Genomic DNA, 228,939 nt, shown 5'->3' with positions numbered 1-228,939 from the left:
CGCGGTGTCGCTGCCATCGATCGCGACCAGCACGCGGCTCACCGCCGAGGCATCGCTCGCGTCGGTCGACCTCGCCGGCATGTACAGCGCCGGACGCCCGATCGACGCGACCAGTTCCTCGGGATCGATACGGCTGTCCCAGCGATGTTCACGCGGATGCGCGGCCACCGCGATCAGATCCGCGTCCCATTGCGTCGCCGTGTGGGCGAGCGCTTCGGCCGCGCCCTGATGCAGCGCGGTGAGATCGACGATCTCGGCGTCGGTCGCCGCGACGACGCCGTGCAACGCGATCACCGCGTCGCGCAGCGCGGCCTGCGCGCCGTGCAGCATCGCGCGATGCGCCTCGCACCAGTCCGGATAGCTGAGCATCAGCGTCGGATAAAGCGCGGCTGGATTGCAAACGATATCGACGAGACGAAAGCGCGCATCCGCCGCGACCAACTGCCGGGCGACGCGCGTGCCGAGCGGCAGTCCGCTGCCGCCCGCGGACGCGATCATCACGCGGTGGAAGGTGTTGCGCCCGGCAGCAGTGTTCATCGGCTCTCCTCGGATCGTCGCACCGCGAGGCGGCGCGTCAAGCGCGTCGCTTCACACCTCGGCCCGTGACGGGAACGCCAACGGTTCGCGCTCACATGATGAACGCCGACGCGGCGCGCGGCTTGATCTGTATCAAGCGCCAACGGCTCGCTAGCGGATCACGGGCGGACCGCGAGCACGGCCGCGCCGGTCAGGTTGCCGTTGCGCAGATCGTCGAGCGCGCGGTTCGCGTCGCGCAACGCGTAAGTCGTCGTCTCGATCGCGAGCTGCGTCTCGGCGGCGCTGCGCATGAACTGAAGCCCATCGTCGCGGGTCAGATTCGCGACCGACACCACCCGCCGCTCGCCCCACAGAAACGCGTACGGGAACGACGGAATGTCGCTCATATGAATGCCGCCGCACACCACCACGCCACCTTTCGCGACCGCCTGCAACGCCAGCGGCACCAGTGCGCCGACCGGCGCGAACAGCAGCGCGGCGTCGAGTTCGCCGGGCGGTGCCTCGTCGCTGCCGCCGGCCCATGCCGCGCCGAGGCGCAGCGCGAGTTGCTGGGCCGCGTGGTCGCCGGGACGCGTGAACGCATAGACGGTGCGCTGCTGGTGACGCGCCACCTGCGCGACGAGATGCGCGGCCGCGCCGAAACCGTAGATGCCGATCCGTTCGGCGTCGCCCGCCATGCTCAACGTGCGATAGCCGATCAGACCCGCGCACAGCAGCGGCGCGGCCTCGACATCGCTGTAGTGCGGCGGCAGATGAAAGCAGTAGCGGCTGTCGGCGACCGTGCGCTCGGCGTAGCCGCCGTCGATCGTGTAGCCGGTGAAGCCAGCGTCGTCGCAGAGATTTTCGCGGGCGGACAGACAGTAGCGGCAGTGGCCGCAGGTGCGCCCGACCCACGGCACGCCGACCCGCTCGCCCACCGTGAAACCGCTGACGCCCGCGCCCAATTCGGCCACCACGCCGACGATTTCGTGGCCGGGAATCACCGGCCGCTTTGGATGCTCGAGCTCGCGGTCGATCAGATGCAGGTCCGTGCGGCACACGCCGCACGCATGAACGTCGATCAGGATCTCCCCGGCACCGGGCCGCGGATCAGGCACTTCCCGCTCGGTCAGCGTCGCCGAGCTGCCGTCGAACACCATCGCTCGCATCGGGTTCTCCTTCAGATGCTTCGGTAGCGACAAGCTGCCGTCATGGCAGACAGCGAGGCGCGCGCCGTTCTCAGCAGCGTAGGCGCGCCATTGTGTCGCGCGATCGGCCCGCGCCGCAGACCGTTTGATCGAAGTCAATAAGGGGCGTTTCGCCGCCCGTACACTGATCTTATTCCTGATACCGGAGTACGTGCCGTGATTGCGCGAATCCGAAACTGTCTGCTCGTGTGCTCGGCGTGCGCGCTGACGGCCGGCGTTGCCTATGGCGAGCCCGAGCCGAGCGCGGTGGGCCGTTATCGGCGCAGGACGCGCACACGCTCGTGCAATGGGTACTTAGCCAATAAGGACTCGATGCGCACGCAGCGGGCCCGCTGCCGACGCGCGATGGCGCCGGCAATGCGAATCAGTTGTATACATTGCGGAGACATGTCATGCGTTTGACTGTTCATCTCGACACGTTCGATCGTGTCAACCCGATGGCCTTCGCCATTCTCTGGCTCGACAAGGACACGCGGCAATGGTCGCGCGAAGGTCATTTCGGGCTCGAGTTGCCCGAATGGGGCGCGTTGCATATGGATTGCGGCAATACGCTCGTGTGCGCGCCGCATAGCTCCGCGCCGGTCTGCGTGCTCGAGGGGCTCGATCTGAATCAGCTCGACGGGCCGTTCGAAGGCGAGGTCGGCCGCGTGCAGTGGTGCGCCGAACACGGCCGCATCCTCGCGAGCGGCCACTGGCGCGTGCAATGCATCGACGTCGAACGGACGGCACCGGAAAACGGCGTATTCGCAACCGGCGAAGACGCCTGAATCGGCACAGCTCCGGCGTACCGCGTCGCCGATGCCATGACGCGCCGCCGGATATTTCCGTGAGTACGCTCGCAACGATGCGATCGCACTGCGCCCCGCCGAATTCGAACACGTCGCGCTCGGCGAGGTCGAGTGCCTGAGCAAGCGACTCGCGCAACATGCTGCGCGCGTTCCCGAGCGGCTGAAAGCGCCGTGGCTGCGCACGCAGATTCGCGCCGCGCACACTACATCGCGATCACCTTGCCAGGGTTCAGGAGATTGTGCGGATCGAGCGCGAGCTTGATCGCCTTCATCGCGGCGAGTTCGGCCGGCGAGCGTGACAGGCCGAGCACGCTCAGCTTCTCCTCGCCGATCCCATGCTCGGCCGATACCGAGCCGCCCATTTCCCCCGTCAGTTCATAGACGACGCGCTTGACGTCGTCGATGGCCTCGTCGGTCCAGCCAGGTTCTTGCACCACTACGTGCAGATTGCCGTCGCCGAGATGCCCATAGACGAGGATCGTCGCTTGCGGCCAGCGCGCGCAACCGCTCGTCGCAGCGCTGCGCCGCGTCGCCCGCCTGCGCGACCGCGAAGCTGATGTCGAACGAGATGCGTCCCGGAATCAGGCGCGGATATTCGGCTGGCGCGTCGCGAATCGCCCAGAACGCCGCGGCGTCCGCGTCCGATTGCGCGATTGCGGCGTCGGCGATCACGCCGGCGTTCAACATGTCGGCGAGGAATTCCTCGAAAGCCGCCGACTGCCGTTCCGGGTCCGCGCCGCAAGTCTCGAGCAATACGTAGTAGGCGTGATCGCTCGCGAGCGGCACGCGCAGTTCTGGCAGGCGTTGCCGCACGAAGTCGCAATAGCTTGGCCACATGACCTCGAACGCGGACACGCCGGCCGGCAGCCGCTCCTGCGCGCGGCCGAGCAGCGTGGTCACCGCCGCGTAGTCCGGCATGCCGCACCATGCGGTCGAGATCGCGCGCGGCTTGGCCCGCAGGCGCAGCACCGCGCGCGTGATGACCGCGAGCGTGCCCTCGCTGCCCGTCAGCAGGTTGCGCAGGTCGTAGCCGGTATTGTTCTTGATCATCTTGCGCTCGCCGCCGATCACGCTGCCGTCGGCGAGCACCGCTTCGACGTCGAGCACCTGGTCGCGCATCATCCCGTAGCGGATCACGCGATTGCCGCCCGCATTGGTCGCGATGTTGCCGCCGATCGTGCAACTGCCGCGCGCGCCGAGGTCGAGCGCGAACATGAAGCCGGCGTGATCGGCCGCTTCCTGCACGACCTGCAGCGGTGTGCCCGCGAACACGGTCATCGTCGCGCTGACCGGATCGATGTCGATGACGCCGTTCATCCGCTCGACGCTCAGCGCGACCTCCCCGCCAAGCACGCAGGCACCGCCCGCGTGCCCGGTCATGCCGCCTTGCGTGACGACCGGCTGCCGGAATTGATGGCAGATTCTGAGCGCGGTGGCGACCTCTTCGGTCGTGCGCGGGCGGATCAGCGCGATCGGATCGGTCGATGGCGTGCCGCTCCAGTCCGCGAACCGCCGCCCGCCAAATTCGGCCGGCAGGCTCACGATGTCAGCGCCGAGCGCCGCGCGCAGCGCGGCGACGGCTTCGTTACCGCGGGTCGCGGAGATCGGTTCCTGCTGCATCGGATATCTCCAGTTCGTCAGACGGGCAGAGCCGCTGCGCGCGCTTCACCTCGCGGCCTGAATGAAGGCGGCGTTCCAATTGCATCCTCCAATGCGTGATCCGTTCGGCTATTCGGTCGTGTCGCTGCAATGCACCCGCTCAGGTCACCACGCCGACCTGCCACGGCACGAACTCGCTTTGCCCATAGCCGTGCAGCTCGCTCTTCGTGCGCGTGCCGGACGCGCAGTCGAGCATCATGCGAAAGATCGCTTCGCCGAGTTCGTCGATGCTCGCGCTGCCGTCGACCACACCGCCGCAATTGATATCGATGTCGTCCTCCTGGCGCTCCCACAACGCGGTGTTGGTCGCCAGCTTCAATGACGGCGACGGCGCGCAGCCATAGGCGGAGCCGCGCCCGGTCGTGAAGCAGATCAGGTTCGCGCCCGAGGCGACCTGTCCCGTCGCCGACACCGGATCGTAGCCGGGCGAATCCATGAATACGAAGCCCTTCGCGGCGATCGGCTGCGCGTATTCGTAGACGTCGACCAGATTCGTCGTGCCGCCCTTCGCGACCGCGCCGAGCGATTTTTCGAGGATCGTCGTCAGGCCGCCCACCTTGTTGCCCGCCGATGGGTTGTTGTCCATCGCGGCGCCATTGCGCGCGCAATAGTCCTGCCACCATGCGATGCGCGCGAGCAGCTTGTCGCCGACCGCGGCGCTCACCGCACGCCGCGTCAGCAGATGCTCGGCGCCGTAGATTTCCGGCGTCTCCGACAGGATCGCGGTGCCGCCGTGCCGCACGAGCCGATCGACCGCGGCGCCGAGCGCCGGATTCGCGGAGATGCCAGAGTAGCCGTCCGAACCGCCGCATTGCAGACCGACGCATAGATGCGAAGCCGGCACCGGCACGCGCTGCACGCGGTTCGCGTCGGCGAGCATCTCGCGCACCATCGCGATACCGAGTTCGATCGTCTTGCGCGTACCGCCGCTGTCCTGGATCGTGAAGCTGCGCAGCTTCGTCGTGCTGGCGTCGAGACCGCCCGCGGCGAGCACGCCGTCGATCTGATTCGTCTCGCAGCCTAGGCCGACGAACAGCGCCGACGCGAAGTTCGGATGCACCGCGTAACCGGCCAGCGTGCGACGCAGGATCGCAATGCCCTCGCCTTGCATGTCGATGCCGCAGCCGAGCCCGTGCGTCAAGGCGATCACGCCGTCGACGTTCGGATAGTCGGCGAGCGCGTCGGGACGCACGTCGCGCCGGAAATGATCGGCAATCGCGCGCGCGACCGTCGCCGAGCAGTTCACACTGGTCAGAATGCCGATGTAATTGCGCGTCGCGATGCGGCCGTCGTCGCGGCGAATGCCCATGAAATGCGCGGGTTCCTCGACGTAGACGGTCGGCTGCGCATCGACGCCGAACGCGTGCTCGCGCGCGAACTCCGACATGCCGAGATTGTGCGTGTGGACATGCTGGCCGCGCGCGATCGCCTCACGCGCGACGCCGATGATCTGGTTGTAGCGCTTGACCGGCTCGCCTTGCGCGATGTTGCGCGTCGCGATCTTGTGCCCCGGTGGAATCAGTCCGGCGACGACCAGTTGTTCCGCCTCGATGCGCGTGCCCGGCAGCAACTGCCGGGTCGCGATGATGACGTCGTCGCCCGGGTGCAGGCGGATGATCGCGGACGCGACGCTAGCTTGAGTCGACATGAGAAGCCTCGAAAACAGGGTTATCCGTATGCGTTGACACAGAATACGTCAGATCGTGGAGCGCGCGCCCTTCGGCAGATCGCGGCTTTCCGATTCCAGCGACAGCGGCTCGATGCGTCCCACGATGAAAAGATAGCTGAACGCGCCGAGAAAGCAGAAGCCGCCCGCGACGACGAGCGGGATCGTGAACGAGCCCTTCGTCATCGCGACCATCACGCCGGTGAACGTCGTAATCACGATCCCCGCCAGATTCGACGCAAAGTTCTGGATGCCGCCGATCGACGCGACATGGCGCGGTGTCGGCGCGACGTCGCAGGGCAGCGACCAGATGCTCGCCGCGGCGAACGCGAGGCTGCCATAGGCGATACCGAAGAACGCGAGCATCAGATACGTGTTCTCCGTGAACGCCGACAGCGTGATCACCGACGACACCAGCATGCCACCGACCATGCAGGTCTTGCGCGCAGCCGTCAGGCTCCAGCCGCGCCGGAACAGCGCGTCGGACACATAGCCGCCGAGCCAGCCGCCCGGAATCGCGATCAGCGCCGGAATCATGCCGAGCGTGCCGAGCGATTTCAGCGAGAAGCCGCGCGTCTGCACGAGATAGCTCGGAAACCACGTAATGAAGAAGTAGATCACGAAGTTCAGGCAGAAGAAGCCGAGCATCATGCCCCACAGCGTGCGATGGCGAAACAGCGATGCCCACGTCACGTTGTCCTGGCCGCCTCTCGCTTGAGCCGCCGGCGCAGCGTTGCGCGCGGTCTCCATCGCGTCCTGCACGGGATTCCGATAGATCACGAACCAGCCGACGATCCACACCGCGCCGAGCAAGCCGGTGAGGACAAAGGCGGCCTTCCATCCGAGCGTGCCGATGATCAGCGCGACCACGGGAATCGACAGCGCGGAGCCGACCCGCGAGCCGCTATCGAAGATGCTGGTCGCGATCGCGCGCTCCTTTGGCTCGAACCATTGGCTGACGAGCTTCGTGCAGGACGGATACGCGCCCGCCTCGCCGACGCCGAGCAACAGGCGGCAGCCGAACATGCCCGCGACGCTGGTCGTGACCGCGGTGGCCGCGGTAAACACCGACCACCACCCGACCGCGAGCGGCAACGCGATGCGCGCGCCGACACGATCGACGAACCAGCCGAACGGCATCTGCATCAACGCGTAGGTCCAGAAGAATCCGCTCAGGATGAAGCCCATCTCGGCGGGGCCGATGCCGAGCGCCTTTTCGATTTGCGGCACGGCGACCGCGAGATTCGCACGATCGATGTAGTTCACCGCGATCGCGAGAAAGCACAGAAAAATCACTACCCAACGCATCTTCTTCTTCATGAAACCGTCTCCTCCTGGGCTGGCATCTACTCTATTTGGATGAACCATGCGGCCTCGTGGCCGCCGGTGTGCTGCCGGGGTGTGCTGCCGGGGTGTGCTACAGACAATCACCGGCTTGAAACGCCGCTCTTTCTTTTGCTCGTGATTGCGCGCGATGTCGGCGAGGCGATGATCGAGGAACCGCCGGCCTCGCGCGTTCGGCGAGCGCGAGTTGGCCGGGTTGTTCGCAAATGACAGTCTTCATCGTCATGGAGAAATTGATCGGGTGTCGGGATGCGGAGCGACCAGCAGGGCTGCACGGCTGGCGTCTCCTCGGCGTCAATCTGGCCTTACCAATTTGCAAAAATAATGGCGAGTGCGATACTGGTCAAGCCAATTCGCACGGAGTTGGGGGAAACCCCGAACGCTGTCGCCGAACACGCACGATTTGCGCGCCGGGCGCTTCGATCTACAATCGGCGCTCGCCTTATGGGGCTTGCACAAGCTACATCGCCGGGAATCGTTTCGTGACCACCAGACCTGCCGACACTCGCCGCCTCTATCTTCAGATCGCGGAAAAATTGCGCGAGCTGATCGCTCAGCCGGACTTCGCGCCGAACGGCCGCCTGCCGCCCGAGCGCGCGCTGGCGGAGACGCTCGGCGTGTCGCGGCCGTCGGTGCGTGAGGCACTGGTCGCGCTGGAACTGGAAGGGCTCGTCGAGATTCGTATGGGTTCGGGCGTCTACCTGTGCGCGACGCCGTCCGCGCAGAATGATGCGTCGCTGTCGCAGGCCGAACTCGGCGATAGCCTGCTCGACATCCTCGGCGCGCGCTGCCTGATCGAAGGCTCGATCATCGCGAGCGTCGCACCGTTCTGCAAACCGAAAGATCTGAAGATGCTGCGCGCCATCTACAACGAGATGGAGCGCGAAGTAAAGGCCGGCAGAATTCCGGTCGCGGCCGATCGCGCGTTCCACCTCGCGATCGCGCAAATGTCCGGCAATGAGGTGCTCGTGCGCACCGTCAGCTCGCTATTCGATGCGCGGCATAGTCCGCTGTCGGAAAAGCTGCGCGGCCACTTCGAGAACGAGACGACGTGGGGCGCCGTGCCCGACGAACATCTCGTGATTCTCGAAGCGCTGGAGGCGCATGATGCGATTCAGGCGCAAGCGGCGATGCAGCGTCACTTGAAGCTGTCGTTGGAGCGGGTGATTGCGGGGGGGCAGAAGACGTCTTAGGTGCCGCTGCGGGAATACCGCTGATTCACCACTACGCGTCGCCCTCACACGTCGGTATAAACCTGCATCGCAATCCGCTTGCTCTGCGGCTCACCCTCCGAGATCTGGATCAGCTCGCAAGCACGGCGCTCCGGCTGCGCCATGACTGGCGTCCACACCCAGTAGTGATTGCCCGGCAAGCCATTGACCGCCACCACGCGGTGATTGCCCGCGGCATCGATCGCATGGATCGTCACGCGGCTGATCAAGCCGCCCTTGAGCGCGCGCATATCGTCGACCGCTTCGGTGACCGCGCGCTCGACGCTCATGCCCATTTTCATGTAGAGCACCACCGCGCGCGCCGTGCCGGCGCGGATCGTCATCTCGCCCGCGCCCGTGCATGCGCAGGCGCCGTAACGGCTATCGGCATAGGAGCCCGCGCCGATCACGGGGCTGTCGCCGAGACGGCCCGGATATTTCCAGCCCCATCCCGATGTACTCGTGCCGCTCACGACATTGCGGGCGCTGTCGAGCGCAAGAAAAACCGTCGTGTCCTTGCCGATCTCCGGATCGACCGCGTCGTGGCAATAGCGTTCGAGCGGCACGTTCGGCCACGCGGCCCTGTCGGCCGCGCTGACTTCGCCGTCGAACCAGCGCGCGTAAGCCTTGCGCGAATGTTCGGCGAGCAGCTCGCAGCGCTCCGCACCCGTTTCGGCCGCATAGCGCGCGGCGCCCTCACCGATCAGCAGCTCGTGCGGCAGCCGCTCCATCACGGCACGCGCGACGCTCACCGGATGCCTGAAGCCCTTCAGACCGCCCACCGCGCCAGTGCGCAGCGTCGAGCCATCCATCACCGACGCATCAAGCTCGACTTCGCCGAGCAGATTCGGCCAGCCGCCACGCCCAACCGTGCGCACCTCTTCGTCATCTTCGACGAGCCGGATGCCTGCCTCGACCGCGTCGAGCCCGGCACCGCCATTGCGCAGCAGTTCCGCGGTCAAGCCGATGCCGGATTTACCTTCGTTGTTGGTCAGAATAATCATGTGTTTGGGTCTTGCAGGCAGAAATGTGCGGAGCCTCGGGGTCAAAGTCCAGCGCGGAAATCCTTGTTCCAGAAGTCGAGCATTTCCGTTTTGTGTTTCATCAGCATCGCGAAGTCGACCGGCACGATCCGCTCCAGCTCCTTGCCCGAGAAGCCCACCGCCTGTTGCAACGACGGCGGCAGGTTCGCGTTCGTGATCGTCGGCGCGTAGCCCATCGATTCGGCGAACGCGCGCTGGGAACGCGGATCGAGCATCGCATTCAGATAGAGAAACGCGCAGGCGGACGATTTACTGCCCGCGGTGACGGCGGCCTCGAACGTGGCCGGCAATGCGCCCTCCTTCGGGAACACGTAGTCGACCGCGAGGCCCGCCTTTTTCCACTGCAGCGCGCGCGCCTTCCATGTGACGGTCACGACGATCTCGCCGCTCTTGAGCGCCGACGCCAGTGCATCGACCGACGGATACACTCGCGGCGATGCCTCGCGCAGCGCGCGCAAATACTTCTGCCCGAGCGCGAGATCGTTCGCTTGTCCGCCCGAGGCGAGCGCGCCCGCGAGCGTCAGATAGTCATACTGATCATCGACCAGGCCGATTTTGCCCTTGAATTGAGGGTCCAGCAGCGCGGCGAGACCGTCCGGGCGCGTGCGCACCCTGTCGGTATCGTAGACGAGCACGAGCGCGCTGAAGATGTGCGGGACCGCGTAGCTGCGACGAAATTGCGGAATCACGTTGGCAAGGTTCGGCAGCAGCGCGTCATCGAGTTTCGCGGTCGTGCCTTCGGAGTACATCTGGAACATGTCGTTATCGCGCAGCAGCGCGACGTCCATCGTGCTGCGCCGGCCGTGTGCTTCGGCGCGCATCGTGGTCTGCCGCGCGAGCGCACTGCCGACCGCATAGGTGATCGCATCACCGGTAGGCGGCACCAGCGAATCGATGTTCTGTTGCAGCAGGCGTTGATAGTCGCCTCCCCACGTGCCGACCACCACCTGACCGGAACACGCACCGGCCGCATTGGCTTTCAACGCGAACGGACCCAGCGCGGAGGCGGCGACGAGCGTCCCCGTCGATCGAAGAAAACGGCGGCGTGGCTGGTTGATGTGGTTCATACACTCGCTCCAGGAGAAATGCGTTTCGAAAAGAAACCGCAACAGACGACGTCAGGCCTCGGTGGCCCGATCTGTATTTCATTGGATAGGTGGGGAACGCCGCTGCCGCCGCGAAGCGGCAATCGGTCAGCTCGCTGCCGTCAAGCGCGTATTCACGGCCGCCAGCACTTCTTCGAGCGTCTCCTCCATCACCTTCGACAATTCGTCGAGATGCGGAGCCGGCGCGGCGCCATGCGGCGTGATCTTCAGCGTGTAGAAAGGCATTGCGTGCTCGAAGCGGCGCAAGATCAGATTCGAGTCGAGAAAGTCGTACGCCGACACCGGATGCAGCAAACCGATGCCGAGGCCTTCCTTGACCATCGTCGCGATGTTGACCGAATACGGCGCGGTCGCCACCACCTGCGATTGCAGCTGACCGGTCGCGAACACCTGATCCATGCCCCAACGCACGAGGTCCGGCAGATCGTACGACACGATCGGCTGATTCCGCAGATCCGCCACCTTGATGACCTTGCGCTTGCCCAGCGGATGACCGGCCGGCAACGCGCAGATCGCGTCGAGCTGCGCGAAGGCGGTCGAATCGGTGCCGGTCACGTCGACGGTATTCGTGACGAGACCGAGCGCGAGTTGACGCGACACCACCTGATCGCGAATCAGCGACGATGCCCCGGTCGTCAACGCAATCTGCACGGCCGGATGCCGCCGATGAAAGTTCGCCACGACGCGCGCGAAGTAGCCGAGCCCGAACGATACGACCGAGCCCACGCGAATCACCGCGGTCGACGGATTGCGCAAGCTCAGCGCGAACTCGCGGATGTTGTCCAGGCCGGCATAGCGCCGCTCGACTTCCTCGAACAGCGCCAGGGCTTCGACGGTCGGTTCGAGCCGGCCGCGGCTGCGATCGAACAGCGTGAGACTGGTCGAGCGCTCCAGATCGGTAATCAGGCGGCTGATACCTGACTGCGAAGTGCCGATGACCTGCGCGGCGCGAGTCGTCGTGCGCGTGAGCATCAGCGCCCTGAATGCGTCGATGTGCCGAAAGTCCATCCGTTCTCTCCGGATTGCACGGGCCGCCGGCGCTCCCCGCTGTCAACCTCGCTCGCACGCGAGCGCTGCGCATGTCACGCCGGCAAATCAAAGGCATGGATTCTACCGCCCTTCATCACGACCGGAATGCGCTCGCCCTGCCCCAGCAGACAGTCGAGCGACGCAAGCGGATTGCCGTCGACGACGAGCATGTCGGCGTGCGCGCCTGCCGTGATCTGCCCGAGCTGCCCGACCTGGCCGAGCACCTGCGCGCCGACCACCGTTGCGCTGCGCAGGATTTCGAGCGGCGTCAGCACTTCGCTGCGCAAGCGGAATTCATCGCTTTGCAGACGCTGCGATTCGCCGAGCAGATCGCTACCGAAGCCCATCGGCACGCCCGCCGCGCGGAAGATTTCGAGCGAACGCAGGCCCGCCTGGCGCACGCTCCCGATCTTCGCGACGCTGTCGGCGGGCAGGCCGAGCGCTTCGCCTTCGTTCGCGAGCGCGTCGTAGGTGACGAGCGTCGGCACCGCGAACGCGCCGTGCTCGGCCATCACCCGCGCAGCCGCTTCGTCGACCAGATTGCCGTGCTCGATCGTCCGAACGCCGCAGCGTACCGCGCGCGCGATCGCCTCGGCCGTGTATGCATGCGCGAGCACGTAGGTGCCGCGCGCCCGCGCCTCGTGGACGATCGCCCTGATCTCGTCTTCCGAATAACCCCATGCGCCGACCGGATCGGTGGGCGAGGCGACGCCGCCCGAGGCCATGATCTTGATCTGGTCGGCACCCATCTGCAGCTCTTCACGCACCGCGCGACGCACAGCATCGACGCCGTCGGCGACACGCGATATCGCGCCGACCCGCGCACAACACGCGCACGGGCTATCGGTGCCGATGTAGTCGCTGCGGCCGCGCATGTCGCCGTGTCCGCCGGTCTGGCTGATCGCGCGGCCCGACACGAACAGGCGCGGACCTTCGGCGAGACCCTGTTCCAACGCCTGTTTGAGCGCGAAGCCCGCGCCGCCCGCATCGCGCACTGTCGTGAAGCCACGCCGAAGCATGCCTTGCAACAACGGCAACGACTTCAGCGTGACCAGCACGTTCGGCAAGTTCACCTGTGCCGCGAGATTGAGCTGCGTCGCATGCACGTGCACGTGCAAATCGATCAGGCCAGGCATCAGCGTCTTGCCGCGCAGGTCGATTTCCCGTGCGGACGCGCTGCGGATCGGCCGGTCCGAGACCTCCTTGATGCGTCCGTTTTCCACCAGCACCGCGTGGTCCTCACGCAATTCGCCGGCAGCCGGATCGAGCAGCGCGCAGTGCGAGAACAGAATCGACTCCATCAGGTCTCCTCCCGGTACAAGATCCGGGTCATCTCCAACGTTGAAGGGTGTCGCGCGCTGCGCGACTCAATCGATGGTCGCGTGCGCGAGCGTGCGCGGGGTCTTCGTGAGCAGCTCCGGCGTCGGGCCGGTCACGACCGAATCGTCGAGCCGGAAACCGCCGAGGCCGTACACATAGATGCCGGGCTCCGCCGAGTACACCTCGTTGTCCAGCAGCGCGCGGTGATTGAACGCCATGTCGTCCGGATATTCGTGACCGATGATGCCCATGCCATGCCCCGTGCGATGACGGATGTACTTCGCGCAGCCGGCCTGCTCGATCACCGCTTGCGCGGCCGCGTCGATACCCGAAACCGGCTGACCCGTGACGGCCGCCGCGACGGCCGCCTCGTTGGCCGCGCGCGCGACCTCATGAAAACGCGCCTGCTCGGCGCCCGGTTTGCCGCAGAACCAGGTGCGCTCGTTCTCGATCACGAGACCGTTCAAACGCGGAATCACGATATTGACGAGACCGTCGCCCGCCTTGATCTGCGCGCCGCACGACGCACCGTCGCCGTGCGGCGACGCCGATGCCGGTCCCGACAAGGTCCAGCAACGCATCACTTCGAGGTTCTCGCCAGGAAAGCGGCGCGCGCCTTCGGTCACCATCAGGGTGGCCATCTGATAGTCGAGTTCCTGAACGAGCCGTCCGGGGCGAATGTTCTCGCGATAGCGGTCCTGCACCCAATCGGCGAGGCTTGCGGCGGCCCGCATGATGGCAATCTCCTCCCGGTGCTTGACCCAGCGCAACGAGCGCAACTCGGCGAGCATCGGCAGGAACTCCGCGTCCGGCAGCAGTGACGCCGCGCGGCCGAGCGGACCGCCGGCGGCTTCGACGCCGATTCGCGATGCGCCAAGCCCGGCGGCACGCAAACGCGCGGCGATTAGCTCCGGGACCTCCGCGAGTAGCGGCTGCCGCTCGACCACGCGCGGATGCTCGGAGTAGAACGAGATATCGTCGAGCCACAGATGTCCGCGCTCGCGCGCCATCATCACGTGATGCGTCGACAGCTCGTTCATGATCGCGAACGGCTCGCCCGACAGCGGCACGCACACGGCGATCGGCCGCTCCCAGGTCTGCACGTCGACGTGGAAATTGGTCGCCCACTGGAAGAAGTCGGCGGACGTGAAGATGAGCGCATCGACTCGCTGACGTTCCATCAGTGTTTGCATCAGGTCGTGACGGTAAGCGCGAGTCTTTTCGGTGAGGATTGGCATCTGTCGTTCCTTCAGGAAGAAGAATTAAGGAGAGGCGCATCCCACACACCAGCCGGCGGCGCGCCCTGCCAGTTCAGGTCATCATCGTCTTCGCGTAGCGCCGCTGGATGATCCAGTGCGACAACAGCGCCAGCGCAAACGTGACGACCATCGATACGATCGACAGCACGGCCCCGAACGGCCAGTTGTTCGCCTTGGCGATCTGGTCGTAGATTGCCGGCGTCATCATCGTGATGCCGGTGCCGCCGAGCAGCACCGGTGTCGCGTACGCGTTCATGCACAGAATGAACACGAGCATCGTGCCGGCCGCGACGCCGGGCGCCGCGATCGGCAGCACGACGCGCGCGAGCGTCTGAGCGAAGCTCGCGCCGAGATTGCGCGCGGCTTCCTCGATCGAGAAATCGAGCCCTTCGAGCACGCTCTGCAAGGTCAGGATCATGTATGGCAGAACAACGGCAGTGGTGCCGGCCACCACCGCGAACGGCGTATACAGCAGCCGCACCGGTTGATCGACGAGGCCGAGCGCCATCAGCATCGCATTGACGAAACCCGCGTTGCCGAGCATGACCATCCAACCCGCCGCGCGCACGACGTTGCCGACCAGCAGCGGAAACACCAGCAGCATCACCAGTTGGCTCTTGAAGCGGCTCTGCGTTTTAGCCAGCACATAGGCGACCGGAAAACCGAGTACGAGCGACAGCGCCGTGCACAGCGCGGCCACCTTGATCGTGGTCCACAGCACCGCGTGGTAGTACGGATCGGTCAGAAACTGGACGTAGTTCTCGAGCGTGAACGCCGCCTGCATCATCTGGACCGAGTCGAAATGATTGAAGCTGTAGCGCACCAGTTGCACGCCCGGCAGCACGATCACGAATAGCACGACCAACACGGCAGGCGTTGCGAGCAGGCCCCCGGCGAAGTCGCGGCGCCGCGGCGCGGCGTTCAGTGCGCTCGTCGTCATGGTTCAAAGTCCCGGCTTGAATTCCTTGTTCCAGAAGTCGAGCAGCGCCGGTTTTTCCGCAGTGAAACGCGCGTAGTCGACTTTGACGAGGCGATCGAGCTCGGCATTCGTGAAGCCGACGCTCTGTTGCAGCGTCGGCGGCAAGGCCGCATCGGTGACGGTCGGCGCATAGCCCATCGTCTCGGCGAAGCCGACCTGCGCGCGCGGATCGAGCATCGCGTTCAGATAGTTGAAGCCGCACGCACGCGTCGGCGCGTTCTTCGGCACGGCGGCCTCGAACGTGACCGGCACGCCGCCCTCTTTCGGGAACGCGTAGTCGACCGGCACGCCGCCTTTCTTCCACTGCAGCGCGCGCGCTTTCCACATGCAGGTCATCCAGATTTCGCCGCTTTTCAGCGCCGCCGCGACCGTTTCGTTCGACGGATAGACCTTCGGCTGCTGCTTGCGCACCTCGCGCAGAAACTGGATGCCGGCCGCCGTGTCGCCATTGTGCTGGCCCGCCGCGAGCGAAGACTGCAGCACGTTGAAGTTGTACAGAATGTCGGAAAAACCCACCCGTCCCTTCAGTTTCGGATCGAGCGCGACCGCGAGCGAATCGGGTTTTGCCTGAAACTTCTCCGGGTTGTAGACGATCACCATCGCACTGAAGATGTGCGGAATCGAATACGGGCGGCGCAGCGCTTCGATCGTGCGCGCCGAGTTCGGCACCAGTTTCGTGTCGAGCGGTTCGAGCACCCCGGAACGGTTGACGTCGAACATGTCGATGTCGGCGAGACAGGCGACGTCGAGCGAACCGTGACGCGACATCTTCTCCGCGCGCAGCTTCGTCATGCGGCCGATCTGATCCGCCGAGTCGTACGTGACGCGACCGCCAGCGGCCTCGATGATCGGCTTGCCGATGTTCTGTTCGAGCAGGTTCAGATAATCGCCGCCCCACGTGCCGACGACGACGTTGGGGCAAGCGTCGGCCGCCAACGCCGTGCGCGGATCGAAACCGAGCGACGGAGCGACGAGCAGACCGGAAGCAGCTTTCAGAAACGTGCGGCGCGTGATGGGATAGCTCATTTTATGGTCCTTCAGGCGGAAAAAAGCAGGCAATCTTCGGTTCTGAAGCACGCGTGCAGCGTGTCGCCCGGCGACCATGCGCCGGCACCGGCATGCGCGGTGTTCGGCACGAGCGCGACGAGGCTCTGGCCGCGCTCGCTCGTGAGGCGCAATTCGACGGTCGCGCCGAGATAGATCCGGTCGGCCAGCCTGACCGGGATCGACACTTCGCTGTGCTCCGGCGCCGCGGCAAGACGCAGGCGCTCGGGTCGGATGCCGAGCGTGTTGGCATTGCGCGCGGCCGCGTTGACTGTGAACTTTTCGCCGTTCGCGGTGATGAACTGGCCGTTGTCGACGTGGCCCGCGAGGAAATTCATGCGGCCCAGGAAGCTCGCGACGAACGGATTGGCGGGCCGCTCGTACAACGCGTCCGCGCTGCCGATCTGCTGCACGCGTCCGTCGTGCATGACGGCCACGCGGTCCGCCATCGCAAGTGCTTCCTCCTGATCGTGCGTGACGAAGATCGTCGTGAGACCGAGACGCTGCTGGAGCGCGCGAATTTCTTCGCGGACCTCGACGCGCAGCTTCGCGTCGAGATTCGACAACGGCTCGTCGAGCAGAAATACGTCGGGCCGGATCGCGAGCGCGCGCGCAATCGCGACGCGCTGCTGCTGGCCGCCGGACAACTGCCGGGGATAGCGTTCGGCGAGCGAGCTCAGCCGCACCATGTCGAGCGCCTCGCGAATGCGCGTGTCGCGCTCCGCCTTCGGTACGCGCCGCATTTCCAGACCGAACGCGACGTTCTGCGCGACGGTCATGTGCGGAAACAACGCGTAGCGCTGAAACACCATGCCGGTATTGCGCTTGTCGGGTGCGAGCCGCGTGACCTCGGTGTTGCCGATCCAGATTTCGCCGTCGCTCGGCTCGACGAAGCCCGCGACCATGCGCAGCGTCGTCGTCTTGCCGCAGCCGCTCGGGCCGAGGAACGCGACCAGCTCGCCCTCGGCGATATCGAACGACACGTCGGCGACCGCGGTCGTCGCACCGTACTGCTTGCGCAGATTGCGCAGGGATACCTGAGCCATGATCAGATCACCTTGCCGAGCTTCACGAAACGATCGGTGATCAGCATTACGATGCCAAGCAGCACGATCTGCGCGGCCGATACCGCCGCGATGGTTGGGTCGAGATTGAATTCGAGGTACTGCATGATTGCGATCGGCAACGTCGTCTTGCCGGGGCCGACGAGCGGCAAGGTCATCTCGAGGTTCTCGAACGAGACGATGAAGCCGAACAGCGTGGAGGCGACGATCGCCGGCCGCAGCATCGGCAGCGTGACGCGCCACAGCGTGCGCCACGCACCGGCGCCGAGATTGCGCGCCGCCTCCTCGACGGTGGTGTCGAGCTGGCCCAGGCTCGCGGTGACGAGGCGGATCGTCCATGGGATCGTCAGGCAGATATGCGCGAGCAGCAGGCCGCCGAATGTGCCGACGATGTCGGTGTCGAGCGCATTCTCGGCGCGCAGGTAGAACAGATAGGTCGCAATGCCGGCGACGATGCCAGGCACGACTAGTGGCAACAGCAGCGTGTTGCTGACGAGACGCCGCCCAGCAAACCGGTAGCGCGCAAGCGCGAGCGAGGCAGCGACACCGAGCACCACGCCGCCGATCGCGGCGCCGGCCGCGAGCTTCAGCGACAGCACGAAGCCGTTCGCGAACGCGTCGTTACGCCATGCGTTGACGTACCACGACAGCGTGTAGCCGGACGGCGGGAACGTGATGATCGCGTCCTTGAAGAAGCTCAGCCAGATCACGAAGATCAGCGGGCTCAGCATGAACAGATAGATGAGCGCGACGCCCGCCCTGACGAACCATTTCACCGGGGACGGACGTGGGTGGGACAAAGCGCGCGCGGAAACGATGCTGTTACCGTCGATCGGAACCTGCGTCACCGCGCTTTCTCCTTGGTCGGGATTACACGTTGGGGTGTGTCCGGCGGAGTGGTGACCTCAGGCCACCCCCGCTTCGCCTCGGCTGGTCGCAATGTAAATTTGCATAGCCTGACGAACTGCGATTCACAGTAGCATGAATAAAAAAAGGAGCAAAGCGGGTTCTGGCTAGACGCGCGCTGGGGTTTACGCGGGCGCTGGTCGCCCAGGGGAAAGGTGTTTGCGCCGGAATGGCAAACGCGTTGACCGTCGAGGAGGCTTGGATCAGCGCGTCACCGCTGCCCGTGCCCTGCCCGACTTCACGCGCCAGTTCGCGAGCGCGCCGAGCGCCATCAGCACGCTGGTGCCGAGAAACACCGCGCGCATGCCGATGTGTCCGCCGACGAAACTGCCCAGCAACGGGCCAGCCACCTGCCCCGCGTATTGCGACGACACCGAGTACCCAAGGATCGCGCCCGTCACGTTCGCCGGCACGTTATGGCGGATCACGCTCGCGATGCACGGCAACAGGCCGCCCAGTGCCATCCCCATCAGGAAACGCAGCACGATCAGCTGCCAGCTCGCGGTGACGAACGCCTGCGGAACGAGCAACACCGCCGATACGGCGAGGCAGCCGACGATCACATTCCAGTGCCCGGCGCGATCGGCGAACTTGCCGAGACGCGACGACGAGATCACGCTGCCGAGTGCCGCGCCCGACATCACGAAGCCCGCGACCATCGTCACGCTTTGAGGCTTCGTGAGCTGGGCGACGTAGACGGTGATGATCGGCTCGATCGACATATTCGCGACCATCAGCAGCAGACCCGTGGCAAGCATCGCGATGGCCGGCCGCTTGTCGTCCACCGAGGCCCACGCGCCCTGCTTCGGCGCGCTGTCCGCGCGCTTGCGAACCGGCATTTCGCGAATCAGAAACGCCGTCGCGAGAAAGGCGACGAAGATCGCCGCGCCCGAGGCCCAAAAGGTCGCACGGATGCCGATCAACGGCGGCAGGAAGCCGCCGATCAGCGGGCCGACCAGATTGCCCGCCATGATCCCCGACGACAGCACGCCGAGCGCCCAGCCCGAACGCGCCTTCGGCGTCTGCGTCGCGACGAGGATCATCGAGCCCGACGCATAGCCGCCGAGCAACCCGGCGAGCAGCCGCAACGCGACCAGCTGCCACGCCGAGTGCGCCATGCCGATCAGCGACATCGCGACCGCCATGCCGAGGCTCGAGCGGATCAGCATCAGCTTGCGGCCGTAGAGGTCCGCGAGCTTGCCCCACAGGGGCGCGACGAGCGCGGCGCTGAAGAAGGTCGCGCCGAACGCGGCGCCGGACCACTGCACGATCGCCGCATGATCCTTTACGCCGAGCTGCTCGACATAGAGCGGCAGGAACGGCAGCAGCAGCGTCATCGCGACGATGGTCGTGAACGAGCCGAACACGCACACGCACAGATTGCGCTGCCAATGCGCGGCGGCTTCATCGCCGGCCGGCGGGGCGGCCTTGGCTGTCGCCGTGGCCTGCGCCTGCGGCGGCACCGGTTCGGCCGATGGTACGTCGAGCTTGCGATTCATCTTCGAGGCTTTCCAGGGTGACGAGGGTCTGTTCGAGCTATCCAAAGCATCGTAACGGGCTGCGCCGCCGCCAGACAGTCAACCCATCATCCTGGTATCGCTACTACCTCTTCGGAACGCGCGGGCCTGGCTGCGCGCCTCTTTGCAACTAGTGGCCCGCGGGCGACGTGCTGTGCGACGTCTGCGGCGCGGCCGCCGCCGATGCCGCCGCATCCGACACCCCCACCGCACCGCCCGGCAGATCGGCCGGCTTCGTCGAACTCACCGCATCCGGATAGAGCTGCATCAGCACGCGCAGCACGCCATTGGTCCAGCCAAAGCCGTCCTGCAGCGGATACTCGCCGCCCCCCGCCGACTTGCCGCTCGCGTCGACGTCGTACTTCTCGACCAGCTTGCCGGTGCGCTGGTAGTACGCGACGTCGGTGCGGATCCAGCGCGTCGCGATATCGCGCGCGAGCTCCGGCTCGCTATAGCGGCGCAGCCCGATCACCGCGAGGTACTGCAGCGGCGCCCAGCCGTTCGGTTCGTCCCACTGCTGGCCGGTGTTGGTCCGCGTCGTCGCGAGACCGCCCGGACGCAGCAGATCGCGCCGGATCGTCTGCGCCACTTCGCGCGCGTCGTTGCGTGTCGCGACGCCGGCGTAAAGCGGGTACACCGTCGCGGCAGTAAGCCGGTGCGTGAGCGTGCGGTGCACGAAGTCGTAGTCGCCGAAAGCGTGCAGTTGCGGGTCCCACAGCACCCGGCGGATCGCATCGGCGCGCACCCGGGCACGTAGTTCGAGATTCTCGGCGTGGCCTGCATCGCCGGTCACACGGTAGGCTTTCGCGAGCGTGCGTTCGAGGTCCACCATCAGGCAGTTCAGGTCCACTGGCACCAGCGAGGTCACGTCGATGGTCGCGAGCGTCCTGCCGTCGGCGAACCAGCGCGAGCTGAAGTCCCAGCCGGTTTCGCCGCCCGCGCGCAGGTTGCGCCACAAATCCCGCGCATCGCGTTGCGGTATCCGTTGCGCCGTCATCACATCCTCGCGGTACGACTCGTCGCGCGGCGCAGCGCGCTCGTCCCAGTAGCGATTGAGCAGCGTGCCGTCGGCAAGGCGCACGAGATGGTGCGCCGCGTTGCCCGGCGCGAGATGGTCGCTGCCGGCCATCCAGTACGCGTATTCACGGCGCAGCTCGGGCAGATAGCGGGCGTAGACCTGATCGCCCTCCTTGCGCGCGACGAGCTGCACCATCTGCGCGAAGAACGGCGGCTGCGAACGGCTCAGGTAATACGTGCGATTGCCGTTGGGGATGTGGCCATAGCGGTCGATCAAGGTCGAGAAATTGTTCAGCTCGTCGTCGACGAGCGCATGCTGGCCGCTCGCGTCGAGCCCCAGCAGGATGAAGTACGAATCCCAGTAGTAGATCTCGTCGAAGCGGTCGCCCGGCACGATGTACGGCGACGGCAGCGGCAACAGCGACGAGTACGGGCTCGCGCTCGCGTCCGGTTCGCGACGCAGCACGTTCCACAGCGTATCGATGTGCGCGGTGACGCTCTCGTCAGGATCGGACGCGTAGCGCTTCGGCGCGCGCGGGGGCAGCGTGAAGCGCTGTTCGACAAATTGTTTCAGGTCGAAGCGCGGCTGAGCACGCTGGCTGTCGTAGTCGGCGATGACCTGGGCCGGCGGCTCGCCTGGCGACATATCGGCAAACGTCTTGCTGTCCGGGTAAAGATGCGCAAGTTCGACGTCGCGATACAGCTCGCCGTACAGCTCGGACGGCGGCGTCGGCACGACCGGCGACGGCTGCGCGTGATCCGTGTTTTCGACGTGCCGGTCCGCGGCGCTGCTGGCGGTATTCGCGGCGGCGGCCGATGCGGGCAGCGTAACGGCCGGCGCGGCCGGCTGGGTCTGGGCGACCGTCGGCGCGGATTGCGCAATGACGCTGGTGCTTGCGGCGAGCGCCAGCGCGGCGGCCAGGTTGGCTACAACGCGGCGGTATGGCCGCTCGCGGGAATACCAAACGGGAAGATCGTAACGAAATGGCATCGGCGGACCCGTTGAGGACGACGCGGTGACGTCGACGTAGGCGGCCCGCCGCGCGCGCCGATGACATGCTGCACGCTACCGCGGGGCTTCGAGGCGGTCTCGCCAGCAAGTGCGGGGCCCGCTTCGCAAAACGATGTCGCGCGCAAGCGTTTCTCACCAAACTGCGCTCAAGGCATGAGCCTTCATCAGGCCGTGCATCCCGCCGTGCGCGCTGGCATTCACAGTCCAGCGCGGCCCGGTCCGGCGCCGGCTTGCGGCCCGCTCATTTTAAGCGGAAACCCAGCTTAGCCTCCGGTCCGGAATCCTAGTGACGCCGCCTTCGCGCGCAGATCCGCGAAGCGGTCCGCCGTCGGGTTGATCGCCAGCTTTTGCGACTGATCGATCGCCGCTACGGAGCTTGAGGGCGAAGGTGCCGCCGCCCCCAGACAGATCCCGCCGAACGGCCCTTGGGCGACCGTGAACGCGGGAGCGTCGGTACGCGGCGCGCCGTCGAGATCGAGCGCGTAGGCAAGATTGAACGTCGCCGGATCGCTGCCGCGCACGCCAAGCGGCTGTAAGCCGAAGCGCCATTGCAGCAACGCGTGAATCGAGCTGGGGTCGAACGGATAGCGGGTGATCGAGTTCGCGCGCACGCGCGGGCCAAGCAGCGCGAGCGGCACGCGAAAGCCGAGCTTGCCGTCGTTGCCGAGTGTGAGCTCGCTGTTGCTGATCGGCCTGGTGGGTGGCACCACGTGCTCGAGAAAGCCGCCCCATTCGTCGTAGACGACGATCATCAGCGTGCGGCTCCACGTCGGGCTCGTGCGCAGCGCCTCGTAGACCTGCGCGAGAAACGCCTCGCCGTCGCGGATGTCGGCATGCGGATGATCGTCGGCGGAAACGCCTTCCAGCTCGCCCGCGAAGGACGGATCGACCATGCAGAACGGCGGCAGCGTCCCGGCTGCGGCATTCACGAGGAAATCCGCAAACGGGCGCGAAATGCCCAGATAACGCGTGCCATAAAGCGCCGTGAACGGCACGTCATGGTAGTAGTAGTGACAGTCGATATTGCCGTCGCTCAGCTTGTCCCAGATCGTGGCGAGCGACGAAGTGTCGGTGCTGTCGTCGAGCCGATCCGTTGCGCCGCTATGCAGATAGACGCGATTGGGAAAGGTGCTGGTCAGAATGCCGCTGAAGTAGAAGTCGCCGATCGTATAACTGCTCGCCACGGCGTTGAAAAATTGAAGATCGGCTGACGTGTAGTAACCGATAGGCAGCAGGTCGCCCGGGTTCAGGCTCGTGCCCGGTGTGAGCAGCCAGCCATTCATCGCACCCGATGCCAGTTGCGTGCGCGCCCCCGAGAAGCTGTGATTAGGGTCCTGGTAGGCGCACGCCTGATAGCCGTACGCGGCATTCGCCGCGAGGGAAAACGGCGTTTGCGTCGCGCCGAACGCGTCTTTGAAGTGCTGGTTCGCGGGCATGCCCTCGGCCCCCGGCACCCAGCCGAGGAAATGGTCGAAGGAACGATTTTCCATCGTGACCAGCACGATGAAGTCGATGCCCGAACTGGCCGGCGCGGGCAACGCCGGGCGCGGCAGGCTGTAGCGGTCGGCGGCGTTGGGCGATGGAATGTCGGTAATCGAGGACGCGGGTTCGCCGGCGCTCCCGCCGCCCGGTTGGCCGTCTCCGCCCAATCCACCGCCGCCTCCGCAACCCGATAGCGCAACGCTGCCGGCCACCGCGGCCACGCCCGCAAGAAAGCGGCGGCGGTCGTGTCCGTGATTCTGGTGAGTCTCGTCGCCCATGACACGTCTCCTGGTTGGATGCGGCGCGGGCGTCCGTCCATGCCAGCCTGCCGCGAAGCAAAACGCGCGCGCCGATTCGAGCGGCGGGTTGGTCGTGGGCAGCAAGTTTCGAACCCGAGGTATCCGAGGGCCGTTGCGAAGCGGCGCTCGACGGTAGCATGGGACAAGGGCGATTCGCCTCCGCCTCGCGTGCTGACTACGCAGGCGCGGCGGTTACGGGGCCGAGGAGTATCGAAGCAGGCCGGCCGCTGCTCCATGCTTGCTGAACGGCGCGCTCTAGATCTCCACGCGCGCGCCGACTTCGATCACGCGATTGGCCGGTAGTTTGAAGAACGCCGCGATATTGCCCACGTTGTGCAGCATCACCGCGAAAAGCCGCTCGCGCCATAGCGCCATGCCATGGCCGCGTTTGGGCACCACGGCCGCGCGGCTCAGGAACCACGATGTGTCGTCCAGGTTGAAGGCCAGTTCCGGCGATTTGTAGGCGGCCAGCGTGCGCGGCAAGTCCACTTCGTCCTTGAATCCGTACTTCACCGTTGCGTGCCAGCAACCCGTGCACAGCGGCCTGATCTGCACGCGCTCCGTTTCGGCCACCCACGGCACGTTCTTCGTTATTACGCTCAGGAAAACCGTGCGCTCATGCAGCACACGGTTGTGCCGCAGGTTGTTGACGAGCGCGTGCGGCACCGCTTCGGCGTCCGGCGTCAGGAAGATCGCCGTGCCGCCCACGCGCGTCGGCGAACTTTCGAGCAGCGCAGCGAGGTACGGCTTGAGCGGCGTCTTTCCCGCCCGCACGCGCGCTTCGGCCAGCATCATTTCCCAGCCGCGTCCCCACGTCGCCATGACCGTGAACACGATCGCGCCGATCACGAGCGGGAACCAGCCGCCATCGACGATCTTGAGCAGATTAGCCGAGAAGAACAACGCGTCGATCACGAAGAAGAACGCGGTGGACAGCAGGCACAGCAGCCAGTTGTAGCGCCACGCGTAACGCACGACGAAGAACGTCAGGAACGTGGTGATGAGCATCGTGCCGGTCACGGCGATGCCATACGCGGACCCGAGCGCCGTGGACGAGCGAAAGCCCAACACCGCCGCAACCACGGCGATCAACAGGATCCAGTTGATGCCGGGCACGTAGATTTGCCCGATCTCGCGCTCCGACGTATGCACGACGTTCATGCGCGGCAGGAAGGAAAGCTGCATGGCCTGCATCGTCATCGAATAGGTACCCGAAATAACGGCCTGCGAGGCGATCACGGTGGCGATCGTCGCCAGCACGATCATCGGCACGATGGCCCACTGCGGGAACAGGCGGTAGAACGGGTTTTGCACCGCGCCGGGGTTCGCCAGCAGCAGCGCGCCCTGGCCCAGATAGTTGAGCGCGAGCGCGGGAAAAACGACGCCGAACCAGGTAAGGCGGATGGGTCGCTTGCCGAAATGGCCCATGTCGGCGTAGAGCGCCTCGGCGCCCGTCAGCGAGAGCACCACCGCGCCGAGCGCGACGAACGCGAGCCAGCGGTGATGCATGACGAAGCCGAGCCCTTCCAGCGGATTGAGCGCATACAGCACGACCGGCGCGGACATGATGTTCGCGACGCCCGCCACGCCGATCACGACGAACCAGAGCACCATCACGGGCCCGAACACGGCGCCGATGCCGCCCGTGCCGTGCTTTTGCGTGACGAACAGGATGATGAGCGCGGCGAGCGTCACTGGAATCACATAGGTCTTGAGCCCGGGCTCGACGACTTCGAGCCCTTCCACGGCGCTCAGCACGGAAATGGCCGGCGTGATCACGCTATCGCCGAAGAACAGCGCCGCGCCCATCACGCCCACCACGAGGAGGCCGCGACGCGATCGACGACGCCGCGAGCGCGAGCAGCGCCATGATGCCGCCTTCGCCATGATTATTCGCCCGCAGGATCAGTACGACGTACTTGAGCGAAACGACGATCATCAGCGACCAGAAGATCAGCGAGACGATGCCGACGATATTGAAAGCATTGAGCGTGAGACCGTTGCTGGGATCGAACACGGTGGCGAGCGTATAGAGCGGGCTCGTGCCGATGTCGCCATAGACCACGCCGAGCGCGGCCAGCGCGAGCGCTGGCAGAGCCGGCGACGCTTCGCCGTGGCCTTCCTTCGCCGGCGCGGCGGATGCGGAATGTGCCATGTCTGCCTCCTCATACGAATCGCCGTGAGCCGTGATGGCCGCGCCGCGGGTTCGCTTCGATTCTTTCGTTTCGTTGATGTGAATTCGTTTGGGTCGTACGGGCTGGATCGTGCCGGGTGTGCGCTAGAGAAAGTATAGAAATTTCCGGCGAAAGTGCGCTTCGCGCGGGATGCCAACTGCCGTCCATTGTCAGCTTAACGTCAGGCGGAACGGCGAAAGCGAAGCTACCCAGGCAGTGACGTCGCGCGTTTCCTGACGCGCATCAACGAGAGAATAAAGGCCGCCCGCCGCCAGGGGTTTCCCCTCCTTCGCCATACCGGAAAATAACCTAGTATCAATGAGTTAAAACTAACTAACTCATCAATTAGTCTGGTGTCCATGCCGCAAGCCGCCCGTTCCCGAATGGGTCGCCGTCCTCATCCGCAGGACTTCGACGCACGCGAACATCTGCTCGATGTCGCGGTGGCGCTGTTCGCCGAGCGCGGTATCGCCAACACGACGGTTGCGCAGATCGCGGCGGCGAGCGGCGTGACGTCCGCGATGGTGCACTACTGGTTCCAGACGCGCGAAAAGCTGCTCGACGCATTGTTCGAGGAAAGGCTCGTCGCCGCGTTCGGCGCGATCTGGGACCCGGTCGATCCCGAACACGACGAACCGCTCGCGCTGACGCAAGGCATCGTCAAGCGCATGTTCGATGTCACCGAAACCATGCCGTGGCTGCCTTCGCTCTGGCTGCGCGAGATCGTCAACGAAGGCGGTTTGCTGCGCGAGCGCGCGTTTGCGCGCATCCCCGTGCAAAAGCTCGCCGCGTTCGGTCAGAACATCGCGCGTGGCTGCGCGTCGGGTCAGTTGAACGCCCAGCTCGAACCGTTGCTGCTGTTCAACTCGGTGCTCGCTCTGGTGATGCTGCCGCAGGCAACCGCGAGGATCTGGCAGCGCCTGAATCCGCGTACCTCGTTCGATCGCGCGACGCTCGAACGCCATGTCGTCGCGCTGCTCGCGCAGGGCATGAGCGCAACCACGGCGGTCGAGACCAACGCCAAGGCCGCAACCGGGGCGACGTCCACCGCACGCCGCGCGAAGGGCAAGCCGTCATGATCGGGTTCGCCAGCTCATCCCGACGTGCCGCGTTGCTCGCGCTGTGCATCGCGTGCGCAAGCTGTTCGCGACCACCGGCGAACACGTGGCAAGGCTATGTGGAAGGCGAGTTCCTGTACCTCGCGTCTTCGCAGGCGGGACAGTTGACCGAGCTCGCGGTCTCGCGCGGGCAGACCGTCGCGCAGAACACGCCGCTCTTCGCGCTCGAAGCGCAGAACGAAACCGACGCCGTCGCGCAGGCGGGCGAGCAACTGCGCTCGGCCCGCGCCCAGCTTGCCGACCTTGGAACCGGCAAGCGTCCGCCGGAAGTCGCTGTGACGCGCGCGCAACTCGTGCAGGCCGAAGCCGATGCGACGCGCGCCGCGACGCAGTTGCGCCGCGACCAACAGCAATTCGGCGCGGGCGGCATCGCGCAAAGCCAGCTCGACGACTCGCGCGCGAGCGCGTTGTCGAGCGCCGCGCACGTGCGTGAGTTGCAAAGCCAACTGGCCGTCGCGCGTCTGCCTGGGCGGATCGAACAGATCCGCGCGCAGCAGGCGCAGGTCGACGCGGCGCAGGCCCAGCTCGGCCAGGCCCAATGGAAGCTCGATCAGAAAAGCGTGCACGCGCCGCACGCCGGCCTCGTGTTCGACACGATGTATCGCAGCGGCGAATGGGTGCCGGCCGGCAGCCCCGTCGTGCGCATGCTGCCGCCGGAGAACGTCAAGGTGCGCTTTTTCGTGCCCCAGGGAGTGGTCGGCTCGCTCGAGCCGGGCCGTCGCGTATCGATTCATTGCGACGGTTGCGCGGCCGATGTGCCGGCCGTGCTCAGCTTCATTTCGGACCAGGCGGAGTACACGCCGCCGGTGATCTTCAGCAACGAAAGCCGCGCGAAACTCGTGTTCATGGTCGAAGCCCGACCTCAGAGCGCCGATGCGCCGAAGCTGCGGCCCGGCCAGCCCGTCACGGTCACGCTGCAATGAGTGCGCCCGCGCCCCCCGGCAATGCCAGCGACCCCGTGTACGCGATCGACGTGCAGGGGCTGAACAAGCATTTCGGCACCAAGCACGTGGTCAACGATGTCACGATGCGCGTGCAGCGCGGTGAGATTTTCGGCTTTCTCGGCCCCAACGGCAGTGGCAAGACCACCTGCATCCGCATGATGTGCGGACTGCTGACGCCCGACTCCGGCAGCGGCACGTGTCTCGGCTACGATATCGTGCGGGACAGCGCGCAGATCAAGCGGCGCACCGGTTATATGACGCAGCGCTTCTCCTATTGGGAAGATCTGACGATCCGCGAAAACCTCGACTTCGTCGCGCGCATCTACGAGATGAAGAACCGCCGCGAGGCGGTCGATCGCGCGCTCGAACAGCTTGGCCTTCAAAGCCGTGCGAAGCAGTTGGCCGGCGCACTGTCGGGCGGATGGAAGCAGCGTCTCGCGCTGGCCGCGTGCATGCTCCATGAGCCGGAACTGCTGCTGCTCGACGAACCGACCGCAGGTGTCGACCCGAGCGCGCGCCGCGACTTCTGGGAAGAGTTGCATCGCCTCGCGGCGCGCGGCATCTCGGTGCTCGTCAGCACGCACTATATGGACGAAGCGGAACGCTGCCACAAGCTCGCTTATATCGCCTACGGCAAGCTGCTCGCGCAGGGCACGTCGAAACAGGTCATCGATTCGCAAGGGCTCGTGACGTGGGCCGTGTACGGCCAGAATCTCGTCGCGCTCGGCGACCGGCTGCGCCGCTCGCCCGGCGTCGAGCAGACGGTGGCGTTCGGTTCGTCGCTGCACGTGAGCGGTCCGGACACGCCCGAACTCCACGCCACGATCGACCAGCTGGCTCATTCGGACCCGGCGTTGCGGATCGAACCACAGGAAACCGGCCTCGAGGACGTGTTCATCTTCATGATGAACCGCTCGACCGACAATTACGCCACCCCTTCGGGCAAAGCATCGTGAATTCCGCGCGCCGACTTCCACGCTTTTCGCTGATGCGTTGGTGGAGCGTCGTGCGCAAGGAGTTTTTGCAACTGAAGCGCGACCGCATCACGTTTGCGATGATGATCGTGCTGCCGATCATGCAGATGGCGCTGTTCGGCTTCGCGATCAATACCGACCCCAAGCATCTGCCGACCGCCGTCATCGCCGCCGATCACAGCGAGTTCACGCGCAGTTTCCTGATGGCGATGCGCAACTCCGAATACTTCGACATCGTATCGACGCTGCCCGACGAAGAATCCGGTCGCCGCGCGCTCGCACAGGGCAAGGTGCTGTTCGTGCTGAATATCCCCGTCGGTTTCACGCGCGATCTGGCCAAGGGCGCGCGGCCATCGCTGCTCGTCGAAGCCGACGCGACGGACCCCACCGCGGTGGGCACCGCGCTCGGCGCGCTGCCGTCGATCGCGCAGTCGGTGTTGCAGAAGGACCTCACGGGTCCGCTGTCGACGCTCGCGGTCGGCCCGGCCGCTTTCGACGTTCAATTGCACCGGCTCTACAACCCCGAAAGCCTGACCCAGTACAACGTGGTGCCCGGCCTGATGGGCGTGATCCTGACGATGACGATGGTGATGATGACGGGCCTCGCGATCACCCGTGAACGCGAGCGCGGCACGATGGAAAATCTGCTCGCCACGCCGGTACTGCCGCTCGAAGTGATGACCGGCAAGATCGTGCCTTACGTGGCGATCGGCCTGGTGCAGGTCAGCATCATTCTCGCGGCGGCGCGCTTCGTGTTCAACGTGCCGTTCGAAGGCAGTCTGATCGCGCTGTATCTGTCCGCTCTATTGTTCGTTGCGGCCAATCTGACGATCGGCATTACGCTGTCGTCGCTCGCGCAGAACCAGTTGCAGGCCATGCAACTGACGATGTTCTATTTTCTGCCCAACATCCTGCTGTCGGGTTTCATGTTTCCGTTCGCGGGCATGCCGAAGTGGGCGCAGTACATCGGCAACCTGTTGCCGCTCACCTACTTCAACCGGCTGGTGCGCGGCATTCTGCTCAAGGGCGTCGGTTGGGCCGACATGTGGCCGCACGTATGGCCGCTGCTGATCTTTCTGTTCGTCGTCATGGGTATCGCCGTGAAGTTCTATCGGCGCACGCTCGATTGAGGAAGGCCTGCAATGTGTTCCGCTCCTGGCTTTCGTGACGCGGTTTTTCATCGCGCGGCTGGTTGGTCCCAGCGTTGCGCCATGCGCCGGCTGGCCGGCTTCTGCGCAAGCGCGGCATTGTGCGCGTGCAGCGTCGGCCCGGATTTCCATCGACCCGAGGTGACCAGCGTGTCGAGCTATACCGCCGCGCCGCTTGCGGCAAGCACCGTCGGAGCTGATGGTCCCGGCGGCGCCGCGCAACACTTCGTGCCGACCGAGGTGCCCGGCGACGGCTGGTGGCGCGCTTTCGGCTCGCCGGCGCTGGACGCGCTCGTGCAACAGGCGCTCGACGATAGCCCGACCCTCGCGCAAGCCCGCGCGAAACTCGACGAAGCGCAGCAGGACTATCGCGCGCAGGCGGGCGGCACGCTATGGCCGCAAGTCGATGCGAACCTGTCGACCACGCGCGAGAAAATCGATCCCGAGGCGCTCGGCTTCGGTCAGCTGACGCAGGGCCGCGCGTTTGCGCCGTTCACGCTGTACAGCGCACAGGTCACGGTGTCGTACACGCTCGATCTGTTCGGCGCGAATCGCCGCGCGCTCGAAGCGGTGGCCGCGCAGGTCGACTATCAGCAATACGAACTCGAAGCCGCGCGTTTGACGGTCGCGGGCAACGTCGTGACGGCGGCGATCCGGCGCGCGTCGCTCGCGCGGCAGATCGCCCTCACCGAAGCGCTGCTCGCCAACCAGATGCAGCAACTCGATATCGCCGAACGCCGCTATGGCGCGGGCGGCATCTCCGAGGTCGATCTGCTGAGCCAGCGCACGCTCGTGCAGCAAACCCGCGCGACGTTACCGCCATTGCGCACGCAGCTTGCGCAGACCGATCATCAACTCGCGATCTATCTGGGACGCGCGCCGGCGGAATTGGCCACCACCCACGACCTCGCCGCGCTCGACCTCGACACACTAGTGCTGCCGGCCGATCTGCCGCTGACCTTGCCGTCGACGCTCGCGCGGCAGCGGCCCGACATTCGCGCGTCCGAGGCGCTGCTGCATCAGGCGAGCGCGAACATCGGCGTCGCGACCGCGAACCTGTATCCGCGCATCACGCTGTCGGGCAGCGCGGCGACCGAACGCGTCAACGTGTCCGATCTGCTGACGGGCTTCAACGTGTGGAATTTCGGTGCGGGTCTCACGCAGCCGCTGTTCCACGGCGGTGAACTGCTGGCGCGCAAGCGCTCGTCGGAGGCGGCCTGGCAAGCGGCGCTCGCCGTCTACAAGCAAACCGTGCTGCAGGGACTGCAACAGGTCGCCGACGCGCTGCGAGCGCTCGATCAGGACGCGATTGCATTGCAGGCACTCGACGCCGCGCAGCGCAGCGCACAACACAGCGCAGGGATCGCCAGCCAGCGGTATGCGGCGGGCGGCATCAGTCAATTGACACTGCTCGATACGCAGCGTCAGGAATTGCAGACCGGACTCGATCGCACCAAAGCCGCCGCGCAGCGTTATGCCGATACCGCCGCGCTCTATCAGGCGCTCGGGGCGCGGCCTTGAGTCGATCGGTTGGTCATCGGTTTGCAGGCGTCTCGCGCCGCACCTTGTTCAGCACGAGGTACGCGAACGCGCCGATCACGATGCCCCAGAACGCGGAGCCGAGCCCGAGGAACGTCATACCGGATGCGGTCGCGAGAAACGTGATGACGGAGGCCTCGCGATGGTCTTCGTCCTCGATCGCGCCCATCACGTTCGACGTGATCGCACCGATCAACGCGAGGCCCGCCAGAATCGCGACAAACTCCTTCGGCAGCATCGTGAACAGCGCGACAATCGCGCCGGCGAACGTGCCGCCGATCAGATAGAACACGCCGTTCGCCATGCCCGCGATATAGCGCTTGTCCGGGTCGTCGTGCGCATCCTTGCCCGTGCACAACGCCGCCGTGATCGCGGCGATCACGATCGTGATGCCACCGAAAAACGCCACGCCGATCGACGCGATGCTCGTCGCGGTGATGATCGGCCGGGCCGGCGTGTGATAGCCGGACACGCGCAGAATCGCCATCCCCGGCAGAAACTGCCCGGTCAGACTGACGACCACGAGCGGCAAGGCAAGACTCAGCGTCGAACTCAGCGTCCATTCGGGTTCGATGAAGATCGGCCGCGTGACTTGCAGCGGCAGCGCGCCCAGGTGCGCGGCGCCGAGCGCGATGGCGAACACCGTGCCCGTCAACAGCACCAGCACGATGCAATAGCGCGGCAGCAGGCGCCTGAACACGATGTACGCGCCGATCATGCCGAACGCCAATGCGGGCATCGACGCCGCCGCCTTGAACGCATGCGTGCCGAACTGCAGCAGAATGCCGGCCATCATCCCGCAGGCGATGCCCTTCGGAATGCTGCGCACCATGCGGTCGAAATAGCCCGAGATACCGATCAGCAGAATGATCACGGCGGCGCTCAGATACGCGCCCACCGCCTGATGCAGCGTCAACGCGGGAAACAGTCCGACCAGCAGCGCGGTGCCGGGCGCCGACCACGCGGTCACGACCGGCACTTTCAGCTTCCAGCTCGCGAAGATGCCGGAGACGGCCGCGCCGATCGAGATGCCCCATACCCATGACGCGACCATCTCGTTGGGCATGTGGGCCGCTTGCGCCGCCTGAAAGAAGATCACAAGCGGGCCCGCGTACGAAATCAGCACGGCCAGAAAGCCGGCCACGACGGCGGACAGGGACCAGTCGGCCGCAACGGCGCGCGTGGTCGGCGCCTGGCTAGGGGTTGGATTCATCGTCGATGTGGGTCAGGGCCGCTCGCTAGCCCTGATCGCCGCCGCCGACCGGCAGCACGGTGCCGGTGATATACGACGCGTCATCGGAAGCGAGGAACAGGATCGCGCCGACCTGTTCGTCGATCGTGCCGTAGCGATGCATCAGGCTCGACGCGATCGTCTGATCGACGATGCCCTGATACCACGTCGCTTCCTGCTCGCTTTGCGGTGCCGTATTGCGCGGCACGCGGCGCGGCGGCGCTTCGGTGCCGCCGGTGGCGACCGCGTTGATGCGGATGCCGTGTTCGGCATGCTCGAACGCGAGGCTCGCGGTCAGCGCGTTGACGCCGCCCTTCGACGCCGCATACGGCACGCGATAAATGCTGCGCGTCGCAATCGACGAAACATTGACGATCGCGCCGCTCGCGCGCTTCAGCATCGCGGGCAACACCGCGTGGCAGCACCATAGCGTCGGGAACAGCGAACGCCGCACCTCGGCCTCGATCTGCTCTGCTTCATATTCCTCGTACGGCTTCGCCCAGATCGTGCCGCCGACGTTGTTGACGAGCGCATCGATGCGGCCGAACGCCTCGATCGCGAAGGCCGTCATCGCGGCCGCGCCCGCATAGGTTTCGAGGTCGGCGATGAACGCGCGCGCATCGCCGCCTGTGCGTGCGATCTCTTCGGCCACCTCGTGCACGATCGGCGAACGGTCGACCAGCACCAAAGCCGCGCCCTCGCGCGCCGCGCGCAACGCGACGCCACGGCCGATGCCCTGGCCCGCGCCGGTCACGACGAGCACCTTGCCCTTGAAGCGATTGGTAAAGGTCGAAGTCATGCTACGTTGCTCGCCGAGAATTTTTCGTAGTAGAAGTTCGCGGGCTCGACGCTGCTGTCGCGCAGCCAGCCCTGCACCGCTTCGACCATCGCGACCGGGCCGCACAGGTAGACGTCGACGTCGCCGTCGTTCAGCCATTCGCTATCCACATGCGCGGTCACGTAGCCCTTGCGCTCTTGGCTGCTCGCGGAATCGACGACACAGGTGCGATAGCTGAAATTCGGCAGCGAGCGCTGCGCCTCTTCGATCTGTTCGAGCGCGACCAGATCGATGTCGTTGGTCACGCCGTACACGAGGCGCACCGGCTGCAGGTTGCCGCTCGCCTTCAGCACGTCGAGCATCGACAAAAACGGTGCGATGCCGGTGCCGCCCGCGAGGAACAGCACCGGACGCTGCGGATCGCGCAGGTAGAAGCTGCCATACGGACCCGTGAAGCCGATCTGCTGACCAGGCTGCGCATCGTTGCTCAGAAAGCCGCTCATCTTGCCGTCCGGCACGTTGCGCACGACGAACGCCGCGCGCGTCGCGCCCGGCGCCGAGCTGAACGAGTACGACCGGCTCTCGCCGCTCGCGCCCGGAATCTCGACGTTCACGTATTGACCCGCGAGAAAGCTCGGCGCGCTCGCGCCATCGATATCGATCGAGAAATGGATCGTCGAATCCGACAGCCATTCGACCGCCGCGAGCGTGCCTTCGAAACGCGACACCCCGGTCTTGCACGCCGCCGACGACGCCTGCACGCGAATCACCAGATCCGAGCGCGGCCGCGTCTGGCACGCGAGGATATAGCCCTGGCTCGCTTCCTCGGAGGTCAACGCATCTTCGACGTAGCTCGACTCGGGCATGTCGTAGGCACCCGATTCGCACAGCCCCCGACAGGTGCCGCACGCGCCTTCACGGCAATCGAGCGGAATGTTGATCTTCTGCCGGTAAGCGGCATCCGACAGCGTTTCGTTCTCACGGCAACTGATGAAGCGCGTGACGCCGTCTTCGAACTGAAGTGCAATAGTGTGTTCCATGACCTGTCTCCTGCAACCGCACCGGCTAGATGTGGTAGATGTCGATGACCTGATTGATGTAGTCGTTCTTCAGCACGACGTACTTGCTCAGGATTTGCGGCTGCGCGCCGTTGAAGTCGATTACGTAGCGCGACATGCCGAAGTAGCTGTAGTTCGTCCTGTAGCGATGGCTCAGCGTGTGCCAGTTGAAGCGCACCGTGTACACGCCGTTGTCCGCGCTCTCCACTTCGACGTTGGCCAGGTTGTGGCTCGTGCGCGTGTCGGGCATCGTCGCGCTCGAACGCTCGGTCTTGATGCGGAACACGCGGTCTTCGAGGCCCTGGCGGTTCGGATAGTAGATCAGCGAGATCTCGCGCTGCGGATCGGTGACGAGCTTGTCCTCGTCATCCCACGACGGCATCCAGAACGACGCGTCCGGGTGATAGCAGGCGAGCCACTCGTCCCATTGCTCGTCGTCGAGCAGGCGGCTTTCGCGGAACAGGAAAGCCTGAATATCGGTGATGGCGATGTTGCTCATGCGCGGCTCCCCGGCGCATTCAGCGCCTTTTTCATCGTGTCGATCCAGTAGCGGTGCTGCACCGTGTAGAGGCCCTCGTCCTCGGTCTTCACACCGCTCATCACCGGGTTGAGGCCGATCTTTTGCGCGGCTTCGTCCGCGCCGTCGATCCAGTGCTTCGAACCGCGGCACATGTCGTTCCATTCGACCGCGCGGCCCGCATAGCCCAACTGGCAGGCGCGGAATTCCTCGAGGTCGTCGGGGGTGGCCATGCCGCTGACGTTGAAAAAGTCCTCGTATTGACGGATGCGGCGCGAGCGCGCTTCGTCGGACTCGCCCTTCGGCGCGATGCAGTAGATCGTCACCTCGGTCTTGTTGACCGACAGCGGCCGCAGCACGCGAATCTGCGAGCCGAACTGGTCCATCAGATACACGTTCGGGTAGAGGCACAGGTTGCGCGAGTTCTGGATCATCCAGTCCGCGCGCTCGGCGCCGCAGCGCGCGGCGAATTCCTCGCGGCGGCTGAAGTTCGGACGGTCTTCGGGATTCGCCCAGCGCGTCCACAGCAGCATGTGACCGTGCTCGAACGCGTAGAAGCCGCCGCCCTGACGGCCCCAGCTGCCGGCATCCATCGCGCGGATCTTGTCTTCGCGCGCGTTCTCTTCCTTGCGATGATTGGTCGTTGCCGCATAGTTCCAGTGCACGGCCGACACGTGATAACCGTCCGCGCCGTTTTCGGCGGTCAGCTTCCAGTTGCCTTCGTACGTATAGGTCGACGAGCCGCGCAGAACTTCGAGACCGTCTTCCGACTGGTCGACGATCATGTCGATGATGCGCGCGGCTTCGCCGAGGAACGTTTCGAGCGGCGGCACGTCATCGCTCAAGCTGCCGAACAGGAAGCCGCGATAGTTGCCGAAGCGCGCGAGCTTCTTCAGGTCGTGCGAGCCTTCCTTGTTGAAGCAGTCGGGATAGCCGGCATCCGCGGGGTCCTTGACCTTTAGCAGCTTGCCGCTGTTGTTGAAGGTCCAGCCGTGGAACGGGCACGTATAGGTCGCCTTGTTGCCACGCTTGTGGCGGCACAGCATCGCGCCGCGATGCGTGCACGAGTTGATGAACGCGTTCAGCTCGCCCTGACGATTGCGTGCGATCACGACCGGCTGACGGCCCATGTAGGTCGTGAAGTAATCGTTGTTGTTCGGGATCTGGCTTTCGTGGGCCAGGTAAATCCAGTTGCCCTCGAAAATGTGCTGCATTTCGAGTTCGAACAGACGCTCGTCGGTGAACGCGCTGCGATGCAGGCGGTAATCGCCGCGCTCGCGGTCTTCCAAAAGAAAGTCGTCGATGTTCTTCAGTTGTGGAGTGTGATCCGGGTAGATCGGAATCATGCCTGTCTCCTGGTTCGGACTGTTGGTATGCGTGCGACGCACGCGTATAGGGAGCGGCCTGCCTGCCGGGAGGCCGGTGGCCGGTTGGTCTTTCACGTCGGGGAGCGGAGGCGGTGCGCCTCCGTATGGCGTCAGGCCGTGGCGCGCAAGCGCTCGACCTTCGGCACGGGAGGCGGGACCTGGTGCCTGAGGGAATCGGTGGACAACCCTTGCATCGGGGTTGCGATATCAGCATGTCTCATTGCTGCTCCTGAACTCTTTCTAGGTCTTGGATCCCATGCGCGAGGATTTGCCTGCGCCGTCTCCAGGGGCCGACCGACGCTTCAGACCGGGCCGAGTTATCGATGCTCGGGAGGTATAATTTTGTGGGGCGTCTACGGTAACTGAAGGATAGTTCCACGCCATTTGCATCGTCCAACACTGATTTGGTATCGCGACGATACTTAAAAGGTATTTCTATGGAACTGCGCCATCTGCGCTACTTCGTGGCCGTCGCCGAGGAATGCAATGTCACCAAGGCCGCCAAACGTCTGCATATTGCGCAGCCGCCGCTGAGCCGGCAGATCCAGCAGCTCGAAGACATCCTTGGCGTGCAGCTGTTCGAGCGCAACTCGCGGCCGCTGAAGCTGACCGAGGCTGGCCGCTTCTTCTATTCGCACGCCGTGCAACTGCTCGCGCAAACGACGGAAATCGAGGCGATGACGCGGCGCGTCGGCAAGATCGAGCGCAGTTTGTCGGTGGGCTTCGTCGGCTCGACGCTGTACGGCATGCTGCCGAAAATCATCCGGCGCTTTCGTACCGAGAACAGCACCGTCGAGCTGAGCCTGCACGAGATGTCGACGATGGATCAGATCAAGGCGCTCAAGGAAGGCCGCATCGACGTCGGCTTCGGCCGCATCCGTCACGAAGACCCGAGCATCCGGCGCGTCGTGCTGCGCGAAGAACGGATGATCGTCGCGCTGCCGCTCGGCCATCCGCTGATCGCCGCGAAGCCGGTGCTGTCGCTGCACGACCTGACCGGCGAAACGCTGATCATTTTCCCGAAGGCGCCACGGCCCAGTTACGCGGACCAGGTGCTGGCCGCGTTTCACGATCGCGGTCTGAAGCCGCAGCGGCTCTACGAGACGCGCGAATTGCAGATCGCGCTCGGCCTCGTCGGCGCGGGCGAAGGCATCTCGATCGTGCCGGCGAGCGTGTACGGCTTGCAGCGCGGCGACGTTGCCTACAAGGACCTCGACGACCAGAACCTCGTGTCGCCGATCATCATGAGCATGCGCATGCTCGACGAATCGGCCGACATCAAGCGCATGCTCGAACTGATCTACGCGCTGTACGACGAAGAGCACATGACCTATCTGCCGCCTTCGCATTCGTAGAGCGGATTGTGCGGTTCGCGGCCCGACGCCTACGCCGGCTTCGCCGCAACGAAGTTGTATGGACAAGATATCCGCCACGGTATAGACCGCGGGTATACGCGAAAATTCCGCCCGCGCCCGCAGCCCTTCAATTAGCCTTACAAGCTTGTCCACAAAGGCTTTCACGCCTATTCCCTGTCTCCTTCCCGGGTGCCCGTAAGCACTAACCCTGATTGCCGCTCATCGCTCGTACTGGATAATTTGTCTATACAACATCGCACCTCGCAGCATCCTCCCGGAGACTTTATGAAGAAACTCGCCTTGTCCCTCGCCCTCGCGCTCGCTGCCACCGGCGCCTTCGCCAAAGATTGGTCCACGGTTCGCTTCGGCGTGGATGCGAGCTACGCGCCGTTCGAATCGAAAGCGACCGATGGCAAGCTGGTCGGCTTCGACGTCGACCTCGGCACCGAAATCTGCCGCCGTTTGAACGCGAAGTGCGTGTGGGTCGAGCAGGACTTCGACAGCATGATTCCGGCACTGAAGGCAAAGAAGTTCGACGGCGTGCTGTCGTCGATGTCGATGACGCCGCAACGCGCCGAACAGATCGCCTTCTCGTCGAAGCTGTTCAACACGCCGACACGTCTCGTCGCGAAGCAGGGTTCGGGCATCCTGCCGACCGCCGACTCGCTGAAGGGCAAGACGGTGGGCGTCGAACAGGGCACGATCCAGGAAACCTACGCGAAGACCTATTGGGAGCCCAAGGGCGTGAAGGTCGTGCCGTATCAGAACCAGGACGCGGTCTATACCGACCTGCAGTCGGGCCGTCTGGACGCAGCGCTGCAGGACGCCGTGCAGGCTGACCAGGGTTTCCTGAAGACGCCGCGCGGCGCGGGCTTCGACTTCGTCGGCAAGACCATCGACGATCCGAAGATCCTCGGCAACGGCGCGGGCATCGGCATGCGCAAGGAAGACGCCGATCTGAAGACGAAGGTCGACAAGGCGATCGCCGACATGATCAAGGACGGCACCTACAAGAAGATCGAGCAGAAGTACTTCAACTTCGACGTGTACGGCAGTTGAGTCCGCCCCCCACAAGCCCGCTCCACCCGATCGCCAGGCCCCGCGCGCATGCGCGCGGCTCGCTCCATCAAGGACACTCCCATGCTGTTTCAAGGCTTCGGTCCGCTGCTCCTCGCGGGCACGTGGGTAACCATCAAGCTCGCGGTGCTGTCGCTCGCGGCGTCGTTTGCGCTGGGACTTCTCGGCGCCGCCGCGAAGCTGTCGACCAACCGTGCGATCTCGCGCATCGGCACGATGTACACGACGCTGATCCGCGCCGTGCCCGATCTCGTGCTGATGCTGTTGCTGTTCTACAGCATCCAGATCTGGCTCAATGATCTGACCGACATGTTCAGCATCGAGCAGATCGACATCGATCCGTTTCTCGCCGGTGTGATCACGCTGGGCTTCATTTACGGCGCGTACTTCACCGAAACCTTCCGCGGCGCGTTTCTCTCCGTGCCGCGCGGGCAGATCGAAGCGGGCTTCGCGTACGGCATGAGCGCGCGGCGCGTGTTCACGCGCATCCTGTTCCCGCAGATGATGCGCTTCGCGCTGCCCGGCATCGGCAACAACTGGCAGGTGCTCGTGAAGGCCACCGCGCTCGTGTCGATCATCGGTCTCGCGGACGTGGTCAAGGCATCGCAGGACGCCGGCAAGAGCACGCAGTCGTTCTTCTTCTTCACGCTGGCGACCGGGGCCATCTACCTCGCCATCACCACCATTTCGAATCTGCTATTGAACCGCCTCGAGAAGCGCTACTCGATCGGCGTACGGAGGGCCACGCTGTGATCGAACTGACTCGTCAATACTGGCAGAACTACCTGTTCACGGACGGCTTCAACTACACCGGCCTCGTCATCACGCTGTGGTTGCTGGTTGCGTCGATCGTGCTGGGTTTCGTGTTGGCCGTGCCGCTCGCGATCGCGCGCGCGTCGCGCAACCGCTACATCTCCGGACCCGTCTGGCTTTACACCTACATCTTCCGGGGCACGCCTTTATACGTTCAGTTGCTGTTGATCTACACGGGCCTCTACAGTCTGCATTTCGTCCATTCGCACCAGATGCTCGACAGCTTCTTTCGCAATGCGATGAACTGCACGCTGCTCGCGTTCGCGCTGAACGAATGCGCGTATGCCACCGAGATCTTCGCGGGTTCGATCCGGGAGACCTCGCACGGTGAAATCGAGGCGGCCCAGGCTTACGGCATGTCGAAGTTCAAGCTGTACACGCGCATCATCCTGCCTTCGGCGCTGCGCCGGGCACTGCCCTCGTACAGCAACGAGGTGATCCTGATGCTGCACGCGACGACACTCGCGTTCACGGCGACCGTCCCCGACATTCTGAAAGTGGCGCGCGACGTCAACTCCGCGACCTACGCGACGTTCCAGGCGTACGGCATCGCGGCGATCCTGTATGCGGCGATCGTGTTCGCGCTGATCTGGGGCTTCCGCAAGATGGAAATCCGATTGCTGGCTTATCTGAAACCGCAAGCGCATTAAACCCGGACGCATTCGCGTCATGATGGAGCATACGAGCATGTACAAGCTGACGGTCGACGACCTGCACAAGAAGTTCGGCGACAACGAGGTATTGAAGGGCGTCTCGCTGAAGGCGAAGGCGGGCGACGTGATTAGCCTCATCGGGTCGAGCGGCTCCGGGAAAAGCACCTTCCTGCGGTGCATCAACTTTCTCGAATCGCCGTGCGCCGGGCGCATCACGCTGAACGGAGAGGAAATCAACACGAGCAGGGATCGCAACGGCTCGCTACGCGTGACCCATCCGAAGCAGTTGCAAACGATGCGCACGCGTCTGTCGATGGTGTTCCAGCATTTCAATCTGTGGGCGCATATGACGGCGCTCGAGAACATCATCGAGGCGCCGATCAGCGTGCTGGGATTGAGCCGCGCGCAAGCCGAGGAACGCGCTCGGAAGTATCTGACCAAGGTCGGTTTGCCGGCCAGCACGGAGAAAAAATATCCGTCGCATCTGTCCGGTGGTCAGCAGCAGCGCGTCGCGATTGCTCGCGCGCTTGCGATGGAGCCGGAAGTGATGCTGTTCGACGAACCGACTTCGGCGCTCGATCCCGAACTCGTCGGCGAAGTGCTGCGTGTGATGCAGGCGCTCGCCGAAGAAGGCCGCACGATGATCGTCGTCACGCACGAAATGGGCTTTGCGCGCAACGTGTCGAATCATGTCGTATTCCTGCACAAGGGCAAGATCGAGGAGCAAGGGCATCCGCATCAGGTGCTGACGAATCCGCGCAGCGAGCGGTTGCAGCAGTTTTTGGCGGGGCGGTTGAAGTAGCGGCGGCGGGGTATGGCGCGTCGTTCAGCCTCGCGCCTTACCCCGAATCAATTCCAGAACGACTGCGCGACTCACCCGATCGCACTGGTCTGCGCGCGGTTCACAGATACACCGTGTGTTCGCTCTCGCCCTCCGGCAGCACGAGGATCACGCCTGACAACAGCGCGCTGTGATGCGCGCACATCAACACCTGCGCGCGATAGCACAGCACATCGCCGGGCTCGAAATCGAGCGGCACCGAAAAATGCGGGCAACGGTTCGCGTAAGCCCACACCTGCTCGCCACGCCGCACGGGCACGTCGGCAAGCGGGCACAGCGGTGTTTCGTTCATCGCTCAGACTCTCCGTTCCGGATTGCCGAGGCTCCAGTCCCACGGACGGATCTCGACGCAATCGAATAGCCCCGCCTGCATATACGGATCGTTGCTGACGAACTCCATCACATCGTCGATACGCTCCGCTTCGACGACCCGCAACGTGCCGTTCATCGCATCGCATTGCGGCGCGAGCGTCGGACCGCCGAGGCGCACGAACACGCCACGATGCGGATTGCCGCGCAACCACGTCCGATGCACCGGACGCACCCGTTCGCGCACTTCGCGCATGCCGGGCTTGTCGGTCGCGAAGACCGCGAAAAAACGTGCCATCGTCGTCAACTCCGATCGAGGATGAAGTCGTAGCGCGCTTCGCGGAACGGTCCGTCGAAACCGAAGCGGCGCGCGAGTTCGTGATCCGCGGAGCACTCGCGATAGTCGACCATCAGCGAGGGCTTCACGCCGAACACCGCGTCCGAATCCAGATACGGATCCTCGCGATCGAACACATGCGTGACCAGTGTCCGATGCCCCGGCGCATCTATCATGAAGTGCAGATGCGCGGGTCGCCACGGATGCCGTCCGGTCGCTTCGAGCATGCGGCCGACCGGGCCGTCGGTCGGAATCGGATAGCTGACCGGCACGATCGTCGAAATCGCGTAGCGGCCTTCGGCGTCGGTGCGAAAACGTCCACGCAGATTGCCGTGCGGCTGCTCGGTGTCCTGCCCCGAGTACATGCCGTTATCGGCGGTCTGCCAGACGTCTAGCACCGCGTTGGCAAGCGGCTCACCGTCCGTCGACAGCACGCGCCCATGCACGAGTGCGGGCGTGCCCGGCGTGAACGCGATGTTCTCGCCGTACGCGCGCTCGGGCATGCCGCGAATATAGAACGGACCGAATACGGTGGTGTCGGTCGCGCCCGTCGCGAGACGGTGATTGATCGCGTCGACGAGCATCGATACGCCGAGCGTATCCGACAACAGGATGAATTCCTGACGCACGAGGTCATCGCACATCTTGCCGGTGTCGGTCAGAAAGCGAATGGCCGACATCCATTCGGCCTCGGTCGGCTCGACTTCACGCACGAACGCATGCATGTGCCGCACGAGGCTTTGCATCAGCGTGCGCAGCCGTTCGTCGGGCGTGCCCGCGAAGCTTGCTACCACCTGCTCGGTCAGGGCCTGCTCGGCTTCTTTGCTGTCTGTCGACATGTCTTCCTCCATCGATTGTTCTGGCGGCGCTGCGTTGGCCAATGCTCAGGCGGGTTCAGCGCCCTGCCACGCACGTTGCAGCAGCGCGCGGATCGCGTCGCGCGCCACGGGACGCGGGTTCGCATACGGATTCTTGCACGCGAGATCGGCCGCTTCGTCGAGTCCCTGCTCGGCCATTCCGATCTGCGCGAGCGCCATCGGAATGCCGAGCGCGCGGTTCAGTTCGAACAGCAGCGGACCCGCGTCGGCCGCGCGCTTGCCGCCGAGCGCGCGTGCGACGCACGCAAGCGCATCGGGCGCGGCGCTGTGGGTGTAGTGTGCCGTATGCGGCAGGTTAAACGTACCGCCCAACGTATGACACAGCTTGTGATGGTAAGTGAATGCTGTTTCGCTGCTAATCGCTGAATCTGTCAATCGGTCACGCTGGATCGTGCAGGTACATGGCTAGCCTGAAAGGCCTGGTTTCGTATCAGCATGGCCCATGCCGTCCGTGCATACTTTGCCGCGAGCGCCACGGCAGCGATGTTTTTGTGTCGACGTTTGAATGTACGAATGAACGGATTTGGATGTCATAACCGACATGCGAAACGCGCCATACATCAAAGACCGGTTGCTGATCGTCGCGATGTTCGCGTTGCCCGCGTTCGTGTTCACCAACGGCTGTAAGTCGACCGCGACGGCGACGCCGTCTGCGACCGCGCCGCGGGCAATCGCCACCGACGACGCTACGCTCGCCCGCCGGGTGAAGCAGGCGCTTGTCGCGGACCCCGCGCTACGATCGTTACCGATGAGCGTGGCAACGTATCGAGGCGTCGTGCAGTTGTCGGGATACGTGGATTCAGAGGCACAGATTCTGGAAGCACTTGCGGTGACCCACGGCGTGCCGGGGGTGCAATCCGTGAGCAACGATCTGCACCTCAAGCCGCAATGACATGCGTTCGCCGGTAGACGGTTGACACGAGAGTAACGCGGCACAGCGCACTCAAGCGAGCGCGGTCTCACAGCCGAAAACTCGGCGCGAGACCCAGGGCCGCTTCTGGAGTTCTCCGGACTTCGCTTTGGTCCGGTTCACAACGATAGCGGGCCGCGCAAGGTCATCTTCATATCCTGCTCCTCGTACCGATCAGCTTCTGCGTCACATCCAGTTCCACGATCGATCCTCCGTGGCTCGGTCATGCCTCGGCTTTCAATATATCGCATGTGATATTTCACCCAACAGGCCGGCTGCGAAACTGGTGTTCGACAATCGACAGGTATGCTGATTGCTCATGTTATGACGAGGCGGTTTGCGATTGACCGGTTCACCGTCACTTTGCCACCGTCTGATTGTGTCTCGAAAGGAGGTTTCGATCGTGTCGCTCTCTCGCCGTCATTTCATGATACTTGCCGCATCCGTCGCCTCAACGACGGTTCTCTCGACAAAGTCAAACGCGGACGCGCCTGTGCTGTCCGAAAACGATCCGACCGCACTGGCCCTCGGATACAAGATGGACGCATCGAAGGTCGACAAGGCGAAATTCCCTCGGTACCAGACAGGGCAGACCTGCGCCAATTGCCAACTGTATCAAGGCAAACCCGGTTCCACGATTGGGCCGTGTCCGACCTACGGGGGCAAGCTGGTCTACGCAAAAGGGTGGTGTAACGCCTACGTGAAAAAGGCGTAATTTACACGCCGTCGTTGTGCTTCATCGTAGCTCGCGCCGATAGCCGCGTTCCAGTGCGCCGTTATGACAAGGAATAACAAGCTAGCCTCCGTTCAGCACCATCTCACCTGGTCATATCCAACAGGATCGACGGTCTAGTCCGGCCACTTGCGAGATTGAGCCGCGATACCAATGGGCGTTACACGCCTCGAAACACTGGGGCCCAGGCAATCCGCCATAGTCGGGAATCACATCCGAAACGTTGTTTCGGCGCGTCTTGACGACTACCGGAACGCGTCCGAAGCCGGAACTCTGAGCCGGAACGACCCGTTCCCGATCGAATTCGACGATCGAATCTTCGACGACACCTCTGATGGGGGATGAACTTACTTAAGCTCTTCGGAAGGAAACGCGGTGAGGAAGTCGAAGTCGCACCCTGCCGCGGCAGAGAGTACGTGATCGTGATAGAGCCGCTGGTAACCGCGCGCATACATCCCTTGCGCCGGACGAATCTCAGCGGCACGACGCGCCAGCTCGACCTCGTCGACCAGTAGATCGATCCGCTTGTCCCGCGCCGAGAGCCGGATCCGATCACCGTTGCGCACCAGCGCCAGCGGGCCACCGAGCGCCGCTTCTGGCGTCACGTGAAGCACGATGGTCCCGTACGCCGTGCCCGACATGCGCGCATCGGAAATCCTCACCATGTCCTTCACCCCCGCCCGCGCAAGTTTCTGCGGAATCGGCAGATAGCCGGCCTCGGGCATGCCTGAAGCACTGCGCGGCCCCGCGTTCTGCAATACGAGAACGTCGTCCGCGCGAACGTCCAGACTGGGGTCGTCGATGCGCGCGGCCAGATCTTCGAGCGAGGTAAATACCACGGCACGCCCTTCGTGTTCGAGCAGTTCGGGAGTAGCGGCGGCGCGCTTCAGAACCGCACCGCCGGGCGCCAGACTCCCGTTTAGAACAATCAGCCCGCCCTCGGGACTGACCGGTTTCTCCGTCGAGCGGATCACGGCCGTATCGATCGGATCGGCAAGCGGCCTGTTCAAACGCTCCTCGAGACTGTGCCCGGCGGGTCATATCGTGCTGCGCGAGTCGGGTAGCTGATATGGGCCGTGGCCAGGACAGCAAGAGACATCACTGCGGACATAGGGAGGATCAGGTTACTTCTTGACGAGCACGTGGGGCTATATCTCGGCTTACGTGGTTTCCGCTGAAATCCTGCCGACGCGGTTGCGCGCCTCGGGTTTGGGCGTGTCCGTTGCTTTCGGTCGAGTGGGCGCAATGGTTACGCCGCTACTGCTGACGAGTGCCTTCAGCACGACGGGCGCACCTTCCGCACCGTTGCTCGTACTGCTGGCGCTTGCGCTGCCCGGTCCGGTTGCCGCCGCGATGTGGTGGGTCAAGGGACGCGAAACCTGGAATATTTCGCTGGAGGAAGGTAGCGACGATGCGTTGACGGAAGCCACAGGTCAGCAAGAATTCCGAACGCGCAAAGCATAAACGCCTGGAGAGCTGAAGAGCTGCAGAGAGAAATCCCTGCAGCTTTTTCTTCAAATCGTCCGTCTTAAGACAACAGGCTTTCCACCCATCGTCTGTTTCGTCATCCATGCAGCAAGCGCCGAATCCAGGTAGTCGGCGTGTCCCGGAAACCAGTTGTACAGATGCATGCCGATGTCATGCACCAGCGCGCAACCGGCCTGCCCTGCTTCGACCGCGGCTTTAACGTCTCGGACTGAATTCAGCACGGCTTCGTGCTCTTCGATGTGGCAGTCGCGCGGGGGAAAGTTTGTCGTGCGCATCCATTCGTCTTCCTGCTCGAAATGGCTGACGGCGTGTTTTTCGAATTCGTCGATTGCGGCAAGGGCGCTCGCATCGGTGCAGGTCACGAGCCGTAGCGCAACTCCATAGAATTCCTGATGCACGTCATCCATCGGCGTGAAGCCGAGTAGCCGTGCGTCCGACCACACAAGGCTGTTGTCACTTTCCCGCACAGGGGCTTCGACATCTTTCAATACAGAGTCTGTCATGTTCGATCAATCCGGCTTTATCAAGATCTAAATCATAGCCGCGACATATAGAACGCCGCGAATTTCCCAGCATTCCACCGTCAGCGCCGCTTAAATCCTTAAGTCTTTCGAGGCTAGCCGGGTGGAACAATTCGGCCGGCATTCGGGCACGCCGATGCGCTTGCCCTTCAAATCTTCAGGCTTGTCGATACCGCGATCTGCAGCACCCGGTCGCCGCTTGCCGTTGTGCTCCCCTTTCGCGCCGGTGTAGTCACCGAAAAAATTGCCCTCCGTTTCCGGTTTCGACGAATTCACCCCAGCATGCTTCCCGGGATCGATGACGACAACGTAGCCATCCGACCGAAGCACAGCCAGCGCCTCACAAATTAGATCCATCGGCGATGAATCCCGTCCCTTTATATTAGAGATCGAATATTCCTAGTCCTGCGGCACTTCCGACCATACGTACTTTCCCGGATGCCCCCAAAGGTTCTTGCCAATTTCACTAGATATCTAATATAGTTGAGTAACACCTGTTGATGAAGGCGACCTGTCGCCGGGAGACATTACATGCTGACCCACCAAGAAAATGAATTGCTGTGCCGCGTTGAAGGCGATGCCCCGATGGGCCAACTGATGCGACGGCACTGGACGCCGGTTTGCCTCATCGAAGAAGTCAGCGAGCCGGATGGTGCGCCGGTCAAAGCGCGCGTATTTGGCGAAGACCTCGTCGTATTCCGGGACTCGGAAGGCAGCGTTGGTGTGCTGGACGAGTACTGCCCGCACCGTCGCGCATCGCTCGTCTACGGCCGCAATGAAGACTCCGGCCTGCGCTGCCTGTATCACGGCTGGAAGTTCGACGTCGCGGGCAACGTGCTTGAAATGGTGTCCGAGCCGGCAGCGAGCTGCATGACCGACAAGGTCAAGCACAAGGCCTATCCAGTGCAGGAATGGGGCGGCATGGTGTGGGCGTATATGGGCCCGCAAGACGCCATCCCCGAATTCGTGCCGCCGGCCTGGGCGCCGACTGCCGACACCCGCGTGAGCATCGCCAAGGCGCTGCTGCCGTGCAATTGGGCGCAAATCCTCGAAGGCGCGATCGACTCCGCGCACAGCTCCAGCCTGCATTCGTCCGACTTCGTGCCGGCACGCGTCGGCGGCGCCGAAGCGACCGGGAAGAACTGGTTGCGCCCGTCCACCGACAAGGCCCCGCGCCTGCAGGTCGAGCGCACCGACTACGGCTTCCGTTACGCCGCGCTGCGCCGCCCGATCTTCAACGCCAACACGCACGACTACGTGCGCTCCACGGTGTTCGTGGCGCCGGGAACGGTGCTGATTCCGCCGAACAATCTTTACAACGTTGCGAACATCAATGTGCCGATGGACGACACGAACACGGCGTTCTACTTCATCGCCTGGGGCGATCCGGAGACGACGCCGGAAAACGAAACGTGGCGCAAGTTCCTGCGTCAGCAGGTCGGTGTTGATCTCGACCAGTACTATCGTCCGCTGCGCAATCACGACAACCGCTTCTGGCAGGACCGCCAGGCGATGAAGGCTGGCAATTTCACTGGCATTTCGGGCTTCCCGAACCAGGACATCGCCATGTGGGTCACGATGGGCCCGATTGCGAACCGCTCGGACGAGCGCCTCGGCGCGAGCGATCTCGCCATCGTCGAATTCCGTCGCCGCATGATCGATGCGATCGCCGAATTCGAGAAGGATGGCGAAGCAATTGGCACCGGTGCAAAGGCGATTTCCCGGGAAGTGTGTTCGTACCAGGCTGTCGTGCCGAAGGAAATCGACTGGCGCACGTATGCTGCGCGCTACGTCAGCAAAAAGAATCCGGAACCGGCCGACCAACCGTCCGCGCTTGCAACGGACTATCAGGTCAAGCAATAACGGGAGACACACGGCCATGGAGCAGCGCCGTTTGCGTATCGGGGTCGCAGGACTGGGACGGGCATTCTCGCTGATGTTGCCGACCTTCCTGCGCGACCCCAGAGTCCAGCTCGTCGCTGCGTGCGATCCGCGTGACGAAGCGCGGCGGCAGTTCGCCGCCGACTTCGCTGCGCCCACCTATGCGGACGTGGCGGAGTTGGCGGATGACCCCAACGTCGAGATCATCTACGTTGCGAGTCCGCACCAGTTCCACGCGCAGCACACTGAAATTGCCGCGGCAAAAGGCAAACACGTGCTGGTCGAAAAGCCGATAGCGCTCGCCGCTGCGGACTGCGATCGCATGATCGCTGCATGCCGCGCAGCGAACGTGCATCTGATCGTCGGGCATTGCCACAGTTTCGACACGCCGTACCTGTGTACGCGCGAATTGATCAGGCGCGGCGATTTCGGCGCGGTGAAAATGATCCAGGCCGTGAACTACACCGACTACCTTTACCGCCCGCGCCGGCCCGAGGAGCTGGCCACGGCTGAAGGTGGCGGCGCCGTCTTCAGCCAGGCGGCTCACCAGGTCGACATCGTGCGAATGCTCGCCAGCTCGCGCGCGACGCGGCTGCGCGCGAGTGTGGGACGGTGGGATTCGTCACGCCCAACCGAAGGTGCTTATTCGGCGCTGATCTGGTTCGAGAACGGTGCTTATGCCTCGCTCTCGTACAACGGCTATGGCCACTTCAATACCGAAGAGTGGAGCGGCTGGATCGGCGAAATGGGCGATCGCACAAGCCCCGACATGTACGGGAGCGCCCGCCGCCGTCTGGAGACGCTCGCGTCCTCGGGCGACGAAGCCAGACTCAAGGCGGCCGGCACCTACGGCGGATCGGCATACAAGCCGCCGACGGCCGCCGCGGACGAGCCGCCGCGCTTTCATCAGCATTTCGGTCCGATCATCGTCTCGTGCGAACGCGCGGACCTGCGCCCGCTGCCCGATTCGATCGTCGTCTACGGCGACGAGCAGCGCCAAACGCTGCCACTGCCTGCACCCGTCGTGCCGCGCGCCGAAGTCATCGACGAGTTGTATGGCGCGGTCGTCGACGGACACTCGCCCCTTCACGACGGCGAATGGGCAAAGGGCACGCTGGAAATCTGTATCGCGATTCTGAAGTCAAGCGAAACGGGCGCAGATGTAACGCTTTGATAGTTCGCGGTAAGCGCAAAAGCCCTCATTGCCCTCGTTTGAACTGAGCCATATACAGTTAAAACGAGGGATTTTTTGTCAGCGCTTCCTTCTACGGGGCGCACACATACGCCCCGATCTCGTTACCCGGCGAACGCCGCGAAGCGCCGCGAAAAATCAATCGCCCCGACGTTCTTCGTCAGCTTACCTAACGAAATACCGTCCACGCCGGTCTCGGCAATGGTTCGCAGCGTCTGCTCGGTCACACCGCCCGAGACTTCCAGCTCGGCGCGCCTCCGATGCCACGCACAGCCTCGCGCATCGTCTCGATCGAGAAATTGTCGAGCAGAATCGCCGCGGCGCCCCCAGCCAACGCTTCCTTTAACTCATCGAGCGTCTCCGCCTCGACCTGCACGGGCACACCCGCACCCAATGCTTGAGTGGCGCGAAGCGTCGACGCAATGCCGCCGCCCGCCGCGATGTGGTTTTCCTTGATCAGAATGCCGTCGGTGGTCTGCCGTCGTGCCTGTCGTGGACCTGGCACGCCCGCCTATATTATTAGATCTATAATTAATTTGCTACTCGGGAAGGACCTGAAATGCTGAGCTGCGCCTCAATCCTGATCGATTTCTTCGCCGCGTGCCGCGATCAGATTGCCCACTTCCCGCGTCGACGGAATGCGCAGCGCCGGGTTGTCCGACTCGGATTCGTCGCGTGCCATGTTCTCGATGATCGTCAGCAGAACCTTCCGCGCGACGTTGATCTCGGTGGTTTTCAGGCCCCTGACGCTAATTTCGTTGACTTCTTCCGCGAGCGGGACGAGCTTGTTTTTCAGGCTCCGGCCGCGCGGCGTGAGGCAGACGTGCGTGTTCTTGCGATTGCCGGGTTCATAGCGGCGCTCGACATACCCGAGCTTTTCCATTGCCGACACCGCACTGAACGTGGTGGGCGTGGTGGTGCCGGTCTCGTCGCTGAGCTCCTTCTGCGTAAGCCCGTCGGTGACCCATAGCACACGCAGATAAGCCCAGTGGCCGAACGAGACTTCATGCTGCGCCAGGCGCATTTGCAGACCGCGAATCATCGCGCGGCCTGCATCCTTCACCAGGTGAGCAAGACGGTCATCCGGAACCGCCTCGCGCCAGTGCCGCAGGATGGGGTCCTCGCTCGCGCCCCCGCCCTTGCCCGAAGTACGTGCTGCTGCCATACCTTCCTCGCTGTTATTGTGACCAGACCGGTGACAATCATAGCGCTTTAGCCGGCACGAGAGGCGCTGGAGCGCATCGCCTAGGCCGCTCAGAAGGTGTGGCGAATGCCCACGGTCACGCCCGCCTGGTCCATGCCTGGCGCAATGTCCACGCCTGTGCCACGAATACCGACATTGGAGAATGAACGGTTGGAGACATACGCCCCTTCCGCATACACGTCGGTGCGCCTGGACAGCGAGTAGTCGACGAGCAATACCCCCATCGTCGGGCCGCCGTGCGGATTGCGAAACTGCGTGTGATAGACGCTGGCGGAAATGGCAAGCGGCGCATTCACCCTCCAGGTCACGCCGCCCCAATAGAGCAGCGAGCTCGGCGGCACATCCGTATTGCGCGTGTTCAGCCAGCGCAGGCCGGCCAGCGTCGTGACCGGCCCGAAGTCGTACGACACGCCGAGCAGCGCTCGCTGCTGCGCATTGCTCTGTGTCGCGATCGAGGTGCCCTGCAACTGGTCGTACGTCAACCCGATGCTGAACGGCCCGCGATCGTACAGGAGCGCCGCGCTCATTTCGCGGCCCACCTTCGTTGCGCCGGGCACGCTCCCACCGTTCGGAATCGTCGCGTCGAACCCGGTGCTGTACAGTGCCGCGAACGTGACGCCGCCGAGGTGCACGCCATAGCGCACCGAATTGTCCGCGCGATTCACGAACTGGCTGTCCATGCTTTGCGCGGAGTAGCTGGGGTTGAACGTCAGCGCGTCGTACTTGTACATCAGCTCGTAGAGCAGGTTCTGGTGACGTCCGAGCGTGAGCGTGCCGTACGGCGTTGAGACGCCAACGAATGCCTTGCGGCCGAACAGCCGTCCGTTCTGACCTAGCGCGCCGGTGTTCACGTTGAACCCGCCCTCCAGCGTAAACACGGCCTTGTAGCCGCCGCCAAGGTCTTCTGATCCCTTGAGCCCCCAGCGCGATCCGGCGAGATTGCCCGACTGTTCCCGGATCACCGAGCCCGTCTGACTGCCCTGGGGCACCCGATTGACGTACTCGACGCCCGCATCAACGATGCCGTAGAGCGTGACCGAACTCTGCGCATGGGCCGACGTGCAGGCGAGCGTCAGCAACCCGCCGCAGGCGAGCGGGAATGTGTGTCTCTTCATGTTCATCTGTCTTCTGGATTACTGAGTATATTGGATGTATTGTCCCCTTCGGCGCATCCGTCGCGCACCCAGCGCCTGCCGGATGCGCGACGGCTCGAACAACCGCCGCGAGAGGTCAGATCTTGAATCGCTCCAGGCTGGCCGGGTGGAACAGTTCGGCAGGCTGCAGGCGACGGCTCGACAATCCCTCAGCGTGGTGCTGCGCGAGGAAGCGGTCGATCACATGCTCGTTGTTCGCGAATCCGTACGACCAGAAGTCGTGCCCCATCAGACGCCGTGCATTGCGCAACTGGTCCTCGACGAACGGCAGCGTCACCTTGGTCGCCGAGGTGTCGCTCAAACGGGCCAGCGCCACTTCCTTCGATTGCTCGAACGCTTTCGCGATCGCGCCGGGCAGCCACGGGTGCTGAACCGCGAGCGTCTTGCGAATGCCCAGCGTGTGCATGATCGGGAAGAGCTGCCTGTGCTCGTACCATTCGGCGGCGCTTTTCTGCGGATCATCGAAAAGGTACTTGACCTTCGGATGCCCACGGTCGAAGCACGACGGCGCGCGCGGTCCGATCACGCCGTCAATCTCGCCTTCGGCCAGCAGGTTCGAGATCGTCTGCCCTTCGGGTGCGCTTTCCAGCACGACGCCTTCAGGCAGCTTGAGCGCAATCTTCTCCACGCGCGTCGGATCCTCGTAGCCGCCCCGCACCCAGCGGATATCCGACGCCTTCACGCCATATTCCTCTTCGAGAAAGAGCCGCACCCATACGTTGGCCGTGAGCTGGTATTCCGGCACGCCGATGCGTTTGCCTTTCAGGTCCTCGGGCCGGTCGATCCCACGGTCGGAACGCACGTAGACCGAGCTGTGTCGGAACGCGCGCGACGGAAAGACCGGCACCGCGATGTAGGGCGACGTGCCCGCGGCCGTCTTCACCGAATAGCTGCTGAGCGAAAGCTCGCAAATGTCGTAATCGGCGTGCCGGAACGCACGAAAGAAGATTTCCTCCGGGTCCTGCAGCATGAACACCGGATCGACACCGTCGATCTGGACGTCGCCGTCGATCAGCGGCCGCATCCGGTCGTAGTTGCCCACCGCGATGGAAAGTTGAAGCTTGCTCATTCCTGCTCCTGTCTGACTGTCAAAATGCTTGCCGTCGCGTGCATCGTCACGCGCCGGATTGCTGTGCCTGCCGCTCGCGCGGCACGCCGAAGAAGACGGCGATGCCGCCGATGAAAACGAGCGCCGCCACCAGCAGGATGCCGGCCGAAAAGCTGCCGGTCACGCTCTTCACCCAGCCGAGGACGATTGGTGCGAAGAAAGCGCCCACCTGACCGAGACTACTGATCACGCCAATGCCGCCGGCGGCTGCCGCGCCCTTCAGGTAGTTCGGCGGAATGGTCCAGATAATGGCTGCGGCCGCGAAATAGCTCACCGAAACGAGACTCAGGCACGCGATGGCGGCAACCGAGTTGTGCGTCAGCACCGTCAGGAGCACCGCGCCCGTGGCGCCCGCTGTCGTCGACAGCACGAAGTGCCAGCGGCGCTCGAGCCGCAGGTCGGAGCTGCGTGCGATCAGCAGCATGGCAACCGCGCCGACGATATAAGGCAGCGCCGACAGGAAGCCGATCTGCAACAGGTCGGAAACGCCCGCCTGTTTGATGATCGTGGGCGTCCAGTAATTGAGGATGGTTCCGCAAATGGGCACCGTGGCCCAGCCCGCGGCAATCACGTACACGCGCGGGTCGCGCAGCGCCGCGAGGAGTGTGCTCGGCGAGTTATGCGGCTTGCTGCGACCTTCCTCGTCGAGCGCGCCGATGACAATTCGTTTTTGATCCTCGGTCAGCCACCTTGCATCTTGCGGCCGGTCGATCAGGTAGAAGTAGGCAACGACACCGGCAATCACGGCGGGGACGCCTTCAAGGAAGAACAGCCACTGCCAGTTGCGAAAGCCCCATACGTCCATGAAGTTTTGCAGGATGAAGCCAGAAAGCGGGCCGCCGACAATCCCCGCAACCGCGATCGCCAGCAGGAACCGCGACGTGATACGAGCGCGGCGCTTCGACGGGTACCAGTACGAGAGATAGAGGATGATGCCGGGCCAAAAGCCCGCTTCGGCCGCGCCGAGGAGCGTCCGGGCGAGATAGAACTGCCATGGAGCGGTCATGAACGCCATGGCAGTCGAGATAGCGCCCCACAGCAGCATGATCCGCGTGACGGTCTTGCGGGCGCCAATGCGCCGCAGCAACAGCGTGCTCGGCACTTCGAGCAGGATGTAGCCGATAAAGAACAGACTCACGCCGAGTCCGTACGCCGCGTCGCTCAGCCCGAGATCGTGCTTCAGCTGCAGCTGCGCGAAGCTGACGTTGACGCGATCGAGATAGTTGAGGACCCAGCACAGGAAAAGAAAGCTCATTAGCCTTAACGTGATCTTGCGGTATGTCGCCTCCTCCGCCGCCGAGTCGGCTATGGCAGACAGGGATAGGTCCCCTGAGTGCAACGTTGAATGTGCCATGACTGAATCTCTCCGAATTTCACTCTGGATACCGGCCGGAACAGCGTCCCTCTCACCGTTTAATTAGAGCTCTAATATTCAGCTTACGGCGGCTTTATGTCGCTGGCAAGGACGGGTTTATACCGAGAGCAAGATCGCGAAAAATCGTGCGCCTTGACTTGCATAATTAGAGATCTAGTCATAATATGCAATCCATGTTGATGCAATGCAAGACTGGACTGGTCAGAAGGAGATAGACATGACGCCCCCATCGGAAGACGGTTTTCGTCGTCTGAACATTGCTGGCAAGGAGAAGATCGCCCGCGACGTCTGGCGCTTTGAACTGACCGACCCGCAAGGCGCACCGTTGCCGCCGTTCGAGGCAGGCGCGAACTTGACCGTCGTGGTGCCCAACGGTTCGCGACGCAGTTATTCGCTGTGCAATGACTCGCAGGAGCGCAATCGCTACGTCATCGCGGTCAAGCGTGACAGCAACGGACGGGGCGGTTCGATGAGCTTCATCGACGATACGGCCGAGGGCGGCACCGTGGACGTCTCTTTGCCCCGCAACGAGTTTCCCCTCGATGAGCGCGCAAAGTCATTCGTTCTCGTCGCGGGCGGCATCGGTATCACGCCGATGTTGTCGATGGCACGGCAGTTGCGGGCGGAAGGCCTGCGCTCGTTCAAGCTGTATTACCTCGCCCGCGATCAGGAAGGCACGGCGTTCTTCGAGGAACTGACCAGCGACGAATGGCGTTCGGACGTGAAGATTCATCACGATCACGGCGACCCGTCGAAAGCATTCGACTTCTGGCCTGTGTTCGAGAGGTCGAAGTCGGCGCAACACGTGTACTGCTGCGGCCCGCAAGCGCTGATGGACACCGTGCGGGACATGACCGGCCACTGGCCGTCGGGCACGGTGCACTTCGAGAGCTTCGGTGCAAGCAATGCGGATGCGCGCGAAAGCACGCCGTTCACCGTGCGGCTTTCGCGCAGCGGCACGTCGTTCGACATTCCCGCCAATCGCTCGATCCTCGAGGTGCTGCGCGACGCCAACGTGCGCGTGCCGAGTTCGTGCGAAAGCGGCACCTGCGGCTCGTGCAAGACAGCGTTGTGCTCAGGGGAGGTGGATCACCGGGACCTCGTGCTGCGCGACGACGAGAAAGAAACGCAGATCATGGTTTGCGTGTCGCGTGCGAAATCCGCGGAGCTGGTTCTCGATCTTTGAGCATCGCGGGCTGGGTACGAACGCGTCGCATGAAGGCCTCCAGCGCACCCAATTAGAAAAGCCCCCGCCGAGGGGCAAAAATCCTTAAATGCCGTTCTGCATGCTAGTTCCGATTCCGGAAGTCCTGACGGCTGAAACCAGCATTTCCTGAGACGACATTCCTCCGGCGCCGATTGGACGCACGCACCGATCTCCATCGCATCGATTCATCGTCTATCGAAGGGAAAATCATGGCGGCAACAGATCACTGCGTTCTGAGGTCGAAAAACTCGTTGGCCCGACGCGGGGCCGCGGGGCGTGCGTGCGCACGATCGCCGATGGATTCGAGTGGTCGTTTGGCTGGTCAGCCCCGGCCGCGCAACGGCTGCGCTTCCTGTTCGACTTCGGCTATCTGCGGCACGCGTCTGTATCGACGACGTCGATCTATCTGCACAGTGACGAAGTAAAGCGGGCACGGCAGATGAGCGACGTGTTTGCTGTACGAAAGCGAAGTCGCTTCGATGCAAGCGTGCTATCCCGGTGCCAACCAGACATAACGCAGCGACGGCAAGTCGTCGTGGCCGCCTTTGTCAGCGGGTTTTGGGGCGAAGCCCGAGTGTGATGGCAGCATGGCGCCCGACCGTTAGTTGCGCATCCGACAGGAAGACGTTCGGTCATCTGCGCCAACGTATCGGAGACCGCAGTTCGGCGCGAAGCGGACGAAGTTCGCCGCTCGGATGGCTTTACACTTGTGTCTCGTCATCCCTTGCCGAGCGGCGGCCGACTCGGGAATCCCGCCATATTGCTTAGCTGGGCCAGTTCATTCGCCGCCTCGCGCAACAGCATCGAGTACTCGTGAATCTTCTCGGTCGTCAGCCGCACCCGCGGACCGGCCAAACTGATGACGCCGACGCAACGCGAGCCGCTCACCACGGGCACCGCCACCGCTGACATGCGCGGGGCAAACACCTCGTCGATCATCGCGTAGCCACGCACGCGCGCAGCGTGCAGGAAGCCCAGCAGCGCCTTGAGCGTCGTCGGCGCATTGGGTCCAAACTCATTGGGCTGTCCAAAACCCTGCTTCAAAACCAGTGCCGCCGCCTGTTCGTCAGTCATTGTCATCAGCCATGCGTGTCCGGTCGACGTGCATGAAAGTCGTGCTGCCTGGCCCATGTCAGGATCGTAGCGAAAGCCGATGCGCTGTCCGTCCGCCTTCCCCACCCAGATGATTGCTTCGCCGTCCACCAACGACAGCCGCGCCAGTTCACCTGTCTGCGCAGCGACGCGTTCGATGATCGGCTGGGCGATATCCGCGATGCCCGTCAGGCTCAGGAATTCCAGCCCGTTCGACGTCATACGCATTGTCAGAATGTAGCGGCTGTGATCGACCAGTTGCCTGACATAGCCGCCTTCGATGAGCTCGGCGAGCACGCGGTGGCACGTGCTGCGGGGCAGGGACAAAGCGTCGGCAATCGCCAGAAGACCCGCGCCTTCGGCTTGCGTCGCCAGGAAATCAAGAATTCTCAGGCCGTTTTTGAGCGACATTTCGCGTGATTTTCATTATGTGCAATGCAGTTCCGGTGCGGAACGCCTCGCTTTCCGAGCGCAAACAATAGCACTTGTTCGTCGCCAGAAACGAACGGTTCGACATATGAGGAATTCAGGAGACAACATGTCATTTTTTGCTGATTCAGGCCTTGCCGCGGAACAACAGTCCGCGCAGGCTCACTTGATGGCGCGTCGGGCGGTGGCAGGCGCAACCGTCGGAACGGCGCTCGAATGGTTCGACTTCGCGCTGTATGGTGTGGTCGCGGCCACGATCTTTCCAAAGCTGTTTTTCCCATCGCTGGACCCGACCGCCTCGTTGCTCGCGTCGTTGGCTAGTTTCTGGGCAGGGCTGGCCGCACGCCCGCTAGGCGCGGTGATCTGCGGGATGCTCGGGGACCGTTGGGGACGCCGCAAACTGATGCTTATCACCGTGTCGGTAATGGGAGCTTCATCGTTCCTGATGGGGCTGTTGCCCACTTACCACCAGGTTGGCATCTTCGCGCCGACGTTGCTGGTGACACTGCGCATCATCCAGGGATTCGCGCTTGGCGGCGAGTCGACGGGCGCGCAACTGATGGCGGTCGAGCATGCGTCTGCTAACCGACGCGGTTGGTATTCGGGCCTGCTTGGCATCTGCTCGCCACTCAGCCAGATTCTCGCCAACTTCTCGCTCTTTACACTGGCCGCGTTGCTTTCATCGGACGACTTCGACTCCTGGGGATGGCGAGTCCCGTTCCTCGCAAGCTTTGTGCTGGTGCTGCTGGGCATCTACATCCGCAGGAAGGTTAGCGAGACACCCGCCTTCGAGGCGCTCAGGAAGAGTGGCTCGCCCACACGCGCTGCCAATCCGCTAGGCACCGTTTTCAAATATCACTGGCGCACCGCGCTTCGCCTGACGCTGTTCTTCTGTGGCCCGGCCGCACTGTTTTATCTGATCGTGGTTTTCTCGCTCAGCTATCTGACGAAACACCTCGGCGTACCAAAGCAGACCGGTTTCATGCTGCTGATGGTTGCGAATGTCTGTGCCATCGCGGGAGCGCTGGCGGGCGGTTATCTGAGCGATCGGATCGGACGCAAACGTGCGCTGATGATCGGCTCGTTCTGCACGCTGATCTGCTGCCTGATCTACTTTCCGATTCTCAACCAGAACTCGATCGCCATGACGATGGCCGTGATGGGCGCCTTCCTCGGCTTCACACAGTTCCAGAGCGGCATCCAGCCGGTGTGGTTCGCCGAGTCATTTCCGACCGATGCGCGCTACACGGGATCCGCACTGTCGTACTCGGGAGCCAACCTGCTCACCGGCGGCCCGATGCCAATCGTCGCCGTGGCGCTGCTCAATGCCTTTAACGGTTCCCCTTGGGCCATCGTGGCGGTCTGCGGCTCGCTGAACCTGATCTCCTTCCTGATGATCGCAATATCCCGGGAAACCAAAGACACGGCCCTGGAACGCTCTTCTACACACTGACACCATGACTCGCAAACTCTACATCCTCAATGGCTCCAACCTGAACATGCTGGGCGCGCGGGAGCCTCATCTTTATGGCAGCACTACGCTGAAGGACATCGAACAGAACTGCCTCGCGCTGGCCGACGCCCTCGAGTTCGACTGCGTATTCCGACAAACGAACAGCGAAAGCGAGCTGATCGACTGGATCCAGGAAGCGTTCTTGCAGGACGCCGCGCTGATCATCAATCCAGCCGGCTTTTCATTCGGTCGGATTCCGGTGCTCGACGCAGTCAAGCTCATCCGCCGACCTGTAGTGGAATTGCATATCACCAACATCCACCGACGCTCGGAGGAATATCGTCACTCGACGATTTCGGTGGCGGCTACCGCGGTAATTTGCGGGGCTGGCGCAAACGGATACTTGCTGGCAATCCGCGCGATTGACGATCTGTGGGGCAACCAGACCTGAGCCGGCTCCTCTATTCATGAAGCACGCGGGCTCCTCGATGGAGCCCGCTTCGGCAAGAGAGCAGTCGACGCTTCCAGCACGGCTTCTGGCACATCGAACCGCTCGTGCTCGTGTTCAACGGCAGTCTGCTGTCGGTGCTGTGCTTTTACGCTTTCATCAACGCGCTCAAAGGCCTGCTCGACGGCGGCCACGAGCTCGAGTTCGGCTGGGGCGTCTTCTACGCAGTGGTGGTTGCCACGTTCGCCTTCGTCATGTTCTTGCGCGAGCGGCGCGTGAATCGCGCGATCGACTCCGAACTGATAGGGCTCGACATCAAGAGCTGGCTGATGTCGGCGTGCGTCAGCGCGGCGCTGTTGCTGGCGTTTTCGATTGCATGGCTGCTCGAACGAATCGGGCACGGCCACCTGACACCGTACATCGACCCCGGCGTGCTCGCACTACTGACGCTCGTCCTGATCCCGATGCCGATCGGAACCGTGATCGGCGCGGTCAAGGAAGTGTCGCTGATCACGCCGCCGGATCTGGAGCGCGGACTGCGCGACCTGATGCAACAACTGACCGCCTACTACGGCTTCGTCAAGCACTCGCACTACGCGACGCGCGTCGGCCGCGGCCTGTTCGTCGAGGTGCATATCGTGTTGCCCGAGGCGATGGAGCACGCCGGCGTCCGCCAGCTCGATCAGATCCGCGACAGGATCTCGCGCGCAATCGGCGAATCGGGCCCGGACCGCTGGCTGACGGTGGCGTTCACGCGCGAGCCGCGCTGGTTGTAACTTTCGCGACTAGTCCCCGAACGGGTTGTTGGTGTCCTTCACTTCGGTACTGAGGTTGTATTCTGCACGCATGGCCTTGAGTACGCCCTCGATGTCGCGCTCGAAGCCGATCGCGTTACCGAAGTGGGTCATGTTCCAGTTGCAGCCTGTCTTGTCAGCCTCTTGCAATTGCGGCCGCGGCACGCGAATCTTCGCGCCATCCTCGACGATTTCCTGCAGTCGATGGATTCGCCGACTGACCTCCTGCTGAAGCTGCGAGGCATTAAGCGTCTTGCGTATCATCCAGGTCTCCTCCCGGTTGCTCGAGCCAGTCTAACGCAAGTGATGCGTTTCGCGACCTGGCGCTGAAATGCGAAGCGCCAGAGAGAAAGCAGGCGTATTGGTTCGTGGGGGTGCGTCAGCCAGCGCCGACGCGCGCGAAAGTCTGGCGGCTTTAGACGACGTTGGTTGTGCGTCGCACCACACATTTGTTCGCTGTCTCTGTCGCCGCCTGATTGTTTCCCCGATAGCCAGACATACGGATTACGAGGAACATAGGCATGCGCTAAAGGTTGCCAACGTGTAAAACCGGTGGGGGTAAGCATGGGACAACTCGACTTCAGTACCTTCGAGCACGAAGGTTGGGAGCGGGTCGCGCAGGCCTATCATGAGTATTTTGGTGATTTGACCGCCCAGTCGAACCAGGCCATGCTCGAAACCCTCTGCATTCGGCGGGGAGCCCGTTTTCTCGACGTCGCCTGCGGCCCGGGCTATCTCGCGGCGGCCGCCGCGCGCAGCGGCGCGGATGTCGCCGGGGTGGATTTCTCGGTCGCGATGGTCGACAAGGCGAGACGCGTCTTTCCGGCACTTGAGTTCCGCGTCGGCGACGCGGAGGATTTGCCATTTCCCGACGCAAGCTTCTCGGCGGTGGGGATCAGCTTCGGAATGTTGCACTTTGCACACCCCGAGCGCGCACTCGCGGAGGCGTTTCGTGTACTGCAACCTAACGGCAGAATCGCCTTCACGGTATGGGCGACACCGAACAAGGCGGTTGGCTTCGGCATGGTGTTGAAGGCGATCGAGGAGCACGGGACGACCGACGTACCCGTCCCGCCGGGACCACCCTTCTTCCGATTCAGCGATTGGGAGGAATCGAAGCGCCTGTTACTCGATGCCGGGTTCGTCCAACCGGAGGTGCGGGAGTTGGACCTCACGCTCGTGCTTCGTGCTCCCAATACACCTTTTCATGCACTCCTGCGTGGTGGCGTGCGGGTTTCCGCGTTGCTACACGCGCAGACGCCGGCCGCGCTAGCGTCTATTGAACGGGCCGTCGCACACGAGGCGCAGGCGTATCGCAGCGATACTGGGGACCTCAGGCTTCCGATGAGCTGCGTTCTGGCTTCCGCACTCAAGCCTTAGGGCGAGCGGGTTGACTCAACTCAACTAGACCGTCGCGGCGAGCTTGAATTCATCGAACCTGGCTACTGGTGGCGATAGTTCCTGGACTTCCAGACGGTCCACCAGAGCTGCATGGGCACCGTCAACCAGCCAATCGCAGATTCGCTCGAGTTCTTCAGCGTGTCCTTGCAACACAGCCTCGACCGAACCGTCCATCCGGTTGCGCACCCAACCCGTGATGCCTCGAGCCGTGGCCTCGTTGATGCAAGCCTGCCGGTAACCTACCCCCTGCACGTGGCCATATACCCTGACCAGTCTGGTCCGTAAATCGGTATCGAACTGTGGCGTCATGATGCACGTAACTCCAGGTCGGATAAGACGCAGCGCAATTGCCTCTGGTCGCTGTCGCTGTCAGTCCGGAAGCAAAAGCTCTGCTCGACACGAATCGCGAATTCGACAGTCAACCTCCGCGCACCTCGTCGCTTTCGCCTGCCGAGTCTGTCGCCTCCCAATCCGCCTTCGTCGTTGCTGCTGGCGTCACCGGCTTGATACGTGTCCACCACGCGGTATTTGCCGGTGCATGGAAGCGGAACTGCGTGCTCCATGCCGCCCAGAACTCCCGCTGTGCGGCCTGGGACGTCGGGAGAACAAAACCTAATTTCTCAGCGAGTGCCGGCAGATAAAGGTCAAACGCTGATTTGACAACGTCGCCCCAGCTTCTTGCCTCTAGAATCGCAAGCCGATACGCAATTGCCGCAATGGCGGCCGCAATCGCAGCGTTCTGAAAAAGATCCGCCAACAGGTAATTACCGGCCAGTCCGTCGGCAAGCCAGATGTCAATCGCTCGCACCAAGGTAAAGATGGACGTAAAGGTACCCAGAACGACGAGTCCGACCAGAAAGTCGACTGGCGCTCTCGCATCGGCGATGATTGCCTGATAGTCCTTTGGGATGACTGCAAGAAGACGCGGCCATACGAATATGCTGTCAACCTTATAGACTTCGCTCGAGTAACCCTCGAATGCACGCAACGTGTTCCCAAAGGCCGTAGGAAGAACGAGATTTTCATGCCGGGGGAAATCACGGGCGTTCCGCTCCTGGTTGCGGTACAGCCTCGCCCTTACGGTGGCTCGGTTCGATTCAGCCTTTCTGTATTCCAATGATTCCTTTGAGGCTTTAAGCCGCTCGATTGTACTGTTCTCTGTAGCGAGTTCCGTACGGAGGCGTTCTATGAGGTCCAGCTGACGATTGCGGCGATTTCGCTCATCGCGCTTCCAGGCCTCGCGATTGAATGGCCATTTGTATCCTTCGAGGACCTGATAAAACCAGTTGTTCAATACCAACAGGATCAGCGATAGGACCCATACGATGATGAGGAAAGAGAACAGGCTTCCAACCTTGTCGCTGTCCGAGGTCGCTTTGAGTAGCAAATCGCAAAATGCCGGGATATCGGCGTTTGCCGCGAGAAAGCCTGTAAAGCCAAGCAGGGCCGGCAAAAAGAAGCCGAGGATAAATGCTTTGTCCAGCAGTTTCGATAGGCCCGAGAGCATCGGAGATTATCCCTTGGCAAGTTCAGCGACGCACTGGCGGTGGGTTGTCATCATCTGGGTCCTGCTGCGACTGTCCCGGAAGACCTCCGAATTGAAGAGCCCGGTGAACCGCATTCAAATCGATGCTTGCCAGTTTGCTCGGCGGCGTTGCTGAGCCGGAGTCGTCTACAAGATGTTGATAGAGGAAATCGACAACCGCACTGAGCGCATTGAGGGCGCTCGCGTAATCTCGTGCAATCGCCAGGTCGTGGACTTCTACGGCCCGCCTCATCACCAATTCGCGTAGCGGTTCCGGTGCTGATTCGTATTGGCGAGCAAACGCGGCGTTCCGTTTGATCTCTTCAAGCCGGTCAATCGCTTTTGAGGCACTGCGGCGGCTCTGCCCCCTAGGTACATGCGTGGCGCTGCGTCCGACCACTTTTGTCAGCAGTTCGACGATTTCACGAGATGAGTTTTCTTTCATCCTGGCTCTCCAAGGGGGAAAACACACTCGCCTCCCCGCCCGCCCGGTCGTCAATGCTCGAACCGTTACTCGATGTTAGTACAGCTGTTCGGTAGGAGGAAACAGTATATCGGTGCGTAGGCCGCGGAAGTGTCACGTGGACTTCGCAACAAGTGAACTATCGCCGGGTTCCTCGCTGCCTCGCACATACGGTTGGTCAAGCGAGCGGCACAGGACAATCCCTGAACGCTTGCCGGGCAATGTTCAGGAACATGCGGGCGCAATTCTCCGCAGCGAAATGTTGGTTTCCGACCGTCGCTGCCCGGTCAAAGTGTAGGGTGAGTCCCACCACCGAGTCCAGGTCGCCACTGTCACGCGAGCATTCAACGCCTACGCAGCCCGTTAGCGGCACGCTTGCCTGACAGCCCCTCCGTCGGCACGGTCTTTGCGTCCAGAAACTGCGTCAACCGGAGATAGCCATGATGCGATGTTTTGCGGACTTCGCTCCCAAGCAAGCGCTGCGCGGCAGTGCAGCCGTACTTGCTGCCACCATACTCCTAACAGCATGCGGGACGGGAATGGCGGCATTCGCCGGACTGCTTCCGAAATCCGACGGGGTAGCGACCGCAGTGACCGCTACGCCGTTGGTCGAACTGCAGACCACGATGACGAATCTAATCGAATCCGGTTACGAGGACATTTCCGCAGCTACTGACTAAGCTCGCCCGCAAGCTCGGCGGTGCCGCGCCGCGCCACGTGATATCACTGTCGGAACCGACTTCACCGTTTATCAGGTGTTGAACACGGTTCGTCTTCAACTCTGTTCTCTGCCATTAGCTATGCTTCTCTCTGTGTCTTGCGCCCGCCGCGAAGCACGGCCACCAAACACCGGCACAGTCGCTTGCGCACGACCCAATGATCGGTCCGACAGGTACCGTTACGTCACCAGCGGGTAGGCACGGTCGCATTGATTGCGTTCGAGCAATGCCCAACACCTGGCGGACCACCGCGTACTGCACGAACATAGGAGCGAAACGTGGCAAATATTGACTTCGAGAACCTCCGGCAGTTGTTTCCAGTCACCGACGATATTCCCGATTCCGTCCGCCTCGCGGAGCCGATTCATCAGCGCGTCTCGCTCGTCGATGGAGAACTGAAGGCATGGGATGGCGCCTGCAAGAGCGTGCAGTCGCCAGTCTGCGTGCGACAAGCCTCCGGCGACGCTGAACAGGTCGTAATTGGCAGTTATCCGGTCATGGACGAGGTCGAGAGCGATGCCGCGCTGAACGCGGCCGTGCGAGCCTACGATCACGGCCGCGGTGAGTGGCCAACGATGACAGTCGCGCAGCGCATCGGCTGCATGCAAGACTTCATTCGTCTCATGGCCGCCAGTCGCCATGAGATTGTGAATCTGATCATGTGGGAAATCGGCAAGAGCCTTGCCGATTCGCAGAAGGAGTTCGACCGCACCATCAGCTATATGCAAGACACTATCTCGGCGCTCAAGGAGCTAGACAATAGCAACTCGCGCTTTGTCATCGCCGAGGGCACAATCGGCCAGATTCGCCGCACCCCGCTGGGCGTCGTACTGTGCATGGGGCCTTACAACTATCCGCTGAACGAAACGTTCGCGACGCTCATTCCCGCATTGCTGATGGGCAACACCGTCGTGTTCAAGCCGCCCCAATATGGCACGCTGCTGTTCTTTCCACTGCTCGAGGCTTTCCGCTCTGCTTTCCCGAAAGGCGTCGTCAACACGATTTATGCACCGGGTGCGGTGGTGGTGCCACACATGCTCGCCTCAGGAAAGATCGACGTGCTTGCCCTCATCGGCTCAAGCAAGGTTGCAGACCACCTGAAAAAACAGCACCCAAAGTCGCATCGGCTACGCGCCGTTCTCGGCCTTGACGCCAAAAACGCCGCGATTGTGTTGGCTGACGCCGACATAGACCTCGCCGTGAAGGAATGTCTGCTCGGTACGTTGTCGTTCAATGGTCAACGGTGCACAGCGCTCAAGATATTGATGGTGCACCGCTCGATCGTCGATACGTTTCTTCAGCGCTTTAACGCAGCGCTCAAAAATCTCAAGGTCGGCATGCCGTGGGAACAGGGTGTGTCCATTACACCGCTGCCGGGCATGCATCGCACGGCCTACATGACTCAGGCAATTGACGATGCGAAAGCGAAAGGCGCGGCGGTCGTGAACGAAGGGGGTGGCGTGTTCTGCAAAACTCTTTTCTATCCGGCCGTGGTGTACCCCGTGAAGGAAGGGATGATGCTCTATCGTGAGGAACAGTTCGGACCGATCATCCCAGTCGTGCCGTTCGATGACATCGATACACCACTCGAGTATGTCATCACTTCGGACCACGGTCAGCAGGTCAGCATTTTCGGCACCGACGCTGCCCAAATTGGATCGCTGGTCGACCCGCTCGTCAATCAGGTGTGCCGCGTCAATCTCAACAGCCAGTGCCAGCGAGGCCCAGACGTCTTTCCGTTTGCCGGCCGCAAGGATTCTGCGGAAGGTACGCTATCGGTCACCGATGCGTTGCGCGCGTTCTCGATTCGCTCCATGGTCGCGGCCAAGGAGAGCGACCTGAACAAGACGCTGCTCGATACGATGGTCACGAATCATCACTCGAAGTTCGTGAATACCGGTTTTATCTTTTAGCGGCTCGATGGGTATCGAGCTCGAGTCCCGGTGCGGAGATTCAGCGCGCGACGCCGTAAAGGTCAGCGCATCGCGCGCATGGTTGAGTGAAAGGGAGCAAGCGGCTGTTATTGAATGTCAGTCCGCAATCTCCGGCTCGACCAGCTTCGCCAGTTGCGCGAGCGACTCCTGCCAGCCGAGGTAACACATCTCGACCGGAATCATCTCGGGGATGCCTTCCTGCACGATGTTCAGTTCGGTCCCGCACGACACCTGCCGCAACGAAACGGTCGTGTGCATCTGACCGGGCAGATTCGGGTCGTCGAAACGGTCCGAATAGCGGATCTTTTCGAACGGCACCAGTTCGATGTACTCGCCGCCGAACGAGTGCCCCTTGCCCGAGCCGAAGTTATGAAACGACATCCTGTAGGTGCCGCCGACGCGCGCATCCATCTGATGCACGTCGCAGGTGAAGCCATGCGGCGGTAGCCATTTCGCCATCGCGGCGGGTTCGAGGAACGCGCGATAGATACGCTCGGGCGTCGTGCGCAAAACACGGTGGAATTTGACGGTTCCGGTAGCCATGATGAGTGTGCCTTTCACTGGAGGGGTTGGACATACTGTCGCGACGCGCCCGCGTTGCGGGAATCGACACGCATGAGACCAGGCAAAACCCGTAAACGGTTGACACTCGTTTAGCAGATGCATCGCCCCATACGGACTGCGTTGCGGTCGAAGCGTCCCCGGTCGCCATAGCGTCCCCGTCCTTTTCAGATGATCGATGATTGCAACGCATCAGGGACCGCCGGCCTACGCCGGCCATTGAAGTCCGGATGCATGGCTGCAATCGTTACCTTCAATCCGTTGCAAACGAGAACTTGGCAAGCCGGGGGCGTCCATGCATGATGTATAGGCAACTTGATGAGCAGGGACTTCACGCGGCGAGTTTCTGCTGAACCGGTTGATCGTCTTTCACCGGTTCGCCATCCCTGAAGGCAATGCCTTCCAGCAACAGCTTGATCTTTTCGGGCCCTTGACGCGGCGCCAGGCTTTCTCGGCTTCCTCGATCAGCTTGAATGCCAGACCAAGGAAGGTGGGTCGCGACACACAGTTGCGCGTGCGCGTCGTACGGTGTCGCACCGTCGCGAACGTCGACTCAATCGCATTCGTGGTCCGCAAATGCTGCCAGTGCTCAGCCGGGAAGTCGTAAAACGCCAGCAGGCTTTCCCGGTCCTTCTTCAACGTTTCCGTTGCCTTCGATATTTCGCCGCGTAGACCGTCACGAAACGATCAAACGCGCCTTCCATTCGCCATTCGAGGTCTTTGCCCCAACACTTGCTTCAGCAGCTCAACCTCAAGGCTCTAAGCATTAAACCCGCCGTTGCGCTTCGACCTTGAAACCGCCGTTTACGTACGGCCATAAAACATAATTCGTATTACATATAGGCGATACCCGCTGAATGATGGCCGAAACTGACGGTGTGATGCGCCCCCGAGAGCACCCGTGTCCCACTATCCTCATAGCAGCGTTGTGCAGCACAGCATTCGAAGACCTCCACATCTCGAATCGGGGAAAAAGATGCAAACGTTCGATGTGTTGACTTATGTTGCTCATACCTTGCGTGCGGGAGAGCGCGTAGCTGTTGCCTCTATTCTCTGCGTCGCCGTCGAGATAATGCTGCCGTATGGCAAGGTGTCGTTTGCATCACGCGCACGCGGCATTCTGTTTCACATTTGTTATTTGTTTATAGGTGGGCTTTTCTTCGAAATTTATCATTCTGTGATCGTCGCACTGCATATCCGACCGCTTTTCTCGATAGCGCTTGACGGCGTATTGGATTCGCCGCGGCCAGTCTGGCGCGCCACCGGCATCGCACTTGCTATCGCTGGGGCGTTACTGATTGGTGATTTGCTGTACTACTGGTTCCATCGCGCGCAGCATACGTTCGGTTTCTTATGGCGGTTCCACCAGGTCCACCATTCGATTCGCGAGATGAATGTGTGGAACTGCAATATGCATGTATCGGAGGAGTTGCTCCGTCCCCTCGTTGTCACGCTTCCAATGGCACTATTGATCGACTTCCATCCTCCATTCCTATGGTCGTTGATTGGCATGGTGATACTCATTCAGGGCACCTTCGAGCACGCTGATACACGCATCAGCTTTGGCCCGATTTCCTATCTGTTCCCAGACAATCGATTTCATCGAATTCATCATTCAGTCGAGTTGCGCCATTACAACCGAAATTTCGCTGCAGTCGTGACCTTATGGGACGTATTGTTTGGGACCGCACACTTCCCGAAGAAAGGCGAATGGCCCGATGTCGGTCTTGACTACACTGATGAACCTGACGGTCTGGTTGATTATCTGCTGATGCCATTCACCGTCAGGCTACCCGCCACCGCTGTACAAGACCCATCCTCACGGAGGACGGAGTGATGTCCCCACTCGCAACGACACTCGGATCGCGGCTTGCCGATGCGAAAAACAGGCCATCGGGTTTCGACTACATGCGTCTCGTGCTCGCCGTCCTCGTGGTCGCGAGCCACACCATTAACGTCTGTTATGGTCACAAGTTCACTCAAGCGGTATGGTCCGGGCCTGCACGAGCACCGCTCGCGCTAATTTTGCCAATGTTCTTCGCTCTGAGCGGTTTCCTGGTTGCTGGCAGCTTCGAACGTTGCCGCACGATCGTTTCCTTCTGTGGGCTGCGGGTACTGCGGCTGCTACCTGCATTGGCGGTCGACACGCTGATCGCCGCATTGCTGATCGGGCCGTTCTTTACCACGCTTCCACTTCATCAATATTTCACTGATCCCGAGTTCCGGGCGTACTTCCTGAACATTCTCGGAGACGTTCATTTCGAGCTGCCAGGTATGTTCGCCAACAATCCTTGGCCGGATGCGATCAATCAGCAATTGTGGACGTTACCGTTCGAACTAGCCTGTTACGTCGCATTGACTATTGCGTCGTATGCCGGCATGGCACAACGACCGCATCTTTTACTCGCCGCATCGATTGGTGCGAACGTCTTACTCGTTGCGCTTGCGCACCGTTCCGGTTCGGCTGGTATGACCGTACACGGACCGATGCTCGTTCTCTGTTTCTTCTATGGCGTTTGCGCGTACCAGTTCCGCAACCGGATCGTCTGGAGTTCATGGCTCTGTGTGCTATCTGGCCTCGTCGCAGTGATTTGCCTATCCGTTCGCGGCGCGGATTACTTCGCGGCGCTGCCCGCCGCCTATCTGACCGTCTTTCTCGGACTCACGCAACCAAGACGCCACCGCTTTGTCGCAAGCGGTGACTACTCATACGGCATCTTTCTTTACGGTTTCCCGATACAGCAATCTGTGGCCGCGATGCTTGCCCCGGCCGCCCTCACCTGGTACGTTCATTTTCCGATTTCCCTCGCCCTCACACTTCTCTTTGCAATGATGTCGTGGCATGGCGTCGAAAAGCGTGCCCTGAAACTGCGCGGCTTGCTGGACCGTATCGAAACCGGTGCGTTGCATATCGCCGCCGCCGTGCCGGGGGGGCGATATCTCGTACCGGCGCCCGCGGTCCGAATCACGAAGTCGCCGACCCTCGAATGATCGTCAGAAGGCGGGGAGAGGCAGCCGCAGAGATTCAATCTCGCGCAATTCGTAGCGGCGCTGCGGGGCGTCTTTGCTCATCAAGGTCAGATACGGAGCAGCGAAATACCACTCTTCATCCAATACATCCGTTGGGTAGGGCCTGCGTTTTTTCATGCCGCCAGGATACCAGGTCTGGCGCGAAGTTCCTAACACGCATCTAAGATGGGTGGTTCCCGTCAGAGCCACAAAGGAAGGTCATGGGCATCGACTCGATACATCAAACCGCCATCAAAGCTTTCGTGTTCGATGTCTTCGGAACCGTGGTTGACTGGCGAAGCGGCGTCGCGCGCGAAGCGCAACCGTTTCTGCAGCGGCACGCGCCGAATCTCGACGCATCCGACTTCGCGGACGCATGGCGACGCGAGTATTCGCCCGCGATGGAAGAAGTGCGTAGCGGACGCAGAGCGTATGTGCGTCTCGACGTGCTGCACCGGGAAAACCTCGTCAAAGTGCTGGCGCGTTTCGGCATCGCCAACGTTCCCGAACCGGAGATCGATGAGTTGAACCTGGCCTGGCATCGGCTGGACCCCTGGCCCGATGCCGTCGACGCATTGCGGCGCCTGAAGGCGCGCTTCATCATCGCACCGCTATCCAACGGCAACATTCGCCTGATGGTGGACATCGCAAAGCGTGCCGGTCTGCCTTGGGATGCCATTCTCGGTGCCGAAGTCGTCCGCGCTTATAAACCCTCGCCGCTGGTCTATAGCGAAACGGCGGAAATTCTCGGCATTGCGCCGCGCGAATTATGCCTCGTGGCCGCACATAACAACGATCTCGCCGCTGCCCGGCGCGTCGGCTTGCGCACCGCGTTCGTCGTGCGGCCCACCGAGCATGGCCCTCGACAGACGAGCGATCTGAAGGCGGACGAGGCGTGGGACTTCATCGTCGACGATCTGCACGAACTCGCGACGCAACTAGGCTGCGCGCGCTGACGCAAACCCACGCAAGGCGACGTACTGCAACAGCATGATCGTCTTGCCGTCGACGATTTCCCCTGCGTCGACCGCTCGCAACGCGGCGTGCAACGGCATTTCGATCACCTCGAGATCTTCCCCTTCATCCTCGACGCCGCCGCCGTCGTTGACCCGCATCGACGCATCGTACTCGCCGACATAGAAGTAGAGCTTTTCGGTTACGGATCCTGGGCTCATGTAGGCCTCGAAAACCTTGTGGACCTGACCCACGCGATACCCCGTTTCCTCCTCGACTTCGAGCCGGATGCGTTCTTCCGGCGAAGCGTTGTCGAGCAACCCGCCCGGCGCTTCGATCATCATGCCGTCGTGACCGTTCACGAACGCGGGCATGCGGAATTGTCGCGTGAGTATCACGTTGCCGGTGCGCGGACTGTGCAGCAGGATCGTCGCGCCGTTGCCGCGATCGTAGGTCTCGCGGTTCTGCCGCTGCCATCTGCCATCGCGACGCAGGAAGTCGAACGTCACCTTCTTCAGCGTGTACCAGTCGTCGGATAGCAAGGTCGTTCCGACGATGCGAACCCGGTCTTTCGTTGCGGTCATTGCGCCTCCTGTCGACCATGGACAATGATTCATGGTATCGTGCAACTTCGTGCACTTTCAAGATATTTCGTGCAATGCAATGTTGACGATCCAACGCAAGAAAGCGATCCTCGACGAACTCGCGCGCAACGGGCAGGTCCTGGCAGGCGAGCTGAGCGCGGCGTTTGGCGTGTCGGAAGACACGATCCGCCGCGATCTACGCGAACTGGCCGCGCAGGGGCGCTTGCAGCGGGTCCACGGCGGCGCGTTGCCCGCGTCGGCGGCGCTCGCGTCATTCGAGCAGCGTCAGGACATCGAGACGCTCGCCAAGCGGCGCATCGCTCGGCGAGCGGTCGAACTGATCGCGCCGGGGCAAACCGTGATCGTCGACGGCGGCACCACGTCGGCGCTATTGGTCCAGGCGCTGCCGTCCGATTTGCACGCGACCATCGTCACGCATAGTCCGAGCGTCGCCACGGCGCTTGCCGCGCATCCTTGTGTCGAGGTGATCCTGATTGGCGGCCGGCTTTACAAACATTCGATCGTGGCCGTCGGCGCCGCGGCGATGGAAGGCATTTCGCGCATCCATGCCGACCTGTACTTCATGGGGGTGACCGGCGTGCATCCCAGCGCTGGGCTGAGCACCGGTGACTTCGAGGAAGCCGCGATCAAGCGCGCGCTCGCCGCACGGGCGGCGGAAACGGTCGTGCTCGCGTCATCGTCGAAACTGAACGCCGCATCGCGGTTCGTGATCGGCGAGATCAAACTCGCGCAGACCATCGTGGTCGAGAAGAAGACCCGCGCGGAATTGACGAAGCCGATCGAAGCGGCTGGGGTGACTGTGGTGAGAGCGTAGGGGTGGCGCGCCCTGGATCACGCCGACGTCCTGGCTTTCGAGCAGGTACATGACGAAATCGCTGTCGTTGGCGATCACGCGTCCGTCGGGCGTACGCCGCCCGATCACACCCGCGCCTGACGGATAGACATAGAAGGCGCCGGTCGGACGAGGACAATAGAGCCCATCGATCGCATTCAGTCTATCCACCACGAGATCGCGCCGCTGCGATTTTTCGAAGCCGGAGTTTCATCCGCGCGCGCCCGCTTCCGAACAAAGATAAAACAGGCGACTTCTGGAGTGCTAGGATGACGCGCGCAACCCGGCTTGTTCCACGAAGCGACACTGCCGGGTTGCCGACGCGATGGTGAAATCGTTGCGTTGCGCAGCCTGATACTCAAGTACAGAGGAGACACTCAATGAAACTTTCGAAGCTGCTTATAAACGCGTTGGCGCTCTCGGCTCTCAGCTTTACCGCGGTCGCGGCTCATGCCGAAGATCTGCTCGACTCGGTCAAACAGGCCGGAGTCCTGAAGATCGGTCTCGAAGGCACCTATCCGCCGTTCGACTCGCGCAACAAGGACGGCGAGCTCGAAGGCTTCGACGTCGATGTCGCGAAAGCCGTGGCGGCGAAACTCGGCGTAAAGCCGGTATTCATTCCGACCGAGTGGAGCGGCATTATCGCGGCGCTGCAGAGCGGCAAATTCGACGTGATCATCAATCAGGTCACCATTACCCCGCAACGCAAACAGGTTCTTGATTTCAGCCAGCCGTACACGTACTCGGCCGCGCAGCTGATCCAACGGGCGGACGACAAGCGTGAGTTCAAATCGCTCGACGAATTCAAGGGCGACAAGAAGATCGGCGTGACGCTCGGCACCAACTACGACCAGATGGCCCGCGCGGTACCTGGCATCAACGTGCAAACTTATCCGGGTGCGCCCGAGAAACTGCGCGATCTCGCCGCCAGGCGTATCGATGCGACGATCGACGACCGGCTGATGCTGCCGTACATCATCAAGAACTCGCAGTTGCCGTTGCGTACGGGCGCGGTGCTGAAAGGCGCCGAGCAGGAAATGGGCATCCCGTTCCGCAAGGACAATCCGAAGTTCGCGAAAGCACTCGACGACGCGCTGACCCAAATGAAGCAGGACGGCACGCTCAAGAAGATCTCGATGCACTGGTTCGGCACGGACGTGACTCAGCCTATCGCGCAGTAATTTTCTCGTTGTTCTCGCGTACCCGCGCCGAGCTGCCGAATGGTCGACGCAGGTACGCCGCTTGCTCGCTGAGCGGTTTCTGCCGCGCAATCGCTCGCGATCAACGCTTCCATTGCTTCGAATCACGAAGCAAGCGCGGATACGCCATTACGCGCACCTTCTCCCTCGTTCATCACGTTTCATTCTTCGTGCTGAATGCATGCACGCTCTGCTGCGCCGCAGTTGCCTGATGCTTCGAAAGCGTGCGATGCTTTCGGAGCCATTGATCCGGCCACCCTCGTGTCGGACTCGCATGTCGCCGGGAGACGACCTCGAATGGCACGCGATGAGACCAGTGAAATGCCCACAACCTTGGAGGCATCATGAGCATTCAATCACTGTCTCGCAGCCGCAATGCATCAACCGCGCATCTCTTCCCCAGCTCAAATAAGTACTTCGTGCCGCGGCGTTCGCCGATCACGCTCGGCGTCGCCTGCATCGCCTCGCTCGTCTTCTCATCCGCGAGCTGTCTGGCCGATATCCAGGTGGGCGCTACGCTGCCGCCGGCGCCCGACATTCTGTACGGCGATCTGTTCGTCGCCGTGCAAACCGCGCAGATCTTCGCCGACCAGAAGACGTTCGTCGACGCGACGCCGAATGGCAATCCCGCCGCGATCGTCCAGCTATACGAAACGCAGAAGAACCAGCCCGGCTTTTCGCTGCAGAAATTCGTCAGCCAGTACTTCACGCCGCCGCCCGATCAGAGCATCACGCCGCCGCCGAACCAGAGTCTGCGCGAGCACATCGACTGGCTCTGGGACGGCCTCACGCGCACGACGACGAGCGCGCCCGACTACAGCTCGCTGATCCCGCTGCCCAAACCATACGTCGTGCCGGGCGGCCGCTTTCGCGAAGGCTACTACTGGGATACCTATTTCACGATGCTGGGGCTGCAGGAGTCCGGACGTGAAGATCTCGTCGACGATATGCTCGACAACTTCGCGTACATGATCGACACGTTCGGCCACATACCGAACGGCAATCGCACGTACTATCTGAGCCGCTCGCAGCCGCCGTTCTACTCGTATATGGTGGAGCTCGCGGCGCAAAAGGAAGGCAACAAGGTTTATCAGAAGTACCTGCCTGTGCTGCGCAAGGAGTACGCGTACTGGATGCAAGGCTCGTCCAGCACGCCGCCCGGCGGCGCTACGCACAATGTGGTCGTGCTCAACGATGGCACCGTGCTGAACCGCTACTGGGACGATCTGGACACGCCGCGCGACGAGTCGTACCTCGAGGACGTGCAGACCGCGCAGGCGAGCGCCCGGCCGGCCAACCAGGTCTACCGCGATCTGCGCGCGACCGCCGAAAGCGGCTGGGATTTCAGCTCACGCTGGTTCGGCGACAACCAGACGCTCGCAACGGTGCGCACGACATCGATCATCCCGGTCGATCTGAACAGCCTGTTGTTCCATCTGGAGACGACGATCGCGCGCGGCTGCTCGGAGACACGCGACTTCCGTTGCGTCGCGCAGTTCATCGGCTACGCGGCGCGGCGCGCGCAAGGCATCAACCGCTATCTGTGGAATAGCAACGGCTACTACGGCGACTATGACTGGCAACTCGGCAAGTCGCGCGACAACCAGACACCGGCGATGCTGTATCCGCTGATGGCCGGCGTGGCGTGGCCCGATCGCGCGTGGAAGACCGCCCAGACCGTGCAGAATGTGCTGCTCAAGCAGGGCGGCCTCACGACGTCGACCTATAACACCACGCAGCAATGGGACGCGCCGAACGGCTGGGCGCCGTTGCACTGGATCGCGATTCAGGGCCTCAAGCGCTACGGACGCGCCGACCTCGCGCAGCCGATCGGCACGCGCTTTCTCGCGGACGTCGAGAACGTCTACAACACGCAGCACAAGCTCGTCGAGAAATACGTCGTGGAAGGCGCGGGCGAAGGCGGCGGCGGGGGTGGCGAGTATCCGCTGCAGGACGGCTTCGGGTGGACCAATGGCGTAACCTTGATGCTGCTCGATCTGTATGGCAATGGGCAGTGAGTCCCCGCGGCATCGTCAAGCGAGTGTCGTGCGGCTAGTCCCAATGGAAGCAGAATGATCTGGCTCGCCAATATTGTTCTCGTGCTGCACGCGCTGATCGTGGTGTTTATCGTCGGCGGACTATTCGCCATCTGGATCGCCCACGGTTTGGGACTCCCGTGGGCGCGCAATCGCACATTCCGGACGGTACATGTTCTCGCCATCGGTATCGTGGCGACCCTTGCGGTGCTCAATGTGCCGTGCCCGTTAACCGTTCTGGAGGATCGTCTGCGCACGGGAACGGTCGGTCCGCAAGGCTTCATACAGCGCTGGGTCAGCGCCTGGCTGTATTACGACTTTCCGGGCTGGGTGTTCGTAGTCGCCTATGTCGCGTTCTTGCTGGCAGTGATTGTTACGTGGTTCCGAATTCGGCCACGAGCGTGACGGGCGTACCGCCGCCCCGCTCGCCGAAGCGATCGACGCCGCCCGGACGGAAATTCCCCAGCCTGCTATTTTTTTTAATTCTATTGAGGACGCGTTTTCACCGGTTAAATTTACCATTCAGTTATATTTATCAAATGCAATTAATTCCGACGACATAGCCACGAAAATCCGCAGTTCGTCGTCGCCATTCAATGCAATTCGGATAAATCCGCCAGCGTTTTTCTGCCCCCATGCGGCGGCGACCGCGCCAACGCTCGATCTCAAAGCGCTACTCCTCCACAAAATCCGACTTTATTCTGAATCGCATAATTGCCGCTTGATCCTTGACAAGACCGCATTTCGCATCCTATTTTCACTCTTGCTGTAAGCAACGGAAAGATTCAATTTTAAATTTCTCTTGAAATGTCGAGATAAATCGACAGGGAATCCATTTATCCATTCAATTAGTAATTTCAGAAAGCGAATGGAAATATTGATGCAAGTATTTTGAATTAATGCATTGCGAAAAGCGGCCTTTGTGTAGCGGTATCACTCACCAGGGAACGAGATGAATCCAGACAGAAGGAGTACCGACGATGGTCGCGTCCGTCGTCATGGCCGGCTCGCCGCGCTAAGCGCGCTGACACTCGGAATCGTTATGCTCGCCGGATGCGGCGGCAGCGACGGAGGTTCGTCGGCGTCGGCGGTACCGAGCGGCATGGCGCAGGTCGCCAATCAGGCGCAAGCGGCGTCGGCGCCGCAGACGCCATCCGCCAATCAGCCCTACACCGATCTCACCACCTATTCGACGAGTGCGACGTCCGGGATAGCCGCGTCGCTAGTCGCGGAGAAAGCGGCGATCATGCATTACCAATGGACGTCCGGCAGCACCACCGTCAATTACACGACGACCACCGGCCACCTGACCGCGATGGATCTGACGAGCGGCGCACCCGAAGCGACGATGTCCTACGTGGCCTACACGGCGCCGAGCACGAATGGCAAACCGCGCCCCGTTACGTTCGTCTATAACGGCGGGCCGGGTTCTTCGTCGATCTGGCTGCGTCTCGGATCGTTCGCGCCGACGCGCGTCGCGACCACCGATCCGCTGCTGAACGGCACCAGCTGGCCGAACTACCCGCTTGTGAACAACACCGAGAGCCTGATCGACACGACCGATCTCGTGTTCATCGATCCGCCTGGCACGGGCCTCTCCGAAGCGATCCTGCCGAACACGAACCAGACCTACTGGAGCACCGATGCGGACGCGAACATCATGCGCGACTTCATCATCCGCTACCTGACGGTCAATTCACGCAGCAGCTCGCCGATCTATCTGTACGGCGAATCGTACGGCACGCCTCGCACCGACATCCTCGCGCTCGCGCTCGAATCGGCCGGCGTGCAACTGACGGGGATCACGCTGCAGTCTTCGATCCTGAACTACTTCGCGGATGCGATCGAGGCGGTGGCAATCACGGGTTCGCCCGACCAGCTCGCGCTCGAAACCGATACATTGAGCGGCTACATGCCGGGCTACGCCGAGGTCGCGGCGTACTACAACCAGGTATCGCCAGCGCCAGTGAGTCAGGCGACCTACGCGCTTCGCAGCGAGGCGTTCGTGACCGCCAACTACAACCTGTTCAAGAATTATTCGCTGTACTGGACCTTGAGCCAGCTCGGCGCGCCCACCTACGCGGGACCGCCGAACTTCCCGCCCACGTGGCTGGAGAAGTTCTGGGACGCCGAATCCGGTCTCACGTTGCAGGCGATGCAGGGCTACTTCAACGTCAATCCGTTCAACCTCACGCTGGTGCCAGGCTCGACGATAGGCCGCTACGATGGTCGCGTGTCGTTGCCCAACTCGGACTCGCGTCTGCAGAGCGACGGCGACCCGTCGGACATCCTGATCTCGCTGCCATTCACCAATGCGTTGGCGACACAGATGCCGGATTACCTCGGTTACACGGCGCCGAACGCGGCGTACATGCCGCTGAACGACGCGATCATCGAGGTGTGGGATTTCTCGCACGGCGGCCAGCCGCTGCCCGACACGATCCCCGATCTGCTCGGCGCGCTAACGCTGAATCCGCAACTGAAGGTGCTGGCGGAAAACGGCTTCCACGATCTCGCCACGCCGTTCTTCAATACCGAGAAGCAGCTCGCGCGGCTCAAGACGGTCCAGGGTCTCAACCCGAATCTGCAGGTCAACTTCTTCCAGGGCGGACATATGATTTATCTGGATGACGTGGCGCGCCCGCAGATGAAGGCGGATCTCGCGGCCTTCTATGGCGGCACGCCGATAGCGGGCGCGCTGACGCTCGCGACGCTGCCTCAGCCGTGGGCCGACGAAGCGTCAGCCGCTACGCCGACGAGCGAGGCGCTCGCCGCGGCCGCGCCCTGATCGGTGGTGGTTTCGCTTCGCGCGAAACCCTCTGACTACTTTTTATGGCGAATGATCATGTCTTCAATCGATATCTTGCGACGTACTCTGGCATTGATCGTCCTCGGTGTGATCGTCGGCAGTGCGCATGCGTTGCCGCCCCAGCCGGTGGCGCCCGTGACGCTACCCAACGGCGAACACGGTGTGGACGGTCCGTTCTTTCCTCACAACCGTGCCAACGCGGTCGCGCCGACCACCGGCTCGACGCTGCAGCAGCAGGCTCAGCAGCGCGTGGAGAGCAGACTGGGCGCGAAATCGGTGCTCAGCAACGGCTCGTCGATCACCAAGGCCCAGGCGCAAAGCAATGGGCTCGGCTATATCGCCAGGCATTTTGACGAGATCGATACCGCGCATTCGGGCCGCGTGACGTTGAACGACGTTCGGCAGTATCTGCAGCAGCATCAGCAGTGAGAGTCAGCTAGTCCAGTGGTCCGGGATGACGGCCGGCGGTGCGTCGCGATCGTGCGACGCACCGCCGGCCGTATGCGGCTGCGCGCCGCGCCCGCGCGCGGCGGATCGCTCACGCTCACTTGCCCGTTGCCGCCTGGATCATCTTCCATCCATTGCCCGCCGGATCGCGAAAGCCCGCATCGACGCTGCCGAAACGATCCACCGGCTCCTGCGTGAATTCCACGCCGCGCGCCTTCAACTGCTCGTAGCTCGCGCGACAGTCGGCAACGGACAGCACCAATGGCGGCATCGCCCCCTTCGCGACCATCGCGCGCAGCGTTTGCGCGGTCGCTTCATCGTGGACCGGCGGCCCCGGCGCGAACAGTCCCAACTGGAAAGTCGGCTGTTCCGGGTGCTGGACCGTGAGCCAGCGGTAAGCACCGTTGCGCACGTCGGTGTGGACGCGAAAGCCGAGTTTGTCGACGTAGAACGAAAGCGCCGCATCCTGATCGTCGACGTACAAACCGACCACATTGATACCCTGATTCATCACTCCTCCCTCGCTGGTTGAGGGTTCGACTGTATCGCTGGCCACGCGGCGGCGCTTCTCCAAAACTGCGATCGGCAGATTCGGGCGTTAGCCCGGCCTTCGGCACGCCGGCGCGCCGGCTTCGGCGACGACCGCGCGAATCTCGTCCTCCGGTAACCGAGCGCGCCGATCGGATCGGTCGGCGACGCGACGCCGCCGGAGGCCATGATCTTGATCTGGTCGGCGCCCATCTGCAGTTCTTCGCGCACGGCGCGGCGCAACGCGTCGACGCCATCGACGACCCGGCTCAATGCACCGATACCCTCATTCACGACGTCTCGCTGATAGGAGGCTCGGCAGTGTCGCCGACCACGCGGCGGCGCTTTTCCAGAACTGCGGTCGTCAGATCGGGGCGTTGCGCGGCCTTCAGCACGCAGGCGGGCACGCGATCGAGTTCAGCGGGATTGGCGCGTGCCTGCACGCGCATCTCGCTCGGGCTCAGGCCGGTAATGTCGCGAAAGACGCGGCCGAACGTGCCGAGGCTTTCCCAGCCGGTCGCGAACGCGATGTCGGTGATGCCGAGGTCGGTATCGCGCAGCAGTGTGGTGGCCTGTTCGATACGCCGCGTCAGCAGATAGCGGTGTGGCGGCACGCCGAAGGCCCGCTTGAACGAACGCGCGAAGTGCGCCTCCGACACGCCGCTGACTTCAGCCAGGCGCCGCACGGGCCAGGCTTCGTGCGAGGCCACATCGATGCGGTCTTTCGCACGCAGCAGGCGACGCAGCAGAGCCGGGTCTTCGAGTGCTTCGGCGCCGCCCGAGACGGGGGTCGGCTGGACTGCAGGGTCGTGTGAGCCGGGCATATGTTCGCGTTAGAACCGATAGCCGATGCCCGGCCGCCGCCGCGCCGAGAACGATCGCGGCCATGAGGAGCGTCCAGGCAGGCTTTGTCATCGAGCGGCAGGCCTCGTGTTGATGGAACGACGCACAAGCTGCGGCCCCTGGCCGCAACCCGAGGCCATTGTTGCACGGCTTTGCGTGAACCTCGCGTCAAAGGCCACTCGAAAATTTTTCGATTTATTTAAAGAGATGGCAATGGTGCTGTGGACGATACCGCGAAGAACACCGACGCGTTGACCCGGGTTCGGCGTCGAAGGCGGTCACGCAGGCGCTGGCGACCGGCAGCACCACGACTTCGTCGGCCGGCAAGATCGCGTTCGACGGCTACCTGAAGAACGTCGTGTTCGCCTACAACTACATCAGCACCGGCGACGACCGGCCAGACGTGGTCGGGTTCTTCACAGTAAGCAGCAAGCGTTAAACGCTGATGGCAACAGCGTGTGGCGGCGGTAAGCCGCACGCGTCGAGATAGACGTGTTTCATTCGACGGCCCGCGCGGACTATTCCGCCCGGGCCGTTTTCATTTCATGCGCCGGGTCGATCATATGTCCGCCATGGTGGGCGCTTCACGCGGTCTGTTCGGTCTTGCCGTAAGTGAGCCGGCCGTTTTTCGACAGCAGCACCGCAACCGGCCGCGTCATTTCGAACTCGGAGAAAATGATCGTCATGCTGGCGGTGATCGGCACCGCGAGAAAGGCGCCCGGCACGCCCCACAAAGCCGACCACACGGCCATGCTCGCGAGAATCGCGAACGGGCTCAGGTTCAGGGAGTTGCCCGTCAGATACGGATCGAGAATATTGCCGATCACGAAGTGAATCGCGGTCAGCGACACCAGCACGACCAGGATCGAATTCAGGTCGCCGAACTGCAGCACCGACATCAGCACCGGGAACACGATCGCGAGCACCGAGCCGATATAGGGCACGTAGTTCAGCAGCGCGGTCAGTATCGCCCACAGCCCGGCGAACTCGAGGCCGACGCTGCGCATCAAGAGCCAGCAGATCCCGCCTAGCAGCACGCCGAGAAACGTCTTCAGCGCGAGATAGGCGCCAATGCGCCGGTTGATGTCGGTGACCACGCCCCGGATACGCGCCGCGTTGGTCGAATTGGCGGTCATGTTCGTCAGCTTGTCGCCGAACGTCCGGCGCTCGACCAGCAGAAAACTCGCATACAGCACGATCACGAACAGGTCGATGATCACCGACGACAGCGACGCCAGCATGCCGGTCACCATCGCCTGAATATTCAACTGTGTGAGTATGTTCCGCCGCAGCGATTCCCACGTCGGCTCGCTTTCGAGGTGCAGCAGCGTCGAAATCTTGTGGATCATCAGCAGGACCGAGTCCTGGTAGCGCGGCGCGAGCGCGACGAGCGCGTCGTAGTTCTCGACGAGCATGTCGACCGCGAAGAAGATCGCGGCGCCGATCAGGAACATCGAGAGTCCGTAGCGCAACTGGACCGGCAGCCGCGGGCCGAGCACCGGAATGCGTTGCAGCAGCCGCGTGAAGTCGACCACCACGTATACCGCGATCGCGCCGAACACGATCGGCACGAAAACCGCGCGCCCGATATACAGCACCCAGCCCACAATCAGCAGCAGCACCACTACATATACGGACGCTTGCAATCTGTCGGTCATTGGTCAGTGCTCCATGAATCCGCAAACAGGTGCGCCAGAGAGTCGCCCCAAGGTCACCCGAGGACGAAGGCGATGGCCGGGCACGCGCCCGCCGTGCGATCCCCTTACCAGCCGGTCGCGCGATGGACAGCACTGATCTTCGCACAGAACGATGACAGCTCACATAAAAATCGCGCCAGATCGCTCCGCCGGCAAACTCCGGGCCGACACCTCGAAATGCGCCCGCAGAATGTCGCGAAACGTTGTGATGCGCCGGATTCGCTCGTGAAACCCATCTGCTACGCTGCCCTAATCGGTTTCAATCACCTGACGTGATCCGAAGCGAGCACCTGCGTCACGCGGTGGCAGCGCACGGCCGAATCCATGCAGTAAAGCCGCGCCGCGCGTGGGCGATTCGCGCCGCTATATGGGCGACTTGCGCAGTATCGAGCTGACGTCGTTGCGCGACATCACGCTGCAAATCGGTACGCCGCCGGTAAGCACGTTGGCGACGGATTCGTGGTACGAACCGCAGTGACGTCGGCCGGAGGCCGCGTCACTTCGCCATGGCGCGGCTTCAACGCGACGTACCCGAATGCCCGATACCGCCCGGCCCACGCGGCACGATGCCCGCGACGGAGCGCGGCGCCGCGTTCGCGACCAGAATCATCGCCGCGCCGGCGAGACCGCTCGCCACGTGCTTCAACGCATGGCCGGCGATCACGTGATGCGTCAGCTCCCAGATCTGCCAATCGAGGCTTTCGAAAATCTTCGCGACCCCGTAGAAGACGATCACGAGCGTCCACGCGATCACGCCGTCCACCTTGCGCGTGAGCGTCAGGCCGACGATCAGCATGAGCCCGCCGAACTGAAGAATCGCGTAAGGCCACAGGCTGTTGAACACGAGCCAGTAGCCGACGGTGGCGGGCGACACGACCACCATGATCAGCATCTGCGCCCAGCCGACGCGCTGTCCGCCCCACGACGTCCATAGCATGGCGAGGATGCCGGCGAACACGATGGTCATCGGCAGGCGGTCCCAGACGAGCGTCGCATCGTTCGGCGCCATGTGGTAGTAAGCCGAGCCGAACGCGGTGAAGAGCAGCCCGAGCGCGACGACGACCATGCCGGGAAATTGCGCCGGCTGGTCGGACGCATGGCGCCGGACCCAACGCAGACAGAGCACACCGGCGATCAGAATGACGACGTTCGACAGCACGTCGGCAGCATGGTGCAGCGGCCCCAGCGAGCGTTGATCGGCGAAGTGGTGATACGAGGCCGGCTGCGCGAGCGGCCATATCATCTGCAGCGCGGTGCCCACCACGAAAAGCAGCACGCTAGCAAGCAGCAAGCGGGAGATCTTCACGTTGCTCGACTCCATAGTGGGCGAAACGCTCGAAGGCGCCGTGAACCGGACCCTTTATGACCCTTTACGCTGACACGGAGCGGATCACGCTCGATAGCATGGAAACCATGCGGTCGATGCGCAGCCGGGTTGGCCCCCATTCGAATTCGCGCAGCCTGCTCGTATCATCGGACAAAGCGCTTTGCGCAACAAGAGCGTCGGGCGGCGCACCGATGGGCATGCGCTCACAGTATTCTTCTCAACCAATGCAAGTTGCGTGCAAGCATGCGCGCGACACCGTCAGTACAGGCGGTCGAGCGAAGCTTTGTCGAGCAACGCCACGCGATGTTCCGATTCTGGAACCGGCCGGCTCGCGCGACCCAAACGAAGACCTGGACTCCATGCAAGCGCAGATACACCACCCGTCGTTCCCGCACCGCCGATGGAGAGGCGCGCTGTGCGCGCTGCTGTGCGCAAGCCTGCTGGCCGGCTGCGCGCCGTTACCGTCGCTCGAGGGTCGCCAGACGTCGCATGCGTTGTCGCCCGCGGTGGCGGCCACCACGGATCTCGGTCGCGCGGTCGCGCCCGAGCTGGCCGCGCACGCGGGGCTGGCGGGCATTTATCCGCTGGCGGATGCGCATGTCGCGTTTGCCGCGCGCATGGACCTGATCCGTTCCGCGCAACGCACGCTCGACATCCAGTACTACATCTGGCGCGACGATCTGACCGGCACGCTGCTGCTCGAACAGATCCACGAAGCGGCGGACCGGGGCGTGCGGGTGCGCCTGCTGCTCGACGATCTCGGCATCGCCTCCGCGCTCGACCCGACACTGGCGGCGCTCGACGCGCATCCGAACATCGAGGTGCGCCTGTTCAACCCGTTCGTCGTGCGCAGCCCGAAAATCCTCGGCTTCGTGACCGACTTTTCGCGCGCCAATCGACGCATGCACAACAAGTCCCTGACCGCCGACGCCACCGCGACGATCCTCGGCGGCCGCAACATCGGCGACGAGTACTTCGATGCCACCGACGGCGTCGTCTTCGCCGACCTCGACGTACTCGCGGTCGGACCGGCCGCGACCGACGTCTCGCGCGATTTCGACCGCTACTGGGCAAGCGCGTCGGCGTATCCGGTCGGGAAGATCCTGCCGCACGAGAGCGTCGATGAGCTGGCCACGCTGGAGCGTAATGCGCAGGCGATCGAGCAGGATCCTGCCGCCGCTGAGTACAAGCAAGCGCTGCGCGGCCCGCGCGTCGTGCAGAACCTGCTCGACGACAAGCTGCCGCTCGACTGGGCCAAAACGAAGATGATCAGCGACGACCCCGCGAAAGGCCTGAACAACGCGCCGCCGGAAGCGCTGATTTCCCACCAGCTCCGCGAAGTGATGGGCCAGCCGACGAAGTCGCTCGACCTCGTCTCCCCGTACTTCGTGCCGGCAAACACGGGCACGCGGTATCTGAGCGGGCTCGCCGCCCAGGGCGTCGACGTGCGGGTGTTGACGAACGCGCTCGAAGCGACCGATGTCGTCGCCGTGCACTCGGGCTATATGAGGCGGCGCGTCGAGTTGCTGCAAAACGGCGTGCACCTGTATGAATTGCGGCGCGTGGCGGGCGCCACCTACAAGAAAGAACAGTCGCCGGGGCCGTTCGGCAGTTCCGGGTCGAGCTTGCATGCGAAGACTTTCGTCGTGGACTCCCAGCGGGTCTTCGTCGGTTCGTTCAACTTCGATCCGCGCTCCGCGCATCTGAATACCGAGCTTGGACTCGTCATCGACAGCACCGAGCTCGCGACGCGGGTCGATCGCAAGTTTCTCGCGCTGCTGCCGAGCGTCGCGTACGCGGTACATCTCGACAAAAACGGCAAGCTGTACTGGATCGAAACCAACGGCGACGTCGAAACCCGCCACGACACCGAACCGAATACCACGTGGTACGCACGGCTCGGTGTATGGATGCTGTCGATTATGCCAATTGAGTCGCTGCTATAGCTCACAGTTCAGAATCGTCGCAAATCGCGATCTCGCAGGGGATCGGGCGTGCGCTGCGTCTCGCGCAACACGCCGTTGGTGTCGAACGCGAAATTGAACAACATGTGGTGGATGTTGCTTTCGATATAACGGTATGACCAGACTTCGCGTTGCGAGAGCCGGAAGAACTGCGTTTGCACGGGGCGGCCGAAATTGACCAGCACATCGTCGCGCGTCCATTTGCCGATTTCCGCGCGATTGAATTCGCTCAACTGCAAGACCTGACGCACGTTCACGATCTTGCCTGAAGCGTCGATATCGGCGGCGACGGTGGTCGAGCCCATCGGCTGGGTCGGCCACATCAGTCGGCGGCCGCCCCCCGGCAGGTCATAGACTTCGCGCGGCGGACCCATGCGGGCGACGATCGCCGCTTGATCCTGACCCGCCTGGAATTGCTGCCACGGTTGCGCGCAAGCCGCGAGCATCAACGCCGTCGCGCACGTGAGCGCGGCGCGGCGCAATGCCAGCGGCGCGCGCGCGGTTCGCGCGGCAGCGTTCCGAACGCGGGCGAGGCGGGTAAGCAAGGGTTCCCCCGTTACGTTCGATCGCACGATCCCTCACCGCGCAAAAGCCGAGGCGACACGGGCTGCGCGCCCGCTCGCCCATGGCTGCAGTCAGGTAACCGACGCTTACTGCACGAGCTTCGCGCGCAGACGCGAGTGCTCTTCCTCGGAAATTGAACCGGACGCTTTCAGCTTGTCGAGCTTCTCGATTTCGTCGGCGACACTGAAGCCCACCACATTGCGCAGATCTTCGCGCACCTGCTTGACCCGCGCCTGATCGCGTTCCGCCATGCCGCGATGCTGCGTGAGCAGATACGCGAAGATGCCGATATACGGCAGGATGATGAGAAAAATCACCCACAGAACCTTGCCCCATCCGGACACGTCATGGCGGCGGAACAGGTCGCTCGACACCGTGATCAACAGCCAGAACCACAGGATAAAGATGAAGATGGAGAAAACGTCGGCCAGAAAATTCGGGAATGTGAAACCATCATTAAAGAAAAGCATTGTTGTTCTCCAGTCATTCCGGTTGCAATTGAACGGCTTAACGGATTTCGAGCTATGGTTGCCCCGCTATGGATGACGCATACGATCAGCACGGCAGCGCCGAAAACCTACCATGACCGCATGTCGATTCGCACGCGCATTCATACTGTATGAAAGACATGCATGAGTTTCAATGGCTCGTTTAAAGCCACAAACCCGCTGTTCGTCACGTCTTTCATTTGTGCTCCTCACTTCGGGCGCCGCAAATGCATGATGCGGATCTTTTTGTCTTTATAGCTTATCCCGATCGTGTAACGCGAGCAATTTTTAAGGATTCCGTTCGATTGACGATTTCTGGTGGTGTGGCGATCATGCCGCGTGGCATTGAACATGCATATGTGAAAATGATGTCAAAAAACCAGCGCTTTTGCCCGGCAAAAAAAATGCCAAAAGAGACGTTTGCGAAGCATCCATGCAGCCCCTGACCGGCCGGCTATGCGCCTCGTCACGCCGCGGCACGATCAACGCGACTCGTCATTCGCGACGCAGGTCACCGAGTGCGAAGCCGACTACACATGGCAGGACGACCGAACCACGAGCGCTTCAACAGGTGCCGCGGCCGGATCGGTCACCTCGATCGTCATATGCGTGAGCGCGCTTTTCGCTGCAAACGCATCGAGCCACTGCCGCGCGAGGCGCGGCAGCACGTGCTGTTCGATGAAGCCGATCAAAAGACGCGCACCGGTCTCCTGCACGAGACAGCGCCCGACGATGTAGTCGACCACCTCCGCCGCATAACTCAGCGCGATGCGGTTGTTGTCCGCCATCCGCCGAACGACTCGATCGAGATGCAAACGCACGATCCGCGCGAGCGAATCCGAGCCCAGCGGACGATACGGCACCAGCGTCACGCGTCCGAGGAAGGCGGCCGGAAACGCCTTCAGCAATTCCGTCGAAAGCGCGGAACGCAGGCCGTCAAAGTCCGGTGCAAGCATTTCGTCCGCGCATAGGCTCGCGGTCAGATCGGAGCCGACATTGCTGGTCATCAGGATGGTCGTATTGCGGAAATCGATATAGCGACCATCGCCGTCTTCCATGTAGCCCTTGTCCAGCACCTGGTAGAACATTTCGTGCACGTCGCCGTGCGCCTTTTCAATCTCGTCGAGCAACACGACCGAGTACGGACGTCGGCGCACCGCTTCGGTCAGCACGCCGCCATCGCCGTACCCGACGTAGCCAGGCGGCGCGCCCTTGAGTCCCGAGACCGTATGCGCCTCCTGGTACTCGCTCATGTTGATCGTGATGAGGTTCTGCTCGCCGCCATAGAGCGCCTCCGCCAATGCGAGCGCGGTTTCCGTCTTGCCGACGCCGGACGGCCCCGCGAGCAGGAAGACGCCGAGTGGCTTGCGCGGGTCCGCGAGCCCGGCGCGCGCCGTCTGCACGCGCTCGCCGATCTGCTGCAACGCGTCGGGCTGGCCGATCACGCGCGCTGCCAGCGTGGCGGGCAGCACCTGAACGGCGCTGACCTCATCGGTGATCATGCGTCCGACTGGAATACCGGTCCAGTCAGAGACGATGTCGGCGACGATCGCTTCGCCGACTTCCGGGAACACGAATGGCGTATCCGCCTGCAGGTTCGATAACGTCCGCTCCAGCTCGCGCAACGTCTCCAGCGCGGTCGCCGCGCGGTCGCGCACTTCGGCCTCAGGTCCGGCTGCGGCGGCGCGCTCGCTTTCGACCTCGCGCGCGTGCGCCAGCGCCTTCGCCACATCGGACTGGGCCTGCCAGGCGGCTTCGACAACACTTTCCTCGAGCTCGAGCGTCGCGATGGTCGCCTTGACGTCGGCCAGCGCAGCCTCGCTGCCGAGCCCGATGCGCACCTCGCTACCGAGCAGCTCGGCTTCGACGCGCGCGGCTTGCAAGCGCTCGCGTATCCGCTGCAATTCGCGCGGCGGCGCATGCTGCGATAGCGCGACGCGCGCGCAGGCGGTGTCGAGCAGGCTGATCGCCTTGTCCGGCAACTGACGCGACGGGATGTAGCGATGCGACAGTGTCACGGCTGCGCGAATCGCTTCGTCCAGAACCACGACGCCATGATGGCTCGCGAGCGTGCGCGCGAGTCCGCGGACCATATCGATCGCGGACGGCTCCTCGGGCTCGGCGATCTGCAGCACCTGAAAGCGCCGCGTGAGCGCCGGGTCTTTCTCGATGTGCCGCTTGTACTCGGCCCACGTCGTCGCGCCGATCGTGCGCAACGTGCCGCGGGCGAGCGCCGGTTTCAGCAGGTTCGCCGCGTCGCCGGTGCCGGCCTGGCTGCCGGCGCCGACCAGCGTGTGAATCTCATCGACGAACAGCACGACCGGCGCCGACGACCTCGCCGCCTCCTCGAGTACCGACTTCAGCCTGGCCTCGAACTCGCCCTTCATGCTCGCGCCGGCGAGCAGCGCACCGACGTCGAGGCTCAACAGCCGCACGTCGGCAAGTTTCGGCGGGACTTCGCCGGCCGCGATCGCGCGCGCGAGGCCTTCGACCACCGCCGTCTTGCCAACCCCGGCGTCGCCGGTCAGCAACGGATTGTTCTGACGCCGGCGCAACAGCACGTCGATCATCGTGCGAATCTCGACTTCGCGCCCAACCACCGGATCGATTTCACCGGCGCGCGCGCGTGCGGTCAGATCCGCGCAAAACTGCGCGAGTGCCGCGCCCTTCACCGATGCAGCGAGCGCACCGGACGCCTCGCCCGGCACCGCCGACGAAAAATCACTCTGGTCGTACGGGGTGTCCTCCGCTTCGGGGGAGCCGGCAATCCACGCCGGCAACGCATCGTGAAGGCCGTCGACGGCAATCTTGCCGAACTCCGGTGAAATGGCCAGCAGCAAGCGCCGCAACTCAGGCGTCTCGACAAGCGCCGCCATCAGCCATGCGCCGCGAATCCGACCGTCGCCGAATGCCAGCGTCGCGACCACCCACGCGCGCTCGATTGCCGTCTCGACGTGATGCGAAAAATCCGTGAGCGCGCTCGCGCCTGACGGTAGCGCGGCAAGCGCGGTCTGCAGGTCCCGCTCGAGCAGTTCGCGGCTGATGCCGCAGTGTCTGACGATGCGGTGCAGGTCGCTATCGGACTGCGCGAGCAACTGGTGCAGCCAGTGCGCGAGCTCGATATACGGGTTGCCGCGCAGCTTGGAAAACGCCGTTGCGGATTCGATGCTCCTGAAGAGCGTTGCGCCGAGCTTGCCGAACAACGCGTGGCGTGAAATGGACATGATGACGTTGCAGGTAAAGATGTTTGTAGCGGAAAGGCGTGGCCTCGCGTCGGCATCCCGCGCTCCGCGGGCAGGTATCCGACAAAGCGCGCCGGCCAGACTGATCGAGCGACAAAGGATAGCCGGTCGATCGCTGTGTGTATTTGGGCCGTCGCCCATATTCCGCTCGAGGAGCGCGAAGTAGCATTCATATCTTCCACGCGCCAACCCGCATTTTCAGTTGGTGATTTTTTTATTTCTGCGGCGAGAGAGTTTTTACAAATGCGCGCTTTCCAGGCAAATCTCATTCGCCGTTGCATACCGGTCAGGCCATGACTGGATATCACGCACGCTGGGACCATTCGCCCTTCGAGGCAAGCGCGCTCAGGACCTTCGCACGAACGATCCAGTCTTTCCGGCTCGCCCCAACCGTTTCGCGAATCGATCTGTCGGAAATGAGTGAGGCAAGCCAGCGGGCCTTCGTAGGCGAGAACAGTCACGCCGGCGTGGAGGGTTCGCCTCGCGCTGGGCCGAGCGCGCATACCGACCTTCAGCCTATGCCCGATTTATCACGGAACCCGCCTCTCGAAATAGCGAATGCGTCCGGAGACTTTGTCCAGGCACCACCGTCGAGCGTGAATTCTCCGGCGGACCGGATCGAGCCCGTGCTCATGCAGCCGGATGACTTCAGCGACCTGATCGCACTCGCCGACGAGGACGATCCGCTGCAGTTGCGGCGCGAACCGAATCCAGCGGAACCCGGCGCACACGACGGCATGGCAAAGCTTCTGGCAGCCGACATCGACGCAGCGGACCCGCTCGCCGCGCTCACGCTGGAATATCGTCACGCGCTGTTGAGCCAGGAGAGCGGCAACGCGCACGAGCCCAAGGCGTCGGCCGAAGATCACGGCGGGTCGATCATCGGCTCACCTCACGATCCGTTCGCCGAGCTTGTCGATCCGTCGCGTGCTGAAGCGTCGGTGTTCGACCTGCTGACGAAGGGGAAGAACATCGACACCCTGCTCGATAGCCTTGACTCGTTCAGTGCCGAGCAGATTTTCGAGTCGGACGAAACGCACGAGATCCTCGCGCTACTCGCGCCGCGCGGAATTCCCGCGCACCGTGCGAGCAGAACCGCGCAGCTTGCGCGCGAAGAACATCACATGATCAGTATGGACAGCCACATCGCCATGCCTGAATCGATTGAATACGAAGAGCCTGAATTTTCAGATGAAAATAACCGCTAACCTGCCCAAGTCGGAGACGCCAACACTTCGCAGCCTGCTCGACGCGCAGACTTACTGCGAACTCAAGGAGCAAACCATCGACAACGTGCGCAAGCATCCGTCGAACGTGCGCGAACGCTGGCTGTTGTTCGAGCTGTTGTGCCTCGACGGTGAATGGAAACGCGCGTTACAGCAGCTGCAAACCTGGGCCACGCTAGAGCCGGAAGGCACATCGCGCGCCCAGATGTATCGCGGGCTGATTCGCAGCGAGATGTTCCGCGCCGAGGTGTTCGCGGGTCAGCGCGCGCCGGGCGAGATCAATCCGCTGCCCGAGTGGGTGAAATCGCTGCTCCAAGCCAACGTCAAGCTGGGCGAGGGCAACCTCGCCGCCGCCGACGAACTGCGCGGCGCCGCGTTGAACGCCGCGCCGGCCACGCGCGGCGACAGCACGCAGATCGGCGCATTCGAGTGGCTGACCGATAGCGATAGCCGGCTGGGCCCCGTGTGTGAGCTGACCGTAGCGGGCGGGTATCGCTGGGTGCCGTTCGACTCGATGAAATCGCTGACACTCGGTCCGGTCACCGCGCTGACCGACCTCGTCTGGCGCTCGGCCGTCGTGGGCCTACGCGACGCGACTATCCTGCGCGGCTACCTGCCGGTGCGCTATCCAGGCTCGGAAAGTGGTCCCGCCGCCGCCCGGCTCTCGCGCGAAACAACCTGGAAAGACGTAGGGGAAACCGGCGTGATCGCGCTCGGCCAGAAAACCTGGAGCACCGACAAGGGCGCCGTCGGCCTGCTCGACATCGGCGAATGCCGGTTCAATCACGACGAGCACGTATGACCACCTCCGACGCGCGACACCGGCAAGCCTACATGCCGTCGCTGATCGACCGCCTGCTCGACGATGCGCCCGCGCGGCGCAGCGAGCGGCCCGAGGCCTATGCGCCCAACAGCGAAGGCATGCGCCGCATCATCCAGCGTGATCTCGGCCTGCTGCTCAACACGACGAACCTGGACGACGAAATGGACATCGCGCGCTACCCCATGCTAGCCGCGTCGGTCGTCAATTACGGCATTCCCGCGTTGTCCGGTAGCTACCTCACCAGTCGCAACTGGGAAACCGTCGAGAAGATGGTCCGCAACGCGATCGTTCGCTTCGAGCCGCGGCTGATTCCGGAGTCGCTGCGCATCCGGCCGCTCAATAGCAAGAACCCGGTACGCTACAACCAGCTCGAGTTCGAGATTCATGGCCTCATGCGCTGGTCGCCCTATCCACTGGAATTTCGCATCCAGAGTGCATTCGACATCGAAATGAATCACGTCACGTTCGAGCTGGGCTCCGGCAAGGGAAGTTGACATGGACCCACGATTTCTCGACTACTACAGCCGCGAACTGACCTACATGCGGGAAATGGCCGGCGAGTTCGCCGCCCAGCACCCGAAAATCGCGCGCCGCCTCGGCATGGAGGGCATCGACGTTGCCGACCCCTACGTGGAGCGGCTCATCGAGGCGTTTTGCTTCATGTCGGCGCGCACGCAGATCAAACTCGACGCCGAATTTCCGCGCTTTACGCAGCGCCTGCTCGAAGTGGTCTATCCGAACTATGTCGCGCCGACGCCGTCGATCGCCGTCGCGCAGTTGCGTCCGAGCCTGCGCGAAGGCGATTTCACGAGAGGGCTGAAGGTGCCCCGGCAAAGCATGCTGCGCTCGGCGATCCCGCCCGGCGAGCAAACCGCGTGCGAATTCCGCAGCAGCCAGGACGTCACGCTATGGCCTATCGAGATCGCTGAAGCCCGGCTCAGCGCCGTGCCGCCGGATATCCCCGACACCGATCGCCATCTGTTGCCGCACCTGCAATTGCGCGGCGCGTTACGGCTGCGCCTGCGCACAACAGGCGAAGTGAAGTTCAACCAGATGACAGACTTCGACCGGCTGCCCATTTACATCGGTGGCGACGAACGTATCGCTTCGCATCTGTTCGAGCTGATCCACGCCGGTAGCGTCGCCTCCGTCGTGCGCGCGTACGGCGCGTCGAGAGACGAAGGGCACGTGGTCGCGAAAACACCGGTCGAATTTGAAGGTCTGCAAGCGCAACAGGGTCTGCTGCCGCTCACGTGGAATACGTTTCACGGCCACAACCTGCTTCAGGAATACTTCGCATGCCGCCAGCGCTTCTATTTCTTTGCGCTGACGCAGCTCGCGGCGGGTCTCGCGCGCGTGGACAGCAAGGAGGCCGAGGTCGTGCTGCTGCTCGACCGCCTGCCGGAAGAGCTGGCCGCGCACGTCGACGCAGCGCGTTTCCTGCTGTTCTGTACGCCGGTCATCAACCTGTTTCGCAAGCGCACCGACCGCGTCGAAATCAATCGCGCGCAAACCGATTTTCATCTGCTCGCCGACCGCACCCGGCCGCTCGACTACGAGATTTTTTCGGTGTCGCGCGTATTCGGTCAGCGAGCGCAAACATCGCTCGAAGTCGAGTTCAATCCGCTTTATCAGACGCTGCATAGCGACGTGGGCAACCACGGCCGCTATTTTTCGGTGCGCCGCGAGCAGCGCGCGCTGTCGGCCAATGCACGCAAGTACGGCACCCGTACGCCGTATATCGGGACCGAGGTCTACGTGTCGCTCGTCGATCAGGCGGAGGCGCCGTACGCTGACGACATCCGCTACCTGTCGGTCGAAGCGTGGGTCACGAACCGTGACCTGCCGCGCCTGATCCCGCGTAACGGCAAAACCGACCTCACGATGTCGGACTCCGTGCCGATCGAGGGCGTGCGCCTCGTGCATGCACCGAGCGCGCCGCGCGCGCCGTACGCGAGCGGTGAAACGGCGTGGCGTCTGATCAGGCAGTTGAGCTTCAACTACATGCCGCTCGCCGAACTCGACCACGGCGACGGCGGCCAGGCGCTGCGCAACATGCTCGGCCTCTTCATCGCCCCAGGCGAGCGCGAACAGGCACGGCAGATCGAGGCACTCGTCGGCGCACGCACTGAACCGGTGGTCCGGCGTCTGCCGGGCGACGGACTACTCGTGTATGGGCGTGGCGTGCGCTGCGAACTGACGGTCGACGAAACCGGCTTCTCAGGCATCAGCCCGTATCTGCTCGGACTCGTGCTCGAGCATTACCTCGCGCGCCACGTCTCGATCAACGTGTTCACCGAAACCGAACTTCGTTCGATGCAACGTGGCCTGATCACCCAATGGCGGCCACGCATGGGCGGACGCGGAGCGGTATGAGCATGGATGGGGCAATGGCGAGCGCCGTCGCGCCAACGCGATCATCGCTCGATCCGCAATCGCTCGACGCGTGGTTCGATCCGGACACGCCGTGGCAGTCCGGCTTCCTGAGCCTGCTGCGCGCTATCGCCGCGCGCGATCCGCTGATGCCGTTGCCGGGCACCGCGAGTCTGCCGCAAGAAGAGCCGTTCCGGATCGGTCAGCAACCCACTCTGGCGTTTGCGCCACGCGAAATCGCGTCGCTCGGCATGCGAGACGGTCGCCTCGACGTGCGGCTGTTCGGGCTCGGCCTGTGGGGGCCGCAGGGGCCGCTGCCGCTGCATATGACGGAGCTGGCTCACAGTCGTGTGGAAAGCCACCAGGATCATGCGCTCGTCGGGCTGGTCGATCTGTTCCATCACCGCGCGCTGTCGCAGTTTTATCGCGCGTGGGCATCGGGGCAAGCCACCGCGTCGCTCGACCGTGCCGGCGACGAAACGTTTTCGTTCTACGTCGCCAGTCTGATCGGCGTCGACCCGGCCGAGGCGGAGCAGTCCTGTCTGCCCACGCACTCGCGCTACAGCGCGGCCGCGCACCTCGTGCGCGAGGCGCGGACTCCGCACGGCATCGCGGCGACGCTCTCGCATTACTTCGGTGTTCCGATGACGATCGAAGAATTCGTGCCGCACTGGATCCATCTGTGCGCATCGGAACATACGAGGCTCGGGGTGCCGGGGCCCGCGGCGATCATCGGTGAATGCGCCCAACTCGGCGAGGCAATTCCCGACCGGCAACACAAGTTCCGGCTCGTCGTGGGTCCGCTCGACCTCGATCAGTATTTGCGCCTCACGCCGCACGGCGAGGACTTGCCGACGTTCGTCGAATGGGTGCGAGCCTTCGTCGGCCACGAATACGCGTGGGAGGTCAAGCTGCTCGTCAACCCCCGCGCGGCGCCACCCGCCTGCATCGGCACGTCGCAGAGACTCGGCTACTCGACGTGGCTCGGTGATTCCCTCGACGACCTGCCGGTCGTCGGCATGGTTTTCGAACCTGAACAGTACAACGACCGACCCCGGAGTTCCCTCGCATGAACGCCAACGCTCCCGCCGTCGTGCTGCGCTACGCCGATCTGCTCGAACCGGTCTCCGCACACGCGCCTTGCGGTCCCGATCTCGAATACGATCCGGCCTTCGTGATGCTGCAGGCGGCCGCGGCCCCACGCGCCGAAGCGCAGTACGGCGACTTCGTCGACGTGCCGCCAACGGCCAATTGGGCCGACATTGAACGCGACTGCCGCGCGCTGCTGCTGCGGACAAAAGACCTCCGCCTCGCGGTAATCCTGCTGCGTTGCCGAACCCGGCTCGACGGCGCGACTGGCCTGCGCGACGGACTGGCACTGCTGATGGCGATGCTCGAATGCTATGGCGAAGCGCTCCACCCGCTGCCCGTGTTCGAAGGCGAGCGAGACCCGGCGATGTTCGCCAACGCGATCGGCGGACTCGTCGAACCGGATGGCACGCTGGCCGATGCGCGCGACATTCCGATGCCGAGGGCGGCGGGGCTTCAACTGCATTTGCGCGATATCGAAAAATCATTCGCGACGCCGCGCCAGAAGGACGCGCTCGCCCCTGAATCCGTCGCCCGGTTGCTCAAGGAATTGTGGGGCCGACGCGACGCGGCAATGGCCGCACTGGTCGAAGCGCAGTGTCTGACGCAGCGCATTGCCGCATGGTGCGATGAGATGCTCGACGCCGACGCGCCCGATCTCGGCGCGTTGTCCCGAGCGCTGGAGCCATTCGCGCAGCATCGGGTGGGCGGCGGCGGGTCCGCGCCAGCGCCCGCCCGAGCCGTCAACGAGCAGGACAACAAGCAGGACAACGACAGCGTGCGTGGACCGGCGGCGGCGATCGTGGCTGCGGCGACGCTACCGCAGTCCGACGCGCCGACCGATCTGCCAATCACTGCGCCTTCTCCAATGGATCGCTGGAGCGCGCTCGCAGCCATTCAGGAAACACGCATGTGGTTCGAGCAAAACGAACCGAGCAGTCCTGTCATTGTTTTGCTGCGCCAATCGGAACGAATGGTGGGCAAACGGTTTTCAGAACTCGCCCATATCATTCCCGCCGATTTACTCGCTAAATGGGACGTAGCCGACAGTTGAGGCGACGTGCGCGCATGTGCGACTTTCCCCGCTGTCAGCCCATTCAGTCCGCCGCTCAACCAACAACTTCCAATGAAAAGACTCATTCATTTTCTTATCCTGGTTTGCTTCGCGATACCCCATTTCGCGTTCGCCACCTGCATCCAGTTGAAGCCTTCGCAAATTTCCGAACTGCTGTCTCAAGGCTACATCGCGGGACAACCATTAGCGGTCAACATACCGTTCCGGGAAAGCTCGGTATCGATCGATCCGGCGTTACCGGTCGGCTCGGTGATCGCCACGGGCTTGTCGCCGGCGTACGCGACCTATGCGAACTTCGCGGACTGCACCAACGGGGGCACGGTATCAATACAGTATTCCAACGCAACGCCGTCCGTTGTATTGGGGGCTACCGTCTATAACACGAACGTCCCAGGCATCGGCTTTCGTTTGACCTATCTTCGTGCAACCGGCGTGAACTCGCCACTTCCGTTTACGCCTTCCTTTCCCGCGGGCGAACCCGATCAGGTTATGTATGGGCGCTTCGGCATTGGCTCGCAATTCGAGATCGAACTGGTCAAAACGGGCGACATCGCAAGCAACGTCAACGTGATACTCAACACCGTGGGAGCCGGCGTCGCCGAGGGTGACGGCAGTCGGGTCGTGACCATCACGGGCGGCAGCATCAACGTCAAGGTTCTTCCAAGTTGCTCGGTCAATACCAGCACACTGAACATCGATTTCGGCACGTTCGGCCCAAGAGATGTGTCGACCACAAGCGGGCCAACCCAGCCAGTCGACTTTACGGTGCTCTGCACCGGGCCCACGCCACCGGCTTCGATTACTGCCGTACTTTCCGGAACCCCCGATACAGAAGATAGCAGCATGTTGAAGAACACCGGCGCGACGCATCTCGCGATTCGTTTGCGGGATGTTTCAACCAACACAATCTTCAGGCCCAACGATCCGACGAGCACCCTCGTCCACACACCGCAGGGCGCGATGCAATCGCCGTTTGCACTCGAGGCGACGGTGCTGCGCGTCGGAACAGCAACGCCGAGCGCAGGCAGGATCCAGGCAACCGCAACAGTCACGATGACCATTCTTTGAATCGACTATTCAATGACGAAGGTCCACCAGAATCAACGCGCATGACCCAGTTATCCGTCACACCGCCGCACTCGATCTTCGTGCAAATCGCGAGTTATCGCGACCCGCAGTTGATCCCCACCCTGCTGGATTTGATCCAGAAAGCTAGAAAACCTGATCTACTACGGATCATCGTCTGCTGGCAGCATGCGCACGACGAGACGATGATCCAATTCTGGCAGCACGGCTTTGGCAATTGGCGAACCGAGCAGACCGACAGCTGGACCATCCAACATCTCAGTCATCGTGAAGCGAAAATCGAATTGATCGACGTGCCCCACATGATGACGCAGGGCGCATGCTGGGCTCGCAATCTGGTCCAACAGCGATACGGCGGCGAGCGCTACACGCTGCAACTCGATTCGCACCACCGCTTCGTCGACGCATGGGACACGCTCGCAATCGAGATGCAGGAGTCTTTACGCGATGCAAGTCCGAAACCCGTGCTGACCGCCTACCTTCCGATGTACGACCCCGAGAACGACGACGCTCGATCCAGCAACGAGCCGAGCATATTGGCCTATGCAAGGTTTTCCAGGGAAGGGGTGGTCCTGTTTCGCTCGAAGACGCTCTCCGACTGGAGAACGCACATTCGCCCGGTCCGTTCGCGCTTCTTCAGCGCGCACTTCGCATTTGCGGACGGTCACTTTGCCCAGGCGGTCCAGCACGATCCTGACTATTTCTTTCACGGCGAAGAGATTTCGCTTGCCGTCCGTGCGTTCACCCACGGCTATGACCTGTACAGTCCGCACAGGCTGATCGGTTGGCACGAATATCTGCGCTCATACCGCGTCAAGATGTGGAACGACCACAATCACGAGGCCAAGGAACGGGGTGAAATCGACGAGCCCTGGCACGAGCGCAACGAGCGCTCGTTGCAGCGCAATCGTGCTCTGCTCGGTATCGACGGAGAAACGTTGGCTGACGTTGAGTTCGGCAAGTATGGACTCGGAGCGGAACGCACGCTCGCCGATTACGAGGCCTACGCGGGCATCGGCTTCAAGTGGCGCGGTGTCCAGCAGTCGGTATTGAATGATGTTCCACCAGTCGCGGGCACGCAACGTCCCGACGAAGCGACATGGAAAGCTTCTCTGCTACGCGCAAACGACGTCCGTGTGTGCGTACATCAGAATGGATTCGACAGGCATCTGGTCACGCCCGGCGTCGAGCACGCGCTGCGGGCCGCGACGTCAGTCACCGTCGTGATTTACGGCAACGACGAGACGGTACTGCGCCGCGAGACCGTCGACGGCAGCGGTCTTTCCCGATACCGGAAAAACGGCTGGCTCGACTTCCACGTGACTTTCGAATCAGAACTTGGCCAGCTCCCAGCTTGCTACGTCGTGGAGTTGTTCGACGACGCCGGCAAGGTATTGAGCCGGGTCCGGTGCGCCATCGATGCATGACGCATCCGCGACGACGACGCACGGAAACGCCTCCGGCGTCGCGCGGCCGACAGGATTGCACCACGTCAGCGGATTCGGCGCGTAGCGATACGGACTGGCTCCGCCTTCGCCGTTGCGATCGGGGCTGATGTAGCGGCCCGCGTGAGGATCATAAAAACGCGCACCGTTGTAGTACAGCGTGGTTTCGTCGTCCGCGTATTGGCCGGCATAACGAAGCGGCTGCGCAAACGCGTCGCTGCTTGGCCACTCCGGCGTCACGAGACTGCCCCACGCCCGGTAACGCCCGCGCCATGCCACCTGGCCGGTCTCATCCGTGAGCGCGACGGCCGTACCGGCGGCGTCAGTGTGATAGTGATAGACCTGCGTGTTCTTGATCGCGCCATCATCGGCGAGGGTCTGGTCCACGCAAGCGAGCGGCGCGAAGCCGGTTGAGCGGTCGGGCTCGGGTTGATACAGGTACGTGCGCAGTTCCATCGCGCGCTGCTGCTGGATCAGTCTGTGTCCTTGCCACAAATAGCGCGTGAGTTCGTCCTGTTCCGGCGTCGATGACTGCTGCGCGCGCCGTGACGAAGCGGGTTCGACACGCCTGCCGATACGCCGTCCGATTGGGTCGTACTGATAGCGCACGGTATAGCCCTTGCGATGCGCGGCGATGACGTGCCCCTCCGCATCCCAATCGAGCGATAGCGTATGGTTGCGGCCACGCCTACGCACCAATTGCCCCCACACATCATAGTCATAACGATGTCCGCGGCACTCCCGTAACCGGTGGTCGGGATACACGGCCGGGAACCAGCTGCCGCCAGGCGTATCGAGCAGATTGCCAGCGGCGTCCCACGTGAAATACTCGATGTCCCCCTTCTCCGACACCGAGCGCAACAGACAGCCACGCCGGTCGTAGTCGTACCACGTCTGACCGTCGGCCTCGGCGCCCGTCCTGACGATCACGTCAGCGAGACTGTAATCGGCTTCGCGCCACAATCCGGCGACAGGTTCTGTCGCGCAGCCCGGCGTATCCACGTCGCGCCCCGTCACCGAGCGCCACCACACCGGCAAGCCGAGCGGCGAATAGCCCGTATGCGTGCGCAAACGGCCTTGCGTGCGCGCAACCGGACGCCTCATCGCGTCATACCAGAAGCGCGCAATCTGTCGATCGTCCAGTTCGACGAACGCGACAGCGCCAGTTTCGAAGCGACGCATACGCAACTCCTGCCCCTGTGGCAGTTGAATCGCGACAAGGCGGCCAACGACGTCGTATGTGTAGCGCAGTGTGCCGTTTGCGCCGTGCTCGGCGATCAGACGGTCACCGGCGTCGTGTTCGAAGCGGATCTCATCCGCTCCGATTCCGAGTAGCTCGCCTTCTCGTGTTGGCTCGCGGCTCACGCAGTCGAGCAATCCGCGCGGCCCGTAGCGATACATATAGCGGTTGTGCGCGGTCTCACGCCGGATCAGACGGCCCGCGCGGTCGTAGTCGAACGTTTCGCGACGCTGTTGCGCGCCCGCCTTCCACGTGAGACAACGGACCTGCCCGGTATCCGCATAGTCGAAGTTGCGTTCCACGCCATCGGCATCCGTGATCGACAGGCAACTGCTCGCATTCCACCGAAGCAACTGCACCGCGCCGTTCGCGCTTTCGATTCGAACCGGGCGCCCATGCGCATCGTATCGACGCACGATCACGTGCCCCTCTTCGTCGACCGCGCGTACGACATTGCCACGCCGGTCTCGATACCAGTGCCGGCTTCGGTCACTCGGGCCGACGAACGACGTCCGCTGGCCAGCCGCATTCCACACATGACGCTCGGCCTGTCCGTCCGGACGCGTGATGGTCAACGGTCGGCCGAGCCCATCGCGCTCGATTCGCGTGACCGCGCCGAGCGCGTCGGTCACACTGACCACGTAACCATTGACGTCATACTCGTAGTCCGTCGTGCTTCCGCCAACTCCGGTGCAACGTGTCACCTGCCCCCACGCGTTATGCGCGAAGGTCGTGGCGACCCCCTGCGCATCCGTCGAGCACACGACATCGCCATCGTCACCATAGTCGAAACGCGTGAATTCTCCAGACGGGGTTTGATAGTGCAACGGCTGCAAGCGATCGTTGCGTGCCCACATCCACACACGGCCATCGCTCAACGCAACTGACACGGGCTCGCGTGACGCAAACGCATACTGCGTCGAGCGGGTTGCGCCCTCGCGATCCGTCTCACACGCGACGCGTCCGAGCCCGTCGTATTCGACGTGAACCACCCGCTCGCCGGGCAGTTGCATGGTGAGCGGCGCGACGGCGTCGCCGTAGTCGAACCGGTAGTGCCGGTCGTCGAAGTCTGTGTGCGACAGCACGCGGCCCTGCTCGTCGTATTGCCAATGCGCCGTGTTGCCGAAGACGTCGCTGCCCTCACTGGTCCGGCTATCGAAGTCGTAGGCGAAGCGCTCACGCGCGCCTTCTGACGTGACTCGTCGAATCACGCGCGCGGCGCCGCCGATCGTCTGCCACACATAGCGTGTCGCCATTCCGAGCGCGTCTGCTTCTTCGACGATCCGCCCATCGCGGTATGCAAAGCGACGCACGATTTCGCCGACCCGGTTGCGTACCTCGGTGAGTTCGCCGCGCTGGCTGTAGCCGTACTGGACCAGCGCGCCGGTGGGACCGCCGTCGACACACTCGACAACGCTCAGACGCGCGCCCATCCGCGCTTCGTAGTGCATGCGCAGCTCGTGGCCGCAGGTTCCACGCATGCGCAGCAAGCGCCCGCCGGGATCCCAGATCAGGCCGATCCGCTGCTGACGAAGATCCTCGACGTATTTGAGCCGTGCGATTCCGTTCGCGTCGAAGTCGCCGAACACGCGGTAATGCGGCGTCAGATCCGCGACGACGAGGCGTCCGTCGCTCAGATGCGCGATGTGCAACTGCGCAGCCGCCGCAATTACCTGCGACCCGCGCCCGGGAAACGGCACGCTGAGCGTGCTGCCGTATTCGTCGGTGTAGAGCAGTTGATCGTCCCGCTTGTGCAGCGTGACTTCCCAACTCGTGCGCCAACCGACGCCGAGCAGCCCGAGCGCGTGCTGCGCGCTCGAATAACAACGCGACCATACGAGCGGAAGACGGCCTCGCAGCCTGAAGTCGGTTTCGTCGGTAGGTAGGCAGACTTTGCTGCCGCTGATTACCTCGACCGAGCCGCACAGAATGCCCGACAGCGCGCGACGCATCCGAAAGCGGTCGACGACGTCGCCGAGCCGCTCACAGCGATCGAGCAACGGTCCGACACTGGCGAGGGGCAATACGACGCCGGGCAAGCCGACCAGCTCGCCGCCGATTCCCGCGACTCCCGTCGTCACATGGCCCCCATCGTCATCATGAACCGATGCGCACGTCTGGCGAGCCAGCGGAACACGGCGCGCCACACGAAACCTTGCCGCCAACCAATGCCGCCGGCACGTTGTTGATCAACACCGTACCCGAACCCGCGACCACAGCTTGCGAGCACGGGTGCAGCGCGCAAACGGCAGAGCTCATACCGACGAGCGCCGCAGGCAATCGATTGATGAAGACCGTCGGGGAACCCGAGACGATCGAACCGCCGTGTCCGATCGCATCGCCTTTGCGAGCCGCTGGAAACATGATCGATTTTCTCCTCATGGAAACTGAACATCCGTGCAGGGCGATGCGCGAAGGCATTCGCCGTCTGCACGGTATTCCGAAATATGCTGTTACGCGTCTGAGCCGGTTGCGGGCGGTGTTTCGATCGGCGGCGGCGGTTCCTCCGAGGGCGGCGGCTCTTCCGACGGTGGCGGCTCTTCCGATGGCGGCGGTTCCTCCGACGGCGGCGGTTCTTCCGATGGTGCCGGCTCTTCCGATGGTGCCGGCTCTTCCGAGGGCGGCGGCTCCTCCGAGGGCGGCGGTTCCTCCGAGGGCGGCGGTTCTTCCGATGGCGCCGGCTCTTCCGAGGGCGGCGGCTCCTCCGACGGCGGCGGCTCTTCGGACGGCGGCGGCTCTTCGGACGGCGGCGGTTCTTCCGACGGTGCCGGCTCTTCCGATGGCAGCGGTTCTTCCGATGGTGCTGGCTCCTCCGACGGTGCCGGCTCTTCCGATGGCGGCGGCTCTTCCGACGGCAGTGGTTCTTCCGTCGGAAGCGGACATATCGTCGGAAGCGGCTCGTCCGATGGAGGAGACGGAATACCTGGAACGTCCAGCGCATCGAGCACCACTACAGGAACTGGCACCGTCACTGAGCTGCCGCATTCCTTGTCACCGGGGTTAAGGTCCAGCGGCGTGCCTTGCACCACGACACGGGTGTCACCCTGGATGCGGATCGACTTACCGATGAGCTTGATCTCGCCATCCTTGTTCATGGTCAGCGAGGACTTGCCGCACACGATAGACAGCGCCTTCCCGGCCGACAGCGAATAGGCTCCGCCTACCGCGTGCGTCGACGCGCCACCAACCGTGACCGTACGTGCACCGCCCACCGTCAGAAGGGAGGCACCCCCAACCGCGGTCTCCTCCGCCCCGCCAATCGAGACAAAGTGTGCAAGACCCACGGAATAGAAGGCGACACCCTTCACCCTTACCGAGTACTTGCCGCCGACGATCGTGCTGGACGTCGCGCCGACGGTCATGCTGTGCGCCGCGGCCACGCCGATCGTGTAGTCGGCACCGACGACGTGTGACTCATTCAGCTTCGTCAGGCGGTTCATGTCCCGTTCCGCCTGCAAAGTGAATTCCTCGGCACCCGCCTTGTCCTCGAAGCGGATGCTGTTGTAGTTCTGCAGGCCCCCTTCCATCGACCGGCTCATGAAACCGCTCTGCGTCGCGTTGCCTGGCAGGTCATAGGGCGGACGCGTCGCCGCGTTGTACAGGCTCCCGGTGATCAGCGGACGATCCGGGTCGCCGTTCCAGAAGTCGACGATGACTTCCTGGCCGATGCGCGGAATGTAGATGCCACCGAAACCCTGACCGGCCCACGCCTGGCTCACACGGACCCAGCAGGAGTCGGTTTCGACGTTTCGGCCGTAACGGTCCCAGACGAAGCGGACCTTCACGCGGCCGAATTCGTCGGTCCACAGTTCCTTGCCCTCGGGACCCACGACGACAGCCGACTGCGGCCCGTTGACGACCGGCTTCGAGGTCTCCCGCGGCAGTCTGAAAACTTCGCTTGTCGGTTGCACGTCGAACTTGTTGCTGCAGGTGTATTCGTAGCCGCTACCCGATTCGTCCGGCGTACCGGTCAGGTCGAGCTTCGTACCGATGACGAGGTATTCGCAGTTCGCGGCCGTATAGTCGTAGTTGGTCAACACGAACGTCTGCCCGCACGCGAGTCCCCGTACGTTACCTTCGCCTTGCGCTCGCGTACCCGGCGCGCGCAGTGCTTCCATGCGCGTACGCGCCAGCAGTTCACCGTGGCTGCTGTCGGTGTAGTCTCCCGGCCAGTCGTAGCGCTCGAGCAGGTTCCAACTGGTGTCGCGCGGTTGCTGATTGATCGCCCGCATGTCGGCGCGCGAACGCGTGAAGTCGAAGTCGCTCGTCACGTAGTGACCGGTGCACAAGACTTCGGCCGTCGAAAACGCGCTGATGTATTCGGTGTCGGTCTTGCCGCCCTGCGGTTGGAACGCCAGCGTCCGGTATGACGGGTTCGGCGAGTGGCGGTGCGCGCCAATGTGGTCGCACAGCACGAGCCGGTGCTTGCCGTCGGCATGCTCGAAAAACCAGTAGATGCCCCACTCTTCCATCAGGCGATGAATGAAGTCGTAATCGGTCTCGCCGTACTGGACCTGGAACGTGCGCGGTTCGTTGGTCGGACTCTCACCCTCGAGCGCATAGCGGCTCACGTCGAGGCGCTTTTCGACCGGGTACGGATAGTCCTTCAGCACCTCGTCGATGATCTCGATGACCGTCCTGTTCTGGAAAATCTTGTAGTCGGTCGTCAGGGTCGCCAGCCACAGCCACGGCTTCAGCACGACACGATAGACGTTGTAGCGGCCTTCCCGACGCAGGTATTGCGCGGCGACGACGAGTCCGGTGATTTCGCGCTGACATGCCTCGGTGTCGGCGCTCGGCTGGAGGTCGATCGCGACGGTCATTTCCTTGCCTAGCAGTGCCTTCAGGTCGAGGTTGGCACTGACGGCAAGCGGTACCGTGTAATCGTCAGGCGTGCGCAACAGCAGTTCGTACTCAAACAGCTTGCCGAGATGCTCGTCGCCGTTCAGTGACATGAACTCCAGCGCCGGCTGCGTCTGTCCGTCCGCGGTCTGCCCCGGCCACCGCGGTATCGCCGCGCTGGATACGGTCACTGCGCGGCTTTGCACACTTATCGCGTTCAAGGGATTACTTGACATGCACTCCTCTAAATTCTCTATATCGAAAAGACGCTACAGCTCGTCGGCGAATGCGGAGCCTGACGACGCGTCCGCTCGCCGTCCCATCGCGTGTCCGCTACCGGGACAACGAAAATCGCGCAGCAACGCCGTGAGTTGCGGTCCTGACTGTCCGCCCGATGTCAGTTCGATGACCGCGTGCCGGTCGTCGAAATTGAAGTCCACCGCCGAGCGGCTCGACGACAACGTCGACGTCACGCGGCCCCGGTCGATCAGACGGAACAGCGCCCACGGACCTTCGGTCATGACGGTCGACGTGTCCGGACGCACGCGCGGATTCGCGGTGAGGCCGGCCATCGAACCGCCGCGCGGCCCCGGCCAGGTGATCGGGGACGTCGTGACCGGACCATGCGCATAGCGCAGGTTTTGCCCGTCGACGTCAATGAGCAGATCGGTAATCTCGGGGTCCAGCGACACGACCTTGAGGCCCGCGTTCCACGACATCCGGGTCGCGCCGGGATCGCGGAAAAATGTCTGACGGATCGCCGCGGCGCGCTCGAACGGTTCGAGGCCCGGTCCCTGCATGGGCGGCATGCCGGGGCTGACCGGCTTATAGCGCCATGGCCGCATGCTCGTATCGACGCGGCTGGCGAGCGTCTTGTGGAAAAAGTCGTCGAGCAGGCCGCCGGCCGCGAACACGCGATTGAAATCGTCGATGTCGACTTCCTGGGCGCTCGCGGCAAACGGATATTTGCCTTCGACAGCACGGCGGCATTGCGCGCCAACGCTCGATTCGACCTGCATCGTGAGCAGGGAGCCGACATTGCGGTCCACCTTACGCATCGACTGCGACGCGAGGCCCGCGAGCACGGCCCGAAACGGCGGCGGAAGCTTCTGCGCCTCGAGCTGCATCGTGGAGCCGAGGTCGTCCGTGGGCGGCATGCTGTTGGTGGCGAGCACGTCGCCGGCCGTCATCAATCGCGTGTACTGCTCGTTGATCAGCCCGATGACGCCGCCCAGCTGCAGCACGCCGCTGCCGCCAGGCAGCGGGCTCCCGCTATCGGCCTGGCCGGTCACGACTTCGCGCAGCGCGGCAAAGCGTCTGTCGACCAGTTCACGTTCCATCTTCTGTTGCGCGAGCTGACCGATCGTGGCGGTTGCGGCCACGGCGCTCGCTGCGCGCGCCGCCTGCGAGCGACGCATGATCACGTTGATGGCACTACCGGCGGCCGACGGCTCGTCCGCGCCATCAACGATCGACAGCGACGTCTCGCGCGCGGCCGTTCGCGCGAGTCTCGCCAGCGGCGAATCCGGCGCAGCCAGCGTACGCAGCGTCTGCAAATCGGGCGCCAGGGTGCCTTCGCTGCCGGACACCGGTCTCACGTCGTCGAGAAACTGGCTCCAGTAATTGCCATAGTCGGTCAGGTATTGGCGACGGATATCGTCGGCGAGCCTGTCCTTGCGCGGTGCGTTGCCGTTTGCCATCCGCCGCCGCCGCGCCGATGCATCGGCCTCGCCCATCACCCAGGCGTCCTGTTTTCGCGCCTGCTCGAGAAAATCAGGGAGGCGCTTGTTAAAAACGGCGTGATAGCCGTCGTAGGTATAGAGACCGGGGATACCTCGCGCGAGCGTCGAACCGCCGGCCAGCAGGAACACGGTAGTGGCCTGCGGACCCGCGGCGCTCAGCAGCGTGACGTTCTCGGGCGCCTCGGGAGCCATGGCGTTCATCGCACGTTCGTAGAGCCGTCCGGACGCCGGATTGCGGCCAAGGAACTCGCGCGCGCGGCGCACGAGCCGTGCATTCACCGGTCTTGCCGGCACCGCGGGCACCCCTTCCACGATCAACGCATCGAGGTGACGCGCCATCACGTTGCGCTCGCCGAGCGATGCGACGCTGTTGGCGTGTTCCCAGTCGCCGAGCACCCATGCCTTGACCGCTTTCGCGTCGTAGTGCGAGCCATCGAACAGCATCAGGTAGACCATCAGCGTGCGATAAACGCCGTCCGCGTCCTGTACGCCGATTTGCGTATCGAGCACCGTTTCGAGCCGGCCGACGACTTGCGGCAGCAGCATCTGTTTCAGCAGATTGTTGTAAGTCTCGCCGGCCGCGGCGCGGATGGCGGGCGCCGTGTAGAGCCCGTAGTGCCATGCAACACCGGGACTGTCGAGGTCCATGCCGTCGAACTGAGGCAGGTCACGCGACGCCGACAGAAGCGTCCCCATCGTCCCGGGCTGTGGCGCCTTCCGTTGCGACAAGACCCGCGCGGCGAGCGCATTGGCCTTGCCATCGATCGCGGCGAGATACTCGCGGTTGTTGCCGAAGCTCACGACGAGCGCACCAATCAGCCACACCGCCACGACGATCGCGAGCAGATGTCCGATAAGACGCAACGCGCGGAAGCGGACTTCCCAGTACAGGTTCGGCCGCACCAGATGCGCTTCGGCCAGGATCACGCGCTGAAACAGATTGCGCAAGAAATAGCCGCGATAGCCGGTAGGCGTCGCGTCGCCGGACGACGGCGAGACCGTATTCGGCGCGGCACCAAATAAACCCGCGAGCCCGCGACGCAGCCGCTGCAAGAGCGTGGAGCTGTCGGCGGACACGGCCTCGTGAGTTTGCGCCGCGCTCGTGAAATAGACGCCGCGCAGCGTGCTGTTCAACTGCGTGTCGTCGTATTTCGAATCGAGAAACACCAGCGCGAGCAATTCATTGAGTTCCGCGCACAGGCTACGAAATTCTGACGGCAGCGCATAAAGTTTCTTGCGCAGATCGACCTCGTACACCTCTTGCAGCCTCGTGTTGACGCCGTCTTCGAGTCCCTGCTCCAGCTCACGCATTTCGGCCGCGCAGTTCAGGCGCAGTGTGTCGCGCCCGTGTTGTTCCGCCGCTTCCTGATAAGGCAGTGTGAAGCCGAAAATCTGCGCGCGGCTTTCCGCCGTCAACGACTGGAAATACTCCCCGAAGCCGGGCAGCAGATCGAGCTTCGTGACGAGCACGTAGACGGGGAATCGAATCCCCAACTGCTGGCGCAACTCGCCGAGCCGAGCGCGCATCGACGCGGCGAGCGCCTTTCGTTCGGGCGCTGGGCGCGTCAACAACTCTTCGATTGAAACGACCAGCAACGCACCGTTGATCGGCGCGCGCGGGCGCCGCTTGCGAAGCAGCCCCAGAAGGCCGCGCCACTCGGCCTCGTTCACGCTCTGCAGGTCTTCCGGATGGACGTCAACCTTCGCGGCGTCTTGCGACGTTGCGTCCTGAACCGTATAGCGGCCAGCGGTGTCGATCAGCACCGCGTCGTTCGCGAACCACCAGTCGCAGTTCGCCGTTTCGACGCGGCTTCTCAGCGACGCCGCGACCATCTGATCCGCCTCCGGAAAATCCAGACCCGAGTTCAGGACCAACGTCGTCTTGCCGGCGCCTGGCGAGCCCACCACCATGTACCACGGGAGTTCGTACAGATAGCGCTGGCTTTCGAGCAGACGACGCAGCCCTGCCGGTCCGCCGCGCATGCGTTTGAGCTTGTCGATGGCCTTCGCGACGACCGCGTGAAGCGCGCGGATTTCGTCTCGTGCGACAGGGGTCGCGGCCGACTTCTTCGTGAACGGGTTCAGAACGCGCTGCAGCAGCACGTCATCGCTGCGCACTGCCCGCCACAGACGATACAGCCCATAGATCGCGTAGCAGGCAAGCAGCACCGAGATCAGCAGCACGCGGGACCATGTGGTGCCGAGTGGATGCGTTTGGCCGAACGCGAGTATCGGTCCGAAATACCAGAGCGCGAGACACAGCAACGCGACGCCGATGACGCCAGGCGACCAGCCGAGCAGCCAGAACAGCAGCAGCAATAACAGCACGACGATCGACAGCGTGCGCGAGAGCACGCTCTCGAGTGGGCGGTAGTCGCCAAATGCAATCAGAGGTCCCACGAACCAGACGGCCACAGCCGTCACGAGGATCGCGGCGAGCACCAGCGTCTGGCGCGTGAGCACAAGTTTCGATAAGCGGTTCAAATAAGACATCAAGGCTTTCCCGTTAATGCGTGACGAAGACTTCCACGCGTCGATTGCGGGAACGACCTTCCGCTGTACTGTTGTCCGCGACAGGTTGTGTATCGCCCTTGCCGACAGCCTCGATGCGATTGCCGGGCATGCCGTGCGCCTTCAATACGTCGGCGACGAACGCGGCGCGCCTTTCCGATAGCACCAGGTTGTCAGGAAACTCCGCCGTATGAATCGGCTGGTTGTCGGTGTGCCCGGTCACCGTGACATTGCCGCCGACCCGGACGACCTCCTGCGCGACCTTGGTCAACACCGGATCCAGTTCCGGTCGAATGCGGCTTTGCCCCGGCAGGAACACGTAGTCGCCACGGAACACGACCCGGCTGCTGCTCGCGGTCTCTTCGACGGAGAGCAGGCCGCGAGCGATCTCGTCTTTCAGCAAAATCGACAGGCGCAAGCGCTCGTGAACGACCGGAGCCGCGACCTTGACCGGCTCTCCGATCGCGAGAATCTTCGCTTCCAGCGCATTGCTTTGCGCCAGAAGCCGATACTTGTACCAGGCGAACAGCGAGAACACACATAGCGCAGCGACGCCCGCCGTCGCCCAGACCGGCACGCTTTTCAGCAGCCGCATCCTGCCCGGCTCCTCGCCGCGCCAGTGCGGCGACAGTTCGAGCCGCATCGTGTCCCGCGTGCCGCTGATAAGCGTCAGCATTCGCTGCCGGATCTGCTCCAGATGACGTGGACCGTCCGCGGCAACGCTGTAGCGTCCTTCGAATCCAAGGCTGAGAATGCGATACAACACCTCGAGGACGTCGATGTACTCCTGGGGATCCGTTGCCATGCGGCCGATCAGCAGGAAGAACTTCTCGCCGCCGTCCACTTCTCCTTCGAACTTGAGCAGCAGCCCCCCCGCGGCCCAAATTCCGCCGCTTCCCCAACGCGTGCGGTTGGCGGCTTCGTCGAGCGCGGTGCACAGCGCGTAACGGACAGCCGCCACGTGCTTCCACGGCAAACTCGCTTTGTCGCAGACCTTCTGGAATGCGGCGACCTCACGCACCAGCAGCGAGCGCAAGCTCGCGACCGCAGCCAACGAATCGAGCGAAGCCGGCATGTCCGCCAGCATGCGCAACAAAGGCTGCGCGGCTTCACACAACGGATTGCGCGCAGCCTTCATGCGCTCCAGACGCGTCTGCACTTGTTCCGGCGGATCGAACGCGGCCGCATCGACCACCGGTTCCTGATTGGCGACACCCGCGGTTGTGGGACGCCCAGCGGGACTGGCAGACGGCTGGCTCTGGCCAGAAGCAGAGTTGTCGGGGTTCAACAGAAACTCGAACGCGTCGTCCCCGTATGCACCGGTACTCATTTTTGACGCACGCCCCACAGCTCAAGCTTGAGTTCCGGGAAGTGCCCGGCGACATGCATGGCAAGCCCTCCGTGCCGCGCAATCTGTTCCCAGAACGGTCCGGTACGCGACAGTTCGAAATAGATAAAGCCCGAGTTGAACGGAATCTGGCGCGGAGGAACCGGCAGCGCCGCTACTGTCAGACCCGGCAGGTGCGAACGGATCAACTCCGGCAAGCGCTGCGGATGACTGATCTTCGTTTGGGCAAGAAACTGCTGCTGCAGCAATTCGGAAGGCATCTGCGCGCCCACGGCGAGCACGAGGCTCGAATAGCCGGCCAATTCGTTCGGCAGCATGGCGGCCGTACGGATGCCATGCGCCTGCTCCGTAAGCGGAATGGGCTGCGCACCACGAATCAACACCTGGTTCAACAGATAGTGAACCTCCTCGACGAGGGGCCTGATACTGCGGTAGAGCTGCGCATGGTCATAGCCCGGCGCCGCCCGCGGACGCCGCGTTTGCGGACGCACGAAGGTCGAAAGCTCGCCCGCGAAAAGCGCGAGCTCGCGATACAGGGTCACCGGCGCGGTCTCCTCGAGTTGGCAAATATACTCCAGCAGCGGCTCATAGCGATTGAGCACCTGGAGCAGCAGATAGTCGGCCACTTCGGCCGCCGCGCCCGTACGGCCATCAGCACCTGACAGACGGGCGGCGAGCGCGTCGGCGCGTAGTCGCGCGAGGCCGTGCAGCTGCATCGCCCATTCGCGCAGCAGTGGATTCGCGCCGTAACCGGTCACGGGCGGAATGTGGTCGGCGCTGTGCAGCGACACGGCGCCGTCGGCGTGCAGCGCCTTCACGCGCGTCAGCGCAAGCCCGATCCACGACTGCGTCAGCTCTTTCTCGGGCAACAGCCGCAAGCGCAGATTCGAGAGTTGGACGGGCTTCGGACCTTGGCCGATCGCGTTGCTGTCGCGCAGTTCGGCGTCGTACGCATGGTAACGGGCCAGCGATCCGCTCTGCTCGGTGAAGGCGGTTTCCTCGGTGTTAGGCAAGCGAAGCGGGACCGCCAGGTAAATCACCTGCTCCTGATGTTCCGGTCCGATCGTCAGTGGGGGCGGGGGCAGCGTCAGGCCAGGCACCTCGAACGGTGTGCCGTCTGGAAATACGCCGAGCCCGCTCTTGAACACCAGCTTGCCGAACGCGAGCGATTCCTGATCGATTTCATAACGGCTGAAGCCCCAGAAAAACGGGCTCAGCGGCGCGCTCCGGCGATGCGCGAACGACTCGAAATACCGCTCCTGCTGCTGAAACAATTGCGGGCGCAGGAAGAGTCCTTCGCTCCAAACAACTTTGCTATACCAACTCATCGAAATTAGTCTGACTTTGAAATCGAAACAGTGCGTTGATCGAGCTGGATCGTCAGCTTCTGTTCCTTGTCTGGAAGAGCCATCCTGTACCATGCGGCGTCGGGCGCGATTGGCAACCGGTAAACCGCGCGCCAGACCGATTTCCCGAGATCCCGGTAGCCGGCCAGCACGCCAATTGCGGTAGAGGCGGGGTTCGACTTCCGGACGATCTCGCGTGTATCGCCGGGACGCAGAATAAATTCGTCAACGACCAGCACGTCGTCGCCAAGGATTTTTTTGTCGTCGCTTTGCAGCGTGAAAAAGTCGCCGGTTTGAAACGCCGTCGGCGACTTCAGTTCGTAGACCCGCACGAGGATCGGCGCCGCCGTTCCCCACTCGTTCGGATTGACGTTCTCGTTTGCCGCGATCTGAAGCCGGAGGGTCGTTCGCTCCTTGACAACGGGAGCCGACGCGGTAGCGCACCCGGACAGCCATGCGCTCGCCCCGCTTAGGGCTAGCCAGCCTCCGATACGCAGCCATATCGCGAAGCGGGAAAAAAAGATCGAAACCATCTGACGGTATCAAGGTGATCTCGCACATCGCCCTGAATGAACCAGGATGCCTGCATCCAGCCGGGCATCCCGGTTAACAACCTTGACACGGCTTCCCGGACAAAAGGGTCGTCGTGCCAAGATTCAGGAAAATGTGCGATTTAGGCTGTGTTCTTCTTGATATCGAAGGTCGCCGTGATCGCACCGCCGCTACCGCCTTGCGCGTTCTGCACCACATATTCCTGCTTCAGGCGAGCAAAGGACAGACGCACCGTTTCGCACGGACGCGATTCACTGTCGCTGACGCCGGACGGCTGCACCGAGGTAACCAGCACGTCGTTCATCGTGAATTTGATGTATTCGAGCGGATTACCGCCAGCCTTGCGCACGACGAGTTTGGCTTCGTCGATGTGCTTACCGGTCAGGCAGTATTGCGTCAGGTTGGGCGTTGCACGATCGATGAAATGCTCAAACGTGAAGTCGTCGACCGTGGCTCGGCCAGCGCCACCACCGGAACCAACGTGCATATTCGATTGCTGCGTAACGCCCCACGCCCAGCTCAGAACATCGATTTCGTCCTTGTGGTTAGCGTCTGCCGACTCACCATCGATCCCGTTAATCTTGAGAAAGATGTCTTGCGCCATAAAAGTACTCCTTGATACCGATTAGTTTTAAAGATGCTCAATGAAAGTCAGGCATATTTAGTGAGCGCCTGTCCGTCGCTCAATCACCGAATGAACGGTAGACGTCAGGTCAGGCTGCATCCTTCACGAGCGGCAGCTTCGCGACGAGACGCAAAGAAACCGTCAGACCTTCAAGTTGGAAATGCGGACGCAGGAAGAACTTCGCCTGGTAATATCCCGGATTTCCCTCGACGTCCTCGACGACCACTTCGGCCGCGGCCAGCGGTCGACGTGCCTTGGTTTCCTGCGACGAATTAGCGGGATCGGCGTCAACGTAGTTCATGACCCATTCGTTGAGCCATTGCTGCATTTCGTCCCGCTCCTTGAATGCGCCGATCTTGTCGCGCACGATGCACTTCAGGTAATGCGCAAAGCGCGAGCACGCGAACAGATACGGAAGACGGGCCGATAGATTCGCGTTCGCAGTTGCGTCGGGATCGTGGTACTCGATCGGCTTCTGCAACGATTGCGCGCCGATGAACGCCGCGTAGTCAGTGTTCTTGCGGTGAATGAGCGGTATGAAACCACTCTTCGACAATTCCGCTTCGCGGCGGTCGGAGATCGCAATTTCCGTCGGGCACTTCATGTCGATGCCACCGTCATCCGTCGGGAACGTGTGACACGGCAGGTTTTCAACTACCCCACCGCTTTCCACGCCGCGAATCAGCGTGCACCAACCGTAGTTCTTGAACGAACGGTTGATGTTCACCGCCATTGCGTAGGCCGCGTTCGACCATACATAGCGTTGATGATCCGCGCCGGCGGTCGCCTCTTCGAAATTGAATTCGTCGACCGGATTCGTCTTGACGCCATACGGCAGACGTGCAAGGAAACGCGGCATTGCAAGGCCGATGTAGCGCGCGTCTTCCGAACTACGCAGCGAGTTCCAAAGTGCGTACTCGAGGTTTTGCGTAAAAATCTTCGTCAGGTCGCGCGGGTTGGCGAGTTCCTGCCACGAGTCCATCTGCAGCACGGACGGTGCCGCGCCCGTAATGAACGGCGCATGCGACGCTGCCGCCACCTTTGCAATCGAGCCCAGTAGGTCGACGTCGGCGGGCGTGTGATCGAAGTAGTAGTCGGCGACGAGACAGCCGTACGGCTCGCCACCCAACTGCCCGTATTCTTCCTCGTAAATTTGCTTGAAGAACGGACTCTGGTCCCACGCAATCCCTTTATAGCGCTTCATCGTGCGACGCAGGTCGTCCTTCGACACATCCATAAAGCGGATCTTCAGCTTCTCATCCGTTTCCGTGTTCGCGACGAGGTGATGAAGCCCCCGCCATGCACTCTCAAGACTCTGAAAATCTTCATGGTGGAGAATCAGGTTGATCTGTTCGGATAATTTGCGATCGATCTCCCCAATAATTGACTCTATGTTTTTGTACGCGTCGTCGGACACCGTTGCCGATGTAAGCAGTGCTTGTTGAGCAAGCGTCCGGACAGCCCCCTCGACAGCCTCGCGCGCGCGCTCCGTTTTGGGCTTGAATTCGCGCGATAGGAGTGCGTTGAAATCGGACTGATTGGTCACGCTCGCCGTTGCCTTGGCGCGCGTGTTCGCTTGAAGTTCGGCCATCATTTCCCCATTGTTTCAGGCTGTGCTTTCGTGCGGAAAGCAAAAATCATTCGTTGGTCACCGGTTCGCCGGTGGATGCCGCTTCCGGCTTTGGCGCCTTTGCGAGCGCTTCGAGTAACGCTGGGTCTCTCAACACCTTGCTGACCAGGTTTTCCGCGCCACTTTTGCCATCCATATACGTTTGCAGATTGGCGAGTTGCGTACGCGCCTCGAGTAGCTGCGCAAGCGCGTCAACCTTCTTTGCGACGGTTGCGGGCGAGAAGTCGTCCATGCTTTCGAACGTGATATCGACCATCAGATGACCTTCGTTCGTCAGCGTGTTGGGCACCGCGAACGCGACACGCGGTTTCATGGCCTTCATTCGCTCATCGAAGTTCTCGATGTCGATATCGAAGAACTTACGATCGCCGACGGCGGGCAACGGTTCGAGCGGCTTGCCCGACAAGTCGGCGAGGACGCCCATCACGAACGGGAGTTCGACTCTCTTTTCCGAACCGTAAATTTCGACGTCGTATTCAATCTGGACGCGGGGGGCACGATTACGTGCGATGAATTTTTGAGAACTGGTAGAAGCCGACATAGTGCTCTGAGGTTGTTCGCTCAAATAAAAGAAGGAGCGGCGACACCGCTCGCTTTCGTATGAAATCCGCAAGCTGAAGATGTTATGTCTCGGAACAGCGCGGCGATATGGGCGGTTGCCCAAAAGTCTGTCCCGTTCGCAAAAGCGAGGCCGGGTTGGCGTGCGCGAACGCAGGCTCCCAGAGGGCTACCCGCGACGAGTACTTTCAGTGCGTGCCTGAATCGGGAACAACGGTGATTTCGACACGACGATTCATTTCGCGCCCCTGACTAGTTTCGTTGCCGGCGATCGGCCGGGTATCGCCATACCCCTGAATTGCGAAACGTGTGACGGGCAACGTAGCCGTGTTGACGAACCAATCGCGGATGGCCCGCGCGCGTGCCTCGGAGAGCTTATGATTCGCGACGCTGGCACCCACGTTGTCAGTATGACCCGCGATGAGAATTCGCTTGTCGGGATTCGCGCGAATCAGATCGAGAACCGTGTGGAGCCTTGGCTCTGCACCTGACTTGAGCGTCGTCTTGCCGCTGTCGAATAACAAGAGGCTGTCGATCGTCACAGCAAGGGGCGGGGAATGCGCGGCGATCGTCGGGGAATGCGATGTCGCGGTCACGCGTTCAAGCGCGACTTGCAACTGCTTGCCCCGATACAGTCCCCAGCCGAGCCCGGTCGGCACACCGTTGCTCGCATAACGAGCCAGCTCGGCGGATTGTCTGCGCAACGATTCGAATCGCTCACGCTTCGTATCCGCGCGGGCTGTGGGTATATGCGTGTAAGCCTCGAGGTCGTCGGCGACTCGCGTGACCAACCTGCTGTTCGACCATGCGGAGACACCAATCGACACCATCAGGACGACCGCTGACGCAGCCAACGCGTGCAAGCTTCCGGAATACGACCGGGCCCACTCGCTCTTCGAAACCCGGAATCTGTCGTTCCGCGCGATGGTCGTAAGTAAAGGCAGAGACAGCGGCTTCGGTTGAGCCCTCGGCCTCGTCAGCAGCGGCCGCAGCGCGGTCTTGCCGGTGAGCCATCGCGTCCATGCGCCTGGACGCATCGGTGGGTGTCCTATGTCGGCCAACAGCAAGCCGCGCAGCGAGAACGGCGCGGTGTTCGCGAGCGATGAAAGTATCGATAGCAGCGCCTCATCTTCTAGCCAGTCGAACACTGCATGCCCCAGACCCGCGCGCGACGCACGTTCCGGGTGGGCGACAGCGAGCCAGGCCTGATCCAGCTGTTGCCTGAGCGCTTGCACATGTTGCCGCGCGGTTGCGGTCGCGGGTTGCATCGTCGAGATACTCATGGCATCGCCGAACCAGACCGGTTCCACTGCGCGGTCGCTATTCGAGCCGAGGTACGCGTAGATCGCGATATAGCAGGGTAATACGAACGCCCGGGGACCGATGCAAGCGTCGATTTGATGCTTCCAGCGGGAAAATTCGCGGCGAATCACAGCATCGTCGCACTCACCGTCGGGAACAACGGGCATCAACACGGCATCCGGCGGACGTTGATGCGACTCCATCACCGTGGCCAACACGCTGGACAACTGCTGCGGGGACCGGACACGCAACCACAGCGCATCACCGTTACGTCGCAGTGCGGATGTCTGGCCATCGCGTGCAAACAACGCGCCGGCATGCGGCCCGACGACGAGAACGATCGATAACTGACGCACGTTCCCGAGCTGAAAATCCTGATCCTCGTGAGTCGGATGCGATCGCCCGTAAGCTGGCAAAACGGCGGCGCCCACCCCCGTCAACAGAACAAGACTGAGCACAACAAGCCACGATGGTTGGAGAGCAAGCGGCAAACATAGCCATATCAGTCCAACTACGGAGACAGCGATCCAGATCAGCGCCGCCCGGTAGCTGTTTCCGGAAATCATTGCGAACGCTCCGTCTGCATAGGACTACTCTGCGGCGACGACGTTTGAAGTAGACCGCGCGTCGCAACGTCCAGACTAAGATCCATCGCCGTCCATAGTGACGCGATGGCAACCGCACCAGCAATCACCCCGCCGGCGATTCTGCGTGAATGTGAGATGCGTGACACGTCCGACGGCCGAAGCGAATTGGTCGGTGGCATGGCGTTATCCGGTGCGTCGGGTATGGAGAACGCCGCCTTATTACGCGGATGCCCGTTCAACGCCGATTTCGCACGCTCCAGATATGCGTTGGCGTTTTCGCGTCCGCCGTCGAAGCCCAGCCCCAGCAACATGGTGTAGAACTCAAGTCCGGCGGGGTCCGGATCGCCGCCGTCCACCACCGCCTCGATCCGGTGCCATACCCATGCGGCGCCATCGCGCACGCCATGAAAACGCATCTGCAGCGGGTCACGCAACCATTCCTCGCGCTGCCTGGACGGCAATGCATGCAACGTCAGTTCATCTAGCAGAACGCATTGTGCGAGGCTGACTTCCCGGATGTCCGTTGCCGGAAAAGTTCGATCCAGCATTTGCTGCTGTAGCGTCTCGACCAACGTACTGCAACGCGCGCGCCAAAAAGGAATAGCCGGCAGCTCCGCGCCGTCGGACAGCAGTGCTGCATGCAACGCAGTCGCTCGCATGAGCGCGACTGTTGAGTCAAACATAATAAGAAACGTATTCGCGCCGGCACCCTCAGGGCATTTCGACGACATAGGTGACGAATGTATTGACGGTGCCAGCCGTGGCCCGACCGGTTGCATAGTAGCTGGCAATGAACTTCACCGGCGTTGGATCCGTGGACGTGATCGGAACGACTCTCATCGTAGACCGGTCGCCGACCTTGATCCGCGATCCGTCCTCATTGGCCAGCATGACCTGTACATTCGTTGCCGACGCCGCCCCGCTCGCATTCTGCAGGTCCAGATTCCCGGTGTTGGGATCGGTCGACGAACCGCTCTCGAAATACACGCGCGCCCCCGTTACACCGCTTGGACATTGGATCGTGATGGTAAAGAACTTTGAGCCGCGATCTATAGCTCCGGCCGTCGGCAGCGATTGCGTCGAAAGCGTCGGCAACGTGACCGTCATGTCGGGCGAACTCACCAGCGCACACGTCGTCGCGTTATAGGTGCCACTAAAATTGAGCGTGACCGAAGGCGAGCCTTGCGCATGTACGCAAACCGATCCCAACAGTGCACCTGCGATCAATCCGGAAATTAGTCCGGCAATCCGAAAGTATCTACAAATATTTTTCATTTTCTGACCTCTACTGTCGGCGGAATCATCTAAGCCGCAGCGCTGGCGCTGACCGGGTATCGACCTTCGCACTTCAGCGAAGCGAACTGACAAGCGCCGCGCCCGCTGAACGTCGCGCTACGGACTTTGCCGGCGGAGACCAGACTAGCGCTGGATCACAGCTCAGCTTGATGCGCGCAACGATCCCCGCGCGCTGACCGCTGTCCGCCTTGTCGTCGTCCGGCACCGTGTAGGGCATCACGCACTGCTCCGCTGCGCGATTGCCCCAGCGCACCAGCAGCTTGCCTTCGTGCTCGAGGCCGCGCAGGTACGCGAGGCCCCCCTGACCGACGATGCCCACCGATTTCTCGGACTCGTCGAATAGCTCGGTGCCCATCGGCATGGCTTTGCCTTCCCGATCCAAAACCTCGGCGAAAATCGGCGTGCCCTGCGTGGTCGCAATCTTCACCTTGACGAGCGAACTCGCGCGCGGCACGACTTCCTCACTCGTGTTGCCCAGTTCAACGTCGAGCGACACGTCGCTCGGATCCAGCGCGACCGTGTTGACCCGGTATGGCATCAGCGAAGACACCACCGCATAGCCGTTAGCGTCAATCCTTGCACCCTGGCCATTGATGATCCGGCCGCCTTCCGCGCCTTTCGCTTCGACGAGCGCGAACGCCTGCCCAAGCGGCGGGCTCAGCGTCATGCCGCCACTGTGAACGACGACCGCGCCGTCGGCGTTGAACGCGGCTTGACGGGTCTGATTGCTGATCGATGCATTGACGTTGTAAGTAGCGAACGGCGCGCGATACATCGCGTAACCACCCGCGGAAACGGTCCGATTGTCGCCGGCGACGATCCGTGACGCGTTGACACCGTAGGTGATCGGCGTGGCTCCGCTCGTGTTGCCCGACGCAGTGGCCTGAATTGTGCTATCCCCGTTCGAGCCGCGCGAAACGTTGGTGGTCAGATAGTCGAACATATGATGCTCGTTCGAGTCGACCTTGCCGAGCGGAATCGTCAGGTTCAAACCGACCTGCGTGCTGATCTTCGAGTTTTGCAGGCGCGTGCGTTGCGCATATAGCGAGTAGGACACCCGCTTGTACGCGCTGTTGAAACCAACCTGATATTGCAGGTCGTAGCCCTTCGACGCGCCCCAGTAGTTCTGCGAACTGCCGGCGATATAAAAAGAACTCGACTCGCCGATTGGCTGGTTGATATTCAGCTGCAGACGGCTGCGCGTGCGGTAGTCATACTGACCCGTGGTGTCTCGGGAGCCATATCGCGCGTACATCGCGTCATGCAGGCTATAGAAGCGTGAGGTCGAGTATCGGTAAGCCGCAACCGAAAAATTCGTGTTGGGCCCTGGAAGGAGCTTGCTGTAGCTGATCCGGGTACTGTAACCGGGACGACCACCAGACACGCCGGGGATATTCGTTCCCGCCGCCGTTACGTCAAACGCGAATGCGCCGAGCGGCGTATTGAGCGCGACACCCATCAGGCCAGCCCAGTAACCTTCCGCAAACTGTGCACCGGTGTAGGCGGTCAACAGGTTTGTCAGGCCGCGCTGATAAACCGCCTGCGCCACCCACGGATGGTTATTCAGCACGGTATCGCGATAGACACCGGTCGTCAGATTGAAACGTGCAACACCAGGCCGCAGCAACTGCGGGACGGACGCGAACGGCACCAGAAAAGTCCGCTGACGGCCGTCGGATTCTGTAATAGTGACCTGAAGGTCGCCGCCATAACCCGTAGCCGGCAGGTCGTTCAGTTCAAACGGCCCCGGCGGCACGCTGGTCTCGGCCACGATGATGTTGTTCTGACGCACGATGATGCGTGCATTGGTATCAGCCACGCCACGCACAACCGGCGCGTAGGAGCGCATGGAATCCGGCAACATGCGGTCGTCGCTCGAAAGCTGGACGCCACGCACGTTGAATGAGTCGAAGACGTCGCCGCTCGTCGAGCTGTCGCCGATCGTCAGTTGGCTCTTAAGCGCCGTGACATCGTGTTGCGCAAACAGCGCGACACTTTGCCAATGCGTGCCGGAACCCCGGTTCTGCGAGCTTACCGTGGACCACTGGCGGAAACGCCAGCCGTTCACGTTGAATCCGCTTTGCAGACCGAGGTAGACACTGCTGAAGTCTCCGCTACCATTGTTCTGGTGGGTCATATAGCCGGCGAGACTGTATTGCACGAAGCCTGCGTTGATCCCGTTGTCCCAACGGGACGGATCAACGTAACCGGCAGCCTCCTTGCGCAATTCGATCTGTGGAATCGACAGATCGAGTTGCAGATCGGCGGTGTTGAACGATGCAACCGATCCCGGTACGGCTTCAACCAGCGGGACGCATTGCACTGACGCATCCGTATCGTCGAAGTCGCCCTTTCCTGCTTCCTTCAACCGCTGGGCCACGCGCTCGGTATCTACGCCAGCGCGGTCGAGGCCAGGCATCGTGAAACAGGGCGTTGCGATATCCGAGCCCGGCACTGCCTGAAACAGGACATCGAAGCGTCCACGCTTCTTACCATTGACGAGCAGTTCGAGCGGATAAACACCGGGAGCAACAGGATTGCCTCGCGTATAGCGTGACAAATCGGCGACATTGCCCGTAAAGAATGCTGGATTGAACTCGACTTCTTGCGGAACTTCCGCAGCGGGCGCATTTGATGTCGCCGTGGTAGATGACGCATCCGTACGCGCAGCTTCTCCGTCGACACCGGCTTCCTGTTGCGGCAACTCGGACGCCGAGCATTCGCTGGATGGCGTCGCCGCTGAGTCCGGCGCGCACGCGGCGACCGCGGAATTTGAGCAAAAGACCCAGCCCGACGCTATGATTGCCGCCCAAGCCAGTGGATGAAACCGGAAAGGGACATTACTGAATACTCTTTCAACCGCCGTCTTACTATTCCGCACGCCCGACATCCCGTATTTCAATTATTGATTCTTTTGCGCTTCCGCGCTTTGCGCACCTGTCACTTCCGCCGAGTCCTTGATCGCTGTACCGAAGTCGTTCAGAACCGTATAGGAAACAGTGGCAGGAGCTTTGATATCCAGCTTTCCATCTTGTGGACGGAGATCGACGTGCCCGAACGGCGGTGCCATATCGGGCAAAAGAGCGACTTTCCTGCCTGCCGTTTCTACCTCTGCCGTGCCGAGGGAAATGTAGTAGGGCGATGGGTTGTCCAGACGAACGATGCTCTGACCTTTGTCATTTGCCTCGAGATGCCACTTCAGCTGTGCCCGCCCCGCCGTTGGGTCATCGAGCAACGATACCGGCCGGTAGAACATCTTGATACGCGTTCGGAACGCGAGCTGAATCATGTTCCGGTCATCAGCGTCCTTAGGCTTCGGCGGAATTTCGAGAACGTTCAGCCAATAGACAGCCTCACGGTCCTTCGGCATGTCGCCGCCTGTGAACAGGATGCGCAAAGCCTGCCCTCTGTGAGGCTCGACCCGAAATACCGCCGGCAGTAACGTGAACGGCACCTTGATTTCATTCGGGGCAGCGGCCGCATCGCCGTCGTCCAGCCATGCCTGGACCAAAACCGGACGGCTGTCAACATTGTTCAAACGAACATTGACTTCGCGGTTTTGCGCCGGATAAATAACTCGGGTACCGGTAATGGTGATAGCAGCTTGTGCAGCAAACGAGGTCACACTTAAGGCGACAGCTGCGGCGAACAACATTGGAAACTTCATTGAAGACACTCGCTCCTCCACGCGACAGATAAGCGGAATGCCACTTCGGGTTGCCTTCGAACTAGAAGAGCAACCCGATGCCATTCGGCTTAGATTCGCTTACTGGTATGCCAACGTGTAGCGAACAACAGCCGTCACGTTACCGGCCGTGGCTCTGTCTGTTGCATAGTACTGGCCGGCGTAGTACATCGTTGCCGTACCGTCGTTCCCAACAGCAACGAACTCGCCCGTGCTGCCCAGCGGAAGCACCTGCGCCGCGCCATTCGTGAAATTGTGGTCAAGCAATTGCACTTCGACGTTCGCGGCCGGCGAGGTAGTTGCCTGGTTAATGGCATTACGCGTAACCGGGTCCATGTTCGTGGTCTCGAAATGCGCCGCGACATGGGTCAGCGTTGCCGGGCACTGCGACACCGAAATGTTGAACGGCGTGGACCCGCCGACTACGCCAGCCGCAGGCAGCGTCTGCGAAGACACCCGAGGCAGCGTGACCGTTTGGTCCTCGTCACCCGAGTTGATCACACAGGTGTCGTCATACAGTTCTCCATTGAACGTTACCTGACCTGTGCCCGGTACAGCTTGAGCGAAAACCATCGGCGCGACGGACAGGCCCATCAGCGCGATCATGAGTTGCGTTACTTGTTTTTTCATGAGATTCCTCTTTGTTGCCATTTCAGAACTACAAACCCTTGTAAAGCCGGGACGTCCAGCGATCGTCAAGGCAGAGGAATGATCTCATTGAAGAAGATCGGTGTTAATGGGCCAATACCCAAAATGAAAGACCAAAATAGGTCAGTCGAGAAACGGCGTGTCGATTCCTCGAACTGAACAGGTCACAGGACCACCCTACGATAGGGAGAAGGCGCCACGAGAACGACAGAATCCGCCTGAGAATCGCGGCAATTGCTACGAGCAGGACCACTCGCGCACGATTGTGACGAGTTCTACGTCGTTTCTGGCACCGAGCTTCTTCATGCCAGCGTTCTTCTGATTGCTCACGGTCTTCGGACTGCGATTGAGCCGCTCGGCAATTGTTGCGATCGACATCCCGTCGCAGATCATTCGCACGACCGTCGATTCTTTTTCAGATAGCAAATTGAGAGAAGATCCGCCTTGCGCTGCGCGCCCCGTTGCGCGCAACATCTTGTCCGCAATGGAATCAGGCAGAAACACGCTTTTATTTTTGGCAACGCGAACGGCAGCGGTAAGGCTGACAAAGCCCTCGGGACCCTTGCCGACGAAGCCGGCCGCCCCCGCGTTGAGCGCAGCTGAAATGATGTGCGTGGAAGAATGCGTGCTCAGGAAAACTACTCGTATGGCTGGGGCGACACGCCGGATCCGGTCAAGAAGATTGAGACCGTCGGCATACGGATCGCCTTCGAATTCGTAGTCGCACACAAGAACATCGACTGGCACTTCAACCAACCGCTGGAGAAGCAGGCCAATACTGTCGCTTTTGAAGCAGACCTGGATGTCAGGACAACGCTGAAGAAGATGCTCGACGCCGAGGAGAATAAATGGATGATCGTCGGCGATACCCACTCTTATTTTGTTCACTCACACTCCATACCACGCAGGTGAATACCTTTTCCTTGCCGAAACACCCTGCATGATTTGTCACCAAAGTACCATGTCATTTCACGCCGTTACATGATGAGAAAGGCGCAGGGCATCTCGTCCCATCCACTCGTCGACTTCCCTGATCCTGTGTGTCGCCACGGGACGCTGCGTTTGCGTGGGCCTAGCCGCACACCTCAGCAGCAAGATCGAGAGCCGCAACCTTCCTGCTTCTAATGAAGCGAACGGCGTCGGGAACGCCTATCATCTAAGCGCACCAGGCGGTGCAGTCCAGATAGCGCATATCAAATTGTCTTGATCGTTCCACAAAAGCATTTTGGCACCACGCAAATAGAAGTTTTCGAACCAGTGTTTTTTAAAACGATGCAAAATCGGTGAGAAGTCGGTGTGCTTTGGTAAAGATAAAGCAATTTTTGGGCATGCAACCTGGCATGGATCAATCATGAAGATGGGATAGCGCAACGCACCCCAACTCGTCGGCGAGGAATTAAAACATCTTCGCCTTGCGCAGAGGCGGATTGTACAATGCGCTAACAAGAAAAAAGTCAGCAGAGTCCTATATGCGTCCTAGGTGCAAGAAGTGCTTTCAACATCCAGCCCAGTCGGTCCGTCGCAATGCCCCATCGCCGCCGGCGTCACGGCCGTGTTTCTTCTAGCGGACCGCGCGACAGCAGGTCCGCGGTCGCGGGCCTATTTGCTTCAGCCATTTCTGTGCGTTCATTTCGTTCTCCTGTTGTGTATGGCCGGATGACATCGACGGTGACTCCGGTCACTAATCGGTAATGCGCTCGTCGAATACGGTCAGCGCGGCGAGACTGACGAGACAGCACGCGCTCATGTACCAGGCCGGCGCATAGGCGCTGCCCGTCACGCCAATTAGCCACGTCACGACGAACGGCGCGAAACCGCCGAACAACGTCACGCCGACGCTATAGATGATCCCGAGCGATCGCCCGCGCATTTCGCGCGGGAATCCTTCGAGCAGCAGCAGAAAGCCAGCCGGATTGCCGAGCACCCACAGGCCGATTTCCGATATGGACGTAGTCTGGCCGCCGGCCAGGCAGCACGCCGGGTCGGCGAAACGCGAATTGGCGAAGGTCAGGCTGTAAGGTATTGCTCGACGAGCGTGGCCCAGTAGGCGGAGCCGATCGGCAGTGCCTGATCGTTGAAGATGAAAAAGCTGGGTTTCATTGAAACGTCGCGCACGGCGAGACTGCATCTGATGCAGCGCGAAGGCGCGATTCACACGCGCCCGGCCGACTATTTCATCCGCTGCATTCGCCAGGCCGCGATCATGTGAGCCGCGCGGCGCGCGAGCGGAAGCAGGAGCGGGAGCCTTAAGCCGCAAAATGATTGCGCACGAGATCGACGAACGCGACCAGCCCGGTAAGCAGAACCACGATGAACAGCCAGCGTTCGAGCAGCGTAAACACAGGCCGTTTCCCCTTGCGACGCTCGGCGATGTAAAACCACACGGTCGCCGCCGTATAAAGCACGGTCGACATCAACAGATAATGCAGGCCGCCCGCGTACACGAGAAAGAGCGCGTAGCCGCAGCCCAGCAGCGCGAGCATGAAATCGATGCGCCGTGACCACGGCTGCCCCGCATACGATTCGCCGCTCGCTGCGAGCTTCAACCCATAGCCGGCGACGAGCAGATACGGGATCAGGCTCATCGACGTCGTGAACTCCTTGGCCAGCGTGAACGCTTCTTTCGAAAACAGCGTCACGATCAGAAAGGCCTGAATCACGAGGCTCGTCATCCACAGTGCGGCGACCGGTACGTGGTTGCGGTTTTCTCGCCCGAGAAACGCGGGCATCGTGCGGCTCTTGCCCGCCGCGTGCAGAATTTCGGCGGCGAGCAACGTCCATGCAAGATAAGAACCGAGTACCGATATCAACAGGCCGAGCTTGACCGCGACCGCGCCCCAGGCGCCGACCGCGGCGCTCAGCACGCCAGCCATCGACGGATTTTTCAGCGTGCCCAACTGCTCGAGCGGCAACACGCCATACGACAACAACGTGACCATGACCATCAACGCAAGCACGCAGAGAAAGCCGAGTACGGTCGCGACCCCGACGCCGCGCCGTTCGCGTGCATGCCGTGAATAGACACTCGCGCCTTCGACGCCGAGAAACACGAATACCGTGCCCAACATCGTCTTGCGCACCTCGCCGAACAGACCGCTCGCCGACGGCTCGGGAACGGTCCACAGGTTCGCGAGGAACAACTGCCACTTGACACTCGATAGCACGAGCACCGCGAACAGTCCAAGCCCGAACAACTTGGCGGCCGTCATCGACGCATTCACTACCGACGAGCCCTTCACGCCGCGCAGTATCAGAAAGTGAAACACCCAGATCATCAGCGAGGAACTGACGATCGCGCTAAACGTATTGCCAGCGCCGAATGAAGGCGCGACGATCGCGAGCGCGGACTTGATCAGCACGAGATACGCCACGTTGCCGAGACAGCTGGCGCACCAGTAGCCGAACGCCGACAGAAATCCCGTGTAGCGTCCAAACCCGACGCGCGCATACGTGTAGACGCCAGCGTCGAGTTCCGGCTTGCGCCATGCGAGCCGTTGAAAGATCAGCGCGAGTATCAGCATGCCGGAGCCGGTGATGGTCCAGCTGATCAACGAACCGACTACGCCGGTATATTTGCCGAGCGCCTGCGGCAGCGAAAAGACGCCCACCCCGACCATCGAGCCGATCACCATCGCCATCAGGCCCGGCGCTGAAAGTCTGACGCGCTTGTCCATTGCTGCGATCGCTCTCCCGCGAACACGTTCCGATCGAGCCGCGCTCGTGCGACTACGATGATCGACCGCTCAGATGACGATCGTGCCAGTCGCGAGGCCGATCAGCGCGCCAATCGCGCCGCAGGCCGCGACGGCAAAGATGACCCACTCGACTTTCGAAAACACCCGATGGCCGCGCTCGCGTTTGGCCACCACATACAGCACCGTACCGGGCGCATAAAGCAGCGCCGATAGCATCAGGAACTTCAGGCCGCCCGCGAACAGCAGAAAGGCCGTATACAACGTCGCGAACATCGCGACGAAATACTCGGTGCGCAACGCGCCGCTCAAGGTACCGCCATTCTGCCCACTATCGTCACGCGCGGCCTTGATGCCGTATGCGGCCACGAGAAAATAAGGAATCAGCACCATCGAGCTCGTGAGATTGAGCATCAGCGCAAACGCATCGGTCGACCAGTACGTGCTGATTACGAAACACTGCACCACGGTACTCGTGAGCCAGATCGCGGCGACCGGCAGCTTGCGCTCGTTTTGTCGCGCGAAGATACGCGGCATCGTCTCGAGACGCGCGGCGGCGAACAGCACCTCGGCACAGATCAGCGACCATGCGAGGTACGCGCCGAGAATCGAAATGATCAGACCGGCGCTGACGAACACGACACCGAATGGGCCGAGCAGCGCGCCGAGTACCGCGGCCATCGACGGCTGGCGCATCACCGCGATATCGGCGCGCGGCAAGGTCGCGTAAGGCAGCAGCGTCACCAGCACCAGCAGACACAGCACGGCGACGAAGCCGGTGATCGTCGCGGCGCCGACGTCCGAGCGCTTTTTCGCATAGCGCGAGTACACGCTCGCACCTTCGATACCGACGAACACGAAGACGGTGACGAGCATCGTCGCGCGAACCTGCGAGAACAAGCCCTTGCCGATCTGATCGCTGCGTTCCCACAGATTCGCGCGAAACATGTCGGCGCGAAACAACGCGATCAGCATCACGATGAACAGCACGATTGGAATCAACTTCGCGACCGTGACGATCGTGTTGATCATCGTGGCCTGCTGGACGCCGCGCAGCATCACCAGATGAAACAGCCAGATGCCCACCGACGACACGATGATCGCGCTCGCCGTATTGCCGTTGCCGAAAGCCGGCACGAAAGCGCCAAGCGTCGATTTGATCGGCACCCAGTACGACACGTTGCCGAAGCAGCCGGCCATCCAGTAGCCGAATGCGGATAGAAAGCCCGCATAATCGCCGTAGCCCGCTCGCGCGTATGCGAACACGCCCGCATCGAGCTCGGGCCGTCGCTGCGCGAGCGCCTGAAAGACGCGCGCCAGCGCATACATGCCGATGCCCGCCACGCACCATGCAATGACCGCGCCGAACGGTCCGGTCGCGCGCGCGAAATTGCGCGGCAACGAGAAAATCCCTGCGCCCACCATTGAGCCGACGACCATCGCGGTCAATGCGGGCAACGACAGTTTCGTCTCGACCTGGGTTGCCATCGTCCACCCTTCAGAGAAGCTGATTTCCTCCAGAAATGGGCTTACGCGGAGCAGGTACGCGTGCATTGCGCATCTCCTGTCAGTTCTCGCGACTGAAGCCAACGGCCTTGCGAGTACCGGACCGCACTCCTCCTGGTCGTTCACTGTGAGGCCGGCGCCGGTGCCCTCGCGGTGGCGGGCGCGGCTTCCGTCGGCGCTCGTGTATTCGAGGCCACTGGCGGATTGGCCAACCAGCCGCCTCCCATCGCCCTGAACAGCGCGAACTGTGCCTGCAGTTCGCCGACCTCTTCCCTCGCCTGCGACGACTGGCTTTCGAGCAGCGCAACCCGCACCTGATCGATATCGACGCGGCCGGTATCGCCGAGTTCGTAGCGACGTCGCACCTGGCTCAACTGCGTGGTGCGACGCGTGACTTCTTCATTGCGTGCCTTGAACAACTCGTCCTGCCGGTTCAAACGCGCCAGTGCACGGTCGACGTCATAGAACGCGCCGAGCGCGGTCTTTTCATAGTTCAACATGGCCTGCTGCGCCTGCGCATCCGATGACTCCACCTGCGAGCGCCGCGCGCCAAAGTCGATCAGCGGCAGCGCCATCGCCGCGCCGAATAGCCAGAACGTGCTGGCCCCGAGGCTTTGACCCGCGATCTCCCAACCATTGCGTGCAAGCAAACCGCTCAACGACATGGTCGGCCAGTAGTTGAGCCGCGCGACATCCGACTGCCTGAGCGCCGCATTCACGCGTGCCTGCGCCGCGATCAGATCCGGGCGCCGCATCAGCAGGTCGACCGGCTGGCCGGGCTCGATATGCGGCAGCGCGGTCATCAGCGTGTCGCTTTCATCGAGAATCCCCGCAAATTCCGCGGGCTGCACGCCGCATAGATTCTGCAAATTGAGTCGTGCCTGCGCGATGCCGTTCTCCACGTCCTGCAAACGCGCATCGACCTGCGCGCGGCCGGCGCGCGCTGCTTCGATGTCCGTACTCAGCACGAGACCCGCGTTAAAGCTCTTCTCGGCGATGTTGACGAAGTCGTCCGCGATCGCGCGGCTCTGCAGCAAAATCGCGCGCTGACGCAGCAGCCCGCGATACGTCACATACAGATCCGCAACGCCCGACACCACGCTCAGGCGTACCGCCTCCGCATCGCCCGCGGCCGCGCGTGCCTGTTCGCGTGCCGCCGAGAGCCTTGCGCGTCCCTGACCGAACAGGTCGATCTCCCATTGCGCCTGCAAGCCGACACGCCAGAACTGCGCATCGGTATTGTTGATGCCGAGCACTTCCTCGAACTCGAGCTGCGTCTCGCCGCCGTGATACTTCGCGGCGCTCACGCCAGCACCGACCGACGGCAGCAGTTGCGAGCGAGCCAGCCGGATCCCGGCCTGCACCTGATCGACGCGTGCGTAAGCGGTCGCGATGTCGAAGTTGTGCGCGAGCGCGAGATCGATCAGTTTATTCAGCGTCGGGTCGTTGTACTGGGTCCACCATGCCGCGAGCTGCTGCTCGGACATCGGTGTCGCCACGCCCGGTTGCGCCTCCGAATACTGCGGCGGAAACGCGGCGGGCTTTTGCAGCTGCAATGAACCCGTACAGCCGGCTTCGAGCAGCAGGGCCGCGACGGCGAGAAGATAAGGGCGCGCGCGGATCATTTTGCTTCCGGGTGTCGACCCGGCTCCCATTCCGCCTGCCTGATCGAGAACAGCATCGCATACAGCGCCGGCACGGCGACCAACGTCAGCACGGTGGCAAAAACGAGGCCCGCCATAATCGTGATCGCCATGTCCTTGAAGAAAGGATCCCACAACAACGGCGCCATGCCGAGCGCCGTCGTACCGCCCCCCAGTATCACCGGCCGCAGACGGTTCATCGCGCCGTGGGTCACCGCCTGCATGCGCGGCACGCCCGCGGCGATCTGCGAATCCATCTCTTCGACGAGCACCACGCCATTCTTGATCAGCATGCCGATCAGACTCAATAGACCGAGCAACGCCATGAAGCCGAACGCGCCGCGAAATAGCAGCAGACCGAGCGTGACGCCGACGATCGACATCGGCACGACGAGCAGCACGACGAGCGCCGGCTTCAGGCGTCCGAACATCATCAGCACGAGCAGCGCCATGCCGATGAAGCCGAGCGGCAGTTGACGGAACAGGCTCTGCTGCGCGCGCGTCGACGATTCGTGCTCGCCGCCCCATTCGAAGCTATAGCCCGGTGGCAGCTTGATGTTCTCGATGCTGGAGCGTATGCGGTTGAACGCGTCGACACTGTTCTGCCCATAGATCGGGTTGGCCGAAACCGTCAGCGTGCGAATCCGGTTTTCGCGCGCGATCTGGCCTTCCTCGGTACCGACCGCGAAGCCGTTGACCACGTCGCCGAGCGGCACGTAACGGCGCAGCCCCGCGCTGAACACCTGCAGGTCCTGCAGACCCGCGACGCCACGCGTGTAGTCGGGCGAACGCAGCACGATCGGCAGTAGCTGATCGCCTTCGCGATAGATGCCCACCCGCAGGCCTTCGCTTGCATAAGCCATCGTGTCGCTAACCTGACGGCGCGTCACACCGAGCGAGCGCGCCCGCGATTCGTCGAATTCCGGCCGCACGATGCTGATCGGGTCCTCCCAGTCGTCGCGAATCGCGATGATGCGGCCGTCCGCCTTCAGCACATTCTGTGCTTCTTGAGACAAGCGGCGCAGCACGGCCGGATCGGGTCCGGAGAAGCGTGCCTGAATGGCCGCGCCACCGCCGGGACCGAACTTCGGCCGCGTGACCGTCCATTGCTGTTCTGGGAAGCGCCTCTTCAGGTCCGCTTCGATGTCCGGAATCATGTCGTCGATCAGGCTCTGGTCCTTCGCGCCGACGATGAACTGCGCGTACGACGGATTGCGCGTTTCCGGATCGTAGACGAGGGAGAAGCGCGTCGCGCCCGAGCCAATATACGTCTGCACGTTGGTGACGTCCGCATGCTTGAGCAGCACCTTCTCCACCGCGCGGCTCTTTTCGACCACCGCGCGAATATCGGCGCCGCGCGGCAAACGCATGTCGACATAGAAGATCGGCGTGGTCGACGCGGGGAAGAAGCTCCGCTCGACGAAACGGAACGCCCACCCGGCCAGCACGGTCAGCGCGACGAGGCCGATGACCACGAGCACGCGCTGTCGGGTGACCCATGACAACAGCTCGCCGTAACGCTTGTACAGCTTCGACTTGAACGGGTCGTCATCGATGATGTCCGCGGGCTTGAAAAGATACGTGCCGAACAGCGGTGTCAGGGCAATGGCGATCACCCAGCTGAATAGCAGCGAAATCGCAGCGACGGCGAACAACGACGCACAGAATTCGCCGACCGAATCCGGCGACAGGCCGATGCCCGAGAAAGCCAGAATCCCCACAATGGTCGACGCGAGCAGAAGCCATTGGCTTTGTTTGAGAATCTCGGTCGCCGCCTGGAGATGCGACATGCCTCGTTGAACCTTCACGAGCATCCCCTCGACCACCACGATGCTGTTGTCGGTCAGCATGCCCATCACGATGATCAGCGCGCCGAGTGAGATACGCTGCAGTTCGATGCCTGCCGCGTACATCACCAGCAGCGTGCCGAGGATCGACAGGAACAGCTCGACGCCCAGCACGACGCCCGCGCGCCAGCCGAGCGCAATGCCCAGCGCGACACCGACGATCGCCACGGACAGGAACACGTCGAAGATAAAGCCGCGCACGCTCTCGTCGACGACCTGCGGCTGATCGTAAAGCGAGTGCAGCTTGATGCCGATCGGGAGGTCACGCTCGAGTTCGGCGAGCCTCGCCTTGAGCTCCTCGCCGACCCTCACCACATTGACGCGCGGCCGCGCGCTGATACCGATCGTAACCGCGGGCTGGCCGTTATAGTGAATGACCTGGTTCGGAATCGTCGCGTAGCCGTGGCTTACCCGCGCGATGTCGCCGAGCAGCAGCGGGGCGGGCGTATTGTTGACAGGCAGCGAACGAATGGCCTGCAACGAATCGAGCGAGCCGGACGGCGCAATCCGCAACGACAGGTCGCCGACACGTTCGCGGCCCGCGGGCCGAACCTCGTTCTGCACGAACAGCGTCTGCGCAAGATCGTCGGTGGACAGATCGTTGGCGATCAGTTGCGACTGGTCGACGTCGACCGAGATCTGCTCCTGCTGCTCACCGGCGATCACGATGTCGGACACGTCGCCGAGTGTCAGCAGTTGGCGGCGCAGTTCGCGCGCGTACTCATACAGTTGCGCCTGCGTGTAGCCCTCGCCGGTCAGCGCGTAGAACATCCCGTAGACGTCGCCGAAACGGTCGAGCACGAGTGACGGTCCCGCGCCCGGCGGAAGCCGGGGCTGTGCATCCGATACCGACTTGCGCAGCTCGTCCCACACCTGCGGCAATTGCGCCGACGTGTACTGGTCGCGAATCTCGACGCGGACTTCAGAGTAGCCCGGTGTGGAACGCGAGGTCAGCCTGTCGACCTGCGGCATCTGCTGGATCGCGCTTTCGAGCCGGTCCGTCACTTCCTGCTCGACCTCGTGCGCACTCGCGCCCGGATACAGCGTCACGACGACCGCGGTCTTGATCGTGAACTTCGGGTCTTCGAGCCGCCCGATGTTGTAGTACGCGAAGATCCCGCCCAACAGCGAGATGAGCGTCAGAACCCACGCGATCAGCGGCTTTTCGATAAGGGGGCGCGCGAGATTCATTGAGGCGCATCCATTGGACGGACCGCCATTCCCTCTTTCATGAACTGCGAGCCGCCGGCCACCACGCGGTCGCCCGCCGCAACCGCCCCCGCGACGACCACATCGTCATTGCGAATTTCGCGCACGCTGACCGGCACCGCATGCACACGGCCGGACGCGGCGTCGTAGCGCCACAGACTGCGCTGACCGTCCGCGCCGATCGACACTGCGGCGATCGGAATCGCGAAGTACCCTTTGTTGCCGTTTTGCGCGACCTGACGCGCCGTTTCGGAAATCTGTACGCGCATCGCCATGCCGGGGAACAGCATCGCGCTTTGCGGTCCTTCGATCGAGAACACGAGCCGGTAGGCCGCCGAAGTCGGCGAGGTCTGCGTGGTCCGTTCGCGGAACACGAGCGGGAAGCGGTTCTGCGGCCGCCCGGGCAGCCACGCCTCGGCTCTCAGCGTCTTGTCGACGAACAGCCGTTCGGCAATGCTCTGAGGCAGATCGACGCCGACATCGGCACGGCCGATGTTTTCCAGATTGAACGCGGGCGCCCCAGCCTGCACGACCTGCTGGATCTCGATGTTGCGGCGAGCGATCCGGCCGTCGAATGGCGCGACGAGCTGGGTATTGCGCAGGTCGCGGCTCGCCAGGTCGCGTGCCGCGCGTGCGGCATCGGTGGAAGCCGACAACTGCTCATAGGCAGCCTGAGACAGAATCCCGTCCTTGCGCAGCACCGCCTGGCGCTTCAGGTTGTCGCTCAGCTGCTGATACTGCGCGTTCGCGCGTTGCAGTTGCAGCTTGTAGGGTTCCTCGTCGATCCGCGCGATCAGTTGCCCGCGTTTCACCGACGCGCCTTCGAGCACCGCGATCTGCACGACGCGGCCCGATACTTCGAAGGCGAGCGGCGAGATGCTGGTCTGCTCGACCCGCCCGGTAAAAATGCGAATGGCGGAAGCGTCGGCCGGTTCGACCCGAGCGAGCTGCACGGCTGGCCTCGTATCGCCACTCTGTGTTTCGGTCTGCCGTTGGCAGCCCGACAGTGAAACGACAAGCGCGCAGGTCAACGCGCACGACACTGCGCCGGTCAGTGCGATTCCGCCTGATCGGCGAGGCCGCGGTGCATCGGAGCGGTTTGCATTCATGACGTTCTCGGCTGACTGCTGGCGCAACCCATGTCGTAAGCCCAGCGGCAACGTAGCTCACGGGCCGGCGAATACGAGACCCTACAGGTTGCTCAGCAATTCATAGGGGCCCATGACAGTGGACCGATGGGTGCATCCGCTTCGACTTCCACGGCCAGGTCAGACTCGAGGAACAGCGGCATCCCTTCTGTCGGACCGGCAACGTCGTTCAAACCAGTCTATCGGCGACAACTGTGTTGTGGCCGTCAGGACTACAGCCGCGACCGATGTGTCGTCATTCCGGCTCCGTTCATCAGGCATCCTGTCGAACTGCCAAACTGCTTCGCCATGCCGAAGCAAGACTGAGGAACTTGACGAATCCGCCCTGTATGGAATGCACGACGATTCCGCAAAACCTGAAGACGAATGAATATGCGGGCGGATTGCAGCGTTGAATCAGATCCCTTCGATTGAACCTTGCTGCAAAATTATTAAAGTTCCCAAACAATTCGCTGTCAAGAGCCTCACAGGCGCAGCACGATCGTATCGATTGCTTACCTTAAGCGGTATATCAAAGCCGTCATAGGCGTTCATGACTTCGCGCAGTTCACTGGTGGTTTGCCCGTGTCATGCGTGCGTCATTGGCCCCTTTCAGTTCGTCACAGGCATCATGGCCGAACAATGCGCAAGCCGTCAATCGATTCGCGACTTGCTACGGTCATACCGACTCGTTCTATGGTTGCTTCGGCTTCTGTTGATGAAATATACGCATGGCTATTCTGCTGTACTGGTGACGAAATGCCATGGGGAAAAAACGCTATAGGTTTCAAGGAATTTTTGTTTCGCCGATGGGTGACGCAACTCTGCGTGAAAAGAAAGTTGGCAATTGCAACGTCGCGGGCCGCCGCCAGCGTTCATCGCTTGCATCGGCGTAGCGCGGCTGCCCTCTCGCACGAACCGGTTCGACGCATCATGACGCGCTCGCTCGCATCGTGGACATCGCGGTGCGCGGCACTCGCGCTGCTCACTGGCGGTCTTCTGTGCGGTTGCGCGATGGTCACCGTCAGCTCACAAGGCCCGGAGCAGTACATCGCGATGCGCCGCGGCGACATTCTATCGACCGGCCGTCTGAGCGCCGCGACGCGAGACACCCTGCACATCGCGGCACTCGATGGGAACACCTGCCAACGTGAGCCGCTCGATTGCATCAATACGATCTCGACCGTCGACGGAATCAATACCGACCGGCGATTGTCGAGCCTCGCCGAACTGTCGTTGCAGATCGCCATCACCAACACGCCGGCCAACGCCAGCGATTGGAGCGACGCGCAATTCGATCTGTGGCTCGGGGCCGCGCGATTCGCGTATGCATTTCTGTTCCTCGGTGAACGCACTGCTGGCGAACGTGCATTCGAAGATCGTCAGACCCAGGTCCGTGACTACTACAACTACGCGGTGCAGGAACTTGCCCACGCGCTGCTTCTGCGTGGCGCGCTCGCTGCCGATGCCGGCAACGGCGTGCCGGGCACGCAGTACATCGCAGGCTGGTCCATTCATCTCGACCTGAGCCGAACGCGGCTACCCGAAGGCGTGCGCGAACCGCGCGAAGTCATCCCGGCGTCGCGGCTGTCGTTCGCGGGGATACGTAGCATTTATCGACGCGATGGTTTGGGGGCGAAAGGCCGGCGTCGCGCTTTTTCCGCGAGATGCCGTCGCCGAACGTGACCGCGTCGATCCGGTTCAGCCAGGGCACGCTCGAACAGGTGCTTGCCTCGCATGAGGTCGTGCTGTCCGTCTATGATCCGTATCGCGAAGACAGTGTCGAGCGACACGGCCAGACTGTGCCACTTTCGGCCAACCTCAGCGCGGGCTACGGCATCTGGCTCGCGCGCTCGGGCTTCGCCGGGCAATCGTTGCGCACGCTGTTTGGACGCGCACACGGTATCGATACGCCCCGCATCTACATGATGCAACCGTTCGATCCCAATCGACGGATCATTCTGATGCTGCACGGCCTCGCGAGCAGCCCCGAGACATGGGTCAACGTCGCCGACGATATTCAGGGCGATGAAGTGCTTCGCCAGCATTTCCACGTGTGGCAGGTCTACTACCCGACCAACGTGCCGATTCTGGTCAACCTCGCGCGCATCCGCCGCGCCACGCAACAGACGCTCGCGCACTTCGATCCAGACGGTACGGTGCCGGCGTCGCATGGCATGGCGTTGATTGGTCATAGCATGGGCGGCGTTCTGGCGCGGCTGCTCGTGTCGACTTCCGGCGACGCGCTTTGGGCGACGTTCGAGGACAAGTACGTGCCCGAGGGCACCGATATCGATCGCGAGGACGAGCGGCTCGATCGGCTACTGAACTTCACGCCGATGCCGCAAATCGAGCGCGCCATATTTATCGCGGCCCCCCAATCGAGGCACGCCGTTCGCGAGCAACCGGCTGTCGCGCTGGGCGGCCAACCTCGTGCGTCTGCCGCTTGCCCTGCTGAACGAGATCGAGGAAGTGATGCAGACGGCGACGAACATCGAACCGCAGGGACGGACCTTCCATGTGCCTGACAGCATTGAACAGCTGCGCGAAAACGGGCCGCTCGAAGATTCCGATGATGGCGTGGTCCCTTATCGCAGCGCGCATCTCGTGGGCGCGCTGTCGGAGAAGGTGATTGTTGCTGGACACAGTGTGCAGGAGACGCCGCGGGCGATCCTCGAGATTCGGCGGATCTTGCATGAGGATATTGCGCAGATCGATCAGCGCGGGGAGGTTTGCGGGGAGGCTCGGATAGCGAAGCGATGGCGGCGGGGCCAGCTGTCTTTCGCGGCGGCTCGGACTTGGGCTCGGGGTTGACGAGCTTGCTGTTGCTGGGCTCCGTTCGAATCACTGGTACAGCGTTCCGAATCAAGCCAGCGTGATCGAGGCAGGCGCGGAAGATTGGTTTGAATGAGCGGTCAGGTCAGCGGAACGCTCGAAATTCTTTCGCTACAAATTACGTATTGAATGTTACGGATTGGCGGGGCACGTGTGTTCATTCTGGCGTGTTGTCGCCGTTTGGTGGGAGTGATGGGGTATCGTGCACCAATTTGACTGATTGGCGTGAAACAATGGCGTGTATTGGCTAAAAAAGTCTTTTAAAACAATAGGTTGGCACGAATAAAAGACGGTTTGTTATGTTTCACGCCGTGTCGGTTGGCGAGATTGGCCGAAGAATTGAAAATTCTCGCTCGTATTGGCTAAGAGTCACTCATTTTTCGATATTTAGTTCGCCAAAGTTGGCCGTATGTTCAGTCCCCGTATATTGTTAGGCCGCCGATGCGCGACCGCTGCATCTGCTGAAGTTCAAGTTGACCACACGCGTGGCGACTGACAGTCGCTCGCATTGCCGACGCGCGATCGTCTTTATCACAGGGCGGGCCGGGAGAGACTCTTTACGTTCGCGAGATTTCCGCGCTTGCCCTCACCTATCCTGCCGTCCATCGTCCGACAGATTTCTTGCGGATGATCTGGGAGCAGCGATGTTGATTTCGCGCTGAACGAGTGGTCTGACGCAGGCCCATCCGGGTGGCGTGACATACGATCGGACGGAGATCATTCGTTGCGGTCGAGTCACTCACTACTCCGATGCTTGCCCAAAAATGATCGGCGCGGTCGCGATGCATCCCTTCGAATACTTCTATCTGGGTGTCTCCCCGGCGGGTGGGTAGATCGGTAGGCGTGACGACCGACATCAACTATCTTTAGAGTGTCCTCTCTTGACGACGGTGGGATGTTGGTTCAACGCGATTACGGCCAATTCATCGCGGCGGCAGGCGTTCGCGATTGACTTCCAGGTCGTCGATCGAACACCCGTTTGCAGAACGACGATGCATGGTTTGAGAGAACGCGCGATACATGATTCGGGGTCCCTTAACGCGACGTTCCAGTAATAACTGGCTCCCGCCGGATCTTGAAGCATGTCGTCTGTTCGCTGAGGCAAGCCCCATTCACAGCCCTTCCTTTGCGCGTTTGTTCGTGCCGCTTTCATTGCTAATCGTACGGAACAGCTTTTCCAGCAGAACGACTACCGACTTTGCGGTCGATAAGCGGTGGCCTCAACGCTGCGCGCGTTCATTGCCTGAGGTACACCGGGAGAGTGAAGCATTCTTGCGGGACGTCGACGATCTTCGCCGAGGTTTGCTGCGGCCGACAGCGCCATCATGAACACAGCTGTTCATGGACAACCATGTGCAATGCACGTCGCGCACTAAGGTGCCGCGGCCTTTCTCATTGAGAAGATTGGAACCGACGATAGCGGAGTCGAGTCGTCGGGGAAACGCGCTGATGCGGCGTTGGGTTGAGAATGACCGTGGATGGCCTGCCGGAATAGAGTTTACGTTTATAGGACAGAGGGCTGGCCCTCTATCCCGTCCGTCATATGTCGCCTGTGCGATTTTGTATGTGCTCCGGGTAATGCGACCGTCAACGAAGCAGCCGAACCCGGCTCAATGGATGCATCAGAAATCCCCAGTCATTGGCTGTCTCGCTCATGGCGAGCGGCTGACCCGCCGCAGGTGCCTGCGAGATCGCTGCGAACGCAATACTGCGTGAATCGCTCCACGGGTCGTGCAAGGCACGAAGGATGTGCGTTCGCGCGGACGCGGCACGCTTTCATCGGCATCAGGGGTGCGTCGTCAAGAATGTCTAGAGTCTAGACACCGGATGGCGCAAAGGTAGGGCTGCGGGGTGAGTGTCTAGACTCTAGACACGCTTCGAGGTGGACCGATTTGATTGACCCCAAAAAAAGCCCGCACTAAGCGGGCCTTTTAACACTACAACCGAACCACCGATTAGCTCGTCTTCGGCTGCGATTGGAACATCTGTCCCATCAACTGTCGTATCTGAACTTCTTGCGCCTCGGTGATCACTCCGGTCTTGATCTTGATCGTGAAGTTACTCACATCCTTGGTGATGCTCCCAGCGTGCTCTCGTCCCGCGAAAAATTTCTCGATGCTGCGTCCGCTGGTACCACCCGACGTCGTCTGCCGGGTCGCCAGGGCGGTGATTCCCGCCGCGACCTTGCCCTGATCCATTTCGCCTCTCACCAACAGAGGCCAAATTTCGCGAGCGGCTTTAACGCCATCCTCGCCATGCTTTTTGATAGCCGCTGCAATTGCTTGCGCCGCAGTCCCGCCCAATAGTCGCGGTTGAATATCGAGATCTTTCTTGATGAAGTCCGGCAGATTGTCGAACGACAAGAACTGATACAGACCTGCCCGCGACAATCCCATCGCTTCCGCCAGTCGCTTGCGATTCGGGAACTCTGTTTCCGATCGACGAATCGCCACGCCTATTTCATAGTCAGCAAGGTCGTCGCGGCTAATGTTTTCGACCATTGCGAGCACGGCCATATCCGAGTCGGAGCAATCCGCAACCACGGCCTTGATCGTGTCCAGCCCCAACATTTTGTGCGCACGCCAGCGTCGTTCCCCGGCGACGATCTGATAGTCGTCCGCGACACGACGGACCACGATCGGCTGCATCAGTCCAACTTCGCGGATCGACTCCGCGAGCTCGGCTAACTTTGCTTCGTTGAACACGCGACGCGGCTGCCAAGGGTTCGGCAAGATGCCTGCAACCGCCAGTTGCGATGCGACGCCAGTCGATTCCAGTTCCTGCACGCGAAGTTGCGCAACGGCCAGCGCGCCGGCAAGGCCGGGCGCCGTTTGCGTGCGGTTGCTGCGCTTCACCTCGTCCTCGTTGATCGACGAAGTTTTGCGAATGCCCGACGTCTTGGCCAGCAACTGTTCTCGCATATTGCTCATTGCGCGTTCCTCCATTTTTCCGAATAGATCTCGTCGATCCAGCGACAGTAGTCGACGAGAGGTTGCCGCACGCGTTGCAACGACTTGGCCGCGCTGTGATTGCTGCTGATGTCGAAGACGGTCGAGAACGCCAACGCCCCGGTGCTCATCACCGAGCTCGCCGGTACCTCGATCGAATGCAGCCAGTTTTCGTACGCGCTTTGCGCCCACGCGCGCACGATCGGCGCCGATGAGTTCCGCCCATAATCGACCCGCGACAACACCAGCGACACGAAGTCGTACTTCTTGTCCGTCTCGAATTTGATAAAGCTTTTGGACACGTCCGAGAAAAGTCGCCAGAACGACAGCGAGCTGATGAAGTCCAGGTTTTCTGGCACCATCGGCATCACCATGGCATCCGCGGCCATCAGCGCGTTCAGATTGAGGTACGACAGCGACGGCGACGTATCCATGAGAATGTAGTCGTACTTCTTGCGCAGCGGCTCGAGCCCTTGACGAAGCACGGTCCAGAAGCGAAAACCCGGTCGCATCTTTTGCATCGCCGGCAGATGGAACTCTGCTCCAATCAGTTCCGTGTGCGCAGGAATCACGTCGATGCCATCCCAGTACGTCGACTGGACCCGCCCCTCGAGGCCACCTTCGATGTCCTGGTCGTAGACGTACGGCAATACTGTGTCTTCAGGCGTCACGTCTTTTTCCGCGTACAGTCCACACAGTTCCGAAAGCGACGCCTGCGGGTCGAGATCAACCACCAACACTTTGCGTCCCCGCAGCGACAGCCCCTGGGCGAGGCACATCGTCGTCGTCGTCTTGGCGGAGCCACCTTTGAGCTGCGCGGTGATAATGATCTTCCCGTCTGGCTCCTTCAGGCGCGTGACCAGTGGAGTCTGGTAGATGTCGGAAATCTTTTGTACCCAGATCCGCGCCTCCTCCAGCGTGAAGGTCCGGGTACGGCCCGTGCCTGCCGCCGTGCCCGAAGGCAGTTCTCCGTCGCCTTTTGTCGCGAGATACTGAACCTGCGAGTGTGAGACGTTGCACATCTCGGCAATCTCGCCGGTCTTGAAAACGGGAGCCGTTTTTCGAGGACGCGGAGCCAGAATCGTGTCACGCAGCTCATTAGTGAAAATGGTGACTTTTTCTGCGAACTCACTGATCTGCTCAAAGTGAACGGTTCGGTCTACGGCAGGAAGTTGGCTCGTTCTGACCATTCTGAGGTTTTTCCATAAAATTCCAGAAACCTCAGAATACAGGAAATACTTGAAAATAGCTTTTTAAATTACTGTTTTTATGCGGATTTTCTGCAAATTTCTGTATTTCCAGACCGTTTTCGGTCGCGGAATCGCCGTGGAAACTAAACGAGCCTCGAAACACTGCGTCCTCAAAGGCACAAATGACCTCACCTTTCTTCGCAATCTGGGTAGCGGAGTCGGCACTCCTGCTCGAGACTTAGGCACTGGGTGAGGTCATTTGTGCACTTTCTCATTTCCTGAAAGACCGGTCCGGCGATCTTCTGCACAACCGACCTCACCATTGTTAGATTTTCGCCACCTCCCTGCGAGTGCTCCCCGCGCATAGAACCCAAATGCACAATCAACCTCACCCACAGAAGCGGCGATACACCGGGGCCAGGCCGTCAGCCAGAGGTTCAGCTCATCACCAAGCTTTGCCAATCACCGTAGCAGCACAACCAACCTCACCTTGGCAACAGCTCTTCCGAACCCGCTCAACGTTTCGCACAATCAACCTCACCATGCTGCATCGCGCAATCTTCAGCCGCATTTATTTGTGTGTGCCGGGTTGGTAGGTTTTTTTTAAACCCGAGAACAAACCCACAAACCAACGCAACCAAACACTATTCAATCCATTCAAGCACTTAAGTTCCAAAAGGTGAGGTGCGTTGTGTCGAAGGTGAGGTTCGCTGTGCTCAGAGGTGCGGTTGGTTGTGCAGCAAGGTGAGACCGATTCCCCACCAAGGTGCGGTTCGATGTGTTTGCCACTGCGTGAAATCACAAAGGTGAGGTGGGTTGTGCAGCTACTGGGAACGAGGTTGAAAGGGCCGTCGCATAAGGCCTTGCCGCGCGAACGCCCGCCCGCAAGGTGAGGTTCTTTGTGAACATGGTGAGGTTCTGTGTGCCGAAACGCGGAAGGGACGCCGAAACGGCCTCCGTTGCGGTCGTTTGATGGTGAGGTTCTGTGTGTTGACAGCTCACCACCGCATGCTTACAGTCCCGGGAGCGAAAAAGTGGATGAAGAACATGGCCGCGGACAATCCGGAAGAGGGCAGGTCGAAAGCGACGTCACGCCAGATGGCGCTCGCGCTGTTCGAAGACATGTTCGATCAGGGATTGCGCATCAACGAGGCCAATCGCGAGATCGGTTATCAGCGCAACGATTTCTTCACCGAAATCGTCAATATGGGGCTGCCGGCGCGGCGCTTTCTCGATGCCGCGTACTTCATCGTCGCGCAGGAGCCCGAGCAGCGCGATCAGTACGACGTCGAACTCAACTACTTCAAGTGGCTGATGCGTTACGACAGCCGCAACCTGAAGCACTTGCGCACGATCGCCGACGAAGCTCAGAACGCGAAAGTTCGCGTGACGAATACGCCCGCGGACCGCGATCCCAACGAAAACGATCTGTGGGTGCAGGTTCAGTTGATCGGCATGGTCGGCTTTCATCGCGGACGTATGCGTTTCGACGTCCATCCGCGGCTCGTGCCGCATATCCGCGATCCGCAGAAATCGCATTGGCTGAGCTTGCGCATTTCCACCGCGTTCACGCGCAGTCTCGCGCGCGCGATCTACGACAAAGTTTTGCCCAACGTGCCCGCGGGACGCACCGACTGGATCCAGCTCGAGGAAATGCGCAACTGGCCCGGCAAAATGGGCGCGAATGCCGCCATCTTCAAATACTTCAAGCGCGATTGGCTCGAGCCGGCGGTGCGCGAGATCAACGAAGTGTCGGACGTCGAGATGTCCTATGAGACGCGGACTGCATCCACGACGTCGAAGAAAATCGACCGCATCCGCTTCCTGCTCAAGCGCAAGGACACAGCCGACGCGGTACTCGCGAGCCTCGCCGACGCGAGCCATCTGTACAAGATTCTCACCGACGAATTCGGGCTCTCGACCAAGCAGTTCAGCGAGATTTCGGAGAACCGCGAACTCTGGACCGACGAACGTATCCAGCAGGCCGTCGAATACACGCGCTTCAGGGTCAAGCGCGGCCAGGTCAAGAAGAGCCCCGCGGGCTACCTGATGCGCGCGCTACGCGACAACTGGAAGATCTCCGACGCCGAGCGCACGATGGTCGACGTACAGGCCAAACTGCTCGCCGACGAAACGCAGGAACAGGCGGTCAAGACCGAAACGAGAAAGACCGTGGCGCACAGCATCGCGACGCGCGAAGAAGAAGTGCGCGCGCGCATGAACGAGGATTCGCGCAAGGGCCGCGACCATTTCAACGCCGCCGATGCGAAGACGCGCAAGGAACTCATGCATGCGTGGACGACGTCGCGCGAAGGCAAGCTGATGCTGCGTCGGATGAAGCTCGAACCGTCGACGGTCACCGAAGATGCGATTTTCGCGAATACCGAGCTGGTCTGGTATCTGGGGCAGTTCGTGTTCGGCCGGATGAATGCGGCGCGCGCGGCGGCGTGAAGTGAGCCGGAAATCGGCTGCAAAGCAGCCCTTGCTACTTCAGACGCTCAGAACGCTCAGAACGACCCGAACAGCGAGCCCAGCACGATCACCACCACCAGCGCGAGTAACGCGCCGAGAATCCCGACGATCACGATGTCGCGATAGCTTTCGCGGTGGTTCGACCCACACACGGCAAGCAGCGTCACGACCGCGCCGTTATGCGGCAGGCTGTCGAGTGTGCCTGAGGAAATCACGGCGACCCGATGCAGCAGCGCCGGGTCGATGCCGTATTGCGCAGCCAGTTGCAGATAGGTGCTGCCGAGCGCGTCGAGCGCAATGGTGAGACCGCCCGAGGCCGAGCCGGTCAGCGCCGCGAGCAGATTGGTGGCGACCGCGAGCGATACGAGCGGACCACCGCCGATACCCAGCACCCATTCGCGCACGAGCGCGAACGCTGGCAGCGCGGCGATCACCGCGCCATAGCCGACCAGACTGCCGACGCTCAGCACCGGCAGCACCGATGCATTCGCGCCCGCATCGATCGTCTCGCGCAGCGCTGGCAGGCGATGCCGATTGAGCAGCACGAGCACGACGATCGCGACGGTGAGCGCCACGCACACGCCCCACACACCGCCGACCGCCGCAAGCGACGTCTCGCCCCAACGGACCTCGGCCAGATAGTCGGCGTCGATGCGCGGCAGCACGATCACGTTCATCACGAAGTTCGTCAGCACGACGAGCACGAGCGGCGTGAGCGCGACGCCGAACGAGGGCAGACTCTCGCTGACATGTCCGCGCTTCGCTTCCTCCGGATCGAAACTCTGCGATACGCTTGCGCGCTCGCGCACGAGGTTGTCGCTGGCCGGCGCCCCGGTGGATTTCACCGCTGCCTCGAGTCCGTCGAATCCTTCATTGGCCGCCTTCGCGCGCGATTGCTGCAAGGACAACCACCAGAGCCCGAACACCACCATCACGATACTTGCGATGATGCCAAGCCCAGGTGCCGCAAACGGCGTCGTACCAAAGAACGGCATCGGGATCGCGTTCTGGATAGCCGGTGTGCCGGGCAGCGCGGACATCGTGAACGTCGACGTGCCGAGCGCGATCGCGGCCGGCATCAGACGGCGCGGAATATTGGCGGCCTGGAAGAGGGCGGTGGCCATCGGCGCGAGCACGAAGAACGCCACGAAGAGGCTGACGCCGCCATAGGTGACGAGTGCGCCACCGATCACGACCGCGAGAATCGCCCGATGCGCGCCAAGCTTCTCCGTCATGTAACTGGCGATCGCCTTCACGGAGCCGCTGTCTTCCATCAGCTTGCCGAACAGCGCGCCGAGCAGGAACAACGGAAAGAACTGCGCGAGAAAGCGCGCGGCGCTGAGCATGAAGGTCTGGGTCCAATGCGCGAGAATCGGTTCGCCCGAAATCGCGGCGGCCAGCATCGCGGCGAACGGCGCGAGCAGCAGCACGGTCCAGCCGCGGTACGCGAAGCCGATCAGCAGCGCGAGACTCGCGAGCATGCCGAAAAGCCCTAGACCGATCGCGAGCGGTGACAGGGTGATGACTTCCATGGTCAGACTCCGTCGAGCAACGCGTCGAGATCCAGCGAGGAGCGCACGCCGATCGAATCGCCGTGCTCGGCGAGGAACGCGTCGGCGGCACGCCGGCCTTCGTCGCGCAGCATCGTCAGAAAGCTCCACTCGGCGTTCAGCTTCGACGAGTAGCCGAGTTCGGTCATCAGCTCGCTCGCGATCCGATGGATGCGCATCGCCGCCCAATGGCGGCCTTCGTCGCTGCCGGGGTCCGCCGCGCGGCGCAGCAGCGCGATCATGCGCAGCTCTTTCAGCAGTGGCGCGTTGAAGGCAACTTCGTTCAGGCGACTGATGATGTCGCGCGCGGTGCGCGGGGTTTCGTCCCGCACGACGGGATTGACCTGGATCAGCAGCGTGTCGCTCGACGTGCATTCGCGTACCAGCGGCGTCATGGTCGGATTACCGGCATAGCCGCCGTCCCAGTAGTCTTCACCGTCGATCTGCACGGCCTGAAACAGCGTGGGCAGGCAGCCGGAGGCGAGCAGCACGTCAGGCGTCAGGTCGGCATTGCGAAACACACGCGCCTGGCCCGTGCGCACGCGCGTCGCGGTGATGAACAGCTTGATCGGCGCGTCGCGCAGATGCGCGAAATCGATCGAGTCCTGCAGAATCTTCGCCAGCGGATGTACGCCGCGCGGGTTCAGGTCGTATGGAGAAAACACGCGCGCCGCGAGGTCCATCGCGATGAAGAGCGGCGAGTAGTCGAGCGTCCAGCGGCCCATCAACACGTCGAACGGGGTACGGCGAAACGGGCTGTACACCGATGCTTCGAATACTCGCCGCCAGAAGGCTTCGAGCGCGGCGCGCGCGCCGGCCGCGCCGTCTGCCTGATAGCCGCTCACCAGCACCGCGGCGTTCATCGCGCCAGCCGACGTACCCGATATTCCTTCGATCCGCAGCCACGACTCTTCGAGCAAACGGTCGAGGACGCCCCATGTAAAAGCACCGTGCGATCCGCCGCCTTGCAATGCGAGGTCGATAAGGGCGGGTTCGCGGTGGGTGGGTTGGTTTTTTGTTGCAGCCAAGACGACTCCGGTAGTGAGGAGTGCTCCATTTCGCGAGCTGACGCCGCATGCACGGCGGACGAATGAACTGCTGGCCAATGCTGTGAACTACCGAATGAGGTGAGGCGTGTTTCAAAGGCGAAACATCGCACTGCACCATTGGTATTGGAAGTGGCCGGTGACTAAAAGTCAAGCGCATTCAACTTGATTCACAGAGCTTGCGGGCAACCGGCTCGTGGCCGTCATCGCCCGCTTGCTGGTCACGCCGAGGTCAAAAACAGCGTGTAGGGAGGCCGGCCGGCGCGCCGCTTACATAAGCCGCTCACATAATCATGGATAGGCGGAGTATCTTTGCACGGTTGAGCGCGATAATGCGGTGGCAATCATGCAATCTGCGTTATCCGTTTGCGCGTGCCGCTTAAATGCTAACTCGCGTGTATATCTTCGCTGTTTCGCCTTGCGCTAATCGCCGCGGCGTATTGCAATGTAATGTATCGTCTCGGCCGCCGGATACATTACGACATAATTCGACTGATGAACCGGGCTATAAAGCAGGCATCGTCAAATCACGGAGAGCATCATGAACGCCGGGTTGCTGCAAGGGTCCTGTCACTGCGGGGCCGTCAAGTTCGAAGTTCGCACCGAAATCGTTCCGGCTGGTCGTTGCAACTGCAGCCTGTGCCGCCGCAAGGGCGCGCTGATGACACCGCTCTTTCCCGCCAGTCAGTTGAAGATTCTGAGTGGCGAGGATTCGCTGACGCTATACCAGTTCAACACGAAGGTCGCGAAACACTACTTCTGCAAGCATTGCGGCATCTATCCTTTTCATCAGACGCGCAAGGATCCGCAGCAATGGCGCGTCAATATTGGCTGCCTCGACGGGGTCGATCCTTACGCGCTCGAAGCCGGCGTGGCCGATGGCGCGAGTCTTTCCGTGCTGGAGGACGCATGAAACGCCTGTTTGCCATCGCTGTGTTCGTGGCGGGCGGCTTCGCGGCCGAACTCGCGCATCCGTTGCAGTGTTCATTGATCCAGTCGAGCGGCGTGCAACTCAAACGCCGCAGCAGATGATCCGTCGATGGAAACCTCCGACCACGTACTGATCGTCGATGACGATCGCGGTATCCGTGAACTGCTCGCGGGATACCTCGAGAAAAACGGCGTGCGTGTCTCGCTCGCGGCCAACGGCCGCCAGATGCGCGCCGCGCTCGAGAACGGCGCGCCCGACCTGATCGTGCTCGACCTGATGCTGCCCGGCGAAGACGGCCTCGTGCTGTGCCGTGAGTTGCGCGCGGGCAAGTTCCGCACGGTGCCGATCCTGATGCTGACGGCGCGCAGCGAGGAAGCGGACCGGATCGTCGGCCTCGAAATGGGCGCCGACGATTACCTGACCAAACCGTTCGCCGCACGCGAGTTGCTCGCGCGAATCCGTTCGGTGCTGCGCCGCGCGCGCATGCTGCCGCCCGGCATGGAGGTGACGGAGTCGGCGCCGATGCTGTGCTTCGGCGACTGGCGGCTCGACACGACCGCGCGCCATCTGCTCGACGCGGACGGAACCGAGGTGGCGTTGAGCGGCGCGGAGTACCGTCTGTTGCGTGTGTTTCTCGATCATCCGCAGCGCGTGCTCACGCGCGATCAGTTGCTGAACCTCACCCAGGGACGCCAGGCCGATCCGTTCGACCGCTCGATCGATCTGATGGTGAGCCGCCTGCGTCAACGCCTGCGGGACGGCGCGCGCGAGCCGCGCTACATCAAGACGCTGCGCAGCGAGGGCTATGTGTTTTCAGCGGCCGTGACCGCGATCGGAGATCCGCAATGAGCGCATCTCCATCACCGTCGTTGCTGCGCTGGCCGCATTGGCCGCGCACGCTGTTCGCGCGGCTCGCGGTGATTTTGTTCGTCGGGCTCGCGCTCGCGCAGGCGCTGTCGTTCTGGCTCACGATGACCGAGCGCGACCAGACGATGACCAACATCATGATGGGCTACATCGAGCGCGAGGTGGCGAGCTCGGTCGCGCTGCTCGATCATCTGCCGCCCGACGAGCGCGCCCAGTGGCTGCCGCGGCTCGCGCGGCGTAGCTATGAGTTCGTGCTCGGCCCGGGCGTGCCAGGTACCCCGGTCGACGCGAGCCTGTCGGCGCGCGTCGCGCAGTCGATCGGCGATGGCATCGGCACGCGTTATCCGTTGACCGTCAACGCAGTGCCGGGCGATCGCGAGCGTCTGCAGGTGCACCTGAAACTGAGCGACGGCACGCCGCTCACCATCGACCTGCGGCCGATGCCCGGCGCCCCGTTGTCGCGCTGGCTGCCGCTCGTGCTGACGCTGCAACTGCTCGTGCTCGCGGCCTGCTGCTGGCTGGCGGTACGGCTCGCGACGCGCCCGCTCAATCAGCTCGCAGTCGCGGCCGACACGCTCGGCCCCGACCTGAAGGCCGCGCGTCTGCGCGAAGCCGGTCCGTCCGAAGTGGCGCGCGCCGCGCGCGCGTTCAACGCGATGCAGGACCGGATCGCCACGTACATGACCGAGCGCATGCAGATTCTTGCGGCGATTTCGCACGATTTGCAGACGCCGATCACGCGCATGCGTCTGCGTGTCGACACGATGGACAACGACAGCGAGGCCGCAAAGCTGCGCCAGGATCTGCAGGAAATGGAGGCGCTGGTCAAGGAAGGGGTCACCTATGCGCGCACGATGCATGGCACGACCGAGGTGCCGCGCCGCATCGATCCCGATGCGCTGTTCGACAGCCTGGTGTGCGATTACGTCGACGCGGGTCAGCAAGTGTCACTGCAGGGCCACTTCGGCCAGTCGCTGACGATGCGTCCGCAGGCGTTGAAGCGCATCGTTGGCAATCTGGTCGATAACGCGCTGAGGTACGGCGGCGCCGCGCAGATCGATATCGGGGCGTTGCACGATGGCGAGGCTACCGTGTCGGTGCTCGATCGCGGTCCCGGCATTCCGGTCGAGTCGCTGGAGACGGTGTTCGAGCCGTTCGTGCGGCTCGAAGGGTCGCGCAATCGTCAAACGGGCGGCACGGGGCTGGGGCTCGCGATCGCGCGGCAACTCGCGCTCGCGATGGATGCGACGCTCACGCTGCACAACCGTGTCGGCGGCGGTCTCGAAGCGCGGCTGACGTTGAGGAAGTTGCGCGAGTCATAGTTGGACCTCTTGCGGCGCGGCGAGTCCTCCGCCGTAGAGGTTGGCCTGGAACAGGTCCAACCGGAAGCCGAAGATCAGGATCACGATGAACACCAGAATCGGAATGATCTTGGCGACCGTGACGATACTGTTGATAAAGGCCGCCTGCTGCACGCCCTTCAGGATCATGAAATGAAATAGCCAGATGCCGATCGATGCAACGACGATCGCGACGACGCGGCACCGCGCATCACTGCGCCAGCGCTCCAGCGTCTGCGCGCCCACACCGATCTCTCGCGCAACCGCTTCCACTGATGCGCTCTCCGGCGGCAGCAACCGCGCCACCGCTCTGTCCTTGAATGTCTTTCCGTAACGCGCCAACTTGTTCTCTCTTTATCGCCCCCAGATTCCAATTTTATCCAGGCGACAACCATTGTGACGCGGGGGGACTATCAACGCGAGCGCACGCAGTGGGATAGCGGTGCGAACCTCGTGTGCGCGTCGCCGGGCGTCGTCTATGCATACGACCGCAACACGTACACGAACACGCTGTTGCGCAAGCAGGGCATCGAGGTGATTACGATCGTCGGTGCGGAGCTGGGCCGTGGACGTGGCGGCGGTCACTGCATGACCTGCCCGATCATCCGCGATGCGGTCGACTATTGATCAGTCAAGCGAATCAATCTGGCCGGTGACTGGCAAAGTGTCGCCCGCTCGCTGAAGTGGCGAGCGGGCGACAGCGCCGCGCGCGCGCCCGCCGCCGCCAGGAACGGCGCGATCCGTCCAGATGATCGACGCGACGAATCGAATCGCCCCGTTAATCGCCGGGTTGACGCACGCGGTAGTGGTGGGCAGGTCCGGCTTGAAGTCGAACTTCCTTTTACTATACTTTTTAACGACTTCGCGCCTGAATTATCGAATTTGATATCTCGCGATTTGCAAGGATTACATTCGATAGACCAGCGATCGCTGCAATGAAGTTCGAGTTAATGAATCTGCGAGTAGCTGGACGATCACTTTTCACGTCAATCGCGTGAATGCTCGGAGCTTTCATCCACCGCACGGAGGTTCGAATATGAATAATCGCTTTGTTGCGCAACTCGTCGCCTTGTCGTTTGCCGGTATGTCCGCGCTCGCGATTGCGGCTGGGCCCATGAAGGACCAGGGCGGCGGCCAGATGGCCGGTACGGGCCGTCAGCAGGTGATGCCGACGATTCCGCACCGTGACTGGCATAAAGGTCAACGTGTGCCGGCCGAATACCGTAACTACAACTTCATGATGGACGACTGGCGCGGACATGGCCTCAATGCGCCGCCGCGCGGGCACAAATGGCTGGGTATCAATGGCGACTATGTGCTCGTAACGACGAACAACTGGACCATTTCAGACATTGTCGCCGGAACCCAGTAATGCTTCCTCGTGGGGCCCGGGCTATCCGGCGACCAGTTTTAGCGCCGGAACCTGGGCCATTCATCGACACGACATGATTTCGTCATTTTCGCGTCGATTTAATGCTGCGTGTCGTATAGCCGGTCGGGAACGAACAATGCAGTCACGCCGCTCAAAAAGAACACCGCGCCGACCACGAGAAAGCCAAGTCCGATCGAGAACTGCGTCGCGATAAAACCGATGACGATTGGCGCCGCCCCCGAACAGAAGCGCCCGAGATTATACGAGCCGCCCACCGCGGTGCCGCGCACCGACGTCGCAAAACTCTCCGACATGAATGTGCCGATCGTGCCGAGTGGCACGCCGTACAGAAAGCCGAAGACAAGCATCAGCGTGGAAATGTTGTCGTGGGTGTGCCAGAAAATGATCACGGGCAGAAAGAGTGCCGCACCGATGCAGCCGAGCACGTACACGCCGCGCCGGCTCCAGCGGTCACCGAGCCAGCCCGCGAAGATCTTGCCGATGAAGGCGACCACGTATGTGCCGATCATATAGCCGGTCAGCGAGCTGAATTTGATGTGCAATTCCTTCTCGAGATACGTCGGCAGCCAGTTGTTCAGGCCGTAAAAGCCGGACAGCACGAAGGTCGACGCGAAGGTCCACAGGATGAACATCGTGCGCGCCTGGCGGTCGCGGAAAATCTGCGCGTAGCGATTGTCGACGAGCCGCGTTTTGCTCGCACGGTCGGCAGCCCGGCTCGCGAGCCATGCCGCCGGTTCGGGCACCGCGAACTTGATCACGAATGCGAGCAGCACCGGCACGGCAGACACGTAGTACAGCGTGCGCCAGCCGTACTGCGGCAGGATCCAGTTGCTGAGTGCGATCACGACGATATAGCCGGCCGAAATGCCGGTTTGCAGCATGCCGAGTACCAGCGAGCGCCGTTCTGTCGGCACATATTCGGCTACGAGCGTGGTGACCAGCACCATGCAGCCAATGCCGAGCGAACTGATAAAGCGCACCGCCGCGAATTCGACGAAGCTGTGCGTGAACCCGAGCATCCCCGCGCCGAGCGAGAACAGCGCGAGCGCCCATGCGATGACCCGCACGCGACCGAGACGATCGCTCGCCCAGCCGCCGACAATGCCGCCGATCGCCATGCCGAGCAAGGTCAGACTGCCGAGCGCGCCCGCTTCGACATTGGTCAGCCCGAAGTCGTCCTTGATGCGCGACAGGGTGAGGCCGTACATCATCACGTCGGCGCCATCGGCGATCAGCGCGAGGTAGGCGAGCACGAAGACCAGCACCCAGCGGCCTTGCGAGACGGCGGAATGGGTCACCGCTCGATAGTTTTGCAGCTCGGATGGTGTTTTCATGAACGGGCGGCGCAAGCGGGGGATGCCGTATTCTGCTTGAGCAGAGCGGGGACAAGGAAGGCGCCGATCAGGAGGCCTATGCTTTCATGACGGCTGGTGTACCAGCCTTCCTTGTGGGTCAGGTTCATCGTACCGATGCACACGCCATCATAGGCGATCGGAATGTTGAGGATCGAGCCGAGACCGATACCTGTCATCACCGCATGATCGTCGAAGGCCTCGCGAATGCCTTGCGACGTGGCGGCACGAAACGGCTTCAGATCCTGAAGTATCTGTCGCGACCACGCGGTGCCTTGCTTCTTTTTGCGGCCGCCCAGTGGATAGATGTCCGGCAGGTTCGTGTAGACCCGTTCGACCTCGTGACGCCGCGCATCGTAGGACATGATCGTGAATAGGCTTAGGCCTATCGCCTTTGCCGCCACCCTGTGAACCGCGCGGAACAGCTCGAGCGGTTGGTTCTTCAGGCGCATCGCCAGCGCGAGACGCTCGAGGTCTGCGATATCCAGCATCTGCGTATCGTGCGGTGCGGGTTCGGTCAGGTTGCCTTGCATCATTTGCATCGCGTTTGCATCGGAAAGTGTGAAAAGTCGCAGTGCGTTTAGCCGTGCATGCGGGTGGAGTTCAACTGGGCTTGCGCGTCGCGAGCCGGTTCGAGTTCGCTCGCCTCGATATCTTCGAGCGAGCGGTTGCGCGTTTCGATGCCGAAGAAGAACACCACGCATGCGCCGATCACCAGCACCGTCGTGGTCATCGCGAATACACCGAGGAAACCGGACAGCGGATAAACGAGGCCGACGAGGATCGGTGCGCTGACCGAGCCGATGCGGCCGAACGATGACGACGAGCCCGTGCCCGTCGTGCGTACCGCGGTGGGAAACACTTCCGGCGTGTAAGCGTAGACGCCGGCGAATGCGCCGTTCATGAAGAACGACAGCGCGATGCCCGCGGTCATGATCTGTATGCCGGTGTGAGAAAACGCGAGCGTGATCGCGGCGATGCCGCCGAACAGCATGTAGGAAGCGACCACCGCCTTGCGGCCGATCTTTTCGTTGAGCCACGCCGCCGAGAAGTAACCGGGAATCTGCGCGCCATAGATTGCAATCGAATAGCCGAAGCTCTTCGTCATCGTCAGCCCTTCCTTGACGAGCAGGCTCGGGATCCACGCGAAGAACGAGTAGTACGCGAACGCGACCGAGAACCACATCAGCCAGCTGACCGCGGTCGTGCGCGCGAGTCGCGGCGACCACAGCGTGAGCACGTTGCGCCACGCGTTGCCGCGCGCCGGCGTCCAGGCCGGCGTGGGCAGCGCGTGAAGCGCGTGGTTCGCAGTCACGGGCGCAAGCGCAATGCCGCGCTCGACGAACGCCGCTTCGATGCGGCCGACGATGCCGTTCGCTTCGGCCGCGCGGCCCTGGCTTTCGAGCCAGCGCGGCGATTCCGGCAGCGTCCGGCGCCACCACAGCAGCATCACGACGGGCAGCGACGTGATCACGGCCAGATAGCGCCAGCCGTCGACGAAGTTGCGCACCACCGCGAAGCCGAGAATCGACGAGGTCAGATAGCCGAACGACATGAAGCCGACCAACGCGCCGCAGAAAATGCCGCGATAGCGGCGCGGCACGAACTCGGCGAGAAACGGCGCGATCACGACCGTCTCCGCGCCCGAACCGAAGCCCGCGACGACGCGCAGCGCGAAGAACGTGTGCCAGTCGTGCGCGGTCGCGCTCGCGAGAGACGCGACGCAATAGATGGCGAGCGCGCTCATCATGATGCGGCGTCGGCCGATCACGTCGGCGAGCACACCCGACAGGAACGCGCCGAAAAAGTAGCCGATATAGGTGCTGCTCGCGACGAGCCCGGTCTCAGCGCTTGTCAATTGCCACAGCTTGCTGACGACCGGCAGCAGGAACGCGAGCGACGACGAATCGAGCCCGTCGAACATGTACCCGAGCCCGCCGATCAGCAGCAGTCTGCGGTGAAAGCTCGACAGGGGAAGTCTTTCAAGACGGGCGGCGACGGCGGACACGGCAACTTCTCCTGAAGGAAATGGCGCAGCGAGGCCGCGCGTTCTGCGCTGATGGATGCTTCGGGCCGCTTATCGGCCGATTGCGTAGGCCTGCATCTGACGCGGTGTAGCGGCGCCTCGCATCAAACCGTTGCGGATCGCGACCGCGCAGACCCGGCCGAGCGCCCACGGTTCCGCGACGGTGAGGTCGTGGCCCCGCGCGTGCAGTTCGGCGAGCGTGCTGTCCGGAAAGCGCGACTCGGCCGACATCTTGCCGAGCTGCATTGCGCGCGGATAGAACGAGCCGGGGAAGTGCGCAGTCTGGAACGAGGGCGCATCGGCGGCGGCCTGGAAGTTCATGCCGCCATGCACGTGCTTAAGGAACAGCTGCAGCGACCACTGATCCTGCTGGTCGCCACCCGGCGTGCCGAAGGCCGCGTACGGTTTGCCGTCGCGCGTGACGAGCGTCGGCGACAGCGTGGTGCGCGGCCGGCGGCCCGGGCCGAGTGACGAAGGCAGGCCTTCTTCCATCCAGAACATCTGCGCGCGCGTGGTGACGTTGAAGCCAAGGCCCGGCACCGCCGGCGACGCCTGCAGCCAGCCGCCCGACGGCGTAGCCGACACCATGTTGCCCCAGCGGTCGACCACGTCGAGATGCACGGTATCGCCGCGCAATTCGGGCAGCGGCGCGAAGGTCGGCTCACCCTGGCCAAAGCCGCCGGCCTGCTCGCGCCCGGCATTCGCGACGATGCGCGCGGCGCGTTGCTCGCTGTCGCCGAGCAGCCCGGGGCGGAATTCGAACGACGCGCGGCGCGGATCGATGAGGCGGCGCCGCTCGTCGTTGTACGCGTCGCCGAGCAGCACGTCCATCGGCACATGCGAAAACGCCGGGTCGCCGTAGAACACTTCGCGATCGGCGAATGCGAGCTTCGAGCACTCGATCACCGTGTGCACGAAATCGGGCCCGAGGGGGTCCATCGCGCCGAGATCGAAACCCTTCAGCAGCGCGAGCTGTTGCAGGAACATCGGGCCCTGGCCCCACGGGCCGGTTTTGTGCACGCGCATGCCCGCGTAGTCGTAAGACACCGGGTCTTCGTAGGTTGGCTCCCAGCGCGCGAGATCGCCCGCATCGAGCAGACCGCTGTTGCGCAGGCCCGAGGTGTCGAGCACGGCGGTCGAACGGAAGTACTGGTCGATCGCGTCGGCGACGAAGCCGCGATAGAAGACATCACGCGCGCGTTCGCACTGCTCGGCGCGATCGCTGCGCGTATTTGCCTCGCGCAGGATGCGCTTGTAGGTTTCGGCGATCGCGGGATTCGCGAATAACTGGTTCGGCATCGGCGCCTCGCCGTTGCGCAGCCATTGCTCGGCCGAGGTCGTCCATTCGGTGCGGAAGAAGTCCTGAATCGCGAGAATCGACGATGCCATGCGTGGCAGCACCGGATAGCCGTTTTCCGCGTAGCCGATCGCATAGCTCAGCACTTCTTCGAGCGGCAACTGGCCATAGTCGCGCAGCAGCGCCATCCACGCGCCGAATGCGCCCGGCACGACCGCGGGCAGCAGGCCCGTGCCCGGCACCACGTCGAGCCCCATCTTGCGCATCCGCTCGATCGTCATGCGCGCGGGCGTCACGCCTTGTCCGCACAGCACGCGCACGCGTTCTTCGCGCGCGCTGTAGAACACCACCGGCAGCTCGCCACCCGGACCGTTCAGATGCGGCTCGACGATCTGCAGGACGAAGCCGGCCGCGGCGGCGGCGTCGAACGCATTGCCGCCTTTTTCGAGGACCGCCATCGCCGATGCGCTCGCGAGCCAGTGCGTCGAGGCCACCATGCCGAAGGTGCCGATCAGTTCTGGACGGGTTGTAAACGACATGCGCGACTCCTTGGCGACGACGGTCCGAATGGCAGAACCAATATGGAATGGTTCAATTAGAGAAAATGAAAGCGTAAAACTAACGAAGCCGGGTTGCACCCGGTGTTAACCATCAACATGCGACCCAGTATAGCGAATCAAAAATCACCGGGTGCTGCTATGTCATGCCGCCGCGATTCTGGTATCGTTGGGACCAATACAAATTGGTTCAGTGGATAACATGGACAAACCGGTACTGGATTTGCTGCTCGACTACATCGCCGATCATCAGTTGAAGGACGGCGACGCGCTGCCGCCCGAACGAAAGCTCGCCGAGGAACTGGACGTGAGCCGCCGCGACCTGCGCGCGGCGCTCGCTTCGCTCGAGGCGTCGGGGCGCGTGTGGCGCGGCGTCGGCCGCGGCACCTATCTGGGCGCGCGGCCGCTGAAGTTTGCGCCGACGCTGCGCGGCTTGCGCGCCGGCACCAGTCCCGCGGATATCGCCGAAATGCGGCTGCTGTTCGAGCCGGCGCTGGCCGCGCTGGCCGCGACGAAAGCGAGTGGCGACGATCTGCAGGAGCTGGAGAAATGCGCACGCAAAAATGCCGCCGCGAAAAACGACGACGAGTGGCAGCAATGGGATCATCGCTTTCATTTGCTGATCGGACATGCCACGCGTAATCCCGCGTTGATTGCGTTGATGGAGGTGATCAACGGTATGCGGGTGAAGCCGGAGGTGCGCGAGAAAACGTCCGCGCAGGGGACGCGGCAGTTTTTCGCGCAACAGCATCAGGCGATCGTCAATGCGCTGAAAGCGCGCGATGCGGATGCGGCCGCGCAATGCATGCGCGAGCATCTGCTGAGCGTGCAGTGGCGTGCGTCGGCGAAGACCGATGGTGCTGCGGCGCGGCGGGCGTGAGGTTGCCGTGGTGCCGCGCGTCGGTCAGGATGGCGGCGCTTTACTGCGCGAGCTTCCGGTTCAGCCGGCGCATGCCGTCGAAGACCGCATCGGCCACGTCCAGCGGAAAGGCGGCGGGCAGTTGCGACGAGACTGTGTCGATCACCGTCTCCGTTTGCGCGGTCAACTGATCGATCAGCGTATCGACGTCCGCGGCGGAAAAACCGACTCGCTGTCCTTCGGCCACCCAATGCCGGCGCTGGATCTGATTGAGCAGGTAGTGGACGTTCTTGCCGCGAACCGCCATCGCCAGTTTCACTTTTTGCGCCGCGAGGCGCCCCGCGCCGCTGCCGATGATCGGATGCGCGGACAGCACGTCATAAAGCGGCGTGGATTCGTAGCGATTGCCGGGCAGATGCGCAATGCTGAAGTTCTTCGCGTGGCCATCGGTCGCGGCGAGCAGCCAGAAAACCAGCTGCGTCGCGAAGAAGTTGCGCCGGTCCGTCGTCGCGCGTGTGGACCTCGCGAGTATTTCCATGATCGCCTCGATGCCCGGACCGCCGTCGGACTCGTACTTGTGCAGCGCCGACGTGCCAGTGGCCTGGCACATGTCCTCTTGCGGCAGACGCACGATCCACGTGGCGTCGCTCGACAAACGGCGATCGAAGCGCTCGACGATCAATACCTTCTGCTCATCGAATCGCGCGATTTCGCAACGCGCGACGGGGAGCCCGTAGGCCGCGACGATCTGCGAGCACAGCCATTCGTTTTCCACCGACGTGCGCATATCGGCGCGCATGTTGCCGACGAGCCCAAGCGGCAGCTTGAAGATGTGCGTGGTCGGCGTGCTGCCTTCGGGCAGCAGCCAGCGATTGCGATGACGGAGCAGCGCGGTTTTTTCCTGCGCGCCGGCGATCGACAGACGCAGGTCTTCGAGCGGATCGTGCTGCCCGAGCGGCGGCGCTGTCGTCGTGCCGCGTAGCAACGCCGCGATGTCGCTGTCGCTGAGTTCGCGACCGTGGATGCTCGTCAGATCGCTCGGCTCTTCGTCCGGCGACAGCAGTTGCAATGCGCCGACGCAGTCGCGGCCGAGCGCGGTGAGCAACGCAAACGGCGCGGCGCTGCCGGTCCGGTAGCGCGCGGCGATGCGGCGCCGGATCGGTTCGCTGTCGGGCAGCAGGTTGTCGAAATAGTCGGCGACGATCTGACCGCGATACGCCTGATTGCCCGGTGTGAACGGCAGTGACAGCGATAGCGGACGTCCTTGCGGATCGTCGATCCATTCGTCGGCATAGCTCAGACGTTCGCCGCTGCGTATCGTTTCCCAGGCGCCGACCCGCAGGCCGTTCATCCACAGATTCAGACGGTTCGGTGTGCTGCGCGCCATGCTTACCAGTCCTCCCGTTTCTTGCTGGTGCTGGCCGCTTTGGTTGCCTTGGCGAGTTTGACCGCTTTGGGCTTTTGCGCCGACGGTCCCGGTTTGAGCGGCACGCGCGTGGCGCGTTTAGCGTTGCTTTTTGCGTCGACCGGCGCTCCGCTCCCGGCGCGGCGGGAGCGGTTCGGCGCCGGCGCGCCGTCTTCCACGGCCACGCTTTGCGTCGATCCGCTCTGCGCGAGCTTCAGATCGACCTGCAAGACCCGCAACACCCTGAAGAGCCGTTCGACGCTGACGGTCGCCGGATTCGCTTCGAGTTGCGCGTAGGTCTGTTGCGTGACCCCGAGATGCGCGGCCATCGCGGCCTGAGTGAGGCCGGCGGCCTTCCTGAAGCCCTGCAGGATCGGTCTGAGCTGGCTCAGTGTCTTGATGGCGTAGTCCACGGTCGATCTCCGGTTCGGCTGCGGCGGCGTAACAGCCCAAAACCTGTAAATAACAGATACAGTCTATACTCTGTATTTAGCGAATACAAGCTAGAGACTGTTAATGACGAGCACGGACGCATTGGAAACGGCGTCCCCTCACGCTACTCTCACGCAACTAACGGTCAACCGCGCACCGCCACCCCCTTCGCTGCTGCGCAGCCCCTGCGCCGCAGGCAACATGTGATCCACCGAAAATAAAGATGATGGACAAACGCAACCATAAAATCGCATCTGTTTCACTGCTGGTTGGTGCTGTCATCAGAAGAAGCAACGCCTCGACCGGAAATAGATAAATCCGAATCGTTTTCGATTGACGATCTAATCAGGAAGCCGAACATTCAGGCAAAACAAAAGCTGTTTTCGCATCGCGTGGCTAGAACACTGAATGGTTGTCGATAACGAATCGCTAGCAATATCACGGGCGCTCAAATCGAGCGCAGGATAACTGACGAGTGTTGACGCGCATTGCATCGTATCCTTTCGCTCGCTGAATGAAATTTGACACAAATGTCACGCGCCGCGCATCGAGCCGAAACGGGCTTGGAAATTACAGAAAAGGCTGTAGACTCTATAGCGTGTATTACGCGGCGACGCCAACACGAGTCCAATCGTTGCGCGCCTACAGCATCTGTGCAAATCACTCCAATCCGCCATGAGATTTTCTGCCATCAAGGTGTCTATTCGCTGATACGACCCAACGCCAATAGAAGCCGAACCGGCGAACCACGCCGACCGGTGAACCTGAAAGGAGATTCGACGAGACACACAGACCATTTTTCCAAATAACGCGATCGACGCCGCCGGATGCGGTCGCCGGCGGGCCGCTGGAGAACATAACTTCTTTGGAGTATGTGATGGCAAGCAAACCACAATGGCGAACGCTGTTATCTCTGACTTTTCTATCGCTGGCAATGATGGGCAACGTGGCGCGTGCGGAGAGCATTCCAATTGTCACAGGCCAGCAATGGATGCAGTCGACCGATGAGCAGAAGAAAGCGTATCTGGTCGGCATCTCGAATTTGATCGACGTCGAGCGCGCCTATGCCGGCAACATGGCGAACAGCAATGACATCGCACAGCGCTTCGGCAAGGGCATGCAAGGCCAGACACTGGACAGCGTGCGTCAAGGCCTCGACGGCTACTACGCCGCCAATCCCACGATGATCCAACACCCGGTGATCGAGACCCTCTGGTTTCAGATGGTCATGCCCGGCCTGAAGAAAAATCAGTAAGGAGAACGATCATGAAACGACTTGGGTGGATCGTCAGTATTGGCGCACTGGCTGCGATGATCGGTTGCACGGACATGAGCCCGCAGACGCAGGGAACGGTGAGCGGCGCGGCACTTGGCGCGGGCGCCGGTGCGGGCATCGCGGCGATCTCCGGCGGCGATGCGTGGACCGGCGCGATCATCGGCGGCGCGGCGGGCGGCGTGGCCGGCAATATCCGCGGCCGTCAGTAATTACCGGCGAGCAGGCAAGGCTGGGGCGCGACCTGGGTCACGTCCCGGTTTCGTTACTGAAGCACACGGCCCGATCAGGCCTTGATCAGGCATTCCACGGCCGTCGAGTGAAGCGATTTCCGAGGCGTCGCTGAAGGACCGTTCTTCCATGGGGCACCTCTCCCTTCTCCGCGATGCCGTATGCATTCCGTGCCATTTTCCTCACGTCGAATGTCAAGTAGCGAAGCGAATGGGGCGAATTCATTCGCGCTCGCGACATCGCGCATCCCCAGTTCGTCATGAAAATCATCCGTTCATACTCGAGCCGCTGTCGACGTCGCGTTGCCCTCCCGGCCGACAAAGTTTGAACCGGTGATTAAAAGCCCTTAGGATATCCACATCGGAAGCCGCCGCGATGGCGGCATGCGCACACCACGCAGAGAGCAGTCTGCGCGCGGTGCAACCTTCATCTCATCAAGAGAACACGAATGCTGCGCACGTCACTGAAGGTGATAAAGATAAGTGCATGGGTTCTGGTGCTGCTGGCGGTGCTCGCATTGGGGCTACGCGCGTGGTATTCGCAGCGCGGGCCGGAGCTGTCGGTATGGCACACCTATGTGCCGCGCGAAATGACCGTCGAGGAAATGGACACCGCCGACTGGAACGCATACATCAAAGCGGAAAATCGGATTTTCGACGACGTGCGCGTCAATGTCGTTGAAAAGCTGCGGCCGTCCGAGCGCATTCCGGCGAACCGCTATTACGAGGGCTCGCCGATTTTTCCGTGGCATTTCGCCGAAAACTGGAATCACTCGTACATTCTCGAGCCGTCGGGGCCACCCGTCGGCGCGGTCGTGCTGCTGCACGGCATGACGGATGCGCCGTACAGCATGCGGCATATCGCGCGTCGATATCGTGATCGCGGTTTCGTCGCGATCGGCATCCGCTTACCCGGACATGGCACGGTGCCGGCGGGGCTCGTCGACGTGCACTGGCAGGACTGGACCGCGGCCACTCGGCTCGCGGTGCGTGAAGCGCGCCGTCGCGTGGGGCCGGACAAGCCGATCGAGCTGGTCGGGTTTTCGAACGGCGGCGCGCTCGCACTGCAATATGCGCTCGACGCGATCGAGAATCCCGCGCTCGCGCGTCCGACGCGCGTCGTGCTGATCTCGCCGATGATCGGCGTCACGCGTTACGCACGCTTTGCCGGTCTCGCCGGATTACCCGCGGTGCTGCCGGCCTTCGCGCGCGCCGCTTGGCTCGGCATCGTGCCGGAGTTCAACCCGTTCAAGTACAACTCGTTTCCGGTGAATGGCGCGCGACAGTCCTTTCTCCTCACGAGCGTGATTCAGGATCAGATTGCGCGGCTCGAGCGCGAGAACCGGCTCGATAAGTTGCCGCCTATCCTCACGTTCCAATCGGTGACGGATTTCACGGTCAGCACGCCAGCGGTGATGTCGGCGCTCTACGACAAGCTGCCGGAGAACGGCAGCGAAATCGTGCTGTTCGACGTGAACCGCAGCGTGCGCTTCAGGACCTTCCTGCGCTCCGCGTCGTACACGGCGCTCTCGCGCCTACTGCGCATCGGTCCGCAGAACTATCGCACGACGGTGATCACCAACGTGTCGCCGGATTCAGCGCATACTGTCGAGCGCAGCGTTTATGCGGGCGAAGTGCAAACGCGTGTCAAGCCGCTGGATATCGACTATCCGCAGGATATTTTCTCGTTGTCGCACGTCGCGATTCCATTCCCGATCACCGACGCGCTGTACGGCATCGCGCCGGACGATTCGGAGAACTTCAACGAGAACCTCGGCACGCTCGCGCCGCGCGGCGAACGCGGCACACTGATTCTGACGCTCGATTCGATGTTCCGCATCGCGTCGAATCCGTTCTTCCCGTATCTGCTGCAGCGTATCGACGAAGGCATCGGCAAGATGCCGCCGCCGGTCGTCAAGTCACCGCCGCGCACGCATGAAACCGCCGACGGTCCGCCCGACGATTTCCCCGAAAATCTGAATGCGCTCGAGCAGGTCGGCTCGGACGAGCCTTGAAATCATCTCGATGCTTTGAATCAAGCTGACGGCAATTGCACTGCCACCCTCGCGAGATGTGACCAGACGGCCCACACCTACCGCGGGCCGCCTGCTTTTCGGCTCGAAGATCGACGTTACGGCTGATACGACGAATCGACGATCGTCCACAGCGCCGCTTTCGGCTGCAGGTTCGCATCGAACGGCAGCGGCAGGTTGTTGCGCGGCACCGGCGTCGACGTCAGCCACGTGTGCTTGTCCGAATAGCCCCAGAACGTGACCGCCTTGATGCTCGGCTCCTGCTCGAACAGAGCGAACACGGCGCGATAACGCTCGGCCTGCGCGCGCATGATGTCGTTCGGCACTGGATGCCCGAGGTCCGGCAGACATGCATGCGGATCGCTCCAGCATTCACCGGGATCGGCATAGAGACTCACGTCGAGCTCGGTCACCTGGTTTTCGAGGCCGAGCGCGGCGACGTCGTCGAACGCCTGCTTGATGTTCGGCAGCGGTGGCCAATTTACGCTGATATGCAACTGATGCCCGACACCGTCGATCGGCACGCCCTGCGCGCGCAAATCGCGAATCACCGCGAGCAGCTTTGCGCGCTTGCGCGGATCGTCGGTGTTGTACTCGTTGATATAGAGCTTCACGTTCGGGTCCGCCGCGCGCGCCGCGCGGAAGGCGATCGCGATGTAGTCCTTGCCGAGCGTCCGATACCACGGACTGTCTTCGCGATACACCTGATGCGGATCGTCGCTGATCACTTCGTTGACTACGTCCCACGCGTAGACCTTGCCTCGGAAGTGTGTGACGACGTCGGTTACATATCGATTGAGCCGCTTCGCGACGATGTCGTGATAGAGCGGATCTTTCGGATCGCCGGCGAAGAACCAGTCCGGCGCCTCGGTCCAGTCGCCGGCCTTGAAGTGCCACAAGAGCGTGTGCCCGCGCACCGCAATGCCGTGCGCTTGCGCGAACGCGACGATCCTGTCGGCCGGTTCGAAGTTGTACTTGCCTTCCGCGACGCCGATCGTGCCCGGCTTCATCTTGTTCTCGGCGGTCAGGCTCGAGAACTGGGCGGCAACGAGCGCCGCGTCGGCGGGACTGTCGATTGAATCAGGTTCAATCGCCGCGCCGACCTTGAAGTGCGCGGCCATCACACTGCGCAATGGCGGCAGCGCCTCAGCGGGCGCCGCGGCGAGCGGCTGGCCGTCATGAGCGACGGCGGCCTGGTTGTGCGCGCAGCCTGCGGTTGCGAGCGCGCAAACGGCGACGGCTGCGCAGAGCATGCGCATTGAAGTCCTCAAAGGACGCACTCCTGGTCTCCTTGTGACGGAATGCCGGTTCGGATGTCTTCTCTAACTATGTCCGCCGTTACCGGTAACAGTGAAGATGTTAAGCAGCCTCTGTCAGCCCCGCTATGAGGGATTTACCTGACATATCGACGAGACATGGATGGTGAATCAGCGTTGAGTCGACCGGCTTGACACGGCGTGGGTTGAAAGCGCTTTCAGATGGGGATTGCACGAAACCGCCGCGCGGCTAACGGCGCGAAACAGGGCGCCAGTCACTGAATCCCAACTGGCGAGACAGAAAAACCGAATCCGTTCAACGCGCGGGTTTGCTTCAATCGTCCGCGCCGCGATTCAGTTTGATTTCAATGCCCGTTCAGCGAGCCAGCGTCGGGCGAGAGCCGGTTGTCCACCGAGGTGACACCCGGAACCGACATCGCACTCTGCTCGGCACGCGCGACATGGTCCCGCTCTGGTACCCATCCGACCAGCGTGATCCGCCCCGAGTGGGCAAAGACGAACACATGTGACATCCCGACTCCGCTGTGCGCCTCCGCGACCCGCACGCTATGGGCGAGTTGTTGGTCGGTGGCTTGCGAATCCTGGGCATGGGCCGCCGGCGCTATTGCGCTTGAAATCAGCAGCGCGAGTGTAGAAACAAGGGCTGTTTTCACGATACCTCCTTAGAGTGCCAAGGTGTGCCGGCAAAATCCGCCGGCAAATCTTCCGGTTCGACTCGATGCGAGGCGTCGGAAGTGCACTGGACAAAATCCTCTTTCCACTGCATGCGTCGCGGTTATCGCGGTTGCGCGCCGAGGTTTTGCCAGTCGGGGCGATGGGCGGTCGTGCCGTCGCCCGCAGAAAAGTTGCAAGGGCAGCGTGTTCGAGCGGGACGTCGCATGTGCGGCGTGGCGGGGGAACAGCGAGAGCCGGGGATGGAAGCTGGTTGGAGCGTTCGTATTGGAGCGCGAGAGCCAGACGGATGCGCGGACAATCCCGCACTCAGCCTGCTACGCGGCTGAGCCCGGCTCGTTGCCCGACATCGTATGCATTGATGATAGTCGCTAATGTCCACCACTGCTGGCGGCTCCTGCGCCAGTTCGTCAAGCCCAAACCGGCAATGCAAGCGAGACGGCTCGTTGCATCTTCGCAACATCAAGCGCGAAATTTTGCTTGCGTTCGAGCGTGTTTTCCTTGTTAAGCAAGCGCTGAGCGACGCGCGAGACGGATTCGCCCATCGTTTCGGTGCATGAGTTCAAACGGATTTCCGACGCTTGTGACCATCACGTAATGGTCACAAAGCAGGGCGCTACTGCGGGATCTTCCGGCGCGCAACTGTTATCGATAACAGCGTTTTCCCTGAGCAGTTAGTTTGATGCGCGGCGCAAGGCCATCCCTATAATCGCCTCGAAATGTGAAGCGAATAAGTAGCGAACATTTCGGCAAGAGGGAAAACGTGTGAGAACGCGTGCGTCCTGTGCGGCTTGGAGACGCCAAAATATATATATAAGGATATCTAAATGAAGAAGAAGCTTATTGCTGTGTCGGTGATGGCAGCCGCGACGACGGTGGCCCATGCGCAGAGCAGTGTCACGTTGTACGGCCGTATCGACAACGGCATCCAGTTTGAAACCGGCCTCCCGGGCGGCCACGCATGGTCAGCCCAAAGCGGCGACTGGGGTTGCTCGTGGTTCGGCCTGCAGGGCGCCGAAGATATCGGCGGCGGCACGAAGACGGTCTTCCAGCTCGAAGGACAGCTCAACACGATGACCGGTGCATCCGCGGGCAATCTGTTCGGCCGTCACGCAACGGTGGGGCTGACGAACGACCACTGGGGTTTGTTCAAGATCGGTAACCTCGGCGCCGGCGAACTTTCGCAGGACAGCTGGGGCACCGACCCGCAGGTGATGCAGCGCTACGCGATCTCGACACTGGTGCGCGGTCGCAACTGGGCGAGCACCAGCAACGGCGCGGAGTACAACTCGCCGGTGCTGTTCGGCGGCCTCGTGCTGAAGGGCCAGTATTCGCTGACCAACAACACGAGCTGGAACTCGGCGCCTGTCAACTCGGCTGGCGTGCCGACCGGCCAGGGTCGTACGAACGCGGTCGAAGGTGTGTACACGTGGGGCAACGGCGACGTCCGCGTGATCTATGACGAAGTGCGCGGCGCCAACGGCTCGTTCAACAACGTCTACTCTGCTTCGCGGATGGCCCTTGTCGGCGGCACGTACGTGCTAGGTCCGGTCAAGCTGTACGCGGGCTACCAGCACCTGAGCGCGCCTGACGCGACCAACGCGAGCGTGGGCGTAACCGATGCGTCGCAGCCTCTCGGCGTGAGCGCGCCGACCAGTGTGAACCACGAATGGGTCGGCGCTGCATGGCAGGTCACGTCGCCCACGCTGTTGACGGCTGCGGTCTACCACGCGAACGCGAACAACGGCAACGGCAATGGAACGCTGTTCACGCTCGCCGCGACGTACGCGCTGTCGAAGCGCACGTTCCTGTACACGGAAGCCGGCTACGTGCACAACAGCTCGACGTCGAACCTGAACCTCGGCAACGGGCCGTACGGCAACAACAACTTCGATGCGGTGACGGGCACGTCGTCGAACAGCAACCCGAACTATGGTCATAGCCAGACCGGCGTGTTCGCCGGGATCATGACCTCGTTCTGAGTTGAGGTTGCCTGATCAGCAATCGCAGTGATCTCTTTGTTTCAAGGACTGTTTATTTCTCTTTCATAGAGAGGCCGGTGCGACGCCTCCTCCACCCTCGTCGCATCGGCTGCTTTTTCTTTTTTTCGAATTCATCACCGGACGTAGTGCGCCTCTTCATATCTGAGAGCGCTTTCATCACAGGATTCAGGCAGAACTCATGACCCACGACGGCTCCAACGATAAACCCGGCGCGCCCAAGGTATCCGACGTACCCGCTGCGCCCAACGTGACGCTCGAAGCCATCGCGCGCGCGGCCGGTGTTTCTCCGAGCACCGTATCGCGGATCCTGAACGGTTCTGCGCGCGTGCTTCCCGCCAAGCAGCAGGCGGTGGAAGCGGCGATCGCGCGTTTCAACTATCGGCCGAACGTGCTCGCGCGCAGTCTCGCGAGCGGGCGGACCGAAACGATCGGCGTATTGACGCAGGCGGTGTCGAGCCCGTTTTACGCCGAGTGGCTGCGCGGCATCGAGGAGTCGTTATACGAACCGGGCTTTACGCCGATCTTCGTGAGCAGCCGCTGGAACATCGACGACGAAAAGGCGCGCCTCGAGCAGTTCATCGCGCGGCGCGTCGATGGAATCATCTTGCTGCACGCGCAACTCGATGAGTCGACGTTGACCGACTACTCGCGGTACGCGCCAATGCTCGTACTCGGCCGCTCGGTACACAACAGCGCGACGCTCGCTGGCCTGCCGATCGACAACATGCAGGGCGCACGCGACGCGACCCATCATCTGATCGAGCAAGGCCATCGCGAGATCGCCTTCATCGCCGGGCCGGCAAGTCACGAGGATGCGATCGAGCGCCTCGTCGGCTACCGGACCGCGCTCGAGGAAGCGGGCATCGGCTTCGATGCCGATCTCGTCGAGCAGGGCGATTACCTCGAAACGGGCGGCGTCGCCGCGATGGAGCGCCTGATGGCGCGCCATCCATCGTTCAGCGCGGTGTTCTGCGCAAACGATCAAACCGCGTACGGCGCGCGCCTTGCGATGTTCCGCCGCGGCGTGCGGGTGCCGGACGACGTGTCGCTGGTCGGCTTCGACGATTTGCCGACATCGTCGTACATGACGCCGCCTTTGACGACGGTCCGCCAGCCGACTTACGAAATCGGCCGCCTCGCCGCACAGGGCATCGTGCAGATGATCCGCAAGCAGTCGATCGCGCTAAGCCCGATTCCGCTCACGCTCGTGACGCGTGAAACCACGCGGCGAATCACGCCGCCGCCGGTAAAACGGGGGGATACGCCTACGTAGCGGTTGTTTTTTCGCCTCAACGTGAAAGCGCTTTCAGGTATCGGCAGTCAAGCAGAAATTCAGCGGCGCATTCAGCACCAGGCAAAGCAGCAATAAAGACAACAGGGGAAGAAGGTCGCAGCAACCGGGTATTCATCGAATGCAATTCAAACAGGGTTCTTCAGGAGACGAGTAATGAAATTCCGCTTTTCAGGCTCTGCCGCCGCCGTTCTGCTCAGCCTGGCCGCAGTCGGCGCGCACGCCAACACCACGTTGACGGTCGCGGTCTTTCCGAAGCTGGATCAGGAAATCAAGGACGCGCTTCCGGCGTGGAAGAAGCTGCATCCGGACGTCGACATCAAGGTGTCGTCGCTCGCGATCGCCGATCACCACAACGCAATGACCACCGCACTCGCGACGAGCTCCAATCTGCCCGACGTGATGGCGGTGGAGGTCGGCTTTATCGGCCGCTTCGCCTCGGGCGGCGGTCTCGAAGATCTGTCGAAGGCGCCGTATAACGCGGGCCAGTACAAGAGCCAGTTCATCAACTACACGTTCGCGCAGGCGACCACGCAGGACGGCACGATCGTCGGCATGCCGGCCGATATCGGTCCGGGCACGCTGTTCTATCGCAAGGACCTTCTCGACAAGGCGGGCGTGACCGAAGCCGACCTGACGAAGTCGTGGGACTCGTACCTGGCGGCCGGCGTGAAGATCAAGAAGGCGACGGGTGCGTACCTGATGGCATCGTCGCGCGATATCGAGGACATCTACATTCGCGCCGACCTGAAGGAAGGCGATGGCGTGTACTTCGACAAGGCCGGCAATCCGGTCGTCACGTCGCCGCGTTTCGTGAAGGCGTTCGAGCTCGCGAAGAAAGCACGCGACCTCGGTCTCGACGCGAAGATCACGCCCTGGTCGAACGAATGGGCCGAAAGTTTCAAGCGCGGGACCGTCTCGACGCAGATGATGGGCGCGTGGCTCGGCGGCCACCTGTCGTCGTGGATCGCCCCGGACACGAAGGGTCTGTGGCGCGCGGCCAATCTGCCGAACAACGCGTACGCATCGTTCGGCGGCACGTTCTACTCGATTCCGGCGAAAGCGACGCAAAAGCCGATGTCGTGGGAATTCATCAAGTTCCTGACGACGCGCCAGGACACGCAGCTCGCATCGTTCCGTTCGATCGACGCATTCCCCGCGCTGCTCGCCGCGCAAAACGACACGTTTTTCGCGGAGCCGGTCGCATTCCTCGGCAACGAGAAAGCGCGTCTGATCTGGCGTGACGCAGCCTCCCACATCCCGGCGATCCAGCGTAGCAAGTACGACCAGGTCGCCGAGGAAGCGGTGCATTCGGCCCTCGACAAGGTCGTCGACGACGGTGCAGACGTGCATACGGCGCTCCAGGAAGCGCAGGACCAGATCGCGCATCGGCTCCGCCGTTAAGCGGTATCGATGCAAGGTCGCGGCACGCTGCGTGCCGCGACCGAAGTGTGTCGCAGTGCGCTGCAAGTCTGCTGCAAACAGCGTGGCCGGTCATCGATCCCGGCTACGCCCGACTGGACGGAACTATTGATGAACACCCCGCTGCCCACGACCCCAGAGGTCGCCCGCGATGCGCGCGCGAGCGACGTGCCGAGCTCGCCCGCGCCGTTCGCCGCGCCGCGCAGAACTTCGCGGCTCGATCCGGTGAAAGTCGCACCCTACCTGTTTCTCGGTCCATTTTTCCTGCTGTTCGCGCTATTCATGGCGTTCCCGCTGCTGTTTTCGCTGTACCTGTCGTTCCAGAGCTGGGACGCGACGGCGGGGCTCGCGAGCATGAAGTGGGTGGGTCTGTCGAACTTCACGTTCACGCTGACCGACCCGTGGTACTGGAAGTCGCTGTACAACACCGCGTCGATGGCGATCATGTCCGGCGTGCCGCAGCATCTGGTGGCGCTGCCGCTGGCATTCTTTCTGCAAACCGCGTTTCGCCGCTGGCGCAACCTGGTGGTCGGCCTGTACTTCCTGCCGTTCATCACGTCGAGCGTCGCGATCGCGCTGATCTTCTCGTCGCTGTATTCGACCGACTTCGGCATGATCAACCTCGCGATCGCCGAACTCGGCAAGCTGCCCGGCCTGCACTGGATCGTCCCTGCGCATCCGATCGAGTGGCTGTATAACCCGAAGAACGTCAAGCCGGCGGTGTCGGTGGTGATCTTCTGGCGCTATGTCGGCTGGAACACGGTGCTGTATCTGTCGGCGCTGCAAACCATTCCGAAGGACCTTTACGAGGCCGCGCGCATCGACGGCGCGAACGGCTGGCAACAGTTCACCCGCATCACGATTCCGCTGATCAAGCCGATGATTTTCTTCGCGGTCACGCTGTCGATCATCGGTGGGCTGCAACTGTTCGAAGAGCCGTTCATCCTGCTGCCGAACGAAGGCATGGGTACCAGCCAGTCCGGTCTGACGACGGCCGTCTATATGTATCGCACCGCATTCCACGACGGCGATTTCGGCACCGCGAGTTCGATCGCATGGCTGCTGTTCATTTCGATCGGCGCGTTGATGTGGTTGAACACGCGGATTTTTCACCGCAGCGGCATGAACGAGGAGACTCAGCGATGAAATCGTCGAGCAACAAGGGCCGTTATATCGGCTACGCGATCGTGGTGGTCGGCGCGCTGCTGATGTTCTCGCCGTTCTACTTCATGTTCGTGTTCGCGACGCACACGAGTTCCGAGATTTTCTCGATGCCGCCCCCGCTGTGGTTCGGCAGCGCGTTTCTCGACAACATGGCCTCGCTGATGCGGCACATTCCGTTCTGGCGCAATCTCGGCTGGAGCTTCTATACGGCCACGATGCAAACCGTGCTGACGCTGCTCGTCACGTCGATGGCCGGCTACGCGTTCGCGATGTACGAATTCCGCTTCAAGAAGACGCTGTTCGCGATCGCGCTGACCGCGATGCTGGTGCCGCCGTTCCTCGGCATGATTCCGACGTTCATGACGATGAACCTGCTCGGCTGGATCGATCAGCCGCGCGCGCTGTACGTACCTGGCGCGGCCGCCGCGCTCGGCGTGTTCCTGATGCGCCAGTACGTGGCGGCGGCGATTCCGTCCGAGCTGATCGAGGCGGCGCGCATCGACGGCTGCGGTGAATTCCGCATCTACTGGAGCATCGTGATGCCGCTGCTGGGACCGGCGCTGGGTACGCTTGGACTGATCAGCTTCATTCAGGCGTGGAACAACTTTCTGTCGGCGCTCGTCGTGCTGCGTTCGCCGTCGATGTACACGCTGCCGCTCGCTCTGCGCATTCTGCAAAGTCCGACCAATTCGGATTGGGGCGCGGTGATGGCGGGCTCCGCGGTCGCGGTGCTGCCGTTGCTGGTGCTGTTCGCATTCACCTCGCGGCGTCTGATCGACGGTCTGACGACCGGCGCGGTCAAGGCTTGAGATTCTCTCTTTCATTTTTCACGCCCTCGCGGGCGTGACACTCAGGACAACATCATCTATGTCGACGTATCGATTCAACGAAGACTTCGTCTGGGGCGTCGCCACGAGTTCCTACCAGATCGAAGGCGCAGCGCATGAGGACGGCCGCGGCCCGTCGATCTGGGACGCGTTCTGCAACGTGCCGGGCAAGGTCGTGAACGGCGAGAACGGCGATGTCGCATGCGATCACTATCACCTGGTCGAGGAAGACCTCGACCTGATGGCCGAACTCGGCGTCAAGGCTTATCGCTTTTCGATCGCCTGGCCGCGCGTGCAGCCGACTGGCCGCGGCGCATTCAACGACAAGGGCCTTGCGTTTTACGAGCGCCTCGTCGACGGTTTGCTCGAGCGCGACATCCAGCCGTTCGCAACGCTGTATCACTGGGACCTGCCGTTGTCGCTGCAGCATACGCAAAACGGCTGGGAAAGCCGCGACACCGCTTATCGCTTCGCGGACTACGCGCGCAAGATCGGCAGCGTGCTCGGCGATCGCATTGCATCGATCGCGACGCACAACGAACCGTGGTGCACCGCGTGGCTCGGCAACGCAACCGGCTATTTCGCGCCGGGCAACGCCGATCTGAAGAAGGCCGCGCATGTCTCGCACCATCTGCTGCTGTCGCACGGTCTCGCGTTGCAGGCACTGCGCGCCGATGGCGTGAAGGCGCCGCTCGGCATCGTGCTGAACCAGTCGCCGGCGCATGGCGCGACGGATGCGCCCGAAGATCAGGCCGCCGCGTCGCTCGAATACGCGAAGTTCGTGCGCTGGTACATGGACCCGCTGTTCAAGGGCGAGTATCCGGCCGAGGCGCTGGAATGGTATGGCGCGAACGGTCCGCAAGACGTGATCCGGAGCGGCGATTTCGACGTGATCGGCACGCCGATGGACTTCCTCGGCGTCAACTACTACACGCGGATCTTCGCGAGCGCATCGGGCGAGAAGCGTCCGCCGGGCGCGCTCGGCTTCACCGACATGGATTGGGAAGTCTATCCGCAAGGTCTCACCGAATTGCTGACGCGCATCAACGCCGACTACAAGCTGCCGCCGATCTACATCACCGAGAACGGCTGCGCGGCGAAAGACGTGCTCGATAACGGCCGCGTGCACGACGCCGAGCGCGTGCGCTTCTACGACCTGCATCTCGCCGCCTTGTCGGACGCGGTGAAACAGGGCGTCGACGTGGCGGGCTATTTCGCCTGGAGCCTGATGGACAACTTCGAATGGGCGTCGGGCTACGACAAGCGCTTCGGCATGGTCTACGTCGACTACGCGAGCCAGGAGCGCACGCTGAAGGACAGCGCGTTGTGGTATCGCGACGTGATCGCGCAACACGCCGGCGTCGCGGCCGTGCGCTGAGGCGCACGCCCGGCGACGGGCGCATCGAACCTCGCGTCGCGCGACAGTAGTGCGGCAGTGGGATAGCGTCACGCGGGGTCTGCAAGTACAAGGATCGAGGAGGAGGCATCAAATGGGCGAACTCGTATTGCGCAACGTCACGAAGACGTATGGCGAAGGACCGCAGGTGATCCAGGGCATCGACCTGCACATCCCGGACGGCCAGTTCACGGTGTTCGTGGGACCGTCGGGCTGCGGCAAGTCGACGATGCTGCGCATGATCGCGGGGCTCGAGTCGGTGACGGGCGGCGACATTCTGATCGACGGCGTACGCGTCAACGATCTGCAGCCCACGGACCGCGGCATCTCGATGGTGTTCCAGAGCTACGCGCTCTACCCGCACATGACGGTTGCGGAAAACATGGGCTTTTCGCTGAAGCTGTCGGGCAAGTCGAAAAAGGAAGTGCGCGAGGCGGTGGGCCGTGCCGCCGAGATCCTGCAGATCACACATCTGCTGGAGCGCAAACCGAAGGCGCTGTCGGGCGGCCAGCGCCAGCGCGTCGCGATCGGGCGGGCGATCGTGCGCAAGCCGCGCGTGTTCCTGTTCGACGAACCGCTGTCGAATCTCGACGCTGCGCTGCGCGTGCAGATGCGTATTGAGCTCGGGAAGCTGCATCGCGAACTCGGCACGACGATGATCTACGTCACGCACGATCAGGTCGAGGCGATGACGCTGGGCCAGCAGATCGTCGTGTTCAACAAAGGCTGCATCGAGCAGACCGGCGCGCCGCTCGACCTGTATGAGCGGCCGTCGAACCGCTTCGTCGGCGGCTTCATCGGCTCGCCGCAGATGAACATGCTGACCGCGACGCTGGTGTCGCGAAGCGATGCGCAAACCGTCGTGGCGCTCGCCGGCGCGAGCCAGCGCATCGTGCTGCCCGGCCGGCTGGCGCAGCCGGTCAGTGGCGAATTGACGCTCGGGGTGCGCGCCGAGCATCTGGGCATCGGCTCGCTCGACGAAGGTCTCGCCGCGCGTGTCGAACTGGTCGAGCATCTCGGCGACGTCTCGATCCTGCATGCTCGACTCGATGGCATGGCGCACGCGATCGCGCTGAAGCTCGACAAGAAGGACGCGCAGCACGCGGTCGGCGCGCGTGTCGGGATCAAGGTGGCGTCGTCGTCGGTCACGCTGTTCGATGCGAACGGCGCCGCGGTGAGCCTCGCGCGACCCGAAGTCGGCGAGGACGTCGGCGCGGTGGTTTGACAGGTCGATGTCGACGAGTGAGCAACGGTAAAGCCGCGCGAATCGTTGCATGCGTGGATCGTGCATTTCGATGCGGAGCCTTCATCAGGGCTCCCTGCATCGAACGACGAAGACTGACGCAAGCAGCGATGACGTTAGCCAGTTCGCATTAAATATTACGCGGTACCTTCGACGCCTTGCATCGAGCTTTCTCCTTGCCGGGCTTGATTTAGCGGGTCCAGTCGAGGGGTCGGATAGTGGTTCGGAGCTTAGGTAAACTCCGCATGGCGGCCGCGAACATGCGCCATTAACATCCGCTAACGTTAAGGGTAACGTTCTGGCAAGTTTGCATCTATTCGAAGATCTATAACACGGGGCAAAACATTGCAAGCCAAGACGCGCCGCGCCGCTATCCGGCGCGACCCGGTATGGCAAGAGCGGTCTGTGTAAAACCAATTGATTAGATGAACGTGCATCGGTTGCGCGCAGGAATTGGCGCGACCGTTGCAGGCTGTGTCGCGGTTACGGTAGTTGTCGCCGCGAGTTGGATTGGAGCTTGAGGGAGCTCCTGGCGGTAGGCTAGGAAGCAACGACTGAGAGCAAGGTTGATAAAGAATGTCGGGCACGCATCGCGGGTGTTTGCCTGCGGGCGCACCGGCCCGATACAAAAAATACCGTTGGATTTTTGCTGGGTGGAGAGCGTCATGGAAAAGCGAGTATCTAAAGCCATTTTCAAGTCCCGGGCCTGCGAGCTGTTCCGTCAGGTCGAGGCATTGGGCGAAACCGTGGTCGTCACCGACCGCGGGCAACCCACCATCGAAATCCGGCCGTATCGCAGCAAGCAGGAAAATCCGCTGGAGCTGCTGCGCGCGTCGATTACGCATTTCAACCTGAAGCACGCGTTGCAGCCTGTCACTGCCGAGCAGGACGAGTAATGATCACGCTCGACACGCTTGCGCTCGTGTGCTGGCTCGGCAGGCAGAAAGCGCTGAGCCAGGCCGCGCACGATGCGATCGATCGGGAGCTCGCCGGCGGCGAGATCCTGATTTCGGCAATCAGTGCGTTCGAAATCGCGGAGTTCGTGAAGGTCGGCAGTCTCGGACTGTCGATGGACGCGCGCAGCTGGATGTCGACGTTTCTGTCGCTCGACGGCGTGCGGATGATTCCGGTCGACACGGAGATCGCGTTTCGCGCGGCCACGCTGCCGCCCACGCTCGCCTTGCATCAACGCCTGATCGTCGCGACCGCGCGCACGCATGGCGGCGCGCTCGTGACTTCGGATGCGAAAGTGCGCGCGTCGACTTACGTCGAAACGATCTGGTGACGGACGCGGCGCTGCCTGGTGCGGACTGGGCCGGTGGAATCGCGCACCACCAGTTCCGCCGGCAGCGTGATGCGTTGCGAAGCGGCGTCGATCCCGGCGATCTGCGCGAGCAGCGTGTTGACCGCCGAGCGCGCCATTTGCTGGAACGGTTGGCGGATCGTGGTGAGCGCCGGGTGAAACTGCTCGGACATCGGGATGTCGTCGAAGCCGATCACCGAGATGTCGTCCGGCACGCGCAGTCCCGCTTCGCGGATGGCGGCGATCACGCCGAACGCGCTCTGGTCGTTGGCCGTGAAGATCGCGGTGGGCGGCTCGGCGAGGTTCAGCAGGTCGAACGTGACGTCGAACGCCATCATTTGCGAGAGGTCGCCCGCGGCGACCAGCGCGTCTTCGCGCGGCAGGCCGAGGCGAGCCAGCGTGTCGTGATAGCCGCGTTGCCGGTCGCGCACGCCTTCGATCGTTTCGTCGCCGGCCAGAAACGCGATGCGCTTGTGACCGAGCTCGGCGAGGTGCTCGACCGCGAGACAGGCGCCGCCGTAGTTGTCGACCGACACCGACGGGAAGCCCGTCAGCGTGCCGCGCTGATCAACGACGACGACCGGTACCTTCGCGGTGGCGAGCGCCTCGAGGCACAGCGACTCGCGCGGAAGAATTGCGAGGATACCGTCGGAGAATTGCTGGATGAGCCCAAGCAGGTCGTGATGCGTATGACGATCTTCGTCGAACACCGTGTAGACCAGCATCTCGCAGCCCGCGCCACGCGCCGCGCGGCCCGCGCCGAGAATCAGTTCGCTGGAGAATTGCGTGTCGAGTGTCGGCGTGATGATGCCGATGATGCCGTTGCGGCCGCCCGACAGTTTCTGCGCGGTGCGGTTGACGACGTAACCGATGTCCGACGCGATTCTCAGGACTTCGTCGCGGGTTTCGCGCGACACGCCGGGACGGCCGTTGAGAGCGCGCGACGCGGTCATCTGGGACACCCCGGCAAGCTTGGCAACGTGCTCAAGCGTTGGGGTCTGTCTTGCCATGCGGGTCGAAGGTGTGCGAGAGGTCATTGGATGGGTCGACTCGCTAATCGCGTTAGCGATACCGTTTATGTAGTCGTTATTCTAGCAGAACCCTTTATATTTCAGCTTTCCCGCAATCGGTCCATCTTATCCGGCCGTTGCGTCGCAGCCCGCCGGGACCAGGTAAAATCCCGCATAGCCTTACTTCACGCATCGACCTAACATTCACTAACGTTAAGGCTAACGTTAATGTTTCGGTGATTTCTTATAAATCCAGAAGAGGGGACACACCCATGGCGTACCCGGCTTTGTTTAAAGCGCGGTCCATCATCGGCGCGACGGCGCTGCTGTTTTCGTTGTCTGCAGTTGTTTCGAACGCCGTAGCGGCGGACTCCAAGACGATCACGGTATGGGACCAGCAGACCAATGCGTCGTCGAGCAAGATCATTCGCGACGCCTCGGATCGATTCGAAAAGGCGGTTCCGGGCTACAAGGTCGAGAATTCGCACGTCCTGAACGAGGCGTACAAGACTAAGCTGAAGGTCGCTTTCGGCGCGAACCAGCCGCCGTGCGTGTTCGAGAACTGGGGCGGCGGCGGGCTGCACGAGTACGTGAAATCCGGCCAGATCGCCGACCTCACGCCGTACCTGGAGAAGGATCCGGCGTTCCGCAGCCGCTTCATGCAAGCGTCGTGGAATGTCACGACGTTCGACGGCAAGACCTACGGTGTTGCCGCCGAAAACGCGGCGGCCGCGGTGATCTTCTACAACAAGGAAGTCTTCAAGAAGTACGGCATCACGCCGCCGAAGACGTGGGATGAACTGATGCACGTCGTTGAAGTGCTGAAGTCGCACAACGTTGCAGCGTTCTCGCTCGCGAACAAGAACAAGTGGACCGGTTCGATGTACTACATGTACCTCGTCGACCGTATCGGCGGTCCGCAAGTGGTGAAGGACGCGATCGAAGGCAAGGGCAAGGGCTTCGAAGATCCGGCGTTCGTCGAAGCCGGCAAGCGCATTCAGGAACTCGTGAAGGCTGGCGCGTTCGCACCGGGCATCAACGGTCTCGATTACGACTCGGGCGCCTCGCGCCGCCTGCTGTACACGGGCAAGGCCGCCATGGAGCTGATGGGCGCCTGGGAAGCTTCGACGATCGCGAACGAAAATCCGACGTTCTCGAAGGATCTCGACTTCTTCGCGTTCCCGAGCGTGCCGGGTGGCAAGGGTGATCCGCGCGACCTGATCGGCACGGTCGGCGACGGCTTCCTCAGCATCTCGACCGAGTGCAAGACGCCGGACGCAGCGTTCAAGCTGATCCAGGCACTGACCGACGAGCAGGCGATGCAGGCTCGCGCGTCGGATGACCACAAGCTCCCGCCGGTCAATAACGTCAAGATCGACGATCCGTTCACGCAGCGTCTGCAGCAAATGCTTGCCGCCGCTCCGAGCGTGCAGCTCTGGTACGACCAGGCACTGCCGCCGGCCCTCGGTGAATTGCACAAGGACACGACGCAAGCACTGTTCGGTCTGTCGCTGACGCCTGAGGCTGCTGCGCAGCAAATGGAAGCCGCTTCGAAGAAGGGCGGCTGATCTCCAGTCTTAAAGAAAAGTCCGACCGGCACCGCGAGGTGCCGGTCGGCATACAAGCCCGTGAATATCGCACTTTCCGCTACACCCGAACGCCGGCTGAGATTTTCATCGCAAACGCTCGTCACGGTTGTGTTTCTTGCGCCGTCGCTGCTGCTGCTGGCCGTGTTCCTGCTTTATCCGCTCGTCTCCAGCCTGCGGCTGTCGCTGCTCGACTGGAACGGCCTCGGCAACACTGCCCGTTATATCGGGCTCGCGAACTGGGCGCGGCTCGCGCACGACATGGTGTTCTGGCAATCGCTGAAGAACAACGTGATTCTTGCTGTCGCGTCGATCGTCGTCCAGCTTCCGATCGCGCTCGCGCTCGCCGTGCTGCTGGAGAAGGCCGGTCGTGGCTCGCGCTTGCTCAAGGTTCTCTATTTCCTGCCGCTGCTGATGTCGAGCGTGGCGATCGGTGTGCTGTTCAAGCAAATCTACGATCCGAATTTCGGTCCGATCAACGTCGCGCTGCAGGCATTCGGGCTTGATGGCCTCGCGAAGGACTGGCTGGGCGATCCGCATTTTTCGCTGGCTGCGACCATCGCCGTGATCATCTGGCAGAACGCGCCTTTCTACATGATTCTGTTCCTCGCCGGCCTCTCGTCGATGCCGGCCGAGGTCAACGAGGCTGCGCTCCTCGACGGCGCATCCGAGTGGACCATTTTCTGGCGCATCAAGCTGCCGCACCTGCAAGGCACGGTGCGCACCGCTGTGCTGCTGTCCGTGCTCGGTTCGCTGCGTTACTTCGATCTCGTCTTCGTCATGACCGGTGGCGGCCCCGAAGGCTCGTCCGAGGTGATGGCCACCTACATGTATCGCACGGTGTTCAGTTCGTTCCAACTCGGCTACGGCAGCACCATCGGCTCGGCGATGTTCCTTATCGTCATCACGGTGGCGGCGGTGTCGATGTACTTCACCCGCCGTTATGCAACCGAGGTCTGAACCATGAACAAGAAACTACGCTTGCCCCGCGTGGGGGTTCCTCTGCTGGCACTGATCTGGCTGGCCGTCACGACGATTCCGTTTCTCTTCATGGTCGCATCGAGCTTCAAGAGCCAGGAAGAGACCTTCGCGACGTCAGTGTGGGCGCCGCCGAGCCATCTGTATTTGGGTAACTACGCGGCTGTGCTGCAGGGGCCGTTTTTCACTTATTTCCGTAACAGCGTGTTCACGGTGGGCGTGTCGGTGCTGCTGATCGTCATCATCAGTGCGATGGCCGCGTACGTGTTTGCGCGCTTGCGCTTCTCGCTGAACAAGACGCTGTTCGGTCTGGTGGTCGCCGGCATGATCGTGCCGCTGCATGCGACGCTCGTGCCGATCTATCTGCTCACGCGCAACCTCGGCCTTTACGACACCGCGTTCGCGCTGCTCGGCCCTTATGTGGCCCTCAGTCTGCCGGTGTCGATCTTCATCCTGACCGAGTTCATGCGCCAGATTCCGCGCGAGCTCGAAGAAGCGGCGCAGCTCGACGGCTGCAGTCCGTTCCGCATCTTCTGGCGTATTTTCTTCCCGCTTTCGGCACCGGGGCTCGCCACCGTGACGATCTTCAACGGCATTGGTCTGTGGAACGAGTTCATCTTCGCGTACATGCTCACGTCGACGGCCGAGCACCGTACGCTGCCGCTCGCGATTTGGGACTTCATGGGGCAATACGCGTCGAACATACCCTCGATGCTGGCCGTCCTCGTGCTCACGTCGCTGCCGCTGATTGTTGCCTACGCGTTCGGTCAGGAGCGCGTGATCAAGGGGATGATGGCCGGCTCGCTCAAGGGCTGATCCGCATCGCACCTCACCTCGAATCGTGTGGGCCAAAGTGGCCCGCACACCGAACTTCGCATAAACGATATGGCAAGCATCTCTCTCACTAACGTACAGAAGTCCTATACGAGCGGTAACTCGGTGATCCGCGACGCCAACCTCGAAGTCGGCAGGGACGAATTCTGCGTGTTCCTCGGGCCGTCGGGCTGCGGCAAGTCCACGCTGTTGCGCATGATCGCCGGTCTCGAATCGATCACCGACGGCGAACTGCGCATCGACGGTCAACTGATGAACAACGTCGAACCCGCGAAGCGCCAGGTCGCGATGGTGTTCCAGAACTACGCGCTCTATCCGCATATGAGCGTGTACGAGAACATGGCATTCGGCCTGCGTCAGGCGAAGGTCGATAAGGCCATCATCGACAAGAAGGTGCGCAGCGCCGCTGCCGCGCTGCAACTCGACAGCTACCTCGAACGCCGCCCCGCTGCGCTGTCCGGCGGCCAGCGCCAGCGCGTGGCGATCGGGCGCGCAATCGTGCGCGAGCCGGGCGTGTTCCTGTTCGACGAGCCGCTGTCGAATCTCGACGCCTCGCTGCGCGTGCAGACGCGTACCGAAATCGCCCGTTTGCATCGCGAGTTCAACCGCGCGAGCGCGGTGTACGTCACTCACGACCAGATCGAAGCGATGGCGCTCGCCGACAAGATCGTGCTGCTGCACGCCGGCGCGGACATGGAAAAGCACGGCAGCATCGCGCAGATCGGCGCGCCGCTCGATCTGTACCACCGGCCGAAGAGCCGCTTCGTCGCCGGCTTCATCGGTTCGCCGAAGATGAACTTCATGCCGGCCACGGTGCTCGCGGTCGACGACAAGGGCATTCAGGTCGAGCTGACCACGGGCGAGCGCGTGCGCGCCGAGGTCGACGGCCGCAGGCAGCGCGTCGGTTCGCAGGTCACGCTCGGCATCCGGCCGGAGCATCTTGCCCTGCCGTCGGCGCAGGCCGGCGTCCAGACAATCCGCTGCGCCGTGCGCCTGGTCGAACGGATGGGCGAGCACAGCTACGTGCATGTGGACGGTGGCGTGCGCGACGGCAACGCGATGATCGCCAAGCTGCCCGGCGACGGTGGCGTGACGCACGACGAACGCGTCGAACTGGCGTTCGCACCGCACGCGTGCCACGTGTTCGACGACAAGGATTTCGCGCTGCCGCGTCTGCACTGATCCGCTTGCGATCGCGCTGCTTGCACGACGCGAGCAAGCGCGGTCCCATTGCATCGCGTCGCTAGACGCGACGAACGACCCGTAGTCGATCAAACACGGCGAATTCGAGTCGCGGCTGCGTTCGATCGATTAGCAGGACTGCGAAGTCTGGAAAGGTATCTGAAATAGAAGGGATGGCATCCGGGCTGAAGCAACGCCATGCCGCACGCTTGTCAGAAACAACGGATTTGTCGGCGCTTCATGCGCTTCGTACACCACGATAAAAAAAGGAGTTTTCGATGTTGCTTCGCCAAAGTGAGGTCCCGCTCTACCGCAATCCGGCGGCAGCCGTGGAAGAGCGCGTGGCCGATCTGCTCGCGCGCATGACACTCGACGAAAAGATTGCGCAGCTTCACGCCGCGTGGCTGAAGCTGTCGGTCGATGGCAATCACAAGGCGCGTAGCATCGATTTCGCGCAGAGCGCCAACCAGATCACGATCGACGAGATCCTGCAGCATGGCCTCGGCCAGATCACGCGTCCGCTCGGCACGCATACGGTCGATCCGAAAGAAGGCGTACGCGCGCTCAACGAGCTGCAGCGCAAGATGGTCGAAGACACGCGCCTCGGCATTCCGGTGATGTCACACGAGGAATGCCTCGTCGGGCTCATGATCAAGGACGCGACGCTGTTCCCGTCGCCGTTGAACTATGCGGCGACGTGGAATCCGCAACTGGTGGGCGAAGTGGGCACGATCATCGGCGCGCAGGCACGCTCGATCGGCTGTCATCAGGGGCTCGCGCCGGTGCTCGACGTGTCACGCGACCCGCGTTGGGGCCGCACCGAGGAGACGCTCGGCGAAGACCCGTATCTGGTTGGCGTGCTCGCGTGTCATTACGTGAAGGGCCTGCAGGGCGAACAGCGCGATCTGCTCGCGACGCTCAAGCATTTCGTCGGTCATTCGGCGAGCGAAGGCGGCCGCAATCATGCGCCGGTGCATGTCGGTCCGCGTGAGCTCAACGACGTGTTCATGCTGCCTTTCGAAATGGCCGTGAAGCTCGCGAACGCGGGTTCGGTGATGCCCGCCTATCACGACGTCGACGGCGTACCCTGTCATGGCGATCGCGCGCTGCTGCACGACACGCTGCGAGAGAAATGGGGCTTCGACGGTCTCGTCGTCGCCGATTACGCGGGCGTCGACCTGCTGTTCAGCCATCATGCGGTGGCGCGCGACAGCGCGTCGGCCGCGGCCCTCGCGTTCAACTCCGGGCTCGACGTCGAGCTGCCGGGTCACGAGTGCGCGGTGCATCTGAAGGAAGCGCTCGAGCGCAACGAGATCAGCGAAGCGACGATCGACACCGCCGTCTCGCGCGTGCTGCGCGTGAAATTCCAGCTCGGCCTGTTCGAGAATCCGTACGTCGATCCCGAACGCGTCGACGTGAAAAGCGCGACCGCGGGCGATACCGCGTATCAGGTCGCGCTCGAATCGGCGGTGCTGCTGCGCAATCAAGGCGACGTGCTGCCGCTCGACGCGCGCGGCCCGGACAAGATCGCGGTGATCGGCCCGACCGCCGACGATCCGCTCGCGCTGCTCGCCGGCTACAGCTTCCCGGTGCACCTGATCAACAGCGGCGAGCAGTCCACTGCTTCGATCGCGACGCCGCTGCGTTCGCTGCGCGCATTGCTCGGCGACGAGCGCGTCATTCACGCGCAGGGTTGCGACATCATCAAGGAGCGCCGCGCGGGCGCGCCGGTGTTTCCGGGCGACGTGTCGCTCGATCTGACCGGCGACGCGCATTGCGACGAGCTGATCAGCAAGGACACCGACGGCATCGCGGCCGCGGTCGAGGCCGCGCGGCAAGCGGGCGTCGCGCTGGTGTTCGTCGGCGATCTGGCGGGCCTGTTCCAGTCCGGCACGGTCGGCGAAGGGTCCGATACCGACAGCCTCGACCTGCCGGGTGTGCAGCAGGCGTTGCTGCAGGCGGTGGTCGATAGCGGCACGCCGACGGTCGTCGTGATGACGGGCGGCCGTCCGTACAATCTCGGCGGCCTCGAAGAGCGCATCGCCGCGCAGATCATGGCGTTCGCGCCGGGCGAGCGTGGCGCCGAGGCGCTGGCCGATCTGCTGGTGGGCCGCGCCAATTTCAGCGGCCGTCTGCCGCTGTCGGTGCCGAAGAGCGCGGGCGCCGTGCCGTACGTGTATAACCATCGTCTGAAGAGCGCGGGAACGCCGATTGCATACCATTTCGGCTGCCGCTATCCGTTCGGTTTCGGTCTCGGCTATACGCAGTTCCGTTACGGCGATCTTGCGCTCGCGCACAGCGAAGTGCCGATCGAAAGCGGTACGATCGAGTTGAGCTTCACGGTCGACAACATCGGCGCGCGCGACGGCACCGAGATCGTGCAGATCTACGTGCGCGACCGGCACGCGTCGGTCGCGCGGCCGGTCCGCGAGCTGAAGGCGTTTGCGCGCGTGCTGCTCGCGGCCGGTGCGTCGGCGCGTGTGCGCGTGAAACTGCCGGTCGACATGCTGAACTTCACCGACGCGTGCGGCGAGCGTATCGTCGAGCCCGGTGACTTCGATCTGCTGGTCGGCAGCTCGAGCCGCGACATTCATCTGAGCGGCACGGTCGCCGTCGCGGGTTCCGCGACGAGAACGCTCGAACGCAACTGGCGCATGCTGAGCGAGGTCGAGATCGTAGCCTAAGCGGCGGGTCAGGGCGGCGAGCGCCGTCCTGTGTGTGGTCCTACTCGTAACAAGTGGAAAATCTGATGTCGTACGCAACCTATCCAAGTTTGTCGGACAAAATCATCGTCGTGACCGGCGGCGGCGGCGGGATCGGCGCCGCGATCGTCGAGGCCTTCGCGCAGCAAGGCGCGCGCGTGTTCTTCCTCGACGTCGCCGAGCACGATTCGCTCGCGCTGCAGGAAACGCTTCGCCACGCGAAGCATCCGCCGCTGTTCCGCCGCTGCGACCTGAAAAATGTCGACGCGATCGAACACACGTTCGCCGAAATCGTCGATGCGGCGGGCCCGATCGACGTGCTCGTCAACAACGCCGGCAACGACGACCGGCACGAAATCGGCGAACTCACCGCGAGCTACTGGGACGACCGTATCGCGGTGAATCTGCGCCACCAGTTCTTCTGCGCGCAGGCCGCCGCAAACGGTATGCGTCGCGCGGGGCGCGGCGTGATCCTGAATCTGGGCTCGGTGTCGTGGCATGTCGCGCTGCCGAACCTTGCGATCTATATGACCGCCAAGGCCGGCATCGAAGGGCTCACGCGTGGTCTCGCGCGTGATCTCGGCAGCGCGGGCATCCGCGTGAATTGCATCATCCCCGGGGCGGTGAAGACGCCGCGGCAGATGCAACTGTGGCAATCGGCTGAGAGCGAAGCGAAGGTCGTCGCGAGTCAATGTCTGCAACTGCGCATCGAGCCCGAGCACGTCGCGCGTATGGCGCTGTTCCTCGCGTCCGACGACGCGTCACGCTGCTCCGGCCGCGATTACTTCGTCGACGCAGGGTGGTACGGAGAATGAGCATGCCGGTCCCAGTGTGCGTATGGGCGGTCGGCGCCGAACTGGCCGAAGGGCCGCTATGGCAGGCCGCCGAAAACGCGGTGTATTTCGTCGATATCAAGGGGCGCCGGATTCATCGGCTGTCCGTCGCGACCGGCGAGCAGCAGACGTGGCAGGCGCCCGACCAGCCCGGTTTTCTGGCGCCGCTCGCGGACGGCACGTTCGTATGTGGGCTGCCATCCGGCTTGCATTGCTTCGATCCGGCGAGCGGCGAGTTCAGCAAGCTCGCCGAGGTCGAACCGCATCTGCCGGGCAACCGCCTCAACGACGGTTTCGTCGATGCACGGGGACGCCTGTGGTTCGGCTCGATGGACGATGCGGAAGAGGCGCCGAGCGGCACGCTGTATCGCGTGAACGAGCAAGGCGCGGCGATCGCGCAGGACGACGACTACGTGATCACGAACGGCCCGGCGATGAGCCCGGACGGCCGCACGCTGTATCACAACGACACGATGCGGCGCGTGGTTTATGCCTTCGACGTCGCCGCGGACGGCACGCTGTCGGGCAAGCGCATCTTCGCCGCCATCTCCGGCGACGGCCATCCCGACGGCATGGCCGTCGATGCCGACGGCTTCGTGTGGATCGCGCTGTTCGGCGGCTGGCGGATCGAGCGTTACTCGCCGGCGGGCGAGCTGGTCGATCAGGTGCCGTTGCCGTGCGCGAACGTGACGAAGCTCGCGTTCGGCGGCGACGATCTGCAAACCGTCTATGTGTCCACCGCATGGAAGGGACTGACGGCGGTCGAGCGCCAGCATCAGCCGCAGGCGGGCGGGCTGTTCTCGTTCCGCGCGCCGGCGGCGGGGCAGGCTCAGGCGCGCTGCACGGTGGGCTTCGAGCGCTAGACGACAAAAACACAGCGACAGGACAAGCCGCAAAACGCAACCCTGACGTTGCCTGGTCGCTCCGCAAGGAGCGGCCCGCTATCATGTGCGTTCCATGACTTTCGCGCATTCGCCCCGATACCTATCATGACGTCCAGGCCGCCAGTCCCGCCCCGCATGTCCGATGTCGCCGAACGCGCGGGCGTCTCGAAGATGACCGTGTCGCGCGTGCTCGCCGGCCGCAACGTGTCGCAGGCGACTCGCGAACGCGTGCAGAAGGTCATCGACGAACTCGGCTACGTCGCCGATGCGGCGGCGGGCGCGCTGTCGTCGGGACGCTCGGCGTTCGTCGCGGTGCTGGTGCCGTCGCTGTCCAGCTCGAACTTCTCCGACACCGTGCGCGGACTGAATGCCGCGCTGGGCCCGCACGGTCTGCAACTGCTGCTCGGCGACACGGACTACCGTCTGGAACAGGAAGAACTGCTGGTGCGCTCGATGCTGCGCCACCAACCGCGCTGCGTCGCGTTGACGGGCGGCCGGCACACCGAGGCGACGCGCATGCTGTTGCAGCGCGCCGGCATTCCGGTCGTCGAAATGTGGGATCTGCCCAGCGATCCAATCGATACGGTTGTCGGCTTTTCGAACTCGGCGGCGGCGCGCGCGATGGTCCGGCATCTGCACGAGCGCGGTTATCGGCGGATCGGCTTCATCGCGGGTGCCAGCGAGCGCGACCGGCGCGGGCACGACCGGATGCGTGGCTACGTTGCCGAAATCAAGGCGCTCGGTCTCGGCGAGCCGCGCGTGATCCGGCTCGGCGATTCGCCGATCACGATGAGCCACGGCGCACCGGCGATCGGCGCATTGCTCGACACGTGGCCCGATACCGAGGCCGTGATGTGCGTGAGCGACATGTCGGCGTTCGGCGCGATCATGGAGTGTCACCGGCGCGGGCTGTCGGTGCCGGGCGACATCGCGGTCGCCGGCTTCGGCAACTTCGAGGTGTCGTGGTGCTGTCAGCCGAGCATCACGACGGTGTCGGTCGACGCGTACGGCATCGGCCTGCGCGCTGGCGAAACGCTGCTCGCGGGGCTCGCCGATCGCGAAGCGGGTGAGGTGCAGCGCAGGAAAGCGGTGAAGATCGATTTCACGGTGATTGCACGCGATAGCGCGTAGATGGCGCACTAGCACTCCCCTTAATTAAACAGATCAGGGATATCCCTCGGTTGTCCGGCTGGTAAGCCGGGCGTAACATCCACAGCTAGAAATGTTACCGGTAACTTAACTGGCGGTGCCAAATCGCACGAACCGCGAGGCAACGGCATTTCCGACCAAAAATACGCTGATGGAGATACGAATGACCGCTGTACCGCCCGCCATCGTCGCGCCCGCCGCGCGCGTCGACGAGTTCGAGGAAAGGACCTATCGCAAGGTCGTGCGCCGGCTGCTGCCGGTACTGTTGCTGTGCTATGTGGTTGCGTATCTGGATCGCGTGAACGTCGGCTTCGCGAAGCTGCAGATGCTCGACGATCTCGGCCTGTCCGACACGATGTACGCGATCGGCGCGAGCGTGTTCTTCTGGGGCTATTTCATCTTCGAAGTGCCCAGCAACGTGTTCCTGCATCGCTACGGCGCGCGCTTCTGGATCGCGCGGATCATGTTCACGTGGGGGCTCGTGTCGATGGCGCTCGCGTTCGTCGCGCCGCTCGCGCGCGTCGCGCACGTCGAAACCGCGACGATGTTCTACATCCTGCGCTTTCTGCTCGGGCTCTGCGAGGCCGGCTTCTTCCCCGGCGTGATTCTGTACCTGAACTTCTGGTTTCCGTCGCAGCGCCAAAGTCGCGTGATGTCAGGCTTTCTGATCGCAATGCCGGTCAGCCTGATGCTCGGCGGCATCGTGTCGGGCTGGCTGATGGACCATACGGCCGGCCTGCTCGGCCATCAGGGCTGGCAATGGATGCTGCTGATCGAAGGCGTGCCGTCGCTGCTGACCGCGTTCGTGGTGTACTTCTCGCTCGACGACGGCATTGACCGCGCGCGCTGGCTCACGCCGCAGGAGAAAAGCCTGCTCGCGGCGAATCTGCAGCGCGAAAGCGCGCACAAGACAGCGCGCTTCGGCTCGGCGGTGCGCGATCCGCGCGTCTGGCTGCTGGTCGCGATTTTGCTCACGTTCAATACCGGCTTCTACGGCCTCGCGTTCTGGCTGCCGTCGATCATCAAGGCGACCGGCGTGCAGGATCCGTTGCATATCGGCCTGCTGACCGCGATCCCGTACGGCGTGGCCATCATTGCGACGCTCGCGAACGCCGCGCATTCGAAGAAAACCGGCGAGCGGCGCTTGCATGCGGCGATTCCGGCGCTGATCGGCGGAATCGGTCTGATCATGAGCGCGGCTTTGGCGCATCATGTGGTGTGGGCGATCACGTTTCTGACGATCGCCACCGCCGGCATCCTTGCGCTGATGCCGATTTACTGGACGTTCCCGGGACAGCTGCTGTCGGGCGCCGCCGCGGCGGCCGGCATCGCGATGATCAACGCGATCGGCAATCTGTCCGGCTTTACCGGTTCGATGATCACCGCCGTGGCGAAAGATTTGACCGGCGACATCAACAACGGCACTTACGCACTCGGTGCGTGTCTGCTGGTCAGTTGCGTGCTGATCCTGCTCGTGCCGCGCACGATGCTGACGCGGGCCGCCTCGAATGAAGGCAGCGGCCCCGGCCGCGAGACAGCGCGGGCACAGAAACACGCAGAGCACGCATAAGAAACCCTTACCCAGACAGAGAGACAAGCATCATGTCAGTATCCACCCCGCGCCGGCTGCGCAGCCAGGAATGGTTCGACGATCCCTCGCACGCGGATATGACGGCGCTGTACGTCGAGCGTTTCATGAACTACGGTCTGACGCGCGAAGAGCTGCAGTCGGGCCGGCCGATCATCGGCATCGCGCAGACCGGCAGCGATCTCGCGCCGTGCAACCGGCATCACATCGAGCTCGCGGCGCGCACGAAGGCCGGTATTCGCGACGCGGGCGGCATTCCAATGGAGTTTCCGGTGCATCCGCTCGCCGAGCAGAGCCGCCGGCCGACCGCCGCGCTCGATCGCAATCTCGCGTATCTGGGCCTCGTCGAAATCCTGCACGGCTTCCCGCTCGACGGCGTCGTGCTGACCACCGGCTGCGACAAGACCACGCCCGCGTGCCTGATGGCGGCGGCCACCGTCGATATGCCGGCGATCGTGCTGTCCGGCGGTCCCATGCTCGACGGCTGGCACGACGGCAAGCGCGTCGGGTCGGGCACCGTGATCTGGCATGCACGCAATCTGCTGGCGGCCGGCGAGATCGACTACGAAGGCTTCATGGAGCTGACTACCGCGTCGTCGCCGTCGATCGGTCACTGCAACACGATGGGCACCGCGCTGTCGATGAACAGCCTCGCCGAAGCGCTCGGCATGTCGCTGCCCGGCTGCGCGAGCATTCCGGCCGCTTACCGCGAGCGCGGCCAGATGGCCTACGCGAGCGGCAAGCGCATCGTCGACCTCGTGCGCGAGGACCTGCGGCCGTCGAAGATCATGACGAAAGAAGCGTTCGAAAACGCGATCGTCGTCGCATCGGCGCTCGGCGCGTCGACCAACTGCCCGCCGCATCTGATCGCGATTGCGCGGCACATGGGCGTCGAGCTGAGTCTCGAAGACTGGCAGCGCGTCGGCGAGCAGGTGCCGCTGATCGTCAACTGCATGCCCGCCGGCGAATATCTCGGCGAGAGCTTCCATCGCGCGGGTGGCGTACCGGCCGTGATGCGCGAGCTCGCGAAAGGCGGCCTCGTGCACGAGGATTGCCTGACCGTGTCGGGCCGCACGATGGGCGAAATCGCGGCCGCCGCGCCCGCGCCGGATCGCGAGGTCATCAGGACGACCGACGATCCGCTGAAGCACGGCGCGGGCTTCATGGTGCTGTCCGGCAACTTCTTCGATAGCGCGATCATGAAGATGTCGGTGGTCGGCGATGCGTTCCGCAAGACCTACCTGAGCGAGCCAGGCGCAGAAAACAGCTTCGAAGCGCGCGCCATCGTGTTCGACGGTCCTGAGGACTATCACGCGCGCATCAACGACCCGTCGCTTGAAATCGACGAGCATTGCATCCTCGTGATTCGCGGCACGGGTACGGTCGGCTATCCGGGCAGCGCCGAGGTCGTCAACATGGCGCCGCCGGCGGCGCTCGTGCGCCAGGGCATCACGTCGCTGCCGACGCTCGGCGACGGCCGTCAGAGCGGCACGTCGGCGAGCCCGTCGATTCTGAACATGTCGCCGGAAGCGGCGGTGGGCGGCGGCCTTGCGCTGTTGCGCACGAACGACCGCATCCGCGTCGATCTGAATTCGCGCAGCGTCAAAGTGCTGGTCGAGGAAGCAGAACTCGCGCGACGTCGCGAAACCGTGCACTTCGAGATTCCGCCCGCGCAAACGCCGTGGCAGGAGCTGTATCGCAAGACGGTCGGCCAGCTTTCGACCGGCGGCTGCCTCGAACCGGCGACGCTGTATCTGAAAGTGATTGCCGAGCGCGGCAACCCACGGCATTCGCATTGACCCGCGGGTGACAAGGCCGGGCTTCGCACGCAACGCGACGCCCGGCCTTGCCCGTTTTCCCATTTATCCGAAAGAGCCCATCCCATGTCCGCAATTTCCCCCTCCAGCTTTCTTCCCGGCGATCTGAACGACGCACTGCTGATCGGCCGCGTGTGGCGCAAGACCGAGCAGCATGAAGGACCGTGCGTGGTCGTCGTGCGCGGCGGCGAGGTGTTCGACATCAGCGCGGTCGTGCCGACTACCGCCGACCTGTTCGAGCGCGACGATGCCGCGCAATTTGCGCGCAGCGCGCCGGGCGTGCCGCTCGGGCCGGTCGCGCAGCTGATCGAGGCGAATCTGCCGGGCGCGAGCGCGCCGGCCGTGCGCGTGCTCGCGCCGTGCGACGTGCAAGCGATCAAGGCCTGCGGCGTCACGTTCGCGGTGAGCCTGATCGAGCGCGTGATCGAGGAGCAGGCCGGCGGCGATCCGGCGAAGGCGAAGGAAGTGCGCGAGACGATCGCGTCGACGATCGGCACCGATCTGTCGAAGATCAAGCCGGGATCGGAAGCGGCGATGAAGCTGAAAGCCGAGTTCGAGCGTCGCGATGCGTGGTCGCAATATATGGAAGTCGGCATCGGTCCGGATGCCGAAGTATTTTCGAAATCGCAGCCGATGTCGGCAGTCGGCTTCGGCGCGGACGTCGGTCTGCTCGCCGCGTCGGTGTGGAACAACCCGGAGCCGGAGATCGTGCTCGCGGTGAATAGCCGCGGCGGCATCGTCGGCGCGACGCTCGGCAACGACGTGAACCTGCGCGACATCGAAGGCCGCTCGGCGCTGTTGCTCGGCAAGTGCAAGGACAACAACGGCTCATGCGCGATCGGTCCGTTCGTGCGTCTGTTCGACGACACCTTCTCACTCGACGCGGTGCGCGCGGCGAGCGTGTCGCTGCGCGTCGAAGGCGCCGACGACGACTTCGTGCTCGACGGCGTGAGCCACATGAGCGAGATCAGCCGCGACCCGGCCGACCTCGTCGCGCAGACCTGCGGCCGTCACCACCAGTACCCGGACGGCTTCATGCTGTTCCTCGGCACGATGTTCTCGCCGATCAAGGACCGCGACGCGCCCGGCGGCGGCTTCACCCACCACCTCGGCGATCGCGTGACGATTTCGACGCCGCAGCTCGGCGCGCTGACCAACACGGTGCGCCTGTCCACCGAAATCGAGCCGTGGACGTTCGGCGTGCGCGCGCTGTATCGCAATCTCGCGGCCCGTGGCCTGCTCGTTGCTGAATAACCGGATTGTCGCTGCAATTTTCGAAAGGAGAATCAGGCATGAGTCAGTTCGCAAACTACATCGACGGACAGTGGGTCGACGGCGCGAGCGTGTCGCGCAACGTCAATCCGTCGAATCTCGACGACGTGATCGGCGAATTCGCGCAAGCCGACGCCGAGCAGACGCATCGCGCGATCAGCGCCGCGCGCAAGGCCTTCGCGCAGTGGTCGTTGTCCACGCCGCAGCAGCGCTTCGACGTGCTCGACCAGGCGGGCAGCGCGATCCTCGCGCGCAAGGCGGAGCTCGGCAAGGTGCTCGCGCGTGAAGAGGGCAAGACGCTGCCCGAGGCGATCGGCGAAGTGGGCCGCGCCGGGCAGATCTTCAAGTTCTTCGCGGGCGAAGCGCTGCGCGTCGGCGGCGAAGTGATGCCGTCGGTGCGGCCGGGCATGACGGTCGAAATGACGCGTGAGCCGGTTGGCGTGGTCGGCCTGATTACGCCGTGGAATTTTCCGATTGCGATTCCGGCGTGGAAGATCGCGCCGGCGCTTGCGTACGGCAACACGGTCGTGATCAAGCCGGCCGATCTGGTGCCGGGCAGCACGTGGGAGCTGGTCAAGATCATCGCCGAGGCGGGCGCGCCGGCGGGGGTGATCAACCTCGTGATGGGGCGCGGTTCGGTGGTTGGCGAGGCGCTCGTGTCGTCGCCGGATGTCGATGCGATCAGCTTCACCGGTTCCGTTTCGACGGGCCGCGCGATCGGCGCGAAGTGCTTCGATTCGGGCAAGAAATTTCAGCTGGAAATGGGCGGCAAGAACCCGATGGTCGTGCTCGACGACGCCGATCTCAATGTCGCGATCGAAGCGTGCATCAACGGCGCGTTCTACTCGACGGGCCAGCGTTGCACGGCATCGAGCCGGCTGATCGTGACCGCGGGGATCTATGACCGGTTCATCGACGGCATGAAGGCGCGCATGCGCGCGCTGAAGGTCGGCGATGCGCTCGCGGACGGCACGCACATCGGCCCGGTCGTCGACGACAAGCAGTTGGCACAGGACGAGCGCTATCTGGCGATCGCGCGCGACGAGGGCGGCACGGTGTTCGGCGGCGAGCGCGTCGAAGGCTCGACGCGCGGCTATTTCCTCGCGCCGGCGCTGGTCACGGAGACGACCCCGGCTATGCGCATCAACCGTGAAGAGGTATTCGGGCCGGTGGCGTCGGTCATCAAGGTCAAGGACTACCAGGAAGCGCTCGCGGTTGCCAACGGCACCGAGTTTGGGTTGTCGGCCGGCATCTGCACGACATCGCTGAAGTACGCGAGTCATTTCCGCCGCCATGTGCAGGCCGGCATGGTGATGGTCAACACCGCGACGGCGGGGGTCGATTATCACGTGCCGTTTGGCGGGCGGAAGGGGTCGAGCTACGGTCCGCGCGAGCAGGGCGCCTACGCCCGCGAGTTCTATACGTCGGTGAAGACCGCGTATATCAACCCGGGCGCGGTCTGACGCAGAACTGACAGAGCTCCCCAAAACGGAACTGGCCCGCCATCGCATTCAGTCGCGATGGCGGGCCAGTAGGGGAAGCTGCGAGAGCGCTAAGCCGAGCGCTCCGGCAGGTACAGCTACATCAACAGCAACTTTCCAACCTGCAACGCCTCACTGCGCTGCGTGACCTTGCTGCGACGAACCGCTGGTCACGCCGCCGACCGCGGCGTTTTGCGCCGCGACGCGGGCTTCGGCAGCCTGAATGTTCGACGGATATTCGTTCGGGTTCGAACGTGCCGGGTTGTAGCCGGCCTTTTCGATCTGAGCCAGCTCTTCACGGACTTGCGCGCGGGTCAGCGGCTGGTTCGATTGAGCGAAAACGGCAACGGGAGCAGCGAGGGTAGCGGCGATAACGACAGCTTGAACGAGCGATTTCATTTTTACTACCTCCAGGTTTTGTCTTGTTAGGCTGCGAAATCATTTATTTGCAGCAGTGACGACAGTCTAGGGGGAGCTGAAACTAGGGTAAATACCTAATTTCCGAACTCACTGTTTCCGAAACCAAAACAATAGTGAGACAGCAAGGCCGTCGAGCGTCGATTTGCGAAGCGATCCGCGACAACTGGCGCGCATGAGTCAGCCGGCCGATAGGGCCTGGATGAGCAGCAAGCCCGCGCCGGCGACGGCTATGGCGCCGCTCGCCCAGGCGACGAGTGCGCCGTCCGGCGCAAGTCGCTCGGCCGTAATGGCGGCCGTCACGGCGGCCATCAAGCGCAAATCCGTCATGCCGACGACCAGCAGAATTGCCGTGAGACCCCCGCAGCAACCGGCGCAATCGATGCCGATGCGCAGACCGTATCTCCACGCGCTCGGCGCATCGGCGGGAAGGCTGGGTGTCGTGCGGCTGCAGGCGAGGCGGCGGGCTTTCCATGTGCTGAACTGCAACGCGCCCGCGAGCAATACGACCACGCTGACCGCCAGCGGCATCGAACGCGCGAGTGCTGGCCACCGCAACGCGAGCGCCGCGAGCGACGCGCCCAGCGCGAACACGGCCACGCCGAGCGCCGTCCATACGACCGCATACGCGCCACTCACGAGCATCGTCAGCAGGGCCAGTCGCTGCGCACTTGCGCGCGAGCCGATCGCGTCGCGATAGCGCAGCAGCGTCGGCATCAACGACGGCAGCATCATCGCCGCCATCATCACGATCCACATGCCGATGAACGATGCCGCGGCGCGGGCCCACGTGCGCCCGCAGGTCGGCATCCACAGCGTCGACATCGACCAGCCGCCGGGCATCGGCAACGCGCCCATCGCCGCCATCGACGCGCCGTGGGCCAATGTCGCCGCGACGCTCGCGGCGAACATCAGCACGCAGACGCCGACGAACACGCGCTGCGATGAGCGCGTCGCGCGCCGTGTGGCAAGGCGCTGCCCGCTCGTGCAGACAGCGCGCACGAGCGGGCTCATGACGGCTCGTACTCGTCGTGACGGCGCCACCAGATGCCCGCCTCGTTGCGCCCCTTCGGCGCGCGATCGAGCCACTGGTACATGCCCCACAGCGCATCGACACCGCGCGCGTAAGTCGAGTACGTGTGATAGACGACGCCGTCTTCGAGCACGAACGCGCTCATGCCTGGCCGGTCGCGCGAATAGGTGGCCGCGTCGGTGCCGCAGGTCGCCGCGAACTGCGCGACCGGTTCGGGCGCGGGACTCACGTCCATCGCGTGACTGTTGCGTGCGTAGTTGTACTCGATATTGCCATCGCGCTGCTGTGTCTCGGTGAACGAGACGTTGAAGTCGAAATTGAAATCGCCGCCGGCCGACGACGCCCATGGAAACGTCCAGCCCATGCGCTGCTTGTACGTCTGCAGCTTGTCGAGCGGCGCGCGCGACACCGCCGTCAGCATCACGTCGTGATGCGCGAGATGCACGGCGAAGCCGGCGAAGCCGTCCGCGATCGACGAGCATGACGGGCAGCCCGCCTTGTAGTCGGGGCCGAACATGAAGTGGTAGACGAGCAGCTGCGAACGTCCTTTGAACAGATCGGCGAGCGACGCGCTGCCTTGGTCGGTATCGAAGCGGTAGGCCTTGTCGACCCTGACCCACGGCAGCGCCTGGCGTTGCCGCGCGAGCTCGTCGCCTTGTCGCGTGTGGGCTTTTTCCGCGTCGAGCAGCGCGCGTCGCGCGGCGAGCCACTGTTCGCGTGTTCCGATCGGATGCGTAGTCATCGTGGGTACCTCCGTGAGTCGTGCCGCGCCGCGCGAGCCCTTGCCCGACGGCGTCGGTGACGGTTGATGGTCGTGCTAGATTAGGGCCGGGCATCGATCGGGTGGGAGTGACAAGTGTGGCGGGATTCGCTTGATGCATCGACGTGCTACGCGCGGACTCGCACGCCGTGGACGCGCTGATTTCGGCGGCGGCGCGCGCGCTCGCGGCCGGCGATCCGCTTGGCGCGCTCGACCACGTCGCGTTACGCGACGACGCGCCGGCGCTCGCGCTGCGCGGCATCGCGATGGCGCAGCTCGGCGATTTCGGGCGCGCAAAGGCGCTGGTGCGCGACGCCGCGCGCGCGTTCGGCGCGCAGCATGCGGTGGCGCGCGCGAGATGCGTGGTCGCCGAAGCGGAGATCGCGCTCGCGTCGCGCGATCTCGCGTGGCCCGCCAAGACACTCGACGCCGCGACCGCCACGCTCGACGCGTACGGCGATCGCGTCAATGCCGCGCATGCGCGGTATCTCGCGGCGCGGCGTCTGCTGCTGATCGGCCGTCTCGACGAAGCGGAGCGCAAGCTTGCCGCGCTCGATCCCCGGCCGTTTCCGCCCGCACTGCGTGCCGCGCATGAACTGGTGGTCGCGGGAGTCGCGCTGCGGCGTTTGCGCAGCGGCGCCGCCCGTGCCGCGCTGGCGCGGGCCGGACGCGCGGCACGCGAGGCCGGCATTCCGGCGTTGATCGCGGAAGTCGAAAGCGCGTCGGTGGCACTGGGCAAACCGGCGGCGCGCATGATCGCGCATGGCGAAGAAGAACCGATCCTGCTCGATGAAGTCGAGAAGCTGTTGACCTCGAATCGCGCTGGCGGCGCGTTGATCGTCGACGCTTGCCGCTACGCGATCCGCGATGCGAACGCGGCGGTTGCGCTCGCGAGCCGACCGGTGCTGTTTGCGCTCGCCCGCATGCTCGGCGAGGCATGGCCCGACGACGTGCCGCGCGACGCGCTCGTCGCCCGGGCGTTCCGCGCCAAACGCGCCGACGAATCGCATCGCGCGCGGCTGCGCGTCGAGATCGGCCGGCTGCGCACGGCGCTCGGCACGCTCGCGAGCGTCAGCGCGACGACGCGCGGCTTCGCGCTCGCGCCGCGTCACGCCCGCGAGGTCGTCGTGCTGGCGCCGCCGGTCGAAGGCGAGCATGCGGCGCTGCTTGCGTTTCTGTCGGATGGCCAAGCGTGGTCGAGTTCCGCGCTTGCCCTCGTGCTCGGCGCGAGTCAGCGCACCGTGCAGCGCTCACTCGACTCGCTCGCCGCAGCCGGCAAGGTGCAGCCAGTGGGCGAGGGGCGCGCGCGCCGCTGGATGACGCCGCCGCTGGCCGGATTCGCGACGGCTTTGTTACTCCCTTCCCCGTTCCCTTCATGATTAGGATGGCCACCATGAACCGCTCTGCCGCCAGAATCGTCCGTGAATATGGGCCCTTTACGGGCGTCGATAAAGTGCATGGCGTCACCTACGACGGCCGACAGGTGTGGATCGCGACCGGCGAACGGCTCGACGCGTTCGATCCGGCGAGCGGCGAGACGCTGCGCTCGATCGCGGTGCCCGCCGACGCGGGCACGGCCTTCGACGGCGAACACCTGTTCCAGATCGCGCACGGCCGCATCCAGAAGATCGACCCGCAGAGCGGCCGCGTGCTGTCGACGATCGCGGCGCCCGGCGACGGCGGCCAGTCGGGGCTGACATGGGCCGAAGGTTCGCTATGGGTCGGTCAGTATCCCGAACGAAAAATCTATCAGGTCGATCCGGACACCGGCGCGGTGCTGCGCACGATCGAATCGAATCGCTTCGTGACCGGGATCACGTGGGTCGACGGCGAGCTATGGCATGGCACGTGGGAAGGTGACGAGAGCGAGCTGCGGCATCTCGATCCGCGCAGCGGCGAGGTGCTCGAGCGCGTCGAGATGCCGGCCGGCGCGGGCATTTCCGGACTCGAATCGAACGGCGCGGATCTGTTCTTCTGCGGAGGCGGCGGCAGCGGGCTCGTTCGCGCCGTGCAGCGTCCCGTGCGAGAGAGCGACTCGCAATTGCCGGTCGATTCGACGAGCGAGTGATTCGTCATGCAAGCAGCGCGTCCTCGTTATCGGCGCTGGTATTTGGCTTACTTGTACTCGCCGATAACGTAAGTCATCGTTGGTAAACGAAGTATTCCATTGCGTTACTCTTATCGCGAGACTACTCCCCATACGCGGGCCGCCTGCAGCGACTTCTAGCAGGCCGCGGCAAAGCACTCAGCCACCGCCGGATAGTGGTCCCGTCATCTCGCTTCTTCAGCCTCGCCCCACCAGTGCTCGCATCAGACCCACCGACGCGGCGCATGCGCCACCACCCGGTACTCGAAAGTCCAAACCGCAACACACTCGGATGCTGCACCGCACACGCGAAGCATTCCGAGTGTTTTTCAATAGTAGCGGGGAATTGAGAGCATTTTCGCTGCACCTGCAACAACTACGACGGTTGGTTCTCAGCTTTATTTTCGTCTTCGTTGCTTGCCCGTGCATTGCGGCTTTTCGAGAAGATGTGACCAGAACCAAGCCAGGTTCACACTCTAATCCTTACCGTGAGCAGACATACGTTTTACACAAACCCTTCATATTATTTCGCTTGTTTTACTAAGTCTTGCCCCACACAAGCGGTTGCCGATACAACTAACAAAGGGTCCCCACATGTCATCGCATCACAAAATGCGCCCAGCGCTTTGTCTAACGTCCGTTGCCGCTGCCTGCGTGCTCGCAGCTTGCGGCGGAAATTTGGATAGCCCCTCTGCCAGCAACAACAACGGTGGCACGACCGCCGGCACGACTTACTCGGGCGTGGTCGCCGCAACTGCCTTCGTCCCGGGCAGCTCGAGCGGCAACCCGACCTTGAAGGCCGGCTACTACTCTGGCGCCACCGTGTTCGTCGATGCCAATGGCAACGGCGTGCTCGACAGCGGCGAAGCCTCCGCGAAGACCGACAGCAGCGGCCATTTCTCGTTGACCACGACCGCCACGGGTCCGCTCGTCGCTGACATCACGACCTCGGCCACCAACACGGCATCGGCCGCCAAGGTCGCCAGCCACCTGATCCTGCGCGCTTCGGCCGACCAGATCGCCGACCAGGGCGCCACCAAAGTCGTGATCAGCCCGATGTCGAGCGAAGTGCAGCGCCTCGTCGAAGCCAACGGCACCAAGTACGCGACCGAGAAGGCTAATCTGTCGACCCGTCTGTCCGGCCCGGCATTCAACAACGCCTCCGTGACGGTTCCCGCCGGCGACGTCCTGGCCGACGCCAATACCCTGTCCGGCGCCGAGCAGTACGCGGTGCTGTTCGAAGAAAACGCACTGACGAACCGCTACACGTACGCCACCACGAAGCTCGATCGTGGCGACAAGTACCCCGATGCGCTGGCCGTTGCCGGTGGCGACCCCACCCTGACCGGCGTTTCCGGCATCACCGCCGGCGAAACCATTCCGACGGATACGCGTAAGGCGATCACCTTCGCACAAGCCCAGCAGGCTGCGTTCAACGTCGAAGCGATTCCGCGTTACGACAACGTCTTCGTGATCATGCTGGAGAACAGCAGCACGAATCGCGTCAAGGGTTCAGCGTACATGCCGGCGGTCAACTCGATGATCACCAACGGCAACTACTTCTCGACCTACTTCGCGACCGGCAGCCCGTCCGAGCCGAACTACACCGCCCTGGGCGGCGCCGACGACTTCGGTATCGGCGACGACAACTGGTGGGGTTGCGCCGCCGCCGGCGCCAACGCCCCGACGGACAAGGCTTTCGCCGGCGGCACGGCTTCCGACGGCCAGCCCCTGCCGTCCCACGTCGCGCTGACGCCGAACGACCCGATCATCGGTACCACCGCCGGCGGCGCCACCGTGGCCGTTGGATCGCTGCTGTCCAATTACACGACGGCCGCCAACAAGGCGTGCTCGACGGACGGCACCGGTTCCGTCGCCAACCACAACATCATGAACGCGCCGAACCTGTTCACGCAGATTTCGAGCGCGGGCCTGACGTGGCGTACCTACAGCGAATCCATGAACCCGGGTCAGGATCCGCGCGCCGACAGCCTCGGTGACACGGGTGTATCGCAGGCCTACAACCAGACGGACGGTAGCATCACCGTGACGGGCACGCCGTTCGCCATGCCCGGTTCGCTCTACAAGACCAAGCACCATCCGGGCATGGCCTATCAGAACGTGCGTAACCAGCCGGAGTTCTTCGCGAACAACCGCACGATCTTCGGTACCCAGTACTACACGAACGCGGCCGACCTGACCAACACCACGCTCTACAAGGTTCCGACCGGCTACAACGTCGACCAGTTCAGCACCGACCTGGCCAAGGGCGACGTCGGCACCCTGAACTTCATCATGCCTGACCAGTGTGATGACCTGCACGGCACCGGCAGCGACGGCACCTGTAAGGACAGCGCGACCGCCTCGGGTACCGTTCCGGCTCATGCGCTGCTGACCCGCGCCGACTACTACACCAACGCCGTGGTGCAGAAGATCAAGGCCTCGCCGCTGTGGCAGAACAAGCAGCGCAACGTTGCCATCGTGGTCATGTTCGACGAAGGCAATGGCACGTCCAACGGTGCCGGCAGCTCGTGCTGCGGCTGGGACGTGGGTGGCAAGGCTACGCAGATGCAGAACGCGGACGGCAGCTGGACTCCGGTCCAGGCGAAGTACGGCAACGGCAACAAGGGCCATGGCAACTCGATCTTCGTCCTGATGACCAACCAGCAAGACGTGGGCTCCGCGCCGAAGGGCGTCGCCGACAGCGATACGTACAGCCACTTCTCGTTCGTGCGCACGGTGCAGGACATGTTCCAGCTGGCCGACCCGGCTGTTCCGACCTCGTACGCCAACCGTTCGAAGTACACGGAGTCGTACATTGCGCAGAACATCGCCAACCTGCCTGAGTACGCTGGCAGCGCCGACACGCACTACGACGCGGTTCGTCCGATGAACCACGCCTACGTGATTCCGGCCGGCTACACGCAGAAGTTCCAGACGGGTGACGTGAGCGATCCGGCGCAAGTTGGTCCGGACGCGACCCAGAAGAACCTGTGGGCGACGAAGTAATAAAAAGCACTAAACGGTAAGCACGCGCAAGCGTGCCATTCATCAAGCAGTAGCCTGCGTGGGGGAGCGGTTCGGCCGCTCCCCCGCGAGCTGTTTTATCGAACAAAGCGGGGGAGTAGCGATGCGCAAGGTTTATGCGGGGGCGCTGTATGTCATCTTGTCGACACTGGCCGCTTGCGGGGGCGGGGGCTCGTCACAGTCTGCTTCGACGGACGCAGGCACGGGCTCCACGGGCTCCACGGGCTCCACGGGCTCCACGGGCTCCACGGGCTCCACGGGCTCCTCGGGCTCCTCGGGCTCCACGGGGTCGGCGCCCACGAGCAAGCTGAGCGCTGCGGCCCAGATCGGTCAGCAAATGTTCTTCGACAAGAACCTGTCCGGCGGCAAGAACCAGGCATGCGCGAGCTGCCACGATCCGGCGTATGCCTACGGCCCGCCCAACAGCCTGGCGGTGCAGCTGGGTTCCGATGGCGTATCGGAAGGCCAGCGCGCGGTTCCCTCGCTGCGCTACAAGGCCATGACGCCCGCCTACGACGACAACGCCTCGAACCCCGACGGCATCACGGCGAACGCGCCGGGCGGCGGATTCATGTGGGACGGCCGCGGCAAGACGCTGGCCGACCAGGTGGCGCTGCCCCTGCTCAATCCCATCGAGATGAACAACGCCTCCAAGGACGCGGTGGTGCAGGCGGTAAAGAGCTCCTCGTATGCCGCACAGTTCACGGCGGTGTACGGCCCGGCCGTATTCGGCGATACGGACACGGCGTTCCAGGACATCGGACTCGCGCTGCAGGCCTACCAGAATGAGGACCCGAGCTTTGCGCCGTATTCCAGCAAGTTCGACCTGTATGCGAACAACAAGATCGGCGGCACGTTGACGCCGGCCGAATTGCGCGGGATGAACCTGTTCAACGATACCGATCACGGGGCCGGCTGCGTGGCCTGCCATTTCATGGGCGCCAACTTCAACGGCTCGAACGCGCTGGGGACCGACTTCACCTATCAGGCGATCGGTGCGCCGCGCAACGACACGTCGATCCCGGACAATCCGAACCCCATCGCGGCCAACCTGAACGCGAGCTACTACGACATGGGGCTGTGCGGCCCGATCAATAACGGCAGCTATGACAGCCACACGCCGCTTTCGGCCACCAGCGGCGCCGGCCCGGACCCCTTTACGGGCGTGAACAACCCGGATCCGTATTGCGGCCGCTTCAAGGTGCCGACGCTGCGCAACGTCGCCGCGCGCAGCGTCTTCTTCCACAACGGCGTGTTCCACTCGCTGGAGCAGGTGGTGCGCTTCTACAACACGCGCGACACCAACCCCGAGTACTGGTATCCGTCCACGGGTGGCGATTCGACCAAGCTGACCAGCAACCCGGGCTATGCGCTGCAACCCACCTATGCAGCGGGCGCGACGGTGAACATGTTCAACGATCTGCCGGCCGCCTACCAGGGCAATATCGACGAGGAACTGCCGCTGGGGCAGGGCCAGACCGACGCGGGCGGCACCACCGCGTTGAACGGTGCGCAGCCGCGTGCCGTCCATTCGGCGCCGCAACTGTCGGATCAGGACGTGCAGGACGTGATCTGCTTCCTGAATACTTTGAGCGACGGCTACCAGCCTCCCGCGACCCAGCCCACGAGCGGTAGCTGCGTGAATTGATCTCTTTGAATACTTGAACTATCCACGATGATGCATTTTTCGAATCCGGTGCGCGGCACTGCCATTGCGGTTTCCCTGACGGCGTCGTTCCTGCTGGGCGGTTGCCAGAACAAGGCCGAGCCTACCGCGGAGAACTTTACCAACACCATCACGCACTACCTTGCCGATCGCGGCCACCTGTGCGTGGCGAAATACGATTGGCCCATCCACGTGGCCGATCAGGACATCGTGGTCACGCATTCCCGCGATGCGCTGCAATTGCCGGTGATGGAAAAGCTGGGCCTCGTCAAGAGCACCGTCATGACGGTCGAGCGCACTGGCGAGGACGGGGCCAGGATCGAGGCGCCGGGACGCGAGTATGCGCTGACCGACGAAGGCAAGCAGTTCTACCTGCACAAGCCGGTGGTGGTGGTGGCGACGCCCGGCAAGACGGTCACGCACGACGCCGATTTTTGCGTGGCCACGCTGACCCTGGACAAGGTGGTGGGCTGGGAGCCGCCCCAGACTCACGACGGCGAGACCAGGACCTCGGTGCTCTACACCTATAAGATCGACCCGGCGCCTTTTGCCAGGACTCCTGAGTTCCAGCGAGTGTTTCCCATGGTGGCGCGCGTGATCGAAGGCGCGGGCACCATGCAACTGCGCGAAGGCGTGCGCTTGACCAGGGACGGCTGGGTAGCGGAAGAATATCTCGTTCGATGATCGTTGAGCTCGCCGACGCCGTGCTCCGAGGCGATCGTTCCCGCACGTGGGCCGGTCCATGCCGCTGCGCCAGGACCAGGTGCACCCTTACGGTGTCCTCGCTGGACTCAGCCCCGTGCTCGCAAAATAGATCGCGAGAAAATACAGCAGCACATAGAGCGCGTAGGTCTGCCCATTGCCGGTATAGACGCGGCGTATCCGAGCCGCCGCCACGAGCGCGAAGTGCGATATGCCGCGCCAGAACATCTGCGCGACCGGCGGCACCGTGCGGCTCAGGATCGGCCGGTAGAAGTGGTAAAAATCCGGGGCGTTGCGCGCATTGCCGCGGCGGCTGCGGTAGTACAGCACACCGAGCCCGAACACGATCGCCGTGACGATCAGCACGACGATCACGACCGGCGTCGGATTCCAGAACCCGTAGATGCTTTCGAGCGACATGCCGCCCCACACCAGTGTCGCCGCGAACTGCGGATCGATCGCGGCCGACACCGGTTCGAGCAACACCTTCGGAAAGAACGACAGGACCACGATACCGACCACGAACAGCAACTGCGGCACCAGCAGCATCACAGGCGCTTCGCGCACCTGCGGCCGCTGCGGCGGGCGCGGTTTGAGGAAGACGCCGTTCAGCAGGCGCAGCATGTACAGAAAGCCGGCGCAGGTCGCGATCAGCCCGCACACGGCGAGCCCGTACCAACCCTTGTCGGTCATTGCGCTCAGCAGCAGCCATTTGCCGCCGAAGCCCATCAGCGGCGGCAGGCCCGACATCGACACCAGCGCGATCACGACCATCGCGAACGTGAGCGGCATCTCGCGCGCGAGGCCGCCCACATCGGCGAAGTTGCGCGTGCCGGTGCGCGAGATCACGCCTGCGAGCGCGAGGAACAGGATGCCCTTCACGAACATGTGGTTGGCGACCAGATACAGCGCGGTGACCCAGCCGAGATGGCTCATCAGGCCGATCGCGGCGACGATATAGCCGGTCTGGCTCATGCTCGAGAGCGCGAGCATCCGTTTGAAGTCGTTCTGCCGCAACGCCATCAGCGCGCCGAACAGGGCCGTCAGCATGCCTATCCAGGTCATCGCGTGCGCGAGTTCGAGGCCGACCTCCGAGCGTATCGTCAGATAGGTGCCGATCAACAGGCCGAACATCGCGACCTTGCTGACCACCGCCGACAGCATCGCGGTCACGTCGTCTTCCGCTTCGGTGTAGGCGCCCGGCAGCCATACGTGCACGCCGATCGCGCCGGCCTTGATCAGGAAGCCCGCCGCGAGCAGCACGAACGCGCGGTTCGCCTCCGGTCCCGAATGGATCAGCGCCGACAGCGCGATGCTGTCGTCGATCGCCGCGACGTTGGCGAAGCCCGCCAGCAGGAAGAACGCAGCCAGCAGCGAAAACAGCAGGAAGGTCAGCACGTGCGGTCCCGCGCGCCGGCACTTCGCGATCAGGAAGCACGACGACAGCGTGATGATTTCCCAGCTATAGAAGAACTCGAGCGAGGTGGATGAGCGCAGCAGCGCCGGAATCGACAGCGACAGCACGACGAGCATCGGATAGAAGCCGGCGCGCACGTCGTCGCGATAGAGACTCGCCGCTGCGATCACGAGGCTGCCCGCGAGCAGCAGCCAGGCGAACAGTCCGGCGATACCGCGCGAGCCCTCGCAGAGCAGACTGCCGATCAATCCAATCGCGATCACCGCGAGCACGCCTTTCGCGCGCCCCGGCAGACGATCGGCCGCATAGAACAGCGCACCCGCCGCGAGCGGCGAGAAGATCCACGCCGACACGACGCCCGAGAACACGGCTGCCATGTAGGCCGCCGCGATCAGCAGCACGGCGACGCCGAACAGCGGCAACAGCGCGGCGATGTTCGGCCGGGCTTTGGCCTCGAGCTCGGACGGAGCCAGCGCGCGCACGAACCAGTGGAACATATAACCCGCTTCGAGCAGCGAGCCGGTCAGGATCAACACGATCCAGTACGGCTTGCCGGCGGCGGTCAGGCGCATCACGAGTTCCCACTTCGCCCAGAAGCCGGGGAATGGCGGCAGTCCCGCAATCGCGACCAGGAAGAGGCCGAGCAGGCCGATCAGCAACGGGCTGCGCGACAGGATCGCGCGTGCGTCGTCGCCGTGCCGCCGCAGCACGCCGATCAGCCAGAACAGCCCCGCCTTCGCGAACAGATGGTTGATGAAGAGCCCGCCGACGACGAGCGGGATCGATGCGTCCGCGCCGATCTGGCGCAACAACGCGAGCGACAGCATCAACAGCGCCATCTGCCCGATCGACGAATAGCCGAGCAAGCGTTGCGGCTTCGTCTGCTTGATCGCGAGCAGGTTCGAGAACAGGAACGTGACGCCGCCCGAGACGGCGAGCAGCGTCAGCAGGCCGTCGAACAGCGGCAGCAATTTCAGCAGCGCGAAAAACACGCCCGCCGATACGCCGACCGATACCATCGCGCCGACGCCGCTCGGCGCGGTCTCGTAGACGTCGAGCCCCCAGCCGTTGGCCGGAAACGGCTTCAGCTCGATCACGAGACTCGCGAACACGAGCAGGATCGCGGTCGTGCCGATCGGGCCGCCGAGCTGGTCGCGCAGCGACAGCAGTTCGTCGATGTTCAGCGTGCCGCTCACGTAGTAGAGCAGCACCGCGCCGAGCAGAAAGAGCGTCGACGCGATCACGGTCGCAAAGATGTACTTGAACGCGGCGGCGAGCGCGGCGGGCGTGCGCTCGAGCCCGAACAGGCCGTACGTCGCGATCGACACGATCTCGAGAAACACGAACAGGTTGAACAGGTCGCGAGTCATCACCATGCCGTCGATGCCCATCACCAGAATCAGGTACAGCAGCAACGCCGCGTAGTTGCCGCGCAGACGGTCCCACAGATGCCATGCGCCGAGCAGCGCGACCACATTGACGCTGAACGTGAAGAAGCCTTCCCACAAGCCGAAGCGCAGATTGATCGACACCGGCGGCAGCGCGCCCGCGGTCAGCACCTCGATCGTGTCGCCGCCGTCGAGCAGGCCGTAGAACGACACGCCGGAGACGAGCACGATGCCGCACAGCGCGATGAAAAAGCCGAGCGTGAGCCATGGCTTGCCGAGCCGGTACAGCAGCGGAATGGCGAAGCCGCCGCCGAGCCCGAGAATGAAAATGTGCAGCGGATGAAACAGCGCGGCTACCATTTCGACTCGGTGAAGGCGTCGATGGAAAGCGTCTTTCTGGCGGCATGAAGACGGATCGCGAACGACAGCATGATGGCGGTGACCGATAGCCCGATCACGATCGCCGTGACGACGAGTGCCGACGGAATCGGATCGATCGCGCGGTGCGCGGCGGCGGATTTGCTGAGCGCCGCGTCGATGATCGGCGCGGTGCCGCCCGTGACGTAACCGGTCGCGACCATCACGATGTGCAGGCCCGTGTCGATCACCGCGAAGCCGATGATGATGCGCAGGATGTTGCGGTGGGTCAGCATGCCCCACAGGCCGATCAAGGAAAGGCAGAAGCCCGTGATCAGCAGGATCTTCGAAACCGGGATGCCCGTGCTCATGCGCTCTCCTTCTCGTTCAGCTTCTGAACCGGTCGATGATGACACTCAGCTCCGCGCCGACCTTGACGCCGAGCAGCGTGGAAATCAGCGGGATCGCGCCGGCGCTGAAGAAAGTGCCGAACTCGCCGCGCGGCAGAAAGCGCGGGTCGAGAAAACCGCCCGCGAGCACGAGGCCGAGAATGCCGATGCACACGTAGATCACGCCCGCGAGTGACTCGACGACGCTCAGCAGCGCGACGTTCAGCGTCGAGCGGGGCCGCGCGAGCAGCATCAGCATCACGGCGGACGCGACGATCGCGCCGCCCTGGAAACCGCCGCCCGCCGACAGATGGCCGTTGACGATCACGTAGCCGCCGAAGGTGAGGATCATCGGCAGCAGCACCTGCTTGCCGGTATGTACGATCTCGCCGGCTGGGCGGCGCGCGGGCGCGGATTCGTCTGCCGCAGCGGCGGAGGTCGCGTTGCTTTCCTCTTTCAGCAGCACGCCGACGCTCGCCGCGACCATGAACAGCACCGCGACTTCGCCGAGTGTGTCGAAGCCGCGAAAGGTGATCAGAATGCCGGTCACGATGTTCGGCGCGCCGAGTTCGAGCGGCCCTCTGACCACGTAGTACCAGGCGAGCGGGCGCAGCGCCTGCAGCTCGGTGTAGCCGCCGACCAGCCGCCAGAACACGACCGCGAACAGCAGCACCGTCAGCAGCGCAAACGCGCGACGCATCATGATTCGGCCTCCCCCGCGGTGCGCCCGCCTTCGTCGGCGAGTGCGTCGGTGATCGTGGACGAGGTCATCGGCGTGCGGATCAGCCAGGCGGCGCGCGATAGCGCATGCGAGGACACCGGGTTGGTCACGAGCACGAAGTAGATCAGCAGGATCAGACGGAAGGTCCAGTTTGGGTGATAGAACGCGAGGCCGATCAGCACGAGCATGTTGCCGAGCGTCGACGCCTTGGTGCCGGCCTGAATGCGCGTATACGCATCCGGCATGCGCAGCAGCCCGAGGCCGGCGGAGAACAGAAAGACGGCGCCCACCAGGATGAACACGCTGCCGATCAGTTCGAACATGCGCTAGCCCTTCTGATAACCGGTTTTGCGGATCGCGTACAGAAAGATGAAGGTCGCGAGTCCGGAACCGATCGCGGCTTCGGCCATCGCGACGTCGGGCGCGGCGAGCAGCAGGAAGGCTATCGCGGCGAACAGGCTCGCGAGCCCTGAGCTCACCATCGCGGCCAGCAGATTCTTCAGGCAGACGGCCAGTACGCCGCTCACGAGGATGCTCGCGCACATCAGCAGCAGGAGCAGTTCGAGCATGGCTCACAGCCCCCCTTCGAGAAAGCGCGCAATCGCGAGCACCGCGAGAAAGCTCAGCAGTGCATAGACAAGTGCGACGTCGATATAGACGAAACGACCGGAGACTTGCGCGTACAGCGCGATCAGCGACAGCGAGACGACCGTCAGCATGTCGATCGCGACGATGCGGTCGACGAGGGTCTTGCCGATCACGAGACGGATCACGCCGAACAGGATCGCGAAGAAGATCAGCACGGCGGCGATCCGGAGCATGATCTCAGCCAAAGACTTTCTCCAGATGCTTTTCGAACGGTGCGACGAGTGCCTCGGTCGCTGCGTCGATATTGGTCGTCTTCACGTCGAGCAAGTGAATGAATAGTATGTCGTCCCGAATATCCATGACGAGCGAGCCCGGCGTGAGCGCAATCGAATTGGCGAGCGCGAGACGGCCAAGCGGGGTTTGGAGGCGCGTGCGAACCTTGACGATGCCGGGCTTGATGTCGATACGCGGCGAGTACACCAGCGCCATCACGTTCAGATTGGCGCGTACGAGCTCGACGACGAAGGTCGCGCTATACGCGGCGAAGTGATAAGGTGCGCCTGGCGTTAGACGTAGGCGCTGCCATGCTTCGCTCGATGATACGAAGACACGCGCGATGACGAAGGTAATGACGAGACCGACGAGTGCGGGTTCGACGGCGAGCGATGCATTGGCGATCATCCAGATGACGAACAGGACGACCCAGAGGCCAGGCATTCCCCGAGGAACGAACGACGACACCGGTTTTCCGTTGTTCGCAGCCATGTCATCGGTTCCTCAGGAGGCCTTGCGGAAAATTCTAAGTGACAACTTATGGCAAAGCAACCGGCGCACGGTTGTCCGCTGGTGGTCGTTTTGTGTGCGTCAATCCGCGCGGCGCTTATCGGCTGCTCATCGAGTGAATTACTGTCATTGCGATCCGTTCAATAAAATGGCGCGCGAAAAGCCGCCGCCGATCCGCGCGCATTTATTTTGAAACAGACTGCGTCGCCGCGATAAGACGCGACGTTGAATCTCTAAGCGGCGCCGTACCGTTTTTTAATCACCTGTGACTGATCGGAATCTGGAAGTCTTGTCGCCAATCTATGCGCGCGCTGCATAAATTGATTTTTTTAATGAATTTGCGCCGGCGATCAGATCCCGGTCGAATGTCGGGTTTCGCGCGGTTTGAATTCTTCAAATGACCAATAAGGAGCAACCATGAAAGCCATGCTGACAACCCTGACGATTGCGCTGCTGGCCGTCTCGTCCGGAAGCGCAATCGCCAAGGATTGGTCGACCGTGCGGTTCGGGGTCGACGCGAGCTACCCACCGTTCGAATCGAAAGCCGCCGACGGCAAGCTCGTCGGCTTCGATATCGATCTCGGCAATGAGATCTGCCGCCGGCTCAACGCGAAATGCGTGTGGATCGAGAATTCGTTCGACGGCATGATTCCCGCGCTGAAAGGCCGCAAATTCGACGGCGTGCTGTCGACGATGTCGATGACGCCCGCGCGTCAGGCGCAGATCGCGTTCTCGTCGAAGGTGTTCCGCATTCCGACGCGTCTGGTCGCGAAGAAGGGCTCGCCGATCGAGCCGACGCCGGAAGCGCTGAAGGGCAAGCGCATCGGCGTCGAGCAGGGCTCGATTCAGGAAACCTACGCGAAGACGTATTGGGAGCCGGCCGGCGCCGCGATCGTGCCGTATCAGGATCAGGATCTGGTGTATTCGGATCTGCTTGCCGGCCGTATCGACGCGTCACTGCAAAACGCGGTGCAAGCCGATATCGGCTTTTTGCGCACCGCGCGCGGCAAGGACTTCGGATTTGCCGGCAATCCGCTTTACGACGCGAAAACGCTCGGCAGCGGCACAGCGATTGGTTTGCGTAAAGAAGATACCGATCTGCAGGAAAAGATCGACAAAGCCATTGCCGAGATCCGCGCCGATGGCACTTACGACCGCATTGCGAAAAAGTATTTCGATTTCGACGTGTACGGTCAGTGAGCCGGGGCCGCGCCGCACGTGAGCAGTTTCGACCTGGCACTCGCGCGGCCCGACACCTAAACTTGTGTCATGACCGTCCTGAGCCGTGCTGCGGCAAGCGGGGATGCCCGAATCGGTTGCAACCGGCGCCTCACGCGGCGCTGCAGGTTTCCGCTTACAAAAGTAAGCGGGCAGGGGACGGCGCAATGCGGCCACCGGCTCGCGTGCGGATCGCCTTGCGCACACGGCGCGATCCGCATTGGGGGGCACCGACATGCACGGCTTTCAGATCACGTTCTTCACCCAGCAGGGGCGCAGCCATCATGGCAAGCCGCTTGCCGACTGGCTCGTGCGTCTCGCGAGCGAACTCGGCCTGCGCGGCGCGACCCTGATCCCGGCTAGCGAAGGCATCGGCCATCATCATCGCATTCACTCCGCGCACTTCTTCGAGCTTGCCGATCAGCCGTTGTCCGTCGTGATGGCGGTGACGAGCGACGAAGCCGATCGGCTGTTCGATCGACTGCGCGCGGAGGGTTTGCATCTGTTCTACGTGAAGACGACCGCCGAGTTCGGCGTCGTCGGCGAGGCCGACGGGGCTTGAACGACCGGGCCTCGATGGCAAGCCCCACGCCTCGCTCGTCCAGGCGACGAAGTCGGCCGCCATGTCGGAGTCGGTGCGTGCTTCCAGCTTGCCGCTGCGGCACGCGTGGCGGAACACCTCGTAGTCCTTCTCGACCTGGTCCGCGTACGCGCGCGAGCAGACGCGCGCCCGGTGTGGCTATTGGGCATGGCGCATGCTTCGCTGCAAGAGCCGAGTCATCCCAGGGAGAGCGAATCATGCGGCAGGTTTCGGCAAACATGCTGATCGCGCTGTCGGCCGTTGCGTTGCTGGCGGGCGCATCCGGCTGCAAGCGGACGGCCGAGAATGGCGGTATCTCGACGGGCCAGGCGAGCAGCGGTGTCATGAGCAATTCGGCGAGCCCGCGCGGCACACCGGGCGATAGCGACGCGGCAAATCGTGCGAACGCCGAGGCGGGCGCGGCGGCGAGCGCAGCGCCCGCCGCGAGCGACGCCGCGTCGGTCCACAGCACGCCGGCGAGCACGGCGTCCGCGACGCAGTAAGCGTCGCTTAGGCGCGACGGCGCATTGGTCGCCGTTCCATGCGCGCAGGCTTCCTCTCGGTCCCGCGCATGGCGACGCCGCGCGCAGCAGGCGCAGCCTTCCTGGCAGACATGACTCATTGAAAGACGGACCGGACAGGTAGTTGCGCCGCGGCGAAGCGGCGCTCGCGTGTGCGTGTGATATGGAACGCCGGCCCGCTTCAATGCTATGCCGTGGGCTCCTCGTGCCGCACATTGACCATCCACGGCACGCCGAAGCGGTCGATCAACGTGCCGAAGCCGCTGGTCCAGAAGGTCTGCTGGAATGGCATCGTGATCTGTCCGCCGTCCGCCAGCGCGTTGAAGTACTTGACGCCGGACGCCTGGTCGTCGGCGGTGACCGACAGGCTGAAGCCCGCATGCACGGCATTGCCGCCGCGGCAATCGCCATCCGACATCAGCACGTGCGTGTTACCGATGACGAGCGTCGCGTGCAGGATCTTGTCGGCGTGTTCGGGCGCCACCGGGCGAGCGGGATCGGGCGGCGCGTCTTTCGCGCGCAGCTTCAGCAACTCCTGCGCGCCGAGCGCCGAACGATAGAACTCAATGGCTTCCTCACAACGGCCATTGAAGAACAGATAGGGCTGGATTTCCATGCTGATTTCCTGAGACGGGCGAGGGTCGGGCAGACGATTCTATCAGCGTGATCTCGCGGCCGGCCGGCCGTCGAACCTGGGATGCATCGTTCGGCCCCACGATGAAGCCACACACCTGATGCTCTACAGCGTATCCCCGCATCAGGCATCAGGCCTTCCCGGCATGACTCCCGCCATTGGCCGGATAAGCCTCCTGCAACGCGATCGAGCCTGTCTCCAGCAGCGATTTGAGGTTGGACATGATCTTCGGCCAGCCACCCGACACCGCCTCGATGAATTTCGATGGATCGCGCTCGATCGTATGCGTGAGCGTCAACTTGACCGCCGTTCCGCTCGGTTCGAGCTCCATCGTGCAGCGCGAATCGCCTTCGGCCTGCAACTCGGGACGAATCTGGTGCTGCCAGCGGATCACCAGACGCCGCGGCGGATCGGCCTCGACGATCTCGCCCGCGTCGAAGATCTGGCCGCCGCTCGAGACGAGTTTCCACGACGAGCCCGCCGTCCATTCGCTTTCGCAGTGCATGCCGAACCAGTACTGCTTGATGAACTCCGCGTCGGTGAGCGCCGACCACAACTGTTCCGGCGTAGTGCGGATATAGGTCACATAGACGAACGTCGATCTAGTCATTGCCTTTCTCCAGGCGTCGTTTCAGGGTCGAGAGCGCCTTCAGGCGCGGCTTTTCGAACTTGGCAATCCAGCGCTCGTAGATCTGCTGCAGCGGCACCGGATTGAGGAAGTGCAACTTTTCGCGCCCGCTGCGTACGGTAACGACGAGGTTAGCCGCTTCCAGCAGGCCCAGATGCTGGGTCACGCCTTGCCGCGTCATGTCGAGGTGGTCGCACAGGTCGTTCAGAGTCTGGCCGTCGTGCGCGTGCAGCACATCCAGCAGCTTGCGCCGGCTCGGATCGGCGAGGGCTTTGAATAGCACGTCGGTGTCGTCGGGGCGCTCGGCCATGAACGGATACAGGCAAGTAATTTATTGCATTTACTATAGGCAAGAAATTGCTTGCATGTCAAGGCGACGTGAGGGACATGCCGCAGGTTCGACACAAGCGCCGACTACCGTTTAGGAGGCGCTCAAGTACGTTTCGGAACGTTGCCGCCATGCAAAGGACCGAACAGCCGCGCACAGAGCATGCCCATCGCCAGGATACCGAGGCCGAATGGCACGGCATCACCCGTTGCCTCGATCCGAAAGTTGCCAACACGAAAAACCAGAAGATAGCCGACGACCATATTGAAGAAGCCCCACAGTACATTGACGGTCGATGACGACAGCCCTTTTCCGGACGGCTTCGCGAACGGGCTCTGAAACGGCTCGCCCATCACACCGCTGACGAAATGCGGCACGGCATTCGCGAACAGGACACCGCCGAAAAAATAAGAGACGACATGCGGCCAATCCATTTCAGTTGCTCCTTGAATCGAGTAAATCGATGAGGTCGCGGGCTGTGCCCGTTTCGATGCCGGTTCGGATGAAGTACCTGCAAACGTTCAGGAGTCAGCGAGTCGCTGCAGCAGTTCCACCGCGGCGGCGAGCGTGGCCTGTTCTCGCGGCGATAGCTGCGCTTGCAAGGCACCGATCAGCCAGTCCTCTTTGGCCGCCCGACTTGCCTTGAGCGTTCGTCTGAACGTGGGGGTGAGATGGATAAGGGTTTTGCGTCCGTCGGTTGGATCCGCTTCGCCTTTGACGACGCCCAGCGTCTCCAGACCGGCAACGGTAATGCGCATGGACTGTGGTTTTACGCGCTGCGCTCGCGCTAGCGCGGAAACTGTGGCTGGGCCGTCGCGCTCCAGATGAAACAGCACCGACTTCTGCGCCGACGTAAAGTCGCTCGATTGCGAATGTTCTCGCGCGCGGCGAACCAGTTTGCTCACGGCAATGCGCAGTTCGCCCGCAAGGGCGGCTAGATCGGTAGATTGGGAAGACGGTGATTGTCGTGACATGCCGGGAACATAGCAGATATACAGTTTAACTGTACAAGTAAACTGAAGATATTTTCGCCGTCGAGTCCGCACGAACCCAGCATAAACAAGCGCCTGTGAGATACTTCCTCATTCACGCATAATCCCCGAGTCCACCGCGTCTCAACCGGCCCAGGCATGCAAGCCCATCCCCTCCGACTCGCGCCCGGCGACGACCTTCGCGTCGCCGTCGAAGACGCGCTTCGTCAACGCGACCTGCAAGCGGCCTTCGTCGTCCAGGGCATCGGCAGCCTCCACGTTGCGGCATTGAGGTTCGCTGGCGCGCAAGCGCCAACGGAAATTCGCGGCGACCTCGAAATATTGACCCTCGCAGGCTCCGTCTCGCCCGATGGCGCTCATCTGCACATGTCGATCGCGGATGCGCGCGGGCAGGTGTTCGGCGGTCATGTGGCGCGCGGCTGCACGGTACGCACGACCGTCGAGTTGTTGCTCGTGTCGGTTCCGGGCTATTCGTTCGCGCGGGAGCCTGATCCGCAGACGGGTTTTATGGAACTCGTGATTCGCGGCGGCGGCGCTCCGCAGTCCGGCTCCTCCTGATCACGCAAAGGCGCTATCGCTTCGCGCGCCGGTAGTCGCTGAACGCCCCGCCAACATCCGCCCGCCGACCCCCACCAGCACACCCGCTGCCGTATCCAGCCCGGCCTTGCGCCGAACCGACGGATGCGAGGCGAGCAACGCCATCGCGCAGTACCACGCGCACGAAATGCCGATCGACAGCGCCACGACCGCGATATCGAGCCACAACGGCGCATGCGCGGGCACCATCAACGCAAAGATGCTGCCGTAGAACGCGATCGACTTCGGGTTCGTCATGCTGACGAAATAGCCTTTCTTCGTCGCAGCCCAGCCGGACGCGGCGCTGCCGACGTCCGCGGACAACGGCCGCCGCGCGGTCACGATCATCTTGATGCCGAGCCAGATCGACGATCAGAAAGTTGGGTCCCGGGCTCGCGACGCTTAGCAACAGGACGCCCGCAAGCGCAAGCAGGAACTTGACGGAATGCAAGATGAATCCTCCGTGGCGGGCCGAGGTGTTAAGGTCTTTTTAGGGTTGGGGTGATCCATTCGACGCGCATGCGCTGTGAACCTGATTCGATTCCGCGCATGATTTTTCGCGAGTCGGCAAGCATAAAAAACGGCACGGGCTATCGCAGCCCGTGCCGTTTCGCCGGTCGGTAGTCGAATACCACCAGGCGTCATCCCAGTGAATGAATCAAGGTCTGATCCGTCACCTGCACCGGCCTGACCTTGATCGATTGACTATAAAGCGGCGGCAGCGTCGTCAGCAGCTTGCTGCATAGCCGCGCGTGACTTCGAGAAAGGCGCGCCGAATTTTCGACAGCCCCTCGACGCGCGGCAGACACAGAGCAGCAGATAGCCGCGGTTGTCGAGCATCGCGACCGCGTGCCCCGTGCCGCCGTTCTTCAGGTCTTCGGCCACCGCTTCCTTCAGAAATGGCGCGAGCCCCGTTATCATCGACCAGCGCGCCGCCAACGCTGAACGAGCCGGCGCAGTTCGCCGTCATCGCCTGGAGCGCGGCCTGTGTCATCGCGGATTCCGTCGATGTAACTTTTTCAGCCATGTTGATTCATCTCTGCGGCGCGGATTGAATACCGACTGCAAAGAGAATGAGCGGAACCGGCGGTCGGATGCGCACCATCTGGGTGGTGGGCGCCGGCATGAAAGCCGAGTGAGGGAGCAGGCGTGACGGTAGATTCTGTTACTTCGAACGCGAGAGGGAAACCCGCTCGGATTGATAGCTTGCGTGGTGCGAGCAGCGGCCGCCGCGCGGCGGCGGCGCCGTCCGTGCCGCTCGCGCCATGCCGGTCGCCGCGATCGCCGCGCCCGCACGCGGCGACGCGCGCGCGTTCGCCTAGTGCGCGGCCGGCTCCTGCGTGATGGAATCCACGCGGTCGGGATAGAACGCAAGGTGCTCGCGGATCGGCGCGACAGCGTCGTATGGGTGCTCGTAGGTCCACACCGCGTTGGTGCCGCGCTCGCCGGCCGAAGGAATCGAGAAGTATGCGCATTCGCCCTTGTACGGACAATAAGTGGCGTGCGCCGTGCGTTCGAGCCGGCTCATGTCGACGTCCTTGCGCGGGATGTACAGCACGGCCAGATAACGGGCTTCGAGCAGCGTCAATGCGTCGTGCGTATCGGCAATCACGTGACCGCCTGCCATGACGATCACGCGCGCGTGGTGGTGCTCGATCATGATTGGATGATCCGGGCCGGGGATCTTGACGGGTTTGTCGTTCGGGACCGAATGAGTGGACATAACGAGGCTCCCTGCGAAAGTGGGGCTGCGAGGTTTCGTGCGTCGACGGCGATGTTCGTCGCCGAACGCCACGCAAGCGACTGAAGATCGCCCGTATTGCCGTACTACTTCCTTTCAGGTATTTCTATCACATACTAACGCAGACCTTCCAGGTGCTGTGAGCGGCGCAATGCCCGTCGGAATTGCATCAGTTGCGTGCGCGTGCTTTTGTGCAACGGGATGGCGACTTCGCGGAAGACGAACACGATCAGCCGACTGACAGGAGCGCGTCATGCTCGTTGGATATGCCGTGTATGACCCTGCAAATGAGCCTGCAATCTCGTCGACAAATGGCGAGGTTGTTTGACTATGCCGGCGCTTCGGAAGTGTTGGTCACTTCGCGCATTTGGGGCGTGTGCCGCTCTAACCTTGAACCTGTTGTCCTGCCCTTCGCACGCACAGGTCGCGCCGAGGCAATTGTCGAGCAATACCGTGATTGGCGGCAATGTAAAGCAGCACGCAGACGCTGTGCTCGCGATCATGACTTACACGACAGTCCCGGACGTGACGACCAGTAACCTGTCGGTCAACAACGGCCTGACGGGTAATCCCGGCTTCGGGCAGACGCAATTTGGCGGCGGCTTCACCCTCAGCAGGTCGTTTCCGTTGTACATGGAGGGCACGCTCGCCTACAGCCGCTACGATCCGATCTTCATTGCCACGGATGGCGCCCAGCAGCGTGCGGTGCCGACGAAGTGGAACACCTTCAGTGGCACGGTCGGCCTGGGGTGGGATTTCCGCATCACGGACGAACTGGTGTTCCGTCCGATCTTGAACGGCACGATTGGGCGTGTCTCGAGTGACCTGAAGGTGGGGCAGACCCTCTTCAATCATGTCACCGACAGCAACCTGCAGTTCCTCGAAAACGGCTCGCTGAACGCCTACGGCTATGGCGGCTCCCTGATGCTCGACTACGAACACTACCGCGAAAACTACGAAATCGACGCCGAATTGCGGGCAACCGATATTTACCTGCGCAGCTTCGGCGGTTCGTCGGAGGCCGTTCAGGGCTCGGCCATGGCGCAGCAGGTGAGCCTATGGACGCGCTGGCGCGCGCCCACCGGCTGGCACGCGCTGGACCGGCCGGTCCGCTACGTGCTGGAAGCCGCTTACTCGCATTATTTCGGCGATAGTGCCGGCGTGCTGGGTTTCAACGACCTCACGTCGCTGGGAGTCGGCCTCGAACTCGACAGCAGCAGGTATCCCGTCATCGTCACCCGTACGCGGGCGATGGTGCGCTATGTGTTCGGTCGCAACGTGCACGGGGTGTCGTTCGGATTCGCGATGAGTTTCTAGCCAGGCCAGCTTGCCGGTCCAGCAACGAGGCTCGAACCCATGCGCGCGATCCAATGCTTCTCGTTCTCGCGCGGCCGTGCGGTATAGCGCTTGCTCGGCCCAGGCATGAATCGATCAAGGGAGCCGTGATGAACGACGAACCGAAACAGCCCGATGCCGGCAGGCAATCTGCCGGGCACGTTGTAGCAGAACCAGGCCCCTGAACGAAGGGCCAAAACGAAGGACCGCGTGCCATGCGTACACTCGGACAGAGCCGGTCGACGAAGCGGATCGACAGCGAGCCGGACATGCGCCTGCAGAAGATAGAGATTGCCGACTTCCTCGTAAGCTGGACCGTCATCCGGGATTCGGAAGGCGCTTTCCAGTGGGTCGTGGTCGTGACGGAGCGTGGCGGTGAGCATCACACGATCTTCGAGCGACGCGGGACGTGCGGCCACGTGTCATGGGACGACGCGCTCGACATCGCGGCCGAAACCGCGCGCCGCGTCGCGGCCGGGCTCGTCGAGCCGGGTGAACCGGCGAAGACGAAACAGCGGCGCGGGCGCACGCCGGGTGCATCGCGCCCGAATCGTTGATGCGCGATCGCGGGCGGCGCCCCGTGGGGTCAGTAGAATGTGCTAGTTCCATTGACGCCGCGTCTGTGCCGCGCGCCGCGACCTCGGCAGCCAATGCCGCAACGCGAGCAATACAGTCGATCCCAGCAGCAGCGTGGCGATCGGAAACGTGCCCGCGGCATTCACCGCAATGTCCATCGGGCGCTCTCCGAGCAACTGCATCCGGCGGCGCGTCATCGCGGCGCCGAGCGACTGCAGTTCGTTCTTCAGCACGCGCTCGGCGTCGGGCAGCAGGATGGTTTCCTCGTCGGCGACATGATGAGCGACTTCGCGGATCAGTTGATAAAAGAGCCCGTCGTAGGCGGCGTTTTCGGGGCCCATCCCGCGCAGCTTCGCGATCGTTGCGCGCATCTCGTCGTGCTCGGGACGGCTTTTTCTCAGTGCCTCGTCATTGCCGAGCGCGCGGCCGAGCGCCGGGTAGAAAATTTCCTCCTCGAGCTGCGCGTGGATATCGAGCGCGTCGCACACGCCGTTGACGATCGCGCGTTTGCGCCACCACGGCGTGGACGCGTGGTATCGGTGCGAAGCGGCGAGCACGTGCATATGGTCGAGGCGGATCATCGACGTAATCGACGGCGACAGCGATGAGGCGTCATTGGACATGGCGTTTCTCCAGGGAAAGGGTGCCGGCGGATACCGCATGCGCCATTCCCGCTGCCCAGCAATCGATCAACGCGGTGTCGGCTGCCGCGAGCGGAGTGCGTTGCTGCTCGTGAGGGCGCTCAACGCGGAGTCCGCGGCATCCGCCGCACGGGCGAACAGGTCGTCGACGATTCGCCGCGCCGCGCTATATCCGCCCATCAACGCATCGGCCTCGGTGTCGAACGGCCGGCTGCCTCCAATGTCGACGCGCAGCGGCGAGAACGTTGCGACCGCAGCGCCCGCCTGATAGATGTGAACCACCGCCGCGTAGCGTGTGCGTACCGCCGCGCGCCCGGCGGGGCGCAACGTGAAATCCGCCTCGACGGTCACCTCGATCGTGAACCCGTGGTATTCGTAGGTCCGCATCATCATCATGTCCTTCGTCGCGTGAGTGTGTGATCGTGCCGGTGCGCGATGATCATGCGCGACGGGCGCGGCGTTAATTGCCGCCCTGCGCGCTCGAGCGGCGCTGGCTCCGTGCTTCGAGCGTAGCGAGCCGCGCTTGCGGCTGCAGCGCCGGCGGCAGTTCGGCGTTGGCCTCGATGCGCGCGCGCCAGTAAGCCAGCGTCGCAATTCCCGTGCCCTGCCAGTCGACGCGGTCGGATTGAACGAGTTGTTCGAGGCGCTGGACAATCGCGCTGATATGCGTCAATTTCCTTGTAACGTCGTTGTGATTACGCGCGGCTTTCACAGGTTCTCTCCCCGTTTTGTTATCTCCAGCTTACTCGTCGTTCACAGTAAGTCATACCGGCTTGATGACATGTCGAAAACGCCGGATTCAGCATGCTCGCATTTGCAAAAAAAAAAGTACATCGCAGTGAGTTGTCGGAGACAGCCGCATTGTGGACAGCCCCGTCCACTCTCGCGCCGCGGTTTGCGGGACCCACATTCGACGAACCGACGCGCCGGATTGCTTCTACGCTCGACTGTTGGTGTGACGTCGCGATGACAGCGTGTGCAAACGAAGTTCGCGCCGTCGTCGGTTAGTCGGTCGACTTCTGATCTGGATCAAAATAGCAAAAGGCGGTGTGGTGATCGCGTCAGCGCTCGGGTACCCTCGTTGGAAATCCCTTTGTGCGTGGCACGATGAACGTGGTGACTATCGCGAGGGAGGGCGAAATGCCTGATGTCGGACAAGGCTCGTGCGCTACCGATGCACGCAAGCGCGGCGCATCCGCGCGTTGCGATGGTGATCGCAACGCGACTCACGCAGCGAAGAATCGGCGCGCGGCAGCGCTGCGCGGAACGCTCGTGATGACATTTGCCGTCGCCATGACGGGTGGATGCGCGACGTCGGCCGAGCGCACCAATGTGCAGCCTTCGGGTCAACAGACGTGCAATGTGGCCGGCAAATTCTGCAACACGTTTTTCGGACCTTGACGGAAACGCTCTCAGCGCGTGTCGGCGCGCACGGCACGTTCCTGACCGGCCCGCGTTCGTCTGCAATCGGACGACCGATGTTGGACGTGTCGCGGCGCGCGCGTTTGCTCGGGCGTGTCCATGGCCTTCAGCTTGTGGACAGCGAGCATCGGTTGGAGGAGCATGGTCGCCTGGATACGCTTGAAGGGGTACGCGCGGTCGGACAATTCCACCCCACCATTTACGCGCACGAGCGAGGCAACCAGTCGTCCTATTGCAGGAGGAAAGAAATGCTCACGCAGAAAACCAAGGACATCGTCAAGGCCACGGCCCCGGTTCTGGCCGCGCACGGCTATACGATCATTCAACGTTTCTGCAGACGGCACTTCGAGGCGCCAACACGCACGCGAGCCTCGACGTGAAGGCGGAGCACTATCCGATCGTCGGCGAATATTTACCGAAGGACGAACAGCCGGTCGCGAACTTCGAGCCGGGCCAGTACATCGGCATTGCGGTCGATGTGCCCGCGCTCGGCCTGCAGCAGATCCGGCAATACAGCTTGTCCGACGTGCCGAACGGCCATAGCTATCGAATTTCGGTCAAGCGCGAGAGCGGCGAGGCCGGGCGGCCGCCGGGCTATGTGTCGTCGCTGCTGCGCGATCACGTCGAGGTGTTCGGACTGGATCTGTTCGCTGAATGACGCATACGGTCGTGCCGCGCGACGGCTGCCCCGGAAGCGACAAGCAGGAATGCAGTCACCGTGACCGGGAGCGCGGCATGAAAGTGCACCATCTGAACTGCATTTCGACTTGCCCGCTGTGCGGCAAGCTGTTCAACGGCCACCCCGATTCGTTGATCCGCCGCGGGCATCTGACCTGCCATTGTCTGCTCGTCGAAAGTCCGGCGGGGCTCGTGCTCGTCGATACCGGTTTCGGTTTGCGCGATGTCGCCGATCCCTATTCGCGCCTCGGCAAATTCTTCCTGAGGCTGCTGAAGCCTGAGTTCCGAAATGAAATGACGGCGATCAGGCAGATCGAGCGGCTCGGTTTCGACCCGGCCGACGTGCGCCACATCGTGATGACGCACCTCGATTCCGACCATGCGGGCGGGCTCGACGACTTTCCGCACGCGACGGTGCACATGCTCGCGAGCGAGCGCCAATACGCGGCGCAGCAGAAGACGTGGCTGGACCGGCAGCGCTTCAGGCCGCAGCAGTGGTCGTATCAGAACATGTGGCGCGTGCATTCGCCGCAGTACACCGAGCGTTGGGAGGGCTTCGCCAAGGTCCATCCGATCGAAGAACTCGCGAGCGAGATCGCGCTCGTGCCGTTGCGAGGCCATACCTATGGTCACGCGGGCGTCGCGGTACACGGTGATGGCGGCTGGTTGCTGCTCGCGGGCGACGCCTATTTCGACAGCGGCGAGCTCGACCCGGTGCGTCCGCATTGCGCACCCGGTTTGCGCTTCTATCAGTGGATGCTCGAAAAGGATCGCGCGGCGCGATTGTACAACCAGCGCCGCCTGCGTGATCTGGCGAAGCGGGCGAGCCCCGCGTTGACGATTTTTTGCAGCCACGACGTCGACGAGTTCGAGCGGCTCGCGGGCCGTTCGGTGGCGGTGCCGGCGGAGCAGATGGCGTGATGCTCGCAGGCTTGCGAGCGCGCCCGGTGCTTCGCGGATCGCTCACGTCTTGCGCCTGGCCGAGGCACCGTGCGGGGCGGGGCGCGTTTCCTATACTGCCTTTGTCCTCCGTTCGGACTCCAGGGGACATCGTTCTCAAATGCGCTTGCGGCGACCATGCCGGTTGAAGGCTGGTGGCTCTTTTTTGCGCGAGCGCATTTCATCGATCCGGCCGCCGCAGCAGCGCGGCCGCGAGCAGGCCCGCGCCGAGCGCCACGTAGACGTTCCCGAGCGAGCGGCGCGACAGGTGCGCCTCGAATCCAGGGGTCAGCCTGTTGGGCACCACCTTGTAGTCGACCACATACGCGCTCGCCACGGTCGTGGCCGCGGCCACCGCGGTCGCGCCGGGCCGTCGTGACGGGTCGGGGCCGGCCATCCGGTCAACCAGTTGCTCGAACATCATTGCCCAGAAGATCGCGGCTGCCTGATGGATCGCGAAGCCGGTCACCGTATGCCGGATGCTGAAGCCGCGTTCACGCAGCGCGCGTTGCGGCCACAGGCAGTGGGTGACGGCATTGATCGGCGCGAGCGGGCTGCCCGATGCGTCCGTGGATGCCGCCGCGGCTGTCGCCGCCGACACGCAGCCGGCCAACAGCCCCGATGGGACGGCTCGGCGTAGCGTCGTACGGGTGGCCTGATACCACGGAGAACCGATTTTGTACTCGAGCGTTTTCATGGCAGGGCTCCGGTTCGGGCGCGCAAACGCGCGCCCCATGATCGCGGACAGCGGTACGCGCGAGGAGCGGCATGGCGCGTTCCGCGCGGACGATGCGCAGGAATGCCGGCCGAAAATCGTGGCCCCACTGCGATACGCAGTGCGCTTCATCGACGACGAGTTCGATGCGTTGCCGAGAACGCGCCCGCAATGACGCTGCGGATGATGTCCCGTTGGCCGGGGCGCAGCCGGCTGATCCCGAACACTTCGCGCAACGTACTGCGCATCGCGTTCAGACGGGCGGACGTGTCGCGCGGGATGGAGGTGTCGGTCATGAAGTTGGCGGTTGGCTTGCGGCACGGCGAGTCAGCCTGCGGATAGCAAACATCGTACCGCGACCGGGCGCCGCAGCGGGAACGCCGTGTGCTGGTACGTCATGACGTGATATTTACGGCCAAACGGGTGGACTCATGAACAAGGAAGACAAAAGCGACGCGTATCCCTACGCATCGGGCGGATGGGGGTCGGTCAAGGCGGTGGCGACGATCCTGCTGCAGGAAAAAGCACCGCTGAAGGATAGCCAGGTTCTGATGCATCAGAATAAGCCCGACGGTTTCATGTGTGTCAGCTGCTCGTGGGCGAAGCCGGCCGATCCGCATACGTTCGAGTTTTGCGAAAGCGGTGCGAAAGCGACCGCGTGGGATCTGACGGCCAAACGCGTAACGCCCGATTTCTTCGAGGTCCACACGGTCAGCGAGCTCGCCAAATGGCACGACCACGATCTCGAGGAAGCGGGGCGGTTGACCGAGCCGCTGCGCTACGACCCGGCTACCGACCGCTACGTGCCGGTGCCGTGGCAGCAAGCATTCGATGCGATCGGCGCCGAGCTGCGCACGCTGGACCCGGCCAGCGTGGTGTTCTACACCTCGGGCCGCGCTTCACTGGAGACCTCGTACATGCTGCAGCTTTTCGCGCGCATGTACGGCACCAACAATCTGCCCGACAGCTCGAACATGTGCCACGAAAGCACCAGCGTCGGCCTCAAGGAAGCGATTGGCGTGGGCGTCGGTACGGTCTCGCTCGACGACTTCGAGAAGACCGACCTGATGTTCTTCTTCGGCCAGAACGTCGGGACGAATAGCCCGCGCATGCTGCATCAGTTGCAGGACGCGCGCAAACGCGGCGTGCCGATCATCACGTTCAATCCGCTACGCGAGCCGGGGCTGCTGCACTTCGCAAACCCGCAGTCAGCGGTGGAGATGCTCACACCCAGCGATACGCAGATCAGCACGCAATACCACCAGGTGAAGACGGGTGGCGATACCGCCGCGATCCTCGGCATCTGCAAGCTCGTCATCGAAGCGGACGATCGCGCGGTGAGCACGGGCGACGCGCGCGTCGTCGACGTCGATTTCATCCGCGAGCATACGAACGGCTACGAGCAATTCGCTCAGTACGCGCGCGACGCGAACTGGGACGACATCGAGCGAGTGAGCGGATTGCCGCGCGACGCGCTCCAGGCAGCCGCCGACGAGTACATGAAGGCGAACGCGGTGATCATCCATTACGGCATGGGTCTCACACAGCATCGGATGGGCGTGCAGAACGTGCGCATGCTGTGCAACCTGCTGCTGCTGCGCGGCAATATCGGCAAGCCGGGCGTCGGGCCGTCGCCGGTGCGCGGGCATTCGAACGTGCAGGGGCAGCGCACGGTCGGCATTACCGAAAAGCCGGAGCTCGCGCCGCTCGATCAACTGGCCAGCCAGTTTTCGTTCGAGCCGCCGCGCGAGAAAGGCATGAACATCGTCGAGGCCTTCGAGGCGATGCTCGACGGCAAGGTCAACGCGATGATCAACCTCGGCGGCAACCTCGTGCGCTCGGTGCCCGACCGGGTGCGCACCGAACCGGCGTGGGCCGCGCTCGGGTTGACCGTCAACGTGGCGACCAAGCTCAATCGCAGCCACCTGGTGCACGGCCAGCGCTCGTATCTGCTGCCGTGTCTGAGCCGCATCGAGATCGACCGGCAGGCGGGCGGCGCGCAGGCGGTGTCGATGGAAGACAGCACGGCGCACTTTCATGGCTCGCGTGGCATGGCCGAACCGGCCGCGCCGACGATCCGCTCGGAGCCGTTCATCGTCGGGGGCATCGCGAAGGCGACGCTCGGCGAGCGCTCGAGCGTCGACTGGGATGCATGGCGCGACGACTATTCGCGCGTGCGTCTGGAGATGTCGAAGACATGGCCCGAGATGTTCGGTGATTTCGAGGCGCGCATGTGGACACCCGGCGGCGTGATCCGGCCGCTGCCGGCGCGGGAGCGCAAGTGGAAGACCAAAAGCGGCAAGGCCGAATTCATGGTGCCGACTGCGATCGGCGAAGATCCGGACATGCCCGCGCGTGAGCCCGATTCGCTGCGGTTGATGACCTTGCGCAGCGACAGCCAGTTCAACACGACCATCTATGGCCTCGACGACCGCTTCAGAGGCATCAAGGGTTCGCGCATGGTGATTCTGATGAATCGGGCCGACATGGAGAAGCGCGGACTCGCGCACGGCGACCGCATCTGCCTCGAGACGATCGCGGACGACGGCGTCGAGCGGCACGTCGACGGACTGACCGTCGTGCCGTTCGACGTGCCGCAGGGATGCATCGGCGGCTATTACCCGGAATGCAATCCGCTGCTGCCGCTATGGCACTACGCGAAAGAGAGCAAGGTGCCGGGCGCGAAGTCGATTCCGGTGCGCGTACTGGCGGCCACGCGGTGATCAGTGCTTCGTAGATACAAAGAGGCCGGCATCGTTACCGGTGCCGGCCGCTGAATTACACCCGGGCAGCGCGTGAAGGGCATGATAAGCGCGTGCCCATCTCCATCATAGTCGGGACAGCGGCCCTTAACGGGCGCGCAGGGTGTTGGTAATGCATGAGTTGCGTACAGAGCCGAACCAGCAAGCTGGCAAAGGACGAGAACCAAAAGTTTCGCACCGGCTGTGGCGCGCGCAGCGCTATCCGTGATGTCCGTTACCCGGCATTGAAGGACAGCGCACGACGCCACATAGTGTTCGGATACTGCGACGTCGCCTACGGATTCGGGGACAGCGTTTCTCCAGAAGCGTTCATGGCATTCCATCGCTGCCTCCGGGCTGCGGTTCGATTTGCCGGCAACCCGGCATCGTCCGTTTCATCGCGTCGGCAGCCCCCGCACGCGACACGCAGTCCATGCGCGATGTCCGCGACCTGTGCGCGCGCCTCATCGAATTGCTGAGGAAGGGTTGAGAGCAGTCTATTGTTCACCCAACCAGGGTCTCGCGGCCAGCGATTTGCGGACGTCATGAACGAATCGCCGGCAAACGCCGTCGTGCATCACATGCGCCTACGGCGATGAACATAATCCGGGTAGCCGCGACAATCGCCGGTCTCCCAGGTATGGCTGCGCGGGTTGCGCAGCCATACGGGGTTATTTCGAAAGCTGGGTCGGGACTTGCGTCGACGCTTGTGTCGGCAGCTGGTTCGGAAGTTGCGTCGACGCTTGTGTCGGAAGTTGCGGAATCTGCGGAAGCTGTGGAGGTTGCGGAAGCTGCGGCCCACCCTGTGAAAGCTGCTTCGTGGACGGTTGCCCGGCGGACGCTGGCTGCTGCGACGGCAATTGCTGCGGCAGATTGCTTTGCGCAAGCACCGATGTGCTGGTAAGGAAGGCGAACAGTACAAGGAAGATCTTTTTCATTTCAATTCTCTACAGTTCAATTCTCTACAGTTGGTTGTCTTGATTTTGATGCGATTTGCAGCCGCGAGCCGTATCAACGCGCGGCCAAGGTTGCCTTGTAACGCCAGGACGCTGTTGCGGTACTGAAGTCGACGGGGCTACCCGACGCTACGTTGTCTGACGGGAGGAAAGCCGACGAACTAGTCACCCCGCCGTAGTTGTTGAACGCTTGCCGCTGGGCTTCCACGCGGGCTAACACCGCCTGAAAGTCCATTGCATGTTGTGTATTGGCGCCCGTGTGGTCATGGTAGCTGACCGTTTGACGCTGAACCGGTTGCACCGCCGCTTGCTCATAGGTTTGGGGACCGCTGCTGCTAGCGAATGCGGCGGTCGAGAAGGACAAGATCGACGCGACAACAGGAACGGGGATGAAGGTCTTCGACTTTGGCATGATCAGACTCAATATCGAGCGTCGGATTCAGGAGACGCGGTGTTTGGGGAACAACGGTCTGGCGAGGCATGAGTGCTGTTTGCCAGTTCGTTGGTGCCAGTCTAGTCATTTACGGTCGGCTTACAAGCATCTACGGGGCAACGGATAGTTGCCGTCGCTGCAAGGTTGTAGCCGATTGCGCTGAAGCAGTGCGTGCTTCTTTAGTGTGTCCGGAGGCAGGGGCGGTGCGGGCTGTCTGAATGACACGCAGCAATTCGCTTCGACGGTATCCGCTGGTCGTTACACAAACGAGATCAGCCGTGGAGCATGCGCGCTTCCATCGCCGTTCGTCGACAAGACGCTACGTGGGTATCGGAATACGTCCGCTTGCTGTTCTTATGTCAGCGATTCGCGATTCACGCAAACCGTGTATTGAAGATCTCGCAACTCATAATTGCGCGCGTCGAATGGCGGCGCGCTTTGCTTATACTGCGTCCACACGAAACAGGCTTCGTTTTTACGCAGGAATACTTATGGCACACCAACTTACGCTCCACGCCGGTTCATCGAACACGGACGTCATTCACGACATCGTTCAGCACGCGTTGCGCAGCGCTGCTACGGCCTCCACCACGAATGGAGCTATCGATGTGCTTGGTCAGGCGCTACTCGAGGTCGAGCGCCTCGCCGCGCACCCGAGCGTCCTGACGCACTGAGCCCGCTGCGCGTCTGCGAACTGGCCGGGAGTCGGACCGGCAGCGCAGCGCACGGCGTACCGCCGATGGCGGATGCAGCGCGGCTCGATCTTTAAAATCAATATTGACCGATCGCGCGAATGTGATAATATTATCACATAGTGGCCCGTCCGCGAAGTTGCTGTAGGCGAGTCGCTGCAATGCCAGCGCACGCTGAATCAACCGTGGAGATGTCACCCATGACTGCTCAACCAGACCTGAACGATTCGCTGCATCGGTGGCAGGAATGACGCGCCGACCGCGCTTCTTTTTCGCCTTGCTGTGCTCGTTCCCGCTTGTTGCGACGGTCTGCGGTTGTTCCACGACCGTGATGCCCACGCCGCGCGTCATCGCGATTGTCGTTCCCGCGATGCCAGCACCAGCAATGATGTCGCCGCCCGATCCGATGGTGCGTCCATTGTGGATCGAAGTCACCGGGCAACCCGGCGGTCAATCGCAGACAGGCACCAGCAAACCGGCGACGCCGCAAGACCCGTCGCGCCAGCACGGTGACGACAGGCGTACCCACAGCGCGGCTAGCGGCGCGACGCCGATTTGACGGATGCGCCGCGCGGCGACCCGGCGTCGCCGGCTCCTGCGGTTAAGACGGACACTTCCGCCGATGCTTCGGCTCAACGACGAAAGCCACTCGATCACTCGCCCAATGGGGGCGCTTATGACTGTATACCATCGTCAATCTCTGTTTTGGGGCGCCGTTGCGTTAGCGGCCGGCGTGTTGCTATGGAACCTGCGTGCCGTTCTCACGCCGTTTCTGCTCGGTGCGCTCGTCGCATACATTTTGCAGCCGGGCGTGGAGTGGCTGGTACGCCATCGCATTCCGCGCGGCCTTGCGGCGCTGGTGATGATGTCTTTGTTTGCTCTGTCCGTCGCACTCGTCATGCTGCTCATGTGCGTAGTTATCCAGAAGGAAGGGCCGGAACTCATCAGGCAAATTCCATTTATCGTCGCCAAACTCGATGGATGGCTGAAGCCGCGTCTGGCTTTTCTGGGGCTGGATTATTCGCTCGATGTGACGAATATCCGCGAGGTGCTGGCGGCCCGTCTCAAAGCGGACGGGCAGGGCGCGATGCTTGCCGTATGGCAGTACCTGCGCACCAGCAGCAACGTGATGATCAATGTCGTGAGCAATGCGGTGCTGATGCCACTCGTCCTGTTCTATCTGCTCTACGACAGGCACGAGGCGTTCGAGCGCATGGCGAGCTTCGTGCCGCGGCGCTGGCTCGGCAAGACACGGGAATTCGTCGGAGAGATCGATTGCATGATGTCGCAGTACCTGCGCGGGCAACTGCTGGTGATTGCAGTGCTCGCGGTGTTCTACCCGACTGTGCTGACGATTGCAGGGTTGGATCTGGCGGTGCCCGTCGGCCTGTTTAGCGCGCTTGCCGTATTCGTTCCCTACATCGGCTTTGCGACCGGCCTCGCGTTCGCGCTCCTCGCGGCGCTGCTGCAATTCGGTGACTGGTATGGCCTCGCCGTGGTGGTCGCGGTGTATGGCGTCGGCCAGATTCTTGAAAGCTTTGTGCTGACGCCGAGACTGGTTGGCGAGCGCATCGGCCTTCATCCGCTCGCGGTCATCTTTGCGTTGCTGGCGTTTGGGCGGCTGTTCGGATTCTTCGGCGTGCTGCTCGCGTTGCCGGTCAGCGCCATCCTCGCATCGGCATTGCGGGAACTGCGCCACCGCTATCTCGCGAGTGCGCTTTACCAGGGCTGACCGGCATCGCGATCGCCCGATTCGATGTCCGGGCACCTGCCCCGCCTACCCACCAACCCGACACTGCACCGGGCGGCCGCACCTGCGATGGCGCGGAAACGCCGCGCTAGTTGCACTGTCACGGCAAGGTCGGAGCATCGGGAACGGTGGGCAGTGGACGTCGCGCGATCCGCTCGGCCTCTACACGTGTGAGACCGAACGCCTGCAACACAATGGCGGCGGTTCGCTGGGCAAACTTCTCCTCCTTCGAGCGAAGCACCTTTCGCGCACGAACGGTCCGCTTCGACGAGATGGCCAGTTGCAGTTCGGCGGCAATTCCCGCGAGCACCGTGCCAATCACGGTGATAACGGACATGAACCGGTCCGCGATCACAAAACGCCTTTCTGAAATGCCCTTCTCGCTATCGCGCAGCAGGCGCAGGCCGAGACCCCTGCTGAGCAGGCGCGGCGACAAACCTTCGCGAATGAGAAGTTGCCCCCAAACTGGCTCGCGGTAGGCCCGCAGGAGCGTGTGACGGACTGAGACGGCGATCACTTCCGCTGGATCGGACAACCCCGCGGCGAGGCGATCGAGCGTATCCGCAAATTCCTCGAACAGCCATTCGATGAGCGCCGTGAAGATGCCTTCCTTGGATTCGAAGTGGTTATAGAAGGAGCCGAACCCGACGTCGGCTGCCTCGGTGATTTCGTTAATCGTGACGGAGCTCAAACCCTTGGCCGCCACCAGTTTCAGCGCAGCGTCGAGCAGGCGCGCGCGCGTCTCGCGTTTGCGACGGGCACCGCGCGGATAGCTTCGATTGATCGCGTCGCGGGACGCACCTGGCGCCTTGAGAGAGCGTCCGCGGCTCGCGCGCGGTTTGGGGGCTTGTGGCATGTCGGCTCCGTAGTCGTGGTTATTCGAAGTCTGGATTCTAGATTTGTATGTCATAGTTGACAATATACTCAGTAATGGGTCTAATGTCACCCGCGCCGCCGACAACCGGACGTACGAAGGACCCAACGATGCCGACGGAGCGAAAAAATTCCGTTAGCGGTCGATCGCAAGTCCTCGGCCGGAACTGACAGACCAGACAGACCAGCAGATCACCGGGCGGTAGGCATGAACGGGCGCTGCCCCACGTACTGGTTGCGTGGAGGCACATCGAGCTGGCAAGTACCGACATGCACGTCGATAAGTAGGACTAACGTATCAACGAAGCTTGTTTTATGCGTCCGCGCTGATAGCGAACCGTGCTTGCTGGCACTCGGGTTTGCACGGCATCGGGAAACTTTCTTACCAGGGTTATCACCCGTCTTGTGAACATCGTGAAACATTCCGGCCCTATCGCGCAGGCGCCTGCGCGTCGCTTCTTACCTTCCCTCGTCCAATCTCCGCAGTGCGCACGCATGGTGCTTGCGGCTTGCTGCGCGGTCATGCTCGCGGCATGCCACCAGCGCGAAGCCGCCGCTCCAGAGCCAAAGCCCGTGGTCGCCCTGGCCGTCCACGCTGACGGGCGCACGGCAAGTGCGTCGCTGCCGGCTCAGGTGCAGGCGCGCTACTCCACGGCGCTTTCGTTCAGAGTGGGCGGCAAGATCATCGAACGGCGCGTTCGCCTCGGCGACGCCGTCAAGGCGGGACAGGTTGTTGCGCTGCTCGACCCGACCGATCTGCGCAGTAACCTGGCCAACGCGCGAGCGCAGCTCGATGCCGCCCAACACCGGTTCGTCTACGCGAAGCAACAGCTCGATCGCGATCAGGCGCAGGCGCAGGCAAACCTGATTGCACCGGCGCAGCTCGAACAGACGCAGGACGCGTACGCATCCGCTGTTGCGCAGCGCGACTCGGCGCTCGCCCAGATGGCGCTCGCCTCGGACAATCTGCGCTATGCGACGCTGACTGCGGACCACGACGGCGTGATTACCTCGGAGGACGCCGACACGGGCCAGAACGTTCAGGCAACCCAATCGATCTATCACCTCGACTGGACGGGCGACGTAGACATCGTCTGCGACGCGCCCGAGCGCACGCTGAGCTCGCTGACAGTCGGCAGCATGGCGCGCGTAACGCTGCCGGCGCTACCCGGCAAGACCTTCGAGGCCCGCGTGCGCGAGGTGTCGCCTAGCGCTGATCCGCAAAGCCGCACCTGGCGCGTCAAGCTCACCCTGAACGCGCCCAGCCCTGCAGTGCGCCTCGGCATGACGGCCACCGTTGCGTTCGATGTCGTCGGTGACGCGTCGGGCGCACAGCCGTTCACTGTGCCGGTGACGGCGCTCTTTCATCAGGGCGAGAACCCTGCTGTCTGGGTGGTGCGTACCGGCACCGACACACTCGAGCTGCGTCCTGTGACGGTGCAGCGGTACGACGAGCGCACGGTCGCCATCGCATCGGGCCTCCGCGACGGCGACCGCGTCGTGGTGCAGGGCGTACACGCCGTTAGCACGGGCCAGCACGTGCAGGTGGTGGCGCCCCTGCATCGGGAGGATTTCCCGTCATGAACTCCCGTGACCAAGAACCCGTGCGCGAGAGCGCGCCTGTCCCGTCTGCCGGGGCAGACAAATCTGGCGAAGGCAGCTTCAATCTTTCCGCCTGGGCGCTGCGTCACCAGCAGCTCGTGATCTTTCTGATCGGGCTCGCCACGCTTTTCGGCGTGATCGGCTATACGCAACTCGCGCAGTCGGAGGACCCGCCGTTCACCTTCCGCACGATGGTGATCAAGACCTATTGGCCCGGTGCGAGTGCGCGCGAGGTGCAGGAACAGATCACGGACCGGATCGGCCGCCAGCTACAGGCCGCGCCGAACATCGACTACATCAAGAGCTACTCGCGGC

Annotated in this window: 201 protein-coding genes and 15 pseudogenes (1 of these 216 only partly in view); 97 read left to right on the top strand and 119 right to left on the bottom strand. The window is 62.8% G+C overall.

The genetic code is table 11. The features are described from left to right. Window positions 1-537, bottom strand: the 5' portion of a protein-coding gene (locus HWY30_RS01040) for a universal stress protein (RefSeq protein WP_090810857.1). 465 nt of this gene lie to the left of the window's left edge; 537 of the gene's 1,002 nt are visible here — the first part of the coding sequence; it begins with the start codon at window positions 535-537; the stop codon falls past the left edge of the window. Window positions 538-695: 158 nt separating this feature from the next. Then, window positions 696-1,685 (bottom strand): zinc-dependent alcohol dehydrogenase family protein, encoded by a 990-nt coding sequence (locus tag HWY30_RS01035; protein WP_090811846.1) that lies wholly within the window; start codon window positions 1,683-1,685, stop codon window positions 696-698. Between the two features lie 431 nt (window positions 1,686-2,116). Here HWY30_RS01035 and HWY30_RS01030 point away from each other — a divergent pair, with 431 nt between their 5' ends. Next, entirely contained in the window at window positions 2,117-2,491 is a 375-nt protein-coding gene (locus HWY30_RS01030) for a DUF3564 domain-containing protein (protein WP_090810855.1), read from the top strand. Between the two features lie 49 nt (window positions 2,492-2,540). Here the strand turns inward: HWY30_RS01030 and HWY30_RS41330 are convergent. The 4 genes and pseudogenes from HWY30_RS41330 to HWY30_RS01015 form a co-directional block, all read right to left on the bottom strand. Then, window positions 2,541-2,660: pseudogene (locus tag HWY30_RS41330) on the bottom strand (RNA polymerase sigma factor); the annotation flags it as partial. Window positions 2,661-2,715: 55 nt separating this feature from the next. Next, window positions 2,716-4,132, bottom strand: a pseudogene (locus HWY30_RS01025) (FAD-binding oxidoreductase). Between the two features lie 139 nt (window positions 4,133-4,271). Then, entirely contained in the window at window positions 4,272-5,819 is a 1,548-nt protein-coding gene (locus HWY30_RS01020; protein WP_090810853.1) for a UxaA family hydrolase, read from the bottom strand. 48 nt (window positions 5,820-5,867) lie between these two features. After that, complete coding sequence (locus tag HWY30_RS01015) at window positions 5,868-7,157, bottom strand: MFS transporter (protein ID WP_090810851.1); 1,290 nt, start codon at window positions 7,155-7,157, stop codon at window positions 5,868-5,870. A gap of 506 nt (window positions 7,158-7,663) precedes the next feature. Between HWY30_RS01015 and HWY30_RS01010 the strand changes: the two genes are divergently transcribed. Next, window positions 7,664-8,374: a FadR/GntR family transcriptional regulator gene (locus HWY30_RS01010; protein WP_090810849.1), complete on the top strand. Its 711-nt coding sequence runs from the start codon at window positions 7,664-7,666 to the stop codon at window positions 8,372-8,374. A gap of 44 nt (window positions 8,375-8,418) precedes the next feature. Here the strand turns inward: HWY30_RS01010 and HWY30_RS01005 are convergent, their stop codons facing one another. The 14 genes and pseudogenes from HWY30_RS01005 to HWY30_RS00945 form a co-directional block, all read right to left on the bottom strand. After that, on the bottom strand, window positions 8,419-9,396 hold the full coding sequence (locus HWY30_RS01005; RefSeq protein WP_090810847.1) for a glycosylasparaginase: 978 nt from the start codon (window positions 9,394-9,396) through the stop codon (window positions 8,419-8,421). A gap of 41 nt (window positions 9,397-9,437) precedes the next feature. Further along, window positions 9,438-10,502: an ABC transporter substrate-binding protein gene (locus HWY30_RS01000; protein WP_090810845.1), complete on the bottom strand. Its 1,065-nt coding sequence runs from the start codon at window positions 10,500-10,502 to the stop codon at window positions 9,438-9,440. Window positions 10,503-10,628: 126 nt separating this feature from the next. Next, window positions 10,629-11,549 (bottom strand): LysR substrate-binding domain-containing protein, encoded by a 921-nt coding sequence (locus tag HWY30_RS00995; RefSeq protein ID WP_090810843.1) that lies wholly within the window; start codon window positions 11,547-11,549, stop codon window positions 10,629-10,631. Window positions 11,550-11,623: 74 nt separating this feature from the next. After that, on the bottom strand, window positions 11,624-12,871 hold the full coding sequence (locus tag HWY30_RS00990) for a metal-dependent hydrolase family protein (protein WP_090810841.1): 1,248 nt from the start codon (window positions 12,869-12,871) through the stop codon (window positions 11,624-11,626). A gap of 66 nt (window positions 12,872-12,937) precedes the next feature. Next, window positions 12,938-14,128, bottom strand: a complete 1,191-nt coding sequence (locus HWY30_RS00985; protein ID WP_090810839.1) for a M24 family metallopeptidase — start codon at window positions 14,126-14,128, stop codon at window positions 12,938-12,940. 73 nt (window positions 14,129-14,201) lie between these two features. Continuing rightward, the gene (locus HWY30_RS00980; RefSeq protein ID WP_090810837.1) at window positions 14,202-15,089 is read right to left on the bottom strand and encodes an ABC transporter permease; all 888 of its coding nucleotides are present in this window, start codon (window positions 15,087-15,089) and stop codon (window positions 14,202-14,204) included. 3 nt (window positions 15,090-15,092) lie between these two features. Then, complete coding sequence (locus tag HWY30_RS00975; protein ID WP_090810835.1) at window positions 15,093-16,154, bottom strand: extracellular solute-binding protein; 1,062 nt, start codon at window positions 16,152-16,154, stop codon at window positions 15,093-15,095. A gap of 11 nt (window positions 16,155-16,165) precedes the next feature. Then, window positions 16,166-17,218 carry an ABC transporter ATP-binding protein gene (locus tag HWY30_RS00970; protein WP_090810833.1) on the bottom strand — a complete coding sequence of 351 codons (1,053 nt, stop codon included), beginning with the start codon at window positions 17,216-17,218 and terminating at the stop codon, window positions 16,166-16,168. A 2-nt stretch (window positions 17,219-17,220) separates the two neighbouring features. Continuing rightward, entirely contained in the window at window positions 17,221-18,084 is an 864-nt protein-coding gene (locus tag HWY30_RS00965) for an ABC transporter permease (RefSeq protein WP_090810831.1), read from the bottom strand. Window positions 18,085-18,345: 261 nt separating this feature from the next. Beyond that, on the bottom strand, window positions 18,346-19,641 hold the full coding sequence (locus HWY30_RS00960; protein WP_090810829.1) for an MFS transporter: 1,296 nt from the start codon (window positions 19,639-19,641) through the stop codon (window positions 18,346-18,348). 148 nt (window positions 19,642-19,789) lie between these two features. Further along, window positions 19,790-21,667 (bottom strand): alpha,alpha-trehalase TreA, encoded by a 1,878-nt coding sequence (gene treA, locus HWY30_RS00955; RefSeq protein ID WP_244144724.1) that lies wholly within the window; start codon window positions 21,665-21,667, stop codon window positions 19,790-19,792. Between the two features lie 284 nt (window positions 21,668-21,951). Further along, a complete protein-coding gene (locus HWY30_RS00950; RefSeq protein ID WP_090810827.1) occupies window positions 21,952-23,448 on the bottom strand; it encodes an alkaline phosphatase family protein in 1,497 nt (498 codons plus the stop codon). Window positions 23,449-23,724: 276 nt separating this feature from the next. Beyond that, complete coding sequence (locus HWY30_RS42845) at window positions 23,725-24,261, bottom strand: KUP/HAK/KT family potassium transporter (RefSeq protein WP_425199350.1); 537 nt, start codon at window positions 24,259-24,261, stop codon at window positions 23,725-23,727. 45 nt (window positions 24,262-24,306) lie between these two features. Then, a pseudogene (locus tag HWY30_RS00945) lies at window positions 24,307-25,624 on the bottom strand (potassium transporter Kup); the annotation flags it as partial. 402 nt (window positions 25,625-26,026) lie between these two features. Here HWY30_RS00945 and HWY30_RS00940 point away from each other — a divergent pair. The 5 genes from HWY30_RS00940 (at window position 26,027) to HWY30_RS00920 (ending at window position 31,348) form a co-directional block, all read left to right on the top strand. Then, window positions 26,027-26,722 carry a TetR/AcrR family transcriptional regulator gene (locus tag HWY30_RS00940; protein WP_090810826.1) on the top strand — a complete coding sequence of 232 codons (696 nt, stop codon included), beginning with the start codon at window positions 26,027-26,029 and terminating at the stop codon, window positions 26,720-26,722. Continuing rightward, window positions 26,719-27,684: an HlyD family secretion protein gene (locus HWY30_RS00935; protein ID WP_090810825.1), complete on the top strand. Its 966-nt coding sequence runs from the start codon at window positions 26,719-26,721 to the stop codon at window positions 27,682-27,684. The genes HWY30_RS00940 and HWY30_RS00935 overlap by 4 nt, the downstream gene beginning before the upstream one ends. Beyond that, window positions 27,681-28,661: an ABC transporter ATP-binding protein gene (locus tag HWY30_RS00930; protein WP_090810824.1), complete on the top strand. Its 981-nt coding sequence runs from the start codon at window positions 27,681-27,683 to the stop codon at window positions 28,659-28,661. The genes HWY30_RS00935 and HWY30_RS00930 overlap by 4 nt, the downstream gene beginning before the upstream one ends. A gap of 32 nt (window positions 28,662-28,693) precedes the next feature. Beyond that, on the top strand, window positions 28,694-29,809 hold the full coding sequence (locus HWY30_RS00925) for an ABC transporter permease (protein ID WP_090810822.1): 1,116 nt from the start codon (window positions 28,694-28,696) through the stop codon (window positions 29,807-29,809). Window positions 29,810-29,890: 81 nt separating this feature from the next. Beyond that, window positions 29,891-31,348: an efflux transporter outer membrane subunit gene (locus tag HWY30_RS00920; protein ID WP_244144723.1), complete on the top strand. Its 1,458-nt coding sequence runs from the start codon at window positions 29,891-29,893 to the stop codon at window positions 31,346-31,348. Window positions 31,349-31,361: 13 nt separating this feature from the next. On the opposite strand, the gene HWY30_RS00915 is transcribed toward HWY30_RS00920, so the two are convergent. From HWY30_RS00915 to benA, 5 genes are read right to left on the bottom strand one after another with little or no spacing between them, the layout of a single operon-like run. After that, entirely contained in the window at window positions 31,362-32,579 is a 1,218-nt protein-coding gene (locus HWY30_RS00915) for a benzoate/H(+) symporter BenE family transporter (protein ID WP_090810818.1), read from the bottom strand. Window positions 32,580-32,604: 25 nt separating this feature from the next. Continuing rightward, window positions 32,605-33,396, bottom strand: coding sequence for a 1,6-dihydroxycyclohexa-2,4-diene-1-carboxylate dehydrogenase (locus HWY30_RS00910; protein ID WP_090810816.1), 792 nt, complete (start codon window positions 33,394-33,396; stop codon window positions 32,605-32,607). Then, window positions 33,393-34,415, bottom strand: a complete 1,023-nt coding sequence (gene benC / locus HWY30_RS00905; protein ID WP_090810814.1) for a benzoate 1,2-dioxygenase electron transfer component BenC — start codon at window positions 34,413-34,415, stop codon at window positions 33,393-33,395. The genes HWY30_RS00910 and benC overlap by 4 nt, the downstream gene beginning before the upstream one ends. A gap of 25 nt (window positions 34,416-34,440) precedes the next feature. Beyond that, window positions 34,441-34,932: a benzoate 1,2-dioxygenase small subunit gene (gene benB, locus HWY30_RS00900; RefSeq protein WP_090810812.1), complete on the bottom strand. Its 492-nt coding sequence runs from the start codon at window positions 34,930-34,932 to the stop codon at window positions 34,441-34,443. Continuing rightward, window positions 34,929-36,296, bottom strand: a complete 1,368-nt coding sequence (gene benA, locus HWY30_RS00895) for a benzoate 1,2-dioxygenase large subunit (RefSeq protein WP_090810811.1) — start codon at window positions 36,294-36,296, stop codon at window positions 34,929-34,931. The genes benB and benA overlap by 4 nt, the downstream gene beginning before the upstream one ends. A 458-nt stretch (window positions 36,297-36,754) precedes the next feature. Between benA and HWY30_RS00890 the strand changes: the two genes are divergently transcribed. The 5 genes from HWY30_RS00890 (at window position 36,755) to HWY30_RS00870 (ending at window position 41,017) form a co-directional block, all read left to right on the top strand. Beyond that, window positions 36,755-37,672 (top strand): LysR family transcriptional regulator, encoded by a 918-nt coding sequence (locus HWY30_RS00890; protein ID WP_090810809.1) that lies wholly within the window; start codon window positions 36,755-36,757, stop codon window positions 37,670-37,672. 285 nt (window positions 37,673-37,957) lie between these two features. Further along, a complete protein-coding gene (locus HWY30_RS00885; protein ID WP_090810807.1) occupies window positions 37,958-38,731 on the top strand; it encodes an ABC transporter substrate-binding protein in 774 nt (257 codons plus the stop codon). Between the two features lie 81 nt (window positions 38,732-38,812). After that, entirely contained in the window at window positions 38,813-39,502 is a 690-nt protein-coding gene (locus tag HWY30_RS00880) for an ABC transporter permease (protein ID WP_090810805.1), read from the top strand. Beyond that, window positions 39,499-40,212, top strand: a complete 714-nt coding sequence (locus HWY30_RS00875) for an ABC transporter permease (RefSeq protein ID WP_090810803.1) — start codon at window positions 39,499-39,501, stop codon at window positions 40,210-40,212. The genes HWY30_RS00880 and HWY30_RS00875 overlap by 4 nt, the downstream gene beginning before the upstream one ends. Window positions 40,213-40,249: 37 nt before the next feature. Then, complete coding sequence (locus tag HWY30_RS00870) at window positions 40,250-41,017, top strand: ABC transporter ATP-binding protein (RefSeq protein WP_090811842.1); 768 nt, start codon at window positions 40,250-40,252, stop codon at window positions 41,015-41,017. Between the two features lie 100 nt (window positions 41,018-41,117). Here the strand turns inward: HWY30_RS00870 and HWY30_RS00865 are convergent, their stop codons facing one another. Genes HWY30_RS00865 through HWY30_RS00850 form a run of 4 tightly spaced genes read right to left on the bottom strand, consistent with a single transcriptional unit; the run spans window position 41,118 to window position 42,970 of the window. Further along, complete coding sequence (locus HWY30_RS00865) at window positions 41,118-41,348, bottom strand: Rieske (2Fe-2S) protein (protein ID WP_090810801.1); 231 nt, start codon at window positions 41,346-41,348, stop codon at window positions 41,118-41,120. A gap of 3 nt (window positions 41,349-41,351) precedes the next feature. Then, on the bottom strand, window positions 41,352-41,663 hold the full coding sequence (locus HWY30_RS00860) for a YciI family protein (protein WP_090810799.1): 312 nt from the start codon (window positions 41,661-41,663) through the stop codon (window positions 41,352-41,354). Window positions 41,664-41,668: 5 nt separating this feature from the next. Further along, window positions 41,669-42,541, bottom strand: a complete 873-nt coding sequence (locus HWY30_RS00855; protein ID WP_090810797.1) for an intradiol ring-cleavage dioxygenase — start codon at window positions 42,539-42,541, stop codon at window positions 41,669-41,671. A 45-nt stretch (window positions 42,542-42,586) separates the two neighbouring features. Next, complete coding sequence (locus HWY30_RS00850) at window positions 42,587-42,970, bottom strand: dehydroquinate synthase/iron-containing alcohol dehydrogenase family protein (protein WP_279613265.1); 384 nt, start codon at window positions 42,968-42,970, stop codon at window positions 42,587-42,589. Window positions 42,971-43,121: 151 nt separating this feature from the next. Here HWY30_RS00850 and HWY30_RS00845 point away from each other — a divergent pair, with 151 nt between their 5' ends. Both HWY30_RS00845 and HWY30_RS00840 read left to right on the top strand, forming a co-directional pair. Further along, window positions 43,122-43,472, top strand: coding sequence for a BON domain-containing protein (locus HWY30_RS00845; protein WP_090810795.1), 351 nt, complete (start codon window positions 43,122-43,124; stop codon window positions 43,470-43,472). 445 nt (window positions 43,473-43,917) lie between these two features. After that, entirely contained in the window at window positions 43,918-44,205 is a 288-nt protein-coding gene (locus HWY30_RS00840) for a high-potential iron-sulfur protein (RefSeq protein WP_090810793.1), read from the top strand. Between the two features lie 365 nt (window positions 44,206-44,570). Here HWY30_RS00840 and HWY30_RS00835 read toward each other — a convergent pair. Continuing rightward, window positions 44,571-45,257 (bottom strand): annotated as a pseudogene (locus tag HWY30_RS00835) (IlvD/Edd family dehydratase); the annotation flags it as partial. Between the two features lie 97 nt (window positions 45,258-45,354). Here HWY30_RS00835 and HWY30_RS00830 point away from each other — a divergent pair. Then, window positions 45,355-45,687, top strand: a complete 333-nt coding sequence (locus HWY30_RS00830; RefSeq protein WP_244144722.1) for a hypothetical protein — start codon at window positions 45,355-45,357, stop codon at window positions 45,685-45,687. A gap of 50 nt (window positions 45,688-45,737) precedes the next feature. Here HWY30_RS00830 and HWY30_RS00825 read toward each other — a convergent pair whose 3' ends face one another. Both HWY30_RS00825 and HWY30_RS00820 read right to left on the bottom strand, forming a co-directional pair. Continuing rightward, complete coding sequence (locus tag HWY30_RS00825) at window positions 45,738-46,214, bottom strand: bacteriohemerythrin (protein WP_090810791.1); 477 nt, start codon at window positions 46,212-46,214, stop codon at window positions 45,738-45,740. Window positions 46,215-46,304: 90 nt separating this feature from the next. Next, window positions 46,305-46,589, bottom strand: coding sequence for a hypothetical protein (locus tag HWY30_RS00820; RefSeq protein ID WP_090810789.1), 285 nt, complete (start codon window positions 46,587-46,589; stop codon window positions 46,305-46,307). A gap of 174 nt (window positions 46,590-46,763) precedes the next feature. On the opposite strand from HWY30_RS00820, the gene HWY30_RS00815 reads away from it, so the two are divergent. After that, window positions 46,764-48,095: a Rieske 2Fe-2S domain-containing protein gene (locus HWY30_RS00815; protein ID WP_090810787.1), complete on the top strand. Its 1,332-nt coding sequence runs from the start codon at window positions 46,764-46,766 to the stop codon at window positions 48,093-48,095. Window positions 48,096-48,111: 16 nt separating this feature from the next. Then, a complete protein-coding gene (locus tag HWY30_RS00810; protein WP_090810785.1) occupies window positions 48,112-49,287 on the top strand; it encodes a Gfo/Idh/MocA family protein in 1,176 nt (391 codons plus the stop codon). A 122-nt stretch (window positions 49,288-49,409) separates the two neighbouring features. Here HWY30_RS00810 and HWY30_RS00805 read toward each other — a convergent pair. From HWY30_RS00805 to HWY30_RS00785, 5 genes and pseudogenes are all read right to left on the bottom strand, one after another. Beyond that, window positions 49,410-49,789 (bottom strand): annotated as a pseudogene (locus tag HWY30_RS00805) (beta/alpha barrel domain-containing protein); the annotation flags it as partial. Window positions 49,790-49,879: 90 nt separating this feature from the next. Then, window positions 49,880-50,470, bottom strand: a complete 591-nt coding sequence (locus HWY30_RS00800) for a MarR family winged helix-turn-helix transcriptional regulator (RefSeq protein WP_090810784.1) — start codon at window positions 50,468-50,470, stop codon at window positions 49,880-49,882. Window positions 50,471-50,559: 89 nt separating this feature from the next. Further along, window positions 50,560-51,630, bottom strand: coding sequence for a porin (locus HWY30_RS00795; RefSeq protein WP_090810782.1), 1,071 nt, complete (start codon window positions 51,628-51,630; stop codon window positions 50,560-50,562). 109 nt (window positions 51,631-51,739) lie between these two features. After that, on the bottom strand, window positions 51,740-52,732 hold the full coding sequence (locus tag HWY30_RS00790; RefSeq protein ID WP_090810780.1) for an ABC transporter substrate-binding protein: 993 nt from the start codon (window positions 52,730-52,732) through the stop codon (window positions 51,740-51,742). Between the two features lie 46 nt (window positions 52,733-52,778). Next, window positions 52,779-54,125 (bottom strand): MFS transporter, encoded by a 1,347-nt coding sequence (locus HWY30_RS00785; protein ID WP_090810778.1) that lies wholly within the window; start codon window positions 54,123-54,125, stop codon window positions 52,779-52,781. A 238-nt stretch (window positions 54,126-54,363) separates the two neighbouring features. Between HWY30_RS00785 and HWY30_RS00780 the strand changes: the two genes are divergently transcribed. Further along, the gene (locus HWY30_RS00780) at window positions 54,364-55,332 is read left to right on the top strand and encodes a PDR/VanB family oxidoreductase (protein WP_090810776.1); all 969 of its coding nucleotides are present in this window, start codon (window positions 54,364-54,366) and stop codon (window positions 55,330-55,332) included. A 391-nt stretch (window positions 55,333-55,723) separates the two neighbouring features. Continuing rightward, window positions 55,724-55,819: pseudogene (locus HWY30_RS43290) on the top strand (tyrosine-type recombinase/integrase); the annotation flags it as partial. Window positions 55,820-56,070: 251 nt separating this feature from the next. On the opposite strand, the gene HWY30_RS00770 reads toward HWY30_RS43290, so the two are convergent. Next, window positions 56,071-56,856 carry an IclR family transcriptional regulator gene (locus HWY30_RS00770; protein WP_018422624.1) on the bottom strand — a complete coding sequence of 262 codons (786 nt, stop codon included), beginning with the start codon at window positions 56,854-56,856 and terminating at the stop codon, window positions 56,071-56,073. Window positions 56,857-57,043: 187 nt separating this feature from the next. On the opposite strand from HWY30_RS00770, the gene HWY30_RS00765 reads away from it, so the two are divergent. The 3 genes and pseudogenes from HWY30_RS00765 to HWY30_RS00755 all read left to right on the top strand — a co-directional run. Then, window positions 57,044-58,327 carry an MFS transporter gene (locus HWY30_RS00765; protein ID WP_090811841.1) on the top strand — a complete coding sequence of 428 codons (1,284 nt, stop codon included), beginning with the start codon at window positions 57,044-57,046 and terminating at the stop codon, window positions 58,325-58,327. A 4-nt stretch (window positions 58,328-58,331) separates the two neighbouring features. Beyond that, window positions 58,332-58,778 carry a type II 3-dehydroquinate dehydratase gene (locus tag HWY30_RS00760; RefSeq protein WP_090810774.1) on the top strand — a complete coding sequence of 149 codons (447 nt, stop codon included), beginning with the start codon at window positions 58,332-58,334 and terminating at the stop codon, window positions 58,776-58,778. 62 nt (window positions 58,779-58,840) lie between these two features. Next, window positions 58,841-59,551 (top strand): annotated as a pseudogene (locus HWY30_RS00755) (cation diffusion facilitator family transporter); the annotation flags it as partial. Window positions 59,552-59,560: 9 nt separating this feature from the next. Here HWY30_RS00755 and HWY30_RS00750 read toward each other — a convergent pair. Further along, entirely contained in the window at window positions 59,561-59,833 is a 273-nt protein-coding gene (locus tag HWY30_RS00750; RefSeq protein WP_090810772.1) for a hypothetical protein, read from the bottom strand. Window positions 59,834-60,133: 300 nt separating this feature from the next. On the opposite strand from HWY30_RS00750, the gene HWY30_RS00745 reads away from it, so the two are divergent. Then, window positions 60,134-60,949, top strand: a complete 816-nt coding sequence (locus tag HWY30_RS00745) for a class I SAM-dependent methyltransferase (RefSeq protein WP_090810770.1) — start codon at window positions 60,134-60,136, stop codon at window positions 60,947-60,949. Window positions 60,950-60,973: 24 nt separating this feature from the next. Here HWY30_RS00745 and HWY30_RS00740 read toward each other — a convergent pair whose 3' ends face one another. The 3 genes from HWY30_RS00740 to HWY30_RS00730 form a co-directional block, all read right to left on the bottom strand. Continuing rightward, window positions 60,974-61,279 (bottom strand): acylphosphatase, encoded by a 306-nt coding sequence (locus tag HWY30_RS00740; RefSeq protein ID WP_090810768.1) that lies wholly within the window; start codon window positions 61,277-61,279, stop codon window positions 60,974-60,976. Between the two features lie 109 nt (window positions 61,280-61,388). Continuing rightward, window positions 61,389-62,477, bottom strand: coding sequence for a hypothetical protein (locus tag HWY30_RS00735; protein ID WP_090810766.1), 1,089 nt, complete (start codon window positions 62,475-62,477; stop codon window positions 61,389-61,391). A gap of 22 nt (window positions 62,478-62,499) precedes the next feature. Next, entirely contained in the window at window positions 62,500-62,940 is a 441-nt protein-coding gene (locus HWY30_RS00730) for a hypothetical protein (protein ID WP_090810764.1), read from the bottom strand. 1,015 nt (window positions 62,941-63,955) lie between these two features. Here HWY30_RS00730 and HWY30_RS00725 point away from each other — a divergent pair. Next, window positions 63,956-65,590 carry an NADP-dependent glyceraldehyde-3-phosphate dehydrogenase gene (locus HWY30_RS00725; RefSeq protein ID WP_090810759.1) on the top strand — a complete coding sequence of 545 codons (1,635 nt, stop codon included), beginning with the start codon at window positions 63,956-63,958 and terminating at the stop codon, window positions 65,588-65,590. 117 nt (window positions 65,591-65,707) lie between these two features. On the opposite strand, the gene HWY30_RS00720 is transcribed toward HWY30_RS00725, so the two are convergent. Next, window positions 65,708-66,154 carry an SRPBCC family protein gene (locus tag HWY30_RS00720; protein ID WP_090810757.1) on the bottom strand — a complete coding sequence of 149 codons (447 nt, stop codon included), beginning with the start codon at window positions 66,152-66,154 and terminating at the stop codon, window positions 65,708-65,710. Between the two features lie 349 nt (window positions 66,155-66,503). After that, window positions 66,504-66,867, bottom strand: a pseudogene (locus HWY30_RS00715) (transposase); the annotation flags it as partial. 281 nt (window positions 66,868-67,148) lie between these two features. Here HWY30_RS00715 and HWY30_RS00710 point away from each other — a divergent pair. Together HWY30_RS00710 and HWY30_RS00705 are read left to right on the top strand one after the other, a co-directional pair. Further along, window positions 67,149-68,009 (top strand): sterol desaturase family protein, encoded by an 861-nt coding sequence (locus HWY30_RS00710; RefSeq protein ID WP_090810755.1) that lies wholly within the window; start codon window positions 67,149-67,151, stop codon window positions 68,007-68,009. Further along, the gene (locus HWY30_RS00705) at window positions 68,009-69,163 is read left to right on the top strand and encodes an acyltransferase family protein (protein WP_090810753.1); all 1,155 of its coding nucleotides are present in this window, start codon (window positions 68,009-68,011) and stop codon (window positions 69,161-69,163) included. The genes HWY30_RS00710 and HWY30_RS00705 overlap by 1 nt, the downstream gene beginning before the upstream one ends. Window positions 69,164-69,199: 36 nt before the next feature. On the opposite strand, the pseudogene HWY30_RS00700 reads toward HWY30_RS00705, so the two are convergent. Further along, window positions 69,200-69,319 (bottom strand): annotated as a pseudogene (locus HWY30_RS00700) (IS5/IS1182 family transposase); the annotation flags it as partial. 83 nt (window positions 69,320-69,402) lie between these two features. Between HWY30_RS00700 and HWY30_RS00695 the strand changes: the two are divergent. Continuing rightward, window positions 69,403-70,137, top strand: a complete 735-nt coding sequence (locus HWY30_RS00695) for a haloacid dehalogenase type II (RefSeq protein ID WP_090810751.1) — start codon at window positions 69,403-69,405, stop codon at window positions 70,135-70,137. Here HWY30_RS00695 and HWY30_RS00690 read toward each other — a convergent pair. Next, entirely contained in the window at window positions 70,120-70,719 is a 600-nt protein-coding gene (locus HWY30_RS00690) for an NUDIX domain-containing protein (protein WP_090810749.1), read from the bottom strand. The genes HWY30_RS00695 and HWY30_RS00690 overlap by 18 nt on opposite strands. A gap of 79 nt (window positions 70,720-70,798) precedes the next feature. Between HWY30_RS00690 and HWY30_RS00685 the strand changes: the two genes are divergently transcribed. From HWY30_RS00685 to HWY30_RS00660, 6 genes are all read left to right on the top strand, one after another. Then, window positions 70,799-71,554, top strand: coding sequence for a DeoR/GlpR family DNA-binding transcription regulator (locus HWY30_RS00685; RefSeq protein ID WP_167368787.1), 756 nt, complete (start codon window positions 70,799-70,801; stop codon window positions 71,552-71,554). Between the two features lie 398 nt (window positions 71,555-71,952). Beyond that, window positions 71,953-72,753, top strand: coding sequence for a transporter substrate-binding domain-containing protein (locus tag HWY30_RS00680; protein WP_018422645.1), 801 nt, complete (start codon window positions 71,953-71,955; stop codon window positions 72,751-72,753). Between the two features lie 362 nt (window positions 72,754-73,115). Further along, the gene (treA, locus tag HWY30_RS00675; RefSeq protein WP_090810745.1) at window positions 73,116-74,789 is read left to right on the top strand and encodes an alpha,alpha-trehalase TreA; all 1,674 of its coding nucleotides are present in this window, start codon (window positions 73,116-73,118) and stop codon (window positions 74,787-74,789) included. A gap of 54 nt (window positions 74,790-74,843) precedes the next feature. After that, window positions 74,844-75,212 (top strand): DUF2784 domain-containing protein, encoded by a 369-nt coding sequence (locus tag HWY30_RS00670; RefSeq protein ID WP_090810742.1) that lies wholly within the window; start codon window positions 74,844-74,846, stop codon window positions 75,210-75,212. Between the two features lie 547 nt (window positions 75,213-75,759). Then, window positions 75,760-77,595, top strand: a complete 1,836-nt coding sequence (locus tag HWY30_RS00665; protein WP_090810740.1) for a S10 family serine carboxypeptidase-like protein — start codon at window positions 75,760-75,762, stop codon at window positions 77,593-77,595. Between the two features lie 51 nt (window positions 77,596-77,646). Further along, window positions 77,647-78,045 carry a 2-oxoglutarate dehydrogenase gene (locus tag HWY30_RS00660; protein WP_090810738.1) on the top strand — a complete coding sequence of 133 codons (399 nt, stop codon included), beginning with the start codon at window positions 77,647-77,649 and terminating at the stop codon, window positions 78,043-78,045. 115 nt (window positions 78,046-78,160) lie between these two features. On the opposite strand, the gene HWY30_RS00655 is transcribed toward HWY30_RS00660, so the two are convergent. The 4 genes and pseudogenes from HWY30_RS00655 to HWY30_RS00640 form a co-directional block, all read right to left on the bottom strand. Beyond that, window positions 78,161-78,574 carry a VOC family protein gene (locus HWY30_RS00655; protein ID WP_090810736.1) on the bottom strand — a complete coding sequence of 138 codons (414 nt, stop codon included), beginning with the start codon at window positions 78,572-78,574 and terminating at the stop codon, window positions 78,161-78,163. A gap of 111 nt (window positions 78,575-78,685) precedes the next feature. Continuing rightward, window positions 78,686-78,873, bottom strand: a pseudogene (locus HWY30_RS00650) (amidohydrolase family protein); the annotation flags it as partial. A gap of 8 nt (window positions 78,874-78,881) precedes the next feature. Next, window positions 78,882-79,415: a helix-turn-helix transcriptional regulator gene (locus HWY30_RS00645; protein ID WP_090810734.1), complete on the bottom strand. Its 534-nt coding sequence runs from the start codon at window positions 79,413-79,415 to the stop codon at window positions 78,882-78,884. Between the two features lie 603 nt (window positions 79,416-80,018). Further along, complete coding sequence (locus HWY30_RS00640) at window positions 80,019-81,092, bottom strand: AI-2E family transporter (RefSeq protein ID WP_090810731.1); 1,074 nt, start codon at window positions 81,090-81,092, stop codon at window positions 80,019-80,021. Window positions 81,093-81,477: 385 nt separating this feature from the next. Here HWY30_RS00640 and HWY30_RS42410 point away from each other — a divergent pair, with 385 nt between their 5' ends. Beyond that, window positions 81,478-81,609, top strand: a complete 132-nt coding sequence (locus HWY30_RS42410; RefSeq protein WP_279613266.1) for a hypothetical protein — start codon at window positions 81,478-81,480, stop codon at window positions 81,607-81,609. A gap of 39 nt (window positions 81,610-81,648) precedes the next feature. On the opposite strand, the gene HWY30_RS00635 is transcribed toward HWY30_RS42410, so the two are convergent. Then, complete coding sequence (locus HWY30_RS00635; protein WP_090811839.1) at window positions 81,649-82,437, bottom strand: hypothetical protein; 789 nt, start codon at window positions 82,435-82,437, stop codon at window positions 81,649-81,651. A gap of 380 nt (window positions 82,438-82,817) precedes the next feature. On the opposite strand from HWY30_RS00635, the gene HWY30_RS00630 reads away from it, so the two are divergent. Further along, window positions 82,818-84,404 carry a phospholipase D family protein gene (locus HWY30_RS00630; RefSeq protein ID WP_090811837.1) on the top strand — a complete coding sequence of 529 codons (1,587 nt, stop codon included), beginning with the start codon at window positions 82,818-82,820 and terminating at the stop codon, window positions 84,402-84,404. A gap of 8 nt (window positions 84,405-84,412) precedes the next feature. Here the strand turns inward: HWY30_RS00630 and HWY30_RS00625 are convergent, their stop codons facing one another. Together HWY30_RS00625 and HWY30_RS00620 are read right to left on the bottom strand one after the other, a co-directional pair. Next, a complete protein-coding gene (locus HWY30_RS00625; RefSeq protein ID WP_090810730.1) occupies window positions 84,413-84,967 on the bottom strand; it encodes a hypothetical protein in 555 nt (184 codons plus the stop codon). A gap of 105 nt (window positions 84,968-85,072) precedes the next feature. After that, window positions 85,073-85,456: an SHOCT domain-containing protein gene (locus tag HWY30_RS00620; RefSeq protein ID WP_090810728.1), complete on the bottom strand. Its 384-nt coding sequence runs from the start codon at window positions 85,454-85,456 to the stop codon at window positions 85,073-85,075. Window positions 85,457-85,701: 245 nt separating this feature from the next. Between HWY30_RS00620 and HWY30_RS00615 the strand changes: the two genes are divergently transcribed. Then, entirely contained in the window at window positions 85,702-85,920 is a 219-nt protein-coding gene (locus tag HWY30_RS00615) for a hypothetical protein (protein WP_143037291.1), read from the top strand. An 84-nt stretch (window positions 85,921-86,004) separates the two neighbouring features. Here the strand turns inward: HWY30_RS00615 and tssH are convergent, their stop codons facing one another. Further along, window positions 86,005-88,698 (bottom strand): type VI secretion system ATPase TssH, encoded by a 2,694-nt coding sequence (tssH, locus tag HWY30_RS00610; protein WP_090810726.1) that lies wholly within the window; start codon window positions 88,696-88,698, stop codon window positions 86,005-86,007. Between the two features lie 650 nt (window positions 88,699-89,348). Between tssH and HWY30_RS00605 the strand changes: the two genes are divergently transcribed. From HWY30_RS00605 to HWY30_RS00570, 8 genes are all read left to right on the top strand, one after another. Then, complete coding sequence (locus HWY30_RS00605; protein ID WP_244144720.1) at window positions 89,349-89,924, top strand: TagK domain-containing protein; 576 nt, start codon at window positions 89,349-89,351, stop codon at window positions 89,922-89,924. Next, window positions 89,908-90,744 carry a type VI secretion system accessory protein TagJ gene (locus HWY30_RS00600; protein ID WP_090810722.1) on the top strand — a complete coding sequence of 279 codons (837 nt, stop codon included), beginning with the start codon at window positions 89,908-89,910 and terminating at the stop codon, window positions 90,742-90,744. The genes HWY30_RS00605 and HWY30_RS00600 overlap by 17 nt, the downstream gene beginning before the upstream one ends. Next, window positions 90,741-91,259 (top strand): type VI secretion system baseplate subunit TssE, encoded by a 519-nt coding sequence (gene tssE, locus HWY30_RS00595; RefSeq protein WP_090810720.1) that lies wholly within the window; start codon window positions 90,741-90,743, stop codon window positions 91,257-91,259. Before HWY30_RS00600 ends, tssE begins: the two co-directional genes overlap by 4 nt. A gap of 1 nt (window position 91,260) precedes the next feature. Then, window positions 91,261-93,141 (top strand): type VI secretion system baseplate subunit TssF, encoded by a 1,881-nt coding sequence (gene tssF / locus HWY30_RS00590; RefSeq protein WP_090810718.1) that lies wholly within the window; start codon window positions 91,261-91,263, stop codon window positions 93,139-93,141. Between the two features lie 2 nt (window positions 93,142-93,143). Continuing rightward, window positions 93,144-94,211: a type VI secretion system baseplate subunit TssG gene (tssG, locus tag HWY30_RS00585; protein ID WP_090811834.1), complete on the top strand. Its 1,068-nt coding sequence runs from the start codon at window positions 93,144-93,146 to the stop codon at window positions 94,209-94,211. Next, window positions 94,208-95,281, top strand: a complete 1,074-nt coding sequence (locus HWY30_RS00580; protein WP_090810716.1) for a type VI secretion system protein TssA — start codon at window positions 94,208-94,210, stop codon at window positions 95,279-95,281. The genes tssG and HWY30_RS00580 overlap by 4 nt, the downstream gene beginning before the upstream one ends. Before the next feature lie 72 nt (window positions 95,282-95,353). After that, window positions 95,354-96,370 (top strand): fimbrial protein, encoded by a 1,017-nt coding sequence (locus tag HWY30_RS00575; protein WP_090810714.1) that lies wholly within the window; start codon window positions 95,354-95,356, stop codon window positions 96,368-96,370. Window positions 96,371-96,411: 41 nt separating this feature from the next. Continuing rightward, window positions 96,412-97,815 (top strand): GlcNAc-transferase family protein, encoded by a 1,404-nt coding sequence (locus HWY30_RS00570; RefSeq protein WP_090810712.1) that lies wholly within the window; start codon window positions 96,412-96,414, stop codon window positions 97,813-97,815. Here HWY30_RS00570 and HWY30_RS00565 read toward each other — a convergent pair. The 18 genes from HWY30_RS00565 to HWY30_RS00480 all read right to left on the bottom strand — a co-directional run bounded on the left by HWY30_RS00565 (window position 97,720) and on the right by HWY30_RS00480 (window position 123,669). Next, a complete protein-coding gene (locus tag HWY30_RS00565; protein ID WP_090810710.1) occupies window positions 97,720-101,154 on the bottom strand; it encodes an RHS repeat-associated core domain-containing protein in 3,435 nt (1,144 codons plus the stop codon). The two genes, HWY30_RS00570 and HWY30_RS00565, sit on opposite strands and share 96 nt — an antisense overlap. A 16-nt stretch (window positions 101,155-101,170) precedes the next feature. Then, window positions 101,171-101,437, bottom strand: a complete 267-nt coding sequence (locus HWY30_RS00560) for a PAAR domain-containing protein (RefSeq protein WP_090810707.1) — start codon at window positions 101,435-101,437, stop codon at window positions 101,171-101,173. 89 nt (window positions 101,438-101,526) lie between these two features. Further along, window positions 101,527-104,151 carry a type VI secretion system Vgr family protein gene (locus HWY30_RS00555; RefSeq protein WP_090810705.1) on the bottom strand — a complete coding sequence of 875 codons (2,625 nt, stop codon included), beginning with the start codon at window positions 104,149-104,151 and terminating at the stop codon, window positions 101,527-101,529. 33 nt (window positions 104,152-104,184) lie between these two features. Continuing rightward, window positions 104,185-108,150 (bottom strand): type VI secretion system membrane subunit TssM, encoded by a 3,966-nt coding sequence (tssM, locus tag HWY30_RS00550; RefSeq protein WP_090810703.1) that lies wholly within the window; start codon window positions 108,148-108,150, stop codon window positions 104,185-104,187. A gap of 13 nt (window positions 108,151-108,163) precedes the next feature. After that, the gene (gene tssL, locus HWY30_RS00545; RefSeq protein ID WP_090810701.1) at window positions 108,164-109,498 is read right to left on the bottom strand and encodes a type VI secretion system protein TssL, long form; all 1,335 of its coding nucleotides are present in this window, start codon (window positions 109,496-109,498) and stop codon (window positions 108,164-108,166) included. Continuing rightward, window positions 109,495-110,844, bottom strand: coding sequence for a type VI secretion system baseplate subunit TssK (gene tssK, locus HWY30_RS00540; protein WP_090810700.1), 1,350 nt, complete (start codon window positions 110,842-110,844; stop codon window positions 109,495-109,497). The genes tssL and tssK overlap by 4 nt, the downstream gene beginning before the upstream one ends. Before the next feature lie 5 nt (window positions 110,845-110,849). Continuing rightward, on the bottom strand, window positions 110,850-111,395 hold the full coding sequence (gene tssJ, locus HWY30_RS00535) for a type VI secretion system lipoprotein TssJ (protein WP_090810698.1): 546 nt from the start codon (window positions 111,393-111,395) through the stop codon (window positions 110,850-110,852). Between the two features lie 140 nt (window positions 111,396-111,535). Next, window positions 111,536-112,018: an Hcp family type VI secretion system effector gene (locus HWY30_RS00530; protein ID WP_090810696.1), complete on the bottom strand. Its 483-nt coding sequence runs from the start codon at window positions 112,016-112,018 to the stop codon at window positions 111,536-111,538. Window positions 112,019-112,127: 109 nt separating this feature from the next. After that, on the bottom strand, window positions 112,128-113,630 hold the full coding sequence (gene tssC, locus HWY30_RS00525) for a type VI secretion system contractile sheath large subunit (RefSeq protein ID WP_090811832.1): 1,503 nt from the start codon (window positions 113,628-113,630) through the stop codon (window positions 112,128-112,130). A 46-nt stretch (window positions 113,631-113,676) separates the two neighbouring features. Next, a complete protein-coding gene (tssB, locus tag HWY30_RS00520) occupies window positions 113,677-114,210 on the bottom strand; it encodes a type VI secretion system contractile sheath small subunit (protein WP_090810694.1) in 534 nt (177 codons plus the stop codon). 205 nt (window positions 114,211-114,415) lie between these two features. After that, complete coding sequence (locus HWY30_RS00515) at window positions 114,416-116,095, bottom strand: OmpA family protein (protein WP_090810692.1); 1,680 nt, start codon at window positions 116,093-116,095, stop codon at window positions 114,416-114,418. Continuing rightward, a complete protein-coding gene (locus HWY30_RS00510; protein WP_279613263.1) occupies window positions 116,092-116,775 on the bottom strand; it encodes a DotU family type IV/VI secretion system protein in 684 nt (227 codons plus the stop codon). Before HWY30_RS00510 ends, HWY30_RS00515 begins: the two co-directional genes overlap by 4 nt. Window positions 116,776-116,827: 52 nt before the next feature. Then, complete coding sequence (locus tag HWY30_RS00505; RefSeq protein ID WP_090810690.1) at window positions 116,828-117,391, bottom strand: fimbrial protein; 564 nt, start codon at window positions 117,389-117,391, stop codon at window positions 116,828-116,830. A 73-nt stretch (window positions 117,392-117,464) separates the two neighbouring features. Beyond that, entirely contained in the window at window positions 117,465-120,302 is a 2,838-nt protein-coding gene (locus tag HWY30_RS00500; protein WP_176078830.1) for a fimbria/pilus outer membrane usher protein, read from the bottom strand. Window positions 120,303-120,314: 12 nt separating this feature from the next. Continuing rightward, window positions 120,315-121,079 (bottom strand): fimbria/pilus periplasmic chaperone, encoded by a 765-nt coding sequence (locus HWY30_RS00495; RefSeq protein WP_090810688.1) that lies wholly within the window; start codon window positions 121,077-121,079, stop codon window positions 120,315-120,317. A gap of 99 nt (window positions 121,080-121,178) precedes the next feature. Beyond that, entirely contained in the window at window positions 121,179-121,727 is a 549-nt protein-coding gene (locus tag HWY30_RS00490; protein ID WP_090811826.1) for a fimbrial protein, read from the bottom strand. Between the two features lie 255 nt (window positions 121,728-121,982). Continuing rightward, on the bottom strand, window positions 121,983-122,633 hold the full coding sequence (locus HWY30_RS00485; protein ID WP_090810686.1) for a response regulator: 651 nt from the start codon (window positions 122,631-122,633) through the stop codon (window positions 121,983-121,985). A 793-nt stretch (window positions 122,634-123,426) separates the two neighbouring features. After that, window positions 123,427-123,669: a hypothetical protein gene (locus tag HWY30_RS00480; RefSeq protein WP_090810684.1), complete on the bottom strand. Its 243-nt coding sequence runs from the start codon at window positions 123,667-123,669 to the stop codon at window positions 123,427-123,429. Between the two features lie 156 nt (window positions 123,670-123,825). On the opposite strand from HWY30_RS00480, the gene HWY30_RS42405 reads away from it, so the two are divergent. Then, window positions 123,826-123,954, top strand: a complete 129-nt coding sequence (locus tag HWY30_RS42405; RefSeq protein ID WP_279613262.1) for a hypothetical protein — start codon at window positions 123,826-123,828, stop codon at window positions 123,952-123,954. 37 nt (window positions 123,955-123,991) lie between these two features. Here HWY30_RS42405 and HWY30_RS00475 read toward each other — a convergent pair whose 3' ends face one another. From HWY30_RS00475 to HWY30_RS00455, 5 genes are all read right to left on the bottom strand, one after another. After that, window positions 123,992-125,419, bottom strand: coding sequence for a basic amino acid/polyamine antiporter (locus HWY30_RS00475; RefSeq protein WP_090810682.1), 1,428 nt, complete (start codon window positions 125,417-125,419; stop codon window positions 123,992-123,994). A gap of 69 nt (window positions 125,420-125,488) precedes the next feature. Further along, entirely contained in the window at window positions 125,489-126,925 is a 1,437-nt protein-coding gene (locus HWY30_RS00470; protein WP_090810680.1) for a basic amino acid/polyamine antiporter, read from the bottom strand. Between the two features lie 140 nt (window positions 126,926-127,065). After that, entirely contained in the window at window positions 127,066-128,568 is a 1,503-nt protein-coding gene (locus HWY30_RS00465; protein ID WP_090810678.1) for an efflux transporter outer membrane subunit, read from the bottom strand. Further along, entirely contained in the window at window positions 128,565-131,624 is a 3,060-nt protein-coding gene (locus tag HWY30_RS00460) for an efflux RND transporter permease subunit (protein WP_090810676.1), read from the bottom strand. The genes HWY30_RS00465 and HWY30_RS00460 overlap by 4 nt, the downstream gene beginning before the upstream one ends. Next, window positions 131,621-132,595 carry an efflux RND transporter periplasmic adaptor subunit gene (locus tag HWY30_RS00455; protein ID WP_090811824.1) on the bottom strand — a complete coding sequence of 325 codons (975 nt, stop codon included), beginning with the start codon at window positions 132,593-132,595 and terminating at the stop codon, window positions 131,621-131,623. Before HWY30_RS00455 ends, HWY30_RS00460 begins: the two co-directional genes overlap by 4 nt. A gap of 1,107 nt (window positions 132,596-133,702) precedes the next feature. On the opposite strand from HWY30_RS00455, the gene HWY30_RS41315 reads away from it, so the two are divergent. From HWY30_RS41315 to HWY30_RS41305, 3 genes are read left to right on the top strand one after another with little or no spacing between them, the layout of a single operon-like run. Beyond that, window positions 133,703-134,455, top strand: coding sequence for a hypothetical protein (locus HWY30_RS41315; RefSeq protein WP_244144717.1), 753 nt, complete (start codon window positions 133,703-133,705; stop codon window positions 134,453-134,455). Then, complete coding sequence (locus HWY30_RS41310) at window positions 134,452-135,297, top strand: esterase/lipase family protein (protein ID WP_244144716.1); 846 nt, start codon at window positions 134,452-134,454, stop codon at window positions 135,295-135,297. Before HWY30_RS41315 ends, HWY30_RS41310 begins: the two co-directional genes overlap by 4 nt. Then, window positions 135,245-135,583, top strand: a complete 339-nt coding sequence (locus HWY30_RS41305) for a hypothetical protein (protein ID WP_244144715.1) — start codon at window positions 135,245-135,247, stop codon at window positions 135,581-135,583. Before HWY30_RS41310 ends, HWY30_RS41305 begins: the two co-directional genes overlap by 53 nt. Before the next feature lie 1,976 nt (window positions 135,584-137,559). Here the strand turns inward: HWY30_RS41305 and HWY30_RS00445 are convergent. Both HWY30_RS00445 and HWY30_RS00440 read right to left on the bottom strand, forming a co-directional pair. Continuing rightward, the gene (locus HWY30_RS00445; protein WP_090811822.1) at window positions 137,560-138,534 is read right to left on the bottom strand and encodes a ParB/RepB/Spo0J family partition protein; all 975 of its coding nucleotides are present in this window, start codon (window positions 138,532-138,534) and stop codon (window positions 137,560-137,562) included. Next, a complete protein-coding gene (locus HWY30_RS00440; protein ID WP_167368785.1) occupies window positions 138,531-139,742 on the bottom strand; it encodes a ParA family protein in 1,212 nt (403 codons plus the stop codon). Before HWY30_RS00440 ends, HWY30_RS00445 begins: the two co-directional genes overlap by 4 nt. Window positions 139,743-140,789: 1,047 nt before the next feature. On the opposite strand from HWY30_RS00440, the gene HWY30_RS00435 reads away from it, so the two are divergent. Then, window positions 140,790-142,193, top strand: a complete 1,404-nt coding sequence (locus HWY30_RS00435; RefSeq protein ID WP_167368809.1) for a replication initiation protein — start codon at window positions 140,790-140,792, stop codon at window positions 142,191-142,193. Window positions 142,194-142,249: 56 nt separating this feature from the next. Here HWY30_RS00435 and HWY30_RS00430 read toward each other — a convergent pair whose 3' ends face one another. Then, window positions 142,250-143,746 carry a GntP family permease gene (locus HWY30_RS00430; protein WP_090810670.1) on the bottom strand — a complete coding sequence of 499 codons (1,497 nt, stop codon included), beginning with the start codon at window positions 143,744-143,746 and terminating at the stop codon, window positions 142,250-142,252. A gap of 2 nt (window positions 143,747-143,748) precedes the next feature. Beyond that, window positions 143,749-144,792, bottom strand: coding sequence for a patatin-like phospholipase family protein (locus HWY30_RS00425; protein ID WP_176078826.1), 1,044 nt, complete (start codon window positions 144,790-144,792; stop codon window positions 143,749-143,751). A gap of 559 nt (window positions 144,793-145,351) precedes the next feature. Here HWY30_RS00425 and HWY30_RS00420 point away from each other — a divergent pair. From HWY30_RS00420 to HWY30_RS00410, 4 genes are read left to right on the top strand one after another with little or no spacing between them, the layout of a single operon-like run. Continuing rightward, complete coding sequence (locus tag HWY30_RS00420) at window positions 145,352-145,723, top strand: GFA family protein (RefSeq protein ID WP_090810665.1); 372 nt, start codon at window positions 145,352-145,354, stop codon at window positions 145,721-145,723. Further along, window positions 145,720-145,842, top strand: a complete 123-nt coding sequence (locus HWY30_RS42400; protein ID WP_260332763.1) for a hypothetical protein — start codon at window positions 145,720-145,722, stop codon at window positions 145,840-145,842. Before HWY30_RS00420 ends, HWY30_RS42400 begins: the two co-directional genes overlap by 4 nt. A gap of 7 nt (window positions 145,843-145,849) precedes the next feature. Then, window positions 145,850-146,590 (top strand): response regulator, encoded by a 741-nt coding sequence (locus tag HWY30_RS00415; RefSeq protein ID WP_018422680.1) that lies wholly within the window; start codon window positions 145,850-145,852, stop codon window positions 146,588-146,590. Next, the gene (locus tag HWY30_RS00410) at window positions 146,587-147,930 is read left to right on the top strand and encodes an ATP-binding protein (RefSeq protein ID WP_090810663.1); all 1,344 of its coding nucleotides are present in this window, start codon (window positions 146,587-146,589) and stop codon (window positions 147,928-147,930) included. Before HWY30_RS00415 ends, HWY30_RS00410 begins: the two co-directional genes overlap by 4 nt. A 21-nt stretch (window positions 147,931-147,951) precedes the next feature. Here the strand turns inward: HWY30_RS00410 and HWY30_RS00405 are convergent. After that, window positions 147,952-148,146 (bottom strand): annotated as a pseudogene (locus HWY30_RS00405) (arginine-ornithine antiporter); the annotation flags it as partial. After that, a pseudogene (locus HWY30_RS00400) lies at window positions 148,147-148,290 on the bottom strand (transposase); the annotation flags it as partial. 48 nt (window positions 148,291-148,338) lie between these two features. Here HWY30_RS00400 and HWY30_RS00395 point away from each other — a divergent pair. Together HWY30_RS00395 and HWY30_RS00390 are read left to right on the top strand one after the other, a co-directional pair. Further along, window positions 148,339-148,575: pseudogene (locus HWY30_RS00395) on the top strand (arginine deiminase family protein); the annotation flags it as partial. A gap of 409 nt (window positions 148,576-148,984) precedes the next feature. Further along, the gene (locus tag HWY30_RS00390) at window positions 148,985-149,320 is read left to right on the top strand and encodes an RcnB family protein (RefSeq protein ID WP_090810661.1); all 336 of its coding nucleotides are present in this window, start codon (window positions 148,985-148,987) and stop codon (window positions 149,318-149,320) included. A gap of 98 nt (window positions 149,321-149,418) precedes the next feature. Here HWY30_RS00390 and HWY30_RS00385 read toward each other — a convergent pair whose 3' ends face one another. The 4 genes from HWY30_RS00385 to HWY30_RS00370 form a co-directional block, all read right to left on the bottom strand. Next, on the bottom strand, window positions 149,419-150,675 hold the full coding sequence (locus HWY30_RS00385) for an MFS transporter (RefSeq protein WP_090810659.1): 1,257 nt from the start codon (window positions 150,673-150,675) through the stop codon (window positions 149,419-149,421). Further along, on the bottom strand, window positions 150,672-151,235 hold the full coding sequence (locus HWY30_RS00380; protein ID WP_090810657.1) for a histidine kinase: 564 nt from the start codon (window positions 151,233-151,235) through the stop codon (window positions 150,672-150,674). Before HWY30_RS00380 ends, HWY30_RS00385 begins: the two co-directional genes overlap by 4 nt. 38 nt (window positions 151,236-151,273) lie before the next feature. Then, complete coding sequence (locus tag HWY30_RS00375) at window positions 151,274-152,701, bottom strand: MFS transporter (protein WP_090810654.1); 1,428 nt, start codon at window positions 152,699-152,701, stop codon at window positions 151,274-151,276. A 69-nt stretch (window positions 152,702-152,770) separates the two neighbouring features. Further along, window positions 152,771-154,555 carry a gamma-glutamyltransferase family protein gene (locus HWY30_RS00370; RefSeq protein ID WP_090810652.1) on the bottom strand — a complete coding sequence of 595 codons (1,785 nt, stop codon included), beginning with the start codon at window positions 154,553-154,555 and terminating at the stop codon, window positions 152,771-152,773. Window positions 154,556-154,775: 220 nt separating this feature from the next. Here HWY30_RS00370 and HWY30_RS00365 point away from each other — a divergent pair, with 220 nt between their 5' ends. Continuing rightward, complete coding sequence (locus HWY30_RS00365; protein WP_090810650.1) at window positions 154,776-155,453, top strand: FadR/GntR family transcriptional regulator; 678 nt, start codon at window positions 154,776-154,778, stop codon at window positions 155,451-155,453. 40 nt (window positions 155,454-155,493) lie between these two features. Here the strand turns inward: HWY30_RS00365 and HWY30_RS00360 are convergent, their stop codons facing one another. After that, window positions 155,494-156,819, bottom strand: coding sequence for a type II toxin-antitoxin system HipA family toxin (locus HWY30_RS00360; RefSeq protein WP_090810648.1), 1,326 nt, complete (start codon window positions 156,817-156,819; stop codon window positions 155,494-155,496). A gap of 2 nt (window positions 156,820-156,821) precedes the next feature. After that, window positions 156,822-157,250, bottom strand: coding sequence for a helix-turn-helix transcriptional regulator (locus HWY30_RS00355; RefSeq protein WP_090810646.1), 429 nt, complete (start codon window positions 157,248-157,250; stop codon window positions 156,822-156,824). Between the two features lie 896 nt (window positions 157,251-158,146). On the opposite strand from HWY30_RS00355, the gene HWY30_RS00350 reads away from it, so the two are divergent. The 3 genes from HWY30_RS00350 (at window position 158,147) to HWY30_RS00340 (ending at window position 160,787) form a co-directional block, all read left to right on the top strand. Further along, window positions 158,147-158,524, top strand: a complete 378-nt coding sequence (locus HWY30_RS00350) for a hypothetical protein (RefSeq protein WP_090810644.1) — start codon at window positions 158,147-158,149, stop codon at window positions 158,522-158,524. 11 nt (window positions 158,525-158,535) lie between these two features. Next, the gene (locus HWY30_RS00345) at window positions 158,536-158,754 is read left to right on the top strand and encodes a YMGG-like glycine zipper-containing protein (RefSeq protein WP_018422694.1); all 219 of its coding nucleotides are present in this window, start codon (window positions 158,536-158,538) and stop codon (window positions 158,752-158,754) included. A 467-nt stretch (window positions 158,755-159,221) separates the two neighbouring features. Next, window positions 159,222-160,787 (top strand): alpha/beta hydrolase, encoded by a 1,566-nt coding sequence (locus HWY30_RS00340; protein WP_090810641.1) that lies wholly within the window; start codon window positions 159,222-159,224, stop codon window positions 160,785-160,787. Between the two features lie 116 nt (window positions 160,788-160,903). Here the strand turns inward: HWY30_RS00340 and HWY30_RS00335 are convergent, their stop codons facing one another. From HWY30_RS00335 to HWY30_RS42395, 3 genes are all read right to left on the bottom strand, one after another. Next, entirely contained in the window at window positions 160,904-162,064 is a 1,161-nt protein-coding gene (locus tag HWY30_RS00335; RefSeq protein WP_090810639.1) for an endo-1,4-beta-xylanase, read from the bottom strand. A 362-nt stretch (window positions 162,065-162,426) separates the two neighbouring features. Continuing rightward, window positions 162,427-162,735 (bottom strand): BON domain-containing protein, encoded by a 309-nt coding sequence (locus HWY30_RS00330; RefSeq protein WP_090810637.1) that lies wholly within the window; start codon window positions 162,733-162,735, stop codon window positions 162,427-162,429. Window positions 162,736-163,164: 429 nt separating this feature from the next. Further along, entirely contained in the window at window positions 163,165-163,299 is a 135-nt protein-coding gene (locus HWY30_RS42395) for a hypothetical protein (protein ID WP_260321232.1), read from the bottom strand. 282 nt (window positions 163,300-163,581) lie between these two features. On the opposite strand from HWY30_RS42395, the gene HWY30_RS00325 reads away from it, so the two are divergent. From HWY30_RS00325 to HWY30_RS00285, 9 genes are all read left to right on the top strand, one after another. Next, window positions 163,582-164,736, top strand: coding sequence for a porin (locus tag HWY30_RS00325; RefSeq protein ID WP_090810635.1), 1,155 nt, complete (start codon window positions 163,582-163,584; stop codon window positions 164,734-164,736). 199 nt (window positions 164,737-164,935) lie between these two features. After that, complete coding sequence (locus tag HWY30_RS00320) at window positions 164,936-166,030, top strand: LacI family DNA-binding transcriptional regulator (RefSeq protein ID WP_090810633.1); 1,095 nt, start codon at window positions 164,936-164,938, stop codon at window positions 166,028-166,030. A gap of 174 nt (window positions 166,031-166,204) precedes the next feature. Then, window positions 166,205-167,452: an ABC transporter substrate-binding protein gene (locus HWY30_RS00315; RefSeq protein ID WP_090810631.1), complete on the top strand. Its 1,248-nt coding sequence runs from the start codon at window positions 166,205-166,207 to the stop codon at window positions 167,450-167,452. Window positions 167,453-167,581: 129 nt separating this feature from the next. Next, window positions 167,582-168,616, top strand: coding sequence for a carbohydrate ABC transporter permease (locus HWY30_RS00310; protein ID WP_090811820.1), 1,035 nt, complete (start codon window positions 167,582-167,584; stop codon window positions 168,614-168,616). Continuing rightward, the gene (locus HWY30_RS00305) at window positions 168,613-169,443 is read left to right on the top strand and encodes a carbohydrate ABC transporter permease (RefSeq protein ID WP_090810629.1); all 831 of its coding nucleotides are present in this window, start codon (window positions 168,613-168,615) and stop codon (window positions 169,441-169,443) included. The genes HWY30_RS00310 and HWY30_RS00305 overlap by 4 nt, the downstream gene beginning before the upstream one ends. Before the next feature lie 58 nt (window positions 169,444-169,501). Next, on the top strand, window positions 169,502-170,839 hold the full coding sequence (locus HWY30_RS00300; RefSeq protein WP_090810627.1) for a GH1 family beta-glucosidase: 1,338 nt from the start codon (window positions 169,502-169,504) through the stop codon (window positions 170,837-170,839). Window positions 170,840-170,951: 112 nt separating this feature from the next. Further along, the gene (locus HWY30_RS00295) at window positions 170,952-172,082 is read left to right on the top strand and encodes an ABC transporter ATP-binding protein (protein WP_090810625.1); all 1,131 of its coding nucleotides are present in this window, start codon (window positions 170,952-170,954) and stop codon (window positions 172,080-172,082) included. Window positions 172,083-172,666: 584 nt separating this feature from the next. Beyond that, the gene (locus tag HWY30_RS00290) at window positions 172,667-172,996 is read left to right on the top strand and encodes a type II toxin-antitoxin system Phd/YefM family antitoxin (RefSeq protein WP_409259442.1); all 330 of its coding nucleotides are present in this window, start codon (window positions 172,667-172,669) and stop codon (window positions 172,994-172,996) included. Continuing rightward, window positions 172,996-173,385 carry a type II toxin-antitoxin system VapC family toxin gene (locus tag HWY30_RS00285; RefSeq protein ID WP_090810623.1) on the top strand — a complete coding sequence of 130 codons (390 nt, stop codon included), beginning with the start codon at window positions 172,996-172,998 and terminating at the stop codon, window positions 173,383-173,385. Before HWY30_RS00290 ends, HWY30_RS00285 begins: the two co-directional genes overlap by 1 nt. On the opposite strand, the gene HWY30_RS00280 is transcribed toward HWY30_RS00285, so the two are convergent. Beyond that, the gene (locus HWY30_RS00280; RefSeq protein WP_026226194.1) at window positions 173,364-174,413 is read right to left on the bottom strand and encodes a LacI family DNA-binding transcriptional regulator; all 1,050 of its coding nucleotides are present in this window, start codon (window positions 174,411-174,413) and stop codon (window positions 173,364-173,366) included. The two genes, HWY30_RS00285 and HWY30_RS00280, sit on opposite strands and share 22 nt — an antisense overlap. Window positions 174,414-174,685: 272 nt before the next feature. On the opposite strand from HWY30_RS00280, the gene HWY30_RS00275 reads away from it, so the two are divergent. From HWY30_RS00275 to HWY30_RS00220, 12 genes are all read left to right on the top strand, one after another. Further along, on the top strand, window positions 174,686-175,981 hold the full coding sequence (locus HWY30_RS00275) for an extracellular solute-binding protein (protein WP_090810621.1): 1,296 nt from the start codon (window positions 174,686-174,688) through the stop codon (window positions 175,979-175,981). Between the two features lie 60 nt (window positions 175,982-176,041). Further along, window positions 176,042-176,959: a carbohydrate ABC transporter permease gene (locus tag HWY30_RS00270; RefSeq protein WP_244144714.1), complete on the top strand. Its 918-nt coding sequence runs from the start codon at window positions 176,042-176,044 to the stop codon at window positions 176,957-176,959. 3 nt (window positions 176,960-176,962) lie between these two features. Then, entirely contained in the window at window positions 176,963-177,793 is an 831-nt protein-coding gene (locus HWY30_RS00265) for a carbohydrate ABC transporter permease (RefSeq protein WP_090810617.1), read from the top strand. 69 nt (window positions 177,794-177,862) lie between these two features. After that, window positions 177,863-178,993 (top strand): ABC transporter ATP-binding protein, encoded by a 1,131-nt coding sequence (locus HWY30_RS00260; protein WP_090810616.1) that lies wholly within the window; start codon window positions 177,863-177,865, stop codon window positions 178,991-178,993. 278 nt (window positions 178,994-179,271) lie between these two features. Continuing rightward, window positions 179,272-181,677: a glycoside hydrolase family 3 N-terminal domain-containing protein gene (locus HWY30_RS00255; protein ID WP_090810615.1), complete on the top strand. Its 2,406-nt coding sequence runs from the start codon at window positions 179,272-179,274 to the stop codon at window positions 181,675-181,677. A 65-nt stretch (window positions 181,678-181,742) separates the two neighbouring features. Beyond that, window positions 181,743-182,510, top strand: coding sequence for a D-xylose 1-dehydrogenase (gene xylB / locus HWY30_RS00250; RefSeq protein ID WP_090811818.1), 768 nt, complete (start codon window positions 181,743-181,745; stop codon window positions 182,508-182,510). Then, complete coding sequence (locus tag HWY30_RS00245; protein ID WP_090810614.1) at window positions 182,507-183,391, top strand: SMP-30/gluconolactonase/LRE family protein; 885 nt, start codon at window positions 182,507-182,509, stop codon at window positions 183,389-183,391. Before xylB ends, HWY30_RS00245 begins: the two co-directional genes overlap by 4 nt. Before the next feature lie 156 nt (window positions 183,392-183,547). Continuing rightward, window positions 183,548-184,543: a LacI family DNA-binding transcriptional regulator gene (locus HWY30_RS00240; RefSeq protein WP_090810612.1), complete on the top strand. Its 996-nt coding sequence runs from the start codon at window positions 183,548-183,550 to the stop codon at window positions 184,541-184,543. Window positions 184,544-184,724: 181 nt separating this feature from the next. After that, window positions 184,725-186,131, top strand: coding sequence for an MFS transporter (locus tag HWY30_RS00235; protein ID WP_090811816.1), 1,407 nt, complete (start codon window positions 184,725-184,727; stop codon window positions 186,129-186,131). Window positions 186,132-186,163: 32 nt separating this feature from the next. Then, entirely contained in the window at window positions 186,164-187,948 is a 1,785-nt protein-coding gene (locus tag HWY30_RS00230; RefSeq protein WP_090810610.1) for an IlvD/Edd family dehydratase, read from the top strand. A gap of 84 nt (window positions 187,949-188,032) precedes the next feature. Further along, window positions 188,033-189,220 (top strand): fumarylacetoacetate hydrolase family protein, encoded by a 1,188-nt coding sequence (locus HWY30_RS00225; protein WP_090810608.1) that lies wholly within the window; start codon window positions 188,033-188,035, stop codon window positions 189,218-189,220. A 38-nt stretch (window positions 189,221-189,258) separates the two neighbouring features. Next, window positions 189,259-190,701 carry an aldehyde dehydrogenase family protein gene (locus tag HWY30_RS00220; protein ID WP_090810605.1) on the top strand — a complete coding sequence of 481 codons (1,443 nt, stop codon included), beginning with the start codon at window positions 189,259-189,261 and terminating at the stop codon, window positions 190,699-190,701. Between the two features lie 150 nt (window positions 190,702-190,851). Here the strand turns inward: HWY30_RS00220 and HWY30_RS00215 are convergent, their stop codons facing one another. The 3 genes from HWY30_RS00215 to HWY30_RS00205 all read right to left on the bottom strand — a co-directional run bounded on the left by HWY30_RS00215 (window position 190,852) and on the right by HWY30_RS00205 (window position 192,911). Next, window positions 190,852-191,118 carry a DUF4148 domain-containing protein gene (locus HWY30_RS00215; RefSeq protein ID WP_090810603.1) on the bottom strand — a complete coding sequence of 89 codons (267 nt, stop codon included), beginning with the start codon at window positions 191,116-191,118 and terminating at the stop codon, window positions 190,852-190,854. Between the two features lie 198 nt (window positions 191,119-191,316). Next, window positions 191,317-192,150 carry a DUF2182 domain-containing protein gene (locus tag HWY30_RS00210; RefSeq protein ID WP_090810601.1) on the bottom strand — a complete coding sequence of 278 codons (834 nt, stop codon included), beginning with the start codon at window positions 192,148-192,150 and terminating at the stop codon, window positions 191,317-191,319. After that, window positions 192,147-192,911, bottom strand: coding sequence for a DUF899 domain-containing protein (locus tag HWY30_RS00205; RefSeq protein WP_090810599.1), 765 nt, complete (start codon window positions 192,909-192,911; stop codon window positions 192,147-192,149). Before HWY30_RS00205 ends, HWY30_RS00210 begins: the two co-directional genes overlap by 4 nt. A gap of 167 nt (window positions 192,912-193,078) precedes the next feature. Here HWY30_RS00205 and HWY30_RS00200 point away from each other — a divergent pair, with 167 nt between their 5' ends. The 5 genes from HWY30_RS00200 (at window position 193,079) to HWY30_RS00180 (ending at window position 200,392) form a co-directional block, all read left to right on the top strand. Further along, window positions 193,079-194,308, top strand: coding sequence for a helix-turn-helix domain-containing protein (locus HWY30_RS00200; RefSeq protein ID WP_090811814.1), 1,230 nt, complete (start codon window positions 193,079-193,081; stop codon window positions 194,306-194,308). A 14-nt stretch (window positions 194,309-194,322) separates the two neighbouring features. Further along, window positions 194,323-194,997, top strand: coding sequence for a Vgb family protein (locus HWY30_RS00195; protein WP_090810597.1), 675 nt, complete (start codon window positions 194,323-194,325; stop codon window positions 194,995-194,997). A gap of 612 nt (window positions 194,998-195,609) precedes the next feature. After that, window positions 195,610-198,024 carry an alkaline phosphatase family protein gene (locus tag HWY30_RS00190; RefSeq protein ID WP_090810595.1) on the top strand — a complete coding sequence of 805 codons (2,415 nt, stop codon included), beginning with the start codon at window positions 195,610-195,612 and terminating at the stop codon, window positions 198,022-198,024. A gap of 121 nt (window positions 198,025-198,145) precedes the next feature. After that, window positions 198,146-199,690 (top strand): cytochrome-c peroxidase, encoded by a 1,545-nt coding sequence (locus tag HWY30_RS00185; RefSeq protein ID WP_090810592.1) that lies wholly within the window; start codon window positions 198,146-198,148, stop codon window positions 199,688-199,690. A 27-nt stretch (window positions 199,691-199,717) separates the two neighbouring features. Beyond that, window positions 199,718-200,392, top strand: a complete 675-nt coding sequence (locus HWY30_RS00180; RefSeq protein WP_090810591.1) for a hypothetical protein — start codon at window positions 199,718-199,720, stop codon at window positions 200,390-200,392. 87 nt (window positions 200,393-200,479) lie between these two features. Here the strand turns inward: HWY30_RS00180 and HWY30_RS00175 are convergent, their stop codons facing one another. The 7 genes from HWY30_RS00175 to HWY30_RS00145 are packed head-to-tail and all read right to left on the bottom strand — an operon-like array spanning window position 200,480 to window position 206,035. Then, on the bottom strand, window positions 200,480-203,575 hold the full coding sequence (locus HWY30_RS00175) for a complex I subunit 5 family protein (RefSeq protein WP_090810589.1): 3,096 nt from the start codon (window positions 203,573-203,575) through the stop codon (window positions 200,480-200,482). After that, the gene (locus tag HWY30_RS00170) at window positions 203,569-203,943 is read right to left on the bottom strand and encodes a sodium:proton antiporter (RefSeq protein WP_090810587.1); all 375 of its coding nucleotides are present in this window, start codon (window positions 203,941-203,943) and stop codon (window positions 203,569-203,571) included. Before HWY30_RS00170 ends, HWY30_RS00175 begins: the two co-directional genes overlap by 7 nt. A 16-nt stretch (window positions 203,944-203,959) precedes the next feature. Further along, window positions 203,960-204,664: a Na(+)/H(+) antiporter subunit B gene (locus HWY30_RS00165; RefSeq protein ID WP_090810585.1), complete on the bottom strand. Its 705-nt coding sequence runs from the start codon at window positions 204,662-204,664 to the stop codon at window positions 203,960-203,962. Beyond that, window positions 204,661-205,005: a monovalent cation/H(+) antiporter subunit G gene (mnhG, locus tag HWY30_RS00160; protein WP_090810583.1), complete on the bottom strand. Its 345-nt coding sequence runs from the start codon at window positions 205,003-205,005 to the stop codon at window positions 204,661-204,663. The genes HWY30_RS00165 and mnhG overlap by 4 nt, the downstream gene beginning before the upstream one ends. Before the next feature lie 3 nt (window positions 205,006-205,008). Then, window positions 205,009-205,251, bottom strand: coding sequence for a hydrogenase subunit MbhD domain-containing protein (locus tag HWY30_RS00155; protein WP_018422732.1), 243 nt, complete (start codon window positions 205,249-205,251; stop codon window positions 205,009-205,011). 3 nt (window positions 205,252-205,254) lie between these two features. Next, window positions 205,255-205,515, bottom strand: a complete 261-nt coding sequence (locus HWY30_RS00150; RefSeq protein ID WP_090810581.1) for an MrpF/PhaF family protein — start codon at window positions 205,513-205,515, stop codon at window positions 205,255-205,257. Then, a complete protein-coding gene (locus tag HWY30_RS00145) occupies window positions 205,508-206,035 on the bottom strand; it encodes a Na+/H+ antiporter subunit E (RefSeq protein WP_090810579.1) in 528 nt (175 codons plus the stop codon). The genes HWY30_RS00150 and HWY30_RS00145 overlap by 8 nt, the downstream gene beginning before the upstream one ends. 435 nt (window positions 206,036-206,470) lie before the next feature. Here HWY30_RS00145 and HWY30_RS00140 point away from each other — a divergent pair, with 435 nt between their 5' ends. The 3 genes from HWY30_RS00140 (at window position 206,471) to HWY30_RS00130 (ending at window position 208,354) form a co-directional block, all read left to right on the top strand. Further along, complete coding sequence (locus HWY30_RS00140; RefSeq protein ID WP_090810577.1) at window positions 206,471-207,253, top strand: ABC transporter substrate-binding protein; 783 nt, start codon at window positions 206,471-206,473, stop codon at window positions 207,251-207,253. 253 nt (window positions 207,254-207,506) lie between these two features. Beyond that, entirely contained in the window at window positions 207,507-207,833 is a 327-nt protein-coding gene (locus tag HWY30_RS00135; RefSeq protein ID WP_090811812.1) for a DUF190 domain-containing protein, read from the top strand. A 236-nt stretch (window positions 207,834-208,069) separates the two neighbouring features. Next, window positions 208,070-208,354 (top strand): hypothetical protein, encoded by a 285-nt coding sequence (locus tag HWY30_RS00130; RefSeq protein ID WP_090810575.1) that lies wholly within the window; start codon window positions 208,070-208,072, stop codon window positions 208,352-208,354. A gap of 205 nt (window positions 208,355-208,559) precedes the next feature. Here the strand turns inward: HWY30_RS00130 and HWY30_RS00125 are convergent, their stop codons facing one another. The 5 genes from HWY30_RS00125 to HWY30_RS00105 form a co-directional block, all read right to left on the bottom strand. Continuing rightward, window positions 208,560-208,988, bottom strand: a complete 429-nt coding sequence (locus HWY30_RS00125; protein WP_090810573.1) for a VOC family protein — start codon at window positions 208,986-208,988, stop codon at window positions 208,560-208,562. Between the two features lie 148 nt (window positions 208,989-209,136). After that, window positions 209,137-209,616 (bottom strand): SRPBCC family protein, encoded by a 480-nt coding sequence (locus HWY30_RS00120; RefSeq protein WP_090810571.1) that lies wholly within the window; start codon window positions 209,614-209,616, stop codon window positions 209,137-209,139. Further along, complete coding sequence (locus tag HWY30_RS00115; RefSeq protein ID WP_018422741.1) at window positions 209,609-209,944, bottom strand: ArsR/SmtB family transcription factor; 336 nt, start codon at window positions 209,942-209,944, stop codon at window positions 209,609-209,611. The genes HWY30_RS00120 and HWY30_RS00115 overlap by 8 nt, the downstream gene beginning before the upstream one ends. A gap of 122 nt (window positions 209,945-210,066) precedes the next feature. Then, the gene (locus HWY30_RS00110; protein WP_090810569.1) at window positions 210,067-210,396 is read right to left on the bottom strand and encodes a hypothetical protein; all 330 of its coding nucleotides are present in this window, start codon (window positions 210,394-210,396) and stop codon (window positions 210,067-210,069) included. An 87-nt stretch (window positions 210,397-210,483) separates the two neighbouring features. Beyond that, complete coding sequence (locus HWY30_RS00105) at window positions 210,484-210,936, bottom strand: MarR family winged helix-turn-helix transcriptional regulator (RefSeq protein ID WP_090810567.1); 453 nt, start codon at window positions 210,934-210,936, stop codon at window positions 210,484-210,486. A 156-nt stretch (window positions 210,937-211,092) separates the two neighbouring features. On the opposite strand from HWY30_RS00105, the gene HWY30_RS00100 reads away from it, so the two are divergent. Continuing rightward, complete coding sequence (locus HWY30_RS00100) at window positions 211,093-211,512, top strand: PPC domain-containing DNA-binding protein (protein ID WP_090810565.1); 420 nt, start codon at window positions 211,093-211,095, stop codon at window positions 211,510-211,512. Here HWY30_RS00100 and HWY30_RS00095 read toward each other — a convergent pair. The 3 genes and pseudogenes from HWY30_RS00095 to HWY30_RS00085 all read right to left on the bottom strand — a co-directional run bounded on the left by HWY30_RS00095 (window position 211,513) and on the right by HWY30_RS00085 (window position 213,253). After that, window positions 211,513-211,984: pseudogene (locus HWY30_RS00095) on the bottom strand (LysE family translocator). It abuts the gene before it with no gap. A 273-nt stretch (window positions 211,985-212,257) separates the two neighbouring features. Continuing rightward, complete coding sequence (locus HWY30_RS00090) at window positions 212,258-212,557, bottom strand: hypothetical protein (RefSeq protein ID WP_143037289.1); 300 nt, start codon at window positions 212,555-212,557, stop codon at window positions 212,258-212,260. 291 nt (window positions 212,558-212,848) lie between these two features. Continuing rightward, complete coding sequence (locus HWY30_RS00085; RefSeq protein WP_090810561.1) at window positions 212,849-213,253, bottom strand: DUF427 domain-containing protein; 405 nt, start codon at window positions 213,251-213,253, stop codon at window positions 212,849-212,851. Between the two features lie 348 nt (window positions 213,254-213,601). Here HWY30_RS00085 and HWY30_RS00080 point away from each other — a divergent pair, with 348 nt between their 5' ends. Together HWY30_RS00080 and HWY30_RS00075 are read left to right on the top strand one after the other, a co-directional pair. Further along, window positions 213,602-214,588 (top strand): hypothetical protein, encoded by a 987-nt coding sequence (locus HWY30_RS00080; protein ID WP_090810559.1) that lies wholly within the window; start codon window positions 213,602-213,604, stop codon window positions 214,586-214,588. A gap of 233 nt (window positions 214,589-214,821) precedes the next feature. Beyond that, window positions 214,822-215,163: a hypothetical protein gene (locus tag HWY30_RS00075; protein WP_244144713.1), complete on the top strand. Its 342-nt coding sequence runs from the start codon at window positions 214,822-214,824 to the stop codon at window positions 215,161-215,163. A gap of 42 nt (window positions 215,164-215,205) precedes the next feature. Here the strand turns inward: HWY30_RS00075 and HWY30_RS00070 are convergent, their stop codons facing one another. From HWY30_RS00070 to HWY30_RS00060, 3 genes are all read right to left on the bottom strand, one after another. After that, on the bottom strand, window positions 215,206-215,805 hold the full coding sequence (locus HWY30_RS00070; protein ID WP_090810555.1) for a hemerythrin domain-containing protein: 600 nt from the start codon (window positions 215,803-215,805) through the stop codon (window positions 215,206-215,208). Window positions 215,806-215,871: 66 nt separating this feature from the next. Then, window positions 215,872-216,213 carry a hypothetical protein gene (locus HWY30_RS00065; protein WP_244144712.1) on the bottom strand — a complete coding sequence of 114 codons (342 nt, stop codon included), beginning with the start codon at window positions 216,211-216,213 and terminating at the stop codon, window positions 215,872-215,874. A gap of 70 nt (window positions 216,214-216,283) precedes the next feature. Then, window positions 216,284-216,535 carry a hypothetical protein gene (locus HWY30_RS00060; protein ID WP_090810553.1) on the bottom strand — a complete coding sequence of 84 codons (252 nt, stop codon included), beginning with the start codon at window positions 216,533-216,535 and terminating at the stop codon, window positions 216,284-216,286. A gap of 958 nt (window positions 216,536-217,493) precedes the next feature. Between HWY30_RS00060 and HWY30_RS00055 the strand changes: the two are divergent. Both HWY30_RS00055 and HWY30_RS00050 read left to right on the top strand, forming a co-directional pair. Further along, window positions 217,494-217,876, top strand: a pseudogene (locus tag HWY30_RS00055) (hypothetical protein); the annotation flags it as partial. Between the two features lie 104 nt (window positions 217,877-217,980). Continuing rightward, the gene (locus HWY30_RS00050; protein WP_090811807.1) at window positions 217,981-218,844 is read left to right on the top strand and encodes an MBL fold metallo-hydrolase; all 864 of its coding nucleotides are present in this window, start codon (window positions 217,981-217,983) and stop codon (window positions 218,842-218,844) included. Window positions 218,845-219,043: 199 nt separating this feature from the next. On the opposite strand, the gene HWY30_RS00045 is transcribed toward HWY30_RS00050, so the two are convergent. Both HWY30_RS00045 and HWY30_RS00040 read right to left on the bottom strand, forming a co-directional pair. Continuing rightward, complete coding sequence (locus HWY30_RS00045; protein WP_176078825.1) at window positions 219,044-219,559, bottom strand: hypothetical protein; 516 nt, start codon at window positions 219,557-219,559, stop codon at window positions 219,044-219,046. Window positions 219,560-219,705: 146 nt separating this feature from the next. Next, window positions 219,706-219,873: a hypothetical protein gene (locus HWY30_RS00040; RefSeq protein WP_167368808.1), complete on the bottom strand. Its 168-nt coding sequence runs from the start codon at window positions 219,871-219,873 to the stop codon at window positions 219,706-219,708. A 135-nt stretch (window positions 219,874-220,008) separates the two neighbouring features. On the opposite strand from HWY30_RS00040, the gene HWY30_RS00035 reads away from it, so the two are divergent. Further along, entirely contained in the window at window positions 220,009-222,300 is a 2,292-nt protein-coding gene (locus HWY30_RS00035; protein WP_090811805.1) for an FdhF/YdeP family oxidoreductase, read from the top strand. A 1,029-nt stretch (window positions 222,301-223,329) separates the two neighbouring features. Here HWY30_RS00035 and HWY30_RS00030 read toward each other — a convergent pair. Then, on the bottom strand, window positions 223,330-223,686 hold the full coding sequence (locus HWY30_RS00030; protein ID WP_090811801.1) for a hypothetical protein: 357 nt from the start codon (window positions 223,684-223,686) through the stop codon (window positions 223,330-223,332). Window positions 223,687-224,330: 644 nt separating this feature from the next. Continuing rightward, window positions 224,331-224,834, bottom strand: a complete 504-nt coding sequence (locus HWY30_RS00025) for a hypothetical protein (RefSeq protein WP_143037314.1) — start codon at window positions 224,832-224,834, stop codon at window positions 224,331-224,333. Between the two features lie 241 nt (window positions 224,835-225,075). On the opposite strand from HWY30_RS00025, the gene HWY30_RS00020 reads away from it, so the two are divergent. Beyond that, complete coding sequence (locus tag HWY30_RS00020) at window positions 225,076-226,131, top strand: AI-2E family transporter (RefSeq protein ID WP_090811795.1); 1,056 nt, start codon at window positions 225,076-225,078, stop codon at window positions 226,129-226,131. A gap of 118 nt (window positions 226,132-226,249) precedes the next feature. Here the strand turns inward: HWY30_RS00020 and HWY30_RS00015 are convergent, their stop codons facing one another. Then, on the bottom strand, window positions 226,250-227,005 hold the full coding sequence (locus tag HWY30_RS00015) for a TetR/AcrR family transcriptional regulator (protein WP_090811793.1): 756 nt from the start codon (window positions 227,003-227,005) through the stop codon (window positions 226,250-226,252). Between the two features lie 512 nt (window positions 227,006-227,517). On the opposite strand from HWY30_RS00015, the gene HWY30_RS00010 reads away from it, so the two are divergent. Continuing rightward, window positions 227,518-228,606 (top strand): efflux RND transporter periplasmic adaptor subunit, encoded by a 1,089-nt coding sequence (locus HWY30_RS00010; protein WP_176078824.1) that lies wholly within the window; start codon window positions 227,518-227,520, stop codon window positions 228,604-228,606. Beyond that, on the top strand, window positions 228,603-228,939 hold a 337-nt coding region (locus tag HWY30_RS00005; RefSeq protein ID WP_176078823.1), incomplete at its 3' end, for an efflux RND transporter permease subunit. The genes HWY30_RS00010 and HWY30_RS00005, both read left to right, overlap by 4 nt.

Source organism: Paraburkholderia tuberum STM678 (genome assembly GCF_902833905.1).
Classification (GTDB): domain Bacteria; phylum Pseudomonadota; class Gammaproteobacteria; order Burkholderiales; family Burkholderiaceae; genus Paraburkholderia; species Paraburkholderia tuberum.
This window is presented reverse-complemented; position numbering and strand designations above follow the sequence as displayed.

What these genes read in the sequence shown, in the direction of transcription:
- HWY30_RS01035 (WP_090811846.1), bottom strand. Translation starts at nt 1,685, where the DNA reads ATGCGAGCGATGGTGTTCGACGGCAGCTCGGCGACGCTGACCGAGCGG.
- HWY30_RS01030 (WP_090810855.1), top strand. Translation starts at nt 2,117, where the DNA reads ATGCGTTTGACTGTTCATCTCGACACGTTCGATCGTGTCAACCCGATG.
- HWY30_RS01020 (WP_090810853.1), bottom strand. Translation starts at nt 5,819, where the DNA reads ATGTCGACTCAAGCTAGCGTCGCGTCCGCGATCATCCGCCTGCACCCG.
- HWY30_RS01015 (WP_090810851.1), bottom strand. Translation starts at nt 7,157, where the DNA reads ATGAAGAAGAAGATGCGTTGGGTAGTGATTTTTCTGTGCTTTCTCGCG.
- HWY30_RS01005 (WP_090810847.1), bottom strand. Translation starts at nt 9,396, where the DNA reads ATGATTATTCTGACCAACAACGAAGGTAAATCCGGCATCGGCTTGACC.
- HWY30_RS01000 (WP_090810845.1), bottom strand. Translation starts at nt 10,502, where the DNA reads ATGAACCACATCAACCAGCCACGCCGCCGTTTTCTTCGATCGACGGGG.
- HWY30_RS00995 (WP_090810843.1), bottom strand. Translation starts at nt 11,549, where the DNA reads ATGGACTTTCGGCACATCGACGCATTCAGGGCGCTGATGCTCACGCGC.
- HWY30_RS00990 (WP_090810841.1), bottom strand. Translation starts at nt 12,871, where the DNA reads ATGGAGTCGATTCTGTTCTCGCACTGCGCGCTGCTCGATCCGGCTGCC.
- HWY30_RS00985 (WP_090810839.1), bottom strand. Translation starts at nt 14,128, where the DNA reads ATGCCAATCCTCACCGAAAAGACTCGCGCTTACCGTCACGACCTGATG.
- HWY30_RS00980 (WP_090810837.1), bottom strand. Translation starts at nt 15,089, where the DNA reads ATGACGACGAGCGCACTGAACGCCGCGCCGCGGCGCCGCGACTTCGCC.
- HWY30_RS00975 (WP_090810835.1), bottom strand. Translation starts at nt 16,154, where the DNA reads ATGAGCTATCCCATCACGCGCCGCACGTTTCTGAAAGCTGCTTCCGGT.
- HWY30_RS00970 (WP_090810833.1), bottom strand. Translation starts at nt 17,218, where the DNA reads ATGGCTCAGGTATCCCTGCGCAATCTGCGCAAGCAGTACGGTGCGACG.
- HWY30_RS00960 (WP_090810829.1), bottom strand. Translation starts at nt 19,641, where the DNA reads ATGAATCGCAAGCTCGACGTACCATCGGCCGAACCGGTGCCGCCGCAG.
- treA (WP_244144724.1), bottom strand. Translation starts at nt 21,667, where the DNA reads ATGCCATTTCGTTACGATCTTCCCGTTTGGTATTCCCGCGAGCGGCCA.
- HWY30_RS00950 (WP_090810827.1), bottom strand. Translation starts at nt 23,448, where the DNA reads ATGGGCGACGAGACTCACCAGAATCACGGACACGACCGCCGCCGCTTT.
- HWY30_RS42845 (WP_425199350.1), bottom strand. Translation starts at nt 24,261, where the DNA reads ATGCTGGCCGAAGCGCGCGTGCGGGCGGGAAAGACGCCGCTCAAGCCG.
- HWY30_RS00940 (WP_090810826.1), top strand. Translation starts at nt 26,027, where the DNA reads ATGGGTCGCCGTCCTCATCCGCAGGACTTCGACGCACGCGAACATCTG.
- HWY30_RS00935 (WP_090810825.1), top strand. Translation starts at nt 26,719, where the DNA reads ATGATCGGGTTCGCCAGCTCATCCCGACGTGCCGCGTTGCTCGCGCTG.
- HWY30_RS00930 (WP_090810824.1), top strand. Translation starts at nt 27,681, where the DNA reads ATGAGTGCGCCCGCGCCCCCCGGCAATGCCAGCGACCCCGTGTACGCG.
- HWY30_RS00925 (WP_090810822.1), top strand. Translation starts at nt 28,694, where the DNA reads ATGCGTTGGTGGAGCGTCGTGCGCAAGGAGTTTTTGCAACTGAAGCGC.
- HWY30_RS00920 (WP_244144723.1), top strand. Translation starts at nt 29,891, where the DNA reads ATGCGCCGGCTGGCCGGCTTCTGCGCAAGCGCGGCATTGTGCGCGTGC.
- HWY30_RS00915 (WP_090810818.1), bottom strand. Translation starts at nt 32,579, where the DNA reads ATGAATCCAACCCCTAGCCAGGCGCCGACCACGCGCGCCGTTGCGGCC.
- HWY30_RS00910 (WP_090810816.1), bottom strand. Translation starts at nt 33,396, where the DNA reads ATGACTTCGACCTTTACCAATCGCTTCAAGGGCAAGGTGCTCGTCGTG.
- benC (WP_090810814.1), bottom strand. Translation starts at nt 34,415, where the DNA reads ATGGAACACACTATTGCACTTCAGTTCGAAGACGGCGTCACGCGCTTC.
- benB (WP_090810812.1), bottom strand. Translation starts at nt 34,932, where the DNA reads ATGAGCAACATCGCCATCACCGATATTCAGGCTTTCCTGTTCCGCGAA.
- benA (WP_090810811.1), bottom strand. Translation starts at nt 36,296, where the DNA reads ATGATTCCGATCTACCCGGATCACACTCCACAACTGAAGAACATCGAC.
- HWY30_RS00890 (WP_090810809.1), top strand. Translation starts at nt 36,755, where the DNA reads ATGGAACTGCGCCATCTGCGCTACTTCGTGGCCGTCGCCGAGGAATGC.
- HWY30_RS00885 (WP_090810807.1), top strand. Translation starts at nt 37,958, where the DNA reads ATGAAGAAACTCGCCTTGTCCCTCGCCCTCGCGCTCGCTGCCACCGGC.
- HWY30_RS00880 (WP_090810805.1), top strand. Translation starts at nt 38,813, where the DNA reads ATGCTGTTTCAAGGCTTCGGTCCGCTGCTCCTCGCGGGCACGTGGGTA.
- HWY30_RS00870 (WP_090811842.1), top strand. Translation starts at nt 40,250, where the DNA reads ATGTACAAGCTGACGGTCGACGACCTGCACAAGAAGTTCGGCGACAAC.
- HWY30_RS00865 (WP_090810801.1), bottom strand. Translation starts at nt 41,348, where the DNA reads ATGAACGAAACACCGCTGTGCCCGCTTGCCGACGTGCCCGTGCGGCGT.
- HWY30_RS00860 (WP_090810799.1), bottom strand. Translation starts at nt 41,663, where the DNA reads ATGGCACGTTTTTTCGCGGTCTTCGCGACCGACAAGCCCGGCATGCGC.
- HWY30_RS00855 (WP_090810797.1), bottom strand. Translation starts at nt 42,541, where the DNA reads ATGTCGACAGACAGCAAAGAAGCCGAGCAGGCCCTGACCGAGCAGGTG.
- HWY30_RS00845 (WP_090810795.1), top strand. Translation starts at nt 43,122, where the DNA reads ATGCGAAACGCGCCATACATCAAAGACCGGTTGCTGATCGTCGCGATG.
- HWY30_RS00840 (WP_090810793.1), top strand. Translation starts at nt 43,918, where the DNA reads ATGATACTTGCCGCATCCGTCGCCTCAACGACGGTTCTCTCGACAAAG.
- HWY30_RS00825 (WP_090810791.1), bottom strand. Translation starts at nt 46,214, where the DNA reads ATGACAGACTCTGTATTGAAAGATGTCGAAGCCCCTGTGCGGGAAAGT.
- HWY30_RS00820 (WP_090810789.1), bottom strand. Translation starts at nt 46,589, where the DNA reads ATGGATCTAATTTGTGAGGCGCTGGCTGTGCTTCGGTCGGATGGCTAC.
- HWY30_RS00815 (WP_090810787.1), top strand. Translation starts at nt 46,764, where the DNA reads ATGCTGACCCACCAAGAAAATGAATTGCTGTGCCGCGTTGAAGGCGAT.
- HWY30_RS00810 (WP_090810785.1), top strand. Translation starts at nt 48,112, where the DNA reads ATGGAGCAGCGCCGTTTGCGTATCGGGGTCGCAGGACTGGGACGGGCA.
- HWY30_RS00800 (WP_090810784.1), bottom strand. Translation starts at nt 50,470, where the DNA reads ATGGCAGCAGCACGTACTTCGGGCAAGGGCGGGGGCGCGAGCGAGGAC.
- HWY30_RS00795 (WP_090810782.1), bottom strand. Translation starts at nt 51,630, where the DNA reads ATGAACATGAAGAGACACACATTCCCGCTCGCCTGCGGCGGGTTGCTG.
- HWY30_RS00790 (WP_090810780.1), bottom strand. Translation starts at nt 52,732, where the DNA reads ATGAGCAAGCTTCAACTTTCCATCGCGGTGGGCAACTACGACCGGATG.
- HWY30_RS00785 (WP_090810778.1), bottom strand. Translation starts at nt 54,125, where the DNA reads ATGGCACATTCAACGTTGCACTCAGGGGACCTATCCCTGTCTGCCATA.
- HWY30_RS00780 (WP_090810776.1), top strand. Translation starts at nt 54,364, where the DNA reads ATGACGCCCCCATCGGAAGACGGTTTTCGTCGTCTGAACATTGCTGGC.
- HWY30_RS00770 (WP_018422624.1), bottom strand. Translation starts at nt 56,856, where the DNA reads ATGTCGCTCAAAAACGGCCTGAGAATTCTTGATTTCCTGGCGACGCAA.
- HWY30_RS00765 (WP_090811841.1), top strand. Translation starts at nt 57,044, where the DNA reads ATGGCGCGTCGGGCGGTGGCAGGCGCAACCGTCGGAACGGCGCTCGAA.
- HWY30_RS00760 (WP_090810774.1), top strand. Translation starts at nt 58,332, where the DNA reads ATGACTCGCAAACTCTACATCCTCAATGGCTCCAACCTGAACATGCTG.
- HWY30_RS00750 (WP_090810772.1), bottom strand. Translation starts at nt 59,833, where the DNA reads ATGATACGCAAGACGCTTAATGCCTCGCAGCTTCAGCAGGAGGTCAGT.
- HWY30_RS00745 (WP_090810770.1), top strand. Translation starts at nt 60,134, where the DNA reads ATGGGACAACTCGACTTCAGTACCTTCGAGCACGAAGGTTGGGAGCGG.
- HWY30_RS00740 (WP_090810768.1), bottom strand. Translation starts at nt 61,279, where the DNA reads ATGACGCCACAGTTCGATACCGATTTACGGACCAGACTGGTCAGGGTA.
- HWY30_RS00735 (WP_090810766.1), bottom strand. Translation starts at nt 62,477, where the DNA reads ATGCTCTCGGGCCTATCGAAACTGCTGGACAAAGCATTTATCCTCGGC.
- HWY30_RS00730 (WP_090810764.1), bottom strand. Translation starts at nt 62,940, where the DNA reads ATGAAAGAAAACTCATCTCGTGAAATCGTCGAACTGCTGACAAAAGTG.
- HWY30_RS00720 (WP_090810757.1), bottom strand. Translation starts at nt 66,154, where the DNA reads ATGGCTACCGGAACCGTCAAATTCCACCGTGTTTTGCGCACGACGCCC.
- HWY30_RS00710 (WP_090810755.1), top strand. Translation starts at nt 67,149, where the DNA reads ATGCAAACGTTCGATGTGTTGACTTATGTTGCTCATACCTTGCGTGCG.
- HWY30_RS00705 (WP_090810753.1), top strand. Translation starts at nt 68,009, where the DNA reads ATGTCCCCACTCGCAACGACACTCGGATCGCGGCTTGCCGATGCGAAA.
- HWY30_RS00695 (WP_090810751.1), top strand. Translation starts at nt 69,403, where the DNA reads ATGGGCATCGACTCGATACATCAAACCGCCATCAAAGCTTTCGTGTTC.
- HWY30_RS00690 (WP_090810749.1), bottom strand. Translation starts at nt 70,719, where the DNA reads ATGACCGCAACGAAAGACCGGGTTCGCATCGTCGGAACGACCTTGCTA.
- HWY30_RS00685 (WP_167368787.1), top strand. Translation starts at nt 70,799, where the DNA reads ATGTTGACGATCCAACGCAAGAAAGCGATCCTCGACGAACTCGCGCGC.
- HWY30_RS00680 (WP_018422645.1), top strand. Translation starts at nt 71,953, where the DNA reads ATGAAACTTTCGAAGCTGCTTATAAACGCGTTGGCGCTCTCGGCTCTC.
- treA (WP_090810745.1), top strand. Translation starts at nt 73,116, where the DNA reads ATGAGCATTCAATCACTGTCTCGCAGCCGCAATGCATCAACCGCGCAT.
- HWY30_RS00670 (WP_090810742.1), top strand. Translation starts at nt 74,844, where the DNA reads ATGATCTGGCTCGCCAATATTGTTCTCGTGCTGCACGCGCTGATCGTG.
- HWY30_RS00665 (WP_090810740.1), top strand. Translation starts at nt 75,760, where the DNA reads ATGAATCCAGACAGAAGGAGTACCGACGATGGTCGCGTCCGTCGTCAT.
- HWY30_RS00660 (WP_090810738.1), top strand. Translation starts at nt 77,647, where the DNA reads ATGATCATGTCTTCAATCGATATCTTGCGACGTACTCTGGCATTGATC.
- HWY30_RS00655 (WP_090810736.1), bottom strand. Translation starts at nt 78,574, where the DNA reads ATGAATCAGGGTATCAATGTGGTCGGTTTGTACGTCGACGATCAGGAT.
- HWY30_RS00645 (WP_090810734.1), bottom strand. Translation starts at nt 79,415, where the DNA reads ATGCCCGGCTCACACGACCCTGCAGTCCAGCCGACCCCCGTCTCGGGC.
- HWY30_RS00640 (WP_090810731.1), bottom strand. Translation starts at nt 81,092, where the DNA reads ATGACCGACAGATTGCAAGCGTCCGTATATGTAGTGGTGCTGCTGCTG.
- HWY30_RS00630 (WP_090811837.1), top strand. Translation starts at nt 82,818, where the DNA reads ATGCAAGCGCAGATACACCACCCGTCGTTCCCGCACCGCCGATGGAGA.
- HWY30_RS00620 (WP_090810728.1), bottom strand. Translation starts at nt 85,456, where the DNA reads ATGCTTTTCTTTAATGATGGTTTCACATTCCCGAATTTTCTGGCCGAC.
- HWY30_RS00615 (WP_143037291.1), top strand. Translation starts at nt 85,702, where the DNA reads ATGCATGATGCGGATCTTTTTGTCTTTATAGCTTATCCCGATCGTGTA.
- tssH (WP_090810726.1), bottom strand. Translation starts at nt 88,698, where the DNA reads ATGTCCATTTCACGCCACGCGTTGTTCGGCAAGCTCGGCGCAACGCTC.
- HWY30_RS00605 (WP_244144720.1), top strand. Translation starts at nt 89,349, where the DNA reads ATGCAGCCGGATGACTTCAGCGACCTGATCGCACTCGCCGACGAGGAC.
- HWY30_RS00600 (WP_090810722.1), top strand. Translation starts at nt 89,908, where the DNA reads ATGAAAATAACCGCTAACCTGCCCAAGTCGGAGACGCCAACACTTCGC.
- tssE (WP_090810720.1), top strand. Translation starts at nt 90,741, where the DNA reads ATGACCACCTCCGACGCGCGACACCGGCAAGCCTACATGCCGTCGCTG.
- tssF (WP_090810718.1), top strand. Translation starts at nt 91,261, where the DNA reads ATGGACCCACGATTTCTCGACTACTACAGCCGCGAACTGACCTACATG.
- tssG (WP_090811834.1), top strand. Translation starts at nt 93,144, where the DNA reads ATGGATGGGGCAATGGCGAGCGCCGTCGCGCCAACGCGATCATCGCTC.
- HWY30_RS00580 (WP_090810716.1), top strand. Translation starts at nt 94,208, where the DNA reads ATGAACGCCAACGCTCCCGCCGTCGTGCTGCGCTACGCCGATCTGCTC.
- HWY30_RS00575 (WP_090810714.1), top strand. Translation starts at nt 95,354, where the DNA reads ATGAAAAGACTCATTCATTTTCTTATCCTGGTTTGCTTCGCGATACCC.
- HWY30_RS00570 (WP_090810712.1), top strand. Translation starts at nt 96,412, where the DNA reads ATGACCCAGTTATCCGTCACACCGCCGCACTCGATCTTCGTGCAAATC.
- HWY30_RS00560 (WP_090810707.1), bottom strand. Translation starts at nt 101,437, where the DNA reads ATGTTTCCAGCGGCTCGCAAAGGCGATGCGATCGGACACGGCGGTTCG.
- HWY30_RS00555 (WP_090810705.1), bottom strand. Translation starts at nt 104,151, where the DNA reads ATGTCAAGTAATCCCTTGAACGCGATAAGTGTGCAAAGCCGCGCAGTG.
- tssM (WP_090810703.1), bottom strand. Translation starts at nt 108,150, where the DNA reads ATGTCTTATTTGAACCGCTTATCGAAACTTGTGCTCACGCGCCAGACG.
- tssL (WP_090810701.1), bottom strand. Translation starts at nt 109,498, where the DNA reads ATGAGTACCGGTGCATACGGGGACGACGCGTTCGAGTTTCTGTTGAAC.
- tssK (WP_090810700.1), bottom strand. Translation starts at nt 110,844, where the DNA reads ATGAGTTGGTATAGCAAAGTTGTTTGGAGCGAAGGACTCTTCCTGCGC.
- tssJ (WP_090810698.1), bottom strand. Translation starts at nt 111,395, where the DNA reads ATGGTTTCGATCTTTTTTTCCCGCTTCGCGATATGGCTGCGTATCGGA.
- HWY30_RS00530 (WP_090810696.1), bottom strand. Translation starts at nt 112,018, where the DNA reads ATGGCGCAAGACATCTTTCTCAAGATTAACGGGATCGATGGTGAGTCG.
- tssC (WP_090811832.1), bottom strand. Translation starts at nt 113,630, where the DNA reads ATGGCCGAACTTCAAGCGAACACGCGCGCCAAGGCAACGGCGAGCGTG.
- tssB (WP_090810694.1), bottom strand. Translation starts at nt 114,210, where the DNA reads ATGTCGGCTTCTACCAGTTCTCAAAAATTCATCGCACGTAATCGTGCC.
- HWY30_RS00515 (WP_090810692.1), bottom strand. Translation starts at nt 116,095, where the DNA reads ATGATTTCCGGAAACAGCTACCGGGCGGCGCTGATCTGGATCGCTGTC.
- HWY30_RS00510 (WP_279613263.1), bottom strand. Translation starts at nt 116,775, where the DNA reads ATGCGAGCGACTGCGTTGCATGCAGCACTGCTGTCCGACGGCGCGGAG.
- HWY30_RS00505 (WP_090810690.1), bottom strand. Translation starts at nt 117,391, where the DNA reads ATGAAAAATATTTGTAGATACTTTCGGATTGCCGGACTAATTTCCGGA.
- HWY30_RS00500 (WP_176078830.1), bottom strand. Translation starts at nt 120,302, where the DNA reads ATGTCGGGCGTGCGGAATAGTAAGACGGCGGTTGAAAGAGTATTCAGT.
- HWY30_RS00495 (WP_090810688.1), bottom strand. Translation starts at nt 121,079, where the DNA reads ATGAAGTTTCCAATGTTGTTCGCCGCAGCTGTCGCCTTAAGTGTGACC.
- HWY30_RS00490 (WP_090811826.1), bottom strand. Translation starts at nt 121,727, where the DNA reads ATGAAAAAACAAGTAACGCAACTCATGATCGCGCTGATGGGCCTGTCC.
- HWY30_RS42405 (WP_279613262.1), top strand. Translation starts at nt 123,826, where the DNA reads ATGAAAAAGCTGGGTTTCATTGAAACGTCGCGCACGGCGAGACTGCAT.
- HWY30_RS00475 (WP_090810682.1), bottom strand. Translation starts at nt 125,419, where the DNA reads ATGGACAAGCGCGTCAGACTTTCAGCGCCGGGCCTGATGGCGATGGTG.
- HWY30_RS00470 (WP_090810680.1), bottom strand. Translation starts at nt 126,925, where the DNA reads ATGGCAACCCAGGTCGAGACGAAACTGTCGTTGCCCGCATTGACCGCG.
- HWY30_RS00465 (WP_090810678.1), bottom strand. Translation starts at nt 128,568, where the DNA reads ATGATCCGCGCGCGCCCTTATCTTCTCGCCGTCGCGGCCCTGCTGCTC.
- HWY30_RS00460 (WP_090810676.1), bottom strand. Translation starts at nt 131,624, where the DNA reads ATGAATCTCGCGCGCCCCCTTATCGAAAAGCCGCTGATCGCGTGGGTT.
- HWY30_RS41315 (WP_244144717.1), top strand. Translation starts at nt 133,703, where the DNA reads ATGACGCGCTCGCTCGCATCGTGGACATCGCGGTGCGCGGCACTCGCG.
- HWY30_RS41305 (WP_244144715.1), top strand. Translation starts at nt 135,245, where the DNA reads ATGCAGACGGCGACGAACATCGAACCGCAGGGACGGACCTTCCATGTG.
- HWY30_RS00445 (WP_090811822.1), bottom strand. Translation starts at nt 138,534, where the DNA reads ATGAGCAATATGCGAGAACAGTTGCTGGCCAAGACGTCGGGCATTCGC.
- HWY30_RS00440 (WP_167368785.1), bottom strand. Translation starts at nt 139,742, where the DNA reads ATGGTCAGAACGAGCCAACTTCCTGCCGTAGACCGAACCGTTCACTTT.
- HWY30_RS00435 (WP_167368809.1), top strand. Translation starts at nt 140,790, where the DNA reads ATGGCCGCGGACAATCCGGAAGAGGGCAGGTCGAAAGCGACGTCACGC.
- HWY30_RS00430 (WP_090810670.1), bottom strand. Translation starts at nt 143,746, where the DNA reads ATGGAAGTCATCACCCTGTCACCGCTCGCGATCGGTCTAGGGCTTTTC.
- HWY30_RS00420 (WP_090810665.1), top strand. Translation starts at nt 145,352, where the DNA reads ATGAACGCCGGGTTGCTGCAAGGGTCCTGTCACTGCGGGGCCGTCAAG.
- HWY30_RS42400 (WP_260332763.1), top strand. Translation starts at nt 145,720, where the DNA reads ATGAAACGCCTGTTTGCCATCGCTGTGTTCGTGGCGGGCGGCTTCGCG.
- HWY30_RS00415 (WP_018422680.1), top strand. Translation starts at nt 145,850, where the DNA reads ATGGAAACCTCCGACCACGTACTGATCGTCGATGACGATCGCGGTATC.
- HWY30_RS00410 (WP_090810663.1), top strand. Translation starts at nt 146,587, where the DNA reads ATGAGCGCATCTCCATCACCGTCGTTGCTGCGCTGGCCGCATTGGCCG.
- HWY30_RS00390 (WP_090810661.1), top strand. Translation starts at nt 148,985, where the DNA reads ATGAATAATCGCTTTGTTGCGCAACTCGTCGCCTTGTCGTTTGCCGGT.
- HWY30_RS00385 (WP_090810659.1), bottom strand. Translation starts at nt 150,675, where the DNA reads ATGAAAACACCATCCGAGCTGCAAAACTATCGAGCGGTGACCCATTCC.
- HWY30_RS00380 (WP_090810657.1), bottom strand. Translation starts at nt 151,235, where the DNA reads ATGCAAATGATGCAAGGCAACCTGACCGAACCCGCACCGCACGATACG.
- HWY30_RS00370 (WP_090810652.1), bottom strand. Translation starts at nt 154,555, where the DNA reads ATGTCGTTTACAACCCGTCCAGAACTGATCGGCACCTTCGGCATGGTG.
- HWY30_RS00365 (WP_090810650.1), top strand. Translation starts at nt 154,776, where the DNA reads ATGGACAAACCGGTACTGGATTTGCTGCTCGACTACATCGCCGATCAT.
- HWY30_RS00360 (WP_090810648.1), bottom strand. Translation starts at nt 156,819, where the DNA reads ATGGCGCGCAGCACACCGAACCGTCTGAATCTGTGGATGAACGGCCTG.
- HWY30_RS00350 (WP_090810644.1), top strand. Translation starts at nt 158,147, where the DNA reads ATGGCAAGCAAACCACAATGGCGAACGCTGTTATCTCTGACTTTTCTA.
- HWY30_RS00345 (WP_018422694.1), top strand. Translation starts at nt 158,536, where the DNA reads ATGAAACGACTTGGGTGGATCGTCAGTATTGGCGCACTGGCTGCGATG.
- HWY30_RS00340 (WP_090810641.1), top strand. Translation starts at nt 159,222, where the DNA reads ATGCTGCGCACGTCACTGAAGGTGATAAAGATAAGTGCATGGGTTCTG.
- HWY30_RS00335 (WP_090810639.1), bottom strand. Translation starts at nt 162,064, where the DNA reads ATGCGCATGCTCTGCGCAGCCGTCGCCGTTTGCGCGCTCGCAACCGCA.
- HWY30_RS42395 (WP_260321232.1), bottom strand. Translation starts at nt 163,299, where the DNA reads ATGGGCGAATCCGTCTCGCGCGTCGCTCAGCGCTTGCTTAACAAGGAA.
- HWY30_RS00325 (WP_090810635.1), top strand. Translation starts at nt 163,582, where the DNA reads ATGAAGAAGAAGCTTATTGCTGTGTCGGTGATGGCAGCCGCGACGACG.
- HWY30_RS00320 (WP_090810633.1), top strand. Translation starts at nt 164,936, where the DNA reads ATGACCCACGACGGCTCCAACGATAAACCCGGCGCGCCCAAGGTATCC.
- HWY30_RS00315 (WP_090810631.1), top strand. Translation starts at nt 166,205, where the DNA reads ATGAAATTCCGCTTTTCAGGCTCTGCCGCCGCCGTTCTGCTCAGCCTG.
- HWY30_RS00310 (WP_090811820.1), top strand. Translation starts at nt 167,582, where the DNA reads ATGAACACCCCGCTGCCCACGACCCCAGAGGTCGCCCGCGATGCGCGC.
- HWY30_RS00305 (WP_090810629.1), top strand. Translation starts at nt 168,613, where the DNA reads ATGAAATCGTCGAGCAACAAGGGCCGTTATATCGGCTACGCGATCGTG.
- HWY30_RS00300 (WP_090810627.1), top strand. Translation starts at nt 169,502, where the DNA reads ATGTCGACGTATCGATTCAACGAAGACTTCGTCTGGGGCGTCGCCACG.
- HWY30_RS00295 (WP_090810625.1), top strand. Translation starts at nt 170,952, where the DNA reads ATGGGCGAACTCGTATTGCGCAACGTCACGAAGACGTATGGCGAAGGA.
- HWY30_RS00285 (WP_090810623.1), top strand. Translation starts at nt 172,996, where the DNA reads ATGATCACGCTCGACACGCTTGCGCTCGTGTGCTGGCTCGGCAGGCAG.
- HWY30_RS00280 (WP_026226194.1), bottom strand. Translation starts at nt 174,413, where the DNA reads ATGGCAAGACAGACCCCAACGCTTGAGCACGTTGCCAAGCTTGCCGGG.
- HWY30_RS00275 (WP_090810621.1), top strand. Translation starts at nt 174,686, where the DNA reads ATGGCGTACCCGGCTTTGTTTAAAGCGCGGTCCATCATCGGCGCGACG.
- HWY30_RS00265 (WP_090810617.1), top strand. Translation starts at nt 176,963, where the DNA reads ATGAACAAGAAACTACGCTTGCCCCGCGTGGGGGTTCCTCTGCTGGCA.
- HWY30_RS00260 (WP_090810616.1), top strand. Translation starts at nt 177,863, where the DNA reads ATGGCAAGCATCTCTCTCACTAACGTACAGAAGTCCTATACGAGCGGT.
- HWY30_RS00255 (WP_090810615.1), top strand. Translation starts at nt 179,272, where the DNA reads ATGTTGCTTCGCCAAAGTGAGGTCCCGCTCTACCGCAATCCGGCGGCA.
- xylB (WP_090811818.1), top strand. Translation starts at nt 181,743, where the DNA reads ATGTCGTACGCAACCTATCCAAGTTTGTCGGACAAAATCATCGTCGTG.
- HWY30_RS00245 (WP_090810614.1), top strand. Translation starts at nt 182,507, where the DNA reads ATGAGCATGCCGGTCCCAGTGTGCGTATGGGCGGTCGGCGCCGAACTG.
- HWY30_RS00240 (WP_090810612.1), top strand. Translation starts at nt 183,548, where the DNA reads ATGTCCGATGTCGCCGAACGCGCGGGCGTCTCGAAGATGACCGTGTCG.
- HWY30_RS00235 (WP_090811816.1), top strand. Translation starts at nt 184,725, where the DNA reads ATGACCGCTGTACCGCCCGCCATCGTCGCGCCCGCCGCGCGCGTCGAC.
- HWY30_RS00230 (WP_090810610.1), top strand. Translation starts at nt 186,164, where the DNA reads ATGTCAGTATCCACCCCGCGCCGGCTGCGCAGCCAGGAATGGTTCGAC.
- HWY30_RS00225 (WP_090810608.1), top strand. Translation starts at nt 188,033, where the DNA reads ATGTCCGCAATTTCCCCCTCCAGCTTTCTTCCCGGCGATCTGAACGAC.
- HWY30_RS00220 (WP_090810605.1), top strand. Translation starts at nt 189,259, where the DNA reads ATGAGTCAGTTCGCAAACTACATCGACGGACAGTGGGTCGACGGCGCG.
- HWY30_RS00215 (WP_090810603.1), bottom strand. Translation starts at nt 191,118, where the DNA reads ATGAAATCGCTCGTTCAAGCTGTCGTTATCGCCGCTACCCTCGCTGCT.
- HWY30_RS00210 (WP_090810601.1), bottom strand. Translation starts at nt 192,150, where the DNA reads ATGAGCCCGCTCGTGCGCGCTGTCTGCACGAGCGGGCAGCGCCTTGCC.
- HWY30_RS00205 (WP_090810599.1), bottom strand. Translation starts at nt 192,911, where the DNA reads ATGACTACGCATCCGATCGGAACACGCGAACAGTGGCTCGCCGCGCGA.
- HWY30_RS00195 (WP_090810597.1), top strand. Translation starts at nt 194,323, where the DNA reads ATGAACCGCTCTGCCGCCAGAATCGTCCGTGAATATGGGCCCTTTACG.
- HWY30_RS00190 (WP_090810595.1), top strand. Translation starts at nt 195,610, where the DNA reads ATGTCATCGCATCACAAAATGCGCCCAGCGCTTTGTCTAACGTCCGTT.
- HWY30_RS00185 (WP_090810592.1), top strand. Translation starts at nt 198,146, where the DNA reads ATGCGCAAGGTTTATGCGGGGGCGCTGTATGTCATCTTGTCGACACTG.
- HWY30_RS00180 (WP_090810591.1), top strand. Translation starts at nt 199,718, where the DNA reads ATGATGCATTTTTCGAATCCGGTGCGCGGCACTGCCATTGCGGTTTCC.
- HWY30_RS00175 (WP_090810589.1), bottom strand. Translation starts at nt 203,575, where the DNA reads ATGGTAGCCGCGCTGTTTCATCCGCTGCACATTTTCATTCTCGGGCTC.
- HWY30_RS00170 (WP_090810587.1), bottom strand. Translation starts at nt 203,943, where the DNA reads ATGAGCACGGGCATCCCGGTTTCGAAGATCCTGCTGATCACGGGCTTC.
- HWY30_RS00165 (WP_090810585.1), bottom strand. Translation starts at nt 204,664, where the DNA reads ATGATGCGTCGCGCGTTTGCGCTGCTGACGGTGCTGCTGTTCGCGGTC.
- mnhG (WP_090810583.1), bottom strand. Translation starts at nt 205,005, where the DNA reads ATGTTCGAACTGATCGGCAGCGTGTTCATCCTGGTGGGCGCCGTCTTT.
- HWY30_RS00155 (WP_018422732.1), bottom strand. Translation starts at nt 205,251, where the DNA reads ATGCTCGAACTGCTCCTGCTGCTGATGTGCGCGAGCATCCTCGTGAGC.
- HWY30_RS00145 (WP_090810579.1), bottom strand. Translation starts at nt 206,035, where the DNA reads ATGGCTGCGAACAACGGAAAACCGGTGTCGTCGTTCGTTCCTCGGGGA.
- HWY30_RS00140 (WP_090810577.1), top strand. Translation starts at nt 206,471, where the DNA reads ATGAAAGCCATGCTGACAACCCTGACGATTGCGCTGCTGGCCGTCTCG.
- HWY30_RS00135 (WP_090811812.1), top strand. Translation starts at nt 207,507, where the DNA reads ATGCACGGCTTTCAGATCACGTTCTTCACCCAGCAGGGGCGCAGCCAT.
- HWY30_RS00130 (WP_090810575.1), top strand. Translation starts at nt 208,070, where the DNA reads ATGCGGCAGGTTTCGGCAAACATGCTGATCGCGCTGTCGGCCGTTGCG.
- HWY30_RS00125 (WP_090810573.1), bottom strand. Translation starts at nt 208,988, where the DNA reads ATGGAAATCCAGCCCTATCTGTTCTTCAATGGCCGTTGTGAGGAAGCC.
- HWY30_RS00120 (WP_090810571.1), bottom strand. Translation starts at nt 209,616, where the DNA reads ATGACTAGATCGACGTTCGTCTATGTGACCTATATCCGCACTACGCCG.
- HWY30_RS00115 (WP_018422741.1), bottom strand. Translation starts at nt 209,944, where the DNA reads ATGGCCGAGCGCCCCGACGACACCGACGTGCTATTCAAAGCCCTCGCC.
- HWY30_RS00110 (WP_090810569.1), bottom strand. Translation starts at nt 210,396, where the DNA reads ATGGATTGGCCGCATGTCGTCTCTTATTTTTTCGGCGGTGTCCTGTTC.
- HWY30_RS00105 (WP_090810567.1), bottom strand. Translation starts at nt 210,936, where the DNA reads ATGTCACGACAATCACCGTCTTCCCAATCTACCGATCTAGCCGCCCTT.
- HWY30_RS00100 (WP_090810565.1), top strand. Translation starts at nt 211,093, where the DNA reads ATGCAAGCCCATCCCCTCCGACTCGCGCCCGGCGACGACCTTCGCGTC.
- HWY30_RS00090 (WP_143037289.1), bottom strand. Translation starts at nt 212,557, where the DNA reads ATGGCTGAAAAAGTTACATCGACGGAATCCGCGATGACACAGGCCGCG.
- HWY30_RS00085 (WP_090810561.1), bottom strand. Translation starts at nt 213,253, where the DNA reads ATGTCCACTCATTCGGTCCCGAACGACAAACCCGTCAAGATCCCCGGC.
- HWY30_RS00080 (WP_090810559.1), top strand. Translation starts at nt 213,602, where the DNA reads ATGCCGGCGCTTCGGAAGTGTTGGTCACTTCGCGCATTTGGGGCGTGT.
- HWY30_RS00075 (WP_244144713.1), top strand. Translation starts at nt 214,822, where the DNA reads ATGCGTACACTCGGACAGAGCCGGTCGACGAAGCGGATCGACAGCGAG.
- HWY30_RS00070 (WP_090810555.1), bottom strand. Translation starts at nt 215,805, where the DNA reads ATGTCCAATGACGCCTCATCGCTGTCGCCGTCGATTACGTCGATGATC.
- HWY30_RS00065 (WP_244144712.1), bottom strand. Translation starts at nt 216,213, where the DNA reads ATGATGCGGACCTACGAATACCACGGGTTCACGATCGAGGTGACCGTC.
- HWY30_RS00050 (WP_090811807.1), top strand. Translation starts at nt 217,981, where the DNA reads ATGAAAGTGCACCATCTGAACTGCATTTCGACTTGCCCGCTGTGCGGC.
- HWY30_RS00045 (WP_176078825.1), bottom strand. Translation starts at nt 219,559, where the DNA reads ATGAAAACGCTCGAGTACAAAATCGGTTCTCCGTGGTATCAGGCCACC.
- HWY30_RS00040 (WP_167368808.1), bottom strand. Translation starts at nt 219,873, where the DNA reads ATGACCGACACCTCCATCCCGCGCGACACGTCCGCCCGTCTGAACGCG.
- HWY30_RS00035 (WP_090811805.1), top strand. Translation starts at nt 220,009, where the DNA reads ATGAACAAGGAAGACAAAAGCGACGCGTATCCCTACGCATCGGGCGGA.
- HWY30_RS00030 (WP_090811801.1), bottom strand. Translation starts at nt 223,686, where the DNA reads ATGCCAAAGTCGAAGACCTTCATCCCCGTTCCTGTTGTCGCGTCGATC.
- HWY30_RS00020 (WP_090811795.1), top strand. Translation starts at nt 225,076, where the DNA reads ATGACTGTATACCATCGTCAATCTCTGTTTTGGGGCGCCGTTGCGTTA.
- HWY30_RS00015 (WP_090811793.1), bottom strand. Translation starts at nt 227,005, where the DNA reads ATGCCACAAGCCCCCAAACCGCGCGCGAGCCGCGGACGCTCTCTCAAG.
- HWY30_RS00010 (WP_176078824.1), top strand. Translation starts at nt 227,518, where the DNA reads ATGGTGCTTGCGGCTTGCTGCGCGGTCATGCTCGCGGCATGCCACCAG.